Origin of the sequence: Mycobacterium lacus (assembly GCF_010731535.1) — a bacterium.
Classification (GTDB): domain Bacteria; phylum Actinomycetota; class Actinomycetes; order Mycobacteriales; family Mycobacteriaceae; genus Mycobacterium; species Mycobacterium lacus.
In genome coordinates this window covers 3,627,070-3,856,957 of record NZ_AP022581.1, presented here as the reverse complement: position 1 = coordinate 3,856,957, position 229,888 = coordinate 3,627,070, and the positions used below count along the sequence as shown (strand labels likewise).

Sequence of the window (229,888 nt, the reverse complement as noted above, 5' to 3'; positions counted from 1 at the left end):
GTTGGCGCTGGGCGGGGCTGCGCCGGTCGCTGCCGACGGTGGCCTCGGGGGGTTGGTCGTTAACGCACGGGGTCTCATCGTCGGGGTTGCACATGCCGGGGGCGGCGAAGCGGGCGAACCAGGCGTCGAGGTTGGCGCGCAGTTCGGGGGAGGCGACCAGTTTGCCGATGCTCATCCCGTCGGCGCGCTGGCCACACCAGCTAAAGCCGCGCCGAAGTGCGCGGTCGGCGTCGGAGAATTTGCCGTCGGGGTTGATCAGCAGCGCACAGCGGTGCGCCACCTTTTCCAGCTGGTCGGGCCGCAACTTGGTGGCTTGGTCGGCGAGAAATCGTTCGGCGTGTTCGACGGTGTCGGCCGGTGTGTCCTGCGGCAGGTCGCGCACGAAGGTCTGGATCACCCGCAGGTGCTGCCCGTCGAGCATGCCGTGGCGCCACACGTCGGCGGTGACCGGCAGTTCCGGTGGCAACTGCTGGCCGGTCAGCGTCACCCGCGCCGAGAGCTGTTCGACATCTCGGACCCGGCGGCGCGCCTCGGCGCAGCTGATCCGCAGCCAGTCGGCGACCACCTTGTGCACCGGGCCGCCAATATCGGCGGGATCCTCCTTGGCCAGCCCCGCGATCACATCGTGACTGAGCGCCACCTGGCGCCGGCGAGCCGTCTCCAGCCGCTCCAGCGCGCGCAGCCGGACAACGGGGTCAAGGGCGTCGAAGTTGACGTCACCGATCGCCGCCACGGCCTCGTCGAGCCCGTCCAGCAGGACACCAATCGAACGCATATTCGAAGCATATTCGACCACTGACACGGATAACGTCCCAAAGCCGACAGCTGTGGATAGACGCCGAAGTGTGGACAAACCTCTGGCGCGGCCGCGGGCGCCCAACTCCACCAACTCCGGCCCGACCGCCAACGCTTACACCCTGTAGTTGAACGCGCCGCAGCGGCTGGAACACTGGTCGTCGTGGGTAGCACTGACCAAGCGCGCGCCGTGAAGGCCTCGGCCCGGCTGTTCGCGGATGCCTGCGCGGTCATTCCCGGCGGGGTGAACTCCCCGGTTCGGGCCTTTTCGGCGGTGGGCGGCACTCCACGCTTCATCACCGAAGCGCACGGCTGCTGGCTCACCGACGCCGACGGCAACCGCTACGTCGACCTCGTCTGCTCGTGGGGCCCGATGATCCTGGGCCACGCGCACCCCGCCGTCGTCGACGCCGTCGCCAACGCCGCCGCCAACGGCTTGTCGTTCGGGGCGCCGACCCCGGCGGAGACCGAGCTGGCCGCCGAGATCATCGGGCGGGTGGCGCCGGTCGAGCGGGTACGGCTGGTGAACTCCGGCACCGAGGCCACCATGAGCGCGGTCCGGCTGGCCCGAGGCTTCACCGGCCGGGCCAAGATCATCAAGTTCTCCGGCTGCTACCACGGTCATGTGGATGCGCTGCTGGCCGACGCGGGTTCGGGCGTGGCAACGCTGGGCTTATGTGACGACCTCCAGCGCCCGGCTTCGCCGCGCTCGCGATCGTCGCGGGGGCTGCCGTCCTCGCCCGGGGTCACCGGCGCCGCCGCGGCCGACACAATCGTGTTGCCTTACAACGACATCGACGCGGTGCGGCAGACCTTCGCCCGGTTCGGCGAGCAGATCGCCGCCGTGATCACCGAGGCCAGCCCCGGCAACATGGGAGTCGTCCCACCCGCACCCGGCTACAACGCGGGGCTGCGTGCCATCACCGCCGAACACGGCGCGCTGCTGATCATCGACGAGGTGATGACTGGCTTTAGGGTGAGCCGAAGTGGTTGGTACGGAATCGATCCGGTCGCCGCCGACCTGTTCACATTCGGCAAGGTGATGAGCGGTGGGCTGCCGGCCGCCGCGTTCGGCGGGCGGGCCGAGGTGATGGAGCGGCTGGCGCCGCTGGGGCCGGTGTATCAGGCGGGCACGCTGTCGGGTAACCCGGTGGCGACGGCCGCGGGGCTGGCAACGTTGCGCGCCGCCGATGGCGCGGTCTACGCCGCACTGGATGCCAACGCCGACCGACTGGCCGCGCTGCTAGCCGGGGCACTGACGGATGCCGGTGTGCCACACCAGATTCCACGGGCCGGCAACATGCTCAGCGTGTTCTTCGGGGACCAGCCGGTGACCGATTTCGCGTCGGCGCGGGCCAGCGAAACCTGGCGATATCCAGCGTTCTTTCACGCCTTGCTGGACGCCGGTGTCTACCCGCCATGCAGCGCCTTCGAGGCGTGGTTTGTCTCGGCCGCCCTCGACGACACCGCGTTCGACCGGATCTCCGCCGCTCTGCCTTTTGCGGCCCGCCGGGCCGCCAGGGCGGCTGCACGTGAGGACAGACCCTGATGGCCGAGCAAACCCAGGTGCACGTGGTGCGCCACGGCGAGGTCCACAACCCCACCGGCATCCTCTACGGTCGGCTGCCCGGATATCACCTGTCCGAGACTGGTGTCGCCCAGGCCGACAAGGTCGCCGACTTCCTGGCCGATCGCGACATCGTCGCGGTGATCGCCTCCCCGCTGCAGCGGGCGCAGGAGACCGCCGCACCCATCGCCGCGAAACACGACCTGCCGGTGGACACCGACCCGGACCTCATCGAATCTGCCAACTTCTTTGAGGGCGGCCGAGTCGGCCCGGGCGACGGCGCCTGGCGGGACCCGCGATTCTGGTGGCATCTGCGCAACCCATTCACACCGTCCTGGGGCGAACCCTACGTCGAGATCGCGGCCCGGATGACGACCGCGGTGGACAAGGCGCGTGCCCGAGGTGCGGGCCACGAGGTGGTGTGCGTCAGCCACCAACTGCCGGTATGGACGCTGCGGATGCACCTGACCGGTAGGCGGCTCTGGCACGACCCGCGGCGTCGGGAGTGCGCGCTGGCGTCGGTGACCTCCTTCGTCTACGACGGTGACCGGTTGATCGACGTGGTCTATTCCCAGCCGGCGGGCGTCTGACCATGTGGCGGTTGGCGATCACCGGGGCGGTAGTGGCAGGCCTGCTCACCGGCTGCTCGGGGCGCGACGCCGTCGCACAGGGCGGCACCTTCGAATTCGTCTCACCCGGCGGGAAAACCGATATCTTCTACGATCCGCCGGCCAGCCGCGGCCACCCGGGACCGCTGTCCGGGCCGGACCTGGTGAGTCCGGCACGCACGGTGTCGCTGGACGACTTTCCCGGCCAGGTGATCGTCGTCAACGTGTGGGGCCAGTGGTGTGGACCGTGCCGGGCCGAGGTCACCCAACTGCAGCGGGTCTACGACGCCACCCGGGGCTCCCCGGTGACTTTCCTCGGGATCGACGTGCGCGACAACCGGCAGGCGGCCCAGGATTTCGTCATCGACCGCCACGTGACGTTCCCGTCGATCTACGACCCGGCGATGCGCACCCTGATCGCGTTCGGTGGCAAATACCCGACCACCGTCATCCCGTCCACCCTGGTGCTGGACCGCCAGCACCGGGTCGCCGCGGTATTTCTACGTGAACTGCTGGCCGAGGACCTGCAGCCGGTGGTCCAGCGGGTGGCGGCCGAACAACCCTCGACGGGGCGACAATGACCGGTTTCACCGAGGTCGCCGCCGCCGGGCCGCTGTTGGTGGCACTGGGCGTGTGCCTCCTGGCCGGGCTGGTGTCGTTCGCCTCGCCATGCGTGGTGCCGCTGGTGCCTGGCTACCTGTCGTTCCTGGCGGCCGCGGTTGGTGTGGATGAGGCTGACGGCGCCGGCTCGATCAAAGCCCCGGCCCGGTGGCGGGTCGCCGGGTCGGCCGCGCTGTTCGTGGCCGGGTTTACCGCCGTGTTCGTGCTCGGCACCGTCGCCGTCCTCGGCATGACCACCACGCTCATCACCAACCGGCTGGTATTACAGCGGGTTGGCGGGGTGCTGACGATCGCCATGGGTCTAGTGTTCGTGGGCCTCATCCCGGCCCTGCAGCGCCAGGTCCGGTTCAGCCCGCGGCAGTTGACGACGGTGGCCGGGGCGCCGCTGCTCGGCGTGGTCTTCGCGCTCGGCTGGACGCCGTGCCTGGGGCCGACGCTGACCGGGGTGATCACCGTCGCGTCGGCCACCGACGGCGCCAGCGTGGCCCGCGGAATCGTGCTGGTGATCGCCTACTGCCTGGGGCTGGGAATCCCGTTCGTGCTGCTGGCGTTCGGTTCGGCGGGGGCCGTCGGCGGTCTGGCCTGGCTGCGCCGGCATACCCGGGCGATCCAGATTTTCGGCGGCGCGCTGCTGATCGTTGTGGGTGCGGCGCTGGTCACCGGGGTGTGGAACGACCTCATCTCGTGGATGCGCGATGCGTTCGTTTCCGACGTGAGGCTGCCGATTTGATGGCGCGCGAGGTGGCGCGAGCAGACGCAAAAGCACCCCAAAATGGGCCATTTTGGGGGCTTTTGCGTCTTCTCGCGGCAAAAACGCGCAACACTTGGCGCTCGCTGACGTCGATGGGCACCGCGCTGGTGCTGTTGTTCCTGCTCGCGCTCGCAGCGATCCCCGGGGCGCTGCTGCCGCAGCGCAGCCTCAACGCCGGCAAGGTCGAGGAATACCTGAAGGCCCATCCGCTGATCGGCCCGTGGCTCAATGAGTTGCAGGCCTTCGACGTGTTCTCCAGCTTCTGGTTCACCGCCATCTACGTGTTGCTGTTCATTTCCCTGGTCGGCTGTCTGACCCCACGGGTGAGCGAGCATGCCCGCAGCCTGCGTACCACGCCGGTGGCCGCCCCGCGCAACCTCGCCCGGCTGCCCAAGCACGCCCGCCGCCAGGTCGCCGGTGATCCCGACAACATCGCCACCACGATCGTCGGAAGGCTGCGTGGCTGGCGCACGGCGATAAGGCAGCGGGGCGGCACCGTCGAGGTCTCCGCCGAGAAGGGCTACCTGCGCGAATTCGGCAACCTGGTGTTCCACTTCTCACTGCTGGGTCTGTTGGTCGCGGTGGCTGTCGGCAAGCTGTTCGGCTACGAGGGCAACGTGATCGTCGTCGCCGACGGTGGCCCCGGCTTCTGCTCAGCGTCGCCGGCGGCATTCGACTCGTTCCGCGCCGGCAACACCGTCGACGGCACCTCCTTGCGCCCAATTTGCCTCCGGGTCAACAACTTTCAGGCGCGCTACCTACCGTCCGGACAGGCCACGTCGTTCGCCGCCGATATCGACTACCAGGCCGACCCGACCACTTCGGACCCCACCTCCAACAGCTGGCGGCCCTACCGGCTGGAGGTCAACCACCCGTTGCGGGTCGGCGGCGACCGGGTGTACCTGCAGGGCCACGGCTACGCCCCCACCTTCACGGTGACCTTCCCCGACGGGCAGACCCGCACGTCGACCGTGCAATGGCGACCCGACAACCCGCAGACCCTGCTGTCGTCGGGCGTAGCCCGGATCGACCCGCCGGCCGGCAGCTATCCCAACGCCGACGAGCGCCGCAAGCACGAGATCGCGATCCAGGGCCTGCTGGCGCCCACCGAGCAGCTCGACGGCACCCTGCTGTCGTCGCGCTTCCCGGCGCTGGACGACCCCGCGGTGGCCATCGACATCTACCGCGGCGACACCGGCCTGGACAGCGGGCGCCCTCAGTCGTTGTTCACGCTGGATCCCCGGCTGATCGAACAGGGCCGGCTGATCAAGGAAAAGCGGGTCAACTTGCGGGCCGGCGAGCAGGTGCGGCTCGACCAAGACGGCACGGTCGTCCGCTTCGACGGCGCCGTGCCGTTCGTCAACCTGCAGGTTTCCCACGACCCCGGCCAAACATGGGTGCTGGTCTTCGCGATCACGATGATGGCCGGACTGCTGGTGTCGCTGCTGGTGCGCCGACGCCGGGTGTGGGTTCGCCTGACGCGCGAGGCCGGTACGGTAAGCGTCGAGCTGGGCGGCCTGGCGCGCACCGACAACTCCGGGTGGCGCGACGAGTTCGAGCGGCTGACCGAGCGGTTATTGGCCGGGCTTGACGAAGCGACAGCTTCGATGTCCTTAACGTCCAGAAGGAGCCCTCAGGTGGAGGTCACATGAACACCTCGCACATCAACATCGGCCTCTCGAGGTACTCCGACTGGGCGTTCACCTCGACCGTGGTGGCGCTGGTCGTCGCGCTGCTGCTGCTGGCCTTCGAGTTGGCATACGTACGCGGCCGCGGGGTGGTCGACCGCGAGCTGGTGTTGACCGCGTCGGTTGCCGCCGACAGCGCCACCCCCGGGGTGGTGATGGACGCGCCGCAGCGGCCGTTCGACGAACGCGTCGGGCGGGCCGGGCTGGCGGTGGTCTACCTCAGCATCGGGCTCCTGTTTGCCTGCATCGTGCTGCGTGGCCTGGCCACCTTGCGGGTGCCGTGGGGCAACATGTACGAATTCATCAACCTGACCTGCTTGTCCGGCCTGGTGGCCGGTGCGATCGTGTTGCGCCGCCCGCAACACCGCCCGTTATGGGTCTTCCTGCTGCTGCCGGTGCTGGTCCTGCTCACGGTGTCCGGACGGTGGCTCTACGCCAGCGCCGCGCCCGTGATGCCCGCGCTGCAGTCCTACTGGTTGCCCATCCACGTATCGGTGGTCAGCCTCGGATCGGGGGTTTTCCTGGTCGCCGGCATCGCTAGCATCCTGTTCCTGTTGCGGACATCCCGGCTGGGCGCCCCCCAGCAACAAGAGGCCCAAGGCACCCTGACCCGCTTGGTCCAACGGTTTCCCGACCCGCAGACTCTGGACCGGATCGCCTATCGAACCACGATCTTCGCCTTCCCGGTATTCGGTTTCGGAGTGATTTTCGGCGCCATTTGGGCCGAGGAAGCCTGGGGCAGGTACTGGGGCTGGGATCCCAAGGAGACCGTTTCTTTTGTCGCCTGGGTGGTATACGCGGCGTATCTGCATGCAAGGTCGACCGCGGGCTGGCGGGACAGGAAGGCGGCGTGGATCAACGTCGCCGGGTTCGTCGCGATGGTCTTCAATTTGTTCTTCGTTAACCTGGTGACCGTCGGCCTGCACTCGTACGCGGGCGTGGGGTGACGGTCCGTGACCACAAAGGGGGCAGGACGTGTCCGAGCATCCACCGACGGGCGTGGGGGCGCCCGAAGGCTACGACGCGAACGGCGGGGCGGAGCACCCGACCACGCAGTTGCCGTCCCCGCCTTACACGGACCAACCCCCCGCTGAACCGGGCGGCGAAGCACCTAGTCGATCCTTCACCGGGTTCCGCACCGAGCGACGGTCGCCCAGACCCGACGCGCGGGCCATGGTGCCGCCCCCGGCGCCCGCCGAGATGCCGCCGGCCGCGCCGTCAGCCGAGCTGCCGCCGTGGGACGCAACCCCGGTGACCGGCCTGCCCCGGGTCGACCCGGCCGGATTCGGGGGCTATTACGGTGGCGCGGCCGACGGGCCCGTTCGGCGCGCGCAGACCCCGTACCGCCCGGAGCCGGTGCCCCCGACGCCGTATCCGGAGCTGTCCACCAGCATGCTGCTGCGACCGGTCAAGCCGCCGCCGTCGGAGGGCTGGCGCCGGTTGCTCTACGTGATGTCGGGCAAGCTGATCAATGTGGGGGAGAGCCCCCGCGCCATGCGCCACAACAACCTGGTGGCCCAAGTCAACCGGCCGCTGCGGGGCTGTTACCGGATCGCGGTGCTCTCGCTGAAGGGCGGTGTCGGCAAAACCACGATCAGCGCGATCCTCGGGTCCACCTTTGCCTCGCTGCGTGGCGATCGGGTGGTGGCGGTCGACGCCAACCCCGACCGCGGCACCATGAGTGACAAGGTCCCGTTGGAGACGCCGGCCACGGTGCGCAGTCTGCTGCGTGACGCCGAACGGATCCTGCGCTACAGCGATGTGCGTGGCTACACGTCGCAGGGTCCCGACGGGCTGGAAGTGCTGGCGTCGGAAAGCGATCCGGCCGTGTCGGAGGCGTTCAGCGCCGACGACTACACCCGCACCCTGGAAATCCTGGAGCGGTTCTACGGCCTGGTGATCACCGACTGCGGCACCGGGCTGCTGCATTCGACGATGTCGGCGGTGCTGGACAAGGCCGACGTGCTGATCGTGGTCAGCTCGGCCTCCATCGACGGCGCGCGCAGCGCCTCGGCGACGCTGGATTGGCTGGATGCGCACGGCTACGAGGACCTGGTGCGCGACGCGATCACGGTCATCAACGGGGTGCGACCGCGTCCGGGCAAGGTTGACATGCAGAAGGTGGTCGATCACTTCTCGCGGCGCACCCGCGCGGTCCAGTTGGTGCCGTTCGACACGCATCTCGAAGAGGGTGTCGAGATCACCATGGAGCGGTTGAACCGAAACACGCGCGAGGCGCTCACCGAATTGGCGGCAACCATCGCCGACGGGTTCCCTGGTAGAGCCCCGACGGTCTAAGCGCGGGTCTAGCGCGGGTTGTCGTCGCCGCGTCCCAACCGCCACAAGAACTCGGGGTCGTCGTCGGGCCCGATGACGCGCGTCTTCGGCCGGTTGGCCTGAGACCGCGCGACGCGCCAGCCGATGTATATCAGCGTCCCCAAGACCAGGACGAGGAGCAGGTAGAGCACTCGACACCTCCTTGGAGCGAATATACCCGCGCCGTAGGCTCGACCTGTGTCACAAGCGGCTAACGGCAAGGCAACTGGCGGTCGAGGCGCCGTCGACATAGTGCTCTACGCAGTGGCCCGGCTGCTGTTGGCGGTTGTGCTCGCCGGCGTGATCTATGGCGTGGCGCGAGCGCTCGGTGTCAACGAATTCCCGGTTGTCGTCGCCGTGCTGTTCGCGCTGATCATCGCGATGCCGTTGGGCATCTGGGTGTTCAGCCCGTTGCGTCGGCGCGCCACCGCCGCGCTGGCAATCGCGGGCGAGCGCCGGCGCCGGGAACGCGAACAGTTGCGGGCCCGGCTGCGCGGCGAGACACCGCCCGACAATCCCGACGGGGAGTAAGCGCCCGTTGCGCAAAACGGGCGCTCAGGCGTCGCTGTGCAGCGGCATCCGTACGACCTGCGCGGCATAGCTGAGGCCCGCGCCGTAGCCGATCAGCAGGGCCAGATCGCCCGGCTTGGCCGCGCCCGTCTCCATGAGTTGTGCGATCGCCAAGGGAATGGACGCCGCCGACGTGTTTCCGGCGTGCTCGATGTCGTTGGCGACGATTGTGTCCGGCCGCAGCTGCAGGTTCTTGACCAGCAGGTCATTGATGCGGCTATTGGCTTGATGAGGTACGAACACGTCGATCTGATCGGGTCCGACCCCGGCGGCGTCCATTGCCTGCCGACCCACATCGCCCATTTTGAATGCCGCCCAACGGAAGACCGCGGGACCTTCGAGCCGCACAAACGGCCGTGGGCCACCCGGATTCTGGGCAAAAGTGATCCAGTCGATGTCCTGCCGGATGGCACTGGCCTGTTCGCCGTCGCTACCCGCAACGGTCGGTCCGATGCCTTGGAATGGTGTTTCGCCCACCACCACCGCGGCCGCGCCGTCGGCAAAGATGAAGCAGTTGCCGCGGTCATGCATGTCGATTGTGGGGGACAGTTTTTCCGTGCCGACCACCAGCATCTTGGCGGCGCCTCCGCCCCGGATCATGTCGGCCGCCGCGCCCAGCGCGTACCCGAATCCGGCGCACCCCGCGGAGATATCGAATCCGAGTACACCATTGGCACCCAGCGCCGCCGCGACCATCGGGGCGGCCGGTGGGGTTTGCAGGAAATGGGTGTTGGTGGTGACGATCACGCCATCGATGTCGGCCGCGGACAGTGAGGCGTTCGAGAGCGCCCGTCGACAGGCCTCGGCCGCCATCGAAGCGGCGGATTCCTCGTCGGCGGCAAACCGGCGCGTCTTGATTCCGGTCCGGGTGTAGATCCATTCGTCCGACGAGTCGATGTTCTCGCATATCTCGTCGTTGGTGACGACACGCTCAGGGCGGTACGCCCCCACAGAAAGCAATCCGATGTTCTTGGCACCACTGGTCGTGGCGATCTCGGTCATACCCGTCCTCGGTTGGTCTTGTCTGAGTGCACACTCGAAGCTAGCCCAGCCGGCCAAACGCCAACGCCCCCGCCACCGCGATCGCCCACAGCAGCATCGCCAGGCCGGTATCGCGCAGCACCGGGATCAACTCGGGCCCAACCCGTCCGGACCGCACGGGCGCAAGCGCGCGCAGGGCCAGCGGCGCGGCCGCTAGTCCCGCGGCGCACCACGGCGTCGCCGCCATCAGGACCAGCGTCACGATCCCCGCAGTGGCCAGCAGCACCTGGTACAACACCCGGGTGCGGGCATCGCCCAGGCGCACCGCCAGGGTGAACTTACCCGACACCGCGTCGGTGGGGATGTCGCGCAGGTTGTTGGCGACCAGCACCGACGACGACAACGCCCCCGTCGCCACTGCCAGCACCAGACCCACCCAGTCCACCCGCGATGCCTGCGTGTATTGGGTGCCGAGCACCGCGATCAGGCCGAAGAACACGAACACCGCGACCTCGCCAAAGCCCGCATAGCCGTAGGGCTTCGACCCGCCGGTATACAGCCACGCCCCGGCGATGCAAACCGCGCCGACGACGAGCAGCCACGGCGCGCTGCAGAGTGCCAGCGCCAAACCGGCCGCCGCACCGACGGCCAGCCCCGCAATCGCGGCGATGAGCACCGCCCGCGGCGTCGCCAACCGGGAGCCGACCAACCGCACGGGGCCGGCCCGCTCGTCGTCGGTGCCGCGGATGCCGTCGGAGTAGTCGTTGGCGTAGTTGACCCCGATGACCAGCGCGACCGCGACGGCCAGCGCCAGCAGCGCCTTCCACCACACGGCGGCATGCAGCCAGGCCGCGGCGCCGGTGCCCGCGATCACCGGCGCCACCGCGTTCGGCAGCGTCCGCGGACGCGCGCCGGCGATCCACTGCGCGAAACTGGCCACGAGAGCATCCTGCCAGGATGCAGCCGTTGCCCGGTGCATGCCATCGAACCCGGGGCATGCACGACAATGGGCGGATGCTTGCAGTGATCGGTGGCAGCGGCTTCTACACCTTCTTGGGAGCAGACGTGCGCACCGTCAATCCGGACACCCCGTACGGCCAGCCCAGTGCCCCGATCACGATCGGCATCATCGGGCAACACGAAGTCGCCTTCCTGCCCCGACACGGGGCACATCATGAGTACTCGGCGCACACCGTGCCGTACCGGGCCAACATGTGGGCCCTGCGCGCCCTCGGCGTACGGCGGGTCTTCGCGCCGTGCGCGGTCGGCAGCCTGAACCCCGAACTCGGGCCGGGCATCGTGGTGGTGCCCGACCAGTTGGTCGACCGCACCACCGGCCGGGCCGACACCTATTTCGACTCCGGCGGTGTCCACGCCAGCTTCGCCGATCCGTACTGCCCGACGCTGCGGGCCGCGGTCACCGGCCTGCCCGATGTGGTCGACGGCGGCACCATGGTGGTCATCGAGGGCCCGCGGTTTTCCACCCGGGCGGAAAGTCAGTGGTTCGCCTCCGCCGGGTTCAGTCTGGTCAACATGACCGGCTATCCGGAGGCGATCCTCGCGCGGGAGCTCGAATTGTGCTATGCGGCAATCGCTTTGGTGACCGACGTGGACGCCGGCGTGGCCATCGGCGACGGTGTCAAAGCCGCCGACGTGTTCGCCGGATTCGGGGAAAACATCGAGCTGCTCAAGAACCTGGTGCGGGCGGCGATCGATCGGGTGGAGGCCGAGCGAACCTGCGAGCACTGTCGGCACCACGCCGGTGTTGCGTTGCCGTTCGAGCTGCCGTGAGGGTGCTGCTGACCGGTGCGGCCGGCTTCATCGGATCGCGGGTGAGTGCGGCGCTGCGGGCCACGGGTCACGAGGTGCTGGGCATCGACGCGCTGCTGCCCGCCGCGCACGGGGAAAACGCGGTGTTACCACCGGGATGCCAACGGGTCGACGTTCGCGACGCCGACGCGCTGGCCCCGCTGCTGGCCGGTGTCGACCTGGTGTGCCACCAGGCGGCGATGGTGGGCGCCGGCGTGGACGCCGCCGACGCGCCCGCCTACGGGGGTCACAACGATTTCGCGACCTCGGTGCTGCTGGCGCAGATGTTCGCCGCCGGGGTGCGCCGCCTGGTGCTGGCGTCGTCGATGGTGGTCTATGGGCAGGGCCGTTACCACTGCGCCGAGCATGGATTGGTCGACCCGCTGCCGCGGCGGCGCGCCGACCTCGACGCCGGGATCTTCGAGCATCTTTGCCCGGCCTGCGGGGAGCCGGTCAGCTGGCGGCTGGTCGACGAGGACGCCCCCCTGCGGCCGCGCAGCCTGTACGCGGCCAGCAAGACCGCGCAGGAGCATTACGCGCTGGCGTGGTCGGAGGCGACGGGCGGCTCGGTGGTGGCACTGCGCTACCACAACGTCTACGGCCCCGGGATGCCGCGCGACACCCCATACTCGGGCGTCGCGGCGATCTTCCGCTCGTCACTCGAAAAAGGTGAGCCACCAACGGTTTTCGAGGACGGCGGCCAGATGCGTGACTTCGTCCACGTCGACGACGTGGCCGCCGCCAACCTCGCGGCGGCGCATCTGCTGGAAGCTGGCCGCCCCGGGTTCACCGCGGTCAACGTCTGTTCCGGGTGGCCCATCTCGATTCTGCAGGTGGCCACCGCGCTGTGCGATGCCCGCGGCGGCCCTGACGGCACGGTGTCGCCGGTCATCACCGGGCGGTACCGCAGCGGCGACGTGCGCCACATCGTCGCCGATCCCGAGCGGGCCGCCGATGTGCTGGGTTTCCGCGCCGCCGTCGATCCGCGCGCGGGACTGCGCGAGTTTGCGTTCGCGCCACTGCGCTGATCGCTACGGCGGGCTGCCCGGCGGACGGAAGATCTTCGGACGCTCTTGCCGCGTTGACTCGCCTGATCTGAAGATCCGGGGCGATCGAGCCCCCCCGGAAAGGACAGCGGTGGGCGCATTGTGGTCGTCGCCGGCAACCCCGAATCGGGTCGTTGTGGCCTCCGACGGCGGCAGCGGACCACCGGGCGGTCTGGAGCCGGCGCCCGGCTGAACCGGCCGTCGCACCCGTCGTACCCGTCGTACCCGTCGCCGCGGACGTCGGATGCGTGCGGCGACGATGACGGCGGCCAGAATGCACGCCGCCAGACCGCACAGCACGACATCGAAGGTGCTGGTGATTTGCTGGGCGAGGTTGTTTCCGTAGACCGGGTTCGGCGGTGCGCCGGGGGATTCTTGGAACCGCGGCGCCAGCGCAATGCCCACGATGACGCGAGAAACCGTGAGGGTGAACAGAAATCCGCTCAGTGCCGCCAGCAGCCGTGCGCGCAGCGCATCGTTGGCCAGATTGACGCGAAGCCAGAGTGCAAGGACCGCGGTGGTCAGATCGAACGCGGCCAGGGTCAAGGTGTCGTAGCGCGAGTACGGGTAATTCAACATCACCGCGACGACGAGATCGGTGACTCGCATCAGCACCGAGCCCAGACACCAAACAACGATGAGCAGCAAGCCTTTTCGGATTGCCGTACGCCAGACGTCTTGATCTCTCCGGGTATTCGTGCCGAACAGTGCCAGCGGCGCGAACAGCGCCGCGGCCGCCGCCCACGCCAGATAACCCTCGTAGCCGACTCCGGCTGTCGACGTGTTCTGCGCTATGCCGTGGAACGCATCGATCTCCCGGCCGATCGGCAGGATCCACACAATGATCCCGGCAACCACCGTCGAGGCTCCGAGCGCGAGGACCGCGAGCCGAGAAGCGGTGGTTTCCCGAAGAATCCATCGCGACGCGACCAGGACAGCAGTCAGTGCGACCACGCCGTACACCACCGCCGTCGCGATGACCGCGACGTTCTGTGTGCCAAAGGCGACTGAACCGTCGGAGCCGCGCAATGCATATCGGATGCGCCAGCACAGATTGAAGCCGCAGCTGAGCGCCGCACCGAACATCGACGCGTAGCCGATGATCCGGGCCGCCCGGAGCCACCTGCGATTTCCGTATTCGTCCACGGTTGGACTGGTCGGCACGGGTTGCGCAGCCAATAGCGAGCCGACGACGCCCAGCCATCCGCCCGGCCCGACACCACCCGGCACGTGCACGGTGCCGCCGGACCGGATGGTCTCAAACACGTCGTAGCCGACGAAGGCCACCAAGAGCAGCAGATACGGGATGTTGAGCGCCAGGCGAAGCCGGCCGGCGACGACAGGGTTCAATTGCGCGCGAGACAAGGCCAGCGACATCAGCGACAGCGCCGTCACCAGCAACAGGACCAGCCATGACCAGGTGCGACTGCCCGGGATTCGGAAGCCGAAATAGAGGTTCCACGGGAAGAACAGCGCGGCCACCACGAAGGCGGCTGCCGTCAGGTCGCGCAGGCCGGTTCGTCTTCGCGTCAAGTGCCCGGACGCCGGCGGGCCCGGAAACGACAGCTGACCCGGGCCGGCGGCGGGTGGTGCCTGTTGTGCTCGGGCGCCCGTAAGAGGGCCGGTCGGCGTGTCGTCGCTGCTCAGGCTCACCATGCCCCCCAGGGATCGAAGTCGGTTGCTGCCGCCGCGGGCTCGGAGCTGCCGTGGGGGAACCCCCTGCCGGACCCGTTGCGTTGTTCGGTTGCGAACATATTCTCCGTTCGGATGACGTGGCCGTGGCTGTGAGTTCCGCTGTGACTGTCCCCGCTAATTGGGGTTCCAGCTACGCTGCGCTCATAGGGAAACCTTGCGCCCGAATGACGGATACTGCCAACGGTATCGAAGTGTAGTGATGCCGGGACATTGCTGGTTGTGGGGTAGCCAGCCGAAGGAGAGCCGCAAATGGACGTCGTGTTGGGGGTGGCGGTCGCGGATCGGGTAGCGCGCTTCGTCATGGTCGAGCCGGGCGGCGGGAATGCCGTGATCGACCAGTCCTCGGTCGACCTGGCGGACAACCCGGTGGCGGTCTTGACCGAGACCGTGGTCGGTACGAATCGGTTGTTGGCCGACGAGAACCACCGGCTGGTCGCGACTCGGCTGTGCTGGTCAGATCAGGACGAGGTCGACGAGCTGCGCCAGGCGTTGGACGACTCCGGTGTCCTGAACGTCGAGGTGGTCTCGGAGTCGCAGGCGGCCAGTGCGCTGCTGGGTCCGGCACGTGCCGGGTCGGCGATACTGCTGGTCGGCGAGGAGACGGCGAGCCTGTCGATGGTGGATTGTGCGGGCGCGCCGCCCACCCTGCTGGCCGCCGCGCCGGTAACGGGCGACGCGACGTCCACGTTCGACACGTTGATGGCGCAGATCCCCGCCCAAGCGGCGCCCGAGCAGGTGATCCTGGTCGGTCCGTCCGCTGAGCAAACCGCGCTTTTCACCGGCCGGCTTGACGGCGACACGACCATGCGCGTGGAGATTCCCGAGGATCCCACCTTTGCGCTGGCCCGGGGTGCGGCGATCACGGCCGGCGCGGCAGTGACGTTTGGTGGTGCCGGCGCCGCGAGCGCGACGTCGGCTCAACCGGCCCTGGGCGGGGATGCAACGACGGTCCTCCCACCGGCCTCCCCACCGGCCGGGGGAGCGCAGTCCGGCGCGGGTGAAGAGCCGCAGCTGGCGTACTCCCAGGCCGGCGATTACGAGCTGCTTCCCGTGGAGGGTTACGAGGGCCATGGCGACTATGGCGACGAGTTCGAGGAGTTCGAGGAGGATGACGAAACCGGGGCTCGTCCACCGCTGAGCAGGCGGTCGCTGCTGATCAGCAACGCGGTCGTTGCCTTCGCGGTCATCGGGTTCGCTTCGCTGGCGGTGGCCGTGGCGGTCACCATCCGGCCGACGGCGGCTTCGCAGCCGGTCGAGGGGCACCAGAACGCTCAGCCGGGGAAGTTCATGCCGCTGCTGCCGACTCAGCAGCAGGCGCCCGTGCCGCCGCCTCCCGCCGATGCGCCCACTTTAGGGTTCCAGGGCGGTTCCATCCCGGCCGTCCGTGCCCCCCAACCGGCACCTGCGCCGGTTGCGCCGGCTCCAGTACCGGCTGCTCCGGGTGTGGTGCCCGCCCCCGTACCCATCCCGGTCCCGATCATCCTTCCCTATCCGGGCTGGCAGCCGGGGATGCCGACGGTGCCCACCGCGCCGCCGACGACCCCGCCCACGACGCCACCCACGACGCCGCCGACGACGCCACCGACGACGCCACCCACGACGCCGCCGACCACGCCACCCACGACGCCGCCGACGACGATGGCCCCGATCACCACGACCGTCCCCCCGACGACCGTCCCCCCGACGACCGTCCCCCCGACGACGGTGGCTCCGACGACGGTGGCTCCACAGCCCACGCAGCAGCCGACCCAGGTACCGACCCAGCAGGTACCGACCCAGCAGCAGACCGTGGCCCCGGCTCCGCAGACCGTGGCCCCCGCTCCGCAGCCGCCGCTTGGCGGTGGCAGCGGCGGTGGCACCGGCGGCAGCAGCGGCGGTGGCACCGGCGGCGGCAGCGGCGGTGGCACCGGCGGCAGCGGTGGCGGTGGCACCGGCGGCACCGGCGGCAGCGGTGGCGGTGGCACCGGCGGCACCGGCGGCGGCAGCGGCGGTGGCACCGGCGGCAGCAGCGGCGGTGGCACCGGCGGCAGCGGCGGAGGCCACTCCGGGCACTCGTTCGGCGGGTTCTGATCACCCAGCCGCCCCCCTAAAGTCGATGTGCATGCCCGACGGCGCGGTGACGGTGGTGCTGCCTTGTCTCAACGAGGAGGAGTCGCTGCCTGCGGTGCTGGCGGCTGTTCCCGCCGGGTATCGGGCGCTGGTGGTGGACAACAACAGCACCGACGACACCGCCGGGGTCGCCGCCCGCCACGGCGCCCAGGTGGTCGCGGAACCGCGGCCCGGGTACGGCTCGGCCGTGCATGCCGGCGTGGTTGCCGCGTCGACCCCGATCGTCGCGGTCCTCGACGCCGACGGGTCGATGGATCCCGGCGACCTGCCCCGGCTGGTCGCCGCACTCGAACGGGGCGCCGATCTGGTGGTCGGACGGCGGCGTCCGGTGCCCGGGCTGCACTGGCCGTGGGTCGCCCGGGTCGGCACCGTGGTAATGAGCTGGCGGTTGCGCACCCGGCACCGCCTGCCGGTGCACGACGTCGCGCCCATGCGCGTCGCGCGGCGGGAGGCCCTGCTGACTCTGGGAGTCGTCGATCGGCGGTCGGGGTATCCGCTGGAACTGCTCGTCCGCGCCGCGGCCGCCGGATGGCGCGTGGTCGAACTCGACGTCCGGTACGGCCCGCGGACGGGCGGCAAATCCAAGGTCAGCGGTTCACTGCGGGGCAGCATCACCGCGATCCTCGACTTCTGGAAGGTGATTTCGTGAGCTGTCTGCCGGTGACCGTGCTGGTGGTCGCCAAGGCGCCGGAGCCCGGACGGGCCAAGACGCGGCTGGCCGCGACGATCGGCGACCGCGTCGCCGCCGAGATCGCCGCAGCCGCGCTGCTCGACACGCTGGACGCGGTGGCCGCCGCACCCGTCGCCGCGCGGGTGGTGGCGCTTACCGGCGACTTGGAGGCAGCGGCCAGCGCCGGCCAAATCCGGCAGCGGCTGGAGTCGTTCGCGGTGATCGGCCAGCGCGGCGACGGCTTCGCCGACCGGCTCGCCAACGCACACGCCGACGCCGGCCTACGTTTCGCCCGTCAGCCAGTGCTGCAAATCGGGATGGACACCCCGCAGGTGACCGCCGAGTTGCTGGCCGAGTGCGCGCGCCGTTTGCTCGAGGCGCCGGCGGTGCTCGGGTTGGCGCGCGACGGCGGATGGTGGGCCCTCGGGGTCCACACCCCGGCGGCGGCCGAGTGTCTGCGCAGCGTCCCGATGTCCCAGCCGGACACCGGCGAACTCACGCTGAAGGCATTGCGCGACAACGGTATTGACGTGACACCGGTGCGACGACTGGCGGACTTCGACGTCGTCGGCGACGTCGCCGCGGTGCGTGACGCCTGCGCACCGGGAAGCCGGTTTGCGCGCGTCACGCGTGCGGCCGGCCTCTGAGGCCGGATGCCGCTTACCAGTTCGTGAAGATGACGCTGTTCAGCAGCAGGGCGCCGGCGGCGTTGACCGCCAGCCACAGCCGGTGCGACCGCAGCGGTAGCAGGGCCGGCGCGGCCGTCAGCCAGACGGTGAACGGCAGCCAGATCCGTTCGGTCTCGGCCTTGCTCAGCATGCTCACATCGGCGCAGATGACGGCGGCCAGCACTGCCAGCAGCAGCAGGTGCAAACCGGATCGGCGCCGGATGGCGTTCCGATCGAACAGCCGGCCGATGCCGGCGACGCTGCCCAGCCCGATGGCGCACACCGTTGCTGCTAGGTTGGCCCAGGACCAGTACTGGAACGGGCGATCCTTGGCGACTCCCTGCCAATAGCGTTGCTGCACAAGATCATAGCCGTCGAACCAGTAATACCCGGACACGGCGAAGGCCGCCGCCACCGCCACCGCCGCCAGGGTGGCCGGGCCCACCGCCCGCAGGGCGGCTCGCCGGTCGGCCCTCCCGTTGCCCGAGGACACCAGGACCGCCAACGCCGGAAGCCCCATCAGCATCAAGCCGTAACTGAGGAATACCCCCCAGCCGAGCAACACGCCCGCGCCGGCCGCCACCAGCGCGGGGAATCGAGCCGTCCCGTGCACCGCCACCGCCAGCAGCGCGATGCCCCACGCCGCGACGCCCGCGAAGTATCCGTCGGCCGAGACGGCAACCCAGATCGCCGTCGGCGCCACCGCGACGAACGGCGCGGCCCGCCGCGCCGTCTGCTCGCCGGCCAACGCCCGCGCGGCGATCACCACGGCCGCCGCTGCGCTGGAGCCGACCAGCAGGCAGAGCAGTCCTGCCCAGGCGCCGCCGCGCAACCCGAGACGGTCCAGCCACACGAACGTCAGCAGCGCGCCCGGCGGATGCCCGGAGACATGGGTGACCCAGGAGTCCGGCCGGAAGTCGAGGATCCGGCTCGAGAACGTGCGCAACGCGGCCGGGATGTCGGTGATGCCGGGAACCTGCGACAGATACTCGTCCCTAGTGGTCAGCCGGCCGGCGAAGCCGCGCTGCCAACCGTCGATCATTGCCAGCGAAAGCGCCCACGCGCAGGCGGTGGCCCAGGTGCCAAGTGTCAGAATCGGCCACGAAAGCCGTTGTGCCGCAACCTGACCCCACGCCACGGCGGCCACGGCCAGGAGAATCGCCGGCGCGGTGCCCCAGCCGACGTGGGCGTCCCAATAGCCGAAGATCGGTGCGGCGCCGGCACGCACGCCGAACCGCTCCAGACCGATGTCGGACCGCGGTTTGACGCCCACGTTCATCCGGGGCAGCGCGAACGCGGCCGCCACCAGGACGAGGCCGACGGCGACGGCCCATGCCTCCCGGCGCGCGATCCTCACGACAGATCAGCCTATTGGTCGCCCGTCCCGGCGAATCGGCGCACCAGCGCCGTGCGGTCGATCTTGCCGATGCCTTGTCGCGGCAGCGCCTCGACGATGTGCAGCTCGCGCGGTGCCGCGGTGGCGTCCAGGGTGCGGGCGACATGGGCCCGCAGCGCGTCCAGCGTCGGCGCCGGACAACCGTCGCGCACCACAACCGCGGCGACCACCCGCTGGCCCAGCCGGTCGTCGGCGAGCCCGAAGACCGCACAGTCCGCCACCGCGGGATGGGTGCACAACGCGGCCTCGACGGGCTGCGGCAGCACGGTCAGCCCGCCCGTGCTAATGGCCTCGTCGGTGCGGCCCAAAACCCGCAGTACGCCCGAATCATTCACGGCGCCAACGTCATCGGTGTGAAACCAGCCTGACTCGGCAAACGGGTCGGGATGAACCGGGTTGCGATAGCCCTTGGCCAGCGTCGCGCCCCCGACCACGATGCGGCCATCGGGTTGCACGCGCAGCTGGACGCCATCGAGCGGGACGCCGTCGTAGACGCAGCCTCCGGCGGTCTCGCTCATCCCGTAGGTGCGCACCACCGCGATGCCGGCCGCCGCGGCGGCCTCCAGGATCGGCCGGGGCGCGGGTCCCCCGCCGATCAGCACCGCGTCCAATTCGGCCAGCGCTGCGGCGGCGGCTGGGCTGGTGAGCGCCTTGGCCAGCTGCGCGGCGACCAGCGACGTGTATCGCCGGCCAGGGCCCAATTGTTTTACCGCGCTGGGCAATTGGCTGATGTCAAAACCGGCTGTGACGTCCAGCTCGACGGGTATGGAACCGGCGATCGCGCTGCGCACTAGCACCTGCAGCCCGGCGATGTGGTATGGGGGCACGGCCAGCAGCCAGCTGCCCGCTCCGCCAAGCCGGTCGTGGGTTGCCGACGCGCTGGCGGTCAATGCGGCAGCGGTGAGCAATGCGCCCTTCGGGGGTCCGGTGGTTCCCGAGGTCGTCACCACCAGGGCCACGTCGTCGTCGATCTCTTCGCCCACCCGCAAGGCAGACAGTGCCGATTCGCTCTCGCCAGGGGCCCCCACCGCGACCATCGCGGGATCGCGGCCGTCCAGCACCCGCCGCAGGGCGGGCAGGAGCACCCGGACGGCGGAACCCGGCGGGACGCGCAGCGCGCGCAGGACGGCTATGTGTGGTCCTCGGTGTCGCGAGCCGCATCGAGGGGCCAGCCCTTGGCGGCCAACCGCGTCCGCACTCGCTCGATGTCCTCCGGCGACGGCAGATCGTCGGTGAATTGGGTGATCACCACACCGATGTCGATCTGGTCGAACTCGCCGCGCCGCATCAGCTCGTTGGCGACGGCCTGGACTTCGTCGTTGGTCAATCGGCGGGCCAGCAGCGCGAGCACCGCGAAGGTGTCCGTCGGCGGAATGCCATCCGGATAGCCCGCGCGCAGCCACGAGACGATCGAGGTGAGGAATCGGTTCACGCTGTTTGCAACTTCCCCTCGGGACCCCCGACAAACCCTATGTCATGGACACATTTGACATTACTTGGGTTTGGCTCCAAGGAAAGCCCAGCCGGTGTGATGCGCGATGAAATCCCGCGCAATATAGAGCACCCCGATGATGATCACCGCAAGAACCACGGCGTAGATCGCCCAGGCGATCGCGACGAGGACCGGGTTGCGATGTGGCGCGCCGCCGCCGGCCCTGATGTCGCCGGCGCCGGCAGCCTGCAGCCGCACCCCGAGTGCGAACAGCGCCGGCAGCGCGGCACCGGCCAGCAGGCTGAAGAGCAGGATCTTCAGGGTGGCGTCGTAGTTGAACCAGGCGCTCATGAAACGATTCCCGCGCTGATCGTGTCGTCGTCCGGGCCGAACCGGGGCGAGCGGGTGCCCATTTTAGGGCCCATGTCGGAGGGTGCCCTACGGCCGTCCCAGCCTTCGAGCCCGGCGGTCAGGCTGCCCTCCCATTCGGCGTTGACGTTGTTGTGGTCGACCTTGACCTGGCGCGACCGCAGGTAGATGGCAACTGCGGCCGCGACCAACAGTGAGAAGCCGATCATCGCGCCCGGATATCCGCCGATGAGGTGCACGATCCAGTAGGTGACCGCCCCGACGAACCCGGCCAACGGAAGCGTGACCAGCCACGCGGTCGCCATCCGGCCGGCAACCCCCCAACGCACCTCGGCACCGGGCTTGCCCAGCCCGCTGCCCAGAACCGAACCGGTGCAGACCTGTGTCGTCGACAGCGCGTAGCCGAAGTGGGCGGAGAGCAGAATCACCGCGGCCGAGGACGATTCGGCGGCCATGCCTTGCGGCGGCTTGATCTCGACGAGTCCCTTGCCCAGGGTGCGGATGATCCGCCAGCCCCCGAGGTAGGTACCTGCGGCCATCGCGATGGCGCACGACACGATGACCCACAGTGGCGGCACGGCGGCGGTCCTGCCGACCGCACCGTAGGACATCAGCGCCAGGAAGATCACGCCCATCGTCTTCTGCGCGTCGTTGGTCCCGTGCGCTAGCGAGACCAGCGACGCCGAGCCGATCTGGCCGCGCCTGAACCCCGTGTCGGTGCGCTTCTCCGGGACACCGCGCGTAAACCGGTAGACCGTCCAGGTGGCCATCGCCCCGACGACTATGGCCAGCAGCGCGGCCACGATCGCGGGGATGACCACCTTGGACACTACGCCCTGCCAGATCACCCCGTGCCCGCCGACGGCGGCGATGGTGGCCCCGACGATGCCTCCGATCAGGGCGTGCGACGAGCTCGACGGGATGCCCAACAGCCACGTCAGCAGGTTCCACACAATGCCGCCGACCAGGCCGGCGAACACCAACTCGAGGGTCACCAGGTTGGAGTCGATCAGGCCCTTGGCGATTGTCGCCGCGACGGCGGTGGACAGAAACGCGCCGATCAGGTTCAGCACCGCGGACAATGCCACGGCCGCCTTGGGCGCCAGCGCGCCGCTGGCGATGGAGGTGGCCATCGCGTTGCCGGTGTCGTGAAATCCGTTGGTGAAGTCGAACGCAAGTGCCGTGATGACGACGATGATCAAGAGGAAAAGCTCGATGGTCACAGGCCCTGATTCTGCTGTTCGGTGTATTCCGTTGTCGATCAAAGACGTAGCTGAAACGCAGGTATATTTCGACTCGTCGTCAGATGTTACCTAACCGTTCACCCTAGGTTCGGCGAAGTTCGCCTCGGATGTCGCGCCGCAGCGGGTGATCGGCGGGAACCTCGACGAAGATCAGGGTGATCCCGTCAGGGTCGGTCACATGCATCTCGTGCAGACCCCACGGCTCCCGACGCGCCTCGCGGGCGATCGAGACCCCGCGGCTTTGCAGCTCGGCCTGGGTCGCCCCGATGTCACGCACCTGCAGCCACAACGCACCGGGAAAGGGACCCCGGGAGTGGTCCGGTGAGCCCGCGGTGACATAGCCGGCCAGTTCGAGCAGCGACTGGCCGGCGAAAAATACTGTGCCTGCTCCGTATTCACGGGCTATCGCCAACCCGATCTCGTCGCGGTAGAAGCGCAACGAGCGCTCATAGTCCACCGGCCGCAGCAGCATCCGGCTGGCCAGAATCTCCATGGCCTCGTGTCTATCACGTCTCGACCACGTCCCCGGGCGCCGGCTTCGGAGGGTCTCCACGCCGGCGCCGCTGCACGAGTGCGTCGACCCAGCGCGGGCCGACGGTGTTCAGCGCCTTCGCCGCCAACGCCATCCGCGGTGCGATCCGTACCGGTCGGGTGCGGGCAGCGGTGACCATCCACTCGGCGGCTTCTTCTGACGTCAGCGCGGGCATCCCATCGTAGGCCTTCGTCGGTTCGATCATCGGGGTCGCCACCAGCGGGTAGTACAGCGTCGTGGAATGCACGCCCCTTCGGCCCCATTCGGTTTCGATGTTGCGGCTCACCGCTGACAGTGCCGCCTTGGACGCGTTGTATACCGAGAACAGCGGTGACGCCTCGGACAGCACGCCCCAGGTCGCAACGTTGATGATGTGGCCGTCGCCGCGCGCGAGCATCCCGGGCCCGAGCCCGCGGATCAGCCGCAACGGCGCGTAGTAGTTGAGCACCATGGTCCGCTCGACGTCATGCCAGCGTTCCAGCGACTCGGCCAGCGGTCGGCGGATGGATCGGCCGGCGTTGTTGACCAGGATGTCGACCCCGCCGACGCGCTTTTCGACATCGGCGACCAGCGCGTCGACGGCGTCCATGTCTGAGAGGTCACATGGCATCGACACGGCCTTGCCGCCGGCGGTGGTGATCCGCTCGGCCACCGCGTCCAGCAGATCCCGGCGGCGGGCGACGGCGATCACGGTCGCGCCATGGCGGGCGAATCGCTCGGCGCCCGCCTCGCCGATGCCCGACGACGCGCCGGTGAGCAGGACGCGCTTCCCGTCGAGGTTGACCGGCTTGATCGCGGGGCGGTTGACCAGGATTTGCGGCGAAATCGGCGGTCGCATGCTGGCCAGCGCGATCTGCTCGGTCAACCGGCGCAGTGGACTCTTGCTCACGCAGGGAGTCTAGGCGCGCGCACACCTGGTTCGCCGAGCCTGTAACTGGCGCGGCCTGCACTCGCGTTTCTGCGCGCCAACTGCAGCCTCGGTGATACGGCCGCTCAGAAGTACCGCGGGAACCGGCTCCAGTCCGGGGGTCGCTTCTGCAGGAAGGCGTCACGGCCCTCGACGGCCTCGTCGGTCATGTACGCCAGCCGGGTGGCCTCACCGGCGAACAGCTGCTGACCCACCAGACCGTCGTCGAGCAGGTTGAACGCAAACTTCAGCATCCGTTGCGCCTGAGGCGATTTAGCGTTGATGGCCGCCGCCCACTCCAGGCCCACCTCCTCCAGCTCCGCGTGCTCGACCACCGCATTGACCGCGCCCATCCGATGCATCTGCTCGGCGGTATACGGCCGACCCAAGAAGAAGATTTCGCGGGCGAACTTCTGGCCCACCTGACGCGCCAAATATGCGCTGCCGTAACCCCCGTCGAAGCTGCCGACGTCGGCGTCGGTCTGCTTGAAACGGGCGTGTTCGCGGCTGGCCAGGGTGAGGTCGCACACCACGTGCAGGCTATGCCCTCCGCCGGCGGCCCACCCGTTCACCAAGCAGATGACGACCTTGGGCATGAACCGGATCAGCCGCTGCACCTCGAGGATGTGCAGCCGGCCGGCGCGGGCGGCGTCAATGGTGTCCGCGGTCTCGCCGGAGGCGTATTGGTAGCCGGAGCGCCCGCGAATACGCTGATCTCCGCCGGAGCAAAACGCCCAGCCACCGTCCTTCGGCGACGGCCCGTTACCGGTCAGCAGCACCACGCCCACGTCGGGCGACATCCGGGCGTGATCGAGCGCGCGGTACAACTCGTCGACGGTGTGCGGCCGAAACGCGTTGCGCACCTCGGGGCGGTCGAACGCGACCCGCACCGTGGGGTCGGTGACATGGCGGTGGTAGGTGATGTCGGTCAGATCGTCGAATCCGTCGACGAGCCGCCACGCTTGTGCATTAAATGGGTTGTCGCTCAAGGTTCTTGAACTCCGTCCTGGTCGACGGTGAGGTCACCGCAGCCGATCATCCAGGACGGTTTGCAGCGCCGCACTTTCATTTCGGGGACTAGATCGGCTCGAAACGAAAGACCACACACCGTCCGGCCAGCGCCTCGAACTCCTCGGGCCGGCCGTCTTTGACGAGCCCGGATCGTCTCATGAAACCGACGCCGGTGGGTACCTGGCTGGGCCAGACCCGCAGCAGCGGCTTGGCCTCTTCGGCGGACAGTTCCACCATCCGGACGCGCTCGCTCTTGCGGCCACGCCTCAGCGTGACTTGGCCCGCGGCCCGGACGTTTTGCACCCAGTCCGCACCCGGGAAGCCGCCGACGAGGTAACGCTTGCCGTCCACCGTCATCGGCGTCACCGGCGTCGAGCGGGGGGTTCCGGACTTGCGGCCCGGCACGGTCAACACGACTGGGCTTTCACCGCCGAAGCTCATGCCCAGGCGCGACATCTGGATGAATACCTTGTTCGCCGGTTTGAGCCACCACGGCGGCCTGATCCGTTCACCTTCGCCCATGCCTGCCACAGTAGTGTGCCGAGCAGACGCAGAAGCCCCCCATTTCGGCACGAAATGGGGGCTTCTGCGTCTGCTCGCGCAAGGAAAGTTAGCCCACGGCGCGCCCGGCGCCCTCCCAGAACTGTGCACGCACGGCCTTCTTGTCCGGCTTGCCCAGACCGGTCAGCGGCAGCGAGTCGACGACCACCACCCGCTTGGGCGACTGCACCGAGCCCTTGCGTTCCTTGACCGCGGCCTGGATCTCGGCGGTCATGGCCTCGATCGCGGCGTCATCACGGGCCGCGTCGGCACGCAGCACCACCACAGCGGTCACCGCCTCCCCCCACTTCTCGTCCGGCGCCCCGACCACACACACCTGCGCGACCGCTGCATGCTCGGCGACGACGTCCTCGACCTCGCGGGGAAACACGTTGAAGCCGCCGGTGACGATCATGTCCTTGACCCGGTCGACGATGTAGTAGAAGCCGTCCTTGTCCTCGCGCGCCATGTCGCCGGTGTGCAGCCAGCCGTCTCTAAACGTCTCGGCCGTCGCGTCCGGCAGGTTCCAGTAACCCCCGGCCAATAACGGTCCGCTGACACAGATTTCGCCCGGCTCACCCTGCGGCACCGGCTTGCCGTCCTCGCCCAGCAGTGCGACGCGGGCGAACAGCGTCGGGCGCCCACACGAGGTCAGCCGCTTCTCGTCGTGATCGCCCTTGGCCAGATAGGTGATCGCCATCGGCGCCTCGGATTGCCCGTAGTACTGCGCGAAGATCGGGCCGAACCGCCGGATCGCCTCGGCCAGCCGCACCGGGTTGATCGCCGAGGCGCCGTAGTAGACGGTCTGCAGCGACGACAGGTCCCGGGTGTGCGAATCCGGGTGGTCCATCAGCGCGTACAGCATCGACGGCACCAGCATGGTGGCCGTAATACGTTGCTCTTCAATGATTCTCAGCACCTCGGCCGGGTCGAACTTGGCCATGACGATCATCTCGCCGCCCTTGATCAGGGTGGGTGTGAAAAACGCCGCGCCGGCGTGCGACAGCGGTGTGCACATCAAGAACCGCGGATTTTCCGGCCACTCCCATTCGGCAAGCTGGATCGCCGTCATGGTGGCGATCGACTGCGCGGTGCCTATCACGCCCTTGGGCTTGCCGGTGGTGCCGCCGGTGTAGGTCAGGCCGACGATCTGCTCCGGCGGCAGATCGGCGGCCACCAGCGGCTGCGGCGCGTACTTCGCGGCCTCGGCCGAGAGGTCCACCGCCACATCTTTCAAAGCTTCCGGCACCGGACCGATGGTGAGGATCTGCTTGAGCGAGTCCACCTTCGCCAGCAGCCCCAGCGCGCGCTCAACGAACATCGGATTGGGGTCGATGATCAGCGAGCTGATACCGGCGTCGGCCAGCACATAGGCGTGGTCGTCCAGCGAGCCGAGGGGATGCAGCGCGGTGCGCCGGTAGCCGCGGGCCTGCCCCGCGCCGATGATCATCAGCACCTCGGGACGGTTGAGCGACAGCAGACCGACCGCGACGCCGGTGCCCGCACCCAGCGCCTCGAACGCCTGGATGTACTGGCTGATCCGGTCGGCCAGCTGACCGCCCGTCAGGGTTATGTCGCCGAGGAACAGCACCGGCTTGTTCTTGTGGCGCTTGAGCGCGCCCACCAGCAGGTGACCGTTATGGATCGGATTGCGCAACAACTCGTGCGTCATGGCGCGCTCTCCCCCGCAAGCGGGTGATGCCCCCACCTCATCGCTCTCCCTTCTTCGTCGCCGTCGCGACTCATGGGGCAAGACTAGAACGTGTTGCAATTCGGGGCGGCCGCGCCCTTGCGCACCGCGCTGATCAGTAGGATTTCAGCCCATGGCCGCCGCTGATCTCGTTGCCACCGGAAGCGTGCTCACCGTCGACGACGCGCGGCCCACGGCCGAGGCCATCGCCGTCGCCGGCGGCCGGATCGTCGCCGTCGGCGACCGGTCCGACATGGCCGCGTTGTCGAGCAGGCCACCGCGCGCAGACCGTCGGCGCCGCCTGGCGGCTGTTCGCCGACGACGTCGTCGGCTCGCTCGAGGTCGGCAAGTACGCCGACGCGGTGGTGCTGTCGGCCGATCCGCGGACGGTGGCGCCCGAGCGGATCGCCGATCTGGGCGTGCGGGCGACGTTTCTGGCGGGCCGCCAGGTCTACGGGGCAGTGACGCCCGGTGACACCTAAGTGTGCGGACCTGCTGGACCGCCTGCACGTCGTGGCGCTGCCAATGCGGGTGCGCTTCCGCGGCATCACCACCCGCGAAGTCGCCCTGATCGAGGGGCCGGCGGGTTGGGGGGAGTTCGGCGCGTTCGTGGAATACGGACCGCACGAGGCCGCGCACTGGCTCGCGTCCGGCATCGAGGCCGCCTACGGCGAGCCGCCGCCGGTGCACCGTGACCGCGTCCCGATCAACGCCACCGTGCCGGCGGTTGCCGTCGCCCAGGTCGCCGAGGTGCTGGCCCGCTTTCCGGGTGCGCGCACCGCCAAGGTGAAGGTCGCCGAGCCGGGGCAGACGCTGGCCGACGACGTCGCCCGGGTAAACGCGGTGCGCGAGTTCGTCGAAACCGTGCGGGTGGACGCCAACGGCGGTTGGAGCGTGGAGGCGGCGACGCGGGCGGCGGCCGCGTTGACGGCCGACGGCCCGCTGGAGTACCTCGAACAACCCTGCGCCACCGTCGCCGAGCTCGCCGAGCTGCGCCGGCGAGTCGATGTGCCGATCGCCGCCGACGAAAGCATCCGCAAGGCCTCCGATCCGTTGGCCGTGGTCCGTGCGGGGGCCGCGGATATCGCAGTGCTGAAAGTCGCCCCGCTGGGCGGGATTTCGGCTCTGCTCGACGTCGCCGCGCAGATCGACGTCCCGGTCGTGGTATCGAGTGCGCTGGATTCGGCCGTCGGGATCGCGGCCGGCCTGACCGCCGCCGCGGCGCTGCCGGAACTCCGTCACGCCTGCGGGCTGGGCACCGGCGGGTTGTTCTTGGACGACGTGGCAGACGTTGCCCTCCCCGTCGACGGATCCCTGCCCGTCGCACCGGTGACACCCGACCCGGCGCGGCTGCAGGCGCTGGGCGCGCCGCCGCAGCGGCGGCAGTGGTGGATCGACCGGGTCAAGGCCTGCTACCCGCTGCTTGTACCGTCGTTCGGGTGATCAACCTGGCTTATGACGACAAGGGGGCTGGTGAGCCCGTCGTCTTCATCGCCGGTCGCGGCGGCGCCGGACGGACCTGGCACCCACATCAGGTCCCGGCGTTCCTCGCGGCTGGATATCGCTGCATCACCTTCGACAATCGCGGGATCGGCGCCACCGAAAACGCCGAGGGTTTCACGACGCAAACCATGGTCGCCGACACCGCCGCACTGATCGAATCCCTGGACGCCGCCCCTGCGCGCATCGTCGGGGTGTCGATGGGCGCCTTCATCGCGCAGGAACTCATGGTGGTCCGGCCCGAGCTGGTCAGCTCGGCCGTGCTGATGGCCACCCGCGGCCGCCTCGACCGCGCCCGCCAATTCTTCCACCAGGCCGAAGTCGATCTCTACGAGTCCGGGATCGAACTGCCGACCTCATACGATGCGAAAGCTCGCTTGCTGGAAAACTTTTCCCGCAAGACCCTCAACGACGACACCGCGGTCGCCGACTGGATCGCGATGTTCAACATGTGGCCGATCAAGCCCACCCCGGGCTTGCGCTGCCAGCTGGACGTCGCGCCGCGGACCAACCGGTTGCCCGCATACCGCAACATCGCGGCGCCGGTGTTGGTGATCGGCTTCGCCGACGACGTGGTGACGCCGCCGTACCTGGGACGCGAAGTCGCCGACGCCCTGCCGAACGGACGTTATTTGCAGATACCCGACGCCGGGCATCTCGGGTTCTTCGAGCGGCCCGAGGCCGTCAACTCGGCGGTGCTGAAGTTCTTTGCCGGCCAGTCGGCGTGATGGCTAGTTGTGACACCCTGTACTGGTGAACCCCTCGACGACCCAGGCCCGCGTCGTCGTTGACGAGCTGATCCGGGGCGGCGTCCGCGACGTGGTGCTGTGCCCCGGTTCGCGCAACGCGCCGCTGGCATTCGCGTTGGCCGACGCCGACCGGTCCGGCCGGATCCGGTTGCACGTTCGCATCGACGAACGCACCGCCGGCTATCTGGCCATCGGCCTGGCGATCGCGGCCGGGGCGCCGGTGTGTGTCGCGATGACGTCGGGCACCGCGGTAGCCAACCTCGGCCCGGCGGTGGTGGAGGCCAACTACGCTCGGGTGCCGCTGGTCGTGCTTTCGGCCAACCGGCCCTACGAGTTGCTCGGCACCGGCGCCAATCAAACCATGGAGCAGTTGGGCTATTTCGGCACCCAAGTTCGGGCCACAATCAGCCTGGGCCTGGCCGAGGACGCGCCCGAACGGATGCCCGAGTTCAACGCGACCTGGCGATCGGCCACCTGCCGAGTGTTGGTGGCGGCCAACGGTTCTCGCACGGCCAACGCGGGTCCGGTGCACTTCGACATCCCACTGCGGGAGCCGCTGGTGCCCGATCCCGACCCCCCCGGATTATTACGTGCCGTCACCCCGCAGGGCCGGCCCGCCGGTTTGCCCTGGACCTACACGCCGCCGGTTACCTTCGACCAGCCAGTGGACATCGACCTGTCGCCGGACACCGTCGTCATTGCCGGGCACGGCGCGGGTGTTCATCCCAACCTCGCGGCATTGCCGACCGTCGCCGAGCCGACCGCGCCGGCACCCGCCAACCCGCTGCACCCGCTGGCGCTGCCGCTGCTGCGGCCCCAGCAGGTGATCATGCTCGGCCGCCCGACACTGCACCGGCCGGTATCGGCGCTGCTGGCAGACCCCAAGGTGCCGGTGTACGCGCTGACGACCGGGCCGCGCTGGCCGGACGTCTCGGGCAACTCGCAGGCCACCGGGACGCGGGCGGTCGCCACCGGGACACCGAGCCCGGCGTGGCTGCGTCGCTGTGCGGAGATGAACCGGCACGCGAACCAAGCGGTGCACGGTCAACTCAAGGCGCACCCGCTGACCACCGGCCTGCACGTTGCCGCGGCAGTCGCGGACGCGTTGCGGCCCGGCGACCAACTGGTGCTCGGGGCATCGAACCCGGTGCGCGACGTCGCCCTGGTCGGTTGCAACACCCGCGGCATCCGGGTCCGGTCCAACCGTGGGGTCGCCGGTATCGACGGCACCGTGTCCACCGCGATCGGGGCCGCGCTGGCCCACGAGGGGCGCACCATCGCGCTGATCGGCGATCTGACGTTCGTGCACGACAGCTCCGGGCTGCTGATCGGCCCCACCGAACCGACACCGCGGCAGCTCACGATCGTGGTGTCCAACGACAACGGTGGCGGCATTTTCGAACTCCTCGAGCAGGGTGACCCGCGGTTCTCCGACGTGTCGGCGCGCATCTTCGGAACCCCGCACGACGTCGACGTGGGTGCGTTGTGCCGCGCGTACCACGTCGAGAGCCGGCAGATCGAGGTCGAACAGCTGCAAACGGCCCTCGACGAACCCGGTAGCGGCATGCGTGTGCTGGAGGTCAAGGCGGATCGGTCCTCGTTGCGGCAGTTGCACGCATCCATCAAGGCCGCCCTGTGATATCGCCGCTGGGGCAGTCACTGAAGGCGTTGCTGCGCATGCTGATCCACGGCAGCAGCGACGAGCTGCCGGACACCCGGACCCGGGTCGTGTTGCGGTGGGCGCGGATCACCATTCTGATCCTGACGGGTCTGGTCACGCTGCAGTCGGTGCTGCTGGTGGCCGGTGCCTGGCGCAACGACCTGGCGATCGAACGCAATATGGGCGTCGCGCAGGCGGAGGTGCTCAGCGCCGGTCCGCGGCGCTCAACCATCGAGTTCGTCACGCCCGAACGCGTCACCTACCGGCCCGAGCTCGGTGTGCTGTATCCGTCCGAATTGTCCACCGGTATGCGGATTTACGTCGAATACAACAAGAGGGATCCCAACCTGGTCCGGGTACAGCACCGCAACGCCGGGTTGGCGATCATCCCGGCGGGGTCCATCGCGGTGGTGGGCTGGCTGGCCGCGTCGGTCGCGCTGGTGGGCCTGGCGATCCTCGACAAGCGGCTGGTCCGGCGCGCCAAGCCAGGGTGACAAAGCTCACCTGAGCAGCAAATTTCGTGTCCAGTATGCTCCCCGGCAACCTTTCCGATAGCCTGCGCTGACACCTTGGTGGCGTGCGCGTAGCCATCATCGCCGAGTCGTTTCTCCCCTATGTCAACGGCGTCAGCAACTCGGTGGTCCGGGTGCTCGAGCATCTGCGTCGAACGGGCCACGAAGCCCTCGTCATCGCACCCGATACTCCGCCGGGCGAACCCCGTGCCGAGCGGCTGCACGACGGTATTCGGGTGCATCGGGTGCCGTCGCGATTCTTCCCGAAGATAACCACGCTGCCGCTGGGAGTACCCATGCCCCGATTGGTCAGGGTATTGCGCGGATTCGATCCCGACGTGGTGCACCTGGCCTCGCCGGCGTTGCTCGGCTACGGCGGGTTGCGGGCTGCTCGCAATCTCGACGTGCCGACGGTGGCGGTGTATCAAACCGACGTACCGGGCTTCGCGGAAAGCTACGGCATTCCGATGACGTCTCGGGCGGCCTGGGCGTGGTTCCGCCACTTGCACGGCCTTGCCGACCGCACCCTGGCGCCCTCCACGGCGACGATGGAATCGCTTGCTGCCCAGCGCATCCCACGGGTGTACCGGTGGGGACGCGGGGTGGATCTGCTCCGGTTCGCGCCATCGGCGCGCGACGAGGCGCTCCGGCGACGATGGTCGCCGGACGGCAAGCCGATCGTCGGCTTTGTCGGCCGGTTGGCGCCCGAGAAGCACGTCGACCGCCTTGTGGGTCTGGCTGGCAGCGGTGCGGTGCGGCTCGTCGTCGTCGGCGACGGGGTCGACCGTGGAAAGCTCCAATCATCAATGCCCACAGCCGTTTTCACGGGCGCGCTGTACGGCGACGAGCTCGCCGCGGTGTACGCCAGCATGGACGTCTTCGTGCATACCGGTGAGCACGAGACGTTCTGTCAGGTCGTACAGGAAGCGCTGGCGTCGGGGCTGCCGGTGATCGCCCCCGACGCCGGCGGCCCGCGCGATCTGGTCGACCCGGGCCGCACCGGGCTGCTGCTGCCCGTCGACGAGTTCGAGGCACGGCTGCCCGGCGCGGTCGCCCATCTGGTCCACGAACGACACCGCTATTCGCTGGCGGCGCGGCGCAGTGTGCTGGGCCGCGGCTGGCCGGTGGTCTGTGACCAGTTGCTCGCTCACTATGAGGCCGTGCGCGGCGGGCGGCAGGCTCGGGCTGCCTGACCGGGCCCAGCCCGGTTGCCCGCTCGCCCCCGTAGGCGGGCCGCGTCGCCGGGCCGAGCTAGGGTCGACGTCGTGAGTCGCGCGGCCCTCGACAAGGACCCCCGGGATGTGGCGTCGATGTTCGACGGCGTCGCGCGCCGATATGACCTGACCAACACGGTGCTCTCGCTCGGCCGGGACCGGTACTGGCGGCGCGCCACCCGGTCGGCGCTGCGGATCGGGCCCGGCCAGACGGTCCTGGATCTGGCGGCGGGCACCGCGGTGTCGACGGTCGAGCTGGCGAAGTCCGGAGCATGGTGTGTGGCGGCCGATTTCTCGGTCGGAATGCTCGCGGCTGGCGCCGCGCGAAAGGTTCCCAAGGTCGCGGCTGACGCCACTCGGCTGCCGTTTGGCGATGGCGTATTCGACGCGGTCACCGTCAGTTTCGGGCTGCGCAACGTTGCCGACCAGCAGACCGCGCTACGCGAGATGGCCCGCGTCACCCGGCCCGGCGGTCGCCTGGTGGTGTGTGAATTCTCCACACCGGCCAACGCGTTGTTCGCCACCGCCTACAAGGAGTACCTGATGCGGGCGTTGCCGCGGATAGCGCGAGCGGTGTCCAGCAACCCCGAGGCGTATGTGTATCTCGCGGAGTCGATCAGGGCGTGGCCCGACCAGGCGACGCTGGCGCACCAGATTTCGGGGGCCGGTTGGGCAGGGGTGCGATGGCGCAACCTGACAGGCGGCATCGTGGCCTTGCATGCCGCCTACAAACAGGCCTAGTGGGTGCCAGCCCGCTGCAGGAAGCCCGCCGCGTCGGGGCAGTAGTGGTCGATCGCGGCCCCCAAGAACTGGAACGCTTGGCCCTGCGTCGTGCCCCGAGGCAGGTTGTGCTGGATGAAGTTGGCCGACTTGTACGCGTCACCGTCCACGCCGGTGCCAATCCTGTTACAGCTGATCTTGGCCAGCCACGCGAGCTGGTCCTGCGGACCGTAAACGCCGAAGCCGTTGACGGTGTTCTTGAATGTGTAGTCGTAGTCGTCGGCCTGCGCCGGCGCGGCAAAGCCGATCGCCGCGGCTACCATGCCGACGATTGTGGCCGGCCGCATGCCTTTCATGAGGCGAACTTTACACCCGATCGTCTATCAGCCCAGGTGCGCCGATAGCAGCCAGCCGCCGACCGACTTGAGCCCGTTGGCCTCGTCGCGGACGCCGGTGAAGAAGGGGATGCCGCCCAAGTCGGCCGGCAGGTTCGCGTACAGGCGGGCCGGTTTGATCTCGTCGACGACCCAGTACCTGGACACCACCTCACGCAGCTCGTCGCTGGTAACCGCGTTGATCGGGCCGTCGAGCACGGCGGCCCGATCGAAGACGAGGGCAAAGTAGGACGCACCCGGCGCCGCGGCCCGCACGATCGATTGCTGGTAGCCCTCGCGTGCCTCGACCGGAATCGAGTGGAACAGCGTGCTGTCGACGATGGTGCCGAACCGGCCCACCGATCCCGCTGGATAGCTGGTGAAATCGCTGATGTCGGCCACCTCGAAGCTGACGTTGGTCAGGCCTCGCCTCTCGGCCTCGCGCCGGGCCAGCTCGATCGCGGTGGGCGACAGGTCCAGTCCCACCGTGGTGTGCCCGCGCTCGGCAAGGGTGAGCGAGATGGCGGCCTCCCCGCAGCCGACGTCGAGGACGTCGCCATGGAATTTGCCCTGCTCGATCAGGGCGGCCAGTTCGGGCTGGGGTTCACCGATACTCCACGGCGGCCGGACGCCCTCGCCAAACTGGGCGGCTTCACCGCGGTAGGCAGATTCGAACTCGAAATCCAATGACTCGGTCATGCAGCCATATATATCAACCATCCTGATACATGTCAACCCGCTTGATACCGCGAGCAGACACAAAAGCCCCCAATTTCGGGCTCTTCTGACAGTTCCGTGGGTGGATAGCAGCGAAGTAGGGGCGCACGCCGTTGTGGCTTAAGGTTTCTGGCTTGTGAAGGGTCCGAAACCAAAGGAGCCAGCAACGACGTGCGCAATGTGAGGCTATGGCGTGCGCTGCTTGGTGTCGACCGCCGCACGGTAATCGAGGACATCGAGTTCGCTGAAGACGGCGATGGCGCGGAGTTGGTGGTGGCGCGGGTGCGCTCGCGCAGCGGTATGTCGGGCCGCTGTGGCCGCTGTCAACGCAAGGCGCCCTGGTATGACCGGGGTGAGGGACCGCGGCGGTGGCGGGGCTTGGACTTGGGCACGATCCGGGTGTTTTTGGAGGCCGAGGCGCCGCGGGTGAATTGCCCCGCCCATGGGCCGACCGTGGTGATGGTGCCGTGGGCGCGTCACCATGCTGGACACACGTTTGCCTTTGATGACACGGTGGCCTGGCTGGCGGTGGCCTGCTCGAAAACCGCGGTGTGCGAACTGATGCGAATCGCCTGGCGCACCGTGGGGGCAGTCGTGGCCCGGGTGTGGGCCGACACCGAAAAGACCGTCGATCGGTTCGCCAATCTGCGTCGTATCGGCATTGACGAGATTGCCTACAAACGCCACCACAAGTATTTGACGGTGGTGGTCGACCACGACAGCGGCCACCTGATCTGGGCCGCGCCCGGACGCGACACCGCCACCCTGCGGCGCTTCTTCGACGCGCTGGGTGCCGACCGGGCCGCGCAGATCACCCATGTGTCCGCCGATGCGGCGGACTGGATCGCCGACGTCGTCGCCGAGCGTTGCCCGGCCGCGATCCGTTGCGCCGATCCGTTTCACGTGGTGGCCTGGGCCACCGAGGCCCTGGACGCCGAGCGGCGCCGGGCCTGAATGACGCGCGGACGCTGGCGCGTACCGAGGCCAAATGGGGCCGTGGCCGGCCCGCCAAGAACACCGCGCCGCGGCCGGGTCATGAGCGGGCACGGCGGCTCAAGGGTGCCCGCTATGCGCTGTGGAAAAACCCCGAAGACCTCAGCGAACGTCAAACCGCCAAACTGGCCTGGATCGCCAAGACCGATCCCCGGCTATACCGTGCCTATCTGCTCAAAGAGGGCCTACGGCACGTGTTTTCGGTCAAGGGCGAGGAAGGCAAACAGGCCCTGGACCGGTGGATCTCCTGGGCGCGGCGCTGCCGCATCCCGGTATTCGTCGAGCTGGCCGGCCGCATCGTGCGCCACCGCCAGGCCATCGACGCCGCCCTCGACCACGGCCTGTCCCAGGGACTGATCGAATCCACCAACACCAAAATCCGGGTCCTGACCCGCGTCGCGTTCGGGTTTCACAACCCCGCCGCACTGATCGCGCTGGCCATGCTCGCCCTCGGCGGCCACCGCCCCACACTGCCCGGCCGCGGCTAACACCCCACCAGGGCACCCCTGGCGGGCCCCTTCCGCAGCGTCGCCGATTCTGCGCCACCCGCGCGTCGGTGTCCATGTCGTTCCGCCTCGCTGCGCTCGGGGGGCTCCACATGGACACCTCCCACGCAGGCAGCGCCAACGAGCAACTATCGCGGAAGGAAGCAAGAAGAAACTTCCAACCCATCAACCCACGGATAGGTCAGGAGCACCCAATTTCGGTGCGAAATGGGGGCTTTTGTGTCTGCTCGCCGGCCTCACCTGAACGGCGGTCGGCGATCGATCATCCGGGACGCCCACCCGCCGCCGCGCCACAGCCGCGCCACCCAGTCGGCGTCGTCGTCGGTGACCAGGTTGGCCATCACCCGCACGGCGATGCGCATCAGTGCGGCGGAACGCATCGCGAGGGGTCCGGTTGCCGGCAGGAACCTCTGGAAGGTCAGCAACAACGCCAGCCTGCGCGCGATCGAGAAGCCACGGCCGTAATGGTCGGCTAGCAGCGACGGCCACAGCCGCGCCAGGTCACGCGAGTCCAGCAGCTCGACGGCCAGCCGCCCCGTTTCCAGGCCGTAGTCGATGCCTTCGCCGTTGAGCGGGTTGACGCAGGCCGCGGCGTCGCCGATGAGCATCCAGTTGGGCCCGGCCACTCCCGACACCGCGCCCCCCATCGGCAGCAACGCCGACGACACCGCCCGCGGTGGGCCGGAAAAGCCCCACTCGTCGCGGCGCAGGTCGGTGTAATACGAGATCAGCGGTCGCAGCGCCAGGTCCGCCGGCCGTTTCGACGTGGACAGCGCCCCCACTCCGATGTTCACCTCGCCGTTGCCCAGCGGGAAAATCCAGCCGTAACCGGGCAGCAGGGCGCCGTCGGGGGAGCGCAGTTCCAGGTGTGACGTCAGCCACGGGTCGTCGCTGCGTTCGGTGGTCAGATAGCCGCGGGCCGCGACGCCGTACACCGTCTCCTGGTGCCATCGCCGGCCCAGCTTGCGGCCCAGCGAAGAGCGGGCCCCGTCGGCGACGATCAACTGGCGGCAGCCCACCTCGGTGCCGTCGGCCAACGTCAGCGATACCACCCGTCTGCATGAGTCATGGTGAACGGCAACGGCTTTGGTCCCGAGCAGCATGCGGGCACCGGAATCCTCGGCGACCTTGCGGATCCGGTCGTCCAACTCGAGGCGCGCCACCGCGCTGCCGTAGGCCGGGAATGCCGGGCCGGGCCAGTCCACCTGCAGCGCGCCGCCGAATCCGCTCATTCGCAGTCCGCGATGCCGGATGCGGCCACTCAGCCAGCCGCCCAGCCCCAGCCGTTCCAGCTCGGCGACCGCTCGTGGTGTCAACCCGTCGCCACAGGCCTTGTCCCGGGGGAAGCTCGCCGAGTCGATGACCAGGACGTCGTGGCCCGCGCGGGCCGCCCAGGCGGCAGCCGCCGAACCCGCAGGTCCGGCGCCCACGACTACCACGTCGGCTGCTCCGGCGGCTGTGGTCTCCACGTTCACCAGTATGTTGGTCGGGTGAGGACTCCGGCGACGGTGGTGGCAGGCGTGGACTTCGGCGATGCCGTGTTCGCCGCGACTGTGCGTGCGGATGTCGCCCGGGTTGAGCAGCTCATGGATGCCGAGCTGCGGGGCGCCGACGAGGTGATGACCGATTCGTTGCTGCACCTGTTCCTGGCCGGCGGTAAGCGGTTCCGTCCGCTGTTCACCGTGTTGTCCGCGCGGACCGGCCCAAGCCCCGACGCCTTCGAGGTGACCATCGCCGGCGCCGTCATCGAGCTGATCCACCTGGCGACGCTGTACCACGACGACGTGATGGACGAGGCCGAGGTCCGCCGCGGTGCCCCCAGCGCCAATGCCCGCTGGGGAAACAACGTCGCGATCCTGGCCGGCGACTATCTGTTGGCCGTGGCGTCGCGGTTGGTGGCACGGCTGGGGCCTGAGGCGGTGCGGATCATCGCCGATACGTTCGCCCAGCTGGTGACCGGCCAGATGCGTGAGACCCGCGGCGCCCCCGAGGGTGCGGACGCGATCGAGCGTTACCTGAAGGTGGTCCATGAGAAGACGGGCTGCCTGATCGGCGCGGCGGGCCGGTTAGGCGGCATGTTCGCCGGCGCAGACGATGACCAGGTCGAACGGCTGAGCCGCCTTGGGGGCATCGTGGGCACCGCGTTTCAGATCGCCGACGACATCATCGACATCGACAGCGAGCCCGACGAGTCGGGCAAGCTGCCGGGCACCGACGTCCGCGAAGGGGTGCACACCCTGCCCATGCTCTACGCCCTGGCCGAACCCGGGCCCGACGGCGACCGGCTGCGGACGCTGCTGGCCGCACCCCTGCACGACGACGCCAAGGTGACCGAGGCACTGTTGTTGTTGCGGGCGTCACCGGGTATGGCCAAGGCCAAAGACGTCCTGGCGCAGTATGCGGCTCAGGCGCGTCATGAGCTGGCTCAGCTGCCCGACGGCGCCGGCCGGCGCGCGCTGGAGGCACTGGTCGAATACACGGTCAGCAGGCACGGCTAGAACCGTTGGAACCTACCGGGTCATCTCGGGCGTTGACTTGGCTGTAACAAGCAAGACACTGTGTTCGTAGGAGGACACACGCTCATGACCTGGCATCCGCATGCCAACAGGTTGAAGACCTTCCTGCTGTTGGTCGTTATGTCGGCAATGATCGTGTTCGCCGGCCGGTTGTTCGGCACGACGGCCATGTGGGTGGCTGTCCTGTTCGCCGTCGGGATGAACGTCTATGTCTACTTCAATAGCGACAAGCTGGCCTTGCGGGCGATGCATGCGCAGCCGGTCTCCGAGGTTCAGGCGCCGGCGATGTACCGGATCGTGCGCGAGCTGGCCACCGGCGCGCACCAGCCGATGCCCCGGCTGTACATCAGCGACACAACCGCACCCAACGCATTCGCCACCGGCCGCAACCCGCGCAACGCGGCGGTGTGCTGCACCACCGGCATCCTGCAGATCCTCAACGAGCGCGAGCTGCGAGCCGTGCTCGGGCACGAGCTGTCGCACGTCTACAACCGCGACATCCTGATCTCCTGTGTCGCCGGCGCGCTGGCGTCGGTGATCACCGCGCTGGCCAACATGGCCATGTGGGCCGGCATGTTCGGCGGCAACCGCGATGGCGGCAATCCTTTTGCGCTGCTGCTGGTTTCGTTGCTGGGCCCGATCGCCGCGACGGTGGTGCGGCTGGCGGTGTCCCGGTCGCGGGAGTACCAGGCCGACGAATCGGGCGCGGTGCTCACCGGCGACCCGCTGGCATTGGCGTCGGCGCTGCGCAAGATCTCCGGCGGCGTGCAGCTGGCCCCGCTGCCGCCGGAGCCGCAGCTGGCCAGCCAGGCGCACCTGATGATCGCGAACCCGTTCCGTGCGGGTGAGCGGATCGGCTCGCTGTTCTCGACGCACCCGCCGATCGAGGACCGCATCCGCCGGCTGGAGGCGATGGCGCGGGGCTGATATCTGCCGAGTCAGAACCCCGAGCCGTGGACCTCGTGTCCCGGGACCTCGGCGATCAGGCCGCGATACGCCTGCTCGACGGTCGAGCCGTGGTTGATGACGGCGTCGACCTCGCGGGCGATCGGCATGTTCAGCCCGAATTCGTTGGCGAACTCCATGACCACGCTGGCGGCCTTGACGCCCTCGGCGACCTGGTTCATCGATGCGATGATCTCGTCGATGGGCTTGCCCGCGCCGAGTTGTTCACCGACGTGGCGGTTGCGGCTGCGCTGGCTGGTGCACGTGACGATCAGGTCGCCAAGGCCCGCCAGTCCGGGGAAGGTCTCGCTTTTGCCGCCCAATGCCACGCCCAGCTTCGTCATCTCGCGGAGCGCGCGGGCGATCACCAGTGCGCGGGTGTTTTCGCCGATGCCCAGCGAATAACCCATCCCGACCGCGATGGCGAAGACGTTCTTGAGCGCGCCCGCCGTCTCGACGCCGATGACATCGTCGGTGGTGTAGACACGGAAACGCCGGGTGCGGAACAACGTCGACAGCCGGGTGGCCAGGTGCTGGTCGGGCATCGCCAGCACCGCGGCGGCCGCGTAGCCCTCGGCCACCTCGCGGGCGATGTTGGGCCCGGCCAGGATGCCTGCCGGATGACCCGGCAGTATCTCTTCGATGATCTGCGACATCCGCATATTGGTGCCCTGCTCGAGCCCCTTGACCAGTGACACCACCGGCACCCAGGGCCGCAGTTCCCTGGCCAGCTCGGTGAGCACACCCCGGAATCCATGCGACGGCACCCCCATGACGACGACGTCGGCGCAATTGGCGGCCTCGGCAAAGTCGGTGGTGGCGCGCAGGGTTTCGCTCAGGACGACATCGTTTCCGAGGTAGCGGGTATTGCGGTGATTGTCGTTGATGTCGTTGGCGGTCGCCTTGGAGCGCACCCATTGCAGGGTCGGTCCGCGGCGTGCGCAGATGGACGCAACGGTGGTACCCCAGGAACCACCGCCGAGGACAACGACTTTGGGCTCGCGCATCTCAACTGCCATGCAGATCAGCGTATTGCTGAACCCGGCCGAACACCATCGCCTCCTCGATGCGATCGAATCGGTAGTCGATGGCGTCCGCGAAGTAGTTCTGCCGCACGTTCCACGGTCGCTTGGTGCCTGACTTGGGCAGCGCGTGCAGCGACCGCAGCACATAGTTGGCCTGAATGTCCCACGACGGCTTTTCGGCCATCGGTCCGTTGCCGCGGTGTGGGTAGGCGTGCGTGTATCCGTGAGAGGCCATGTGCGCCAGCAACTTTGCCGTCGCCCGGGCCGTGATGTCGGCCCGTAGCGTCCAGGATGCGTTCGTATAGCCCACGCACCAGAAGAGGTTGGGCACGTCCTCGAGCATGTGCGCCTTGTAGACGAAGCGGTCCGTGGGATCGATGTCGACGCCGTCGAGGCTTACCATGGCGCCGCCCAGCGCCTGCAGCTGCAGACCGGTCGCGGTGACGATGATGTCGGCGTCGAGATGCCCGCCGGATTCCAGCGCGATGCCGGCGGCGTCGATGTGGTCAATGTGGTCGGTGACCACCTCGGCGCGGCCATCGGAAATGGCGGTGTACAAGTCGGCGTCGGGGATGAGGCACATCCGCTGGTCCCACGGGTTATAGTGCGGCTTGAAGTGGGTGTCGATGTCGTATCCATCGGGCAGGTTCTTGATCGCCACGCGCCGCAGCAGCCACTTCACGAACGCCGGTATCTTGCGGGACAAGAACCAGAACACCGCTTCCATCAATGCGTTGTACATCCGGACGATCGAGTGGGAAGCCCTGCGGGGCAACACTTTACGAATGACCGCGGCAAAGGTGCTGTATTTGGAGGCCGACATGAGATAGGTCGGCGAGCGCTGCAACATGGTGACCTTTGCCGCCCGCTCCGCCAGCGACGGGATCAGCGTGATCGCAGTGGCACCGCTGCCGATCACGACGATCCTCTTGCCGGAGTAGTCCAGGTCCTCCGGCCAGCGCTGCGGATGTATGACGGTGCCCTGGAACCGATCGATGCCGGGGATGTCGGGGGTGTAGCCCTCGTCGTAGTTGTAGTAGCCGCTGCCGAAGAACACGAACCGGCTGCGGTACTGCCTTGCGACGCCGTCGTGTTCGGCGACGACCGTCCAGGTGTCGGTGGACGAATCCCAGTCCGCGGCGCGGACATGGGTGTTGAACTCGATGTGGCGGTCGATGCCGTATTTGTGGGCGGTGGCGGTCAGGTACTCGCGGATGTGCTCGCCGTCGGCGACGCCTTCCTTCCGGGTCCACGGCTCGTAGGGAAAGGACAGCGTGAAGATGCTGCTGTCGGACCGCACGCCCGGATAGCGAAACAGATCCCAGGTGCCGCCGATCCGTTCGCGGCGCTCCAGGATCGTGTAGGTCACCTGCGGGTTGCGCTCGGTGATCCGATAGGCCGCGCCGAGGCCGGAGATGCCGGCGCCGACGATGACGACATCGACGTAGCCGGCATCTTGGGGAGTCACGGTCATCGCGGATACCTCGCTTGATTCACGGCTGACGTCACCCAGCCTAAGCCGGCGTGCCTGTTCGCCGAGCGTGACGCCACGGCGCCAGAGCTACCGGTAGTTCACGAACTGCAGCGCGACATCCAGGTCGGCCTTCTTCAGCATCGCGATGACGGCCTGCAGGTCGTCGCGCTTTTTGCTGGTGACGCGGACCTCGTCGCCCTGGATCTGGGTCTTGACGTTCTTAGGTCCCTCGTCGCGGATGAGCTTGGTGATCTTCTTGGCGTTTTCGCTGCTGATGCCCTGCTTGAGGGTGCCGGTTACCTTGTAGGTCTTGCCGGAGGCCTGCGGCTCGCCCGCCTCGAAGGCCTTCAGCGAGATGTCGCGGCGGATCAGCTTTTCCTTGAAGACGTCGACGGCGGCCTTGACACGCTCCTCGGTGGACGAGGTCAGTTCGACGGCCTCGTCGCCCTTCCAGGCGATCTTGGTGTCGGTGCCGCGGAAGTCGAAACGGGTGGCCAGCTCCTTGGCGGCCTGGTTGAGGGCGTTGTCGACTTCCTGTCGGTCGATTTTGCTGACGATGTCGAACGATGAATCCGCCATCCGATCCATCCCTCCTTCGGGTGATAGCCGTTTGTGCTCTGTCTACCCGTTCGTTGTAACCTGCTAGGCGGCAGGTTGCCCGAGCGGCCAATGGGAGCGGACTGTAAATCCGTCGCGAAAGCTACGCAGGTTCGAATCCTGCACCTGCCACCAAATGCTCGGCGTCAGTGGATGCGTGCGCTACCGCCGAGGCCGATCTCCAGGACGCTGCCGGTGATGACCCCGGGGTCCGTGACCAAGTAGAGCATCCCGCGGCTGACGTCCTCGGGCTGCAGCCACGGTCGAGGGATCGGGTTGGCCTTCATCATGCGGCGCACCAAGTCGTCGGGAACGTCGTCACTGCCCGCGGGCTGCACCATCGGGGTCTGCGTGGTGGTCGGGCAGATGACGTTGACCGTGATGCCCTCTTTGGCGACCTCAAGGGCGACGGACTTGGCCAGCCCGATGATCCCCCACTTCGTCGCGTTGTAGGCCGCCAGCTCCGGGATGCCCATCCGACCGCCCATCGAGGATGTCACCACGATCCTGCCGAAGCGTTGCCGCCGCATCACTGGTATGGCCGCCCGCAGGGTATGAAACACACCGGTCAGGTTGGTGTCCACCAGCTGCCGCCAAACCTGATCGCTGACCTCCTCCAGCGGCCCGGTGCTGACGATGCCGGCATTGGCCACCACGATGTCGAGGCTGCCCATCTCCGTTAGGGTCTGTGCGACCGCGGCGCCCACCTGGGCCGAGTCGCGTACGTCGAGGGTGATCGGCAGGCAGCGCGAGCCGTGCTTTTCGACGAGCTTGGCCGTGTCGCGCAGGTCGCCCTCGGTGCCGAGCGGGTAGGTCAGGCCCGTCATCGGAGCGGGCGCATCGCCGACGACGACATCCGCCCCTTCGGCGGCCAATGCCAACGCATGCGCGCGCCCCTGCCCTCGAGCGCCTCCGGTGATGAAGGCGACCCGCCCATCCAAGGAACCCATGGGCGGCCACGTTAGCAGCCATGGATTCCGGTGGGCGTCACGAAACCACTGCGGCGGGGAGCGTTTAGGGGTTTAGGGAACCTGGAGTCACCCCCGGCGCGAGCCCGGCGGCTGCCCGCGGGTGCGGGTGGGACCTTTGTCCCCCTGCCGGGTGGCGCTAGCCCCTATCGACACTGCTCAGTGCCGACGCACGCTCGAAGCGTGATCGCGACGCACCACAGCGCACGCGGGAAAGCGCCGGCACGACAACCGTCGGCAATCGGCAGGCGGGCACTGATGTTGAGTCTGGCCACGATTGGGTTTGCGATCAACTTCTGGGCATGGGCGCTGCTGAGCCCGCTCGGCCCGCTGTTCAAGGACTCGGTGGGGCTGGGCTCCTTTCAGCAGGCACTGGTGGTCGCCGTGCCGGTGGTGGTCGGCTCGCTCGGCCGGATTCCTGCGGGGGCGCTCACCGACCGATTCGGCGGCCGGGTGATGCTCCCGGCCATCTCAGCGCTGACGATTATGCCCGTGCTCTACCTGGGGCTGGCCGGTCATGCCACGCTGACCGGGCTGCTGATCGGTGGTTTCTTCCTCGGACTTGGCGGCACCACGTTCGCCGTGGGTGTGCCGTTCGTCAACGCCTGGTTCCCGCCCGAGCGTCGTGGCCTGGCCATCGGCATCTTCGGCATGGGAGTGGGCGGGACCGCGATCAGCGCGTTGACCACGGTGCGGCTCGTGAATTTCTCCGGGGTCGTGGCACCGTTCGTGCTGACCGCGGCGGGCCTTGCGGTCTATGCGGCCGTGGCGGCGCTGCTGCTGCGCGACGCCCCGGGACGTGCGGTGCCCACCGATCCGGTGGTGCGACGATTGCTCGACACCGTGCGGCTGCCGGCCACGTGGCAGGCGGCGGCGCTGTACTCGGTCGCGTTCGGCGGTTATGTCGCGTTCTCGGTCTACCTGCCCGCGTACCTGAAGACCGCGTACGGGCTGACCCACGCCGACGCGGCAAATCGGATGGCCGGGTTCGTCGTGCTGGCGGTCCTGATGCGGCCCGCCGGCGGCTGGCTGTCCGACCGGCTCGGGGCGGTGCGCGTCGTGGCCGTATGCATGGCGGTCGTGGCCGTGGCGGCGGCCATCCAGGCGTTTGCCCCGCCGCTGATGCCATTGGGCACGATCGCGTTCCTGTCCATGGCCGCCGCGCTCGGCAGTGGTAGCGGCGCCGTGTTCGCGCTCGTCGCCGTGCTTGCCCCCGCCAACAAGGTTGGCTCGGTCACCGGGGTGGTCGGCGCGGCCGGCGGCCTCGGTGGGTTCGTTCCGCCCCTGATCATGGGCGGACTCAACAGCATGTTCGGTAGCTACGCGATCGGTTTGGCCGCGCTGACGGTCGTTGCGGTCGGCATGCTCGCGTTTACGGTGACGCTCGTGGGCCGCCCGGTCCGCGCCCATCGCGAACCAGACGACGCCACAACCGGTTCCGCACCGGGGCAGCTAATCCCCGGCGGCGTTCGGCGGTTGGCCGCCTGACCAGACCGCCGGGGGCGGCGCTGCGCTAGGTCCGCGGACCGGGATAGCGTCCATCCTGGTCCTGCACCAGATGATTTCCCGGCATATCCTCGAGCGCTGATCTGCTGAGCGAGGAGTCCTCGGGGCGGCCGAAGTAGGTCGTTCCGCCGCCGCTTTGCCAATCTTTCGCCAATGGACTGGTCTCGGGGCGGGCCGGGTGACCTTGCTGGCGGTGGTTGTCGAAGTGGCCCTAGCTGTCTTGGCCGCGGGCGGGGGAGCACTGGTCGCCGAACAGGAGGCGACGGCCACACAGGCGAAGCACGCGAACAAGGCAATCACGCGATTGAGCGCGCGCCGATCAAAGCCACTGATCAGCAGATCTCCCTGCCAAGTCGTGTGATCAACGAGCCAAGTGCGGTTCGGCGCCTGCCGCAACTCGGGCGGCCTTCGTCGGTTGAGCCCGGCTTCGGGCTGCTTCAGAGCCAGCGCGTCACGACTGACCCTCGGCAACGGCAAGGATGACGTTCTCGGTCGTGGTAGACCGAAAGTCATGAGTGGGCTTGCGGACGAGACACGGTGGATGGATGCCACGGATCAGGCGCTGCTGGTGGCCAAGGCCGAGGTCACGCCGAGCGAGCTGGTGGAGGCGGCGATCGAGCGCATCGAGCGATCCAACCCGGCGTTGAACGCCGTGGTAATCGAGTGGTTCGAGCACGCCCGGGCCGTGGCCGCCGATCCGGACCTTCCCGATGGGCCATTCCGGGGTGTGCCCTTTCTGCTGAAGGACCTCTATACGAGCTTCGCGGGACAGACGCTTTCCAACGGCAATGTGGCGCTGAAAGAGGCGGGCAAGATCGACGTCGCCGACACCACGCTGGTGGCCCGCTTTAAGGCGGCCGGGCTGGTCATCGCCGGGCGGACGAATAGCTCCGAGATGGGCAGCCTGCCAACGACACAGCCGCTGGCCTGGGGACCGACCCGCAACCCATGGGCACTGGAGCGCACACCGGGTGGGTCGAGTGGCGGTGCCGCCGCGGCGGTTGCGACAGGGATGGTCCCGTTCGCCAACGCCTCGGACGGGGGCGGCAGCATCCGCATCCCGGCGTCGTGCTGCGGGCTCGTGGGGCTCAAGCCGAGCCAGGGTCGGATCACGGTAGGGCCGGTGCGCGCCGAAGCGGGGCTGGGCGTCGAACTATGTGTGAGCCGCACCGTGCGCGACACGGCAGGCCTGCTCGATGCGGTGTGCGGCCCCGGGACCGGCGACACCGTGATCGCACCCGCGCCGCGGCGACCGTACATCAAAGAGGTTGGCGCCGAGCCCGGTCGGCTGCGCGTCGGCCTGCTCGACGTCCATCCGCGTGGCGAATTTCTGCACCATGACTGCGTTTCGGCGGTGCGCGCGGCGGCGTCGATGCTCGAAGGCCTTGGCCACATCGTGGAGCCGGCGTGGCCTGCATGTCTTGCGGATACGACATTGCCGACGAAGTTCATGGCGCTATGGGCCACGCAGCTGGCGCTGGCGGCGCGCGGGTTCAGCGACACACTCGGTCGGGAGGTGACCGCGGATGACATCGAACCGGTGAATTGGGTGTTCATCGAGGGGGCGCGGCGGGTGACCGCCGTCGACTACGCCGCCGCGCAGGCCGCGGTCTACGCGTTCCGGCGTGCGCTGCAGCAGTGGTGGGCCGATGGCTGGGACCTGCTCCTCACTCCGACAGTGGCCGAACCGCCGCCACCATTGACCGAGTTCGCAAACAATCCCGAACATCCGACGGAGCCGATGCGCCGTGGCGGGCAGTTCGCCGCGTTCACGCCCCCGTTCAACATGAGCGGACAGCCGGCGATCAGCCTTCCCCTCTACCGCAACGCCGACGGCCTACCCATCGGCATCCAGCTCGTCGCCGCGTACGGGCGGGAGGACGTTCTCATACGCCTTGCCGCGCAACTGGAATCGGCCCATCCTTGGTTCGATCACCCGGCGATCCCCTAAGGCCCCATCATCCCTCGCATCATCGGCGGCATCCCGTCGTGCACAAATCCCGTCACCTCCGGGCATGCGCGCGAATCGCTTGAGTGGGGGCGCGTCATGACCAAGCCGCGCGCGTGATCTCGAGCCGGACACGGCGGGCGGCATCCGTCATAGACTTACGCGATGGGCAAGCCCACGACCGCGCTGCCGCCCGGACCCCGGCTGCCCCGCTCGGTGCAGACGGTGTTGATGTTGCGCCACGGGTCGCGGTTCGTGGCCGCCTGCCGGCGTCGCTATGGCAGCGTCTTTACGCTGAGAATCGCGTCAATTGGCACGTTGGTGTATCTGGCCGATCCGGCTCACATCAAGACGGTGTTCGCCGGCGATCCCAGCGTTTTTCATGCCGGTGAAGCAAACTCGATGTTGCGTGGAATGCTTGGCGAGGGCTCCCTGTTGCTGATCGACGACGACGTGCACCGGGACCGGCGCCGCTTAATGCTGCCGCCATTTCATCGCGACGCCGTCACCCATCAGGCGGAGGTGATGGCCGGGATCGCCGCGGCGAACATCGCGGCGTGGCCGGTGGGCAAAACCTTCCCGGTCGCGCCGAAGATGTCCGAGATCACCCTCGAGGTGATCCTGCGGACGGTCATCGGCGCCGCCGATCCGGCCCGGCTGGCCGCGCTGCGCGAGGTCATGCCGCGGCTGCTCAAGGTGGGACCGTGGGAGACGCTGGCATTGGCAAACCCGACGCTGCTGCGTCACCGCCCATGGCGGGCACTGCGCCGGCGAATCGCCGAGGCGGACGGGCTGCTCTACGCCGAAATCGCCGACCGTCGGGCCGACCCCAACGTGGCCGCGCGCGCCGACGCGCTGGCCATGCTGGTGCGCGCGGACGCGGACGGCGGCTCGGGATCAGCGAGCACGATGACCGACCCCGAGCTGCGCGATCAGCTGATGACGCTGTTGGTGGCCGGCCACGACACCACCGCGACCGGGCTGGCCTGGGCGCTGGAGCGACTCACCCGACACCCGGCCATCCTGGCCAAGGCGGTGTGGGCGGCCGATGCCAGCGCCGCGGGAGATCCGGCCGGCGACGAATACCTCGACGCGCTGGCGAAGGAGACGCTGCGGATCCGTCCGGTGGTGTTCGACGTCGGCCGCCTCCTCACCGAGCCGGTCGAGCTGGCCGGCTACCGGCTGCCGGTTGGAACCATGGTGGTCCCGGGGATCGGCCTGGTGCATGCGAACCCCGACGTGTACCGGGATCCGGACCGGTTCGACCCCGATCGGATGATCGGCGCCACCCTGGGCCCCACCACCTGGTTGCCGTTCGGCGGCGGCAACCGGCGCTGCCTCGGCGCCACCTTCGCCATGCTCGAGATGCGGGTGGTCCTGCGGGAGATCCTGCGCCAGGTCGAATTGAGCACCACCGACGCGGCCGGCGAACGGCCGAGGCTGAAGCACGTCATCCTGGTCCCGCACCGCGGCGCCCGCATCCGTGTTCGAGCCGTCAGGAACGCCCCGCCAGTGGCGGCGTGGCCGGCGGCTCACGACCGCTCAATGCCGTAGTCGGGCAGGTCGAAGTCGTCGCGCACGCTGCCGGCCAACAGGGTGGCCAGCGGCCCGAGGTTCATCGTGCGCATCGCTAGGTTGCGGAACCACAGGCCGAATCGGGTCCGCGTGGCGAAAAACGAGATGTACCTCGCCGCACTGGCTTGCTTGCTCTTGATGAAGGGATGTAGGCGCGCCTGGTAGGCGTCGAAGGCGCGGCGGTGGTCGCCGCCGGCGCGCATCAACTCCCCGGCCAGCACGTAGGCCTCGGTGATCGCCAGGCCGGTTCCTTCGCCGCCGAGCAGCGAGATGCACCCGGCCGCGTCGCCGATCAACGCCACCCGGCCGCGCGACCAGTCGTCGATCCGGATCTGGCTGACGACGTCGAAGTACAGGTCGTCGACGCCGTCGAGCGCCGCCAGGATATCCGAGCATTCCCAGCCCGCGTCGCCAAACTGGTTGCGCAACTGGTCTTTTGGCGCCGCAGCGCTAGCGTCGTGCTCGGCGCGGAAGATGAACAAGAACATGGTGCGGTCGTCGCGCAGCGCGAAGCGCCCCAGTTGGCGGCCCGGAACGTTGTAGAGGACATAGCTCAGCTCGTCGCGGGGCCGGTAGCCGTCGACCACGCAGGCCGCGACCTTGCAGCCGAGGTAGCGCTCGAAATTCCGGTCTGGCCCGAAGGCGAGGCGACGCACGTTCGAGTGCAATCCGTCGGCGCCGACGATCAGGTCGAAGTCCCGCGGCTCGCTGTTTTCGAAGGTCAGGCGGACGCCGTCGCTGTGCTGGTCGATGGTGGCGACGCTGTCGGCGAATATCGTCTCGACCTTGCCGTCGATGGTGGCGTAGATCGCGGCGGCCAGGTCGCCGCGGGGGAGGCTGGTGAAATCGTCGCCGATCACGCGGCGAAGGACGTTGACGTTTACGTCGGCCTTGACCTCGCCGTTGCGGCCGACGGAGAGCAGGCGCTCAATCTGGTACCCGTCGGCGCGGATGGTGTCCTCGATGCCCATGCACTTGGCCACTTGGTAGCCGACGCCCCAGAAGTCGATCATGTAGCCGCCGGTGCGGAACTTCGGCGCCTGCTCGATGACCGTCGGCGTGTGGCCGGTGCGGTGCAGCCAGTGCGCTAGCGCCGCCCCCGCCACGCCGGCACCGCTGATCGCTACGTGCACACTGCAATTGTGCCCTATGGCATGGTTCGGCCGCCTCGCGGGGCTCCCGCGCCCATTGATCGATACGTTAGAAATGACTAACGTATCGATGTGTGCTCGACATGCTGGAAGTCGCGGCAGAGCCGACCCGGCGTCGGCTGCTGCAACTCCTGGCACCGGGCGAACTCACCGTCACGCAGCTCGCGTCGCAGTTTCCCGTCACCCGGTCGGCAATATCGCAGCACCTTGCCATCCTCACCGAGGTGGGTCTGGTCACCGCACGCAAACAGGGACGCGAGCGGTATTACCGGCTCGACGAGCGCGGGATGCTGCGGCTGCGCGCTCTTTTCGCGTCGTTCTGGACCGATGAGCTGGACCGCCTCGTGACCGAGGCCGCCCACCATGAACCGTCACGAGGAGTCCGCCATGCCGTTCGAAAAAGCAGTCGTCGTGCCGTTGGATCCGGCCAGCACCTTCGAGCTGATCACGCGACCCGATAGGCTTCGGCGCTGGATGACCGTCGCCGCCCGTGTCGAGCTTCGGGTGGGCGGTTCCTATCGATGGACGGTGACCCCGGGGCGCACCGCGGCGGGCACCGTCGTCGACGTGGACCCGGGCAACCGGGTGGCCTTCTCCTGGGGGTGGGAGGGGCACGGCGATCCGCCGCCGGGCGCGTCGACCGTCACCGTCACGTTGACTCCGGTCGACGGCGGTACCGAGGTTCGACTGGTCCACGTTGGGCTGACCGAGGAGCAGGCGGCCCGTCACGCCGAAGGCTGGAATCACTACCTCGGCCGGCTGGTCGCCGCGGGCCAACGTGGCGACGCCGGCCCTGACGACTGGGCGGCAATCCCCGACCCACTCGACGAACTGTCATGCGCCGAAGCGACATTGGCGGTCATCCAGCACGTGCTGCGCGGGCTCGACGCCTCCGACCTGTCCAAGCAGACGCCGTGCAAGGAATTCGACGTGTCGCAGCTAGCGGATCATTTGATGCGATCCCTCACGATCATCGGTGGCGCCGCGGGCGCGCACTCGCCGCCTCGCGATCCGGACGCGCCGCTGGAAACCCAGGTGGCCGACGCGGCGCAGGCCGCACTGGAAGCGTGGCGGCGACGAGGCCTGGACGGCACCGTCGAGCTGAACTCCAACCAGGTGCCCGCGACCGTTCCGGTCGGCATCCTGTCCCTTGAATTCCTGGTCCATGCTTGGGATTTCGCTATCGCCACCGGTCGTCAGGTAGTGGTTTCCGAGCCGGTGTCGGAGTACGTGCTGGGGGTGGCCGGCCGGGTCATCACCCCGGCCGCTCGAAACAACACGGGCTTCGCCGAGCCAACGGCGGTCGGGTCCTTTGCCCCAGTCCTCGATCGACTGATCGCCTTCACCGGCCGTCGGCCGACCGCCGCCCACGCATCCGCCAACTAGCGAAAGGTGAAATCATGCCCAGGAGAACCGAATACGCGCAGGGCACGCCGAACTGGGTCGACCTGCAGACCACCGATCAGCCGGCCGCCAAACAGTTCTACTCGTCACTGTTGGGCTGGAGTTACGACGACAACGAGATGCCCGGGGGTGGCGGCGTGTACTCGATGGCCACGTTGAACGGCGAAACCGTGGCCGCCATCGCGCCGATGCCGCCGGGTGCGCCCGAGGGCCGGCCGCCGGCGTGGAACACCTACATCGCGGTGGACGACGTCGACGCGGTGGTTGCCGAGGTGTCGATCGCAGGAGGGCAAGTGCTGATGCCGGCGTTCGACATCGACGACGCCGGCCGGATGAGTTTCGTCGCCGATCCCACCGGCGCGGTGGTGGGACTTTGGCAGGCTTACGGGCACATCGGCGCCACGCTGGTCAATGAGAGCGGCGCGGTCATCTGGAACGAATTGATAACGGACAAACCGGATTTGGCGCTGGCGTTCTACGAAGCGGTGATCGGCCTGACCCACGCCACGATGGAGATGGCTCCGGGCCAGAGCTATCGGGTCCTCAAGGCCGGCGGAACCGACGTCGGCGGCTGTATGGAACCGCCGATGCCCGAAGTGCCGAACCACTGGCACGTCTATTTCGCGGTCGACGACGTTGACGCGACAGCGACCAAGGCGGGCGCGGAGGGGGGCCAGGTCCTCGCGCAGCCGTTCGACATTCCTTCGGTCGGGCGGTGTGCCGTCTTGTCCGACCCGCAAGGCGGGGTCTTCAGCGTGTTGAAGCCCGCGCCGCGCCAGTAGGGCTCGCCAGCCTGAGGCCGGCGTCGGCGCCGAGGTGGGTGGCGGCGGCGACGACGGCCCGCTCGATCCGGCGCAGCGAGTTCAATGCGGCCAGCAGCCGGCGCGCGTTCGGACCCGGCGCTGCCGGATCGGACGAGCCGTAGTGCTGCCTGGCCAGGGCCTCGGCCGCGTCGAGGGAATCCGCCGCGGGGACGACGGTCACCTCACGGGCGCCGTCGAGGGCGGCGACCAGTGCGTCGATGCCGCGCCGTGTCTGCTCCGCGGCGGTGGTGACGGCGTCCGCCAGCTGCGGGGGGCAGCTCGGGTCCTGGTACTGCTCGCTGCTGCGGGCCAGGTTTCGCGCGTAGTGGTCGCAGGCGGTGAACAGCCGCAGACTGCGTTGAATGCTGCGACGCCCGGCGAAGCCGGCAACCCCGGCCAGCAGTGGCTTGGCGGTGATCCGGAACTGTTGCAGGTCCCGATCGAGTTGACGCGCCTGCTCGGTCGGGCTCGCGGCCTCTTCGTCGTCGAACATGGTCGCCATCGACGTCTCGATCAGGGCCGACAGGGAGGTCAAAAAGGCGCGGGTGTCCTTGCGGATGACCGTTCTGGTGTTGGTCGGCAGCACCAGGATCGCCACGCTGACGCCGATGACGGCGCCGATCGCGGTCTCCTCGATCCGCATCAGCAGCACGTCGAGCGAGAATTGGCCGAGCAGTCCCAACAGCAGCGCCAGCATCGTCGTGATCCAGAAGGTCATCAGGCTGTAGGTGACCTTCATGAAGTAGAAGGCGCAGAACAGGCACACGAAGATCAAGACCAGCGACTCGACCGTGTCCCCGGAGACCAGTGTGGCAACCAGCAGACCACTGGGCGCCCCGAGCGCGGTGCCGAGCAGGCGCTGCCAGCCCTTGGTGAGGGTTTCGCCCCAGGAGTTGGTGCCGGCGAATACGACGAACGCCGCGATCACCGCCCAGTACCAGCGCGCCGGCGACACCAACTCGCCGGTGACGATGGCCAGCGACGCGGCGACGGACACCTGGATGGCTTGCCTGGTCGTCGGCAGCAGACCGCCGCTGGGTTGTTGGTCGCCGCCGTTGTCGGGTGCCGGCGGCGGTGTGGTCGAGACGATGTCGGGCGCGGCGTTGGCGGCGGCGTGCTCGACGAGCGCGCGGATTTCGGAGGTCGCGGTCGTCGCGGCGATTATCGCCAGGGCCAGGCGGTGTGCGGCGGCTTCGCTGGCGGAATCGGCGGTGGCGGGGCCGGCCCGCTCGTCGACAAACTGCCGAGCCAGGTTCGCGGCCCGTCGCAGCCCGCCGGGGCGCGGGACCCGGATGGCCCGTGCCAGCTGGGTGAGCGCTCCAGCCAGTTCGATGCGGGTAGCGGCGGGTATCTCGGCCGCTACAGCCGCCGCGCGCTGACCGGCGATCGCGACCCATTCGACGGCGAGTTCGGCGTCGAACAGCCACCGGGCCAGTTGTTCGCCGGTGACCCCGGGCCACAGCGTGGCCGGGTTGGCCCCGTCCTCGATCTGGCTTTGCACCATGAGCGCGGTCCCGTTGAGCCGGGTGATTCGGGCCTGCAGGCGGCGGCGGCGCCGTTCGTCGAGACCGCCCGCCCGTAGCGTGTCGGCGGTAGTGTCGACCACGATCGCCATCCGCGCACGCAGTGAGCGAATCGTGGCTCGCAGCACCCGTTCTGGTCGGTCGGGCAGCAGGTAGGCACTCGTCACCAACGTGCACAACGTGCCCACCAGGACGGCGACGATCATCCAGGGCAACTCAGACGTGTTGGCCCGCAAGTACAAGGCGAAGAAGTAGGCCATGAACGCGACCATCCCCAGCGCCCTCCCGCGGGACCCGAAGCGGCGGATATAGACGGCGGCGAACACGACCACCACGAAGGCGACGTCGCTGGCCACCCGGTCGGGCGCCAACAGCACGGCGGCGGTGATGGAAACCGCGGCCGGCACGGGCAGCAGCGCCATCGTGATCCGTAGCCGACGCGGGTCCGGCTCGTCGACGGATCGTGCCGCGATCATCGTGATGACGGCGCCGAGCAGTGCGACGGTCAGGGGCTGCCCGGTTGCCTTGGACATCGCGTAGAGCGCCAGCAGGGAGCCGGCCAGCGCGGCCGTCGTCCGGGTCGCCATCCGGAGCCGCAACAATCCGGGATCGGAGCCGATGGTCCAGATTCGCGCTCGCTCGTAGAGAACAGTTATCGGGTGACCGCCTCTCGTCTACGCACGCGCTTCGTTCCAGGTTAGTCTTCGACATCGTGACGGCGCCGACGCGGACGAAGCTGGCCGACGGACGTGACCTGCTGTTCTTCGCGTTGCCTGGGCGTCGTCCGGCCCCGGTTGCCGATCGCAGAGCACTGCCGGAGCGTGACCCGGACCAGTCGCAGTTGCGGTTCGACCGGGCGACCGGGCAATGGGTGATCGTCGCGGCGCTGCGCCAAGACCGCACCTACCTGCCGGCTGCAGATCAGTGCCCGCTCTGTCCGGGCCCGACCGGGCTGAGCAGCGAAGTGCCCGCCCCCGACTACGACGTCGTCGTCTTCGAGAACCGGTTCCCGAGCCTGTCCGGCGCCTTCGATCCGATGCCGGCGCCCACGCCCGCGCCTTCCGGTGACGGCTTCGTGTCCGCTCCGGGGCGTGGCCGCAGCGAGGTGATCTGCTTTTCCAGTGCCCACACCGGGTCGTTCGCGGCGCTGCAACCGGCGCACGCCCGGCTGGTCGTCGAGGCGTGGCGGCACCGCACCGCCGACCTGATGGCCGCGCCGGGCATCGAGCAGGTGTTCTGTTTCGAGAACCGCGGCGAGGAAATCGGGGTGACGCTGACCCATCCGCACGGTCAGATCTACGGATATCCCTATGTGACGCCCCGAACCGCCGCCATGCTGCGGCAAGCGCGCGAACATCGAATGCGTCACGGCCGCAACCTCTTTGCCGATCTATTGGCGCACGAGGTCGCCGACGGCAGTCGCGTCGTCGCGCGCACCGAGCTGTTCACGGCGTTCGTGCCGTTCGCGGCGCGCTGGCCGGTCGAGGTGCACATCTACCCGAACAGGTTCGCGCACAACCTGGTCGAACTCGACGAGGCCGAACTGGACGGGTTCACCCGGGTGTATCTCGACGTGCTGGGGCGGTTTGACCGGATGTATTCGGTTCCCCTGCCCTATATTTCGGCGCTGCACCAGTTCTCTGACGCCGATGCCCAGGCTGAGGGCTATTTCCACGTCGAGCTGATGTCGATCCGGCGCAGCGCCACCAGGCTCAAGTACTTGGCGGCCTCCGAGTCGGCAATGGACGCCTTCATCAGCGACGTCACGCCCGAAAGCGTGGCTTCGCGGCTGCGGGAACTGGGATGACGGTCCGGTATGCGGCACCCGGGCGGATCAACCTGATCGGGGAGCACACCGATTACAACCTGGGATTCGCGCTGCCGATCGCGCTGCCGCAGCGCACCGTGGTGACGTTTGCGCCCGACCGTAGCGATGTCATCGCCGTGAACAGCGATCGCGCGGACGACACGATGCGCATTCCGCTCGGCACCGCTCCCGGTGACGCCCCCAGCTACATAGCCGGCTGGGCCGGCTACGTCGCCGGGGTGATATGGGCGCTGCGGCAAGCCGGCCACCCGGTGCCCGGCGGTGCGATGTGGATCACCAGCGACCTGGAGATGGGGAGCGGCCTGGCTTCCTCGGCGGCGCTGGAATGCGCCGCCCTCGGCGCGCTCGTGACGGCCGCCCGGGGTGCACCCATCGACCGCATCGAACGGGCGCGGCTCGCCCAGCGCGCCGAGAACGACTATGTCGGCGCCCCAACGGGTTTGCTTGACCAGCTGGCATCGCTGTTCGGGCAGCCGTCAACGGCGCTGCTGATCGACTTCCGCGACCTCACCGTGGCGCCGGTGGCCTTCGATCCGGACGCTTGTGGTGTTGCGCTGCTGCTGATCGACTCCCGGGCCCGCCATCGTCACGCCGGCGGCGACTATGCGGCGCGTCGCGAATCGTGCGAGCGGGCGGCCGCCGATCTGGGCGTGCCATCGCTGCGTGAGGTTGCCGGCCGCGGGCCCTCGGTCTTGGCTGCGGTGGCCGACCCGGTCGACGCGCGTCGTGCCTGTCATGTGCTCACCGAAAACCGCCGGGTCCTCGAGTTCGTTGCGGCGCTGGCAGATTCGGACTATCGCGCGGCCGGGCGGTTACTCACCGCGTCGCATGTCTCCATGCGTGACGATTTCGGAATCACCACAGCCCACATCGACCTGATCGCCGACGCCGCGGTGCGGGCGGGTGCTCTGGGCGCCCGGATGACGGGTGGCGGCTTCGGCGGCGCCGTGATCGCCCTGGTGCCGGTGGAGCGGGTGCAGGTCGTCGGCGAAGCGGTGCGACGAGCGGTGCGCCAAGCCGGGTTTGGGGAGCCGGTGATCACCCGAACCCGCGCGGCCGCCGGCGCGGGGTCGTGTCGGTGACCGAGCCCGGCGCCCCGGAACGGATCGGCCATGTCGATGTGCGGGCATACGCCGAGCTCAACGACTTCGTCGAGCCGCAGTTGCGTGGTCTGACGGTGCGCCGGCCGTTCCGGAGTCATCAGACGGTCAAGGATGTTCTGGAGGCGATGGGCATTCCGCATACCGAGGTCGACCTGATCCTGGTGAATGGCGATCCCAAGGACTTCAACCACCGGCCGGCTGTCGGCGACCGCATCGCCGCCTACCCGATGTTCGAGGCCCTGGATGTCGGGTCGACTTCCAGGCTGCGCCCGGTGCCGTTGCGCGATCCCCGGTTCGTCGTCGACGTGAACCTCGGCCGGCTCGCGCGGCTCCTGCGGGTGCTGGGGCTCGACGTGTGGTGGTCGACCGACGCTGACGACCCGACCCTCGTCGATGTCAGCGTTCGCGAGCAGCGGATCCTGCTGACCCGCGACCGCGCCCTGTTGAAGCGCAGGGCTATCACGCACGGGCTGTTCGTCCATTCCCACCATCCCGAGGAGCAGACGCTCGAGGTGATACGGCGCCTGGACCTGCGGCAACGGCTGGCGCCCTTCACCCGGTGCGTGCGATGCAACGGCAGGCTGGTCGCGGCCGACAAGGAAGAGATAAGTGACCGCCTCGAGCCGTTGACCCGTCGCTACTACGAGGAATTCAGCCGCTGCCCGCAATGCGATCGGATTTATTGGGCCGGTTCACATTACGTACGGTTGCTCCGTCTCGTCGAAAGGCTCGCCGACCGACTCGCTACCGGGGCGGCTCCGGGGGGCTGGCCGGAGTCAACCGGACGGCCGCCAGTTTGAGGCGGTCGATCGCCTCGGTGAACTCCTCTTGTGTCGGTACGCGCTGGTCGCGGAATGTCAAACCCATCATGCGCTGCGCGCGCTTGACGTCGTAGGACTGGGCGCACCGCAGATAGAGATCGGGTAACACCGCACGGTCCCGGATGAGTTCGCCGCGCATCGTGGTCGTCTTCCCGTCGTGGACGACCTGCGCGACGGCGCCGTCGCGAAAGTTCTGCTTCCAGGGCGCGCCGGTCAGCGCATACAACTCGCCGTCGATTACATGGGCGCTCACCGGAATTGAGAACCGCCGCCCGGATTTTCGTCCGGTGAAATTCAGCACCATCAGTTGCTTGCGTGCCGAGCCGGCGAGCGGTGTGCGCAGTAGTGCGCCCAGGACCGGGTTGATGAGACGGAGTAGGGCCTCCGGTGGGTGCCCGACTTCTACCGCGTGCGACTGTTCTGCCATGCCAACACCGTAGGTCCGATCGGGGCCCCGCGGCTACGACAGCATCGAAGTCGATGCCCCGCGACTAGCCGGAGATATATGGTGCCACCGGTGGTACCATATATATGTGGATAAGACAACGGTCTACTTGCCGGACGATCTCAAAGCGGCCGTGAAGCGCGCGGCCCGGCAGCGTGGGGTCTCCGAGGCCGAGGTCATCAGGGATTCCATCCGGATGGCGGTAGGCGCTGCTAGGCCGGCGCCGCGCGGGGGCCTGTACTCGGGCTCGCAGCCGGTTGCCCGGCGCGTCGACGAGCTTCTGGACGGCTTTGGTCAGCGGTGATCGTCGACACAAGTGCGCTGCTTGCCTTTTTCGATGTGGCCGAGCCAGACCATGCGGCCGTGACCGGCTGCATCGATAGATCCGAGGAAGTACTCGTCGTTTCGCCGTATGTCGTCGCGGAACTCGACTATCTCATCGCCACCCGGGTAGGGGTTGATGCCGAGCTCGCGGTCCTGCGCGAACTCGCCAGCGGGGCATGGGAGCTCGCCGAATTCGGTGCCGCCGAGTTGGAGCAAGCGGCCGACATTGTAAAGAAATATCGCGACCAGCGCATTGGGATCGCGGATGCGTCCAACGTGGTGCTGGCTGATCGGTACCGCACGCGCACGATCGTCACCCTGGACCGCCGCCACTTCACGGTGTTGCGGCCGGTTGGCGGTGGGCGGTTCGCGGTCATTCCGTGATCGCCAGCGTTGCGGAGTTCGGAATTTCAGGGCGGCGGCGGCGTCGTCGTCGCGGTCGGGCAGCCCTTTTCGCGGAGTATCGACGAGAGCGCGGCAAGCGGAACGCGAGGGGTGATGAACCCGGGGGGAACGCCGCCGGGACCGCGGCCGGCCGGCATGTAGAGGACGAGGTCGTCACCGTCCAACGCCCAGGCCTGGTAATTGTCGGCGAGTTCGCCGTCGGGTTGGTCCGGCTCGAACTGCTCAACACGAAAAGGCGATTCGATCAGCGCCTGCTGCACAAGCGGCCGGGCGATCGGCGGGATGGCCTTGAGCGGGTCGACCCCCGGACAGACGAGATCGGCCAGCTGAAGCTGCTTGCCCTGGTCGAAATCGAAGGTGAATGTGGTGATCTGCCCACCCGGGTGCGGCATGCCGTTGAAGTACCAATCGGCCTGGAACAAGACGGTTTTGGTAGCCGGCCCGTGGGCGTACAACGTATAGGCGAGGTTGGCGTCCCCGCTGCCATTGCTGTCCGTTTGGCCATAGTCGGCGAAGAACTTCCGCAGGAACGGCGCGAGCACTTGCCCGGCCGCCGGGTTGGTGACAAGGTCGGCCGGATATGTCGCCTTCACCTCCACGTGAACCCCGTTCGCGCCGTCCTTGCTCAGCGTGCATTTCCCGGCGTTTGCATCCCACGTCCCGCCCATCTCGGCACAGAGATTGGTGGGTGTCGGCGACCGACCGGCCGCCGGAGTGGCCGGGCCACGGCTCGGGGCATGGCAGGCGCACGCGAGTAGTGCGGCGGACAGCACGGCGCCGGGCCACCGTTGCGACCCGCACTTGGACAACAGCCGGGAAAACCAGAGCATCGCCCTACTTTAGGGGCTCGTCGGGATAGAACTATGGACTGACGAACACGTCGAGCAGGAAAGTTTTGCCGGCGGCGACCGCTGCCAACGCGCGCTGCAGGGCCGGTCGCAGCGCGGCGGATTGTTCGACACGTTCGCCCGTCCCACCGTAGGCCTCGGCGACCTTGACGTAGTCGGGCGTGGGCGTGATGACGTCGCCGATGAAATTGCGCTCGCGCGTCGCGTCGCTGTCGGGGAAGTAGTGCACAACGTTCCACGTCTGCGACGCCAAGCAGCGGTTGTCGCACAGCACGATCAGCAGCGGAAGGTCGTACTCCTGGGCGAACCCGAGGGCCGCCACAACGGGGTTGTAGTGCCAGGCGCCGTCGCCCAGGATCGACACGACGAGCTGATGCGGCCGCGCGAGCTTGATCCCCAGCGCGGTGCCCAGGCTGGTCCCGAGCGCCCCGGCCCAGCCGCGATATTGCCGAATGGGCTTGCTCTCGAAGAGGAACTGAAGCATGTGCGGCAGTTGGGCGATGATCTCGTCGACACAGATCGCATCGCCGGGCAGCACGTCGTGCAGTTCACCGAACAGCTCGGCGGCCGGCACGAAACCGGTTGCCTGCGACCGGGATTCCCGTGCCCGCTCGATGCCCTCGGCGCGCACCGCCGCGGTGTGGGCCGACCATCGCGCCATTGCTTCAGGGGCGGCGGGCCGGGTGGCCGATCGCCGCTGCAGGTTCGCGGCGAGCGCTTGGAGGTTGGCGGCGAGGTCGCCGGGAATCGTGTGCGTGGTCGGGTAGCCCCAGTACGCGGCGCGGGGACGCAGCGGGTCTTCGTCGGCGTGGATGACGGCGCACCCCGCCCGCAGCGGCCGGTGCGGCGGGTGCCACGGCGCGTTGCACCCGGCCAGCAGGATCGCGTCGGCGTCACCCAGCACCGCCTCCACGGGCCCGGCGCCGTAGAGCGGGTGGCAGCGCGGGAAGTTGTGATAGGCGGGCGTCATGAATTCGAAGACGGGCGCCGTGAGCGCCTCGGCGATGTTGACCAGGGTGTCGCGTTCGTCGTCGGTGCGGCCCGCGTGCTCGGTGATGATCAGCGGGCGCTCGGCCCCGGCGAGCAGCCGAGCGGCCTGATCGATCTGTTCACCGGTGGCGACGACCGGCGCGGGCGTGACCCAGGCCGGAATCTCACCGTGACCGGGGCCGACCAGCAGATCGAAGGGGACCTCCAGCACCGTCGGGCCACGCGGAACCGACTCGGCGACAAAGCGGGCGCGATGAAGTTCGTGTACCAGCTCTGAGGCGGTTCGCGCCCGTTTCGACCATTTGACGACGGCTTCGGCGTTGCGCGCCGGACCCACGAGGTCGACCAGCAGCGAGGGCCACTCGGGGCCGGGATCGGCCTTGGGGTCCTCGCCGTAGCTGAGCGTGTCGGGTGACAGCGCGGTCATCGGGGTGCGTTCCTGCAAAGCGGTGTGCAGGCCCATGGATCCGTTTTGCACGCCCAGCGACGAGGGCAGAAACACGACCTGGGCGCGTCCGGTGGCCTTGTAGTACCCGGAGGCCAGGCTGACGGCCAGCAGTTCGTGGCGGCAGCGGAAGTACCGCGGCTTGGCGTCGTCGCCCCGGCGGGCCAGCGCTTCCCAGATCGGTGCCATGACCGCGATGGGCGAGGCGAAAATACAATCCACGCCTTGGGTTTTCAACTGCTCGAGCAGGACTTCGGATCCGTTCTTGGGGCCGTTCTCGGCGCGCATGGGACGGCTTCTGGTGTGCGCCCGAATCAGGGGAGGGTGATGGTTGTTTGGTCGTCGATGACGCCGGTGGCGTCCATCAGCGGACCTGCCTCGTCGTCGAGGGCTTCGGCGTTGAGCTGAAGCACGTATACCGCCCCCTGGGCGGGAACGGGGATCACCACGGTCTTCTGTGCGACGGCCCGCTTCTTGCCGAGCTTCGTGTATGAGCCGCCCAGCTGCCACGCCTGAAAGCCGCCAAGAGTCGACGCCGTTCCATTGCCGGAGCCCTCGTATCCCGGCAGGTTCTGCAACTCACCCGGGGCGTATTCGATGATCTTCGCGGGGTCGACGTTGCCCGTCAGCTTGGAGACGAGCGCCGCAATGGTGGGGGGGTCGTTGGGGTCCGTCGGCTGGCTGTAGGCGATTCCGCCATAGGGTGCGCCCGCGCTTTCGGGGAGCAGCTGCCAACCGTTGGGCACGGGCAGGTTGATGTTCGGGGATCCGGGGTCGCCGTGATGGATGGGGGTCTCGGTGATCTGGTTTTCGGTGACGTAGTCGGCGATCGTCTTGTGGGCCTGCGCGCCTGGTGTCGCAGGGGTTGTCGTCGATGTTGTTGTCGAGGTTGACGTCGACGCGGACGTCGACGTCGATGCTTTGGTACCGGACTTCTCAGAGCCGCAACCAACGAGCGCCAGGCTCAACGCCATAGTCGCGATTGCCGCGATGAAAACCTTCATCTGTCGCATCTCCCGAGAATTGGGCCGATACCAGCGCCGGCCACGTCGACTGAGAGTAGCCCAATCGGCGCGCAGCGTTGCCGAACAGCCTGTGCCCGCACATCCAGACGAAACGTCCGCGGGAACGGGCCGGTATGCAGTAAGAGACAAGCTATGAAGTCACGAAAAGCCCTCATCGCTCTGGTGGCGGCGACGGCTGTCTTCATGGCGTTCATCGCGGCGGCCCCGCCCAGGGCTTACGACGGTGAGCCGGGATTCGTCGCGAACCCGGTCGAGCACGTTGACACGCTCAACGGGACCGGGACGGGAGGCGAGACGGTCGGGGAGATCAACGACTTCCCCGGGGCCTCGGTGCCGTTCGGGATGGTCCAGTACTCGCCGGACACCCTGCACACCTATGCCGGCTACGACTACGACAACCAACGCTCCACCGGGTTCAGCATGACGCACGCCTCGGTGGGTTGCGCGGCGTTCGGCGACATCTCGATGTTACCGAGCACCACCCCGGTCGGCTCGCGTCCGTGGAATTCCTGGGAACGGATCGCCCACGACGACACCGAGGTAGGCGTGCCCGGCTACTACGCGGTGCGGTTCCCCGACACCGGGGTCACCGCGGAACTCACCGCCACCACCCGCACCGGCATCGGCCGGTTCCGCTATCCGCACAACCGTGGGCCGGCCCTGTTTCTCGTGCGTTCCGGTGCGTCGCTCGCGGGCAACTCGGCCGCGACCCTCTCGATTGAGGACGACACCTCCATCACCGGATCGGCGACCAGCGGGGGATTCTGCGGCAAGACGAACACCTACACCGTGTACTTCGCCATGCAGTTCAACCAGCCGTTCATCTCCCATGGTGTCTGGGACGGTTACGGCGTGTACGCCGGCGCCCGCGGTGCGGATTCCCCATACAGCGGGGGGTACGTGCAGTTCCGGACGGGCGCGGTGGTCGAGGTGCGGACCGCGATCTCCTACGTGAGTGTCGACGGAGCGCGGGCAAACCTCGCCGCCGAGGGCGGGGCGAGCTTTGACGCCGTCCGCGTCGCCGCGTCGTCCGCATGGAACGCCGCGCTGTCGCGCATCGCGGTGGCCGGCAGGAATCGCGACGACGTGCAGACCTTTTACACCTCCTTGTATCGGTCGCTGTTGCACCCCAACACCTTTAATGACGCGGACGGGCGTTACATCGGATTCGACGGCATCATTCACACCGTGGCCCAAGGGCATACGCAATACGCGAACTTCTCCGACTGGGACACCTACCGCAGCCTGGCCGCCCTGCAGGGACTGCTGTTTCCGAAGCAAGCCAGCGATATGGCCCAGTCGCTCGTGAACGACGCCGAGCAAAGCGGATCGTATCCGCGTTGGGCGCTTGCGAATTCGGCGACCGCCGAGATGAGCGGAGACAGCGTGGTACCGCTTATCGTGAACCTCTACATGTACGGGGCCAAGGACTTCGACGTCAAAACGGCACTGTGGTACATGGTGCATGCGGCGACCACCGGTGGCGTCGGGCGGGGCGGCTATGTGGAGCGGCCTGGAATCGTCACCTATCTACAACTGGGCTACGCACCCCAGACGGCGGACTTTGGCGTCGGCGCCTCGGTCACGCTGGAGTGGTCGGTCGACGACTTCACCATTTCCCGATTCGCCGAGTCACTCGGCGACGCCGTGACCGCTGCCGAATTCCAAAACCGGGCGCAGTACTGGCAGAACCTGTTCAATCCGACGACCCGTTACATCTCACCCCGCAGCCCGACGGGATTCTTCCCCGACGGGCCGGGATTCGTGAACTCCCCCTGGCGCTTCGGCCAAGCCGGATTCGACGAGGGCAACGCCGAGCAGTACCTCTGGTGGGTGCCGCACAATGTCGCCGGCCTGGTCACCGCCCTCGGCGGCCGCAAGGCGGCGGCCGCCCGGCTCGACCGCTTCACGAAGAAGCTCAACGAGGGCCCCAACGAGCCTTACCTCTGGGCCGGTAACGAGCCGGGCTTCGGCGTGCCATGGCTGTACAACTACCTCGGTCAACCGTGGAAGGCTCAGCGGACGGTTGACCGGGTCCGTGGGCTGTTCGGTCCGACGCCCGGCGGCGCGCCGGGCAATGACGATCTCGGCGCGCTGTCCAGCTGGTACGTCTGGGCCGCCCTCGGCCTCTACCCGAGCACCCCGGGAACCTCGATCCTCACCGTCAACACACCACTTTTCGATCGCGCCGTCATCGCGCTGCCGGGCGGCCGATCCATCCGGATCTCCGCCCCCGGCGCGTCCGCGCCGCGCCGCCTGAGCTACATCAGCGGCCTCAAGATCGACGGTCAGGCCACCGACAAGACGTCGCTGCCGGAGTCGATCGTCCGCACCGGGGGTGAGCTCGCGTTTTCGCTGGCCGCCCACCCCGACAAGGTCTGGGGCACTTCCGAATCTTCGGCGCCACCGTCGTTCGGTGCGGGCAGCTCGGCGGTGACCGTCAACATCCCCCGTCCGATCGTCACGGTTGCGCCGGGAACCACGGGGACGGTGAAGGTCGACGCGCAACGGATGATCGACGGTGCCGGCGACTACACCATCACCGGCACGTCGCCCACCGATGGGATCACCACCGGTCGCGCGTCGGGACGGTTCGCCGACGACGGGTCGGCCTCGGTGGCCGTGGCGATCACGGTGGCGCCGTCGGTGCCCGACGAGTACTACCTGGTCTTCCTCACCACCGCGGTCGGCCAGAGCAGCAGGACGTCGCCCGTCCTCGTCGTGGTGGCCGAGGCCGGGTTCGAATGATTCTCAGATCATCTCGGTGCGGGTGAGCCAGCGCATCACGGGCCACCCGACGAACACCGGGAGCCAGCAGGTGAGCACCCGATACAGCAGCACCGACGGCACGCCCACGGCCGCGGGCACACCGAAGGCGGCGAGCCCACCGATCAACGCCGCCTCGACGGCGCCGACGCCACCGGGCGTCGGCGCCGTCGAGGCCAGGGTCCCGCCCACCATCGTGACCACGGTGACGGTGACGAACGTCGCGCCGCCACCGAATGCTTCGACGCTCGCCCACAGCGCCAACGCGGCGCCGAGAGTCGTTCCGGTACAACCGAGTATGATTAGCGCCAATCGTTTGGGTTCGCGGGCAAGCTCGGCGAGGTCGCTGGTAACCTCCCGCAGCCTCGGGCGCACGTCCGTCGCTAGCCAGCTCCGCAGCCTGGGCACGAACAGAAATGCGCCGACGATCCCGAGCGCCACGCCCACGATCAGGTACAGCACCGTGGCGCCCGGCACGAAATGCGAGAGGTCGGCCGAAGCGCCGGCAAAAGTGCTGAACAGGATCAGCAACAGGACGTGGACGATCACCTGCACCGATTGCTGCAGCGCCACCGCGGCGGTGGCACGCAGAGCGGCAAGACCGCCCTTCTGCAAGAGCCGTGTGCTGAGCGCCAGACCGCCGACACCGGCCGGGGTTGTGGTAGCGGCAAAAGTGTTGGCTACCTGGGCAATTGATAACTTCCAAAAGCTCACCGCCCCGTCGGCGCAGGCCCACAGCGCGGCCGCCGCACCAACATAGGTGAGCGCCGACACGGTCAAGCCCAGCAGTGCCCACCACCAGTTCGCGGTTCGCAGCTCGGAAAAGAAGGTCGGCACGGTGCTGATGAACGGATACGCGACATAAACCAGGGCCCCGAGCAGCACCAGTTGAATGACCTGGCCGCGGGTGAACCGGGTGATGGTCGCGGTTTCGATCTGATTGGCCCCGGTTTGGCGCATCACCTCCGCGCGGGCGCTGGAGATGGCGGCGCCCGGGTTGGGTACCGATTGGCGGATTCGTTTTGGCACAGCGGATTTGGTGAGCCTGCGCGAGGCGGTCAGGATGGTGTCCTTGCCGAACGCGCCGATCGCCGCGGCCACCGCGGACTCCGCGTCGTAGAGCGCCGATGTCGTCACCAGGAGTTGGGCGATGTCGGATTGGAGCTGGGCGTCGGTGGCCCCGTATTCGGCGCTGCCGAAGCCGCCGAACAGCACGTTGCCGTCGTCGACCGTGATCTCGTCGCCGCGCAGGTCACCATGGGAGATCTGGTGGTCGTGCATCCTGCGCAGCGATTCCCAAACCCGGTGCACCGAAGTTGTTTTCGCGCATTCGTCGAGAGGGATCCCCCGAACGGGCTGGTGCGCGTACAACGTCCATCCGCGTTCGAGGGTGGCCAGCGCGAGCGTCGACGTGTTGGCCACGCCCACCTCTTCGATCGCGATGGCCATCAGCGCGCGGTGCTCGACAGCGCGGCGCATGGAGGCCTGCAGGGGAGCGCTCTCGCTGCCGCGCAGCCTCAGCTTGCGCCAGAGCTGCCGCAGCGCGCCGCCGCTGCTTTGATGGGGGCCGTATAGCTCGATCGCCGCCTCGGCACTGGGATCGGTGGCCGTTGCCGAAAGAACGAGCGGGCCGGGCCCGGCCGGTCGGACCACCATGAGCCGCGACACGGCGAACCCGCGTTTGGCCATCGCGCGTACCGTGCCGTCCAGTGGTACCTCGAGAGCGGGCGTGCCGACGACCAGGACCACCGACGCGCCGACGAACCATCCCACCGCGAGCCCCAGTAGTGAACGGGCCGGAACCACGGCGCTGACCACGAGGTGGATCGGCACGAAGGCCAGCAGCAGCGTCCACCACCAGTGCCGCCAGCGCGCGGGTAGCCAGGGGCCCGACACGGTGAGCACCGCGGCGAGCATCGCGATCCACCGCGGGTCGTCGAGGAATTGGGCCGGCAACGTGTTGAGCCGGTCTGGGATCTCGAAGTGCCATCGCGGCGCCGCGAGGCGGTTGCTGCTGATCGACAGCGGGAGCACGGCGATCAGCCCGGCGGCGGCATATGCGCCCAGCAGTTTCCATTGCCGGGAGACGATCAGGCCGATCAGGATCATGAACGGCAGCGCCAGGATCGCGATGCCGTACGCCAGGTACACCACGTCGGATTGGGTGGGGGACAAGACCCCGACGATCTCCGAGACGGACTTCTCCAGCGCGATCCAGCGAGGCCGGGTGATCAGCGAGCTGACGATCACCGCCACGAGGTACACCGCGGCCAGGACGAGCCGCAGGATGTCGTTGGTGCGTCGGGTCAGCGGTTGCAGCAGGCTGCCGGTAACGGTGATGTCGCGCCCGTCAACCCGCATGTTGCAGAGGCCCTTCTGTTTCGCGGCCCGTTTCGCGGCCCGCGGACAACGTAACCGTTTCTGGTAGGTGGCTGGCCTTCGCGGTGTATGCCGAGCCCTATAACCTCGTCAACGATCCCCAAATCACCGATGCGACCGACCCGGATGTCGCTCGCATGAGGGCCATCCTGGATCGGCTGCAGGAGGAGAACCGCGGACCGCGGTCGAAGCGGCCAAGGCGTCGTCTAAGGTCCCGGGCGTAGCCCACTTAGGCATGCAATCGGGTCACCGTGCCTTGACAGCCTGCGTCTGAATCGGTTGTTTCCGGGGCAGACACCGTCGTTGTTGACACGGCTACAGCGGATTCGCGTACCGCCGAGGTTCATTGACAACCGGCGGTGCTTCGCTCCGCCGTGTTTCCGAGGCAGGTATCGGCGGCGGTGTATGCCGGTATGCCTCGGGAATGTCTGACAGGCGCTCCTGGGATGCCGAACTCGAATCCGCCGGCGCCGAAGACACCATCGTGTCCCGACGGACAGGTTGTTCACACCCAGCGCGCGTAGGGTCGGTAGCTAGGTCTGCTAGCGAATTGGAGGGCGTGAAGGTGGCCAGGACCGACAACGACACGTGGGAGATCACCGAGAGCGTGGGTGCGACGGCGTTGGGCGTCGCGGCGGCCCGTGCTGCGGAAACCGAGAGCGAGAACCCGCTGATCAGCGATCCGTTCGCGCGGGTGTTCCTCGATGCCGCCGGCGACGGTATGTGGAACTGGTTCGCGGCCCCCGACCTGCCCGCCGAGATCGTCGAGGCCGAACCCGACCTGAAGCCGCGGATGCAGGGAATGGTCGACTACATGGCCGCGCGGACGGCTTTTTTCGATCAGTTCTTCCTCGATGCGACCCGCGCGGGTGTGCGGCAGGTGGTGATCCTGGCCGCGGGATTGGACTCGCGGGCGTGGCGGCTGCCGTGGCCCGCCGGCACCAGCGTCTACGAACTCGACCAGCCGCGGGTGCTGGAATTCAAGTCGTCGGCGTTGCGGGAAACCGGTGCGCAGCCAAAGTGCAACCTGGTCAGTGTTCCGGTGGACCTGCGCCACGACTGGCCGGACGCGTTGCGGCAGGCCGGTTTTGACGCGTCCGCGCCGAGCGTCTGGTCGGCCGAGGGACTGTTGCCGTTCCTGCCGGCGGACGCCCAGGAGCTGCTTTTCGAGCGGGTGCAGGCGCTGGGCGCCGACGGTAGCCGGATCGCCGTGGAGGCGCCCGGCCCCGACTTCCTCGACCCGGACGCCATCGCGAAGCGGCGCGAGACGATGCAACGGGTGCGCGACCTGATGGCCAAGCTCGAGCCGCAACGCGACATCCCCGACGTCCAAGACCTGTGGTACTTCGAGGAGCGCGAGGACGTCGACGCCTGGTTGCGCCGCCACGGCTGGGACGTGGCGGTGACCCCGGCCGAGGAGCTGATGGCCCGCTACGATCGCCGGCCCCCCGGCATCGAAGACGCCGCACCGAAGACGCTTTTCGTGGCGGCCCAGCGGAGCGAGTGAGCCTGAGATGAGCAACGCCGGAACTCACGAGGACACTTGGGAGATCACCGAGAGCGTCGGCGAGACGCCGCTGGGGGTGGCGTCGGTTCGCGCGGGGAAACTCGCAGTGGGCATCCGTTGATCAGCGATCCGTTCGCACAGGTTCTCCTCGATGCTGTCGGCGACACGCGTAGCGGGCTGGCGGGAGTAGCCGTGGCCGAGCTCGATCGCGGGAATACGGCCGGGGATATCCACCGGCGGCGTGACGCGCGTCGAGTGAGGGTGCGAAAACTGTTGGATGAGTTGCGCAATTCGCTCACCGATGCGGAGCGCGCACAGGTAAAGGCGGCGGAGCGGCAACTCTACGACGACGCCGGCCTGCCTTCGTGATCGTCGACGCCTCCGCGATCGTGGCGATCGTGCTCGACGCGCCGCACTCCGAACAGCTCGCCGAGCTTGTGTTGGATGCGACGGCGCCCAAGATGTCGGCGGCCACTGCCGTGGAAGTTAGTGCCGTCTTGACCCGCCGCCTGCGTCCTGAGGACCAACGACGGGTCGAGCGACTGCTCGACGTGTGGGAGGTCGAGCTCGTGCCGTTCGATGCTGAGCAAGCTGCCATCGCGTGCACGGCCTACCGCGACTTCGGGCGGGGCAGCGGGCACCCGGCCGCACTCAACCTCGGCGACTGCTACTCGTACGCCCTCGCGGACGTCACCGGCGAACCGCTGCTTTTTGCCGGCGATGATTTCGTTCACACCGACGTCACCGCCGCCTATCCCGGTTGAGCCGACGGCAACCGACAGTTGAGAACTTCCGCCAACGCGTATACCTTCGGCGATCCGTCAACGAGTGTCGCCTCGGCTGCCTGCCGACATCCTGGACGTCGACACCCGGATGCGCGAGATCTGCGGGGGCGCTCGAGATCACGGTCGATTGCACTGGTGACACGGAACCCGTGAATACGGCGGCTCGATGACCTCGGCATCGCTGCTACTCCGGTTGCGTGTCCCCACTCGTCCACAGCGTGCCGAATCTCGCGGCCACTCCTTGACCGGCAGCTGCGGCGGCTTCGATGCGTTCGTGGCACCGGGGCCCCTCACTGGCGACGCGCCTGGCGAATTTCGCGGGCCCATAGCGCGCTGACCGGTAACGCCGCCAGCTTCGGGCCGAACGGCGTGGCTTCCGGCGCGGCGGTGAGCAGCACGCCGAACTGAAACCGGTCACCGAGCCTGTCGGCCAGATAGCGCAGACCTCGCAGGTCCTCGGCCCGCGGCGTGCTGGTCGCCTTGACTTCGATGCCGCAGACCCGCCCATCGGGGTGTTCGAGCACAAGATCGACTTCGGCGCCGCCGCGGTCGCGAAAGTGCCAGAGACTCGCCCGCTCGGTCGACCAGGTGAGTTGCTTGCGGATCTCGTTGGCCACGAACGTCTCCAGCAGCGGGCCAAGCGGGCCGCCGCGACGATCCAGCATCGCACCGGCAACCCCGAGCAAATGACACGCCAGGCCACTGTCGGACACAACCAGCTTGGGTCTGCGAATGACCTTGCGGCTCAGGTTGGTCGACCAGGCCGGCACCCGGTGGACAAGGAAGGCCGCTTCCAGCAAGGCCAGATAGCCGTCGGTGGTGCGGGCCGGAATCGACAGTTCGTTGGCCAGCGCGCTCACGTTGAGTTCGGCGCCGGTCCGCGCGGCGCACAGCCGGAGCAGTCGCGGGATTTCGGCAAGCCGCTCGATCGCCGAAAGCTCGCGAATGACCGACTGCGTCGCGGTGATGAGATAGTTGTCGAACCACGGGCGGCGCCTCGACGGTGAACGGGCGACGACGTCGGGAAAGCCTCCTGTGGCGATCCGTTCGACCAGCTCGGCGCGCCGCATATCCGAGCCCTGAAGAAGCTCGCGGGGGCCCGTGAACAGCAGATCGACGAAGTGGTCCGCGAAGCCGGCGCGCTCGCCTTGCGAGAACGGCCACAGCTCGATGATCTCGACCCGGCCGACCAGCGCGCTGGCCATGTCGGGGGCGGAGAGCAGCCGCGCCGAACCGGTGAGCAGGAAGCGGCCGGGCCGGCGATCCCGGTCAACCTCGGCTTTAATCGCCCGGAACAGGCCGGGTTCGAGCTGCGCCTCGTCGATCACCAGCGTGTCCACCGGCCGGGATACGAATGCGCGGGGATCGTCGCGTGCAGCATCACGGTTGGCGGCGTCGTCGAGGGAAACGACTTCACTGGACCTCGGATAGTCAAGTCGCGCAACGAGTGTGGTCTTTCCGACCTGACGCGCGCCGTTGACGACGACGACCGGGGTGTCGGCGAGAGCGGCCAGCACGACGGGTGCGATCGCGCGTTCGACGACGGCCATTCGGACAGAATACAGTGCTGGTTTGTCCACATATCGGCTGCTGATCCGTCGGGCATCACGCTGCGGATTTGTCCATATTGTTCTTGCGGATCCGTCCAACGTCGACATGGGAATTAAGGAAGCGACGCCTGACGTGGGGCGGGAACCGTCCCGACCACTCTGATCGCCGGTGGGCGGATGACGGGCCGGCTTGTCGCCGAAAAGTCGCTATGAGCCGGCCATTTCGCATAGCGGGTCGCCAGCGGTGACTGCTGGGACAGACGTGGCGTCACAGCCAAGGTGCCAGCGCAGCAGCCGATCACGTGTCGTCGGTGAACAGCGCCATCGACGCGGTGAATCCGTGCAGCGCGTTGCGGCCCGCGATCGGACCGATCTCTCCAGCGGCGAAGAAGCCGGCTAGCGGAATCCCGCCGAGGAGGTCCTCGATCGTCGCCGCGTCGTGGTCGGCGACGCCGAACATCCGCCGACCACGCCCGTTGCAGGTGAACAACAGCGCGCCGATCGGGCGCCCGGGCAGCTCGGCTTCCGCCCGCTCCACGGCCAGGCGCAAGTCCCTGTCGGCCCCCACCGCGTCACGGACCTGGAACTGCACGGTCGTGCCGACTTCGACGACCTCGCCGATCTCGATCGCCCCGGTCGAGGGGTCGGCGCCCAGCAGCCCGCGGATCATGAAGTCGCCCTGGCCCGGGGCCGCCAGGTGCTCGTCGACGACGATGCCAATCTGCAGGCCGCGGCTGACCAGTTCCTGCTCGCTGGGCGGCAGGCCCACGACGATCTCGCGCAGGCGCTGCAACGGCGTTCGGCCGCCCAGCTCGGTGATTACGGCGCCGTCGGCGCCGGTGACGATGTACGGGTGGCCTATCGGCCGGCAGCCCTGCGACACGATCGGGACACCGTGCGTGCCGGGCAGGCGCACGCCCACGACGCCGGAGACGAGCACGTCGCGGTCGCGGAACAGCCGGGTGTAGCCCGGGCCCAGTCCACCGCTCACCACACCGCCCACGACGGTCGTGCCCGGCAGGTCGGTGTTGAGATGCTCGAGGAGCAGGTTCGACGGGAACGTGTATGGGTCGGGCAGCAGCAGGTGCAGATCGTGTGCGGTCCGGTCGAACCGGTAACCGGTGATGAGGGCGCCCGAGCCGGTGCGGACGAAGTCCAGCTGGAAGGTCTCGGCGGCCAGGCCGGACGCCAGCCACACCGTCACCGCGGGCTCGTTCTCCATCTCGTGGCGGCCGGCGACGATCCCCTGTGCAACACAACCGATCAGCGCGGGCGGCTTGACCGTCTCCTGCACCGCCTCGAGGACGTCGGCAGCCTGGTCGGTGTGCGCTCGCGAACCGAGTAGCACGGCCAGGGAAGGCGGCTCACCCGCGAGCTCATCGCGCGCGTGCGCTGCGGCCTCCACCGCGGCCTGACGGGCGTCAGCAGCGGTGGAAACCCCGACTCCGATCCGCATACTTCTATGATGCGCCGCCTGGCGACCATTCCCCAGAAGGAACTTCATAATAACGTCGGCGAGGCGTTGCGCCGAGCAGTAGCGGGTGAGGAGATCACGGTCACCGGTGCGTGCGGCCAAGCGGGTCGAGGGCGTCCACCTGGATCGTTCATGGCACCAGCTCGGCGGTCCCAGCGCGACCCGGTCATCAGCAGAGGTCTGGACGAATTCATCCAGGAAGCCCAGTTCGTGGTCCAGCCCGTGACGGTCAGGCCCGCCTGGCCCGCCAGGCCTATGCCGATTTCGGCAAAGGCGGCGGCCACCCGCGCTGGTTTCCGCGCGGCCCGCGCATTGACGTGGAGACGCCGATCCGCGCCGCGATATCCGCGAAAGCTAGACGGCCACAATGACTTCCACGACTACGGGACCGAGGCCGCAGCCGGCGAACCGATGCTATAGGCCCAGTGCGGCGCGCAGCCGGTCGGTGTCCATGCCGCCGCGGGCGGCCGCACCGGCGGGGAAGCTGTCCAGGAGTTTGATCAGGTCGCCGCGCCGGGTGGGGTCGTCGGCGGCCTGCCGCGGCGTGTGGCCATCAAGGGGCGGGGATGGGCTCGTCGAGCCACCTGGTCTGGTAGTCGCGAATGAAATTGTCGAGGAGCTCGTCGTCGCGCAGCAGCGACCAGATCCGCACCAGCACAACTCATTTCGCCCGAGGTCGCGGCGCGGCTCGGCCCGGTGCCGCCCCAGCAGCTTCATCAGCGGGTGGTCGGGCTCGGCGCCGGCGCGGCGCAGCAACGCCAAGCCGCGCTCGACGTCGCCGCGATCGGAGGTGATGTGGGCCAGATCGAACAACGGCAGTGGCCAGTCCGGGTCCATCGACTCGGCCGCCAGTAGCTCGTGTTCGGCCGCTTCGATGTCGCCGATCCGCTCCAGCGCCACCGCGCGCATCCACCGAAACGCCACCCTCGCCGTGCGCGGCACCTTCGGCTCCAGCACGTCGGCGAACACGCCCAGCGCCGCCGCCCCGTCGTCGTCCCTGTCGACCGTCTCGGCCACTAGCAGTTCCGCGAGCAGCGGATCGGCCAGCGTCGCTCCGAGCTCGCCGACCAGATCGTCGAATCCGTCGATCTTGGGTTCCGTCGCGTCCTCGGCGGCCGCGGCCGGCGCGTCCTCGGACGCCTCATCTGCGTTGGCGGCGTCGATCAGCACCGATATCTGTTCGTAGAGTTGGATCAGCGCGTACAGCGCGATGGCGTCATCGGGTTCGAGGTCATGTAGCTCGGCCAGCGCCGCGCATTCGCGCTCGAAATGCCAACGGTCGAAATCGAACTCGCCGGGGGCAAGCCAATCCCCGCGGTGTGCCAAACCGGAGTCGTCGGCGATCTCGCGCAGCGGCGGCAGCGGCGCAGTGAACAGCTCTGGATCCTCGACGCACGCGGTCCATACCGCGGCGCCGAATTCCACCGGCCCGTCGGCGTCAAGCGTAGCGGCCAGCCGGGCGCCCACCTCGTGGGCTTGCGCAATCCCGGCGACACGCTCGAGCACGAGTCCCTGCGCGGTTAGCCGCACCCCGACCAGGTCGCCCGCGGCCACGCCCAACGCCACCAGCGTGCCCGGGGCCAAAAGCAGCGCGCCCGACGGATCGACCACCTCGGCCGGGATGCTCCGCTGCTCGAGCAGCTCCTCGTCGAACTCGGTCACGACCCGAGCCGCCGACCCGTCGGCGAGCCGCTGGTGCTGCTCGTGCTCGCAGAGTGCGGTGATCGGGTCCAGGTCCGGGGTCACGGTGAGTATGTCGTGGGCTACCTCGTCCGCGCCGAGCCGATGCGTGAACACCCGCCCGGCCAGCACCGTCGGCAGCCACACCCACCGCTCGTCGACCAACTGCCTTGCCGGGAACTCGATTTCGTAGCGAAGCTCGTCGACTACGGCATCCGGATCGGCTACTTCGCTGGCGCAGTCGTCGTGCGATGTCGTCCTCGTGCAATGGGCCATGTTCGGCACGAATGCTCGGAATGGTCGGCGTCGGGTCGAATGTTTCCGGCACGGCGACCACCCTAGCCGTGCGCTAGCCGAGTCGCGAGGCCGACGGCTGTCATCGCTGGCGGCCCCGCGTCCCGCCCTCGGGATCCGAATCTGGGACGCCGCTGTCCGGGTCGCGGCCGGCGTGCTCACGCCAGTGTTGGTATCCATGCCGGGCGGCGAACGCGCCGACGATCGCGGTCACGCACCAGACCGCTATCGCGGTGTACGCCAACGGCGACGACAGATTCCTGATCGAGGCGCCCAGCGTGGTGTAGACGAACGCCCGCGGCGCCGAACCGATAAACGCACCGACGGCCATCTGCCACAACGGAACTCCGAACGCGCCGAACGCATACGAGGCGAGCGCATCCGATATGCCGGGCACGAAGCGCTGACCGACGACGGCCCACAGTCCGCGTCGTTCGATCAGCGCGTCGATGCGGTCGGCGCGTTTCGTTCCCAGCAGCGCCCGCGCGCTGGCTCGGCCAGCCCGCCGTCCGACCAGGCTCGCGACGATCGCGGTGCCCACCGCCGCACCCAGCGTCACGAAGATGCCCACGACCGGGCCGAACAGCAGCCCGCTGCCCGCGGCAAGAACCGAGCCCGGCATGAACAACGCGCCCAGAACGGCCGACACCACGACGTAGGTCAGCGGCGCCGCCGGCCCCGTCGCCGAGACCGCGCGCCGCACCCCCTCGACGTCGATGACCCGCGCAACGGCCACCAGGTAGAACAGCGCGAACAGGAAGCCGGCGAAGACGGCGAGACGCACGATGTGGCGTCGTCGCGATGCCGGTGGGGAACCGTCGTTGTCGACCATGCTGACCGCGATTCTTCCGTACCGGCAATGGCCACGCCGCGGTGGCAGACGGAGCGCTGGGAGGATCGCTTCGACGAACGGGCCCGTCGATGCAAGGGTGCTCTGCGGATTTCCGAACCGGACTTGGCTACCGGTGTCGGCAGCGCTCTGGCGTGGATACGCAACAGGGTGTTTCAGGGCTTCGCGGACAGTCCGGCAGGGCAAGTTGTCAAACTCGCGAAGCTGCGGGCGCCCATACGACCGGGCCTCGTGGTGAGCGACGAGGCCATCGCCGACTGTGCGGTCCGCCCAACCGAAGCCGAGTGGGCCGGCTTCGTCGACGCATGTGCTCGTCACCGCGTCACGCTGATGTCGCAGGCATAGTCTGGAAGCGTTTCAGCTACAGGAGGAGGCAGCATTGAGCGAGCACGAAGTAAAAATGATCGTCTTGTCGACCGACGACCTCGATGAATCGATCCGGTTTTACAGCGAGACCTTGGGGATGCCGCTCAAATTCCGCGACGGAGCCCACTTTGCAGCCCTCGACGGTGGACCGGTCACTCTCGCCCTGGCGACCGCGGTGGACCATCCCATGCCCGGGCAGGTCGTCGTCGGCATCAAGACCGCCGACGTCGACGGTGCGGCGAAGGCGGTCGAGGCCAGTGGCGGTGGCATCGTGAAAGGCCCGTACGACGACGCACACGAACGCCGCGCCGTGGTCTACGACAACAAGGGCAACGGCTTGGTCTTCTACAAACCGCTGGCCCGGTGAACCGACCGCGCTCAAGCAGTACCCGCCGCGGCCTGCAGCCGCTGCCGTAGCCCGCTCGCCCGTACCGCCCGGCGCCCGATCGCGGCCCGTACCGAAGCCTCGGAACCCACCACCCGCACCTTGACCTTCGCCCGGGTGACCGCCGTGTAGAACAATTCGCGCGTCAACAACCGCGAATCCTCCGACGGCAGCAGCACCGTCACCTCCTCGGCCTGGCTGCCCTGGCTCTTGTGGATCGTCATGGCGTGCATCGTCTCGACGTCGCCCAGGCGGCCCGTCGCGAAGCCGAGTTGCCCGGTGGCCCCGGCGATGATGGCCTTCAGCCCATCCGGGCCGGCGACGGTAACGCCAGTATCACCGTTATAGATCCGCAGCCCGTAATCGTTGGCCGTCACCAGCAGCGGCCTCCCGGCATACCACTCCGACCACGCCGGCTGGCCCGTCTCCTCGGCAAGCCACTTCTGCACCTGTCCGTTCCAGTGCGCCACCCCGAAGGGCCCCCGCCGATGCGCGCACAGCAGCCGGTGTTCGTCCAGCGTCGCCAGCGCGATGTCGGTAGCCCCCAACACCGCGGCTTCTCGCAGCCGCAAAGCGTGCCGCACCAAGATCGCGCGCAACCGCTGCGTCGGGTCGCCGCCCTCCCCGGACTCGACGAACTCGATGTGCTCGTTACCCGACCGCAGCAGCGCCAGAACGGAACCCGGGTCACCGATCCGGATCGCGGTGGCCAGCGCGCCGATCGATTCCCCGAACCGATGTGAGGTCCGCAGCGTCGCCACCCGCACGTCGTCGCGCACCGACAGTCCGTCCACCAGGTCGGCCAGCACCGCCCCCGCTTCCACCGACGCGAGCTGGTCGGCGTCGCCGACCAATATCAGCCGGGCACCCGGGCGCACGGCTTCCAGTAGCCGTGCCATCAGCGTCAGCGACACCATCGACGTCTCGTCGACGACGATCACGTCGTGTGGCAACCGGTTCGCGCGATCGTGCCGAAACCGTGCCGACGTGTCCGGCCGGCTGCCCAGCAGGCGATGCAGCGTCACGGCGTGCAGTTCGCCCAGCCGCTGCCGATCCCCGGCGTCGAGTTTGGCTACCTCCCGCCGCACCGCTTCTTGCAGGCGGGCCGCCGCCTTGCCGGTAGGCGCCGCCAGCGCCATTCGGGGCCGCGATCGACCGGCGAACTCCGCCTGCTCCGCCGCCAGCGCCAGCAGCCGCGCGACGGTGGTGGTCTTTCCGGTACCGGGACCGCCCGTGAGCACCGTAACCGCTTGTGACAGCGCGATTTTGGCCGCCGCCCGCTGCTCCTCGTAGTCTGCCGGGAAGAGTCGTTCGTAGCCGGGCACTTCGACCGTGGCCGCAGGCGCGGCGAGCAAGGCCAGCAGGTCGTCGCACACCTGCTTTTCCTCGAGGTAGTAGCGGTCCAGGTAGAGCAGCCGGTCGGCACACAGATGCAGCACCGGCGGCCCGCCGAGCAACGGGCTCGCCCGCACCGCCGCCAGCCACGCGACGCGTTCTGGCCACGGCAGTTCGGCGGCGCCCACCGCCCCCGCGACCGTCGACAGGTCCACGCACACCGATCCGCCGCGTAGCGCCCGCACCGCTAGCGCGACCGCCAGCGCCACCCGCTCGTCAGGCTCGGATCCCAGGGCGCAAATCCGGCTCGCCACATGCACGTCCGCGACGTCCAGCACCCCGGCCGCGTTGAAGTCCCGCAGCAGGCCGCTCGCGCCGATGGCGACCTCGACGTCGGTGGTCGTCATGGCGTCCGCACTCCCCGGTCGAGCAGATCCGACAGCGCCACCACCAGCTCGGGCGGCGGACTCCAGCTGAACACGCCGGCCGGATGCCCGTCTAACACCGGCGTGTCGACACCACACATGCCTCGTACGAACAGATAGAGCACCCCGCCCAAGTGTCGCGCCGGATCGTAGCCGGACATCCGCCAGCGCAGAAACCGGTGCAGCACAACGACATACAGGAGGGCTTGCAGTGGATAATCCGAATGCAGCATGGCCTCGGTCAGGCGCGCGAAGCCGTAATCCGCCGCGGAGTCGCCCAGGTGGTTGGTCTTGTAATCGACCACCAGATAACGCTCTTCGGGCACCCGCAGCACCACGTCGATCGACCCGGCCAGATACCCGCGCAGCGGCTGGCCGCCCAACCCGGCCGACATCAGCCGATCGGCGTAGCACACCAGCGGATCATCGCCCGGGAGATGCGTTCGCAGCAGCGCGCCCACATCGGACAGCATGACCTTCGGCGCGGGCCTGCGCAGATCGCCTCCGGCCAGCGGGATTTCGAACTCCAGCTCCCGCAGCCGATCCCGCACACCGACCTGCCGCAACGTCACCCCGGCGGCCAACGACCCCAGCGTCGTGTCGTGCATCGGAACCAGCGCGGCGGCGAGCGCGGCGGCGTCGACGCCGACCGGCCACCACGCAGAGTGCCGTCGCACCTGCTCCTCCAGCTCGGCGGTCAAGTCGGCGACACCGGGGTCGGCGGTCTCCAGCACCGCGTGCACCAGGGACCCGAACGCCGCGCCGGCGGGCATCGCCGCCAGCGGCGATGGGTTCCGGTGCCCGGACGCCGGCGCAGTGATGACCGCCTCCACCTCGTCGTCGCGCGCGCCGGCCTCGGGCTCGCTGGCCACGCCAACCTCATCGACGCCGCGCACCAGCGCCGAATACGAGGTGCGCCGCCACGTGGTGTCGATCGCGCGGTGAAAGTGCCGTACCGCCAAACCGCCCGCCACAACGGGCGTCTCGATCGCGGCGGGAGCGGCGATCACCGACTCCTCCACCGATGGTCCGCCCGCGGCCTCCCATTGTTTGAACACCGTCCAGGCGTCCTTGTCGGAGATGCGAGGCGCGCATCGATCCGGCACCTTCGACTCGCCCATGCCGCGGCCGCGCAGCAGCCGCGACAGCCCGCCGCTGACCTCGTCCTTGGTCGGCGCCCACCATGCCACCACCTGTGAGCGCGCGCGGGTCAGCGCAACGTAGGTGAGCCGGACGTTGTCGCGCGCCGCCTCGACGCGGTTGAGCTCTTCGACCGCCCGCCGCTGCGGGCCGCGGGCCTTGCCGCCGACGTACAGGCAGCGGGCGTCGTCGGCGTCGTGATAGAGCAGGATGTCGTCGCTGGGGACGTAGCGGTTGAAGGCAAACGGCAGGTACACGACAGGAAACTGCAGACCCTTGGCCACGAAGACGGTCATGATCTGCACCGCCTCGGCGTCGCTGTCCAGGCGGCGGTTGCGTTCCGTCACACCGGCGCGGGTATCGCACTGGTGCCGCAGCCAGTCACGCAGCGCCGGCAGGCCGAGCCTCCCCCGATGCGCGGTCTCGTGCAGCAGCTGCGCGATGTGGGCCAGGTCGGTCATGTGCCGCTCGCCACCACGCTGGCCGAGCACCCGTCGGCCCATGCCGCCCACCTGTGCAGCCTCGAACACCGCTGCGATCCCGCGCAGCCGCGCGTGGTTGACCCACTCCCGCAGCGTGCCGGCCACCCGGTCGGTCAGCGCATCACCCTCGGCGGCAAGGGTTTCCGCTGTCTCGCCGAAGAACATCGTGCAGGCGGCGGCGCGGACCAGCCCGCTGCGCTGGGGCGCGTCGAAGGCCTCCAGCAGGCAGAGCCAGTCCTTGGCGGCCGGCGAATCGAACACGTCGGTGTCTCCGGTGTAGATCGCCGCGATGCCGGCCGCGGACAGCGCGTCACGGCAGGCGCGCGCGTCCCGATGTTGCTCGACGATCACCGCGATGTCCCCGGCCCCGAGGCGACGGCCATCATAGGTGGCGCCGCTGGCCAGCAGCGCCGCGATATCCGCGGCCAGATCGGCGGGAATGTGTTGGCGCAGCGCGTCGATCGGAATGGTGTCGGTATCGCCGTAGCCGACGGCCCGACGTTTGACGACGCGCAGCCGGAACGGCGCGTTGTGCGGCGCCCCGGCCAGCCGGTGGCCCTCGTGGTGTGCGTCGACGTCGTGGACGACGATCTCGGGGTGGCCCAGTGTTGCGCCGCGCAACACGGTCTGCAGGCTGTCGACGAGCACCTTGTCGCTGCGCCAGTTGACGCCCAGCGTGTATCGGGTATCGGCGGTGCGGGCCGCCTCCAGGTAGGTGTGGATGTCGCCGCCGCGGAAACCGTAGATGGCCTGCTTGGGATCGCCGATTAGGATCAGGGTCGATCGGCGGCTGAACGCGCGCTCGAGCACCTGCCACTGAATGGGGTCGGTGTCCTGGAACTCGTCGACCAGGACGATCCGCCAGCGCCGGCGCATCCGGTCACGGGCCGAGGAGTCCATTGGCTCAAGGGCTTTCGCCAGCCGGACGAGCAGGTCGTCGTAGCTGAGGATGCGCAGCCGGCGCTTGCGGCGCTCGAGTTCGGCGACCACCCCGTTGGCGAAGCGCAACCTTGCGGCCGCCTCGCTGCCCGGCTCGGGATCGATCGGGCGCAGCTCGGCGCATGGGTCTCCCACGACCGCGCGGGCCAGGCCGAGCGCCTGACGGTACGTCAGGACCGGATCTTGCTCCTGATTCCCGAAGTTCGCGAGGTAGAGGTCATCGACGATCTCGGTGACCAGATCGTCGAGGTTCTCCTCCAACTTGACGCCCGTGGCGGTATCACCGGCCACCCCAAGTGATTTCAGCACCGAACCGCAGAACTCGTGCGTGGTGGCGATGGTGGCCGCGTCGAAGTTCGCCAGCGCGTCGCGGAGCCGCTCCTGTCTGACGGCGAGCTCGTCGCCGCTGCCGCGCGCCAGGTGCTCCAAGAGGTCGCTGCTCGTAGGCGCGCCATCCTCGAGCGCCGAAACCGCCTGAAAGATCTGGCCGCGGACCCGTTCGCGGAGCTCGCGGCTGGCCGCGCGGTTGAACGTGATCAGCAACATCTTGTCGAGCGTGACGTCGGTCTCGGCGAGGTAACGGGTCGCCAGACCGGCCAGCGCGAACGTCTTGCCGGTGCCGGCGCTGGCCTCCAGCACTGTGGTGGAGCCCTGCGCCGGCAGCGGACCCAACAGGTCGAACCGATCCATCAAAGGCTCCCCTCGGCGGCCAGCACCGGCCGCCACAGCCGGGCGGCCAGCGCGCCCAGCCGGGTGTCTTCACCGGGCACCTCTTCGCCCGGGCGCGGCGGGCCGAGCAGCACCGCGAACGACGGGTGCTCGCCCCACACCCGTACGTGCGCTCGCTCGTCGCCCTCACCGGCATGGAACCCGCCGGTCTCCCACACTGCCCGCGCGGCCTCGTACGGGTCGTCGCCGACGCGGCGTGCATCGGCCCACGCGTACGACGTTTTCAATGGCAGGGGCAGCGGCTCGCGCCGGCCCGCGTCGTACAGAGCGACCAAATCACGCAGCACCGCCGCCGGGTCCGGCGGCGGTGCGAAAAGCCGCTTCGCGATGCGATTCTTGGTCTTGCCGCGCCCGATGCACACCGCCGACCAGTCGCGCCCCGGCCGCGCGGCCGCCAGGGCCACCAGTGCGATCCACGACGCCAGCAGGTGCTTGGGCGCCAGCTTCGAATAGGTCACCGACACCGTATGCTCGCCGAACACCGGTGTGACGGTGCCGGTGAGTCGGCGCCCGCCGACGAGGTCGACGTCGAGGTCGTGCGCTTCGCCGTCGATCGTCCTGTGCTGCAATGCGGCTAATGCCAGGTCGCGTGCCCGGTCGCGGATCTCTTTCGCCTCGCGCACGCCGAGCCGCCCGGGCGGCAAGGTTCCGCGACGCCACTCGGCGTGTGCGGCGGTGTCCGGGTGCATGCCGCGTAGCATGTCGCGCAGCATCCGGTCCCCGACAGTCCACTCTTGCAGCGGGTCGATGTCGATCGGCATCGCATCCTCGACCCCGTCGACGTCCCACGGTAGCGTGCAGTCGAGCGCCCGGAAGAACCCTTTGACCGGGTCCTTGAAGAAGTCGAGCACCTCCGTCATGGTCACGTCGGCGGCGGGCGGGGACGGTAGCGGGTTGGTAATGAAAGCCCTTGGTGGGCAGCGCTTTCCGGTGGCAGCCTGGGCCGCGGCCAATGCGGTGGGATCGAACGTGAACGGCTTGCCGGGCACCAGCGCGCCGGGTTCGACGTTGCTGCGGTCGAATGGCTGCAACGGATGCTTGGTCAGGATGTGCCGGCGGACCGGCGCTTGGGTCGTCCGATCCAGCGCGTCGAGCAGCTCGGCGACCGGCACGGCGGGCGGGCGCGGGTGACCGGTGTGCTCGTCGTTGCCCGTGTAGGTGATCACCAGCGTCTCGGTGGCCGCGCCAATCGCGTCGAGCAGCAATTGGCGGTCCTCCGAACGGATGTCACGCTCGCCGGTCATCGGCTCCCGCGCGAGCACGTCGTCGCCGTCGGGAACGTTGAGCCGGGGGAACACTTTATCGTCCAGGCCGACCAGGCACACCACCCGGTGCGGCACCGAACGCATCGGCATCATCGTGCACACGGTCAGCGTCCCGGTGCGGAAGTTGGCCCGGGTCGGGCGTGCGGCAAGATGGCCGTCCAGCAGCGCCTGCGCATCGGGCAGCCTCAGCAGCGTCGATGCACGCGAGCCGGCTTGCTCGAGGACATCCGCGAATTCCCGCCGCAGCTGTGCCTCCTGCCAGGCGTCCTCGGAGCGGGTCAGCATGCCCACGCCGTCGGCCAGCGCCCTCAACCAATCGATCAAAGGCTTTGTGCCGCTGAGTGTTTCGGTGACACGGTGCAGCCGTTCGACGAATTCGGCGAGCCGCCCGGCCAGCTCCACTTTGGTGCTGCCGACGTCGTCGAGCGGCAGTGCGGTGTCCAGCCAGGCTTGCGAGTCGTCGGACATCGCCACCCCGATCAGGATGCGGTCCAGCCCAAAGCGCCAGGTGTTGTGCAGGATGTGGTTCAGCCCGTACGGCGCGCGATGGTCTTTGTCGAATCCCCACCGGACGTTCGCCTCGCGGACCCAGTCGGTGATCGCGTCGAGGTCGTCGTCGGTGAACCCGAACCGCGCCCGGACCGGGGGAGCGTGGCAGAGGTTGAGCACCTGACTGGCGGTGGCCCTGGTCCCCGCGATCGCGAGCAGGTCCGCGGCGACCCCCAGCAGCGGGTTGGTCTGGGTGAGCGCGCGGTCGGCCAGCTTGACGCGTAACCGGTGAGCCGGATGGCTATCACCCGCGGTCTCGCCGAGCCCGAAGCCGGCAACGATCAACGGCGCGTAGGTCTCGATGTCCGGGCACATCACCAGGATGTCGCGGGGCTGTAGCGTCGCGTCGTCCTCCAAGAGGCCGAGCAAGACCTCGCGCAACACATCGATCTGCCGGGCCTGGCCGTGACAGCTGTGCACCTGCACCGACCGGTCGCCGGCGGCCAGCACGCGGGCGCCGGGCCGTAGCGAGTTCGCGGCGATGTCGGACTGCAACCAGCCCAGCAGCGTGTCGGGTTTGGTTGCGCCGCCGAGGAATTCATCGGTGGCGACAGTGACGGGCATTGCCCGCTGCAGCTCGCGCAGGTCCCATCCCAGCGTTTGCAGCAGCGGGTGGCGGGCGGCTCGCCAGCTGGTGTCGTCGCGTCGCGGCATCGCGCCGCGGACGCCGCGCAGCGCCTGCCACAGGTCGTCGCTGGGGTGGGGCAGCCAGAGGTGCAGGTCGTGGTGGACGGCCAGTGCGTCGAGCAGCTCCATCTCGGAGCACGCCAGCCGGGTGTGCCCGAACAACGACAACCGCGCCGGCAGGTCGCTCGGACCCGCGCGCAGCCGCGCCGCCGTTTTCTGATGCCGGATGTGCGGGGGATCCGCCGGTACAGTGGCCACCAGCGCCCGCCACAGTTCGGGCTGCCACGCCAGGTCGGTATCGAGGTCTGGCGCATGGCCGTCCAACCAGTCGACCAGCAGCCGCGGCCTTTGCCGGGCATACGAGGCAAACAGGCCGGCCAGCCGGCGGGCCACTGAATACCGCCGGCCGCCGCGCAGCTCGGCCTCGTGGGCGTCCGTGTCGAAATGGCCCATATGCCCCAAATGCATTGCCAGCGTTCGGCACCACGGCTCGTCGAGGCTACCGTCGATGACCTCCAGCAACGGCCATGTCATGGCCTCGGGCGACCACGGATCGTCGTCGACCGTGCCGGTGATCTCGGCGATCAACGAGGCGGGGCTGCGGAACGACACCCGAGCGCACACCCCGTCGCCGTCGCGGCCACAACCCAAGATGTGTGATAGCCGCTGACTTAGCCAGCGTTCGACGCCGCGCGCCGGTACCAGCACCAGTTCCTCGGCGAACGGGTCCGGCGGCGGGTCGGCCAGCAGGGCGCCGAGCCGGTCGGCCAGCAGGTCGGTGCGCTCGGCGCGGTGAAGATGAAACGCCATTGCGGTGTCACCATAGAACGCGCCGCCGACAGCGCGCGGGCGGTTTCGGGCCGACGCCCGCGTCCTGCGTCCGTGCCACAGTGGTGGGGTAGGCACGAATGATCAGCACAGGCTGGGAGGGGCCGGGAGGGAGCGGCATGGCCAACCGGGTGGCGTCCTCGCGCCTCACGCCCAGGTTCGTCGACGCCCTGAAATACGCGGCGACCAAGCACGCGACGCAGACACGCAAGGCCAGCGAAGTCCCGTATCTCGGCCACCTGCTGTCGGTGGCCGGGTTGGTCATCGAGGCCGGCGGCACGGAGGAACAGGCCATCGCCGCGTTGCTGCACGACGCCGCCGAGGATCAGGGCGGGGCACAGACGCTGGCCGAAATCCGCCAGAAGTTCGGCGCGGGGGTGGCGTCGATCGTCGCCGAGTGCAGCGACACATTGGAGACCCCGAAGCCCCCCTGGCGCGAGCGCAAGGAAGCCTACATCCGCCACCTGCGGGAGGCGTCGGACGACGCCGTGCTGGTCTCGCTGGCCGACAAACTCGACAACGCGCGTGCGATCCTGCGTGACTTCCGCGCCCAAGGAAGCAAGGTGTGGCTGCGGTTCAGCGTGCAGGACCCGCAGCTGCACGTGTGGTATTACCGGTCGCTGCTCGAGGTGTTCAGCCGGCGCACCGACAGCTGGATGGTCGGCGAGCTTCGCGATGTGGTCGACGTGCTCGAGCGGGCGATCAACCGCCAAGGTGCTTAGCGCTAGGGCGGGTTGTGCCACTCACCGGGGTAACCCAGCGCGACCGGTTCCGCTTGCGCGACGCCGGCCGGGTCGAACCGTCGTGACGTTCCGGCTTGCCTACAGCTCAGAGGGCGGGCTGCTGGGTTTGATCGTCGACCGGGTCGCCGCATGCTGGGTCGGCCGCTCACTCGGCGAAAGCCCGAAAAACCTTCGCCGGCTTGTCGAGTCGTAGGCTCGCGGCTGTGCATCAACACCACGGCGACTACGGAAAGGCGGACCAGCGTTTTGCACGCGACCGGCAAAAGCCCGCCGACTTCGTGCTTTCGGGCGGGGGCGTCAAGTTCATGGGCCTGGTCGGTGCCATCGCCGCGCTCATGGACGCCGGGTACGCGGCCTACCGGGTGTCCGGCGTCTCGGCGGGATCGGTGGTCGCGGTGATTTCGGCGGCCGCGGCCCAGGGCGACCAACTGAGCAGTCAGCAGATCCGGGAACTCGCATTGTCGGTGCCGCTGCGCAAATGGCGCGACGCGGGGCCCATCCCGATCCTGGGTTCGGCGTGGGGATTGGTGTGGGACTCGGCGATGTACCGCGGGGATGTCGCGCACGACTGGATTCGCGGCGAGCTGAAAAACCTGGGCGTGACGACCTTTGGTGACCTGGCCCTCCACGACGACCAGCTGCCGGTCGAGGAGCGCTACCGGGTGGCCATCACGGTCGCCGACGTGACGAGGGCGCAGCTGGTTAGGTTGCCGTGGGATTATCGGCGGGTCTATGGCCTGGATCCCGATGAACAGCTCGTCGCCACGGCGGTTCGCGCTTCGATGGCGATCCCGTTCATCTATCCCCCGGTCACCTTGACCAGCACGGCCGGGCTGAAATCCACGCTGGTCGATGGTGGCGTGCTGTCGAACTTTCCGGTCGACTCGCTGGACCGCATCGATGGCATACCGCCGCGTTGGCCCACGTTCGGGATCACCGTGATACCCAAGCTTGCGGAGGGCATCGACCAGGTGTTCCCCGCGCTGCGCCCACTGGGTTTCCTGAAGCAGTCGGCACTGCTGGAAAGCCTTTTCACGACGATGCTCGTCGGCCACGACCAGGCCCATCTGAGCCAGCCGTGGGTCAGTGCCCGCACGATCCCGGTGACCTCGACCGACGTGAGCGTTCTGGATTTCGGTATCTCCCGAGCGCGTCTGGAGGAGCTCTATGAGAGAGGCTATTCGGCGGCGCAGGCGTTCCTGTCGACCTGGGACTGGGCCGAATACCTCGAACTCTTCCGGGCGCCCCGGGTGCTGCCCAAGTAGGGGCGGGACGCGCCGTTACAGCCCGAATTCCCCCTCTATCCCGTCGACCGCGGCGCGGATAGCCTTCAGCGCGTCGGCCCGGGCGCGCAGCTTGGTCGCGGCGTGGGCGGGCTGGTTGAGGCCCGCGAACTCCCGCGCGGCCTCCTCGGCGCGCGTGACCACCACCTCCGGTAGCGCGATCTCGTCGACAAATCCCGCGGCGAGGGCGGTTTCGCCGAAGAACGTCTTGGCCAGCCCGGTCGCCTGCTGGTACGCCGACGGCGTCAGCCGCAGCTTCATGATCTCCAGGGCGGCGTACGGAATCGTCATGCCGATCGCCACTTCGTTGGCCTGAATGTTGTACGCGTGGGCGGCCACCCGGTGGTCGCCAGACGACAACAGGAACGCTCCCATCGCGATGGCGGGACCGGTGCAGGCCATCACGACGGGCTTGGGGTAGGACAGGAGCCGATATGACAGCTCGAAGCCACCTCTGAGCATGTCGATGGCGGGCTGCACCTCGCCGGATGTGAGGATCTTCAGGTCGAACCCGCCGCTGAAGACGCGGTGGTTTCCGGCGATGACCAGGGCCCCGACATCGTCGCGGTCGGCGTTGTCGATCGCCTCGTTGAGGGCCTGCTGCATGGTCGGGCCCAGCGCGTTGACCTTACCGTCGTCCATCGTGATGACCGCGATGGAATCCTTCCGGCTGTAGATCACCGGACCGCTCATGGTTACTCCTTCGAAATGGCCAGGGAAGTCGATTGAATCAGATCGACTTGGCACAACCTGGCGTGCCCCGAGTGGATCGATCAGACCCGCTGGTTGCGGTGCTTGCCTAGTTCGGTCTCGGCGTCACCCCAGCGCAGGCTCATGTCGGTGGGTACGTCGAGCTGCCGGGTGCGCCACCTGTCCTGGGTTTCGGCCACGGCGCGATTGATCCGTTCGATCTCGCTGCGGAACACCTCGGGACGCGTTTCCTTGCTCGCGTAATGGAAGTAGGTGAGCAGGCTGCGCAGCAGCTCCAGTTTCTGCTTTTCCCGCTTCGCCAGCTCGTGTGTCGTCATCAGCTCGATGCGCTGAACGGGCGGCAGCGCATCCCAGTCCAGCACCACCTTGGTCTCCAGTGGACGCCGGCCGCGCTGCCAGAACCGCCAGCCCCGCGGCCGTTCGGGGCTGGCGTAATAGGTCACGGTCCCGGTGAAGCGGGACTCGACGCCTTGCCCGATCTCGGCGCGGTCGAGCGCCGAATCCCACACCGTCCGCCATTCCTGGCCGGGTGCCAGCGTGGGTAACTCCTGGGGTAGCTGCAATTCGACGACGTCGGCGTAGCCATCGGAGGCATTCTCGTATTGGGCGACCGTCGGTGGATTGGGAAACGAGAACCGGATGTCGTAGGCAGCGGTCCGGCCAAAGTTGCGGACCACCAGTTCGATCACATGCCAGTCCGTGACGTTCGGTTCCATGAACATGGCGACGTAGGGCCGGCTCTGCTCGGCGGCTGACTTGCGATAGCGCTGGATCTGCTGGTGGGCATAGACCAGCACCACCACGCCGAGCGCGAGCGCCACCCATGCGGCCCACGCTAACCAAGTGCTGGGTGCCGCGTTGGTGAGTTCGCCCCAGCCGCCTTGCCCCCACCGCATCGCAGCCACCCCCCGCTTATAACCACAATGGCCGTTGACCGAACTGGGGCCCTTGACCGAACTGGGGCCCTTGACGGAACTGGGGCCCTTGACCGAATTTCGCTGACCTGATCGTAAAGGTGCACCACGGCCATCGCTGACCGGGGGAATCCTCGGCGCCCGAAGCGGTCATCTGCGGTGCGCATCTGGCGGGGGCCCACGAGTCCCTCAGCCGCCCATCAGCATTCGCCACTGATCAAGATCGGCGGGTCGGTACACGTAGTTGGACCGTTTGACTTCCGACAGTGCCGCGCTTGGATCGGCCGAATACCAGTGCCCGGGAAATACCGTCGGGTCACCCGGAAGCTGAGCAAGTTGTTGCAGGCTGCGGTACATCTCGTCGGAATCGCCACCGGGAAAGTCGGTGCGGCCACAGCCTTCCAGGAATAACGTGTCACCGGCGACCAGTCGGCCGTCGAGCAGAAAGCACTGACTGCCGGGCGTGTGCCCCGGGGTGTGCAGCAGCTCGATTTCGATGTCGCCAATGCCGACCTTGTCGCGGTGCTCATGGGTGGTGAGGTCGCCGATGCCGATCCCCGTAACTCGTGAAACCCAGAGTGCCTCATGGGTATTGACGTGGACCGGCACGGTTGCCCGTTCCAGCAGCTCGGCCAGACCCTTCAGCTGAAAACCCATCATCGAGCCGCCGACATGGTCGGGGTGATGGTGGGTGACCAGCACCCCGGACAGGCGCATGCCGTCCGCCTCGAGTGTGTCGACGAGGTCCCCCGCGGCGTAGGCCGGGTCGACCACTACACAATCGCCCGTCTGGCGATCGCCGATCAGGTAGGCGAAGTTGCGCATTTGAGTCGCGAACATGTCGCCCACGGCGAAATCGCGACCGGAGAGCAGTTGACGGAAGTACAGCCGGTCCGAACCTGACACGTCACCAGACTAGGTCGCGCGCACCGACGTCGAATCTCGGGCACGCTCGCCCGGAACGCCGCCGGCAACGCGACGTATTTACGCGCAGATTGCCGGCTACGCCGTCGCCTATTCCCAAGGTTCCGACCCTGGGGCAAGTGGGTATTGTTGGTCCATGCTGAAGAGGGTCGACATCATGGTTGACGACGACCTGCTCCAAGAGGTCATACGTCGGTACCACCTGGCCGACGCGCGAGAAGCCGTCCATCTCGCTCTCAGGGCCCTCCTTGACGACGCGGGTGCCGCGGAGCCGGAGGATCACGAGTACGACGAGTTCAGCGATCTCAGTGCGTGGCAGCCGCGGCGCAGCAGCGACACCGGGTAGCTCCCCCGGCCACCCCGTCGTCAGACGCAGTCCCGATAGCCGTGGCGCTCACGTCCGTGGTTTGGTGACGTTGCGCGCCAGGCTGTACCCTCTTTTAGTCCCGCGGCGCGGCCCGACTGGTCGCTACGGGTGAGCGGCCCCCTTAGCTCAGTCGGTAGAGCGTTTCCATGGTAAGGAAAAGGTCAACGGTTCGATTCCGTTAGGGGGCTCGGCGGACGCGTACCCGAGGCGATGTAGCTCAGTCGGTTAGAGCGAACGACTCATAATCGTTAGGTCGCCGGTTCGAGTCCGGCCATCGCTACAACACAACAACGTCTGATAGAGATTTGAGAGAGAACCGTCATGGCTTCCAGTACCGACGTGCGGCCAAAGATCACCTTGGCATGCGAGGTGTGCAAGCACCGTAACTACATCACCAAGAAGAACCGCCGTAACGACCCGGACCGGCTGGAGCTGAAGAAGTTCTGCCGAAATTGCGGCAAGCACCAGGCCCACCGTGAAACGCGGTGACAGCCGACCCGTGTGCGCATTTGCTCGGATTGACTAGGTAGGTTCTAAGCCGTGCCGTTGACTACAGACATTGTCGGGATGCATTACCGCTATCCCGACCACTACGAGGTAGAGCGGGAAAAGATCCGCGAGTACGCCGTAGCCGTGCAAAACGGCGACGCCTCGTACTTCGAGGAGGAGGCGGCCGCCGATCTGGGCTATAAGGGGCTGCTGGCCCCTTTGACGTTTATCTGCGTGTTTGGCTACAAGGCGCAGTCGGCGTTCTTCAAACACGCGAACATCGCGGTCCAGGACGCGCAGATCGTCCAGGTCGACCAGGTGCTGAAATTCGCGAAGCCGATCATCGCGGGTGACAAGCTTTACTGCGACGTGTACGTGGATTCGGTGCGCGAGGCGCACGGCACCCAGATCATCGTGACCAAAAATATCGTCACCGACGAAGCCGGTGACATCGTGCAGGAAACTTACACGACCCTGGCCGGCCGTGCCGGCGAGGATGGGGAAGAGGGATTTTCCAATGGCACTACGTGAGTTCAGTTCGGTGAAGGTCGGGGACCAGCTTCCGGAGAAGACCTACCCGCTGACCCGCCAGGATTTGGTGAACTACGCGGGGGTGTCGGGTGACTTGAATCCGATCCACTGGGACGACGAGATCGCCAAGGTTGTGGGGCTGGACACCGCGATTGCCCACGGCATGCTGACGATGGGTATCGGCGGCGGTTACGTCACGTCGTGGGTCGGGGACCCCGGTGCGGTCACCGAGTACAACGTGCGGTTTACCGCGGTGGTACCGGTGCCCAACGACGGCAAGGGTGCCGAGATCGTGTTCAGCGGACGGGTGAAGTCGGTCGACCCGGACAGCAAGTCGGTGACCATTGCGCTGACAGCCACCACCGGCGGCAAGAAGATCTTTGGCCGCGCCATCGCGTCGGCGAAGCTGGCGTAGGCGGGCGTAGTTTATGGCGTTAAAGACCGACATCCGCGGGATGATCTGGCGCTATCCGGACTATTTCATCGTGGGCCGCGAGCAATGCCGTGAGTTTGCCCGAGCCATCAAGTGTGATCACCCGGCTTTCTTCAGTGAGGCCGCGGCCGCCGAACTCGGCTACGACGCGATCGTTGCTCCGTTGACCTTCGTGACGATCTTCGCCAAATACGTCCAGCTGGATTTCTTCCGGAACGTCGACATCGGTATGGAGACGATGCAGATCGTCCAGGTTGATCAGCGGTTTCTGTTCTACAAGCCGGTCCTGGCCGGGGACAAGTTGTGGGCCCGGATGGACATCCATTCGGTGGACGAGCGTTTCGGAGCCGACATTGTCGTCACGAAGAACATGTGCACCAACGATGACGGGGAACTGGTGATGGAGGCATACACCACCCTGATGGGCCAGCAGGGTGACGGCTCCGCCAGACTTAAATGGGACAAGGCATCCGGACAGGTCATCAGAACCGCGTAATTGGTACTGGCGCTTGCGCCTATGTAGACTGAGTAAACTCAGACCTCGGGGTTTCCCAACATCAGCGCGCTTTCCGTGAGTTGAACGAGCGGAGGCGCGCGTGTCATGTAAGCCCCGGCACCAAGGGTTGGCCTGGGCCTCGTCGGGGCCCGCCTGCCAACCGCGAAGGGGCGTAGCTCAACTGGCAGAGCAGCGGTCTCCAAAACCGCAGGTTGCAGGTTCAAGTCCTGTCGCCCCTGCTGACAGGTACGGCCGGCGACGATGCAGCCGGGACGGAGTGAGATGGGGGTGCCTGCAGCTTCGCGGGGAGAGACGGATCATAGGTATCGTGCCATGGTGGACACTGGGAGTGTGTTCCATCACAGCGGGACGACGCGCGGGATAGCTAGCGAACAAAGGAGCATGCGGTGAGCGACGAGGGCGACGCTGCCAACGACGCCGCAAGCGACGGCGGCGACACTGAGGACGGCCGCGGCGGCGGCGGTCGGACGGCTGTGGTGACCAAGTCGGTGGCGCGGCCGCAACGCCCCACCGGCAAGCGGTCCCGGCAGCGATCGGTCGATGCCGACCAGGACGTCGACGTCGAGGAGTCGTCGACCGAGGAGGCGGCCGTCAAGGGCCAGAGACCCCCGAAGGCCAAGGGGGGCCCGAAGGCCAGGAAGGCCGAGAGAGCGGGGGCCCGACCCGCTAACCCGATCGCATTCGTCTACAACTACCTGAGGCAGGTCGTTGCGGAGATGCGGAAGGTGATCTGGCCCAACCGCAAACAGATGCTCACTTATACCTCGGTGGTGCTGGCGTTTCTGGCGTTCATGGTGGCGCTGGTCGGTCTTGCTGACTTCGGCCTCACCAAGCTGGTGCTGTTGGTGTTCGGCTGAGGTATGAGAGTGATAGAGAGGACTACAACCGTGACTACCTTCGACGGTGACCCGTCCGCGGGTGAGGCGGCGGTCGACTTGCAGGAACCGAGCACGGACACGCTCGCAGAGACCGCGACTGAGGAGGTCGACCCGGCGGCCGCGCTCAAAGCAGAGCTGCGCAGCAAGCCCGGCGACTGGTATGTCATCCATTCCTACGCGGGGTACGAGAACAAGGTGAAAGCCAACCTCGAAACCCGTGTGCAGAATTTGGACGTCGGCGACTACATCTTCCAGGTGGAGGTACCCACCGAAGAGGTCACCGAGATCAAGAACGGCCAGCGCAAGCAGGTCAACCGCAAGGTGCTGCCCGGATACATCCTGGTGCGCATGGATCTGACCGACGATTCGTGGGCTGCGGTGCGCAACACCCCCGGGGTTACCGGCTTCGTCGGTGCAACGTCTCGCCCCTCGGCGCTGTCGCTGGATGACGTGGTGAAGTTTCTGCTGCCGCGCGGGACGGCGAAGAAGGCCGCCAAGGGCGCGGCCAGCACTGCCGCGGCCGCCGCGACCGGTGGGCTGGAACGTCCGGTTGTCCAGGTCGACTACGAAGTGGGCGAATCGGTGACCGTCATGGACGGACCCTTTGCCACGCTTCCGGCCACGATCAGCGAGGTCAACGCCGAGCAGCAGAAGCTCAAGGTGCTGGTGTCCATCTTCGGCCGCGAAACCCCGGTGGAACTGACCTTCAGCCAGGTCTCGAAGATCTAGCCCAGCAGGGCTATTAAAACCAGGAAGGAACAATCGACACGTCATGGCCCCGAAGAAGAAAGTCGCCGGGCTGATCAAGCTGCAGATCGTGGCGGGGCAGGCCAACCCTGCGCCGCCGGTTGGCCCTGCGCTCGGCCAGCACGGCGTCAACATTATGGAGTTCTGCAAGGCGTACAACGCCGCGACGGAGAACCAGCGCGGCAACGTCATACCGGTGGAGATCACCGTCTACGAGGACCGCAGCTTCACCTTCGCGCTCAAGACACCCCCGGCCGCCAAGCTGCTGCTCAAGGCCGCCGGCGTGGCCAAGGGCTCATCGGAGCCGCACAAGAACAAGGTCGCCAAGGTGAGTTGGGACCAAGTTCGCGAGATCGCCGAGACCAAGAAGGCCGATCTCAACGCCAACGACATCGATGCCGCCACCAAGATCATCGCCGGTACCGCCCGGTCGATGGGCATCACCGTCGAATAGTTCAACCCCCGTCGGACGCCATGCGTCCCCCCGCTGGCGGGGGAGGGTCCGACAGATCAGAGTGGGAGGGCCAGCTTCGGCCCGTTGCCAACCACAACCCAACATCAGATTGGACAGTCGAATGAGCAAGAACAGCAAGGCGTATCGCGCCGCCGCCGAGAAGGTGGACCGCAGCAACCTCTACACCCCGCTGCAAGCGGCCAAGCTCGCCAAGGAGACATCGTCGACCAATCAGGACGCGACCGTTGAGGTCGCGATCCGGCTTGGCGTCGACCCGCGTAAGGCAGACCAGATGGTCCGTGGCACGGTTAACCTGCCACACGGCACCGGTAAGACCGCCCGGGTCGCGGTGTTCGCGGTCGGTGAAAAGGCGGAGCAGGCGCAGGCCGCCGGCGCCGATGTTGTCGGCAGCGACGACCTGATCGAGAAGATTCAGGGCGGCTGGCTGGAATTCGACGCCGCGATCGCGACCCCCGACCAGATGGCCAAGGTCGGACGGATAGCTCGGGTGCTAGGTCCGCGCGGCCTGATGCCCAACCCCAAGACCGGGACCGTCACCGCCGACGTCGCCAAGGCCGTCACGGACATCAAGGGTGGCAAGATCAACTTCCGCGTGGACAAGCAGGCCAACCTGCATTTTGTGATCGGCAAGGCGTCGTTCGACGAGAAGAGCCTGGCGGAGAATTACGGCGCGGCAATTGACGAAGTGTTGCGGCTCAAGCCCTCGTCGTCGAAGGGTCGCTACTTGAAGAAGATCACCGTGTCGACGACGACGGGCCCGGGCATTCCGGTGGACCCGTCCATCACCCGCAACTTCGCGGGAGCGTAACTTCCCCGCGCGAGCTGCGGGCGCCACCCGGTTGCGCGAGCAGACGCAAAAGCACCCATTTCGGGCCGAAAATGGGTGCTTTTGCGTCTGCTCGGCGCAGAAACGCTACCCTCCGCATTCGGCGATGCGCCGCCGCAGTAGGTCGGCGCGCACCGACGCAACCAAATTCGACCGGGCCAGCCGCGGATCGTGGGCCACCTTCTCCAGCGCTGCCAGCCCGGCATCGCAGCCGTCGCGGAAACCGACCGCCAGCGCGCGATTGGCGCGCACCACGGGCGAGTCGGTCAGCTGCACGAGCCGGTCATAGGCGGCGCAGATGGCCGCCCAGTCAGTCTGCTCCCAGGACGGCGCCGTCGCGTGCAACGCGGCGATCACCGCCTGCGGCAGGTAGGGTCCCGTCGATCCCTCGGCTTGTCGCAGCCGGTCGAGGCCGCGGGCGATGCGGCGGCGGTCCCACCGGCCACGGTCCTGTTCTTCGAGCGGCACCAGCGCCCCGTCGCCGTCGATCCGCGTTGCCCGCCGCGAATCATGCAGCAGCACAAGGGCTGCCAGGGCGTGCGCCGTCCGCTCCTGCGGCATAAGCACGCATAGTTCCCCAGCCAGCCGGGCCCCCTCGTCGCACAGTTCGTCGCGAATCGCCGACGGGCCCGCCGTCGACCAATAGCCCTCGGTGAACACCGAATAGATACAGCTGAGCACGTGTGGTGTGCGCTCGGGCAGCAGCTCGGCGGGCGGCACCCGCAGCGGGATGTTGGCGTGCCGAATCTTGTTCTTGGCGCGTGTGATTCGCTGGCCGACCGCCGTCTCCGTCTGCAACAGCGCCCGGGCGATCTCGGCGACGGTCAACCCGGATACCAGCCGCAGCGTGAGCGCCAGTTGCGACTGTCGGTCGAGTGCCGGATGCGCGCAGGTGAACATCATCCGCAACTCGTCGTCGCGGACCGGATGCGGGTCGTTGCCGTCAGTGCGGACCCGGATATTGTCCAGCACAGCCGCCAATTCCTTTCCCGGGCGCACGGATTCGCGGCGCAACCGATCCCGGGCACGGTTGCGCGCGACCGTCACCAGCCACCCGCCGGGACTGGCCGGTACCCCGTCGCGGGGCCACGTGCGAAGCGCCTCGGCGCAGGCTTCCTGAACGGCGTCCTCGGCGACGGTGAGGTCGCCGGACCACCGCGCGAGCGCGGCGACCGCGGGTCCCCATTCCCGGCGGAAGACGCCGTCCAGGTCGGACATTCGCGGCTCTGCAGCCCCTTACAGCCCTGAGGCCCCGGCCAGTTGCCGCAACTGCACGGTGGTAGCGGGAATCAACGATGCCAGCTTGACCGCCTCATCGCGGTCACCGACGCTCAGCACATAGAAGCCGTTGGCAATTTCGGCGCCCTCCACGTATGGCCCGTCGGTGACCAGGACCTCGCCGTCGCGCACGCGCACCGTGGTCGCCGTCGATGGTGGATGCAGCGCGGCCCCCGACTGTATGTGACCACCGCTGACGGCTTCGAACCGCTGGTGCTCGACCACCTCGCCTGCCATTCCGGCGAGCCGGGCTCTAGCTGGTGGTCTGGCGGCTCGAGCAGCAGCGCGATCCAGTCAGCGCCCTCCAGTGATTGCGTCGGCAACCGTTGGCCAGCCATTGGCCAAACCTCCACCGCGCCGTGCTTGGCGGCCGGGATGTCACGCGCCAAAGCCAGGGCCTCGTCCAGGTTTTCGGCCTCGAACACGTAATAGCCGCATGCTACTTCGGCGGCCTCGGCGAAGGGGCCGTCGGTGATGATCGGGCTGTCCGGGCCGCCGGTAATACGCGCGCCGGTCGCCGTCGGCAACAGGGCATCGCCGGCGCGGACAGCCGATGCGGCCTTGGTGTGGAAACGTTGGTAGGCGGCCATTTCCGCGGCCTTCTCGTCGGGCGTCCAGTCGCGCTCCTTGCTGATCAACAAGGCGAAGTACTGCATTCGTCGTCACCTCCGATGGTGAGCGGAACCCCGTGTTCCACTCTCTACCGTTTCGACGAGCGGCGCGAACGCAATCCGACAGCCGCGACGTCGCGAAAGTTAGGCCGCGGCGCCCGGCTTGAGGTAGGTCACGAGGCTGCAGTCGAGCATCTCGTCGGTGAAGTAGTGCTCGCAGCCGCGCAGATATTTCATGTACCGGTTGTAGACCTCTTCGGAAGTGATCTCGATGGCCTTGTCCCTGTTGGACTCCAACGTGTCGCCCCAGATCCGCAGCGTCTTGATGTAGTGCGGGCGCAACGAAAGGGGCTCGGGGACGATGAAACCGGCCTTCTGGCCATGTTCGACCATCATGTCGGTGGAGGGCAGGCGGCCGCCGGGGAAGATCTCCGTAATGATGAACTTGATGAAGCGCGCCGTCTCGAAGCTCAGCTTTTTGCCGCGGGCGGCCATCTCGAACGGGTGGTAGCTGACGCTGCTCTGAACGGTCATTCGGCCGTCCTCGGGCATGATGTTGAAGCACCGCTTGAAGAAGTCGTCGTAGTTCTCGTGCCCGAAGTGCTCGAAGGCCTCGATGGACACGATCCGGTCGACGGGCTCGGCGAAATCCTCCCAGCCCTGCAGGCGCACCTCACGTGCGCGGTTGGTGTCGATCGAGCCCAGCACCTGCTGACAACGGGCGTGCTGGTTCTTGGACAGAGTCAGGCCGATGACGTTGACGTCGAACCGTTCGACCGCGCGCCTCATGGTGGTGCCCCAGCCACAGCCGATGTCCAGCAGCGTCATGCCGGGCTTGAGGTCCAGCTTGTCCAAGTTGAGGTCGATCTTGGCGTACTGGGCTTGTTCGAGCGTGAGGTCCGGCGGCTCGAAGTAGGCGCAGCTGTAGGTGCGGGTCGGGTCCTGGAACAGGGCGAAGAAATCGTCGGAGACGTCGTAGTGCGCCTGGATGTCTTCGAAGCGCGTCCGCGTCTTCGTCGGGCTAGGCGGTTTCTCGGCCATCGTCGTTGTGCTCTCCTGGATCGTGTTCACTGCATTTGCACGCGAGAAGTCTTAGCTGAGGAGCTGCCCCCATAGCCCGTCTGTGGCAGACGAGTCTACTTTGCCAGGGTGAACTGGTTGCAGTCGATGTAGCCCATCCGGAATGCCTTAGCGGACCCGGTCAGGTATTGGATGTACCGGTCGTAGACCTCTTCGGATTGGATCGCGATGGCCTCGTCCTTACGGGCCTGCAGGGCCTCGGCCCAGAGGTCGAGGGTCTTGGCGAAGTCCGGCTGCAACGACTGGACACGGGTCACGTTGAAGCCCACCTTGGCCGCGTGCTCGTGGATGGTCTCGATCATCGGCAGCCGGCCACCGGGGAAGATGTCGGTCACGATGAACCTGATGAACTTTGCCATCTCCATTGTCAGAGGTATGCCGCGCTCTATGACCTGCTTCACATGCAACCCTGTGATCGCGTGCAGCAGCATCACACCGTCGGCGGGCAAGGCTTCATAGGCGTACTTGAAGAAATCGTCGTAGCGGTGGAAACCGAAGTGCTCCAACGCCTCGATGACGACGATGCGGTCCACCGGTTCGTTGAACTGCGCCCAGTCGCGCAGCAGGACCCGGCGCGAGCGCTCGGAGTCGACCCCGCCGAGGACTTGCTGGCAGTACGCGTGCTGGTTCTTGGACAGCGTCAGGCCAACGACGTTGACGTCGTAGCGTTCGATGGCGCGCTTCAGCACCGAACCCCAGCCGCAGCCGATGTCGAGCAACGTCATTCCCGGCTGCAGTCCCAGCTTGCCCAACGTCAGGTCGAGCTTGGCGACCTGCGCTTCGTGCAGGGTCATGTCGTCGCGCTCGAAGTACGCGCAGCTATAGGTGCGGGTCGGATCCACGAACAGCGCGAAGAACTCGTTTGAAAGGTCGTAATGCGCTTGGACGTTGTCGAGATTGGACCGCGAGCGCGTGGCGCCGATCAAGTTGTCAGACATGATGTCCTCCCGGTTGGGACGGCGCCCCCTCCCGGGGCCATCCCCGGCACCCTACACGGGAGCGGGCTCATCCTCTGCATTTGCGATCCAATGCCCGGTGCTGTTCTGCGCCTCGGTCCACCAGAAACCTCTGCGAACTGCGCAAACACTACATCTGCAGGGTGAACTGGTTGACGTCGATGTAGCCGACCCGGAATAGCTTGGCGCAACCGGTGAGGTATTTCATGTAGCGCTCGTAGACCTCTTCGGACTGAATCGCGATCGCCTCGCTCCTGTGTGTCTCCAGCGCCTCGGCCCACAGGTCGAGGGTCCGCGCGTAGTGCGGCTGCAGCGATTGGCGACGGGTCAGCGTGAAGCCCGCCTTCGCCGAGTGCTCCTCCACCAGCTCAATCGTCGGCGGATGGCCCCCGGGGAAGATTTCGGTCGCGATGAACTTGAGGAAGCGGGCGAGCCACAACGTGAGCGGCAAGCCGTTGTCGATCATCTGCTGTCTGGTCAATCCGGTGATCGTGTGCAGCAGCATCACGCCGTCAGGGGGCAGGAGGCTGCGTGCCATGCCGAAGAAGTCGTCGTAGCGATCGTGGCCGAAGTGCTCGAACGCGCCGATTGACACGATGCGGTCGACCGGCTCGCGGAACGCTTCCCAGCCCTCCAGCAACACCCGCCTACTGCGCGGACTATCCAGCTCGTCGAACAGTTTCTGGACATGCGCGGCCTGGTTCCTCGACAACGTCAGGCCGACGACGTTGACGTCGTACTTTTCGATCGCTCTCCGCATGGTGGCGCCCCAGCCGCAGCCGATGTCCAGCAGTGTCATGCCGGGCCGCAGGCCCAGCTTGCCCAGCGCCAGGTCGATCTTGGCGATCTGGGCCTCTTCCAGCGTCATGTCCTCGCGCTCGAAGTAGGCGCAGCTGTACGTCTGGGTGGGATCGAGGAAGAGCCGGAAGAAGGCATCGGACAGGTCGTAGTGTGCCTGCACGTCGGCGAAGTGCGGTGTCAGCTTCCGAGCCACGACATTTGCGCCTTTCCGGGCCCACAGAAGAAAAAGGCCCGATCGGTGGCATGCAGGGTGTGGCATGCCAAACGCCACAGATTTCCCCGTGTGAGCTCGGACCAAACTCGACGGGTCAGGCCGCGGCGCCAAACCGCGGCCGCCCTGCACCTGCACGCTACTTTGTGAGCGTGAACTGGGCCACGTTGATCAGCCGCCGTCGGAACCGGTCGGCGCATCCGGTCAGGTAATGCATGAAATTGTTGTAGACCTCTTCGGACTGCAACGCGATGGCCCGTTCCCGGGCGGACTCCAAGTTGGCCGCCCACATGTCCAGCGTCCGTGCGTAGTGTTGCTGCAGCAATTGGGTTTGTTCCAGGGAGAACCCGGCGGCCTGCGCATTGTCGACGATATCGTCTTCGGAAGGGAGTTCGCCGCCGGGGAAGATCGACTCCCGCAGAAATTTGAGAAACCGCAGGTCACTCATTGTCAGTGGAATGCCCTGCTCGTGCAACCACCTGCGGTCATAGGTGAACAAACTGTGCAACAACATCCGGCCGTCATCGGGGAGGATGTCGTATGAGCGCTCGAAGAACGAGGCATACCGCTCCTTCTTGAACGCGTCGAACGCCTCGAAGCTGACTATCCGGTCGACCTTCTCGTCGAACTCTTCCCAGCCCTGCAGACGTGCCTCGGCCCGTCGTTGCGTGGGGATCGCGGCCAGCCGGTCTTTGCTGCGTTGATAGTGATTCCGGCTCAGGGTGAGGCCGATGACGTTGACATCGTACGTCTCGACGGCCCGGACCAGGGCCCCACCCCACCCGCAACCGACGTCGAGCAGCGTCATCCCGGGCTCGAGGTTCAGCTTGCCCAACGCCAAGTCCAGCTTGGCGAGTTGCGCCTCTTGGAGCGTCATGTCGTCACGCTCGAAGTAGGCGCAGGTGTAAACCCATGTGGGGTCGAGGAACAGGGCGAAGAAGTCGTCCGAAATGTCGTATGCCGATTGCGACTCTTCGTAATACGGTCTCAGCTTGGCCATATGAGACAACCTCCAGCGCCAACCGTACAACCCGCGGCATTGTGCGTGACAATCATCCGAAGCAGTCTAAAGCCACCCGGATGCGGGGGTTCATCCGGCGGCTGAGAAATTGCGCGTCAGCTCGCCGATCACCCGATCCCACAGTTGCTGGGGCAGGTCGTGTCCCATACCGTCGACCAGCACCAGCCGGGCGCCGTCGATAGCGCGGGCGACCGCGCGGCCACCGGAGGGGCGCATCAGCTTGTCGGCTCGCCCGTGAATCACCACCGTAGGCGCGGCAATGCGCCGGTCGTAGTGCAGCAGGCTGCCGCTGCCGAGGATCGCGCTGAACTGGCGGGCAATCCCCCATGGGTGGTAGTTGCGGTCGTAGCTCTCGGCGGCGTCGGCGCGCACCTGCTCTTCGGGCATGGGGTAGCACGGGCTGCCGATGATCTTGCTGACGCGGACGGCGTTGTCGAGGATGACGTCGCGCGGTGAATCGGGTGCCGGGCCCTTGATGAGCGCCAACAGGGCGCGAGGGGCCGGCGGCGGCAAAAACCGGTGATTGTTGCTGGAGAAGATGATCGCCAGCGTTTTCGTCCGCTCGGCGAACCGTGCGGCGAAGATCTGGGCGATCATCCCCCCCATCGACGCCCCGACAATGTGGGCGTGCTCGATGTCGAGGTGGTCCAGCAGGGCTGCGGCGTCGTCCGCCATGTCTTCCAGCTTGTAAGCCGCCCTGCTGGGCAGCCCGAACCAGGAGCGGACTAGCCGGGCGACCAGCGGCTGCCCGGGGCCCCGACGTTCAGTCTTCGTGGAGAGGCCGACATCGCGGTTGTCGTAGCGGATGACGCGCAGGCCATGGCCGACGAGCTTCTCGCAAAAAGCGGTGCGCCACAACAGCATTTGGGCGCCCAGGCCCATGATCAGCAGCACGGGTGGGTCATCGAGCTCACCCATGTCCTCGTAGTACAGTTTCACGTCACCCGACACGGCCCGTGATTCTGCAAAGCCGCTGCGAACCTCCACTAGACCTCCACGTCATCAGATTGATGCTCGCGGCTGACCTCGACCATGAAATTGGCGAAGTACCCCGTCAGCTGCGGGTCGGACATCATCTGCCACCTGGGCGCCAGCAGCTTCATATACCGCTCGACGTACAGGAACTGTTTGCCGATCAGCACCAGCTCACGGGGCAGCCTGACATCGTAGGCGTCGGCCAGCGCCGACAGTTGCCGGCCGATGTCGGCATACGACATGTCGCCGAGCGTTTGCATCGTCAGCGGGGTGGCGAAGCGCTCCAGGTCCTTGGCGGCCTGGGTCTCGGGCTTGGTGGTGCCGACGGCGCCCATCAGCACGACGATCTTGCCGGCCGCGGCGTGATCCTTCTTCACGAGCAGCGCATACACCAGCTCGCGCAGCAGCCAGCGGGTACGCGGATCGATGCGGCCCATGATGCCGAAGTCGAAGAACACGATGCGGCCCGCCTCGTCGACGTATAGGTTGCCGGCGTGCAGGTCGCCGTGAAACAGCCCGTGCCGCAGCCCGCCCTCGAACACACTGAATAGCAGCGCCTTCACCAGCTCGACGCCGTCGAACCCGGCCGTGCGGATGGCCTTGACGTCGTCGATGCGGATGCCGTGCACCCGCTCCATGGTTAGCACCCGCTCGGTGGTGAAGTCCCAATGCACGTCCGGCACCCGGATGTTCTTGCCGAGCGGCGACGCGTGCAGGTGTGAGACCCAAGCCTCCATGGACTGCGCCTCGAGCCGGAAGTCCAGCTCCTCGGCCAGGTTGTCGGAAAAGTCGGCGACCACGTCTTGTGCGGAGAGCCGGCGGCCCAGCTTGGCCAATTCGACGGCCTGCGCGAAGCGCTTCAGGATCTGCAGGTCCGCGGCGACGCGGCGACGGATGCCGGGCCGCTGGATCTTGACGACGACGTCCTCGCCGCTGTGCAGCGTCGCGTAGTGCACCTGGGCGATGGACGCCGACGCGAACGGCTCTTCCTCGAAACTGGCGAACAGCTCGGACGGCTCGCCGCCGAGTTCCTCGACGAACAGCTTGTGCACCGCGTCGGTGTCGGCGGGCGGCACCCGGTCGAGCAAGCCCCGAAACTCGCGGGACAGGGACTCGCCGAACGCGCCGGGGCTGGACGCGATGATCTGTCCGAACTTCACGTACGTCGGGCCCAGGTCGGCAAAGGTCTGCGGGATCTCTCTGATCACCTTCTGCTGCCACGGACCCTTGCCAGGCAGCTTGGTGACGACACGAGCGGCGGTGCGGGTTACCTGCCAGCCCGTGGCGGCAACCCGGGCGGCCTCGACCGGCAACGGCACTCGGTCCAGCTGCACCACCTCGCGGTGTTTGGTGGAACTCATCTGAGCAGTGTGCCAAACCGGCGGTGTCAAGTCCCAATCCTTGTGAGCCCGCTCACCGGAGACGGAAGGCCGGCGAGCGTGTTCTCAGAGCGGGATTTCGGTCTCGAAGTTTCGCCCTGAGCACACGCTCGGCGACGAGCGACACTGGTCCGCGGCGGGAACACAAAGTCGCCGAGTCGTCCGGATGCACGGTCCAGCAGTTGGGCACCGGCTGCCAGAACTGCTCGTGGTCGGTGAGGCCGTCCAGGCGCGGGCGCAGCCGCGCGCGCCAGCGCCAGTCGAGCTCGTCGGCCAGTTGCGTGGTGACGCTGGCCATGTCACCGAGCGTAAGGTGCTGGCATGCGGGTGGCCTCGGCCGAGTCGACCGAACTGTTTGTTGGCCCGCCGGAGGCGCCGGTGCAGCTGGTGCGTGTCAGCGTCGCCGGGTGCACCGAACGCACGCCGGTCCGCATCGATGGTGACGGGCTAAGGGGAACGGCGGTGGCCGGCATCGGCCGTCGTGGTCGGGAGGTCGTCGAGGTTCCGGTCTCGATCGACCGACCCGTCGTCGGAGAGCGGCGAGCCGCGCGGGCGCGCGCGGGTGGATCGAGCCTGGCCTTCGAGTTCACCGTCGCCGAGCCCGGGTGGACGATGTTCATGGTCAGCCACTTTCACTACGACCCGGTGTGGTGGAACACCCAGGGTGCCTACACCAGCCAGTGGACCGAAGACCCGCCGGGTCGCGCTCGGCAAACCAACGGCTTCGAGCTGGTGCACGCGCACCTAGAAATGGCTCGCCGAGAGCCGGAATACAAATTCGTGCTGGCCGAGGTGGATTACCTCAAGCCGTACTGGGACACCCACCCCGAGGACCGCGCCGACCTGCGCCGGTTCCTCTCCGAAGGTCGTGTCGAGGTGATGGGCGGCACCTACAACGAACCCAACACCAACCTCACCGGCCCGGAGACAACGATCCGAAACCTGGTGCACGGCATAGGGTTTCAGTGCGACGTGCTGGGCGCCGATCCGGCCACCGCATGGCAGCTCGACGTGTTCGGTCACGACCCGCAATTTCCCGGGATGGCCGCCGATGCCGGGTTGACGTCGAGTTCGTGGGCCCGTGGACCGCATCACCAATGGGGTCCCACTCAGGGCGGTGACGTCGACCGCATGCAGTTCTGCAGCGAGTTCGAGTGGATCTCGCCCTCGGGCCGCGGCCTGCTCACCCACTACATGCCTGCGCACTATTCGGCGGGTTGGTGGATGGACTCATCGACCTCCCTGGCCGAGGCCGAGGACGCCACCTACGCGTTGTTCGTCCGGCTCAAGAAGGTCGCGCTGACCCGTAACGTGCTGCTGCCCGTCGGCACCGACTACACGCCGCCGAACAAGTGGGTCACCGCCATCCACCGCGACTGGGCCGCGCGCTACACCTGGCCGCGCTTCGTGTGCGGGCTACCGAGGGAGTTCTTCGCGGCGGTGCGCGCCGAGCTGGCGGGGCGAGGCCAAGCGCCGTCGCCGCAAACCCGCGACATGAACCCGATCTACACCGGTAAGGACGTGTCTTACATCGACACCAAACAAGCCAACCGAGCGGCCGAGAACGCCGTGCTGGATGCCGAGCGCTTCGCCGTGTTCGCCGGGGTAATGACGGGCGCCGAGTACCCGCAGGCGGCGTTGGCCAAGGCGTGGGTGCAGTTGGCCTACGGCGCCCACCACGACGCCATCACCGGCTCGGAGTCCGACCAGGTCTACCTCGACCTGCTGACCGGCTGGCGCGACGCGTGGGAGCTGGGCCGGGCGGCCCGCGACAACTCTTTGGCGTTGCTGTCTGGCGCCATAGCCGGTCCCGCGGACTCGGTTGCGGTGTGGAATCCGTTGACCCACCGGCGCACCGATGTCGTCACCGCCCGGCTGGATACGCCGCTGGATGCCGGCGTGCGGGTGGTTGACTCCGACGGAACCGAGGTGGCCGCGCACGTCGAGCACGACGGGTGGTCAGTCACCTGGGTGGCGCGGGATGTGCCGTCGCTGGGCTGGCGTACCTACCGGTTGGTCCCCGCAGGCGAACGGGCGGGCTGGGAGTCGGCCGCTGGCCTTGAGATTGCCAACGAGCATTACCGCTTGGCCGTCGACCCCGCGCGTGGCGCTGGGGTCTCTTCGCTGGTTTGCGACGGTCGAGAGCTGATCGCCGACGGCCGGGTGGGCAACGAGCTCGCCGTTTACGAGGAATACCCGTCGCACCCGACCCAGGGCGAAGGCCCGTGGCACCTGCTGCCCAGGGGGCCGGTGGTCTGTTCGTCGGAATCGCCCGCACAGGTGCGCGCTTACCACGGCCCGCTGGGCCAGCGGCTGGTCGTGCAGGGCCGGATCGGCACGCTGCTGCGCTACACCCAAACCCTCACCCTGTGGCGCGACGTGGCTCGGGTGGACTGCCGCACCACCGTCGACGGGTTCACGGGAGAAGACCGGTTGTTGCGACTGCGCTGGCCGTGCCCGGTGCCCGGCGGGATGCCGGTCAGCGAGGTGGGGGACGCTGTCGTCGGGCGCGGTTTCGCGTTGCTGCACGAGGGGTCTCGCTCGGTGGACACCGCTACGCATCTGTGGACGCTGGACAACCCCGCGTACAGCTGGTTCGGGTTGTCCTCGGCCGTGCGGGTGCGCCTCGGCAGTGAGGCGGTGCGGGCAGTATCGGTGGCCGAAGTGGTGTCTCCCGCGGAGGCGACGTCCGGCCCGATGGCGCGCGACCTGATGGTCGCGTTGGTCCGCGCCGGAGTCACGGCCACCTGCAGCGGCGCCGACAAGCCGCGCTACGGCCACCTCGACGTCGACTCCAACCTGCCGGACACGCGGATCGCGCTGGGCGGGCCGACCCGCAACGTGTTCACCAAAGCAGTGCTGGCCGCGGCGGATTCGATCTACGCGGCCGAACTCGAGCGGCAGCTGGCGCGGACCGGTCAGGCCAGGGTGTGGGTGCCGGCGGCGGCCCCGCTGGCCGAGGTCTGGACGCCCAGCGCCGACTTGCGTGCGCCGCGTGCGCTGCCGGTGCTGGTGATTGACGGGCGGGACGACAAGCAATTCGCCGCCGCGATTGCGTCGCTGGCCGAAGACCTGGGCGATGCCGAGATCCTGGTCGACCAGCACGCGCGAGCGGGCATGGAACCCTTCGAGGCCCGCACCGTCGCGCTGCTCAACCGCGGGGTGCCCAGCTTTGCCGTCGATGTCGAGGGCACCCTGCACACCGCGTTGATGCGCTCCTGTACCGGCTGGCCGTCCGGCGTCTGGATCGACGAACCGCGCCGCACCGCACCCGACGGCTCGAACTTCCAACTTCAGCACTGGACGCATGATTTCGACTACGCATTGGTCTGCGGCGACGGTGATTGGCGGTGCGCCCAGATCCCGGTTCGCAGCGCGCAGTTTTCTCACCCACTGCTCGCGGTCTCTCCGCGGCAACGGGAGGGTCGGCTGCCGGCGGTTGGTTCGCTGCTGCAGGTCGACCCTGCCGGCTCGGTGCACCTGGGCGCCCTCAAGGCGGCGGGCAACCCGCTGGTAGCCGGCCGCGCGCAGCCGGTGCACCCAGGCGCGGTGACGCTGCGATTGGTGGAAACGATCGGGGCGACCACCCGCGCCGTGATCGGCTCCGAGGTGGGCAAGGTGCGCGCGCTCCGGTTTGCCGACCTGCGGGAAAGACCCCTGGAGAAGGCGGGCCGACGCGGTTCGGTCGATCTGCACGGCTACCAGATCGCCACCGTGCTGGCCCGCCTCGACGCACCCAAGGTGTTGGCGGCGGACGGCGCCGCGCTGGCTCCGCAGGCCGAGACGGCTCAACCGCTCTACTCGCGGTATTGGCTGCACAACCGCGGTCCCGCACCCCTTGGTGGGTTGCCGGCCGTCGCCCACCTGTACCCCCGGCGGGTGAGCGCCGAGCCGGGCGACGAGGTGGTGTTGCGCCTCACCGCGGCCGGCGGCTGCACGGACTCCGCGTTGGGCGGCACGGTCGCGGTGCTGGGTCCCGACCGCTGGTCGACCGCGCCCGTCGAGCTGCCGTTCACGCTGTGCCCCGGCGAGCACCTGGAGACCGACGTGGTGCTGGCGATCCCGCCGCGCACACAGCCGGGGCTTTATCCCGTCCGCGCTCAGCTACGCATCACAGATAGCGGAGTGCCGGCCGCGTGGCGCCAGGTGGTCGAGGACGTGTGCACGGTGTCCGTCGGTGCCCCCGAGGGAGAGGAGCTGCTGTACCTCGTCGACGAGCCGGTCGACGTCGAGCTGGTGGCGGGCGACTCGGCCCGCCTGGCCGTCACGGTTGGCACCCACGCCCGGGCCGAGTTGGCGCTGGAGGCGCACCTGATCAGCCCCTGGGGGACGTGGGAGTGGATCGGGCCGGCGGCCCTGGGCGCGGTCCTGCCCCCGCGCGGTACCGCCGAACTCGTCTTCGACGTGATCCCGCCACCCTGGCTGGCACCGGGCCAGTGGTGGGCACTGGTTCGGGTCGGCTGCGCCGGCCGGCTGGTCTATTCGCCAGCCGTGAGGGTGACCGTGAAATGAGCGTCCACCCGGTCGCGACCGTCGCCGGCGCTCCGGTTCCGATCGAGGAGGTCGACGCGCGAGAGGCGTGGCTGCGCACCGGTCCACGTGCGGCCGCGCTGCCAGCAAGCGGCACCAGCGAGGGACGGCAACTGCGGCGCTGGCTCACCCAACTGGTCGTGACCGAGCGAGTGATCGCCGCCGAGGCTGCCGAGCGCGGCCTTGCTGCGCAGGACGCCCCGGCCGAGGCCGAGCTACTGCCCGACGTGACGGCGCGGCTGGAGATTGGCAGCATAGCGGCGGCGACCCTCGCGGATCCGCGGGCGCGGGCGCTGTTCGCGGACGTCACTAGAGCGGTCCGAGTCACCGACGACGACGTGGCCGACTACCACGCTCGCAACCCGCTGCGGTTCGCCGAGCCGCGGACCGGACGCGACGGATGGCGCACCCCGCCGGTCGCCGGCCCGCCGCTGGAAGGCGTGCGGTCCGCGATCACCGAACACCTTCTGGGTGCCGCGCGGCGCCGCACGTTCCGGGCATGGCTGGACGCGCGCCGGGCCGCGTTGGTCCAGCTGGCACCCGGCTACGAGCATCCCGGCGACCCACGCCAGCCCGACAACACCCACCGGCACTGATGCCCAGCCTCACTCTCTGCCTCGACATCGGCGGCACCAAGATCGCCGCCGGCCTGGCCGATTCCGAAGGCACGCTGGTCTACAAAGCCGAAAATCCCACCTCCGCCGACGGCGGGGCGGAACAGGTGTGGTCCGCCGTCGCCGCGATGATCGCCGACGCGCTGCGCGCGGCCGACGGTGGGATCGGTGGCGTGGGCATCGCCGCGGCGGGGCCCATCGACCTGCATGGCGGCACGGTCAGCCCGATCAACATTGCGTGTTGGCGCGGTTTCCCGTTGCGGGACAGGGTCGCGGCCATGATTCCCGGGGTGCCGGTACGGCTGGGCGGCGACGGCGTATGCATGGCGCTCGGCGAGCACTGGCGCGGCGCCGGACGGGGAGCGCGCTTCATGCTTGGCATGGTGGTGTCGACCGGTGTGGGCGGTGGATTGGTGCTCGATGGTCACCCCTATACCGGTCGCACCGGCAATGCCGGCCACGTCGGTCACGTGGTGGTCCAAGACGCGGGCAGGCGGTGCGCGTGCGGTGGTCGCGGCTGCGTCGAGACCGTCGCAGCCGGCCCGTCGATGGTGCGCTGGGCGCGGGAAAACGGCTGGCCCGCGGCGCCCGGAGCCGGCGCCAAGGACCTGGCCGACGCGGCGACGGCCGGGGATGCGGTGGCGGTGCGGGCGTTCCGCCGCGGCGCCACCGCGCTCGCGGCGATGATCGCCTCGGTGGGCGCCGTGTGCGACCTGGACCTGGTCGTCATCGGCGGCGGCGTGGCCAAGTCCGGGCCCCTGCTCTTCGACCCATTGCACGCCGCGTTGGCCGACTACGCCCGGCTGGACTTTGTGGCCGGCCTACGCGTGGTGCCCGCCGAGCTCGGTGGCGAGGCCGGACTGGTGGGGGCGGCCAGGCTGGCGGGGAGCGCAACGTCCAGATTGCAGTGAAGGCTGTTTTGGCCGATCTGAGCTGCCGCGCTATTGTGGTTGCCGATCCACCAAAGACCGTCGGTCACCGAGCAATCGGTCGAAGGTCCGGGAACATCCCGGCGGCCCACGCAGGAGGACGAGGCACCACCGCCGGCGCGCGCGTCGGCGCCATTCATCGCCCCGGCCGTTTCCTGCGCCGGGGCGTACTTCATTCTTGGGCGTTCCGAGGTGGCGCGAGACGACAGGTCGGACTTTCACCTCAGGAGGTGTGCATGGCCAAGGCTGACAAGGCCACCGCCGTTGCAGACATCGCGGAGCAGTTCAAGGCCTCGACAGCGACCGTCATCACCGAATACCGCGGATTGACGGTGGCCAACCTGGCCGAGCTGCGTCGATCCCTGGGCGGGTCCGCCACCTATGCGGTGGCCAAGAACACGCTCATCAAGCGCGCGGCGTCGGAGGCCGGTGTCGAGGGACTCGACGAGCTGTTCGCCGGCCCGACGGCGATCGCGTTCGTCAGCGGTGAGCCGGTCGACGCCGCGAAGGCCATCAAGACGTTCGCCAAAGAGCACAAGGCGCTGGTGATCAAGGGCGGCTACATGGATGGCCACCCGTTGACCGTCGCCGAAGTCGAGCGCATCGCGGACCTGGAGTCCCGTGAGGTGTTGCTTGCCAAGTTGGCCGGCGCGATGAAAGGCAACCTCGCCAAGGCAGCCGGGCTGTTCAATGCGCCCGCCTCGCAGATGGCCCGGCTCGCGGCCGCATTGCAGGAAAAGAAGGCGGCAGCGGCCCCGGCGCCAGAACCAGCTTCGGCCGAATAGCACCAGCACCCGTGAACCCCAAAAATCGCAGAATATTAGGAAGGACCGCCGACCATGCCAAAGCTCTCTGCCGACGAGCTGCTTGACGCGTTCAAGGAAATGACGCTGTTGGAGCTCTCCGACTTCGTCAAGAAGTTCGAGGAGACCTTCGAGGTGACCGCCGCCGCTCCGGTGGCCGTTGCCGCGGCGGGTCCCGCGGCGGCTGGTGCCCCGGCAGAGGCCGCCGAGGAGCAGTCCGAGTTCGACGTCATCCTCGAGGCCGCCGGCGACAAGAAAATCGGCGTCATCAAGGTCGTCCGCGAGATCGTTTCCGGCCTCGGCCTCAAGGAGGCCAAGGACCTGGTCGACGGCGCGCCTAAGCCGCTGCTGGAGAAGGTCGCCAAGGAGGCCGCCGACGAGGCCAAGGCCAAGCTCGAGGCCGCCGGCGCCACCGTCACCGTCAAATAGGTCAACTTCTCTACGCCGAGCAGCCGCAAAAGCGCCCAATTAGTGGGCGTGTCGGGCGCTTTTGCGTCTGCTCAGCCGAAGCTGCTCGGGTGAATCGCCCAGGGCGACCAGCAGGTTCGTGGTCATCGCGCCGAGCACCGGTCCGACGGCCGTGCCCTCATCGCCATAGAAACCGGCTAGCTCGAGCATGACGAACCCGTGTATCAATGCCCAGAACTGGGCGGCCGTGGCAACCACTTTGGCGTCGTCGTCCGCGGAGCCGGCGGCGGTGATCCGGCCTGCCACGATCGACCTGCGCACGCCGCGCACCACGTGCGCGAAGCTGGGGTCGCGCTGCTCGATCTCGGGGATCGTCAGGGTCAGGACGTTGTCGGCCGGCGCGTTGATGCCCTGTGCGCTGGTGCTGCCGAACATCAGCCGATACATGTGTGGCCGTTCGATGGCATAGCGCCGGTAGGCGGCACCGATGGCCAGCAAGTCGGCCACCGGGTCAGCGGTCTGCGGCACCGACAGCGCGGCGTCGAACTGCCGCAAACCCTCCTCGGCGACCTCGGCGATCAGCGCCCGCATCCCGCCGAAGTGGGTGTACACCGCCATCGTCGACGTCCCGGCGGCGGCCGCCACCTTGCGGGTCTGCAGCGCATCGGGCCCGTGCTCGTCGAGCAGAGCGACGGCGGCATGCAGCAACTCGTCACGAACACTGCTTTGCGTCTGCGAAGTCATCCTTGCCATGTTCTCATCGGCGGCGTACCGTGCCAATAACAGCGTAATAACAATGTTATAGGAGTTCGGCCGTGACAACGACGCGAACCGTCAAATCCCACAATCCGTACCTCGAGGGATTCCTGGCGCCGGTAAGCGCGGAAGTGACCGCGACTGATCTGCGGGTCACCGGGCGCATCCCGGAGCACCTTGACGGGCGCTATCTGCGCAACGGGCCCAACCCGGTCGCGGAGGTCGATCCCGCCACCTACCACTGGTTCAGTGGCGACGGGATGGTTCACGGGGTCGCGCTGCGGGGCGGGCAGGCTCGCTGGTACCGCAACCGCTGGGTGCGCAGCCAGCGCGTATGCGCGATCCTCGGCGAGCCGGCACCCAGCCGTCTCGACCCGCGGGCGGGCATGCTGTCCATTGGCGCCAACACCAGTGTGTTGGCCCATGACGGACGGACCCTCGCGCTCGTCGAGGGCGGAGTCGCCAACTACGAGCTCACCGACGAGCTCGACACCATCGGGACATGCGACTTCGACGGCACGCTGACCGGGGGCTACACCGCACATCCGCACCGGGACCCGCAGACCGGCGAATTGCACGCTGTGTCCTATTCATTCGCCCGCGGGCGGACGGTGCAGTACTCGGTGATCGACACCAAGGGGCACGCCCGCCGCACCGTCGACATCGAGGTGGGCGGATCGCCGGCGATGCACGATTTTTCGTTGACCGACAAGTACGTGGTGATCTACGACCTGCCGGTCAGGTTCGATTCCAGACAGGTCCAGCTGGTCAAGGTGCCACGGTGGCTTAGCTTGGCGGCTCGTCTGACGATGCAGTCGTTGATCGGGCGGGTCCGGATACCCGATCCGATCGTGGCCGTGATGAACCGCAATCCCAAGCTCACCACCGACCGGTTCCCGTATGCATGGGACCCGAACCACCAGGCCCGGATTGGTGTGATGCCCCGTGAGGGGGGCAACGATAACGTGCGATGGTTCGACATCGAACCCTGCTTCGTCTTCCATCCGCTCAATGCGTACACGGAAGAACGTGACGGCGCCGAGGTGCTGGTGCTCGACGTGGTGCGCTACTCACGGATGTTCGACCGCGACCTTCGCGGTCCTGGCGACAGCCGACCCACCCTCGACCGCTGGACCGTCAACCTGGCCACCGGTGCGATGACCGCCGAATGCCGCGACGAACGGCCGCAGGAGTTCCCGCGGATCAACGAGACCCTGCTGGGTGGCAAGCATCGCTTCGGCTACACCCTCGGCATCGACGGCGGCTACTTGACCCAAGGCGCATCGGAGCTGACCACGTCGCTGTACAAGCACGACTACGCGACCGGATCCAGCGAAGTCGCCGCGCTTGAATCGGACCTCCTGATCGCCGAGATGTCCTTCGTGCCCAATCCCGAAAGCAGAGCCGAAGACGACGGCATCCTCATGGGGTACGGGTATCACCGCGGTCATGACGAAGGCCAACTGCTGTTGCTGGATGCCCAGACCCTCGAGTCGATAGCCACCGTGCACCTGCCGCAGCGGGTGCCGCTGGGGTTCCACGGCAACTGGGCACCCACGGCCTGACGAGGATTGTTATCCTGGCAACCCTGATGCCGGGCCCGGGCCGTGCGCTACAGTAACTCCAAGACAGTGACTCAAGCCACACAATAGGGGAGGTGGCGGGTACGCGCGTCGACGGAAGGATTCCCCATGGGCGTCAGCATTGAGGTTAATAACCTCACGAAATCCTTCGGGTCCTCGCGGATCTGGGAAGACGTCACGCTCGAGATCCCCGCTGGTGAGGTCAGCGTGTTGCTGGGACCGTCCGGTACCGGCAAGTCGGTGTTCCTGAAGTCACTCATCGGTTTGCTGCGGCCGGAACGCGGCTCGATCATCATCGATGGCACGGACATCATCGAATGCTCGGCCAAGGAGCTGTACGAGATCCGCACGTTATTCGGTGTGCTGTTCCAGGACGGCGCGCTGTTCGGGTCGATGAACCTCTACGACAACACCGCGTTCCCGCTGCGTGAGCACACCAAGAAGAAGGAAAGCGAAATCCGTGACATCGTCATGGAGAAGCTGCAGATGGTCGGTCTTGGTGGCGACGAGAAGAAGTTCCCCGGCGAAATCTCCGGTGGTATGCGCAAGCGCGCCGGCCTGGCTCGTGCCCTCGTCCTGGACCCGCAGATTATCCTCTGCGACGAGCCCGACTCGGGTCTGGACCCGGTGCGTACCGCCTACCTGAGCCAGCTCATCATGGACATCAATGCCCAGATCGACGCGACCATCCTCATCGTGACGCACAACATCAACATCGCCCGGACCGTGCCGGACAACATGGGCATGTTGTTCCGCAAGCACCTGGTCATGTTCGGGCCGCGGGAAGTGCTGCTGACCAGCGACGAGCCTGTGGTGCGGCAGTTCCTCAACGGCCGCCGCATCGGGCCGATCGGGATGTCGGAGGAGAAGGACGAGGCGACCATGGCCGAGGAGCAGGCCCTGCTCGACGCCGGTCACCACGCGGGTGGTGTGGAGGAAATCGAAGGCGTGCCGCCGCAGATCACCGCAACGCCGGGCATGCCCGAGCGCAAGGCGGTGGCTCGGCGCCAGGCGCGGGTGCGCGAGATGTTGCACACACTGCCACAGAAGGCCCAGGCGGCGATCCTCGACGACCTCGAGGGCACACACAAGTACCGCTCGCACGAGTTCTGACAGGTCGCGTCGGTCGTTGCGCCCGCAAGGCGGAGTCAGGGACGTCGCGGCAAGACCCCCGGAAAGAATTCTGCAGGGCGCGGCCTAACTCGGCACCCGTCCCCCTTGACGCGAGGGCCCAAACGGGTCAATCTGTTGGGCAGCATGTGCCGTACCTGTCCAGGGCAACTCGAGATCGCCAGCCAGCGCCGAGACTCGTGGACAGGCAGTGGCGGGTATTTGAGGAATGCGCAGTCCTGCGCTATCGTTGGACGTTGCGCTGGCTACTTCCTGCCCATCTCACCCGCTGCCACTTGACAACGTGGTCTTAGCCTGAGCCCCGTTTTGCGGCTCAGCTATTTGGTTGCGTGCTTGAGATCCGGACAGATCGTTCGCCGGCCGAACCGACACAATTATCGCGGCGAACAGGCCCCGGTGGGCTGGCCTTTCCAAGGCTCTGCCCAGGCTCTCGTTGGTCGCACGAGGTGCTGGAAGGATGCATCTTGGCAGATTTCCGCCAGAGCAAGACAGACGCTAGTCCCAGTCAGAGTCGCCCGCAAAGTTCCTCGAACAGCTCCGTACCCGGAGCGCCCAATCGAATCTCTTTCGCCAAGCTTCGTGAACCGCTTGAGGTTCCGGGGCTGCTTGACGTCCAGACCGACTCGTTCGAGTGGCTGATCGGCTCGCCTCGCTGGCGCGAGTCCGCCATCGCCCGCGGCGACGTCAAACCGGTGGGTGGCCTCGAAGAGGTGCTCTACGAGCTGTCGCCGATCGAGGACTTTTCCGGCTCGATGTCGCTGTCTTTCTCCGACCCCCGCTTCGACGACGTCAAGGCTCCCGTCGATGAGTGCAAAGACAAGGACATGACGTACGCGGCCCCGCTGTTCGTCACGGCCGAGTTCATCAACAACAACACCGGCGAGATCAAGAGCCAGACGGTGTTCATGGGCGACTTCCCGATGATGACCGAGAAGGGCACGTTCATCATCAACGGCACCGAGCGCGTGGTGGTCAGCCAGCTCGTGCGGTCGCCCGGCGTCTACTTCGACGAGACCATCGACAAGTCCACCGAGAAGACGCTGCACAGCGTCAAGGTGATCCCTAGCCGCGGCGCCTGGCTGGAGTTCGACGTCGACAAGCGTGACACCGTGGGTGTGCGCATCGACCGCAAGCGCCGCCAGCCGGTCACCGTGCTGCTCAAGGCGCTGGGCTGGACCAGCGAGCAGATCACCGAGCGGTTCGGTTTCTCCGAGATCATGATGTCGACGCTGGAGAAGGACAACACCGTCGGCACCGACGAGGCGCTGCTGGATATCTACCGGAAGCTGCGTCCGGGGGAGCCGCCGACCAAGGAGTCCGCGCAGACGCTGCTGGAGAACCTGTTCTTCAAGGAGAAGCGCTACGACCTCGCCCGGGTTGGCCGCTATAAGGTCAACAAGAAGCTCGGGTTGCACGCCGGTGAGCCGATCACGAGTTCGACGCTGACCGAAGAGGACGTCGTCGCCACCATCGAATACCTGGTCCGCCTGCACGAGGGTCAGGCCACGATGACCGTCCCGGGCGGCGTCGAGGTGCCGGTGGAGACCGACGACATCGACCACTTCGGCAACCGCCGGCTCCGCACGGTCGGCGAGCTGATCCAGAACCAGATCCGGGTCGGTATGTCGCGGATGGAACGCGTTGTCCGGGAGCGGATGACCACGCAGGACGTCGAGGCCATCACGCCGCAGACGCTGATCAACATCCGGCCGGTGGTCGCCGCGATCAAGGAGTTCTTCGGCACCAGCCAGCTGTCGCAGTTCATGGACCAGAACAACCCGTTGTCGGGCCTGACACACAAGCGCCGGCTGTCGGCGCTGGGCCCGGGCGGTCTGTCGCGTGAGCGCGCCGGGCTGGAGGTTCGCGACGTGCACCCGTCGCATTACGGCCGGATGTGCCCGATCGAGACCCCGGAGGGGCCGAACATCGGTTTGATCGGTTCGCTGTCGGTGTACGCGCGGGTCAACCCGTTCGGGTTCATCGAGACGCCGTACCGCAAGGTGGTCGACGGTGTGGTCAGCGACGAGATCGAATACCTGACCGCCGACGAAGAGGATCGCCACGTTGTGGCGCAGGCCAACTCGCCGATCGCCGAAGACGGCCGGTTCCTCGAGCCGCGTGTCCTGGTTCGCCGCAAGGCGGGCGAGGTCGAGTACGTGCCCTCGTCCGAGGTGGACTACATGGACGTCTCGCCGCGCCAGATGGTGTCGGTGGCCACCGCGATGATTCCGTTCCTCGAGCACGACGACGCCAACCGCGCCCTGATGGGTGCCAACATGCAGCGCCAGGCGGTTCCGCTGGTGCGCAGCGAGGCGCCGCTGGTGGGCACCGGCATGGAGTTGCGTGCGGCGATCGACGCGGGCGACGTCGTCGTCGCCGAGAAGTCCGGGGTGATCGAGGAGGTGTCCGCCGACTACATCACCGTGATGGCCGACGACGGCACCCGACACACCTACCGGATGCGCAAGTTCGCCCGTTCCAACCACGGCACCTGCGCCAACCAGTCGCCGATCGTGGACGCCGGGGACCGGGTCGAGGCCGGCCAGGTGATCGCCGACGGTCCGTGCACTGAGAACGGTGAGATGGCGCTGGGCAAGAACCTGCTGGTCGCGATCATGCCGTGGGAGGGACACAACTACGAGGACGCGATCATCCTGTCCAACCGGCTCGTCGAAGAGGACGTGCTGACCTCGATCCACATCGAGGAGCACGAGATCGACGCCCGCGACACCAAGCTGGGCGCCGAGGAGATCACCCGGGACATCCCGAACGTCTCCGACGAGGTGCTCGCCGACCTGGACGAGCGCGGCATCGTGCGCATCGGCGCCGAGGTTCGCGACGGCGACATCCTGGTCGGCAAGGTCACCCCGAAGGGGGAGACCGAGCTGACGCCCGAAGAGCGGCTGCTGCGGGCGATCTTCGGAGAGAAGGCCCGCGAGGTCCGCGACACCTCATTGAAGGTGCCGCACGGTGAATCCGGCAAGGTGATCGGCATTCGGGTGTTCTCCCGCGAGGACGACGACGAACTGCCCGCCGGCGTCAACGAACTCGTCCGCGTCTACGTGGCCCAGAAGCGCAAGATCTCCGACGGCGACAAGCTCGCCGGCCGGCACGGCAACAAGGGCGTGATCGGCAAGATCCTGCCGGTCGAGGACATGCCGTTCCTGCCGGACGGCACCCCGGTCGACATCATCCTGAACACGCACGGTGTGCCGCGACGGATGAACATCGGCCAGATCCTGGAGACCCACCTTGGCTGGTGTGCCCACAGCGGCTGGAAGATCAACACCGCCAACGGAGTTCCGGACTGGGCTGCCAGGCTGCCCGACGAGCTACTTGCGGCCGAGCCGAATGCCATCGTGTCGACACCGGTGTTCGACGGCGCCCAGGAGGAGGAGCTGCAGGGGCTGCTGTCGGCCACGCTGCCCAACCGCGACGGTGACGTGCTGGTAGACGGCGACGGCAAGGCCGTGCTGTTCGACGGGCGCAGCGGCGAACCGTTCCCGTACCCGGTGACGGTTGGCTATATGTACATCATGAAGCTGCACCACCTGGTGGACGACAAGATCCACGCCCGCTCCACCGGCCCGTACTCGATGATCACCCAGCAGCCGCTGGGTGGTAAGGCGCAGTTCGGCGGCCAGCGCTTCGGCGAGATGGAGTGCTGGGCCATGCAGGCCTACGGTGCCGCGTACACGCTGCAGGAGCTGTTGACCATCAAATCCGACGACACCGTCGGCCGGGTCAAGGTGTACGAGGCGATCGTCAAGGGCGAGAACATCCCGGAGCCGGGTATTCCCGAGTCGTTCAAGGTCCTGCTGAAGGAGCTGCAGTCGCTTTGCCTCAACGTCGAAGTGCTGTCGTCCGACGGCGCGGCGATCGAGCTGCGCGAAGGTGAGGACGAAGACCTCGAACGAGCCGCGGCGAATTTGGGAATCAACTTGTCCCGCAACGAATCCGCGTCTGTTGAGGACTTGGCTTAGTGTCCATCACCGGCCAACGTCCTTTAGTCACTAAACCCGCAAGGGGAAAGGGAGTTACGTGCTCGACGTCAACTTCTTCGATGAACTCCGCATTGGCCTGGCGACCGCGGAGGACATTCGCCAATGGTCTTACGGCGAGGTCAAGAAGCCGGAGACCATCAACTATCGCACGCTGAAGCCGGAGAAGGACGGCCTGTTCTGCGAGAAGATCTTCGGACCGACTCGGGACTGGGAGTGTTACTGCGGCAAGTACAAGCGGGTGCGCTTCAAGGGCATCATCTGCGAGCGCTGTGGCGTAGAGGTGACCCGCGCCAAGGTGCGTCGGGAGCGGATGGGCCACATTGAGCTGGCCGCCCCGGTCACGCATATCTGGTACTTCAAGGGTGTGCCTTCGCGCCTGGGCTACCTGCTTGACCTGGCGCCCAAGGACCTCGAGAAGATCATCTACTTCGCCGCGTACGTCATCACCTCGGTCGACGAGGAGATGCGCCACAACGAGCTGTCGACGCTCGAGGCCGAGATGGCGGTGGAGCGCAAGGCCGTCGAGGATCAGCGCGACGCCGAGGTGGAGGCGCGGGCTCAGAAGCTGGAGGCCGACCTCGCCGAGCTGGAAGCCGAGGGTGCCAAGGCGGACGCCAAGCGCAAGGTGCGCGACGGCGGCGAGCGGGAAATGCGCCAGATCCGCGACCGCGCGCAGCGCGAGCTGGACCGGTTGGAGGACATCTGGAACACCTTCACCAAGCTGGCCCCCAAGCAGCTGATCGTCGACGAGAACCTCTACCGCGAGCTCGTCGATCGCTACGGCGAGTACTTCACCGGTGCCATGGGCGCGGAGTCGATCCAGAAGCTGATCGAGAACTTCGACATCGACGCCGAGGCCGAGGCGTTGCGTGAGGTCATTCGAAACGGCAAGGGGCAGAAGAAACTTCGCGCTTTGAAGCGCCTCAAGGTGGTGGCGGCATTCCAGCAGTCGGGTAACTCGCCGATGGGCATGGTGCTCGACGCGGTGCCGGTGATCCCGCCGGAGCTGCGCCCGATGGTGCAGCTCGACGGTGGCCGGTTCGCCACGTCTGACTTGAATGACCTGTACCGCCGGGTGATCAACCGCAACAACCGGCTCAAGAGGCTTATCGATCTTGGTGCGCCGGAGATCATCGTCAACAACGAGAAACGGATGCTGCAGGAGTCCGTGGATGCGCTGTTCGACAACGGCCGCCGGGGTCGTCCGGTTACCGGGCCGGGCAACCGCCCGCTGAAGTCGCTTTCCGATCTGCTCAAGGGCAAGCAGGGCCGGTTCCGTCAGAACCTGCTCGGCAAGCGTGTCGACTACTCGGGCCGGTCCGTCATCGTGGTCGGTCCGCAGCTCAAGCTGCACCAGTGCGGCCTGCCCAAGCTGATGGCGCTGGAGCTGTTCAAGCCGTTCGTGATGAAGCGGCTGGTTGACCTCAACCACGCGCAGAACATCAAGAGCGCCAAGCGCATGGTGGAGCGGCAGCGTCCGCAGGTGTGGGACGTCCTCGAAGAGGTCATCGCCGAGCACCCGGTACTGCTCAACCGCGCGCCCACCCTGCACCGGCTGGGTATCCAAGCATTCGAGCCAATGCTGGTGGAGGGCAAGGCCATTCAGCTGCACCCGCTGGTGTGTGAGGCGTTCAACGCCGACTTCGACGGTGACCAGATGGCCGTGCACCTGCCGCTGTCCGCGGAGGCACAGGCCGAGGCCCGCATCCTGATGTTGTCGTCGAACAACATCCTGTCGCCCGCGTCCGGCCGGCCGCTGGCGATGCCGCGCCTGGACATGGTGACCGGACTGTACTACCTGACCACCGCGGTCGACGGTGACACCGGCGAATACCAGCCGGCCAACGGGGACCGTCCGGAAACGGGTGTGTACTCCTCACCTGCCGAGGCGATCATGGCGGCCGACCGCGGTGTTTTGAGCGTGCGCGCCAAGATCAAGGTGCGGTTGACCCAGCTGCGCCCGTCGGCCGAGATCGAGGCCGAGCTGTTCGGCGTCAACGGCTGGCAGCCGGGCGATCCGTGGATGGCCGAGACGACGTTGGGCCGGGTGATGTTCAACGAGCTGCTGCCGCTTGGGTATCCGTTCGTGAACAAGCAGATGCACAAGAAGGTGCAGGCTTCCATCATCAACGACCTGGCCGAACGCTACCCGATGATCGTGGTCGCGCAGACCGTCGACAAGCTCAAGGATGCCGGTTTCTACTGGGCGACCCGAAGCGGCGTCACGGTCTCCATGGCCGACGTGTTGGTTCCCCCGCGCAAGAAGGAGATCCTCGACCACTACGAGGAGCGCGCCGACAAGGTCGAAAAGCAGTTCCAGCGTGGCGCTTTGAACCACGACGAGCGCAACGAGGCCCTGGTGGAGATCTGGAAGGAAGCCACCGACGAGGTGGGTCAGGCGCTGCGGGAGCACTACCCCAGTGACAACCCGATCATCACGATCGTCGACTCGGGGGCCACGGGTAACTTCACCCAGACCCGAACACTGGCCGGCATGAAGGGCCTGGTGACCAATCCGAAGGGTGAGTTCATCCCGCGTCCGGTCAAGTCGTCGTTCCGTGAGGGACTGACCGTTCTGGAGTACTTCATCAACACCCACGGCGCTCGAAAGGGCTTGGCGGACACCGCGTTGCGTACCGCGGACTCCGGTTACCTGACGCGGCGTCTGGTGGACGTGTCGCAAGACGTTATCGTCCGTGAGCACGACTGTCAGACCGAGCGCGGCATCGTCGTCGAGCTGGCCGAGCGTCAACCTGATGGCACGCTGATCCGTGATCCGTATATCGAAACATCGGCGTACGCACGGACTTTGGGCACCGACGCGGTCGACGAGGCGGGCAATGTCATCGTCGAGCGGGGCCAGGACTTGGGCGATCCGGAGATCGACGCGCTGCTGGCGGCGGGGATCATGCAGGTCAAGGTGCGTTCCGTGTTGACCTGCACCACCAGTACCGGTGTGTGCGCGACCTGCTATGGCCGTTCGATGGCCACGGGCAAGCTGGTCGACATCGGCGAGGCCGTCGGCATCGTGGCTGCCCAGTCCATTGGTGAGCCCGGCACGCAGCTGACCATGCGTACCTTCCACCAGGGTGGTGTCGGTGAGGACATCACCGGCGGTCTGCCGCGTGTGCAGGAGCTGTTCGAAGCCCGGGTGCCGCGCGGTAAGGCGCCGATCGCCGACGTCACCGGCCGGGTCCGACTGGAGGACGGGGAGCGCTTCTACAAGATCACCATCCTGCCCGACGACGGCGGCGAGGAAGTCGTTTACGACAAGCTCTCCAAGCGCCAACGGCTGCGCGTGTTCAAGCACGAGGACGGCTCCGAGCGGGTGCTCTCCGACGGCGACCACGTCGAGGTGGGCCAGCAGCTGATGGAAGGCTCCGCCGACCCGCACGAGGTGCTGCGTGTTCAGGGCCCGCGCGAGGTGCAGATCCACCTCGTCCGCGAGGTCCAGGAGGTCTACCGGGCGCAGGGCGTGTCGATCCACGACAAGCACATCGAGGTGATCGTTCGCCAGATGCTGCGCCGCGTCACCATCATCGACTCGGGCTCGACGGAGTTCCTGCCCGGCTCGCTGATCGATCGTGCGGAGTTCGAGGCCGAAAATCGTCGGGTGGTGGCCGAGGGCGGCGAGCCCGCCGCCGGCCGTCCGGTGTTGATGGGTATCACCAAGGCGTCGCTGGCCACCGACTCGTGGCTGTCCGCGGCGTCGTTCCAGGAGACCACGCGAGTGCTGACCGATGCGGCGATCAACTGCCGCAGCGACAAGCTCAACGGTCTGAAGGAGAACGTGATCATCGGCAAGCTGATCCCGGCCGGTACCGGCATCAACCGCTACCGCAACATCGCGGTGCAGCCCACCGAGGAGGCCCGCGCCGCGGCGTACACGATCCCGTCCTACGAGGATCAGTACTACAGCCCGGACTTCGGGCAGGCCACTGGAGCAGCCGTCCCGCTGGACGACTACGGCTACAGCGACTATAGGTAGCGCGAGCAGACGCGAAAGCCCCCAAATCGGGCCCGATTTGGGGGCTTTCGCGTCTGCTCGCGTACTATCCACAGCGCTGACTTTCGGTCCGCACTGGCGCGGGACACCATGAGCGCGTGTTCGTCGACGAAGTCATCTCGGCCAATGGCGGCCTGGCCACCACGCAACAATTGCTCGGCGTCACAAGCCGCAAGCGCTTGGCGGGACTTGTCAAGGCGGGCAAGCTGATCCGGGTGCGCCACGGCGTCTATGCGTTGAGTGAACCCGCTGTGTCGGGCAAGTTGGCTGCGCTGGATTTGTTGGCCGGCCAACCGATTGTCGCCTGCATGGGCACGGCCGCGGCGTTGTACGGCTTCGACACCGAGGGCACGTCGCGCATTCACGTCCTTGACCCGGGTGTCCGCATGCGACCATCACCCGCTCTGATGGTGCATCAGCGAATTGGCGCACCGCTGCGACGGGTAGAGGGTCGGCTGGCGACGGCGCCGGCATGGACGGTGATCGAAGTAGCGCGGACGTTGCGGCGGCCACGCGCCCTGGCGACGCTCGATGCTGCGCTGCATGTTGGCGCGTGCACCAAGGGGGAACTACACGCAGTAATCCGTGAACACAAGGGCCGCCGCGGCATCGTCAAGGTCCGTGAGTTGATCGGTTATGCCGACAGCCGTGCCGAATCTCCGATGGAGAGTGAGGCCCGACTGGTGTTTATCGATAACCGGTTACCCATGCCCGAGTTGCAGTACGAGATCGTTGACGACTACGGCACACGGTGGCGCGTCGACTTCGCGTGGCCGGATGTGATGGTCGTCGCCGAGTACGACAGCATCGAATGGCATGTGGGCCGCGATGCACTGCTGCGCGACCGGCTGAAAACCGCCCGCCTACAGGAATGCGGTTGGACGAGCATTCCCATGACCGTGGGTGACATCCGAGGCGATCCCGTCGGCCTGGTAGACCGCATCAACACCCACCTGCAACGGCCTCGCTTAGCGAGCTGAGCAGACGTAAAAGCCCCCATTTGGGCAGCCAAATGGGGGCTTTTACGTCTGCTCAGCATCCCTTGGTGACGCACTAGACTGGCCAACGTGCTCATCGGTTCACACGTCAGCCCGCAGGACCCGCTGGCCGCGGCGGAGGCCGAGAACGCTGACGTCGTGCAGATCTTCCTCGGCAATCCGCAGAGCTGGAAAGCGCCGAAACCCCGCGACGATGCCGCCGCGCTCAGAGCCGCGGAGCTGCCGGTGTATGTGCACGCTCCCTACCTGATCAACGTCGCATCGGCGAACAATCGGGTGCGGATCCCGTCGCGGAAGATCCTGCAGCAGACCTGTGACGCGGCCGCCGACATCGGTGCCGCGGCGGTGATCGTGCACGGCGGATACGTCGCCGACGAGGACGACCTCGAGGAGGGCTTCCAGCGCTGGCGCAAGGCGCTCGACCAGCTGCACACCGAGGTCCCGGTGTACCTGGAAAACACCGCCGGCGGCGACCACGCGATGGCCCGTCACTTCGACACCATCGCACGACTGTGGGACGTCATCGGCGACTCCGGGATCGGCTTATGCCTCGACACTTGTCACGCCTGGGCGGCCGGCGAGGCGTTGGTCGATGCGGTGGACCGCATCAAGGCCATCACCGGCCGCATCGACCTGGTTCACTGCAATGACTCCAAGGACGAAGCGGGCTCAGGTCGTGATCGTCACGCCAACCTGGGCACCGGTCAGATCGATCCCGAGCTGCTGGTGGCCGCGGTCAAGGCCGCCGGCGCGCCGGTGATCTGCGAAACCGCCGACGAGGGCCGCAAGGATGACATCGCGTTTCTGCGGGAGCGAACACGCGGCTGATCGGCCGAGCCATCACGTTTTTCACGGTCGTACTCGCGCTCAGCGGCTGTACGTCGGGACGAACCGTGCCACCGTCGGCCTTCGTGAGCGGAACCAGCGTCCACACCGTCAAGATCGGCGGTGTCGACCGCACCTATCGGCTCTACCTGCCGACGGGATTGTCCGCCTCGGCCCCGCTGGTGGTCATGCTGCACGGCGCGTTCGGCAACGCCGCCCGCGCCGAAAGGGCTTACGGCTGGGACGAATTGGCTGAGTCTGACAAGTTCCTCGTCGCCTATCCGGACGGCCTGAACTGGACCTGGAACGTCAACGGCGGCGGCTGCTGCGGCCGGCCGGCACGGGAGGGCGTCGACGACGTGGCTTTCATCACCGCCGCCGTCGCCGACATCGCCAAGAACGTCAGCATCAACCCGTCCAGGGTCTATGCCACCGGAATCAGCAACGGCGGCATTATGTCCTACACGCTGGCATGCAACACCGGTGTCTTCGCGGCGATCGGCCCGGACGCGGCGACGCAACTGGATCCCTGCCGGTCCCCGCACCCGACCTCGGTCATGCACATCCACGGCACGGCGGATCGGCTCATCCCTTACGGCGGTGGATCGGGCCTCGGCGCGATCGACGGTCCCTCGGTGCCAGCGGTGAATGCGTTTTGGCGCAACGTTGACCGGTGCGGCGCCCCGGTGACCACCACCGAGGGCCTGGTCACCACGTCGACCGCCGGATGCGCCGACAGCCGCAGCGTCGTCCTCGTCACCGTCAACGACGGTGGCCATCAGTGGCCGCCCTTCGCTACCCGTGCACTGTGGGATTTCTTCGCCGGTCACCCGCACTAGTGTTACAACTCTTGTGCAGTTGTCTAGAAACTGTAATATGGTGCCATGCCAGCTACCCATGTCGTCACCAACCAGGTTCCGCCCCTGAAGAACTACAACCCCGCGTCGTCGCCGGTGCTCATCGAGGCCCTGATCCGCGAAGGCGGCGAGTGGGGCCTGGATGAGTTCACCGCACTCGGGGCCATCGCCGGCTCCCGGCAAGCTCAGCGTTGGAGCGAGCTTGCCGACCGCAACCGGCCGATCCTGCACACTCACGACCGCTACGGCCATCGCATCGATGAAGTGGAATATGACCCGGCCTACCACGAGTTGATGCGTACCGCGATCGAGCACGGTCTGCACGCCGCGCCCTGGGCGGATCAGCGGCCCGGTGCCCATGTGGTGCGGGCCGCCAAGACGTGCACCTGGTGGAGCGTTGAGCCGGGCCACATGTGCCCCGTCTCGGCGACCTACGCGGTGGTGCCGGCGCTGCGGTACAACACCGAGTTGGCGAGCACATATGAGCCGCTGCTGACCAGCCGGCACTACGACCCCGAGTTGAAGGTGCCCACCACCAAGGCCGGCATCACCGCGGGCATGTCGATGACCGAAAAACAGGGCGGTTCCGATGTGCGGGCCAACACCACCACAGCGACCCGCAACGCCGACGGCAGCTACACATTGACCGGTCATAAATGGTTCACCTCGGCGCCGATGTGTGACATCTTCTTGGTCCTGGCTCAGGCGCCCGGCGGCCTGTCCTGCTTCTTCCTGCCCCGGGTGCTGCCCGACGGGAGCCGCAACCGAATGTTGTTGCAGCGGTTGAAGGACAAGCTCGGCAACCACGCAAACGCCTCCAGCGAGGTCGAATACGACGGCGCCATCGCGTGGCTGGTGGGAGAAGAGGGGCGCGGAGTGCCGACCATCATCGAGATGGTCAACATGACCCGGCTGGATTGCACGCTGGGCAGCGCCACCGGGATGCAGGCGGGACTGGCCTGGGCCATCCACCACGCCCAGCACCGCAAGGCCTTCGGCGCCTACCTGATTGACCAGCCGTTGATGCGCAATGTGCTCGCCGACCTGGCGGTCGAGGCCGAGGCCGCCACAATCGTCGCGATGCGCATGGCCGGCGCCACCGACAACGCGGTACGCGGCGACGGACGCGAGGCCCTGCTGCGCCGGATTGGGCTGGCGGCCAGCAAATACTGGGTGTGCAAGCGCGCTACCCCGCACGCGGCCGAGGCGCTGGAATGCCTGGGCGGCAACGGCTATGTCGAGGACTCCGGGATGCCCCGGCTGTACCGCGAGGCGCCGCTGAACGGCATCTGGGAGGGCTCCGGCAACGTCAGCGCGCTGGATACGTTGCGTGCCATGGCAACTCGCCCCGAGTGCGTCGAGGTGCTGTTCGACGAGCTGAGCAAGAGCGCCGGTTCCGATGCCCGCCTGGACAGCCACGTCGGCCAGTTGCGACCGCAACTTGAGGATCTGGAAACCGTCGGTTACCGAGCCCGCAGGATCGCCGAGGACATCTGCCTGGCGCTGCAGGGTTCGCTGCTGGTGCGTCACGGCCATCCAGCCGTCGCCGAGGCGTTCCTGGCGACCCGGCTCGACGGGCGGTGGGGCCGGGCGTTCGGCACCATGCCGACCGGATTGGATCTCGCGCCGATCCTCGAACGTGCTCTAGTCAAGGGATGACGCACACGATCAGGCCGGTCGATTTCGACAACCTGAAAACGATGACCTACGAGGTCACCGGCCGGGTCGCGCGGATCACCTTCAACCGCCCGGAGAAGGGCAACGCGATCGTCGCCGATACCCCGCTGGAGCTATCGGCGTTGGTGGAACGTGCCGATCTGGACCCAAACGTCCACGTCATCCTGGTGTCGGGTCGCGGCGAGGGCTTCTGCGCCGGATTCGACCTGTCCGCCTACGCCGAGGGGTCGTCGTCGGCGGGCGGCGGTGAGGCATACAAAGGCACGGTGCTGGACGGCAAGACCCAGGCCGCCAACCACCTGCCCAATCAGCCGTGGGACCCGATGATCGACTACCAGATGATGAGCCGCTTCGTGCGCGGGTTCTCCAGCCTGATGCATGCCGACAAGCCGACGGTGGTCAAGATCCACGGCTACTGTGTGGCGGGCGGCACCGACATCGCCCTGCACGCCGATCAGGTGATAGCCGCCGCCGACGCCAAGATCGGCTACCCCCCGACCCGGGCGTGGGGGGTGCCGGCCGCCGGCCTGTGGGCGCACCGGCTCGGTGACCAGCGCGCCAAACGGCTGCTGCTCGCCGGCGATTGCATCACCGGCGCACAAGCCGCCGAGTGGGGTCTGGCGGTTGAGGCGCCGGATCCGAAGGACCTCGACGAGCGCACCGAGCGGCTCGTAGCGCGCATCGCCGCACTGCCGGTCAACCAGCTGATCATGATCAAACTCGCGCTCAATTCCGCTCTGCTGCAACAAGGTGTGGCCATCAGCAGGATGGTCAGCACCGTGTTCGACGGCGTCGCCCGGCACACGCCCGAGGGGCATGCCTTCGTCGCCGACGCGGTTGAGCACGGCTTCCGGGAAGCGGTGCGCCACCGTGACGAGCCCTTCGGTGACTACGGCCGTCGAGCATCGCAGGTCTAAGGCCATGCCGAACATGACAGCCCGCTCGGTGGTGCTGTCCGTGCTGCTCGGTGCCCATCCCGCGTGGGCCAGCGCGAGCGAATTGATTAGCCTGACAAACGATTTCGGCATCAAAGAGACCGCGTTGCGGGTCGCGCTGACCCGCATGGTCGGCGCCGGTGACCTGATCCGGTCCGCCGACGGCTACCGGCTTTCGGATCGGCTGCTCGCCCGCCAGCGTCGGCAGGACGATGCGATGCGCCCCCGGGCCCGGTCCTGGCGCGGATACTGGCACATCGTGATCGTCACCAGCGTCGGCACCGATGCCCGCAGCCGTGCCACGCTACGAACCACCATGCACGACAAGCGTTTCGGTGAACTGCGCGAAGGGGTGTGGATGCGCCCCGACAACCTCGACCTGGAGCTGGAGCCCGACGTCGCGGCCCGCGTCCGGGTGTTGAGGGCACGCGACGACGCACCCGCCGAGCTGGCCGGGCGACTGTGGAATCTGGCCGAGTGGGCCGAGGCCGGCCAGCGGTTGCTCGAAGAGATGGCCCGAGCCTGTGACATTCCCGGCCGGTTCGTGGTGGCCGCCGCGATGGTGCGCCACCTGCTCACCGATCCGATGCTGCCCGCCGAACTGCTGCCCGCTGATTGGCCCGGCGCCCGGCTGCGCGCCGCCTACCACGACTTCGCCACCGAACTGGCGGAGCGAATCGATGCAACCCAACTCCGGGAGGCGACATGACTGATCCGGTGCGTGTGGAACGCAATGGGCCGGTGACAACGGTGATCCTAAACCGGCCAGCGGCACGCAACGCCGTCAACGGCCCGACGGCCGCCGCGTTGTACACCGCGTTCGACCAATTCGATCGCGACGACACCGCGTCGGTCGCCGTGTTGTGGGGTGAGGGCGGAACCTTTTGTGCGGGAGCCGATTTGAAGGCTTTCGGCACACCGCAGGCCAACTCCGTGCACCGGACGGGCCCGGGTCCGATGGGGCCCAGCCGCATGGTGCTATCCAAACCCGTGATCGCCGCGGTCAGCGGCTACGCCGTCGCCGGCGGCCTGGAGTTGGCCTTGTGGTGCGACCTGCGGGTCGCCGAAGAGGACGCCGTATTCGGCGTGTTCTGCCGCCGCTGGGGGGTGCCGCTGATTGACGGCGGCACCGTGCGCCTGCCGCGGCTGATCGGCCACAGCAGGGCCATGGACATGATCCTCACCGGCCGCGGCGTGCGGGCCGACGAAGCGCTGGCGATGGGCCTGGCCAATCGGGTGGTCCCCAAAGGCCAAGCCCGCCAGGCGGCCGAGGAATTGGCGGCGGGGCTGGCCGCGCTGCCGCAGCAATGCCTGCGATCGGACCGGCTGTCAGCGTTGCACCAGTGGGGGCTGCCCGAATCCGCGGCCATCGACCTCGAGTTCGCCAGCATTTTCCGGGTCGCCGCCGAGGCGATGGAAGGCGCCGGACGATTCGCCGCGGGCGCCGGCCGGCACGGCGCCCCGGCACATAGCGGTTAGCCGATCACTCTTTCTTGATGCTGTTGCCCGAGCCGAGATTGTCGACCGTCGGGTCCCCGGCCTTGTAGGTGATGGTGTTGTTAAGCCCCACCACGGTGAGGCGCTCATCGACCTTGTCGAAGGCGATCTTGTTGTTCGCGCCGCCGATGGTCACCGTCGCGCAGGTGCCGTTCACGGTCAGCGTGTTGTCCGAGCCGCCCACGTTCAGCGATTTCCCGTCGGCACAATCGAGGGTGGCCGTGGTTCCGAGCGAGCCGTAGGTCAACGTGTTCCCGATTTCGATTGAGGCGGTTGTGGATCCGCCCGTCGACGTTGTTGGCGCGGCCGTACCGCTCGTCGGCGGGGCCGCGCCGCGCGTCGTCGTTGTCGTAGCCGTCGTAGTGGCTCCCGGCGGCTTAGCCGTCGAGCTGCAGCCCGCCAGTGCGAAAGCCACCGCTACGACGGGCAGCGCCAGGGCCGTCGCGGCGAATCTGGATGAGTCGGCGGAGAACTGGGCGCGCATGATACCTCGATTCTGCGGTGAGACGCCGAGTGTGGGTAGCGACTGAGGTTGGGTCGTCTCAGCTGCCCACCCGCTGTAGCCGGTTTACCATGCCGAGTTCGCGGCCACGGTCCCAGATGAACGGGTCACCGTTTTTGTAGAACACGGTTTCGTCCCAGCCGTAGACGGTGATGTCGTTGACGATCGTGTCGGCGACGACCGTGTTGGACGAGCCCATAACGGTCACCGCCCAGCAGGTTCCGAGCGCCGTGACGGTGTTGCCCGTGCCGTTGACCAGCAGGGTGGAATCGTTGCAGTCGACCGTCTGCTCGATCCCCTGTCCCGTGACATGGGTGTCGCCATTCTTGGCGTGCGCGGCCGGTGGTGGGGCGGCTGGCGTGGCAGCGATAGCGATGGCACCGGTAGCCAGAGCCCCGGCGATCGTCGTCCAGTTCACTGCGGGCCCCGTTCGCTTGGGCGGGTGATCTGCACGAGGAGAGCCTACGTGCATTCGGCCGCGCGATGAATGACTTATTTGGATCGCTGGACCCAATTACCGCTCCGCCACCGGCGGATCTGGCGCCGCGGTTTTGCGGTGTCGTCAACTAGAGTCATTAGTTGGCCACAACATTCCATCGAAAAATGGTGATGACCCAAGCCGGTCATTGCTATCCGAAGGGCGAATCGCCATGGCAGCTCAGCCGGTACCGCAGTCAGCGGGTAATCGCCCACGCGTGGGGAAAGCGGCGAAGTCCATTTCCCGCACCGCCAAGCTGAGCCGCGACGTCATCGTCGAGGGCGCCCTGACCTTCCTGGACCGGGAGGGCTGGGACTCCCTGACCATCAATGCGCTGGCTACACAGCTGGGGACCAAGGGCCCGTCGCTGTACAACCACGTGGACAGCCTCGAGGACCTGCGCCGCGCGGTGCGGATCCGGGTCATCGACGACATCATCACGATGCTGAAGCGGGTCGGCGAGGGCCGGGCCCGTGATGACGCGGTATTGGTCATGGCGGGCGCCTACCGCAGCTACGCCCACCACCACCCCGGTCGATACTCGGCATTCACCCGGATGCCGCTAGGCGGTGACGACCCCGAGTACACCGCCGCGACCAGAGGCGCGGCCGCGCCGGTGATCGCGGTGTTGTCCTCGTACGGGCTCGATGGCGAGGCGGCCTTCCATGCCGCCCTTGAGTTCTGGTCGGCATTGCATGGGTTCGTGTTGCTGGAAATGACCGGTGTGATGGACGACATCGACACGGATGCGGTGTTTTCGGACATGGTGCTGCGGCTGGCGGCGGGCTTGGAGAGACGCACCGCGTCCGACGCCACCAAGACGACTTGAAGCCCACCCAGAACCGCCGAAAGGGCCTGCAAGCAACCCAGACCCAGGCCGCCGGGGCGGGTGTGCCGTCGCGGCACGCCACTCAGCCTCGGGCGCCAATCCGGGTGGGCTGGGTGGCGGGTCAGCGGTAACTGTTCGCACCGCTTTGACCGGCCAGACCGGCGGCGGGTATTGTGGTTGCTCGTGCCTGGCGGCTCGCGGCGCCTGACGTAAGGGTGTTGATGCCGGGCCAATTCGCGTGTCCAGGATGCAACGGATAAGACGGTTCGAGTCCGAGGCAAGCGCATGCGACATACCCGGCCGCGGGTTACTGCGACGGGGACACGAAACAGAACGTGAACGCACAACAGAGAAAGCCGGTAAATGCCAACCATTCAGCAGCTGGTCCGCAAGGGTCGTCGGGACAAGATCGGCAAGGTCAAGACCGCGGCTCTGAAGGGCAGCCCGCAACGTCGTGGCGTGTGCACTCGCGTGTACACAACCACCCCGAAGAAGCCGAACTCGGCGCTTCGGAAGGTTGCGCGCGTGAAGCTGACGAGTCAAGTCGAGGTCACGGCATACATCCCGGGCGAGGGTCACAACCTGCAGGAGCACTCGATGGTGCTGGTGCGCGGCGGCCGTGTTAAGGACCTGCCTGGCGTGCGGTACAAGATCATCCGCGGTTCGCTCGACACGCAGGGTGTCAAGAACCGCAAGCAGGCTCGCAGCCGTTACGGCGCCAAGAAGGAGAAGAGCTGATGCCGCGCAAGGGGCCCGCACCCAAGCGTCCGCTGGTCAACGACCCTGTCTACGGATCGCAGCTGGTCACCCAGCTGGTGAACAAAGTTCTGCTAAAGGGGAAGAAATCGCTGGCCGAGCGCATTGTTTATGGTGCGCTCGAACATGCCCGCGAGAAGACCGGCACCGATCCCGTCATCACCCTCAAGCGTGCTCTCGACAATGTCAAGCCGGCCCTCGAGGTGCGCAGCCGACGCGTCGGCGGTGCCACCTACCAGGTGCCTGTCGAGGTGCGTCCCGACCGGTCGACCACGCTGGCACTGCGCTGGCTCGTCAGCTTCTCGCGGCAACGCCGGGAGAAGACGATGATCGAGCGCCTGGCAAACGAGATCCTGGATGCCAGCAACGGCCTCGGGGCCTCTGTGAAGCGGCGTGAGGACACGCACAAGATGGCCGAGGCAAACCGCGCCTTCGCGCACTATCGCTGGTGATAGCCACCGGCGAACCGGCCGGGCGCAACCGATAGTGAACTAACTGAGCAACCGAAAGAGTGGGAAGACTTCTGTGGCACAGAAGGACGTGCTGACCGACCTGAGCAGGGTCCGCAACTTCGGCATCATGGCGCACATCGATGCCGGTAAGACCACGACCACCGAGCGAATCCTGTACTACACCGGCATCACCTACAAGATCGGTGAGGTGCACGACGGCGCCGCGACCATGGACTGGATGGAGCAGGAGCAGGAGCGGGGCATCACCATCACCTCCGCGGCCACGACAACGTTCTGGAAAGACAACCAGCTCAACATTATCGACACGCCTGGGCACGTCGATTTCACCGTCGAGGTGGAGCGCAACCTGCGTGTGCTCGATGGAGCGGTCGCGGTTTTCGACGGCAAAGAAGGCGTCGAACCGCAGTCCGAGCAGGTCTGGCGCCAGGCCGACAAGTACGACGTTCCGCGCATCTGCTTCGTCAACAAGATGGACAAGATCGGCGCGGACTTCTACTTCTCGGTGCGCACGATGGAGGAGCGGCTCGGGGCCAAGGCGGTCCCGATCCAGCTGCCCATCGGCGCCGAGGCCGACTTCGAAGGCGTCGTCGACCTGGTCGAGATGAACGCCAAGGTGTGGCGCGGCGAGACGAAACTCGGCGAGACCTATGACACCATCGAGATCCCGGCCGAACTGGTCGAGAAGGCCGACGAATACCGCACCAAGCTGCTCGAGGTCGTCGCGGAGACCGACGAGCACCTCCTCGAGAAGTACCTTGGCGGCGAAGAACTCACCGTCGACGAGATCAAGGGCGCGATTCGCAAACTGACGATCTCGTCCGAGATCTACCCGGTGCTGTGCGGCAGCGCGTTCAAGAACAAGGGCGTGCAGCCGATGCTGGACGCTGTGGTGGACTACCTGCCGTCGCCGCTGGATGTTCCGCCGGCGATCGGGCACGCGCCCGGCAAGGAGGACGAGGAGGTCGTGCGGAACGCGACGACCGACGAGCCCTTTGCCGCGCTGGCGTTCAAGATCGCCACGCACCCGTTCTTCGGCAAGCTCACCTACATCCGGGTGTACTCCGGCAAGGTCGATTCCGGCGCCCAGGTCATCAATGCCACCAGGGGCAAGAAGGAGCGTCTGGGCAAGCTGTTCCAGATGCACTCGAACAAGGAAAACCCAGTACACACGGCCTCGGCCGGTCACATCTATGCGGTCATCGGGCTCAAGGACACCACCACCGGCGACACGTTGAGCGACCCGAACCAGCAGATTGTGCTCGAGTCGATGACCTTCCCGGACCCGGTGATCGAGGTGGCCATCGAGCCGAAGACCAAGAGCGACCAGGAGAAGCTGAGCCTGTCGATCCAGAAGCTCGCCGAAGAAGACCCCACCTTCAAGGTGCACCTGGATCAAGAGACCGGCCAGACCGTGATCGGCGGCATGGGCGAGTTGCACCTGGACATCCTGGTGGACCGCATGCGCCGCGAATTCAAGGTCGAGGCCAACGTCGGCAAGCCCCAGGTGGCGTACAAGGAGACCATCCGCCGCGTGGTGGACAACGTCGAGTACACCCACAAGAAGCAGACCGGCGGATCGGGCCAGTTCGCCAAGGTGATCATCAAACTCGAGCCGTTCACCGGCGAAGACGGCGCAACCTACGAGTTCGAGAACAAGGTCACCGGTGGACGTATCCCGCGCGAATACATCCCGTCGGTGGACGCCGGCGCGCAAGATGCCATGCAGTACGGTGTCTTGGCTGGCTATCCCTTGGTGAATCTCAAGGTCACGTTGCTCGACGGCGCTTTCCACGAGGTCGACTCGTCGGAGATGGCATTCAAGGTCGCAGGTTCGCAGGCGCTGAAAAAGGCTGCGGCACAAGCGCAGCCGGTGATCTTGGAACCGATCATGGCCGTCGAGGTCACCACGCCCGAGACTTACATGGGCGATGTGATCGGCGACCTGAACTCCCGCCGTGGTCAGATTCAGGCCATGGAGGAACGGGGCGGTGCGCGCGTGGTCAGGGCCCACGTGCCGCTGTCGGAGATGTTCGGCTACGTCGGTGACCTGCGGTCCAAGACGCAAGGCCGGGCGAATTACTCCATGGTGTTCGACTCGTACTCCGAAGTGCCGGCGAACGTGTCGAAGGAAATCATCGCGAAGGCGACGGGCGAGTGAGCCGCGAAGACGACGAGTCGCCGAGCGTCAGCACAAGCTCACGAGTAAGGAGCCGAGCAATCGGGAGAAGCCTACGAGTAAGCTGGCCCGGTTAGTGCCGCGGCATAACTGAAAACATCAACACTGCTTTTTCAAGCACCAACAAGTCCAGGAGGACACAGAAGTGGCGAAGGCGAAGTTCCAGCGGACCAAGCCCCACGTCAACATCGGGACCATCGGTCACGTTGACCACGGCAAGACCACACTGACCGCGGCTATCACCAAGGTCCTGCACGACAAGTTTCCGGACCTGAACGAGACGAAGGCGTTCGATCAGATCGACAACGCTCCCGAGGAGCGTCAGCGCGGCATCACCATCAACATCGCGCACGTGGAGTACCAGACCGACAAGCGGCACTACGCGCACGTCGACGCCCCGGGCCACGCCGACTACATCAAGAACATGATCACCGGAGCCGCGCAGATGGACGGCGCGATCCTGGTGGTCGCCGCCACCGACGGCCCGATGCCGCAGACCCGTGAGCACGTGCTGCTCGCGCGTCAGGTGGGCGTGCCCTACATCCTGGTTGCGCTGAACAAGGCCGACGCCGTCGACGACGAGGAGCTGCTCGAGCTCGTAGAGATGGAGGTCCGCGAGCTGCTGGCCGCCCAGGAGTTCGACGAGGACGCCCCGGTCGTGCGGGTCTCGGCGCTGAAGGCGCTCGAGGGCGACGCGAAGTGGGTGGCGTCCGTCGAGGAGCTGATGAATGCGGTCGACGAGTCGATCCCGGACCCCGTGCGCGAGACCGACAAGCCGTTCCTGATGCCCGTCGAGGACGTCTTCACGATCACCGGCCGCGGCACCGTGGTCACCGGCCGTGTGGAGCGCGGCGTGATCAACGTGAACGAGGAAGTCGAGATCGTCGGCATTCGCCCGTCCACCACCAAGACCACCGTCACCGGTGTGGAGATGTTTCGCAAGCTGCTCGACCAGGGTCAGGCCGGCGACAACGTGGGTCTGCTGCTGCGTGGTGTCAAGCGTGAGGACGTCGAGCGCGGCCAGGTCGTCACCAAGCCGGGCACCACGACGCCGCACACCGAGTTCGAGGGCCAGGTCTACATCCTGTCCAAGGACGAGGGCGGCCGGCACACGCCGTTCTTCAACAACTACCGTCCGCAGTTCTATTTCCGCACCACCGACGTGACCGGTGTGGTGACGCTGCCGGAGGGCACCGAGATGGTGATGCCCGGCGACAACACCAACATCTCGGTGAAGCTTATCCAGCCCGTCGCCATGGACGAGGGGCTGCGATTCGCGATCCGGGAGGGTGGCCGCACCGTCGGCGCCGGCCGGGTCACCAAGATCATCAAGTAGCCTTCCAGCGCGAGCAGCCACAAAAGCCCCCGAAACCACGGGTTTTCGGGGGCTTTTGTGTCTGCTCGCGCCATTGCCCGCGCTAGTCTGACACGAGCAATCCAGCCGCAAACCTGAAAAGTGAGGAGCAGGCCCGTGTTGGCGCGCTATATCAAGATGCAGTTGCTTGTGCTGCTGTGCGGCGGACTGGTCGGGCCGATCTTCTTGGTTGTCTACTTCGCCCTGGGGCTGGGCAGCCTGCTGTCATGGATGTTCTACGCCGGTCTGATCATCACCGTGGCCGACGTGCTGATCGCGCTCGCATTGACCAACTACAGCGCGCAATCGGCCGCCAAGACGGCCGAGCTCGAGCAAAGTGGGGTGCTGGCGCTCGCGCAGATCAGCGGGCTCACCGAGACGGGGACTCGGATCAACGACCAGCCGGTGGTGAAGGTGCATCTGCACATCTCCGGATCGGGGTTTGTGCCGTTCGACAGCGAAGACCGGGGGAGCGAAGTGCTTTGGTCAATGGCCTGGTGCCCGCGCAGTTCACCGTGGACGAGGACAACAGGACCTACGACCTCAGTGGGCAAGCGGGCCCGCTGATGGAGATCCTGCAGATCCTCAAGGCGAACAATGTTCCGCTCAATCGGATGATTGACATCCGGTCGAATCCGGCACTGCGTCAGCAGATACACGCGGTGGTGCGACGGGCGGCCGAGCGGGCGCAAGGAGCGCCCGGCGGGGTGGCCCCGCCCGCTGCGCCGGGCGCCACGGGACAGGACAAGCCCATTGCCCAGCGGCTGCAGGAGTTGGAGACGTTGCGCGCCAGCGGTGCGTTGACCGATCAGGAGTACAACAGCCGCGCCCAGATCATCTCCGAAATCTGACACCGAGCAGTCACAAAAGCCCCAATGCGATCGGGGTGTCGCGTGCTTTTGCGGCTGCTCGGCGGGCCGCCGCACGGGCGTATTAGAACACGTTCCAGTTCCGCTGCTAGCCTGTCACACGGCGGAAGGGGTGCCCAAATGGGTCGAGTCGCTGCACAAACGGGATCACTGCGAGGACGGGTGGCATTTATCACCGGCGCCGCCCGGGCGCAGGGACGGTCGCACGCGGTGCGGCTGGCCCGGGAAGGGGCCGACATCCTCGCGCTGGATATCTGCGCGCCGGTGTCCGACAGCGTGACCTACCCACCCGCCACGCGAGAGGATCTCGCCGAAACCGTCCGCGGTGTGGAAGCCGAGGGGCGCAAGGCGCTGGCCCGCGAGGTCGACATTCGCGACGATGCGGCGTTGCGACAGCTGGTGGCCGACGGTGTCGAGCAGTTCGGTCGGCTCGACATCGTGGTGGCCAATGCCGGCGTGCTGGGCTGGGGACGACTCTGGGAACTCACCGACGAGCAATGGGACACCGTCGTCGGGGTCAACCTGACCGGCACTTGGCGCACCCTGCGTGCCACCGTGCCCGCCATGATCGAGGCCGGCAACGGGGGCTCCATCGTGGTAGTCAGCTCGTCGGCAGGTCTGAAGGCCACACCGGGCAACGGCCATTACTCGGCGAGCAAGCACGGACTCGTCGCGCTCACCAACACGCTGGCGATCGAACTTGGCGAATACGGCATCCGTGTCAATTCCATCCACCCGTACTCGGTCGACACGCCCATGATCGAGCCCGAAGCGATGATGCAGACATTTGCCAAGCACCCCCGTTTTGTGCATAGCTTTCCGCCAATGCCGTTGCAGTATAAGGGCTTTATGACATCAGACGAGGTCTCCGACGTCGTTGTCTGGCTCGCTGGTGACGGATCGGGGACGCTGTCAGGCACCCAGATCCCGGTCGACAAGGGCGCCTTGAAGTACTGATTGTCGATCGTGCTATGAACTCCACGTGACCGAAAAAGGGATCGTGATCGTCGGCGGTGGACTAGCGGCCGCCCGGATCGCCGAGCAACTGCGTCGTAGCGGCTATTCCGGTCGCGTCACGATCGTCAGCGACGAGGTGCATCTACCCTACGATCGGCCACCGCTCTCCAAGGAGGTGCTGCGCAGCGAGGTCGACGACGTCGCCCTCAAACCCCGTGAGTGGTACGACGAGAAAGACATCACGCTGCGACTCGGCGCGGCGGCCACTTGCCTGGACACCGCGGCGCAGACGGTGACCCTGGCGGATGGAACGATGCTCGGTTACGACGAGCTGGTGATCGCGACCGGCTTGGTGCCACGTCGCATTCCGGCCTTTCCCGATCTCGAGGGCGTTCGCGTGCTGCGGTCGTTCGACGAGAGCATGGCACTGCGAACGCACGCGTCGGCCGCGAATCACGCCGTGGTCATCGGCGCCGGCTTCATCGGCTGCGAGGTGGCGGCCAGCCTGCGCGGCCTCGGCGTGAACGTTGTGTTGGTCGAGCCGCAGCCGACACCGCTGGCATCGGTGCTCGGCGAACAGGTCGGCGAGCTGGTGGCACGGTTGCATCGCGATGAAGGCGTCGACGTGCGCCTCGGCCTGGGGGTGGCCGAGGTGCGCGGTGATGGGCATGTGGACACGGTCGTGCTGTCTGACGGTTCGGAACTGACCGCCGATTTGGTGGTGGTGGGCATCGGGTCTCACCCGGCGACCGATTGGTTGCAAGGCAGCGGCGTGGAGGTCGACAACGGCGTGATCTGCGACGAGGCTGGGCGCACCAGCGCGCCGCATGTGTGGGCGCTGGGCGACGTCGCCTCCTGGCGTGACGCCACGGGACACCAAGCGCGCGTGGAACATTGGAGCAACGTCGCCGATCAGGCCCGGGTGGTCGTGCCGGCGATGCTGGGGAACGAAGTGCCGTCCAACGTGGTGGTCCCGTACTTCTGGAGTGACCAATACGACGTCAAGATCCAGTGCCTAGGGGAGCCGCACGCCACCGATGCCGTCCATCTCGTCGAGGATGACGGCCGCAAATTCCTGGCCTATTACGAGCGCGACGGTGTGCTGGTCGGTGTGGTCGGCGGCGGGATGCCCGGCAAGGTGATGAAGGTGCGCAGCAAGATCGCGGCCGGCACGCCCATCTCCGAAGTGCTTGCCCCGAACTAGAATTCGCCTGGATAGCAGCCCATGCCCTGGTCGTCGGCCCAGTGCAGAACCTGCCTTGTCATCGGCCCACCGCGTCCAGTCCGGCGCCGACCACGTCGAACGCTTTCCCGAGCGCGTCGGGCAGCGGAACGGATTCGTCGGCCAGCCAGTGTTCGTAGGCCGAGAGCGCGACCCCGAGCATCGTCCAGGCGACGGTCTGGGGCAGCAGGTCGGTCGTTTTGATCCGCAGTCGGCGGGCTACGAACTCCGCGATCACCTCCCGCCAGCCGGCGTACATGGTCATCGAGTAGGCCTGAAGTTCGGGGGTTTGCAGGATGACTCGCATGCGCTGACGGTGTCGGACGGTCTCGGACTCGTCGAAGGTGTTGAAGGCCAGCAGCGCCGCGCGCAGCGCCTCCCCCAACCGAACCCTCGGGTCGACATCGTCGAGCAGGTTACGCAGGTGGCCGAGGTGGGTGTGGAAGTCACCCCAGGGTATGGCGTTCTTGGAGGCGTAGTAGCGGAACAGGGTCCGGCGGGAGATGCCGGCGGCTCGGGCGACGTCGTCGACGCTGACGACGGCGAAACCCCGGGCGGTGAACAGGTCGAGCGCAACGTCGGTGATGTGGTGTGGTGTCGTCGAGCGGCGCCGGCCCAGCCGCGACTCGTGGCGCATCAGACCCGCCCTTCCGTTTCGGCACTCGATGCCATATTCTGGCGACGATTGTGACCGGGGCAACTCGTTGTTGTCGAGTCCTGAGCGAGAGGCAAATGCAAATGGACCACGAGACCGATACCGACACCGAGCTCGTCACCGAGACGTTGGTTGACGAGGTGTCCATTGACGGAATGTGTGGGGTCTACTGACCCGTGTCCGATTGCCCGGTTCTGCCCCGCGACCCGGTGGGGACATCCCCCGCTCACGGGGGCGTGCCCGCACCTCGGGACGCGGCTCGGCCCGCGTTGTCGCCCGGCGCGTTCGACCCTGGACGTGGCTGGCGGTTGCACCCCCAGGTGGCGGTCCGACCGGAGCCATTTGGTGCCCTGCTGTATCACTTCGGCACCCGTCGGCTGTCGTTTCTGAAAAATCGCACGATCCTGACGGTGGTTTCGACGCTGGCCGATCATCCCGATGTCCGGTCCGCCTGTCGGGCCGCCGGGGTAGCCGACCCCGACCAGCACCCGTACCTGCGGGCGCTAGGTGTGCTGGCCGGCTCCGGCATGCTGGTGCCGCAGGAGGTCCGGTGACGTCGGCGCTGATCGAGCAGTTCGAGCGCGGACTGAATGCGCCGATTTGCCTGACCTGGGAGCTGACCTATGCCTGCAACCTGGCGTGTGTGCACTGCCTGTCATCCTCGGGTAGGCGTGACCCCCGCGAGTTGTCTACCCGCCAGTGCAAGGACATCATCGACGAGCTGGAACGCATGCAGGTGTTCTACGTCAACATCGGCGGTGGCGAGCCCACGATACGTCCGGACTTTTGGGAGCTGGTCGATTATGCCACCGCACATCGCGTCGGGGTGAAGTTCTCCACCAACGGCGTGCGGGTCACCCCCGAGGTGGCCGAACGGTTGGCGGCCAGCGACTACGTGGATGTCCAGGTCTCACTGGACGGTGCAACCGTCGAGGTCAACGACGCCGTTCGCGGCGCCGGGTCGTTCGCCATGGCGGTTCGCGCGCTGGAGAACCTGGCCACGGCCGGATTCGCCAACGCCAAGGTCTCCGTCGTGGTAACCCGGCACAACGTCGACCAGCTCGACGAGTTCGCAACCCTGGCAAGTCGTTACGGTGCCACCCTGCGGATTACCCGGCTACGGCCGTCCGGACGGGGTGCAGACGTCTGGGACGATCTGCACCCCACCGCCGACCAGCAGGTGCGGCTCTACGACTGGCTGGTCGCCAAGGGTGAGCGGGTTCTGACCGGCGACTCGTTCTTCCATCTTTCGCCGCTTGGCTCCTCCGGCGCGCTGGCCGGCCTCAACATGTGCGGAGCCGGCCGGGTGGTGTGCCTCATCGACCCGGTGGGCGACGTGTACGCGTGCCCGTTCGCCATCCATGACCGCTTCCTAGCTGGAAATGTGTTGTCCGACGGCGGGTTTGACAGCATTTGGAAGAACGCGCCGTTGTTTCAGCAATTGCGTGCACCGCAGTCGGCCGGGGCCTGCGCCAGCTGCGGCCATTACGACAGCTGCCGGGGCGGTTGCATGGCGGCGAAGTTTTTCACCGGCCTGCCCACCGCCGGGCCGGATCCCGAATGTGTGCAAGGTCATACCGCACAAGCGTTGGCCCGCAAGCGGGACACCCCGCGGGTCCGCGTCGATCACTCCCGGGGCCGTGGCACCAGCACACCGGTGCCACTGACCCTGTCGATGCGCCCCCCCGCGCGTCGGTGCGACGAAAGCCCGGTGTAGCCGTGGCCGACGCATGGTTCGAGACGGTGGCTATCGCCGAGCAACGCGCGAAACGCCGCCTGCCGAAATCGGTTTACTCGTCCCTGATCGCGGCCAGTGAGCAGGGGATCACGGTCGCTGACAATGTTGCGGCGTTTGCTGAAATCGGCTTCGCCCCGCATGTCGTTGGTGCGACGGCTAAGCGCGATATGTCGACCACCGTTATGGGACAAGATATTTCGTTGCCGGTAGTCATTTCGCCGACCGGTGTCCAGGCAGTCCACCCCGATGGTGAGGTTGCCGTCGCGCGGGCCGCGGCTGCCCGCGGCACGGCGATGGGGTTGTCTTCGTTTGCCAGCAAGCCGATCGAGGAAGTCATCGCCGCCAACCCCAAGACCTTCTTCCAGATTTACTGGCTCGGCGGGCGTGACGCCGTCGCCGAGCGCGTCGAACGGGCACGGCAGGCCGGCGCGGTCGGGTTGATCGTCACCACCGACTGGACGTTCTCGCACGGGCGCGATTGGGGCAGCCCCAAGATCCCCGAAAAGATGAGCCTGAAGACCATGCTGCGGATGTCTCCAGAGGCGATCACCCGCCCGAGATGGTTGTGGAAGTTCGCCAGGACGTTACGGCCGCCCAACCTGCGGGTGCCCAACCTGGGCCGCCGAGGTGAGCCCGGCCCACGGTTCTTCGCCGCCTACGGCCAGTGGCTAGGCACCCCCCCGCCGACCTGGGAAGACGTCGCCTGGCTGCGCCGCCTGTGGGGCGGACCGTTCATGCTCAAGGGTGTCATGCGCGTCGACGACGCCAAAAGAGCGGTGGATATCGGTGTTTCGGCGATCTCGGTGTCCAACCACGGTGGCAACAACCTGGACGGCACACCCGCATCGATCCGGGCTCTGCCAGCCGTGGTCGCGGCGGTCGGCGACCAGGTCGAGGTGTTGCTGGACGGCGGTATCCGGCGGGGCGGCGACGTCGTTAAGGCGGTGGCGCTGGGGGCGCGTGCGGTGATGATCGGCCGGGCCTACCTGTGGGGGCTGGCCGCAGCCGGTCCATCCGGCGTCGAGAATGTCCTCGACATCCTGCGCGGCGGTATCGACTCGGCGCTGATGGGTCTGGGACGTTCCTCCGTCCACGATCTGCGTCCCGACGACATTCTCGTCCCCGCGGGGTTCGCCCGGGAGCTGGGTATGCCCGGGAAACTTTGATGTGCGGGACGGGCAGGGTTTCGGTCGCTCATCGCACCGGCCGACCTAGGCTGAAGCGCGGGGCCGTAGTGCGCCGCGTGCAACCAAGCGGCATGGCCCGGCGTGTCCCCACCACCAGTACACGCTCGGCGCGGCCAGGGCACGCCAGCCAGGGAATCCACTGCCGCTTACCCGCACACCGACCCACATTCATGCCGGGAGAGCCAAGATTTCGGTAGGTAGGGCAACAATCGGTGCACGCCAGGTGAATTCGTCCTACCATCGGCGAGTGCCCGTACTCGGCGAACTGGGGACTGCGATAGCGGAGCAACTATCGACAGTCACTTCGCCGTCAATCGTGATCCCGCTGGGGTCCACCGAGCAACACGGTCCCCATCTGCCACTGGATACCGATACCCGAATCGCGACCGCTGTCGCCAGCGCGGTCGCCGCACGCGTCGACTGGTTGCTGGCACCGGCCATCGCCTATGGCGCCAGTGGCGAGCACCAGGATTTCGCCGGAACGATCTCCATCGGCACCCAAGCGTTGGCCCTGCTGCTGGTCGAGTACGGCCGGTCGGCCGCCAGCTGGGCCCAGCGGCTGGTCTTCGTCAACGGCCACGGCGGCAACGTCGGCGCCTTGAATCGTGCGGTAAGTTTGCTGCGGTCCGAAGGCCGCGACGCTGGCTGGTGCCCGTGCACCTCCGCAGGTGGCGACGCTCACGCCGGACACACCGAAACATCAGTGCTGCTGCATATTTCGCCGACCCTGGTGAGGACCGGCCGGTGGTGCGCCGGTAACGGAGCGCCGCTGGCCGAGTTGTTGCCGTTGATTCGTCGCGGAGGGGTAGCGGCGGTCAGCGAGATAGGGGTGCTGGGAGACCCGACCACCGCGACCGCGGCCGAGGGAAAACGCATCCTCGCGGAGATGGTCGACGATTGTGTGCGTCGAATCACCCGATGGGCGCCAAGGCCCGACGGGATGCTGACATGACCATGAGCGCGCCGGCGCCCACGCAGAGCGAATGCCAGCAGCTGGATGCCCGCCCCCGTGAGCGGGAGATGTCCCCACCCGCTTGCCGGAGAGGGCCGCGCAAATGACCGCGACCCGGCTGCCTGACGGGTTCGCCGTGCAGGTCGACCGCCGGGTGCGGGTGCTCGGCAACGGATCGGCCTTGCTCGGCGGCTCACCGACCCGGTTGCTGCGGTTGGCGCCCGCTGCCCAGACGATCCTGTGCGAGGGCCGGCTCAAGGTGCGCGACGAGGTCAGCGCCCAGCTGGCCCGCACCCTGCTGGACGCCACCGTGGCGCATCCACGGCCAGCCAGTGGCCCGTCACATCGTGATGTCACCGTCGTGATCCCTGTCCGCGACAACGTATCCGGCGTCCGCCGGCTGGTGGCTGCGCTACGCGGGTTACGCGTGATCGTGGTGGACGACGGGTCCGTGCGCCCAATCGAACCAGACGCCTTCACCGGCGCGCACTGCGACATCGAGGTGCTGCGCCACCCGCGGAGCAAGGGGCCGGCGGCGGCCCGCAACACCGGGCTGGCGGCTTGCACCACCGACTTCGTCGCCTTCCTGGATTCCGACGTGGCACCGCGGCGCGGCTGGCTGGAGGCCCTGCTCGGCCACTTCTGTGATCCCACCGTCGCGCTGGTGGCGCCCCGCGTCATCGGCCTGTCGCAGGGCGAGAACGTGGTGGCTCGCTACGAGGCGATGCGTTCGTCACTGGATCTCGGCCGGCGCGAAGCGCCGGTGTTGCCGCATACCACGGTGTCCTACGTTCCCAGCGCCGCGATCATCTGCCGCTGCGCTGCCCTGCGGCAGGTCGGCGGATTCGACGAGACCCTGCACTCCGGCGAGGACGTGGACCTATGCTGGCGGCTCATCGAAGCCGGCGCCCGGTTGCGCTACGAGCCAGTTGCGCTGGTCGCTCACGATCATCGGACCGAACTGCGCGACTGGATCGCCCGCAAGGCGTTCTACGGCGGCTCGGCGGCTCCACTGGCCGTGCGCCACCCCGACAAGACCGCGCCCTTGGTAATTTCCGGCGAGACCCTGATGGCGTGGATCGTGGTGTCGCTTGGTACCGGGCTCAGCCGGCTGGTGGCGGTGGTGTTCGCCCTGTTGACGGGTCGTCGGATCGCCAAGGCCATGCGCGGCACCGAGACGTCGCTGCGGGATGTGCTCGTGGTCGCGGCCTGCGGCCTGTGGTCGGCGGCGTTGCAACTCGCATCGGCCGTTTGTCGGCACTACTGGCCGGTGGCGTTGGTCGCGGCCGTGGTGTCCCGGCGTTGCAGAGGGGTGGTGGTGATTGCCGCGATCCTCGATGGCGTGGTGGACTGGCTGGGCCGTAGGGGCGCCACGGCCGGGGACGGCGAACCCATCGGTTTGTTGACCTTCCTGTTGCTCAAACGCATCGATGACTTGGCCTACGGAGTCGGCCTGTGGTACGGGGTGCTGCGCGAACGCAACCTCGGCGCGCTCAAACCCCAGATTCGGATGTAACGATTGACTGCAGCCGCCCAGCACAGCGATGTACTGATCGTCGGTGCGGGAAGCGCTGGATCGGTTGTTGCCGAGCGTCTTTCGGCAAATCCCGATTGTGTGGTGACGGTGCTCGAGGCGGGCCCGGGATTGGCCGACCCGGGGTTGCTGGCCCAGACCGCCAACGGGTTGCAGCTGCCGATCGGTGCCGCCAGCCCGCTGGTCCGGCGTTACCAGACCCAGTTGACCGAGCGGCCGGTCCGCCGGCTGCTGATCGTGCGCGGAGCGACGGTTGGCGGTTCCGGGGCCATCAATGGCGGCTATTTCTGTCGCGGTCTACCGCGTGACTTCGATGGCTACCGCATCCCCGGCTGGGCCTGGCCCGACGTTGTCGAACATTTTCGCGCCATCGAAACTGACCTGGATTTCGACGGTCCCGCCCACGGCAGCACTGGACCCATTCCGATTCGCCGGACACACGAAATGACTGGCACCACAGAACGTTTCATAGCAGCTGCCCAGGGCGCGGGGTTTGCCTGGATTGCCGACCTCAACGACGTTGGAAACCCGCCGGCCGTGGGCGTGGGCCCGGTCCCGCTCAACATCGTCGACGGTGTCCGGACCGGGCCGGGGGCCGCATACCTGATACCTGCGCTGACCCGGGCTAACCTGACTGTGCTGGACCGGACGCAAGCGCTGCGATTGCGCTTTTCCGGCGCCGCCGCGGTGGGTGTGGACGCGATCGGCCCAGAGGGTCCAACGGTATTTACCGCTGACCGAATAGTGTTGTGTGCCGGGGCGATTCAGTCAGCGCAGCTGCTGATGCTCTCCGGTATCGGTGACGTGGCGATGCTGCGGGCGGCGGGTGTGGCGGTGGTGGCGGCGCTGCCGGTGGGGATACGCTGCAGCGATCATCCCGAATGGGTGCTGCCCACCAAGTGGAATGCGGCTGCCGGCCGGCCAGTGTTGGAAGTGGTGCTCAATACCGCCGATGATGTCGAGATCAGGCCTTATACAGGCGGTTTCGTGGCGATGACCGATGATGACACCGCGGGGCATCCCGACTGGCCGCACATCGGGGTCGCGCTCATGCGGCCACGTGCGCGCGGGCGGCTCACATTGGTGTCGCCCGATCCGCGGGTAGCGCTCCGCATCGAGCACCGGTACGACAGCGAGCCCGACGATATCGCCGCGCTGCGCCGGGGCACCGAATTGGCCCGCGAGTTGGTGGGTTCGGCATCCAGACTCGGGGAACCGGCGTGGTCGACGTCGCAGCACCTGTGTGGTTCCGCCCCGATGGGCACCGACGATGACCGCGACGCCGTCGTCGATCGGCGATGCCGTGTGCGTGGCATCGAGAACCTGTGGGTGATTGACGGGTCAGTGTTGCCCGGGATCACCAGCCGCGGTCCGCACGCGACGGTCGTGATGCTGGCCCACCGCGCCGCCGAGTTCGTCGAATAGACGTCAGGGCCGGGAGCAAATCGGCGGTTCGCGGCATCACAGCCTGTGGATACGCCCTCGTTGTCCCCACATCCTAGGGTGAGCCACCGCCGTCTACTGTTTCCGTCCGTACCTCCGGCGTCATCGTCTGAGCACGCCATTCAACACCGCGAACAGCGGCTCGCCTGGGATGTCTTGGGCCGCACCAAGAACACCAGCACCCGGGTGGTCTGCGGCTTGTTTCGGCCCCTTGTCGCCATCTCGATCGCCACATCCTCGATCACGATGTTCTGGTCACCCAGAACCGGCGCCAATATCCTAAACATGCGCAACGCCGGAATTCCCTTCTTCACCTCGGCTCTACGAAGAGTTCATACCATAAGCGGGGCAAGGGATTCCGACCAGTGCCTCAGGTCCGCCAACCCGCGATAACATCAGATGAGTCCCCCACTTCGCATTTACATTCAAAGCGAATGCAATCATCCGACCTGGACGCGATGTAAATCATCTGGACGCGATGCAAAGAAGTGGGCGAGTTGATTGCAGTGTCACATGGGTGCGGTGTATATGTGCCTCTTGAAAGCGGTTGGTGGCTTTTGTGGAGTGAGGCGCTCGGTACCCCAGTAGGAGGCCGCGTAGTAATCCCAATCCAACACAGGTATTGACAATTGCCCTCGGCTTGAGTATTCCTTGATCGGATTCCTTGTGTCCGATGTAATGGTAGGGGCCGCGGACCTTACGGGAGGCGCGTTGACTCTGGAGACAGGATTTCTTGGGAATATTCCTTCCGATGTTGCGCAAACATTGTTAGGACGCGTTCGAACCTCCTGTGATCCCGTGTTGCACATGGCTATCGAGTCCTTGGGTGAGCCGTTGGCGACGATGGCGGGCTATCATCTTGGCTGGTGGAATTCCGATAGATCTGAGGTAGCCGGATCGTCGGGCAAGTTCATTCGCGCCGCCCTTGTCTGTGCGGTGGCTGCGGCCTGTGGCGGTGATGCCGTCGATGCAGTCCTGGTTGCGGCTGCTGTCGAATTGGTGCACAACTTTACGTTGCTGCATGACGATGTGATGGATGGGGACACGACTCGCAGGGGACGACCGACGGTGTGGAGTGTGTGGGGCGTCGATGAGGCCATCCTGCTGGGAGATGCACTGCACGCCTTAGCGATTCGAATACTGACCGACTTGCGAGATCATTCTGTCGCACTCGAGGCGATCATGCGCTTGGAGGCGTCGTGCCTGGACTTGTGCGTAGGCCAGCTCGAGGACTGCTCATTCGAAGGCCACCAGGAAGTTACGGTCGACGACTACCTACATATGGCGGGGCGCAAGACCGCGGCGCTGATGGGTTGTTGTTGTGCCCTAGGAGCTTTGAGCGCCAATGCAGATGACCCGACGATTGCTGCGTTGGAACGGTTTGGTTATGAGTTAGGGCTTGCGTTTCAATGCGTCGATGATTTGATTGGCATCTGGGGTGACCCTGGCGTGACGGGAAAGCCAGCAGGCAATGATCTTGCTCGGCGTAAAGCGACGCTGCCGGTGGTAGCGGCACTGAACTCGAAATCCGAAGCAGCGATAGAACTCGCAGCGCTCTATCAATCTAGTGTCGCAATGACAGCGACTGATATCGATCGGGCGGCCGCGCTGATTGAGGTCGCCGGGGGCCGACTGGCCGTGCAGCGATGTGCCGATGAACAGATCCAGGCCGCTGTCGCGGCGCTGCCCGACGCCGTGAGAACCCAAGATCTGATCGCGTTGTCCGAACTGATTTGCCGCCGGGAGCGCTGATGTCCGAGTTCTTTGGCGAACCGGCCGTGCAGGAGCCCGTTGCTGGCGAATTGAAGGTGCTGTTAGCTTCGCCGCGTTCCTTTTGCGCTGGCGTAGAACGCGCTATCGAAGCAGTCGAACGGGTGCTCGACGATGCCGCTGGTCCGGTATATGTGCGCAAGCAAATCGTGCACAACAAAGTTGTGGTTGCCGAGTTGCAGCAGAAAGGTGCGATTTTCGTCGAGGACCTCGATGAGATTCCCGAACCGGCGCCACCGGGGGCGGTCGTGGTGTTCTCCGCGCATGGGGTTTCCCCGGCAGTGCGCGCTTGCGCCCATGAGCGTGGGCTGCGGGTCGTCGACGCGACCTGCCCGCTGGTGGCGAAAGTCCACGCTGAAGCCGCACGTTTTGCCGCCCGTGGTGACACGGTGGTTTTGATCGGGCACGCCGGACATGAGGAGTCCGAAGGCACGCTTGGGGTCGCCCCGCGGTCAACAATATTGGTGCAAACACCCGCCGACGTAGCGGCGCTGGACTTGCCGGAGGGCACCCCGGTGTCGTACCTGACTCAGACAACCCTGGCACTTGATGAAACGGCGGATGTGATCGAGGCGCTGCGTGCCCGGTTTCCCGCGTTGGGCCAACCCCCCTCGGAGGACATCTGCTACGCCACCACGAACAGGCAGCACGCGGTGCAGGCGATTGTCAGTGAGTGCGACGTTGTGTTGGTCATTGGCTCACGTAATTCATCGAATTCGCAGCGTCTGGTCGAGTTGGCCGAGCGAACCGGCACGCCGGCCCATTTGATCGATGGTCCCGACGACATTGTGCCCGAATGGCTGTCCTCGGTCTCGACCGTCGGCATCACCGCGGGTGCGTCGGCGCCTCCACGATTGGTCGAGGAGGTTGTTGATGCGCTGCGCGTACTGGCCCCGATCACGTTGGTGGAGCGCTCGGTGGCGACCGAGACAGTGAGGTTTGCCCTGCCCAAACAGGCGCGCGCGTTATGACGACTGCGATTCGCAACCAACACGGCGACGTGCTTACCGCGATCAGCGGTCCGTGCGACGTTCACGCGCTTCCGGAAGGCCAGCTTCCAGTGCTGGCCGAGCAAATCCGTCGACAACTCATCGAAACAGTGACAGCCACTGGCGGTCATCTCGGCGCTGGACTTGGCGTGGTGGAGTTGACCATCGCTTTGCATCGAGTGTTCACCTCGCCACATGACATCGTGGTGTTCGACACCGGACACCAAAGCTATCCGCACAAGTTGCTCACCGGCCGCGTCAAAGACTTCGCCACGCTGCGCCATGCCGATGGCCTATCGGGGTATCCCAATCGGTGTGAATCGCCACACGACTGGGTTGAGAACTCCCATGCGTCGGTCAGCCTCGCGTGGGTGGACGGCATCGTCAAAGCATTGGCCCTGCAAGGGCAGCACGATCGAGCCGTCGTCGCGGTGATCGGCGACGGTGCTCTCACCGGGGGCGTGGCATGGGAGGGCCTGAATAACCTCGGTGCGGCCGCCCGGCCGGTGATTGTCGTGGTCAATGACAACGGTCGCTCTTACGACCCCACCGCGGGCGCCCTGGCCGCACACCTAAAGCAACTTCGCCTCGGCACATTCAGCGGGTCGAACATATTTGAGGCGATGGGATTTGCCTACATCGGTCCGGTCGATGGACATAACATCGCGGACACATGTGCGGCCTTACGAGCGGCGGTTGCGGCAGCTAGGCCCGTGGTCGTTCACGCAGTGACCGAGAAGGGCCGGGGTTATCGGCCAGCCGAAGCCGACGAGAGCGACCGCATGCACGCCTGCGGCGTGGTCGACGTCGCCACCGGGCGCCCTACTGCACCCAGCCAGCCGAGTTGGACCGATGTGTTCGAGGACGAAATGGTCCGCATCGCCGAGGATCGATGCGACGTTGTCGGGCTGACCGCGGCGATGCGGCTGCCCGCTGGTCTGGGTGCGCTGTCTCGACGATACCCGCATCGGGTGTTCGATTCGGGCATCGCCGAACAACATCTGCTCGCGTCTGCAGCCGGCCTGGCCACCGCGGGAACCCATCCCGTTGTCGCGCTGTACTCCACCTTCTTGCACCGCGCCTTTGACCAACTTCTCCTCGACATCGGGTTGCACCGGTTGCCGGTGACGCTCGTGCTTGACCGGGCCGGAGTTACGGGGCCCGACGGACCAAGCCACCACGGATTGTGGGATCTGGGGCTGCTGGCCTGCGTTCCTGGATTACGGATCGCCTGTCCGCGCGACGCGCCACGGCTGCGACAACAGCTACGTACCGCGGTCGAGATTGCGGGTCCCGCGGCAGTGCGTTTCCCCAAAGGCGCCGTGGGCAAACAGATCACCGCAATACAGACAGTCGGCGGCGTCGATGTCTTGCAGGTACCACCGCCAGCCCTGCGGCGCGACGTGCTGCTGGTTGCGGTGGGCGCCATGAGCCGAGCATGCATAGACGCCGCCCGGTGCCTCAGCGACTGCGGAATCGGGGTAACGGTGGTCGACCCACAATGGATTTGGCCGCTCGATCCGGTTCTCGCCGAACTGGCCAGCCAGCACCACATCGCGGTGTGTGTCGAGGACGCGATTGGCGACTCCGGGATCGGCATGCGCCTCAGCCATCACATCGGCCGAATGGACCCACAAATACGTATGTACACCCAGGCTCTCCCATCGGCATATATTCCACACGCCAGCCGAGACCATATCCTTGCCAGCCACGGGCTGACCGGCCCCGTAATCAGCACAAGGTGCAGGTCACTGCTCAACGCTCTATAAACGCGGCCCGGCCCGCTGGACCCCGCAATCACTACGGAGAAAGAACATGAACACACCTAGCGAGGAAGAATTCATGGCGCTTTCGATGAGCGCGGTTGCAGACACCGTGCGTCTCCGCGGGCCGAAAGTTTGCGTCCTTCCCGTCGATGGCACGCGGCGCTGGTATCAGCTCGAACATGGTCAGCAACACGGCGATTATTTGCAGGCAGCCTTGCATCAATCTATTCGTATCTTCACGATGCTCTTCAGCCACGGCATCGAAACGGTGATCGCGCCGATCTTTGGCGAAGACCTGCTAGATCGCGGTGAGCGATACATCGCGCAGGCAATCGACGGAATGGCATTGGTTGCCAACGACGCGGAGGTTCTGGCGCTATATAAAGAACACAATGTCCGCGTTCATTTTTATGGTGATTATAAAAGACGACTGTCCTCGACCACACAAGGGACTGCTGTCACTGGCCTATTCGATGAACTGATGATCCGCACATCATCCAACTTGGAACACAAACTCTTTTACGGTATTTTCGGCAGCGACGCCGTCGAGGCTGTCGCGCGATCTGCTATCACATGGTACAAGACGCATCGGAAGCCGCCCACGCGAAGAGAAGTTATCGAAGGCTATTACGGAGAATATATTGAGCGAGCCGACATATACATCGGATTCGGACGCTTCACCGTCTTTGATGTCCCCATGCTCTGCTCCGGAAAGACCAGCCTGTATTATACTGCCGCCCCGACCTATTATATGAATGAAACGGTGCTCCGGAGAATACTCTACGATCATATTTATCTTCGCCATTTCCGGCCCAAGCCGGATTATTCAACGATGTCAGACGATCAACTGAATTTGCTGCGCAACAGATATCACGCTCAGCGTGACAGGGTTTTCGGTGTGGGTTGTGTTCACGATGGCATCTGGTTCGCACAGGCCTGAAGGTATGGATAATTTCAGTTTGCTGCTGGCGAAAGCGGCACTGGGCAACGGTATTTCAAGCACGGCCTATGACACGGCGTGGGTTGCCAGGCTGGGGCAGATCGATGATGGACTAGGCGACCTGGCCGTCGACTGGCTTTGTGAGAATCAGCTTTCCGACGGCTCCTGGGGCGCCGCGTTCCCTTTTTGCTACGCGGATCGACTGCTGTCCACCTTGGCGGCCATGATCAGCCTGGTGTCAGGGAACCATCGGCGCACGTACGCAAGACACGTTCAAAAGGGTTTGCTAGCCCTGCAGAACCTGGCCTCTGCTGCCGTCGAAGGCTTCGGACTCGATATGAACGATGCCACAGTCGGGTTTGAGTTGATCGCGCCGACGCTTGTGGCCGAGGCGGAGGAATTTGGCCTTATCACTGGCCACGGGAAATGCATCCTCGGTGAGCTTGCTGGAATGCGCGAGAAGAAGCTTAGAAAACTCGCCGGACAAAGAATTTCGCGGCACATCGCCGCAGCCTTCTCTGTGGAGATGGCTGGTCATGACAGGCTCCACATCCTGGATCCAGATAATCTGCGGGAGACAAACGGATCAGTCATGTATTCGCCGTCGGCGTCGGCGTACTACGCATTATATGTTAAACCCAGAGATAAGCACACCCTGGGCTACATCTCATCGATAATTCAAGCTTCCAATGGCGGCGCACCGGCGTTCTATCAAGCGGAGATTTTCGAGCTCGTTTGGTCGCTCTGGAATCTCTCGCTTATCGAGATAGATTTATCCGATCCAGAGGTCGTTGGCGCATGTCAACCTTATCTTGATCAGGTCGAACAACATTGGCACCCCGGTCGAGGGTTGGGATGGACCGGCTACTCTACGCTGGAAGATTGCGATACTACAAGTGTGGCCTATGAAGTTTTGTCGAAATTCGGAAGGTCCCCGGATCTCGCCGCCGTCTTGAGGTTTGAAGAAGCTGACTGGTTCTGCACCTACTCCCACGAAGTTGGCCCGTCAATATCGACAAATGTCCACGTGCTCGGCGCGCTTAAGCAGGCGGGTTTCGACAAATCTGATCTTCGAGTACAAAAAATTCTTAGTTTCATCCGATCAAGCAAGGAACCTGGGAGCTGCTGCTGGCGAGATAAATGGCACCGATCCGCATACTATACGACCTCGCATCTGATACGTGCTGTCAGTAATTACGATGACGCACTGTGCGCGGAGGCGATTGAGTGGATTCTTGATACCCAGCGGTCCGACGGCTCTTGGGGATTCTTCGACGGTCCGGCCACTGCGGAAGAGACCGCATACTGCATTCAAGCACTGGCGCATTGGCAAAAGCAGGGCGGCGCATTTCTAGGGACACAAATCAGACGAGCGGGTGAGTGGCTATCACGACATTGCAAGCCGCCGTACCCCCCGTTGTGGGTTGCAAAGACACTTTTCTGCTCGGAGACGGTAGTTCGGGCTGGGATTTTGAGCGCGCTGCGGCTGGTCGAGGAGAGCAATCGATGAGGCGTCGACATTGACGTGAAGGTTGACGTCTCTCCGGGGGCGATGAGTTCGTGTTCGGCCACGATGGCCCCGGTGCCCGGCTCGACGACCAGCAGCCCCCCGTGGTCGATGACAATGCTGACGCTGGCCGACCAGCCGGGTGGGCACCGAGTAGCGCGCCGAGCCGTAGCCGGCACACGCGAGCCGGTCGGCCTTGCGGGTCACCGAGGCCGCACTGATCTCCGCGCGCAGCGACGGCAACGGCGCCAACACACAGGTGCTCCACAATGCCGTTGGAGGCCGGATCGGCCGCCTCACACCAATCCGGGCGGAAACCGTAATGCGTGGCGAAACGGACATACTGGGCCGTGGGGACGGACGACCACGTTGGCGACCACCCCGCCCTTCAGACAGCCCGTCCGATCAGCCAGCACTTTGGCCGGGACCCCACCGATCGCGGCCAGCGCCTCGGCGATCATCGCCAGCGTCGTGGAGGCTTTCTGATCGGCGGCAAACCGCACGAACCGCCACCGCGAGAACGCCAGCACCGCGCAGAACACGAACAACCCCGGCGCGGCCTCGGCCCAATCGATCACCAGGTATTCACCCGGCTACCACATCACCGGGCGGCAACCCCGATGATTATCCTTGCGCCACAACGCTTTCTCCTCGGCTACCAGCCGACGGAAGTTCCGCGGCGACCCCTCATAGTGTCAGCGGTCACGCAATTCCCCAGGTTTGAGGGGTTGTCCGTCACGGAATTCCCCACCCTGGCTGTCAGGTAATTCCCCACCCTGGGCGGTGTGTCTGCCGGGTGTGGGCCTCGCACACATGTTCGCTCTTGATCCGTCGGAGTACGGCGGACGAAGGGGCACTGATGGCGAGGAGAGATATCGAGATGTTCGATCTGATCGAGTTGTACACGCATTGGCAGGCTGGTCGCTCACAGGTGCAGTTGTGGCAGTCGCTGGGGATGGATCGTAAGACGATCCGCAAGTATCTGGCCCCGGCGGTCGCCGAGGGCATTGGCCCAGGCGGAGAACCGCTGAGCGCCGAGCAGTGGGCGGCGCGGATCGCGCAGTGGTTTCCCGGACTGGATGATCGCGGCGCGCGGGCATCGACGTGGCCGTTGATCGACCGGCATAGCGACCGGATCAGGACTGGCTGCACGCCGATGTTACGGTCGCCACGATCGCGCAGCGGCTACGTGACGACCATCAGGTCGACGTGTCGGAGTCCTCTGTGCGGCGTTGGGTGGCAATGAATTTCGCCGATGAGGTGGCTCGTGCTCGGGTGAGCGTGCCGCGCGGCGAAGTGCCGCCGGGCAGCGAAGCGCAGATCGACTACGGCCGGTTAGGAATGTGGCTGAACCCGGCCACAGCCAAGCGAGTCGCAGTGTGGGCGTTTGTCATGGTGCTGTCGTGCTCGCGGCACCTGTTCGTTCGCCCTGTGGTCAGGATGGACCAAACCACCTGGTGCACTTGCCATGTCGAGGCATTCGAATTCTTCAATGGTATTCCGGCCCGGCTGGTGTGCGACAACCTCAAGACCGGGGTGGACAAGCCCGACCTATATGACCCGAAGATCAACCGCACCTACGCCGAGCTGGCCGCCCACTACGACTGCTTGATCGACCCGGCCCGGGCGTTCAAGCCCAGGACAAACCTCGTGTCGAGCGGCCGATGCCGTATGTGCGGGATTCGTTCTGGCGGGGCCGCGAGTTCACCTCGCTGGCTCAGATGCAGGGCGAGGCGGCCCGGTGGAGCCGGGAGGTGGCCGGGCTACGACATTCACGGGCCCTCGACGGCGGCCAGCCGCTGCGGGTGTTCGAAGCGATCGAGGCCGATACGTTGAAACCGTTGCCGCGCCACGCGTTCGAACTCACCACCTGGTCTATCGGCACCGTGGGGGTCGATACGCACCTCAAGGTCGGCAAGGCCCTCTACAGCGTGCCATGGCGGCTGATCGGGCGGCGCCTGCACGCCCGCACCGCCGGTGACATCGTGCAGATCTTTGCCCACAACGAGGTCGTCGCCACCCATGTGCGGCGGGCCTCGGGCGCTCCACCGACTTCTCCCACTACCCGCCGGAGAAGGTCGCCTTCGCGATGAAAACCCCACCTGGTGTCGGCACACCGCCGCCCAGGTCGGCCCCGCCTGCGAAGCGGTGATCGCCGAATTCATGCGCGACAACGCGATCCACCACCTGCGCTCGGCGCAAGGAGTGCTCGGGCTGCGCGACAAGCACGGCTGTGATCGGCTCGAAGCCGCCTGCGCCTGCGCGATCGCCGTCGGCGACCCGGCGTATCGGACCATCAAGGGCATCCTGGCCGCCGGCACCGAACACGACGCCACCACCGCCGAACCGGCCACCGGCGCCGCCGCCACTACCGCGGCGTTCCTGCGTGGCCCCGACCAGTTCGCCACCGGCGACACCGGCGGAGTCGGCTGAAAGTCACCCGGGTCCCGGAATCTGACCGAATCACAACCCACATAAGCTATTTCACAAGGAGAACACGACTTCATGGGTATTTGTGACCCCGCGCTGCGCAACGCGCTGCGCACTCTGAAACTGTCGGGCATGCTTGACACCCTCGACGCCCGGCTAGCCCAGACCCGCAACGGCGACTTCGGGCACCTCGAATTCCTGCAAGCACTGTGCGAGGACGAGATCGCCCGCCGCGAATCGGCCGCCCTGACACGGCGCATCCGCCGCGCGAAGTTCGAAGAACAAGCCACCTTCGAATCCTTCGACTTCTCCGCCAACCCGAAACTGCCCGCCGCCATACTGCGCGACCTGGCCGCGCTGCGCTGGCTCGACGCCGGCGAGTCGGTCATCCTCTACGGACCCGTTGGGGTAGGCAAAACCCATGTGGCACAAGCACTCGGGCATGCTGTAGCCCGACGCGGCGGCGACGTCCGTTTCGCCAAAACCTCTCGGATGCTCGCCGACCTCGCCGGCGGGCACGCCGACCGCAGTTGGGGCCAACGCATCCGCGAATACACCAAACCGCTCGTGTTGATTCTTGATGATTTTGCGATGCGCGAGCACACGACCATGCACGCCGACGACCTCTACGAGCTAATCAACGAACGCGCGGTCAGCGGCAAGCCGCTGATCTTGACCTCCAACCGCGCCCCCAACGACTGGTACGGCCTATTCCCGAACCCGGTCGTCGCCGAATCGCTACTCGACAGGATCATCAACAGCAGCTACCAGATCCTCATGGACGGACCCAGCTACCGGCCCCGCAAACGGCCCGGACGCAGCGTCAGCTAGACAACGCCACCGCGGGCACGGTACACATACCATCGAGGCCCGCACCTGGGGAATTCCGTGACGGCAGCCCTGGGGAATTACGTGACGGTCGACATCATAGCCGGCAGCCTTCGCGATCGGCAACAACCGCTTGGCCGAGATCCGGCCCCGCGACTTGGCCACCCGCTCAGCGACCACGTCGGCGCACCGCATCGAAATTGCGCGCCCGCGGCTCCCGCGCCGGCACACATCCCGAAATCGCCTGCACTTCGGAACCTCTCATGAGCTTGCCGGCTGAACATCACGGCCTGAACTTTGACCGATCCAACGCTGTTACATTGCTCCATCTCCGATGGAGTGGGCTTGCCTGTTGTCGCCATGCTCGGCTCTAGTGACGTTGTCGTGGGTTCTTCGACCGGTGGGGATCCGAGCGGGCGAAACTGCTCACCCATCGCGCCGACGGTGCCGAAAGGCCCCAAAGGCGGTGATCTGCCCGCTCGATCAACCCGATGCTGACGTGTCGGCCGGGGTTGGGCCGTCGCAGCGCACTCGTTGCAGTTTGCTGGGCGAAGCGTCTTGGCGATGTCCGCTCGTCATCCGTCATCCTAGTTCTGCCTTGCAGACACCTGCCTCGTCCAGGATCGCTGCAAGGCTGGACAAATCGCGCACGACGCCCTCTCGCGGTTCCCCGCAGCGATCCACGAGGTATGCGCGCATACCGGCGCACCGCGCGGCCTCGACCCAGGGAGCGACGTTGTCGAAGAACAGGCACGATGTCGTCGCAACGCCTAGGGCCTCCGCAATCGCTCGATAGGCCCGTGGGTCGGGCTTGGCTGCCCCGATCATCTGGGAGCTCAGCGCGACGTCGACGAGATCATCCAGAGCGGCCCTCAGCAGCATGCGGCGCGGGCTCACCAACATGCTGTTGTTCGTGAGAACGCCGACTTTGAGTCCGCGCCGCCGCGCCTCCTCCAACGCTGGCCGCGCGTCTGTGTACCCCTCAGCAAACACTGTGTAATCGAGCCGCACCAGCTCGTCATGTGCCTTAGGGCCAAGCCGGAGTTCGCGCGCAACGTTCGACAGAAATGCGCGAATTTGCTCGAATTCGTCGATCTCGTCGTCGATGGCTCGCCCGGCGCGCCAGGCATGCCAGCGGTGTCCCAGCTCGTCCATCGGCAGGCGCGTGATACGCCGGAGCTCGTCCTGCGCGCGCTCCCAATCGAAGCTAATGAGCACGCCGTCACGGTCAAAAATAGCCGCGTGGATATTCAACCTGTCCTCCATTTACGGGCCGTGATTGCGTGCATGAACATGCTGGCGATGCGGTCCGCCGCGACCCTCATCACGACGTTCGCATTGTCTTTCCCCAGGGCCGCAATGGTAGTCAAATAGGCCCCAAGATCGAACCCTGCGTCCATGGCGGCTCGCGTCACCGCTGCTTCGAGGTTGTCTAGGTCGTCGTACATGGGAATCTTTTCGGTGGCAGTCAACCCGATGATGGACTGACCACGGGTGAGCGAATCTCCCTCGGTAACCACCTTTACGCAGGCTGGGCGGACGTCGAGTCCGACCGATGGGACCGCAGCGTAGACGGCAGCGACGACGTCCGGTAGGCCGAGCTGCCCCTCCGCCATAGTGGACATGACGGTGGCGTAGCGCGACAGCGGGCCGGCTAGGAAGCGCGCCGCGGGCGAATCGGCGGCACAGAGCGCGTGGACTTCCTCGTCGGTGAGGACGAACTCTGCGTGCGCGTCGCGCACGATGAGCTCAACCGGGAGCGCCTGGGCCAGGACCTCTGCTGCGCTTTCCGGATCCTGCCAGAAATTCATCTCGGCAACGGGCGTGATGGAGCCTCCCACCTTCGCGCCACCGAGCACGACGATTTGGGAAAAGCCATGCAGCACACCTGGATCCGCGGCAGATACAGCTGCGAGGTTGGTGAGCGGACCAAGTGTCAACAGAATGGCGTCGGGATGCGATCGAAGGACGTCGCGATAAAAGCGGGCGACGTTGCGATCGCGCGGGGTGAAATTGTTTCGCGGCGCGAACCCCCACAGCCCATCGTCGCCGTGCAGTAACGCGCCGAGGTGACTTTGTGGCCGTGCGCGGGGCACCGCAGCACCGACAGCGATTGGAACGTCGCTATGCCCTAGGCAGTCGAGGAGGGCGAAGACGTTTGATGCGGCATTCTCGACGGATGTGTTGCCGAAGACAGTGCTGACACCTATGACTTCGACGGATGGCTCAGCGCTGACCAGCAGCCAGGCCAGGGCGGCCGCGTCGTCCACTCCCATATCGGTGTCGACCAAGATTTGCCTAATGGACCCGGTCCTCCAAAATTACCAACGGATGGTGTCTTGAAGAGAATTGAAGCATTTAAGGTGCCGCGTGACTCGTGGAAAATTCATTCGTCGCCCTTGTCGCCGGGCGATCGGAACGATGTCAACACGAGAGAGGGCAAGGCGAACCCACCCCCGTGGAGCGTGTGGAGGCGCGTGGGCTGCAGCGCCATGTGCAACAGACAGGCGGGCCAGCGTGACGCGGACGCCGGTCGCGGTCAGTACAGTGGCGCGGCTGGTGCGCGGCGTGGGATGTCGACGCGGCGAGTGCGATCGTCGGGTCTTGGTCGGATACTCCCGCTGGCGTCTTGACACCCGTGCGTTCGACCGCGTTTGCCGCCAGATAGCCATGCCGACAGGTGGCCGGGACCTTCGGCAACGCTTTCTTGTCGCTCGTCTTGTGCCGAACCCGGCGTACCCGAAGGTCGTACGCAACGTCGAGGAGGCGCGCAGACGATCTGGTCTCCGCATCGGAGACGCATGTGCCGAACACTACTTGGGTGCCGGCGCGCTGCCGATGTAGTGGACCGCTCGCAACGCAACCCATGGCCAGCCGGGATTTGGCGGACACCGTGATCTAAGGCATACTGTTCAGGTTGCCCTGCGCCAGGTTTGTGCCTGGTCGGGCATACGACCAGCGCCCACAACGGGCGCGTCCGGTCCCAACCTTGGAGTGCGGCCAATTTTGGCCTTGAAATGAGCGCGACAGGGCTGCGTGCGGGCGACACGCCCGAGCGCGGGGGCCGGTGGACCTACGACAGGAAAACAGCGGCGCAGTATCCGGCGCAACGCTAAGTCGGTCCAGATGGGCCGGGCTGAGCGGCGCGCTGGGGGAAACCGGCCCGGACACGGGCCTCAAGTTGGAGTGAGGTAGGAGAAGCGTGGCGGGACAGAAGATCCGCATCAGGCTCAAGGCCTACGACCATGAGGCTATTGACGCTTCGGCGCGCAAGATCGTCGAAACCGTCGTTCGCACCGGTGCCAGCGTCGTGGGTCCGGTGCCGCTGCCGACCGAGAAGAACGTGTATTGCGTCATCCGCTCTCCGCACAAGTACAAGGACTCGCGAGAGCATTTCGAAATGCGCACTCACAAGCGGCTGATCGACATCCTCGATCCGACGCCGAAGACCGTCGACGCCCTGATGCGCATCGACCTTCCGGCAAGTGTCGACGTCAACATCCAGTAGGAGCTCGGCGAGCAATGGCAATACAGGGTAATTTCCCCGGCAGGCGGGGCATTCTCGGTACCAAGCTGGGCATGACGCAGGTGTTCGACGAGAACAACAGGGTTGTCCCGGTGACCGTGGTCAAGGCCGGGCCCAATGTGGTGACCCGCATCCGCACGCCCGAGCGCGACGGCTACAGCGCCGTCCAGCTGGCTTATGGCGAGATCAGCCCGCGCAAGGTCAACAAGCCGCTCACCGGCCAGTACAACGCTGCGGGCGTCAACCCGCGTCGCCACCTGGTCGAGCTGCGTCTGGAAACCCCGGAGGCGGCGGCCGAATACGAGGTCGGCCAGGAGCTGACGGCCGAGATCTTCGCCGACGGCAGCTACGTCGACGTGACCGGAACCTCGAAGGGTAAAGGCTTCGCCGGCACCATGAAGCGGCACGGCTTCCGCGGCCAGGGCGCCAGCCACGGCGCCCAGGCGGTGCACCGCCGGCCGGGTTCCATCGGCGGGTGTGCCACTCCGGCACGGGTGTTCAAGGGCACCCGGATGGCCGGCCGCATGGGCAACGACCGGGTGACCGTCCAGAACCTGTTGGTGCACAAGGTCGATGCCGAGAAGGGCGTGTTGCTGATCAAGGGTGCGGTCCCTGGCCGCACCGGTGGACTCGTGATGGTCCGCAGCGCGATCAAACGGGGTGAGAACTGATGGCTGCCAAGAATGCCCTGAAGATCGACGTCAAGACGCCGGACGGCAAGGTCGAGGGCTCCATTGAGCTGCCGGCCGAATTGTTCGACGTCCCGGCGAACATCGCGCTGATGCACCAGGTGGTCACCGCTCAGCGGGCGGCCGCCCGCCAGGGGACGCACTCGACCAAGACGCGCGGCGACGTCAGTGGCGGCGGCCGTAAGCCCTACCGGCAGAAGGGGACCGGTCGCGCCCGCCAGGGTTCGACGCGGGCCCCGCAGTTCACCGGCGGCGGCGTCGTGCATGGTCCCCAACCGCGCGACTACAGCCAGCGCACACCCAAGAAGATGATCGCCGCGGCGCTGCGCGGGGCGCTCTCCGACCGGGCACGCAACGGGCGCATCCACGCGGTCACCGAGTTGGTCCCCGGCCAAACCCCTTCCACGAAGAGCGCCAAGGCATTTCTGGGCACGCTGACGGATCGCAAGCAGGTGCTGGTGGTCATCGGGCGCAGCGACGAGACGGGCGCTAAGAGCGTGCGCAACCTGCCGGGTGTGCACCTCTTGGCGCCCGACCAGCTCAACACCTATGACGTGCTGCGCGCCGACGACGTGGTGTTCAGCGTTGAGGCCCTCAACGCCTACATAGAGGCGAACACCACGACATCCGAGGAGGTTTCGGCCTGATGGCGACGCTCGTTGATCCCCGCGACATCATCCTGGCCCCGGTGATCTCGGAGAAGTCCTACGGGCTGCTCGACGACAATGTGTACACGTTCGTGGTGCACCCCGATTCGAACAAGACGCAGATCAAGATCGCGGTCGAGAAGATCTTCGCTGTCAAGGTCGCATCGGTGAATACCGCGAACCGGCAGGGCAAGCGTAAGCGCACCCGATCCGGGTACGGCAAGCGCAAAAACACCAAGCGCGCCATCGTCACCCTGGCGCCGGGCAGCAAGCCGATCGACCTGTTCGGGCCACCGGCCTAGCCCGGTGACGATGCGAGGGACGAAGCGATGAGGAGGAGCTGGGCAATTCAGCCAAGTCCGAGCGTGAGAGAAAGACCTGATTAGACATGGCAATTCGCAAGTACAAGCCGACGACCCCCGGTCGTCGTGGCGCCAGCGTGTCCGATTTCGCCGAGATCACCCGGTCAACTCCGGAGAAGTCCCTGGTTCGCCCGCTGCACAATCGCGGCGGCCGCAACGCGCAGGGGCGGATCACCACCCGTCACCAGGGTGGTGGCCACAAGCGCGCCTACCGGGTCATCGACTTCCGCCGCAACGACAAAGACGGTGTCAACGCGAAGGTCGCGCATATCGAGTACGACCCAAACCGCACCGCGAACATCGCGTTGCTCCACTACCTCGATGGCGAGAAGCGCTACATCATTGCACCGCAGGGACTCTCGCAGGGTGATGTGGTGGAATCGGGCGCCAACGCCGACATCAAGCCGGGCAACAACCTGCCCTTGCGCAATATCCCGGCCGGCACCTTGATCCACGCCGTGGAGCTGCGGCCGGGGGGCGGCGCCAAGCTCGCGCGGTCGGCTGGGTCGAGCATCCAGTTGCTCGGCAAGGAGGCCAGCTACGCGTCGCTGCGGATGCCCAGCGGTGAGATCCGCCGGGTCGATGTGCGTTGCCGCGCCACGGTGGGCGAGGTAGGCAACGCCGAGCAGGCAAACATCAATTGGGGCAAGGCCGGTCGTATGCGCTGGAAGGGCAAGCGCCCGTCGGTCCGCGGTGTGGTCATGAACCCGGTGGACCACCCGCATGGCGGCGGTGAGGGTAAGACCTCCGGCGGCCGGCACCCGGTCAGCCCGTGGGGCCAGCCGGAGGGCCGTACACGCAAGCCGAACAAAGCCAGCAACAAGCTCATCGTCCGCCGCCGGCGCACCGGCAAGAAGCACTCGCGGTAGCGCGCGGTGAGGATGCAGTGGGGGTACCCCAGCCGCTGCCGCGCAGCGGCGAGGGGGACGCGCAGCTCGATGAGGAGGAGCCGTGCAAATGAAGAAGTCGAGGAGTAGCCAAGCATGCCACGCAGCCTGAAGAAGGGCCCGTTCGTCGACGACCATCTACTCAAGAAGGTCGACGTACAGAACGAGAAGAACACCAAGCAGGTCATCAAGACCTGGTCGCGGCGCTCGACCATCATTCCCGACTTCATCGGCCACACCTTTGCCGTGCACGACGGACGCAAGCATGTCCCGGTCTTCGTCACCGAGGCGATGGTGGGTCACAAACTCGGCGAATTCGCGCCGACGCGCACCTTCAAGGGGCACATCAAGGACGACCGGAAGGCCAAACGGCGATGACTAGCACTACCGAATTTCCCTCGGCGGTCGCCAAAGCACGGTTCGTGCGGGTGTCGCCGAGAAAGGCGCGTCGGGTCATCGACCTGGTGCGTGGCCGGTCGGTGTCCGACGCGCTGGACATCCTGCGCTGGGCGCCGCAGGCCGCCAGTGAGCCGGTGGCCAAGGTGATCGCCAGCGCTGCGGCCAACGCACAGAACAACAACGGGCTGGACCCGGCGACGTTGGTCGTCGCCACGGTCTACGCCGACGAGGGTCCGACCGCCAAGCGCATTCGTCCGCGCGCCCAGGGGCGTGCATTCCGGATCCGTAGACGGACCAGCCATATCACGGTGGTGGTGGAAAGCCGGCCGACCAAGGATCAGCGTTCGGCGAAGTCGTCGCGGGCCCGCCGCGCGGAGGGCAGCAAGGCCGCCGCGAAAGCACCGGCGAAAAAAGCGGCCACGAAGGCACCCGCCAAGAAGGTCCCCGGCAGCTCAGGCGCTAAGAAGGCGCCCGCCAAGAAGGCACCTGCAAAGAAGGCTGCGCCAAGTTCGGGCGCCAAACCAGCTGAGGCTTCTGAAGCGAAGGGAGGCTCAGACTAGTGGGCCAAAAGATCAATCCGCACGGCTTCCGGCTGGGCATCACCACCGACTGGAAGTCGCGCTGGTATGCCGACAAGCAGTACGCCGAGTACGTCAAGGAGGACGTTGCGATCCGACGTCTGCTGTCCAGCGGCCTCGAGCGCGCCGGGATCGCCGACGTGGAGATCGAGCGGACCCGCGACCGGGTCCGGGTGGACATCCACACCGCCCGTCCGGGCATCGTCATCGGCCGCCGCGGCACCGAGGCCGACCGTATCCGTGCCGACCTGGAGAAGCTGACCGGCAAGCAGGTCCAGCTCAACATCCTCGAAGTCAAAAACCCGGAATCGCAAGCACAACTGGTGGCCCAGGGGGTCGCCGAGCAGTTGAGCAACCGGGTGGCATTCCGCCGCGCGATGCGCAAGGCCATTCAGTCGGCAATGCGTCAGTCCAACGTCAAGGGCATCCGGGTACAGTGCTCGGGCCGCCTCGGTGGTGCCGAGATGAGCCGCTCGGAGTTTTACCGCGAGGGACGCGTCCCGCTGCATACCCTGCGCGCAGACATCGACTACGGCCTGTACGAGGCCAAGACCACCTTCGGCCGGATCGGCGTGAAGGTGTGGATCTACAAGGGCGACATCGTCGGCGGCAAACGCGAATTGGCCGCCGCCGCGCCAGCCGGTGCCGAACGTCCGCGCCGCGAGCGGCCGTCGGGCACGCGTCCGCGTCGCAGCGGCGCCTCGGGCACCACGGCGACTGGCACCGACGCCGGACGCGCCGCAGGCGGCGAGGAAAGCACTGAAACCGCCGCGCCGGCGGTGCATGGTGGGACCGGGGCGGCCGTTGAAGCGCAGAGCACGGAGAGCTGAATCATGTTGATACCCCGCAAGGTCAAGCACCGCAAGCAACACCATCCCCGTCAGCGCGGTATCGCCAGCGGCGGCACGACGGTCAACTTTGGTGACTACGGCATCCAGGCGCTTGAGCACGCCTACGTCACTAACCGGCAGATCGAGTCGGCCCGTATCGCCATCAACCGGCACATCAAGCGTGGCGGCAAGGTGTGGATCAACATCTTCCCGGACCGCCCGCTGACCAAAAAGCCCGCCGAGACGCGCATGGGTTCGGGCAAGGGCTCACCGGAGTGGTGGGTGGTCAACGTCAAGCCGGGGCGGATCCTGTTCGAGCTCAGCTACCCCAATGAAGGGGTAGCCCGGGCGGCGCTCACCCGCGCGATCCACAAGCTGCCGATCAAGGCACGCATCGTCACCCGAGAGGAGCAGTTCTGATGGCAGTGGGAATCTCACCTGGCGAACTGCGTGAACTCACCGACGAGGAGCTGATGGAGCGCCTGCGCGAATCCAAGGAAGAGCTGTTCAATCTGCGCTTCCAGATGGCGACCGGCCAGCTTAACAACAACCGCCGGCTCCGTACGGTGCGTCAGCAAATCGCGCGCGTCTACACCGTGTTGCGCGAACGAGAACTGGGTCTGGCTTCTGGGCCCGGTGGTGCCCCCGAGAAGGAAGCGTAAAGGAATCGTGATGGCAGAGGCTAAGACTGGCGCGAAAGTGGCCCCCGCTGCGAAGAAGTCCGCGGTCAAGAAGGCTGCACCCAAGGCCGCCGCGCCCAAGGACTCCGCGCCGGAGGACAAGGGCCCCAAGCACACTCCGCGCACCCCGAAGCCGCGCGGCCGTCGCAAGACCCGCATCGGCTACGTGGTGAGCGACAAGATGCAGAAGACCATCGTCGTCGAGCTGGAAGACCGGGTGCGGCACCCGCTCTACGGCAAGATCATCCGTACCACCAAGAAGGTCAAGGCGCACGACGAGGACAGCGTCGCCGGCATCGGCGACCGTGTCTCGCTGATGGAGACACGTCCGCTGTCGGCAACCAAACGCTGGCGGCTCGTGGAGATCCTAGAGAAGGCCAAGTAGCGTCCGGCGAATTGGGGGCACCCCCGCTTGCGAGCAGACGCGAAAACCCCCGCACGCCCGGCGTGTCGGCGGTTTTCGCGTCTGCTCGCCAAACCAGAGGTTGCGTCCTCGATGCCCCTCTGCCAGGACGACGATCTGGTCGAATGAGCCGCAGCGCCCCCTCACTCAAGCGGCGGGTAGCGCGGAACGATCGCCTCCGGGGCCGGGGCGGCGCCGTCAGTGAATAGTGTTCGGCCTCAATGGCGATGGGAATCTCGCCTCCGAAGTGAGACGAGATTCCCACTGCGGCCCCTGGTCGGGGGATGCGTCGCAACGATCCGCTGTGAGAACAGTCATGGCTGACGTCGGTGTCACGGGTGCCGCTTGGCCTGCAACCACCGCGTTGCTTCAGGATCAGCTGTTGTCAGAACCAGCCCGGCCTGCGCGAGTTCGTCGCGCACTGTCGCAGGGCTGACTTGTTCGAAGGTCACCGGCTGGCGCCAGAGCCTGCCATCGGCCGCCAGTGTGAATTCACCGTCGCAGAGGCCATCGCGGTTGGAACGGATGGTCAAAGTCGTCGTTATGGCCCCGATCGTGGTGGTGTCAGTCCAGCCCGCCGGCCGCGCGGCGAGCAGCGAGGGTGGTGTCCACTGAATGATGGCCTGCCCGCTCGGCGCGACGTGGAAGCCCACCGTCGCCAGCACCGATCTGCGCAGTTCAGTGCCCAGATAGTTGACCATATTGCCGATCAGCAGGACGGCATCAAACTTCTCGGGTAGCCGGAGGTCCTCGATGCGGGCCTGAACCTTTTGTGCGTAGCGGATATTCGCCAGCATGTCAGGCGAATCGTCGACAGCGGTAACCCGGTGACCGATCTGGGCGAGCGGGTCGGCGATACGTCCGGTGCCGGCGCCTAGGTCGAGCACCGAACTGTTGGGTGTCAGCAGCGACCGGATGTGCTCGACTTCACCCAGCGAGGGCAACCGACGGTAGATCTCGACCAAAGTGCCGTCGGCTGCTATCACGCTGGCATCGCCCGCTCTCGGGTCGTCAGACATCGAGATAGTCCTGTGGGCTCGCCGTCATGTTGTCGACGCTACTCCACGGCGAGCGGTTGTTTGCCCCGCGCGAGCGCGAAGATAGCCGAACCAAGAAGCAACCGGTTGGTGAGCCAGTTGTGAAGGGGGATGGGGTATCCGGTCCAGCGGATCGGGGCGGATCCCAGGGCATTGGTGTGGGGGTGTCGGTCAACGTTTGTCCCCCGATCGTAGGACACAAAAGACACGCCGAAATCCACCGGTCGGTGGACGGCGCTTGCCGAATCGCGTGGCTAACGTTAGCGGCCTAGTGACTCGCATCACATCCGACTTGCGATCGCAATGGTGCGGTCGACGGATCGACACAAGGAGCAAACGCATGTCCCACGAAAATTTGTTCTGCGAGAACGAGGTCGCGTACTCGATCTTCTTCTACAAGGCCGACGACACCGTCGAATGAGCCAGACTGCCCCCCATGCGGATTGCGGTCATCGATCATCCTTTTGGGGGTGACGTGCGGGCGGGGATCCCGCCGCAAGGACACGAGACCCCCGCCGCCGGGCGTTGGGCGTTGTCGCGGACCGGCCCGCGCCGGTTCGGCACGTAGCGTATCTGGCTGCCGAGAGGCCATCCAGCTCGCCGGTTTGGAAGGCCATGGCGAGCTGGTCTTTTGCCCTGACACGACAGCCTAGCGGTGGGTGAGGAGCTGTTGACGATGAGCGCGGCAACCGTCGGTCCACCAATCGTAGGACAAAGGTTTCCTCCGTCGATATCCGCTGGTGGATGGACAGCGGTGGCCAATTGTGCTGCTACGTTGGCGACGAGCTGGTTTGCCCAGTCCCCTTGTCTTAGGCGAGTGCCGCAATGGTGTCAGCGGTCACGCAATTCCCCAGGTTTGAGGGGTTGTCCGTCACGGAATTCCCCACCCTGGCTGTCAGGTAATTCCCCACCCTGGGCGGTGTGTCTGCCGGGTGTGGGCCTCGCACACATGTTCGCTCTTGATCCGTCGGAGTACGGCGGACGAAGGGGCACTGATGGCGAGGAGAGATATCGAGATGTTCGATCTGATCGAGTTGTACACGCATTGGCAGGCTGGTCGCTCACAGGTGCAGTTGTGGCAGTCGCTGGGGATGGATCGTAAGACGATCCGCAGTATCTGGCCCCGGCGGTCGCCGAGGGCATTGGCCCAGGCGGAGAACCGCTGAGCGCCGAGCAGTGGGCGGCGCGGATCGCGCAGTGGTTTCCCGGACTGGATGATCGCGGCGCGCGGGCATCGACGTGGCCGTTGATCGACCGGCATAGCGACCGGATCAAGGACTGGCTGCACGCCGATGTTACGGTCGCCACGATCGCGCAGCGGCTACGTGACGACCATCAGGTCGACGTGTCGGAGTCCTCTGTGCGGCGTTGGGTGGCAATGAATTTCGCCGATGAGGTGGCTCGTGCTCGGGTGAGCGTGCCGCGCGGCGAAGTGCCGCCGGGCAGCGAAGCGCAGATCGACTACGGCCGGTTAGGAATGTGGCTGAACCCGGCCACAGCCAAGCGAGTCGCAGTGTGGGCGTTTGTCATGGTGCTGTCGTGCTCGCGGCACCTGTTCGTTCGCCCTGTGGTCAGGATGGACCAAACCACCTGGTGCACTTGCCATGTCGAGGCATTCGAATTCTTCAATGGTATTCCGGCCCGGCTGGTGTGCGACAACCTCAAGACCGGGGTGGACAAGCCCGACCTATATGACCCGAAGATCAACCGCACCTACGCCGAGCTGGCCGCCCACTACGACTGCTTGATCGACCCGGCCCGGGCGTTCAAGCCCAAGGACAAACCTCGTGTCGAGCGGCCGATGCCGTATGTGCGGGATTCGTTCTGGCGGGGCCGCGAGTTCACCTCGCTGGCTCAGATGCAGGGCGAGGCGGCCCGGTGGAGCCGGGAGGTGGCCGGGCTACGACATTCACGGGCCCTCGACGGCGGCCAGCCGCTGCGGGTGTTCGAAGCGATCGAGGCCGATACGTTGAAACCGTTGCCGCGCCACGCGTTCGAACTCACCACCTGGTCTATCGGCACCGTGGGGGTCGATACGCACCTCAAGGTCGGCAAGGCCTCTACAGCGTGCCATGGCGGCTGATCGGCGGCGCCTGCACGCCCGCACCGCCGGTGACATCGTGCAGATCTTTGCCCACAACGAGGTCGTCGCCACCCATGTGCGGCGGGCCTCGGGCGCTCCACCGACTTCTCCCACTACCCGCCGGAGAAGGTCGCCTTCGCGATGAAAACCCCACCTGGTGTCGGCACACCGCCGCCCAGGTCGGCCCCGCCTGCGAAGCGGTGATCGCCGAATTCATGCGCGACAACGCGATCCACCACCTGCGCTCGGCGCAAGGAGTGCTCGGGCTGCGCGACAAGCACGGCTGTGATCGGCTCGAAGCCGCCTGCGCCTGCGCGATCGCCGTCGGCGACCCGGCGTATCGGACCATCAAGGGCATCCTGGCCGCCGGCACCGAACACGACGCCACCACCGCCGAACCGGCCACCGGCGCCGCCGCCACTACCGCGGCGTTCCTGCGTGGCCCCGACCAGTTCGCCACCGGCGACACCGGCGGAGTCGGCTGAAAGTCACCCGGGTCCCGGAATCTGACCGAATCACAACCCACATAAGCTATTTCACAAGGAGAACACGACTTCATGGGTATTTGTGACCCGCGCTGCGCAACGCGCTGCGCACTCTGAAACTGTCGGGCATGCTTGACACCCTCGACGCCCGGCTAGCCCAGACCCGCAACGGCGACTTCGGGCACCTCGAATTCCTGCAAGCACTGTGCGAGGACGAGATCGCCCGCCGCGAATCGGCCGCCCTGACACGGCGCATCCGCCGCGCGAAGTTCGAAGAACAAGCCACCTTCGAATCCTTCGACTTCTCCGCCAACCCGAAACTGCCCGCCGCCATACTGCGCGACCTGGCCGCGCTGCGCTGGCTCGACGCCGGCGAGTCGGTCATCCTCTACGGACCCGTTGGGGTAGGCAAAACCCATGTGGCACAAGCACTCGGGCATGCTGTAGCCCGACGCGGCGGCGACGTCCGTTTCGCCAAAACCTCTCGGATGCTCGCCGACCTCGCCGGCGGGCACGCCGACCGCAGTTGGGGCCAACGCATCCGCGAATACACCAAACCGCTCGTGTTGATTCTTGATGATTTTGCGATGCGCGAGCACACGACCATGCACGCCGACGACCTCTACGAGCTAATCAACGAACGCGCGGTCAGCGGCAAGCCGCTGATCTTGACCTCCAACCGCGCCCCCAACGACTGGTACGGCCTATTCCCGAACCCGGTCGTCGCCGAATCGCTACTCGACAGGATCATCAACAGCAGCTACCAGATCCTCATGGACGGACCCAGCTACCGGCCCCGCAAACGGCCCGGACGCAGCGTCAGCTAGACAACGCCACCGCGGGCACGGTACACATACCATCGAGGCCCGCACCTGGGGAATTCCGTGACGGCAGCCCTGGGGAATTACGTGACGGTCGACAGCAATGGTGGGTGGGCGAGCCTGTACCGCGAAGGAGGTGATTGCATGTCCCACGAAACCCTATTCGGCGAAGCAGAGGCCGCCTACTCCCTCCCCATTTTCCAGGCTGACGTCATGGCTGACTGAGGCTTAACGGTGGGACCTCGTCGCCATTGGCAAGATGAGGTCCCACCTGGCTTCGCGAGGTTTTCGGCAGCGAGTTGAGAAGCGAGAGGGACGCGCGATGAAGAGGGCGGCGTTGGGTGGCACCCTGCTCGTGGTTGCTTCGACAGCCCGGGCCGGGCAGCACGTAATGACCGCGACGGTGGCGACTAACCGGCTGGGCTGGCCTCACCCGGAAGTTGCCGCGTGCTTATGGGGTGCGACCCTATAGTGCTATGAGCGCTACTGGCCCGGCGGCGGCTTCGCTGTCCGGGATCGATCTGACCGATCCGAACAACTTTGCGGATGGGTTCCCGCACAACGTCTTCGAGATCCATCGCCGGCAAGCGCCGGTGTTCTGGCATCAGCCGACCGAGCACACACCCGACGGCGAAGGCTTCTGGTCGGTGGCCAGTTATGCAGAAACCGTTGCGGTGCTGCGTGATCCGGTCACCTTCTCCTCGGTCACCGGTGGTGAGCGACCATTCGGCGGCACGTTGCTGCAGGATATGTCGGTCGCCGGCCAGGTTCTCAATATGATGGACGACCCGCGGCATGCCGACATCCGACGGTTGGTCAGCTCGGGTCTGGGTCCACGAATGATTGGGCGCATCGAAGACGACCTGCGCCACCGGGCTCGCCAACTGCTCGATCGGATCGAACCTGGCGTTGCGTTCGACTTCGCCGTCGACATCGCCCCCGATCTGCCGATGCGGACGATCTGCATCCTGCTAGGCGTCCCGGAGAGCGACCGGCATTGGCTCCTGGAGGAGTTCGAAGAGGGTTTCGACTTCCGCGGCTCTCAAACGGCCTATGTCTCATGGGTGTTCGGCGAGCACGCCGAATCGCGGAGGGACAGCTACGGCCGGGAGCTGATCGCGCGCAAACGCGCCGAACCGGCCGATGACATGCTGTCGATCGTCGTCAATGCCACCATCGACGATCCCGACGCGCCCGTCCTGTCCGACACCGAGCTGTATCTGTTTTTCCATCAGCTGTTCAGCGCGGGCACCGACACCACCCGCAATGCGATTGCCGGCGGGCTGCTCGCTCTTGCCGAACGGCCGGACCAGTGGCGGCGGCTGCGTCGCGAACCGGAGCTGCTGCCGTCGGCGATCGAGGAGATCGTGCGGTGGACGACGCCGTCGCCGTCGAAGCGGCGGACGGCCACCCGTCCGGTCACGCTGGGTGGCCAGCCGATCGAAGCGGGTCAGAAGGTGTTGGTGTGGGAGGGCTCGGCAAACCGCGACGCGAGCGTGTTCGACCGGGCGGACGAGTTCGACGTCACCCGGAAACCCAACCCGCACCTGGGTTTCGGCCAAGGTGTGCACTATTGCCTGGGCGCCAACCTGGCCCGGCTGGAGCTGCGGGTGTTCTTCGGGGAACTGCTGCCCCGCTTCGAGCACATTCGAGTCGTGGCGCCCGTCGAATGGGCGGGCAGCAACCGCCGCAACGCGGTGCGGCACATGATCGTGGAGCTGCGCTGACAGCACCGCCCAGATCACGGCGTCTCAGGCAATTCTGAGGTCGGCTGGCTACCCTGTCGGCGGGTGTAGTGTGCGCGGTGTTCGGCAGTTAAGTCCACTACGGGAGTGAGGCTGGCGATGACGACGGGGTCGACGGAGTTTAGCGGCAACATCAAGCTGGATATTCGCGACTCGGAGCCGGATTGGGGTCCGTACGCCGCGCCGACCGCGCCGCAGAATTCTCCGAACATCCTCTATCTGGTCTGGGACGATGTCGGCATCGCGACCTGGGACTGCTTCGGCGGCCTGGTTGAGATGCCCGCGATGTCGCGGATCGCCGAATGCGGTGTGCGGTTGTCGCAATTTCACACGACCGCGTTGTGCTCGCCGACGCGGGCGTCGCTGTTGACCGGTCGAAACGCCACCACCGTGGGCATGGCCACCATCGAAGAGTTCACCGACGGTTTTCCCAATTGCAACGGCCGTATCCCGGCCGACACCGCCTTGCTGTCGGAGGTGTTGGTCGAACGCGGCTACAACACCTACTGCGTCGGCAAGTGGCACCTGACGCCGCTGGAAGAGTCCAGCATGGCGTCGACCAGGCGGCACTGGCCGACCTCGCGCGGTTTCGAGCGGTTCTACGGGTTCATGGGCGGCGAGACCGACCAGTGGTATCCCGATCTGGTGTACGACAACCACCCGGTGAACCCGCCCGGCACGCCCGAGGACGGGTATCACCTGTCCAAGGACATCGCCGACAAGACGATCGAGTTCATCCGTGATGCCAAAGTGATCGCGCCCGACAAGCCGTGGTTCAGCTACGTGTGCCCGGGTGCGGGCCACGCGCCCCATCACGTCTTCAAAGGCTGGGCCGACCGCTACGCCGGCAAGTTCGACATGGGCTACGAGCGCTACCGCGAGGTCGTGCTGGAAAAGCAGAAGTCGATGGGGATCCTGCCGCCGGACACCGAACTGTCACCCATCAACCCATATCTCAACGTCAAAGGTCCCTCGGGTGAGTCGTGGCCGCTGCAGGACACGGTGCGGCCGTGGGATTCGCTGGGCGACGAAGAGAAGAAGCTGTTCACCCGGATGGCCGAGGTGTTCGCCGGCTTCCTGAGTTATACCGACGCCCAGATCGGCCGCATCCTGGACTACCTCGAGGAATCCGGGCAGCTGGATAACACCATCATCGTCGTGATCTCGGACAACGGCGCCAGCGGCGAAGGTGGACCCAACGGATCGGTCAACGAGGGCAAGTTCTTCAACGGCTACATCGACACCGTCGAAGAGAGCATGAAGCTCTTCGACCACCTCGGTGGGCCGCAGACCTACAACCACTACCCGATCGGGTGGGCGATGGCCTTCAACACGCCCTACAAGCTGTTCAAGCGCTACGCCTCGCATGAGGGCGGCATCGCTGATCCGGCAATCATCTCGTGGCCCAACGGAATAACCGCCCACGGCGAGGTCCGCGACAACTACGTCAACGTCTGTGACATCACGCCGACCGTGTACGACCTGCTGGGCATGACCCCGCCGCAGACCGTTAAGGGTATTGGCCAGAAGCCGCTGGACGGCGTGAGTTTCAAAGCGGCCCTTGATGATCCGGCCGCCGAAACGGGGAAGGAAACCCAGTTCTACACCATGCTGGGCACCCGCGGGATCTGGCACAAGGGTTGGTTTGCCAACACCATTCACGCCGCCACGCCGGCCGGCTGGTCGCACTTCGACACCGACCGGTGGGAGCTGTTCCACATCGAGAAAGACCGCAGCCAATGCCACGATGTGGCCGCCAAGCACCCCGACAAGCTCGAGGACCTCAAGGCGCTGTGGTTTTCCGAGGCTGCCAAGTACAACGGGCTGCCGCTGTCGGATTTGAACCTCGTGGAAACGATGATGCGGTCGCGGCCGTATCTGGCTGGCGAACGGACGAGTTACGTCTACTATCCCGACTGCGCCGACGTGGGCACCGGCGCCGCAGCCGAGATCCGGGGACGCTCGTTCGCGGTGCTGGCCGACGTGACCGTGGATACCACCGGCGCCGAGGGGGTGTTGTTCAAGCAAGGCGGTGCCCACGGCGGGCATGTGCTGTTCATCCAGGACGGTCGCCTGCACTACGTTTACAACTTCCTCGGTGAGCGCCAGCAGATGGTCTCCTCGTCAGGCGCCGTGCCGCTGGGCAGACACGTGTTCGGCGCGAGCTATTCGCGGACCGGAACCGTGGCCAACAGCCACACCCCGCTGGGTGACCTCACCCTGTTCATCGACGACAACGTGGTCGGCACGCTTGCGGACGTCATCACCCATCCGGGGACCTTCGGGCTGGCTGGTGCCGGCCTCACCGTCGGCCGCAACGGCGGTTCGGGGGTGTCCAGCCGCTACAAGGCGCCGTTCACCTTCACCGGTGGCACCATCGCCCAGGTCACCGTCGACCTTTCCGGACGGCCGTATCAGGATGTGGAATCCGAACTTGCGCTTGCCTTTGCACGCGACTGAGTTGTCCGTGAGATCGGTGTGCGCGGTTCTCGGCGTGGCGGGCCTGGCCTGCTTGTCGGGCAGCGTGGCAGCGGGCTGCCACACGACCCCGGGCGGCATGTTGGGCGGTGGTACCGCGTCGTCAGCGGCCCCCTCCTCGACGTCAGCGGTACCGAAACCGCCTTCCGACCCCGCGGAGGCGGTGCCAGGCATTGCCGTGACCCTGCCCGACCGGATTCCGCCCAATGCGCTGGTGTGCCTTCCGCCGCGCCCGGGCGACGGTCGCGCGGCCTCTGCCGAAGTGTCCGATCCCGGCGCGCCGAAAATCACGATCAGCATGCCCGACGGGTGGAATTCGTCCGCCGGCACGGGTGATACCGCGCTGATGTTGATTGGCCCGGACGGCATGTCAGCGACGGTGACGATTGCTGCGACGGAGCTCGAGCCGGGTGGGTCGTTCCTGCGCTATACCGCCAATCTCGGCGGGTCGATGCCGCGCCTCAAATTCTCCGTCGCGGGGGCTCAGTTCTGCGGCTACAGCAGCGAGCTGCTGACCATGACCATTCAGGGGCCGGCCGGTGCGATCGACCTGGCCGATCGCATCGCCCATATCTGGACCAACTCAAAGCAATACCTCGTGGCCATCCATCTGGAGGGGCCGGCCGGGGCCGCAGGCTTCGGTGCGGCGAAATCAAGGTTGATGCAAGACTTCGGGATCGTCATACCCTGAAAGCCCGGTGCTCTATCGTTTGCTGGCTGCTAGCATCTGACCCCGTGACGCCTCCCGCAAGCATTCCACGTGCTGGCGGCGGTGGTCACGCTGACCGTTGAGGTTTCGCCGCCTGCGACCTCGCACCGGTCGCGCGGGTGCGGATCGCAATCGCCGTCGGGATTGTCGTGGCGGTCGTCGTTATCTACGTCCTATCCCTGGTTGCCGTCCACTGTTGGCCAAGTCGGCGCCTCCGCTTCCTGCTGTGGACCGAGCCAGGTCGTGGCCGAGGACAGCGTCGTGCAGGTGCGCCTCGAAGAGCTGAAAACCGTGGCAAATCGCCTCACCGTGAATGTGCTTGTCTATCCTAAGGATTCGCTGTACGACGTCACCCGTGTCCACGACCCCGAGGGGTCCGACCCAGATGTCAAGGACGACGTGGTCATCACGTTGCACCGGTCCAAGGGATCGCTGGTCTTCGACCTGGGCATCGCCCTGATCCTCATCAGCCGGCCCGCCCTGGCATTGATCGTGGCCATTCCGATGGCGATGGGCAGGACGGCGTCCTTGCCATCGTTGCAACGTGGTACGCGGCGATGCTTTTCGCCATCGTCCCACTGCGCAATATCCTTCCGGGTTCCCCGCCGCCCGGCTCGTGGGTTGACCAAGCCTGCAACGGGATCGAAGGGCGAAGAACGCCTGATACCGGCTCCGAGTGCCTGGTCGCGTGGTACCGCCATTCGGACTCGCGCGCGACGCGGCATACCCTGAAGTCGTGCTCACCGAGCTAGTCGAACTGCCTGGCGGGTCGTTCCGCATGGGGTCGACGAGCTTTTACCCGGAAGAGGCGCCGATCCACACGGTGACCGTGGCCCCCTTCGCGATGGAGCGGCACCCGGTGACCAACGCGCAGTTCGCCGAATTCGTCTCCGCGACAGGGTATGTGACGGTCGCTGAGCAACCGATCGATCCGGCGCTTTACCCCGGGGTGGATCCCAAGGACCTGTGCGCGGGCGCTATGGTTTTCCGTCCCACCACGGGCCCGGTCGACCTGCGTGACTGGCGGCAATGGTGGGACTGGGTCCCCGGGGCGTGCTGGCGCCATCCGCTCGGTCCGGGCAGCGACATCGCGGACAAGGCCGATCACCCTGTCGTGCAGGTGGCGTACCCCGACGCCGCGGCCTACGCGCGGTGGGCCGCGCGCCGGCTGCCCACCGAGGCCGAGTGGGAATATGCCGCTCGCGCGGGAAGCGTGACGACCTACGCATGGGGTGACGAGGCGAAACCTGCCGGTCAGCTGATGGCCAATACTTGGCAGGGCAGGTTCCCGTACCGCAACGACGGTGCGCTCGGCTGGGTGGGGACCTCGCCGGTGGGGACGTTCCCGCCCAACGGGTTCGGCCTGGTCGACATGATCGGCAACGTCTGGGAGTGGACCGTCACGGAGTTTTCCGCGCACCACAGGCTTGATCGGCCGCCCAACGCGTGTTGCCCACCGGCCGGGCTCCTGACTGGGCCAGATCCGACCGTCAACCAGACGTTGAAGGGCGGCTCGCACCTGTGCGCGCCGGAGTATTGCCACCGCTACCGACCGGCCGCGCGGTCACCGCAATCACAGGACACCGCGACCACCCACATCGGGTTTCGCTGCGTGACGAATCCGGCGGCAGGGTAGAGCTGGATTGCTCGCCTCCCGGCCCGCCGCTACGCGGCGCGCATCGTCGGGGGCGGGCATCGGCCGGGGGTTGCCGCGTGAAACGCTGCCGGCGAATGCGCCGGTTGCTACCATCGGTCTCCGTGTCGCGTCACGGAGGCCGGACTTCGTCGGCGGGTTTTCCACCTGGTAAGGCGCGGCCCGTACTCGTCTCGGCCTCGGTGCGGCGGTGAGCCCGGATGGCCGACAGCGTTGCACCAGCTGAGCCGTCGGGGTCGGCCGGTGCGCCGGAGCCCAAACCGCACCGACGACACCTCGTGCTCGACGTCTGCGTCATCGTCGGCGTCATCGTCCTCTACGTGTTGTCGCTGCTTGGCTACCACTGGTTGGCCAGCGAACCGGGTCCGCTGCCCAAGCCGGACGTGGGCACCACCGACGACACCGTTGTGTTGGTCCGCTTCGAGCAGCTGCACACCGTCGCGAATCGCCTCGATGTGAAAGTGAAGGTGCTGCCCGACGATTCGATGATCGACAAGCGCCTCGACGTGTTGACCACCGATCTTTCGGTGCGCATCTATCCAGAGAACGACCTGGGCGACCTGCAGTACCCGGTGGGAAAATCGCCGGCGCAAGTTGCCGCCACCATCGAAGCGCACGGCGACCCCGGTAAATGGCCGTTCGACACGTACACCACCGACACCATCTCTGCTGACGTGCTCGTCGGGGCCGGGGAGAAACGCCAATACGTGCCCGCCCGGGTCGAAGTGACGGGGTCGTTGGAGGGCTGGGACATCACCGCCACCCGAGTCGGCGACACCAGCCAAACCTCGGATCGGCCCGACGACGTCATCATCACCCTGCATAGGGCCAAGGGTGCGCTGCTCTTCGACCTCGGAATCTGCCTGGTCCTGTTCACCCTGCCGACGCTGGCGCTGTTCGTCGCCATTCAGATGCTTACCGGCCGGCGAGAATTCCTGCCGCCATTCGGCACCTGGTACGCCGCGATGCTGTTCGCCGTGGTGCCCTTGCGCACCATCCTGCCCGGCTCGCCGCCGGCGGGCTCGTGGGTGGACCAGGCCGTTGTGATCTGGGTGCTGATAGCGCTGGCAACGGCCATGGTGTTGTACATCGCCGCCTGGTACCGGCGCTCGCGCTAAGGCGAGCGGCGCAGACACGCGCCCGCTTGTGGCAATGAGACGAGATGTCGGTGGTCGGGGATAGCGTTGGGCCATGCGGCACGAGGAGATCGCCTCACTGCGGGCCGGTAGTCCCGCGTGGCGGCTGTTGCGCGCGGACAACGCACCGCTGATCCTGTCGTTCCTCGGGAGAGTGTTCGTCGACGAAAATGTCCGCGACATCGCCGTGTCGCGGCTGGCCAGCGAACTGGACGACGAGCTGTTCGCGCTCAACGAACAACTCGGAGAGGACGGTTATCCCAAATCGGCGCGAGCGTATCTCGACGACTGGTCGGCGCCCGAGACGGGTTGGTTGCGCAAGTACTATCCGCAGGGTTCGGACGAACCGCACTATGACGCCACCCCGGCGGTCGAGAAGGCGGTGGCCTGGGTGCGCGGGCTGCGTGACCGGTCTTTCGTCGGCACCGAATCCCGGCTCAACACGATTTTCGAGTTGCTGCGTCAACTGGTTTTCGGCTTGCAGACCGACAGCCAGGCCCGCCTGGACGAACTGGAACGCCGACGCCGCGAACTCGATGCCGAGATCGCCGCCGTCACCAGCGGTGACTTCTCGGTGCTCGACACCGCTTCCGCACGCGACCGATTCCAGCAATTCGCTGACACGGCGCGCGGGCTCCTGGCCGATTTCCGCGAGGTCGAGGCCAACTTTCGCCGCCTCGACCGGGACCTGCGGGAACGCATCGCCACCTGGGGCGGGGCGAAGGGAGAGCTGCTCGACGACGTCGTCGGCGGGCGCAGCCACATCAGCGACTCCGACCAGGGCCGCAGCTTTCAGGCGTTCTACGACCTGCTGCTGGCTCCGCGTCGCCAGCAAGAGCTCGTTGAGCTACTCGATCGTGTGCAACAGCTGGGGTTGCTCGACGGCGAAAACGCGCGGCTACGGTTCATCCATCACGACTGGCTGGACGCCGGAGAGCGCGCGCAGGCCACCGTGCGGCAGCTCTCCGAGCAGCTCCGGCGCTTTCTCGACGACCAGGTGTGGCTGGAGAATCGTCGGGTGATGGAACTGCTTCGCAGCATCGAGGCGACGGCCCTGGCACTGCGTGACCGTCGGACCGCCGATTTCGCCCACGAGATCGACGCGAGCGCCCCGGCCGTGCGGCTGCCGATGGAGCGCCCGCTCTACCGCAAGGCCCACAACGCCGCGGTCGACAGCGGCGATGTGCGGGAAGGACGCTTCGAGACCGACGCCGCGGCGCTGTTCGAGCAGACCTACGTCGATCCCGCGCCGCTGATTCGCTCGGTGCGCCAGGCGCTGCAGCGATCGGCCCAGGTCGGCCTGCGCGACGTCATCGCCGGCAACCCGATCACCCAAGGGCTTGCCGAACTTGTCACCTACATGTCGCTCGGCGACGAGACATTCACTACGGTTTTCGACGACGAGGCCCGTGACACGGTGGACTGGACGGACGACGGCGGTGTGACCCGCGTCGCCACATTGCCGCGAATTATCTACTCGCGCAACGGATTTTCTGGAGAATAAGGATGGTCGCGACGCCCACCATACCCCGCGACGAGCTGAACCTCCCGCTGGTGGTGACCCACCTGATGAAAGGGGTGGTGTATCGCGACACGCACGAGAAAGTGTGGCAGCACCTGGTCGCCTTGGTGCCCCGGGTCAGCGACTACGTTGCGACGCTGGGCCTCGTCGTGGTGGTCGACGAATCCGAGGGGTATGCGTTCCTGCGCTCCAAACCCGACGATCCCGACGGTGAGGACGAGGCCGTCCCCCGGCTGATCCCCCGGCACGCGTTGTCGTTTCACACCAGCCTGATGCTGGCCCTGCTCCGCAAGAAGCTCGCCGAGTCCGACGCCGCCGACGATGGGTTCCGGCTAATCCTGAGCCGGGATCAAATCCTCGACATGATGGTGATGTTCATGCCAACCTCCACCAACGAGGCCAAGGTCACCGATCAGATCGATCGCACCATCGCCAAGGCCGTCGACCTGGGCTTCCTTAGGCGAATGCCGAAGCAGGACAACCAGTTCGAGGTACGCCGGGTGCTGAAAGCGTTTGTGGACGGACAGTGGCTGTCCGATCTCGACGCTCGTCTCGCGGAGTATGCCGCCGAATTGGGGGAGGCCCTGTGACCGGCTTGTTTCCGGCGGTCGACCTCGACGACGGCACCGACACGCTGACGGGTTTCCGGTTGCAGCGTCTCGAGGTGCTCAACTGGGGAACGTTCGATCGGCGAGTGTGGCAGCTGCGGCTCGACGGCCGCAACGGTCTGCTGACCGGGGACATCGGCTCGGGCAAGTCCACTCTCGTGGACGCCCTCACCACCTTGCTGTTTCCCGCGCACCGCATCGCCTATAACCGGGCCGCGGGCGCGGCGGCGCGGGAACGCGATCTGAAGTCATATGTGCTCGGCTACTACAAGTCCGAGCGCAACGAGGCGAGCGGCAGCTCGCGCCCAGTGGGCCTGCGGGACTCCGGGACGTATTCGGTGGTGCTGGGATACTTCCGCAACGCGGGGTTCGACGCCGATGTCACTCTCGCGCAGGTGTTCTCGACGAAGGAGGGGTTCAGCGGCCAGCCGGACCGATTCTTTGTGACCGCCGACGCGGAATTGTCCATCACCGAGCATTTCAGCGACTTCGGCACCGAGCTGACCAGCTTGCGCAAGCGGCTGCGCAAGTCCGGGGCGTCAGTGTTCGACCATTTCCCGGAGTACAGCCGCGACTTTCGCCGCAAGCTCGCCATCGCTTCCGAGCAGGCGATGGAACTCTTCCACCAAACGGTGTCGATGAAGTCGGTGGGTGATCTCAACGATTTCGTCCGCGATCACATGCTCGAACCGTTCGACGCCGCCGAATGGGTGGACAAGCTGATCACGCACTTCGACGACCTGACCAAGGCGCATGATGCGGTCGTGTTGGCGCGCGCCAAACTGGCAGACCTGGAGCCCTTAGTGGACGACTGCGACGCCCATGACACCTTGACGCAACAGCTGGCGATGCTGCATGGCCAGCGAGATGCGTTGCGCTACTACTTCGCAACTGTGCGGGCGCGGCTGCACCGCGACTCGATCGCGGCGCTGACCCGCGCGCTCGCCGACGCGGAGCATCGCCGAGCCGCAACCGGACAGACGCTGACGTCGCTGCGCGCCGCATTGAAAAGCCTGCAGCTCGAGCAGGCCGGGCACGGCGGGGCCGAGATCGCCGAGATCGACCGGCAGCTCGATGACAGGTCCGCTCGCCGTGACGACCGCCGGCGGCGCCGGCAGCAGTTCGACGATTGCCTGCGCCAGGCCGGTCTGGACGCGGTGGCCGACGCGGGTCAGTTCGACCAGCGGGTAGCCGAGATCGCTTCAACCGCAATGGATGTGCACGCAGCGATGGCCGACGTCGACAACGCCAGCACCGACGCGAAGGTGGTCCGGCGCGCCTTGCAGTCCGACGCGACCGAGATCGCCACCGAACTGGCAAGCCTGCGCGCACGTCCAAGCAACATCCCGGACCGCAATATGCGCATCCGGCAACGGCTGTGCGACGAGTTGGGTGTCGACCCTGCGGAGATCCCGTTCGCCGGCGAGCTGATCCAGGTCGCGCCCCAGGCGGCCGACTGGGAAGGCGCCGCCGAGCGGCTGTTGCGGGGGTTCGGGCTGTCGCTGCTGGTGTCGCAGCAGCTGTATCTGCGGGTGTCCGACTGGGTGGATGCCAACCATCTGGGCGGCAAGCTGGTCTACTACCGCGTGCCGGCGACCCTCTCCCGCCAGGGCCTGGAACCGCCGGGGCCCGCTGCGCTGGCGCACCGGCTGCAGATCAAGGAGGGGCCGTTCTACGAGTGGATCGAACGCGAGCTCGCCAGCCGCGCACCGCACGCGTGTGTGGACACCATGGACGAGTTCCGCCGCCACGAGTTCGCGGTGACCCGCGCCGGGCAGATCCGCGGTCGCGGCGGCCGTCACGAGAAGGACGACTCGCGCCGCATCGACGATCGCCGGTTCTATGTGTTGGGCTGGAGCAACGAGCAAAAGATCGACGCGCTGCTGGCCGATGGGCAGCGCGTGCAGGCCGAACTCAACCGTGTCGATGCCAGTCTGAAAAGACTCGCCGGTGAGCTTGAGGCACTCGCCGGTCGCAAGTCCGCGCTGGACAAGCTGACGGTGTTGGCCGGCAGTTATGACGACATCGACTGGGCCTCGATGGTCACCGAGATCGGGCGCCTCGAACAACGCAAACGGGAATTGGAGGCGGCTTCGGGTGAACTGGCCCGCATCGGCCGCGAAATCGAGCGGGTCGAGGCCGACATCGACGATGCCGACGAGCAACGCCGTGGCGTCGAGCAGGAAATCGGCAAGCTCTCCCAGGACCGCGAGCGCGCGGAAATCGGTGCGGCCGAGGCGGCGCGCGTTGTGGCCGAACCGCAGGCCGACGCGGCGTCGGAGTATTTCGAAGCGCTGTCGGCTCGCATCGGCGAGGTGCCGACGACCGCGCAGGCATGCGCCGATGAGGAAGCAAAGCATTACCGGGCGCTGACCGGGGACGCCGAAGCCGTCACCGAAAAGGCCGAACTGCTTGCGCGCCGGATCGTTGGGCGGATGGCCGAATTTCGTCGCAAGTATCCAGTCGACACCCTCGAGATGGACTCTGCGGTGGCGGCCGCCGATGAGTACCGCGCGCTGCGCGAACGGTTGCTCTCTGATGACCTACCTCGTTTCGAGGCCGCGTTCAAGGAATACTTGAACACCAACACGATTCGTGACCTTGCTGGGTTTCACTCCGAACTCAACAAGCAGATGGAGCTGATCGGCTCCCGGATCGCGACCATCAACGAGTCGCTGGTCGGAATCGACTACAACCCCGGCAGGTACATCCGGCTGGAAGAATCGCCGACCCCCAACCGGGAGATCCGGGCGTTCCGCGAGGAGCTGCGGCGGTGCAGCGACGGTTCCATCGGCGCTGACGCCAGCGACCAGTACTCCGAAGACCGGTTCTTGTTGGTCAAGGCGCTGATCGAGAAGCTCCGCGGCCGGGAGGGCACGACTGAGGCGGACCGCAACTGGGCCAAGCGGGTCACCGATGTACGTAACTGGTGCGTGTTCGCCGCCTCTGAGCGGTGGCACAGCGATGACAGCGAGTACGAGAACTACACCGACTCCGGCGGCAAGTCTGGTGGGCAGAAAGAAAAGCTCGCCTACACGATCCTCGCGGCTTCGCTGGCCTACCAGTTCAACCTGCGGTGGGGAGTGAAGCGCGCGAAGGACTTCCGCTTCGTGGTGATCGATGAGGCATTCGGCCGCGGCTCGGACGAGTCGACGCGCTTCGCGTTGTCGTTGTTTTCAAAGCTGGGCTTGCAGCTGCTGATCGTCACGCCGTTGCAGAAGATCCACGTCATCGAACCGTTCGTGTCTTCGGTGGGCTTCGTCGAGAACAAGCACGGCAACAACTCTGCGCTGCAATCGCTGACGATCGAGGAATACCGCGCGCGCAAGCGCCTGGGCGGCATGGTGACCGTGAACGGCCCGTCGGCATCGTGACCGAGTGGTCGACGCCGGCGAGCGTTCGTCATCGCCTGCGAAGGAAATGGGACACGGGCGCGATATTGGCCGACCGAGCCCGCGGCGCAGCATTCTCCCCGATCGATCTGCCGTTGCGCGGGCCGGCGGTCGGCGAACTCGGTCCACGCTACGCGGAGGTGGCCGCGTGGGTGCGGCACTGGGCGGATCAGCACGGTCCATTCACGGTGACCACCAAAGTGGTCGGCAAGCGTGGCATCGGGGCCAACGCCATTCCCGATCGCTTCCGCATAGAGACCTTCGACGACCTCGTCCGCTTCCTGGGCACCACCGGCGCGGCGCGCCGGCATCACGAACTTGTGGAGCTGGCCAATCAGGTTCTGCCCCAGGTCTATTCCTGGGTCGTTGACAAACCCATGCGGGCGCTTGCGCACCAGGAGCATTTCGAGAAGTTGCTGGGATGCGTGCGGTGGGTCGTCGATAGCGCCGACCGCGGCCTGTACCTGCGCCAGATCGACGTGCCCGGAGTGGATACGAAGTTCATCGAACAGCACCGCACGATCGTGGCCGAACTCGTCGACCTGGTGACGGGCGGGCCGGCCGTCCCGGAGGCCCGAGACTTCGCTTCCCGGTACCGGTTTCGCGGCAAGCCGTCGCGCGTCCGTATCCGCGTGCTCGATCCATCGGTGTCGCCTTTTCCGGTCGGTATCACCGATGTCGAGCTCTGCGTCGGCGAGATCGCCTCCTTGCCGTTGGATGCGCAGCGAGTCTTCGTGGTGGAAAACGAAGTGACTTGCTTGGCTTTTCCGCCGGTGCCCCGTTCGCTGCTCATCTTCGGTGGTGGGTACGGGGTCTCTCGGGCCAGCCAGTTGGCGTGGCTACGCGAGATGCCCGTCTATTACTGGGGCGACATCGACACCCATGGTTTCAGCATTCTCGACCGGTTGCGCTCCCATATTCCGACGGTGCGGTCGATGCTGATGGACCGCGCCACGCTGTTCGCCCATGAGACGCGCTGGGACCGCGAACCTGCCCCGGTGAATACCGACCTCAAGCATCTGACTGCCGACGAGGCGGCGCTGTACCGCGACCTCGTCGAGGACGCCTTCGGACCCGCTGTGCGGTTGGAGCAAGAACGGATCGGTTACCCGATGCTGGAGGCGGCGATCTCGGCGATCGTCGGGAAGCACCCCTGAGGCATCGGGCGCCAGGCTCACGTTGGCGAAAAGATGGGTTTGTGCCTGAATTTGGCTCTGAGCTGGTCGTCCCCTAGACTCTAGGGGTTGCCTTGAGCAGACCTCGGCTGGTGCGTGCAGGCGTTATCGGCCCCGCGTGCTCTTCGGTGACACAAGCGTTTGGGACCGCGCACGTCAGCTGTTTCTCCTGCCGTGCACACGTCGACCAGGTCAGGAGATCTAGTGATTCAGCAGGAATCGCGGCTGAAGGTCGCCGACAACACCGGCGCCAAGGAGATCTTGTGCATCCGGGTGCTGGGCGGCTCGTCGAGACGCTACGCCGGCATCGGCGACGTCATCGTCGCCACCGTCAAGGACGCCATTCCGGGCGGCAACGTCAAGCGGGGGGATGTCGTGAAGGCAGTCGTGGTGCGCACCGTCAAGGAGCGCAGGCGTCCCGACGGCAGTTACATCAAGTTCGACGAGAACGCGGCGGTGATCATCAAGCCCGACAACGACCCGCGCGGGACCCGCATATTCGGGCCGGTCGGCCGCGAGCTGCGGGAGAAGCGGTTCATGAAGATCATCTCGCTGGCCCCGGAGGTGTTGTAGATGAAGGTCCACAAGGGCGACACCGTTTTGGTCATCGCGGGTAAGGACAAGGGCGCCAAGGGCAAGGTCCTGCAGGCCTACCCGGACCGCAACCGGGTGCTGGTCGAGGGCGTGAACCGGATCAAGAAGCACACCGCGGTTTCCACCACCCAGCGCGGCGCGCGGTCGGGCGGGATCGTCACCCAGGAAGCGCCGATTCACGTCTCCAACGTGATGGTGGTCGACTCCGACGGCAAGCCCACCCGGATCGGCTACCGGGTCGACGAGGAGACCGGCAAGCGGGTGCGTATCTCCAAGCGCAACGGCAAGGACATCTGATGACGACCGGAGAAAAAGTGCAGCCGCGCCTCAAGCAGCGCTACCGCAGCGAGATCCGGGATGCGCTGCAGAAAGAGTTCGGCTACGGCAACGTCATGCAGATCCCGACCGTGACGAAGGTCGTGGTCAACATGGGGGTCGGCGAGGCCGCCCGGGACGCGAAGCTGATCAACGGCGCCGTCAGCGACCTGGCGCTGATCACCGGGCAGAAACCCGAGATCCGCCGGGCGCGGAAGTCCATCGCGCAGTTCAAGTTGCGCGAGGGCATGCCGATCGGTGCCCGGGTGACGCTGCGTGGCGATCGCATGTGGGAGTTCCTGGACCGGCTCACCTCGATCGCTTTGCCGCGTATTCGTGACTTCCGCGGGCTCTCGCCCAAGCAGTTCGACGGTGTCGGCAACTACACCTTCGGCCTGAACGAACAGTCGGTGTTCCACGAGATCGACGTGGACAAGATCGACCGGGTCCGCGGCATGGACATCAACGTTGTCACCTCGGCGACGACCGACGACGAAGGACGAGCGCTGTTGCGGGCCCTCGGCTTTCCCTTCAAGGAGAACTGAGCACATGGCAAAGAAGGCACTGGTTAACAAAGCCGCACGCAAGCCGCGGTTCGCGGTGCGCGCCTACACGCGCTGCAGCAAGTGCGGCCGCCCCCGCGCGGTCTACCGCAAGTTCGGGCTGTGCCGGATCTGCCTGCGCGAGATGGCGCATGCGGGTGAGTTGCCCGGTGTGCAGAAGAGCAGCTGGTGACAGGACACAGGACTAAACCATGACCGCGCTGACGACGATGCAGAGCGCAGCGATGAAGAGGAGTGGCGCTCAATGACCATGACGGACCCGATCGCGGACTTTTTGACCCGTCTGCGCAACGCCAACTCGGCGTACCACGACGAAGTGCGGTTGCCGCACTCCAAGCTCAAGGCCAACATCGCCCAGATCCTCAAGAACGAGGGCTACATCAGCGACTTCCGTACCGAGGACGCTCGGGTCGGCAAATCGCTGGTCGTCCAGCTTAAGTACGGCCCCAGCCGGGAGCGCAGCATCGCCGGTTTGCGGCGGGTGTCCAAGCCCGGGTTGCGGGTGTACGCGAAATCCACCAACCTGCCGCGGGTGCTCGGCGGCCTGGGTGTGGCGATCATCTCGACCTCCTCGGGCCTGCTCACCGACCGCCAGGCCGCCCGACAGGGCGTGGGCGGCGAAGTCCTCGCATACGTCTGGTGAGGGGGTAGTTATGTCGCGCATTGGTAAGCAGCCGATTCCGGTCCCCGCCGGCGTCGACGTCACGATCGAGGGACAGAACTTCTCGGTGAAGGGACCCAAGGGCACCCTGGATCTGACGGTCGCCGAACCGATCAGGGTGGCGCGCAACGAGGACGGCGCGATCGTGGTCACCCGCCCCGACGACGAACGGCGCAGCCGCTCGCTGCACGGGCTGTCGCGCACCCTGGTGTCCAACCTCGTCACCGGCGTCACTGAGGGCTACACCACCAAGATGGAGATCTTCGGCGTCGGCTACCGGGTGCAGCTCAAAGGTTCCAATCTGGAGTTTGCGCTGGGCTACAGCCACCCCGTGGTGATCGAGGCCCCCGAAGGGATCACCTTCGCGGTCCAGACGCCGACGAAATTCACCATCTCCGGGATAGACAAGCAGAAGGTCGGCCAGATCTCGGCGAATATCCGCCGCCTGCGTCGTCCCGATCCGTACAAGGGCAAGGGCGTGCGTTACGAGGGCGAGCAGATCCGCCGCAAGGTCGGAAAGACGGGTAAGTAGTCATGGCGCAATCAGTTTCCGCGGCCCGGCGGGCCGCCCGGCTGCGCAGGCACGCACGGCTGCGCAAGAAGATCTCCGGCACCCCGGAGCGCCCCCGGCTGGTGGTGCACCGGTCCGCGCGGCACATCCACGTGCAGCTGGTGAACGACATCAACGGGACTACGCTGGCCGCCGCGTCGTCCATCGAGGCCGATGTGCGCGGGGTGGACGGCGACAAGAAAGCCCGCAGCGTGCGGGTCGGCCAGTTGATCGCCGAGCGCGCCAAGGCGGCCGGCATCGACACCGTCGTGTTCGACCGGGGTGGGTACACCTACGGCGGACGGATCGCGGCGCTGGCCGATGCCGCGCGCGAGAACGGATTGAGTTTCTGATGAACGGAGGGACCGCATAATGGCGGAGCAGCCGGCTGGCGCCGGAGACACCCGCGGGGACAGCCGCGACGCGCGAGGTGACGGCCGTGGCCGGCGCGACGGGGGTGGCCGTGGCGGCCGTGATCGGGACGGCGAGAAGAGCAACTACTTGGAACGGGTCGTCGCCATCAACCGCGTCTCCAAGGTGGTCAAGGGTGGCCGCCGATTCAGTTTCACCGCCTTGGTCATCGTGGGTGACGGAAACGGCATGGTCGGTGTCGGCTACGGCAAGGCCAAGGAAGTCCCAGCCGCGATCGCCAAGGGCGTCGAGGAAGCGCGCAAGGGCTTCTTCCGGGTGCCGCTGATCGCCGGCACCATCACCCACCCGGTGCAGGGCGAGGCGGCCGCCGGCGTGGTGCTGTTGCGTCCGGCCAGCCCGGGTACCGGTGTGATCGCCGGTGGTGCGGCCCGCGCGGTGCTGGAATGCGCTGGGGTGCACGACATCCTGGCCAAGTCGCTGGGGAGCGACAACGCGATCAACGTGGTGCACGCCACCGTGGCCGCGCTGAAGCTCCTGCAGCGGCCCGAGGAGGTGGCTGCCCGCCGCGGACTGCCGATCGAGGATGTCGCGCCTGCCGGGATGCTGAAGGCGCGGCGGGAGAGTGACGCGCTGGCCAGTGCGGTCGCGGCACGAGAGGCCCAAACTTCGGGGGCACAACAATGAGTCAGCTGAAGATCACCCAGGTGCGCAGCACCATCGGGGCGCGGTGGAAGCAGCGCGAGAGCCTGCGCACCCTGGGCCTGCGGCGGATTCGCCACTCGGTGATCCGCGAGGACAACGCGGCGACCCGCGGGCTGATCGCGGTGGTGCGGCACCTTGTTGAGGTCGAGCCCGCAGAGTCCGGAGGTAGTACGAAGTGACCATCAAGCTGCACGACCTGCGGCCCGCGCGCGGGTCGAAAACCCCACGTACCCGCGTCGGCCGGGGTGACGGCTCCAAGGGCAAGACGGCAGGCCGCGGCACCAAGGGCACCAAGGCGCGCAAGAACGTGCCGGTGACCTTCGAGGGCGGGCAGATGCCGATCCACATGCGCCTGCCCAAGCTCAAGGGCTTCCGTAACCGCTTCCGCACCGAGTACGAGATCGTCAACGTCGGCGACATCGACCGGCTGTTCCCGCAGGGCGGCGTCGTCGGCGTGGACGACCTGGTGGCCAAAGGGGCGGTTCGCAAGAACTCTCTGGTAAAGGTCCTCGGCGACGGCAAGCTGACCGTCAGCGTCGACCTGTCCGCGCACAAGTTCAGCGGCAGCGCGCGCGAGAAGATCACCGCCGCCGGCGGCTCAGCCACCGAACTCTAGGAGCGCGAGCAGCCGCAAAAGCCCCCGCACGCCCGGCGTAGTAAGAGAGCTATGCCGATGAATGTTGATCAGAAGGACGCCCTCCTGGTGTCGTTGACGGGCTTGGAATCCCAATACATCCAGGAGGGCGTCATGGTTCAGGGTAGTGGTCTGTCGCGCGGTGACAAGCGGCGCAATGCCAGGTTGGCTCGGTTGCGGGAATTGGTGCCGGCCAGCAACGCGATTTTGGCGATCGATTTGGCCGATGAGAAGCAGGCGGTGGTGCTCTGCGATCATGATTCGCGGGTGCTGGCCCGTCGCACGGTGAAAGCCAAGGCGTGGCGGCTGGGCCCGGTACTGGCGTGGGCGCGCCAGGAGGCGCGCAAGCATGGTTTCGCTGATGTGACGGTGGGTTGTGAACCGACCGGGCATCGCTGGCGGGTGCTGGATCAGCTTGCTGCCCAACAGGATATGGCGTTGGTGTGTGTGCAGCCGCTGCTGGTTGGGCGGGCCCGCGAGACCGAGGACTACACCCGAGATAAGACCGATCACAAGGATGCGGTGCTGATCGCGCGGCTGGTGGCCCAGCTGGACTGCTATGTCCCCGAGCGTGCCGACGAAAGCTGGGCGCAGCTGCGCCAGTTGGGCGCCTATCGGGACCGGCTGATCACCACAGCCACCGCGGCCATCCAGCAGCTGCGCGATCTGCTGGAGTGCGCCTGGCCGGCGGTGCTGACCGCGGCCGCCGACCCGTTTGACTCGATCACCTGGTGTGCGGCACTGGCGGTGGTGCTGGAGCGTTGTGATGGCCGCCCGCAGCGGCTGGCCCGGCTCGGCCCGACGCGGTTTGAGCAGGCGGTACGCCGGGAGTTCGCGCGCTGGGGGGGAAGGCGGGGGCCCCGGCGGCGCATCCTGACCGCGGTCTTTACCGCGCTGACCGATCCGGCCGGGGTATTGGCGCAGCGCCTGGGTGCGCTGCAGCGCGCCAAGTGGGTGCTGGCCGATTGGCGCGCCACCAAGACCCGCTTGGCCGAGGTGGAGACCCACATGGTCGCCATCCTCGATGAACTCGGGTTGACCGAGCTGGTCAGCAGCATCCCCGGCGTCTCGGCACTGGGGGGCGGCCGCCATCCTGGCTGAAACCGGCGACCCCACCCGCTTCGATAGCCCGCGCGCGCTGGTCAAACACGCCGGGCTGTGCCCGCGGGAGAACGCCAGCGGCACCATGACGGGCCGGTCGCGGATCTCCGGGCGGGGGCCGGCCCCGGCTGCGGCTGGCGGCCTGGCGCGCCGTGTGGGGCGCCCTGCCGAATAACCCGGTAATGGCCGCCCGCTACCGGCATTTGACTAGCCGAGAGCGCAATCCGCTCAAAGACGGGCAAGCCCGAGCCGCTATCGCGGCCGCGCTGCTGCGCTGGATACATACCATCGTCACCCGCCGGGTGACCTGGGACGCCGCCATCGCCGGCCCCACCGAGCTGCCCGCAGCTGCCTAACCTCACCCACCCCGAACCAACCGAATGAAATAGGTTGGGGCCAAGCTCCACTCGGCGTAGAGGACCACCTCGACCGACACCATGAGCAGGCCCCGCCCATTCCTCACCGAACTCGATTGCACGCTGTCGGGGCATCACGAACCCCGGTTGATCGCTACGTAGAGACGAGGAACGGGCAGGCCCCCCAACCCCTTGACAAAAACCCCTTACGTTGGTGTCGGGGGCTTTTGCGACTGCTCGCGCAACTAAGTCAGCTGTGGGATCACTTCTGCGGCAAGGCGTTCCATCTGTTCGCGGTTCTGTGCGACGTCGGGGCCGACGGGATTGAGCAGCAGCATCTGGGCGCCGGCGTCGATCACTTCGTGCAGCCCGCGGGCTACGTCGCCGGGCTTGCCGGACACCGAAACCGCTTCGATACCGGGCATTTGGCCATAGATGCGCCGCAGCCCGGCGAGTGCGCGCTCACGGGCCCGGGCGGGGTCGTCGTCAACGATCAGATAAACCCGCTTGCCGATGGTGAAGTGCGCCGGGTCCTTCTGCTGTTCGGCAAGCTCACGGCGCACGGTGGTGACGGCTTCGGCGAAGGCTGCGGTGGTCGCAGAGCCCGCGCCGAGGAACGCGTCGCCGTGACGGACCGCCCTGGCCAGTGCTTTCGGCGCAAGGCCCCCGAACCAGATCGGCGGGTGCGGTCGCTGGACAGGCTTCGGCTGGATAGGCAGGTCGTCGACAACACGGAAGCGGCCGTGAAATGTCACCCGGGGCTGGTCGGACCAGGCGGCCTTCATCAGTTCCAAGCCTTCGGTGAAATAGCTGATGTAAGAGTCCTTTTCCACCCCGAAAGCGGCGAACCTGCGACGGCCACCGCCCGGTGCGACACCAACATCGAGCCGTCCGTGGCTGAGCCGATCGACCGTACTGGCGGCCGAGGCGAGCTGCAGCGGATCATGCAGTGACGTCACCAGCACGGCCACACCGAGCCGTAGCCGCTGGGTGCAGGCCGCGCAATACGCCAGCAGCTCTAGCGGCGCCAGTAGCGGCGCGTCGCCGATGATCTGCTCGAGCACCCAGCCTCCCTCAAACCCGAGCTCCTCAGCGCAGCCGAGAAACGCGCGCAGCCCGGCGTCGTCGAAGCTGCCGGAGTCGAGTTGGGGGATAGCGATGGAGAGCCGCATTTCTCCACCGTACGGTGGCCGCGGGTAAGGCATCGGTACGCTGCGATTATGTTCGGTTTCCTGTCATTCCTTCCCGGTGTGGATGACGTGCGTGCGCTGGCCAGTCGCGTCGATACCGCCCGTCACCACGGCGTTCCCAACGGCTGTGTGCTCGAAGTAAACCTGCGGTCCGTGCCGCCGGAGTCGACGGGATTCGACCCGGTCGCGATCGTCACCGGGACCGGCCGGCCTTTGGCGCTGCGCGCCGCCGTCGCCGCCATCCACCGCGCGGCCGAAGACCCGCGGGTCGCGGGGCTGATCGCGCGGGTACAGCTCGCAGCTTCGCCGGCCGGAGCGGTGCAGGAGCTGCGCGAGGCCATCACGGCCTTCAGCGCCGTCAAGCCTTCGCTGGCCTGGGCCGAGACCTATCCAGGCACGATGTCCTACTACTTGGCTTCGGCGTTCGGTGAGGTCTGGATGCAGCCCTCGGGCAGCCTCGGGCTGGTCGGCTTCGCCAGCAACGCCATGTTCCTGCGTGACGCGCTGGACAAAGCGGGAATTGAAGCCCAGTTTTTCGCGCGCGGCGAATATAAGTCGGCGGCGAACCTTTTCACCGAGGACGGCTTCACCGACGCGCACCGCGAAGCGGTCACCCGGATGCTGGAAAGTGTGCAAGACCAGGTGTGGCAGGCGGTGGCCAAGTCGCGCGATATCGATGCCGGTGCGCTCGACGAGCTGGCCGACCGGGCTCCGCTGTTGCGTGACGAGGCCATCGCGTCCGGTCTGATCGACCGGATCGGATTCCGCGACGAAGCCTATGCCCGCATCGCGGAATTGGTTGGTGTGGAAGGTATTTCACCGGATAACCTGGCCACGAGCGAAAAAGCTCTGCCACGGATACACCTGGCGCGATACGCACGTTCTGCCCGGCCCCGCCTGGCGCCGCCGGTGCCGTCGATTCCCGGCCACCGACCCAAGCCAACCGTCGCCGTGGTCAGCCTCGAAGGGATGATCGTCAACGGACGTGGGCCGCAATTCTTGCCGTTCGGCCCCTCGGCCGTCGGCGGCGACACCATCGCCGCGGCGCTGCGGGAGGCTGCCGCCGACGATTCGGTGTCCGCCATTGTGCTGCGGGTGGACAGTCCCGGCGGCTCGGTCACCGCATCGGAGACCATCTGGCGTGAGGTGGTAAGGGCCCGTGAGCGTGGCAAGCCGGTGGTGGCGTCGATGGGTGCGGTCGCTGCCTCCGGCGGCTACTACGTTTCGATGGGCGCCGACGCGATCGTTGCCAATCCGGCCACGATCACCGGTTCGATTGGTGTGATCACCGGAAAGCTGGTGGTTCGAGACCTCAAGGAGCGGCTGGGCGTCGGGTCAGATACCGTGCGCACCAACGCCAATGCCGACGCCTGGTCCGTTGACGCCCCTTTCACACCGGAGCAGCAGGCCCACCGCGAAGCCGAGGCGGATTTGTTCTACAACGACTTCGTGCAACGCGTCGCCGACGGTCGCAACATGAGCCCCGAAGCCGTGGATGTCGTCGCGCGAGGCCGAGTCTGGACCGGTGCCGACGCGTGCGAACGCGGCCTGGTCGACGAACTCGGGGGGCTTCGAACCGCGGTGCGCCGCGCGAAGGTTCTGGCCGGTCTGGACGCAGACGCCGACGTTCGCATCGTCAGCTACCCGGGCTCTTCGCTATGGGACATGGTGCGGCCGCGCCCGTCGTCACAGCCGGCAGCGGCGTCGCTGCCGGATGCGGTGGGCGCGCTACTTGTCCGCTCGGTGGTCGGGATCATCGAGCATGTCGAGGGGGCACTGAGCGGTGCCAGCGTGCTGTGGCTTGGGGAGTCGCGCTTCTAGCGGGTGGACCAACCCCATGGTGGCGACCCGCTGCTCCCGGCTGCGCCGGGCTTGCGATCGCCACTAACCGGTCAAGCGGCCGCTGATGAAGATGATTTCGCCCAGCGGGTCATCGTCTTCCGGGGCGGGAACTTCCAAGCCGTTGCGTCTGAACAGCTCGGCCCGGGTCACACCCTCGACGTCCCACCCCTTGCCGCGCAAATAGTCGACGACGTGATTGCGGTCGCCGGTGTAGACCAGCGAACCCATGTCGATGTCCAAGCCGTGAGCGCGAAACGAGCCCGACATCTCCCGTGCCCGGTCGACATCGAAATCCACTATGCCAGGGACAAATTCGGTGGCGACCGCGCTGCCCGGAGCGCTGAGCACGGTAATGTTGTCGAACAACCGGTCTTGAGCGTCCGGCGGCAAGTAGATCAGCAGTCCTTCGGCCAACCAGGCAGTGGGTGCGCTGGTGTCCAAGCCGGCCGCTTGGAGCGCCGCCGGCCAGTCACCGCGCAGGTCGATGGGAATGGGGCGCCGCGTTGCAGTGGGCTCGGCACCGATACCGGCCAGGGTGGTTGTCTTGAATTCGATCACCTGGGGTTGGTCAAGTTCATAGACCACGGTCCCGTCGGGCCACGACAGTCGATAGGCGCGTGCGTCCAGCCCGGAAGCCAGGATCACTGCCTGACGCACGCCGCGGGCCGTGGCGTCGCCAAAATAGTCGTCAAAGTACTTGGTGCGTACCGCCATTCCGTCGACCATCGCCTGGGCTCGTACCGACGAACCGTTCTCGATCGCCTCGAGATCGAGCTCGCCATCCATCATCTTGTTGAAGAAATCCACCCCAACCGCGCGCACCAATGGTTCGGCAAACGGATCATTGATCAAACCGCGGGGATCCTTGGTCGCCATTGCGCGTCCGGCCGCGACCATAGTGGCGGTGGCGCCGACGCTGGACGCCAAGTCCCAGTTGTCGTCGTGGGCGCGCGCCATGCCTGTCCCATCTCTGCGGTTATCGCCGTCATCGCGTCGTCGGGGAGCTCAAGCCCGCTGTGAGCGTACCTCAGCTTGTGGTGGTTCGGCTCGGGTGTTCCGGTACAGCGTGGCGCTGACATAGAACAAGTCAGGTACGGGAATGTCCTCGTCTTCGACTTGTGGAAGCCCGTTGGCTGCGAGGAGTTCCTGAGCGTCGGCCTCGCTCACCAGCCAGCCATGGTCGGACAGGTAGGCCGAGGCCTCGTTGCGGTCGCCGAAGTACACCAGCCCCTCCATGTCGATATCGAAACCGTGTGCGCGCCAAGGATCGAAGAGGCTCTTTATGTATGCCCTCACCCGTTCTTCGTGATCGGGCTCGATTTGGTGCACGCATTCGGTGGCGAACCTGCTGCCGGGCGCGCTGAGTGCGGTGACGGTATCCAGCAGACGGTCCTGCGCCTCCGGCGGAAGGTAGCCCAGCAGGCCCTCAGCGCTCCACGCGGTGGGCTGGCTTGGGTCGAAGCCCGCCGCGCGCAACGCGGTGGGCCAGTCCGCGCGTAGATCGATGGCCACTACCCGCCGGCCGGCGGTGGGAGTGGCGTCCAGCTCCGCGAGGGTGCGGGTCTTGAACTCGATGACTTGCGGCTGGTCGATTTCGTAAACCATGGTCTGCGCCGGCCAGGGCAGCCGGAAGGCGCGGGAATCCAGTCCCGAAGCCAGGATGACGGCTTGCCTGATGCCCGTGTTGGTCGCGTCCAGGAAGAACTCGTCGAAGACCTTGGTGCGGACGGCCATGTTGTCGACCATGCGCCGCACCGACGCGTTCGGGCGGTCCGGGTCGTCGATCTCTGCAGGCGTCAGCTCCCCGCTCGCCAGCCGGGTTAGCAGGTCCATGCCCACCGCCCGGACCAACGGTTCGGCGAACGGATCGTTGATCAGCGGGTTTTCGGCGTGGGTCGCTATCGCTCGTGCTGCCGCGACCATCGTCGCCGTGGCCCCGACGCTTGATGTCAGATCCCAGGTGTCTCCGTCGTGCCTGATAGAGTCGGTCGCCGTCATGTGGTGCCCCTGTCCTCACCCCAGCTAATATTTAGCAAATATAAAAAATCTGGCTGCGGCCGTGGCCTGGCCGACTACGCCAACACGTTCGTCAACCCATGGGCACCCGGAATGCCCAACAGCAGCCCGCCGGAGCCGGCGGTGCCGTCGGCGCAGCACCTCGGTGGTGGGGCGGCTGCGGCTGCGTCGGCCGCGTTGATCGCCGATCCGATGCCGGCCAAATCGTGTGCCGCGGCCCCCATCAGCTCGGGTGTGGTGATCACAAATGACATCGGGCCTCCCAGTGTCGGTGCCGGCCAATTGACCCGCAGGCTAGGACCCGAGGGCGGGTATCTTCAACGAAACCCGCCCTCACCAGCGATCTTTAGGGATTCGGCAGGCCAATCCGGCGGCACGGTTGCGACCCTGGGTGCGCGGTTGGGCGATCTCTGAAACCTGTTCGGCCGCGCACGCCCAAATCGACGAGTTTCTGCCAAACCGGTGTCGCGCGTGGATATTCACGGCAACCTTGAACCATGTCGCGCATCATGACCGGCAAGCGAGTGCTCATCACCGGCGCTTCCTCAGGGGTGGGGGCCGCCTTGGCCAGGCAGCTGGCGGCCCAGGGCGCGGTGGTGGGGCTAATCGCACGTCGGCGGGATCGGTTAAGCGAGGTGTTGGACGAGTGCCAGATGACGTCGCCGGACTCGGCGATGTGGGTGGCCGACTTGGGCGACACCGCCACGGTCGGCCGACTGGCGCTGGCCGCGTGGCACGCACTGGGCGGCATCGACGTGCTGGTGAACAACGCCGCCGTTCCGAAGCGCCGGGCCGTCACCGCGCTCAAGCCGGACGAGGTGGAGGCCGTCATGCGGGTCAACTTCGCCGCCCCGATGCGGCTGACGCTGGCCCTGCTGCCGCGGATGCTGGCGCGCGGATCGGGCATGATCGTCAACGTTTCCAGTGTGGCCGGCCGGCTGGCCATTCTTCATGAATCTGCATACTGCGCAAGCAAATTCGCGCTATGCGGTTGGAGTGAAGCGCTGGCCGTCGACTTGGCGGGTACTGGAGTCTCGGTGAAGTTGATCGAGCCGGGTCCGGTAGATACCGAGATTTGGGATCGCCCGGACAATGACGAACCCAGCTACCGTGGACCCAAGGTCGCGGCCGACGAGGTGGCCGAGGGGATCATCGCGGCGATGAGCAGTGACCGCTTCGAGCACTATCTCCCCAACCTGAAACCGATTGTCGACGCCAAGAATGCCGACCTGGACGCATTTATCGCCGGCGCGGCGCGGCAATGAAGGCTCTGGTCTACGGCGTGCCACCGGAACCATTCGAGGTTCCCGAAAACTCTAGCCTGCTTGCGAAGAATCTGAGCCGCACCCCGACGGCGCTTCGGCTGCTGCCCGATCCCACACTGCCACACCAGGATTGGGTCATTACTCGGCCCCGATTGACCGGGATCTGTGGGTCGGACTCCAAGCAGATCCTGATGGATTTCGGCGAGGGTGACGCCGATAACGCGATGGCGGCGTTCTGTTCCTTCCCGCAAGTCATGGGCCACGAGGTGGTTGCAGACGTGGTCGAGTTAGGCCCCAAGGCCCGAGGGCTTCACGTCGGCCAGCGCGTGGTGCTCAACCCGTGGCTGTCGTGCCGGCCGCGCGGCATCGAGCCGCCATGTCCGGCCTGCGAAAGCGGCGACTACAGCCTGTGCTGGAGCTTTGCCGACGGCGACCTCAAGCCCGGCATCCATACTGGGGTGTCGGCCGATGCTACCGGCGGATATGCCGAGTTGATGCCCGCCCACGACAGCATGTTGTTTGCGGTCCCGGATTCCGTGCCGGACGAAGCCGCGGTATTCGCCGACCCGTTCTCGGTGTCCCTGCATGCGATCACCCGCCATCCGCCGCCCAGCTCCGGCCGAGCTCTGGTGTATGGCGCCGGCACGCTCGGGTTGTGCGCGGTCGCGATCCTGCGGGCGCGGTATCCGGACGTGGCGGTGGCCGTCGTCGCACGCTTCCCGGCCCAAGCGGAGCTGGCCCGGCGGTTCGGGGCCACGAAAGTCCTTGCGCACGAACCACGTCTGGCCATCATCGAGGAGCTGGTCGCCTGGGGCGGCGGCCGGCTGCGGCAGCCGTTGCGGGGTCTGCCAATGGCCCACCCAGGTGCGGTTGACGTGGCGTACGACACCGTCGGCAAGCCCGAGACATTCGAAGTCGGGGTGCGGGTGCTGACCTCGCGCGGGACGCTGGTCAAGGCCGGCGTCCATGCGCCTGGGCGGTGGGAGTGGAGCCCGCTGTACTTCAAAGAGATCAGCTGGGTCGGCTCCAACGCCTTCGGCATCGAGGAGGTCGACGGGCGTCGCCAGCACGCCATCGCCCACTATCTTGATCTGGCCGCCGACGGCCGAATCGACCTGCGTCGCATGCTCACTCATACGTTCCCGCTGGAGCGATGGCGCGACGCATTCCTGGCAATCGCCGACCAGGGTCACAGTGGCGCGGTCAAGGTGGCCTTCGACCAGCGCTGAGTTGTCCATGGTTCGGCTCCGCTGGCCGACTGTCTGCAAGCGGGCATCTGTTTGAACTTTGACTTGGCGTTCGCCACGCGCAACCGCAGGGACTTCGATCGGGTTGCGGGCTTACGCCTGATCGACATCGCTGCCGGTTAGGTTGTCCAGCACGAGGTTTCGCGACGGTCAGGGGCGATGGCAATCGGCCGCGGCCAGGTCGCCGATCAGTTGCTCGAGAATAGCCTCTTGGTGTATCGAGGTGCGGTGGCACGCGTAGAGAGCGTCCACCGACCGCGATCGACCGCCGTGTGAGCCATATCGGCTCACTCGGCGGCGCGGCGCTCCATCGCGCGGCCGGCGCTTGACCGGCCAACGGCAGGTTAAGGACAAGCACGCGAGACGTCAGCGTTAGCTCGGGCGTGTGGCCTGATAGTAGGTGAGCGGCCCGAGCACGCGGTGCCGCTGAGTGGCGACTTCCGTGCAGTCCAACCCGGCGGTACGCAGCAGGCGTGCAATTGCGTCGCCGAGGTTGCCGGCTACGTGGCGGCTGCGCCGGATCATCCGCGCGACCAGGCCGACGCGGGTGTTCATGTCGCCGCCGATGTCAACCAGGTGCAGTCTGCCGCCGGGACGCAAGACACGGTAAATCTCGGCCGCCGCTGCGGTTTTCGCTTCGTCGCTGAGATGGTGCAGCATCATCGACGACAGCACCCGGTCGAATTCGGCGTCGGCGTAGGGCAACTGCTGAGCGTAACCGCTTTCGAAGCGAATCCGGGTCAACCGGCCCGCCTTTCGCCGCGCCCGTCGTAGTGCCCGCGGGTCTGGATCGGATCCGACCACTTCCGCCTCGGGATGGGCATGCTTTACCCGTGTGGTGAGATTGCCAGTGCCGCAGCCAATTTCCAGGACGCGTTGGTGGTCCGCGATTTCCGCCTGGGCGATGAGAGTCTGATGGACGTCGTTGAAGCCCAACAGGCGGGTGAGCAGGTCGTAGCTGGGAAGCAGTGCGTCATGTCCGGCCGCGGGGAGGTAGTCATGTGGATGATGTTTGGTCACATATTCGATGGTGAACCGTTGCTTGGCTCTAGAATTAGGTGATCCTCGCCCAAAGTAGGACTATCTTTGGCTAAATGACGCAAGCCGCTCGACTGATCCGCCACCGCGGGGGCGTGCCCGTCTATGAGTATCGAACCGATCCGGGTACGCCTCCGGTATCGGTGGTCCGCGGCGGCCGTAACCAACTGCCAGAACGTGGTCGCCACATTCACGATTTCCCGGCGCTGTGGTACGCCGCCGCGGCGGGCGTGGTGTACGTGGCGGCCGCGGGAGAGGTGCTCGACCCGAGGCAGCTGGACCACCCCGATTCCGGGGTAGCGGTGTTCTTCGATCCCGCTGCTCTTGGTGAGGACGCGCGCTCACCCTGGCCGTCGTGGCGGGCGCACCCGCTGCTCTTCCCGTTCCTGCACGGCCGTCCGGGAGGGATGCTGCGCCTCGAGGTGCCCAGGGATCGGCGACCGGCGTGGGATCACGCGATCCGGTCGATCGAATCGGAGCTGGCCGCGCGGCAGGAAGGCTATCGACAGGCGGCGCTGGCGCACTTGACGGTGCTGCTGATCGAGCTCGCGCGGCTGGCTCGCGACGTGGTGGCCGACCTGCGGCGCCGCGGTGAACCGTTATTGGCCGAGGTGTTCGCGGTGATCGACCGACGCCACACCCAGCCATTGTCGCTGCGCGACGTCGCCGGCGAGGTCGGCATGACGCCCGGACACCTGACCACCGTCGTGCGCCGCCGCACCGGGCGCACCGTGCAGGAGTGGATCATCGAACGCCGGATGGCCGAAGCTCGCGAACTACTGGCTGAGACCGATCTGCCGGTCGCGGAGATCGCCAGACGGGTCGGGGTGCCCGATCCCGGGTACTTCAGCCGACAGTTCAGCCGGACTCATGGCACCTCGCCGCGCGAGTGGCGTGGCCGTGTTGTCAGAGCGTAAGGGCGCCAATAGATCCGACATCTGGTAGAGCAATCGGTGTGATGGCGCCCCGGTCAGGCTTGGCGTGGCGGCGACCGTGAACCACACGACGCGTCACGCGGGTGTGTCGCGTCGCGAGATTCACACTGGCGACTGGCTACCTAGGATTAGCGCGCAAGTAAGTGTACACGGCGGCGAGGTTGCGGTTCACGTCCTCGGGAAGGGGGACCGGACCGCCGAGAGCGCGTGCGCCCCAGACAATTTGGGAAGTACGCTCGACCAGCGCGGTGATGTGCAGCACCTTGTCGGGCCGGGGCCCGACGGCGACCAGACCGTGGTTGGCGATCAGCGCGGCGCCGCGGCCGTCCAGCGCCTTCACCGCGTTGATGCCGACCTCGGGTGTGCCCGAGGCGGCGTACTCGGTGCAGCGAACGTCCCCGCCGCAATAGACGGCGAACTCGTCGATGCAGGCCGGGATCGGCTCGTGTGCAATCGCGAACATGGTCGCCCACACGGGATGGCTGTGAATGACGCTGCCGATGTCGTCGAACGCCCGGTAACACGCGAGGTGCAGCTTCATCTCCGTCGACGGCATGCGACCGTCTTTGGCTTGCAGCACAGCGCCTTCCGGGTCGACCAGCACGAGGTCGTCGAGCTCCATGTCCGCGTAGTCGACCGACGAAGGGGTGATCACCAGGTTACCGTCGGAGCGCCGGGCTGAGATGTTGCCCGCCGTTCCCTCGACCAGCCCCCGGCGCAGCATGTCCTTGGCCGCGGCGAGTACCGCGGCCTCTGGATTGTCGACGAATGTCATGAGCCGAGCACCTCCGGGTTGACGATATGGGCTGGCTTGTTGCCGGATAGCAACGCCTCCAGGTCGTCGGCGACCATCTGCGCCTGCCGCGCCTCGGTGTTCCACGTCGCCCCACCGATGTGCGGGGTGAGGACGACGTTCGGCATGCCCGTCAACGGATGGTCGGTCGGCAGCCACTCGCCGGCGAAATGGTCCAGCCCGGCGGCGGCGACCTTGCCGGTGCGCAGGGCCGCGATGAGTGCGTCGGTGTCATGAAGCTGGGCCCGGGCGGTGTTGAGGAAGACGACGCCGTCGCGCATGGCGGCGAACTGCTCGGCCCCAATCATGCCGGTGGTGTCGTCGGTGACCGGGGCGTGCAGCGAGACGATGTCGGCCTCGCCCAGCAGCTCGTCGAGGCTATGACGGGCCTCCTCGTTGTATGGGTCGTAAGCGATGACCCGCAACCCCAGCCCAGACAGTCGCCACCGCAGAGCACGGCCGACGGCGCCCAGGCCCACCAGCCCGGCGGTGCGTCCTGCGATCTCCCAGCCGCGGAACCGCTGATAGGGGATGATACCGTCGCGAAATATGTTGCCGCTGCGGACATCCGCGTCCGCTGTTAGCAGGTGACGGGTGGCGGCCAGCAGCAGGGCCAGCGCCATTTCGGCCACCGCGTCGGCGTTTCGGGCCGGGGTGTTCAGCACCGGGATGCCGGCCGCGGTGGCACCGGGGATGTCGACGTTGTTGGGATCGCCGCGGGTGGCGGCGATGGCGCGCAAGTCCAGTTCGAAGACCGGGCCGCTCACCGAGTCGCTTTCCACCACAACGACATCGGCGGACTCGGAGCTGATTCGCTCGGCCAGCCGCTCGGCGCTGTAGATCCGCAGCGGGGTCGCATCGATCCACGGGTCGTACACCACGTCGGCCAGCTCGCACAGCTTGGTGAACCCAGGTCCCCGCAACGGGGCGGTAACCAGGGCACGCGGTCGCGACGTCACGAATTCCAATGCTGGCGTACGGTGGCGCTCGTGTCACGCGAAGACGTCACTGTCGGGATCGACATCGGCACCACCGCGGTCAAGGCGGTAGCCGCCGACGAGGACGGCCACGTGACCGCACGGGCGCGTATTCCGCACCGGCTGCGGGTGCCGGCCCCCGATCGGCTGGAGCACGACGCCGACGAGGCTTGGCGGCGTGGGCCATTGGCGGCGCTGGAGCAGCTGTGCCGATCCCTGCCGCAGGGGCCGAAGGCGGTGGCCGTTTCGGCGATGGTGCCGTCGATGACCGCCGTCGATTCCTGGGGCCGGCCCATCACGCCGGGACTGCTGTACGGCGACAGCCGCGGCCGGGTGCCCGCGGCCCCGGAAGAACGGGCACAGCCGCTGCCAACGGCAGGGGAGGCCACCGAGTTCCTGCGCTGGACGGCCGCGCAGGCGCCGCACGCGGCCGGGTACTGGCCGGCGCCGGCGGTGGGTAACTACGCGCTCGCGGGCGAGGCGGTGATCGACTTCGCCACCGCCATCACCACGCTGCCGCTGTTCGATGGGACGGCCTGGGACCCCGCGGCATGCGCCGACTGCGGTGCTAGCGCCGACCGCATGCCACGGGTGGAGACGTTCGGGGTGGCGGTGGGGCAGGTCCACGGAACCTCAGGGACGGACGCCCTATTGGCGACCGGCGCCATCGATGCCCTGTGCGAACAAATCGTGGCCGGTGCCGACCGCGACGGTGACGCGCTGGTGATGTGTGGCACCACCCTGATCGTGTGGACGACCGTGTCCGAAGCCCGGCAGGTGCCCGGCCTGTGGACCATCCCGCACACGGCCGCCGGCAAGAATCAGATCGGAGGTGCCAGCAACGCCGGCGGATTGTTCCTCGACTGGGTAGATCACGTTGTCGGACAAGGTGATCCAGTGGTCGCCCACCCGGGGCGGGTGCCGGTGTGGTTGCCGTACATTCGCGGTGAGCGCACGCCGTTCCATGACCCCGATCGCCGCGCCGTGCTCGACGGTTTGGATCTGACCCACGACACCGCAGCCATCCGCCGGGCCGCCTACGAGGCGTCCGGCTTCGTCGTTCGCCAGCTCATCGAGCTCAGCGGGGCGCCCGTGGCGCGCATCGTGGCGACGGGCGGCGGGACCCGGGTGCGGCCCTGGATGCAGGCCATCGCCGACGTAATCGGCCGGCCGGTGCAGGTGTCGGCGGTGGCCGAGGGGGCGGCACTGGGCGCGGCCTTCCTCGGCCGCATGGCAGCTGGTTGGGAATCGTCGATCGCCGACGCCGAGCGGTGGGCCCGCGTCGCCCGCGTCGTTGAGCCCGAGCCTGCCTGGGCGGACGCTGTCGAGCACCGCTATCGCCGGTTTCTGGAGTTGGGGGCGTCGCAGTCGGCCTAGGCCGACTGCCCGACTCCGTTCTCGCGCCGTCCCAGCGCTCGCCGTCGTCGGGCTAGCCGGGGTTGGCCGCGGGCGCGCGGGCGACCATCGGAACGGCGGGGAAACACCACGCCATCTCCGACCGACATTTGCGCAGCGCGGCGGTGCCGTAACCCTTCTTGCGGTGCTCGGGGTGGATCCAGATCCGCACGTCCACCTCGCCGTGGACCAGTTCGCCGAACACCAGCCCGACCTTCTGCCCGGAATCGACCGCCACGAACCACGCGGCCTCTTCGTCGTCGATACGTTTCATCGCCGCACGGATCTCTTGGTCGACGCTGCCCGCCGGGCCGCCGGATCCGTCGCCAGCGGCGCCCATCTCCTCGGTGCGCGCGGCGAAGATGTCGCGGTCCTCTTCGGCGGAAAACGGGCGAAGCTCGAGGGTCTCGCCCGAGCTAGCCGGACGCTCTCTAAGGGTGAAGCTGAGCTGTTTGTTCAGGTCGTCAAGCTCGGCGAGGATCTTCTCGCGCGCATCCTGGGTGAGCTGGTCGAAGGACATGCTCATTACTGCTTCGGCGGCTAGGTGGGAGGTGCCGAGCAAGGTCACTATCGACTCGACCGCAGCGGCCTTGTTCTTGGCCTCGACGATGGCGTCGGCGACCTCATGCCGGCGTTCCAGCGCGGCGAGCAGGGCGTCTGCGATCTCTCGACGGGCTGCGGTCTGGTCGTGATCTGTCATTGCATAAGCGTAGAACGAGACCGCGCGTATCGCGCCACCGCTCTAGGCCGACTGCCCGACTCGTTTCTCGCGCCGTCCCGGCGCTCGCCGTCGTCGGGCTAGTCACCTTTCGGTCGGCGCAACACCGCGCCAAGCGCGGCACGGCCAATACGGCGGTGCCGCGTCCTATCCCAGCGTTGCGGTAACGGTGACGACGTTGCGGAGCTGGGACATCTCGTCGTCCGGGAAGACCCGACCGTAATCGGTGAACAGCTCCCGGCGTGGCCTGGTGGTCACCCGCCAGCCTCGACCGGTGAGGTAGTCGACGACATTGCTGCGCTCACCGTCGTAGAACAGCCCCGACAGGTCGATGTCACAACCCAAGTTGACCCAACGCTGATTGAACTCTCGGGCGCGTTCAGTCATCGTGGGGCCGGAGTCGGGGTGGTATTCGGTGGCCAGGCGGCTTCCTGGCGCGCTGAGCGCGGTGATGTTGTCGAAGAGCCAATCCTGGGCTTCGGGCGGAAGGTACATCAGCAAGCCTTCCGCGCTCCAGGCGGCGGGTTTCGCATCGTCAAATCCGCTGTCGCGCAACGTGGCCGGCCAGCCGTCGCGCAGATCGACGCCGACCGTTCGCCGGTCCGCCGCCGGAACGGCGCCCAGGGTCGACATCGCGGTGGTCTTGAACTCGACAACCTCGGGCTGATCGAGCTCATACACCACACTGCCGCTCGGCCAGGGCAGCCGGTATGCCCGAGCGTCGAGGCCGGCGGCCAGAATCACCGATTGGCGAACGCCGCCGCGGGCGGCGTCGAGGAAGAACTCGTCGAAGAAGCGGGTGCGCACCGCGATCGAATCCGTCACCATCTGCAAGTCGCGCTCGGCACCGTCGGCCGCCCAAGCAGCGAGTTCGCCGTCGACCAGGCGGGTGAAGAAGTCGAGGCCGACTGCCCGCACCAATGGCGCCGCGAACGGGTCGTTGATGATCGGGCTGGCCTCCTCGTTGGCCAGCGCGCGGGCGGCGGCGACCATCGTGGCCGTGGCACCAACGCTCGAAGCCAGATCCCAGCTGTCTCGAGGGGTACGTGTCATGGTTCTCCTAGGTCGGCTCGGCCGAGAGGCCAGTCCGACCTTTCGTGCGCAAAATCTCTTACTTAGCCAATATAACGAGCTGGCCGAAACTGTACACCTCGCCTACGGCACGGCGGCGGCCGGGAAAGGGCCTACCCGGGTCGGCTGTTAGTCTCGTACACGGTTTGACGCGCGACGCCGTACGTCCTTGCCTGCGGGTTGGGCGCGTGACGCGGGACCCCCGGAATGACCCAGCCGCAGGAGGAAGAGTGCTCTCGGCTTTCATCTCATCGCTGCGAACAGTCGACCTGAGACGGAAGATCCTCTTCACGCTGGGCATTGTCATCCTCTACCGCGTCGGTGCCGCGCTGCCGTCGCCCGGTGTCAATTTCCCGCACGTGCAGCAGTGCATCAAAGAGGCCAGCGGTGGCGAAGCCGGACAGATCTACTCGCTGATCAACTTGTTCTCCGGCGGCGCGCTGCTCAAACTGACGGTGTTCGCGGTGGGCGTGATGCCCTACATCACCGCCAGCATCATCGTGCAGCTGCTCACGGTGGTCATTCCCAGGTTCGAAGAACTGCGCAAAGAGGGCCAGGCCGGTCAGGCCAAGATGACGCAGTACACGCGCTACCTGGCGATAGCGCTGGCCATCCTGCAGGCCACCAGCATCGTTGCGCTCGCGGCCAACGGCGGGCTGCTGCAGGGCTGCTCGCTGGACATCATCGCCGACCAGAGCATCTTCACCCTGGTCGTCATCGTGATGGTGATGACGGGCGGTGCGGCGCTGGTGATGTGGATGGGCGAGTTGATCACCGAACGCGGCATCGGCAACGGCATGTCGTTGCTGATCTTCGTCGGCATCGCCGCCCGCATTCCTGCCGAAGGGCAGAGCATCCTGGAAAGCCGGGGCGGGGTCATCTTCGCCGCCGTCTGCGCGGCCGCGCTGATCATCATCGTCGGCGTGGTGTTCGTCGAGCAGGGCCAGCGCCGTATCCCGGTGCAATACGCCAAGCGCATGGTGGGCCGGCGCATGTACGGCGGAACGTCGACGTATCTGCCGCTCAAGGTCAACCAGGCCGGCGTTATCCCGGTCATCTTCGCGTCCTCGCTGATCTACATTCCGCACCTGATCACCCAGCTGATCCGCAGCGGTAGCGGCGGTCTGGGTAACAGCTGGTGGGACAAATTCGTCGGCAGCTACTTGTCCGACCCGGGCAACGCGGTCTATATCGGCATCTACTTCGGGCTGATCATCTTCTTCACCTACTTCTACGTGTCGGTGACCTTCAACCCCGACGAGCGTGCCGACGAGATGAAAAAGTTCGGCGGGTTCATTCCGGGCATTCGGCCGGGACGGCCGACCGCCGACTATCTGCGCTTCGTGCTGAGCCGGATTACCCTGCCGGGCTCGATCTACCTAGGCGTGATCTCGGTGCTGCCCAACCTGTTCCTCCAGATCGGCAATGGTGGAGCGGTGCAAAATCTACCCTTCGGGGGTACGGCGGTTCTGATCATGATTGGCGTCGGCTTGGATACGGTCAAACAGATCGAGAGTCAGCTCATGCAGCGCAACTACGAAGGGTTCCTCAAGTGAGAGTCGTTTTGCTGGGACCGCCGGGGGCGGGCAAGGGGACGCAGGCGCAGAAGCTGGCCGAAAAGCTCGAGATCCCCCAGATCTCCACCGGCGAGCTGTTCCGGCAAAACATCGACAACGGCACCAAGCTCGGCGTGGAAGCCAAGCGCTACCTGGATGCCGGGGACCTGGTGCCCTCCGACCTGACCAACCAACTCGTCGACGACCGCCTCGACAATCCCGACGCGGCCAACGGATTCATCCTGGACGGGTACCCACGCTCGCTCGAGCAAGCCAAGGCGCTGCACGACATGCTGGGACGCCGGGGCACCGACATCGACGCGGTGCTGGAGTTCCGCGTGTCCCAAGAGGAGTTGTTGCAACGGCTCAAAGGGCGCGGCCGCGCCGACGACACCGACGACGTCATCCTCAACCGAATGAAGGTCTACCGCGACGAGACCGCGCCCCTCTTGGATTACTACCGCGATCAGCTCAAAACCGTCGATGCCGTCGGCAGCCTGGATGAGGTCTTCGCCCGCGCGCTGCGGGCCCTAGGGGTGATCGCAAGCCCGGCGGAGCCGGGTGCGGCGGGTCGCCGCTCATCACAGCTGGGACGGTAGCCATGCGCACCCTGGTACGACTCCGAAGTCGCAGAGTCGTGCCACAGCGCACCCCCGACGAGCTCGACGCGATGGCCGCGGCCGGCGCCGTCGTCGCCGCCGCGCTGGAAGCGGTGCGGGCGGCCGCGGTCGCCGGGGTATCCACCCTGAGTCTCGACGAAATCGCCGAATCGGTGATCCGCGAAGCCGGTGCGACACCGTCATTCCTGGGCTATCACGGTTACCCGGCGTCGATCTGCGCCTCGGTCAACGACAGGGTGGTGCACGGCATCCCGTCCGCCGCTGAAATCCTCGCACCCGGCGACCTGGTATCCATCGACTGCGGCGCGGTCCTGGACGGCTGGCACGGCGATGCCGCGATCACCATTGGGGTGGGCACCCTGATCCCCGCCGACGAGGCGCTGTCGCTGGCGACCAGGAAAGCGCTGGAGGCCGGAATCTCGGCGATGATCGCCGGAAACCGACTGACCGACGTCGCCCATGCCATCGAAACCGCCACGCGCGCCGCCGAGGTTCGCTACGGGCGAGCGTTCGGGATCGTCGATGGCTACGGCGGACATGGCATCGGCCGGCAGATGCACATGGATCCTTTCCTCCCCAACGAGGGCGCCCCGGGGCGCGGCCCCCTGCTGGCCCCCGGTTCGGTGCTCGCCATCGAACCGATGCTGACGCTGGGAACCCGTAAGACGGTGGTGCTCGACGACAAATGGACGGTCACCACCGCCGACGGGTCCCGGGCGGCACACTGGGAACACACCGTGGCGGTGACCGAGGGCGGACCCCGCGTGCTCACGCGGGCATAACGCGATCACGGGCAAAAACGACGTGGTGTACCCGCGGCGGGGCTGAACTAAACATCTACTCCACTCGTGTCAGTAGCGGGAGGTGATCGAGTGGCCCGCGTAGCCGGCGGTGCGGCTGCAGAAGCCGCTCTCATGCGGGCGCTCTACGACGAGCATGCCGCGGTGTTGTGGCGCTATGCACTGCGGCTGACGGGCGACGCCAGCCAGGCGGAGGACGTCGTCCAGGAGACGCTGCTGCGGGCGTGGCAGCATCCGGAAGTGATCGGCGATACGGAGCGGTCGGCACGGGCGTGGTTGTTCACGGTCGCTCGCAACATGATCATCGACGACCGGCGCAGCGCACGGTTCCGCAATGTCGTCGGCTCGACCGACGAGGAAGGCGCGCCCGAGCAGTCCACGCCGGACGAGGTGAACGCGGCGCTGGACCGGCTGCTGATCGCCGACGCGATGGCCCAGCTGTCCGCCGAGCATCGCGCCGTGATCGACCGGTCCTACTACCGCGGATGGACCACCGCCCAGATTGCATCAGACCTAGGAATAGCGGAGGGAACAGTGAAGTCGCGATTACACTATGCCGTGCGGGCATTGCGGCTCACTCTGCAGGAACTTGGAGTCACACGATGACGGCAATGCTTATTTTTGGGGGCCATTCCGGTCCCATCCGCACGGCTGTCGGCTCCGAATGCTTGAGGGTGACAGGAGATGAATGACATGACGACGCCGCTACGAGGACTTGGCCCGCCCGGCGACTACGGGGTACGTAACGTGTCGACGGGTGGTAACCACCCCTATGCGATGTGGGATGCCGCGTACGTGTTGGGGTCGCTGTCCGCCGCCGATCGCCGCGAATTCGAGGCACACATGGCCCATTGCCCGGCGTGCCGGGAGGCCGTCGCGGAACTCTGTGGTGTGCCGGCGCTACTCTCGCAGCTCGACCGTGAAGTCGTGGCCGCGATCAACGAGTCCGGCGCCACGGCCGCAACACCTCCGGTGTCGCCGGAGCTACTTCCGTCGTTGCTGGCAACGGTGCGTTGGCGTCGTCGCCGTAGCCGCATAACGACGTGGCTGGCCTCGGCCGCCGCGGCCGTGGTGCTGGGGATCGGTGTGTTGGTGGGCGTTGCGGGCCACTCCGGGACGGCCCCGCAACAGGCGACCGTGTCCGCACAGCCGATGGCACAGGTTGGGACGAACCTGCTGACCTCGACGGTTTCACTAACCAGCCAGCATTGGGGGACGTTCATCAACCTGCGATGCGTCTGCCTGGCTCCGCCGACTGCTCACCACGACACGCTGGCGATGGTCGTGGTGGGTCGCGACGGTAGCACGACCCGGCTGGCGACCTGGGTGGCCGAGCCCGGACACACAGCGACGCCGGCCGGCAGCATCTCAACACCGGTCGACCAGATCGCCGCCGTGCAGGTCGTTGCCGCTGATAGCGGACAGGTTCTGCTGCAGCGCTCGCTGTAAACCGTGCACCGGAGGTGAACTGAACGCGCTTGCGCGTCGTGTTACAGGCATCGTCTCGATTAGCCCCGCGACGAGGGGGGGCCGCGTAGCGGCCTTGCGGAGGAGAGCAGATGCCCAGGACGCACCGGGTGGTCGACCACATCGTTGAGCACCTCGCGGCACTTGGAGTCGACCACATTTTCGGGGTGGACGGCGCCAACATCGAGGATCTGTACGATGCGGCGCACTTCCAGTCGGATATCACCGCGGTGCTGGCCAAGCACGAGTTCTCCGCCGCCACGATGGCTGACGGGTACAGCCGCAGCGGGGCCGGGCTAGGTTCCGGCCTCGGAGTAGTGGCGTCGACCTCGGGCGGCGGCGCGCTGAATCTCGTTGCGGGCCTGGGTGAATCGTTGGCCAGCCGGGTTCCGGTGTTGGCCCTGGTCGGCCAAGCCCCCACCACAATGGACGGCCGGGGCAGCTTTCAGGACATGAGCGGTTGCAACGGGGCGCTGAATGCCCAGGCGGTGTTTTCGGCGGTCTCGCTGTCGTGCGAGCGGGTGGTCACGCCGTCGGACATCGTCTCGGCGCTGCCCCGGGCCGTCGCCGCGGCTCGCACCGGGGGCCCGGCGGTGTTGTTGCTGCCCAAGGACATTCAGCAGGGATATGTCGATGTCAATTGGGGTGGTTATCGGGCCAGCCGTACCACGCAGGACCTGCGACCCATCGGCAACCCGCATCCAATAGCCCAGGTCCTGCGCCACGCGAACGGTCCGGTCACGATCATCGTGGGCGAGCAGGTGGCCCGTGACGACGCCCGGGCCGAGCTCGAAGCGCTGCGCGCGGTGTTGCGCGCGCGGGTGGCGACCGTTCCCGACGCCAAGGATGTCGCCGGGACGCCCGGTTGCGGGTCGTCGTCGGCGCTGGGGGTTACCGGCGTGATGGGCAATCCGGGCGTGGCCCAAGCGGTGGCGGCCAGCGCCGTGTGCCTGGTGGTCGGCACTCGATTGTCGGTGACGGCGCGCACCGGCTTGGACGACGCGCTCGCGGCGGTGCGAACGGTCTCGATCGGCTCCGCAACGCCGTATGTCCCGTGCACCCACGTGCACACCGACGACCTGCGCGGTTCGCTGCGCATGCTGACCCACGCCCTGTCCGGACCCGGACGGCCAACCGGACTGCGCGTGCCCGATGTGGTGCACCGGACCGAGCTGACGCCCCCACCCCTCGTCGGAGCGGGTGTGCGCTACCGCGACGCCATGGCGGTGCTGGACGGCGCCCTGCCCGACGGGACGGACATCGTGGTCGACGCCGGCAACACCGGCGCGTCCGCGGTCCACTACTTGCCGGCCCGGCGGGGTGGCCGGTTCGCGGTCGCGCTCGGCATGGGAGGGATGGGTTACAGCTTCGGCGCCGGCATCGGCATGGCGTTCGGGCGCGCGAACACCGGACGGCCCGCCGGGCGCACCGTGGTAGTCGCCGGGGATGGCGCGTTTTTCATGCACGGCATGGAGATACACACCGCGGTGCAGTACCGGCTTCCGGTGACGTTTGTCTTGCTCAACAACAACGCCCACGCCATGTGCGTGACCCGCGAACAGCTGTTCTACGACGATCTCTACAGCTACAACCGGTTCCGTTCCAGCCGGCTGGGTGCCGGTCTGGCGGCAATGTTCCCGGGCCTGACATCCGTGGACGTCACGGACCTCGACGGATTTGCCGCCGCTGTGCGCGCGGCCCTCGAGGTCGACGGCCCGGCGGTGGTCAGCGTCGAGTGTGCCGCCGACGAAATTCCCCCGTTTGCACCGTTTCTCGCCAAGACATCAATCAAAGCTCCTGCCACAGACGAGATTCCAGCCGCGAAGGAGAGCCGAACGAATGTCACTGCCAGCGCTTGAGGATATCCCCACCCCCATCGACGGGGTAACTCGGATCGAGACCAGCCCGCGGGAGAAGGCCACCCCGATCATCATGGAGATGATGCGGTCCGTCTACCCACACCATCAAGTCTTCGGTGAGTACTGCACCGTCAACGATTTCATCGACTGCCCGCCCGACGAGCTGTTCGAGTACATGGCGGACACCCGCAGCCTCGAGGAGTGGACCTACAGCCTTCGCGGCTTCACGCCCACCGACGAACCTGGCCTGTGGCTGGCCTACGACCGGCTCGGCTCGGAGACCAAGATCTACACCCGCACGATCGCCAACGCGGAAGCACGCACCGTCGACTACCACTGCGCGTGGGACCAGGGCAAGCACTTGTGGATGATCTACATGATGCGCGTCGTCGACGCCCAGGTGGTCCTCGACAAGCCCGGTTCGGTTGTGCTGTGGACCAATTGCCACCACCCGTTCTATGACCACAACCCGTATCCAGAAACCGCACCGCCGCAGCGCCCGGTCTGGGTGGGCGACTTCTGGGACATGTTCGGCGCGGGCCATCTGCTGGAGATGAAGACCCTCAAGGCCATTGCCGAGTACCGCCACCACAACGGCCTGCCGGTCACACCCGCCTGGATGAGATGAGGCCATCGTGAGTCAACCCGCCGTCAGCCTGACCGACGTCTCCACCTATCTGCCCGGCGAGCCCATCGGCGCCGACTATTACGCGCAATTCGCCGAATCCGACAACCTGCGTGACAACCTGATGTTCCGCGCTCCGAGGTTCCGCCATCACGTCGCCCCCGACGAGAGCGCGATCGATATGGTCGAGCGGGCGGCGCAGGGCTTGATCGAGCGCCACGGACACGACGTCGTCGAAAGTGCCGACGTGTTGATCACCCATACCCAGGTACCGGATATGGCGTTCTACGGCGAAGGCGGCGGCATCGCTCACCGCTTGGGCATGCGGCCGTCCTGGGTGCTGGATCTGAACAACGGCGGCTGCGCCGCGTTTGTGTTGGCGCTCAATGTGGCTCGTAAGCTGCTGTCGTCGGGTGACGGACGGACCGCGTTGATCGCCATCGCACAGAATGCGGCCGGGCAGTTTTTCGATCAGCCCAGGACTCGGTGTAAGGCGCAGTCGGCGGTGCCCGGCGACGGCGCCGCGGTCGGGCTGGTCACGGTAAGCGACCAATCACCCATTCTCGGTATCGAGTGCCGCACGTACGGCGAATACGCCGGCGAAATGACGCTGTCCTTCGATCCCCCGCGCAAGTGGTGGCAGGCCGGTCCCGGTGAGGGCAGCATCGGTTTCACCGAAAGCAAGATCACCAAGGTCTTGGCCCGTGGCAATCGGCAGGTTCCCGAAGTCGCGTTCGCGGTCTGTGACCGAATCGGCTTGGACCCCAAAGACATCGACCTCCTGGTCACCAACCAGCCCAACCGCGTGTTTCTGCGCAATTGGCGTGAGGCTCTCGAGTTGCCCAAGGAACATCATCGCGACACGTTTGACGAGTGCGGCAATCTGTTCGGCGCAGGCATTCCGGTCAACCTCGATCGCGCGATATCCGATGGCCAAGTCAAGTCGGGTGACGTGGTCATGATGGCAGCCTTTGCCCACGCCGGCGATTTCGCCGGCGCGGCCGCGGTGCGCTGGGGTGGGCGGCCCTGATGCCACCCGTAGAGCGCCTTGTCGCCGCGGAGCTCGGTGGCGCGCTGCCGAGTGCCATCGATCCGTTTGCGCTGTCGCTCAACGAGAATCCGTTTCCGCCGCTTCCGGCGGTGCGGTCGGCGCTGATTCGCTCGATCGATGCGGCCAACCGTTATCCGGAGTTTCTGCCCGAGCGGCTGCGCAGCCTGATCGCGTGCCACATCGGAATGCCCGCCGAACAGGTCGTGTTGGGCGCGGGCGCGACGGGTGTGGTGATGCACGCGCTGCGGGCATTCACCGCCCCGGGTGACGCGATAGTCATGGCGGAGCCGACCTTCGACGGGTACCCGATCGTCGCGCAAATGGCGCGGCTGACCTTGGTGACCGTCCCGCTCGACCCGCGGGGCCATAACGACTTCGACGGGTTGGCTGACGCCGCCACGAACGCGCGGGTGGTCGTGGTGTGCCGGCCGCACAACCCGACCGGCACCCTGGAGCCCGCGGGCGAGGTCTTGAGATTCCTGCGTCGAGTGCCGCGTGACGCCGTGGTGCTGCTCGACGAGGCATACATCGAATTCGCCGCCCCGGAGCACTGGATCGACGTTTCGGCATTGCTTGCCCAGTTTCCCAATGTGGTGGTGGTGCGGACCTTCTCCAAGGCCTACGGGTTGGCGGGACTGCGCATCGGATACGGGCTAGCGACAGCGGAGCTGGCCCGTACGCTGTGGGCCCAGCAGTTGCCGTTCGGCATGGCGAGTACCGCTTTGCTTGCCGTCGCAGCCTCCTACGAAGCCGAGGACCAACTGCTGCAGAGGATCCGGCTGATCACCGCCGAACGTTGCTATCTGCGGATGTGTCTGAGCGCGATGGGGACATACACCACCGACGCGCATGCGAACTTCATGTACCTGCCGTCGCGGGGTCGGCTGTGGCGTGAAGTATTCGCCGATACCGGGCTGCAGGTCCGGTGCTACCCGGACGGCGGCGCGCGCATTACCGTGGGCAGCCGCGCGTCCACCCTGGCGGTGCTATCCGCGGTGGGGCAAGTGCGGTAAGAAGGGGCGTGGCTGCCTCACAAAAGCGTGACCCCATCGCCGTCGCGCGCGCCAATTGGGAGCGTGCCGGGTGGGGCGATGTGTCGGACGGCATGGTCGCGGTGACGTCGGTGATGCGTGCGCATCAGATCCTGCTGGCCCGCGTCGAGACGGCGCTGCGTCCTTACGATCTGAGCTTCTCCCGGTTCGAGCTGCTACGGCTATTGGCGTTTAGCCGCACTGGAGCGTTGCCGATCACGAAAGCGTCTGATCGGCTGCAGGTTCACGTCACCAGTGTCACCCACGCGATCCGCCGGCTGGAGGCCGACGGGCTGGTCAAGCGGGTGCCGCACCCCACCGATGGTCGGATCACGCTGGTGCAGATCACCGAACTCGGTCGGTCCACGGTCGAGGACGCCACCGTCACGCTCAACGAGCACGTGTTCGCCGACATCGGCATGACCGCTGACGAATCGCGGGCGCTGGTGTCGTCCATCGAAACGTTGCGCCGCAACGCCGGCGACTTTTGACCGCGAGCAGACGCAAAAGCCCCTCATTTCGGCACGAAATGGGGGCTTTTGCGACTGCTCGCGGGACTTAGCGCAGGGTCTGGATCACCGCGCTGAAGTCCAAGTCGGCGTGGTCGGCGTCGGACGCGATGAACTCAGCGTAGATCTCGGCCGCGTGGCTGCCCAGCGGCGCCGAGGAACCCGTCGAGGCCACCGCATCCATCGCCAGGCCCAGGTCTTTGTTCATCAACGCCGTCGCGAAACCCGGCTTGAAGCCATTGTTGGCCGGCGACGTCGGCACCGGGCCCGGCACCGGGCAATTGGTGTGCACGGCCCAGCAATTGCCGGTGGCCCCGGTGATCACGTCGAACAATGACTGCGCCGACAGCCCCAGCTTCTCGGCCAGTACAAAGGCCTCGCCGATGGCGATCTGCTGCACCGCCAGCACCATGTTGTTGCACAGCTTGGCGGCCTGCCCCGCGCCGGCCGAGCCGCAGTGAATGATCTTGCCCGCCATGGGTTCCAGCACCGGCCGGGCCTCTCGTAGCGTGGCCTCGTCGCCGCCGACCATGAATGCCAGCGTGCCGGCCGCCGCCCCCTTCACCCCACCGGAAACGGGTGCGTCCAGTTGACGCATGCCGTGCGATTCGGCCAGCGCGTGCACCTCGCGGGCGTCGTCGACCGAGATCGTGGAGCTGTCGATGAACAGCGAACCGGCTCGCGCGGCGGGCAGCACGTCGGCGTAGCAGCGCTTGACGACATCGCCGCTGGGCAGCATGGTGATGACCACGTCCGCTTCGGATACCGCTTCGGCGGCGCTGCCGAACACCGTCGCACCCTTGGTGGCCGCAGCGGACGCTGCGGCGGGCACCGGGTCATACCCGCGCACGATGTGTTCGGCGGCAACCAGATTCGCCGACATCGGCGCGCCCATGTTGCCCAGCCCCAGGAACGCGATGGTGCTCATGTCGGCCTTTCTGACCTTTCTAGGCGGTTGCGCGGAAACGCGTGGCCTCGGCTCGACCGATGACCACTCGCATGATTTCGTTGGTGCCTTCCAGGATTCGATGCACCCGCAAATCGCGAACGATCTTTTCCAGACCATACTCGCGCAGATAGCCGTAGCCACCGTGCAGCTGCAGCGCCTTGTCGGCGACGTCGAAGCAGGTGTCGGTCACATAGCGTTTGGCCATCGCACACAACTCGACCTTGTCGGTGGCGTCCTCGTCCAGTGCGGTCGCGGCCCGCCACAACAACAGTCGCGACGTCTCGAGGCCGGTCGCCATGTCGGCCAGGGTGAACCGGATGGTGGGCTCGTCGAGCAAGGTGGCGCCGAACGCCTGGCGCTGGCGCACATACGCGCCCGCCTTGTTGAAGGCGGCCTGCGCGCCGCCGAGCGAACACGCCGCGATGTTGAGCCGACCGCCGTTGAGGCCGTTCATCGCGATGCCGAAACCGGCGCCGTCACCGTCCGTGCCGCCAAGCATCGCCTCGGCGGGTACCCGCACGCCCTCCAGCACCACTTGCGCGGTGGGTTGCGCGTGCCAGCCCATCTTCTCCTCGTGGGAGCCGAAACTTAACCCCAGAGTGTCCTTTTCGATGATGAAGGCCGAAATTCCGCGGGGGCCCTCGGCGCCCGTTCGCGCCATCACCACGTAGACGTCGGATGCGCCCGCGCCGGAAATGAACTGCTTGACGCCGTCGAGCACGTAGTCGCCGCCTTGTCTGACGGCGCGGGTGCTCAACGCGCTGGCGTCGGACCCGGCGTCGGGCTCGGTCAGGCAGTAGCTGGCGATGACGTCCATTGTGGCCAGCCGCGGAATCCAGTCCTTGCGTTGTTCCTCGGTGCCGAAGGTGTCGATCATCCACGCACACATGTTGTGGATGGAAAGGAAGGCGGCGGTGACCGGGTCTGCGATGGCCAACTGTTCGAAGATGCGCACCCCGTCGAGCCGGCGCAGCCCGCTACCGCCCACATCGTCTCGGCAGTAGATCGCCGCCATTCCGAGTTCAGCGGCCTCGCGCAACACGTCCACCGGAAAGTGGTTCGTGGCATCCCATTCCAGGGCGTGCGGAGCAAGGCGTTTGGCGGCGAAGGCGGCCGCGGTCTCGGTGATTACCCGCTCGTCGTCATTGAGGGTAAACATGATGGCGGCTAACCCATTGTGGGGATGACGAATTCGGCGCCATCCTTGATGCCGGAAGGCCAGCGTGACGTGACGGTCTTGACCTTCGTGTAGAACTGGATCGACGTCGGGCCGTGCTGGTTGAGGTCGCCGAAGCCGGAACGCTTCCAGCCGCCGAAAGTGTGGTAGGCCACCGGAACCGGAATCGGCACGTTGACCCCGACCATGCCCACCTGCACCCGTGCCACGAAGTCGCGGGCGGCGTCCCCGTCGCGGGTGAAGATCGCCACGCCGTTGCCGTACTCGTGCTCCGACGGTAGCCGCAGCGCCTCCTCGTAATCGTGGGCGCGGACCATGCACAGCACGGGTCCGAAGATTTCGTCGGTGTAGATCGACATGTCTGGGGTGACATGATCGAAGAGGGTGGGTCCGATGAAAAAGCCGCCTTCGAGGTTGGCGTCACCGAACGCTAAGTCGTCGCTGGTGCGCTCGCGGCCATCGATCACGATCTCGGCCCCGGCTTCCACGCCCTGGTTGATGTAGTCGCGCACCCGGGTGAGCGCGGCCTCGGTAACCAGCGGGCCGTAGTCGGCCTTGGGGTCCAGGCTGTGCCCCACCCGCAGGTTGTTGATCCGCTCAATCAGCCTGGTGCGCAGCCGTTCCGCGGTCTGTTCGCCGACCGGGACCGCGACGCTGATCGCCATGCAGCGTTCGCCGGCGCTGCCGTAACCGGCGCCGATCAGCGCGTCGACGGCCTGGTCGAGGTCCGCGTCGGGCATCACGATCATGTGGTTCTTGGCGCCGCCGAAGCATTGCGACCGCTTACCTGTCGCCGCGGCCGTCGCATAGATGTATTGGGCGATGTCCGAGCTACCGACGAAGCCGACCGCCTTGATGTCGGGGTGGTTAAGGATGGCGTCGACGGCTTCCTTGTCGCCGTGCACGACCTGGAAGACTCCCGGGGGCAGGCCCGCCTCCCCGAACAGCTCGGCTAGCCGCACCGGGACCGACGGGTCGCGCTCGCTGGGCTTGAGAACAAACGCATTTCCGCAGGCGAGGGCGGGTCCGGCCTTCCACAGCGGGATCATGGCCGGGAAGTTGAACGGGGTGATGCCCGCGACCACGCCGAGGGGCTGCCGTAGTGAGTAGACGTCGATGTCGGGGCCGGCGCCTTCGGTGTACTCGCCCTTGAGCAGGTGGGGGATCCCGATACAGAACTCGATCACCTCGATGCCGCGCTGGATATCGCCCTGGGCGTCGGCCAGCGTCTTGCCGTGTTCGCGGGACAGTAGCTCGGCCAGCTCGTCGATATTGTCGTTGACCAGTTCGATGAAGCGCATCAGCACCCGAGCGCGGCGCTGTGGATTCCAAGCGGCCCAGCCCTTTTGGGCCTCGACGGCTGATGCCACCGCGGCGTCAATGTCGGCCTTCGATGCCATCGGTACCTTCGCCTGGACCTGGCCGGTATTGGGGTCGAAGACGTCGCCGGTGCGGGTGGACTGGCCGACGGTGCGTCGCCCATCGATGAAGTGCGAAATCTGCGTAGTCATGGCTGTCCCATACGGGTAGAAAGGGCGAAACAAGGCGATACTTGCATATCCTAGTAACGGTCGATGATACTGGCAACCCGCCGCTGGTCGGTCTTGTCGTAGCCGTCGTCTATGCTCGAACACGTGTTCGATTTTGCGGAGTATTTTGAGCCCTCCGACACCGCCCAGTCGCGGGGGTTGATTGAGCGGATGCGGGTGGCGGGGCGGGCCGAGGCGCGTGCGGCGGCGGCTCGGTTGGATGCGATCGGGGAGTTGTTCGAGTTGCGCCGCGTCGAGCGGGGCGAAGAGGCCGATTGGGCGGTGGATACCTGGGCGGCGGTGGGGGCCGAGGTGGCCGCGGCGTTTCGCGCCAGCCTGGCGATGGCCGGCAGCTATATGCGGTATGCCCTGGCGATGCGCGAGCGGCTGCCGAAGGTGGCCGAGGTGTTTCGGGCCGGGGAGATCGACTACCGGATGTTTCAGACCCTGGTGTATCGCACCGACTTGATCACCGACGCGGCCGTGCTGGCCCGCGTCGATGCCGAGCTGGCGCTGCGGGTGGCGCGCTGGCCGTCGATGACCCAGGGCCGGCTGGCCGGCGCGATCGATCGGGTCGTGGCCCCGGCCGACCCGGACGCGGTGCGCCGGGTGCGGGAGCGAACCCGCGATCGGCAGGTGTCGATCTGGGATGTCGAGGAGGGCATGGGTGAGGTGTCGGGGCGGCTGTATGCCACCGACGCCCAAGCATTGGACAAACGGCTCGAGGCGCTGATCGCCACGGTGTGTGCCGCCGATCCGCGCACCCGGGATCAGCGCCGCGCCGACGCGCTCGGCGCGCTGGCCGTCGGGGCCGAGCGGCTGGGCTGCCAGTGTGGCAGCACCGACTGCACCGCCGGGGCGCGCCCGCCGTCGGCGGTGGTCATCCACGTGGTCGCCGAGCGGGCCAGCGTGGAGGGCCGCGGCCAGGCCCCGGGATCGCTGCTGGGTGCTGACGGGCTGATCCCGGCCGAGTTGGTGGCCGAGCTGGCCACGACCGCCCGGCTGCGCCCGCTGGTTTTGCCCGGCGCCGAACCCGGCTACACCCCGTCGGCCACGCTGGCGGCGTTTGTGCGGGCGCGGGATCTGACGTGTCGGGCCCCGGGCTGCGACCGCCCGGCCAGCGACTGCGATCTCGACCACACGATCGCGTTCGCCGACGGCGGCGCCACCCACCCCTCAAATATCAAGTGTTTATGCAGGTTTCATCATTTGATGAAGACTTTCTGGGGCTGGCGCGACCGGCAGTTGCCCGACGGCACCGTGATTTGGACCCTGCCCGACAACCACACCTACGTCACCACCCCCGGCAGCGCGCTGCTGTTCCCCGCCCTGTGCACCCCCACCGGCGACCCACCCCCACCCGACCCGTCCCGCGCCGATCGCCGCGGTAACCGCACCGCCATGATGCCGCTGCGCACCAGCACCCGCGCCCAAAACCGCGCCCACTACATCACCACCCAACGCCACCACAACCACCAAGCCCGCCAAAGCGCCCACCCCGCCACAACCCTCGCCGAAACCCACGACCCCCCACCCGATCCCGACGACCCACCGCCCTTCTAGGGGCAGGCGACGTCGACTTCGAAAGGCCTATGGGCGGCCTCGCAGGCTGCCGACGAACCTCTGCGCCTCCTCCCAGGTGGGCAGGAGGCCGGCCGCGCGCACCTCGTCGAAGCTGGGGGCCGCGGCATCGCGCTCGGACAAGCTAGGCGCGGCGCCGTCAACCAGCGGCCAGTCGATCGCCAGCGTCGGATCTGTCGCGCAGATGGTGTGCTCGCGCTGCGGGTTATATTCCGCCGAGCACAGGTACATTACCGTTGAATTGTCTTGCAGTGCAAGGAAACCATGACCCAAGCCTTCGGAGATGTAGATCGTCCTACGGTCTTGATCGTCGAGCAGGACCGAGTCCCAGCGGCCGAATGTCGGTGAGCCCACCCGGATGTCGACGACGACGTCGAACACCGCACCGGACACGCAAGTCACGTACTTGGCCTGGCTCGGGGGTAGCTGGGCGAAATGGAGGCCACGCAGCACACCGGCCGACGACACCGAGCAATTGGCCTGCCGTACGTCCAAGCGGTGGCCGGCGAACGCGGTGAACCCGTGATCGGTGAGCCATTCGAAGAACAACCCGCGGGAATCGCCGTGGATGGTCGGGGTGATCTCCCAGGCGCCGGGGACATCGAGTTCGCGTACCTTCATCTCACTGACCGCGTTGTTCGTAGCGGGCCTCGGCGGCGTCCTTGAGCGGACGCCACCAGGCGTCGTTGTCGCGGTACCAGTCGATCGTGGCGCGCAAGCCCTCCTCGAAGTCGGTGTGCTTTGGGGCCCAACCCAATTCGTTGTAGAGGGATGACGGGTCGATGGCGTAGCGAAGGTCATGGCCGACGCGGTCGGTCACGTGGTCGAAATCGTCGGGATCGCGCCCCATCAGCCGCAGCAGCGTGCGCAGCACGGTCAGGTTGTCGCGCTCGCCCTCGGAGCTGATTAAGTAGGTGCGGCCGATTTCGCCTTTTTCTAGGATTCGGCGAACCGCGCTGTTGTGGTCGTCGACGTGGATCCAGTCGCGGACGTTGGCACCGGCGCCGTACAGCTTGGGCCGCCTTCCGGTGAGCACGTTGGTGATCTGGCGCGGGATGAACTTCTCGACATGCTGATACGGACCGTAGTTGTTGGAGCAGTTGGAGATCGTCGCGCGCACGCCATAGGACCGCACCCAGGCCCGGACCAGCATGTCGGCGCCCGCCTTGGTCGCCGAGTACGGGCTCGACGGGTTGTAGGGCGTGGATTCGGTGAACCGCTGGGGGTCGTCGAGCTCCAGGTCGCCGTAGACCTCGTCGGTGGAGATGTGGTGCAACCGTACGCCGTGGTGTCGTACCGCTTCCAGGATGGTGAAGGTGCCGATCACGTTGGTGTGCAGGAACGGCTCCGGGTCGTCCAGCGCGTTGTCGACGTGAGACTCGGCGGCGAAATGCACGACCGCGTCGGACTCGGCCACCAGCGCCGACACCAGGTCGGCGTCGGTGACATCGCCTTCCACCAGCTTGATGGCGTCTTCGACGTCGGCCAGCGACTCGCGTCTGCCGGCGTAGGTAAAGGCGTCGAGCACCGTCACCGTGTCGTCGGGATATTCGCGTACGGTGCTGTGCACAAAGTTCGCGCCGATGAAGCCCGCGCCACCGGTGACTAGCAACCGCATGGTCAAACCTTAGCCGAGCAGTGCCCCAGCCAATTCGGCGAGCGCGGGGACCAGGTTTTCACTTCTGGTGAGGACCTGGACGGGGACGTGGTCGGCACCGGCATCGAGGTGCTCCCTGAGCCGGGCCGCGATGGCGTCGGTCGTTCCGTAGGCGACCATGGCGTCGACAAGGCGGTCGCTGCCGGGTCGGGCGATGTCCTCGTCGGTGAAACCCAGCCGTTTCCAGCTGTTCTGGTAGTTGGCCAGGTTGAGATAGATATCGAGAGCCTTCCGGCCTACCGCGCGGGCCTTGTCTGGGTCCGAGGTCAACACCACCTTGTGCTCTGGTGCCAGGAATGCCGACGGCCCGAGCAGTTCACGGGCGTGCGCGGTGTGCTCCGGAGTCGTCAGATACGGGTGGGCTCCCGCGCTGCGTTGCGCAGACAGTTTCAGTACCCGTGGGCCCAGTGCCGCCACCACCCGGCGGTTGGTCGGCACCCCATAGTCATCGAGCCGGTCCAGGTACTCCGCCAGCGCCTGATAAGGCTTGCGGTATTCGGTGGTCGCCTCGGGATGGCCAACGCCGATACCGAGCAGGAAGCGACCCGGGTAGGCGTTGTCGATCCGGTGGAACGACTCGGCCACCGGCTTGGCGGGCGCCGACCAGATGTTGACGATGCCGGTGGCCACGTGCAGGGCGGTCGTCGCTTCGAGAATGGGTTCCACCCAGGCCAGCTCGGCGGGCGGTGAGCCACCGACCCAAACAGCCCCGTAGCCCAGGGCTTCGATTTCTTTGGCTTGCTGGGGCGTTACCCCTCGTCCGAACGATCCGAACCGGCCAAGATCGGGCTTGTTGGTCATGGTTGCTCTAACCGGGCGATCCGGGACCCTATTCCTGGCCTGCGGCGTTTTGCGCCGGATGAGGCGATGCGGGTATCGTGGATGGACGGTGCGGCGTTCGTGCCGACTATTGGCGTGCCCAGTCTTGAAATTTCTCGAATCGATTCGCGGAATTTCCACCACCGGCCCACGTTTCGTAGTCGGAACATGCTGCGCCGAAACCGGGTGCACCCGACGAGTGAACAGAAGGATCGCCAAAAAGTAATGGCCAAGAAGGACGGTGCCATCGAGGTCGAGGGTCGCGTGGTCGAGCCCCTACCCAATGCCATGTTTCGCATTGAGCTGGAGAATGGCCACAAGGTGCTCGCCCACATTAGCGGCAAGATGCGGCAGCACTACATCCGCATCCTGCCCGAGGACCGGGTGGTGGTGGAGTTGTCGCCCTACGACCTGTCCCGCGGCCGCATCGTGTACCGATACAAGTAGTAACGAAACCACCAGAGAACAGGACCGAGACTGCCGTGAAGGTGAACCCGAGCGTCAAGCCGATCTGTGACAAGTGCAGGGTGATCCGTCGGCATGGGCGGGTTATGGTGATCTGCTCCGACCCGCGCCACAAGCAGCGGCAGGGTTAACCAGCCGGGCGCCTAGACAACTGAATGCAGACCTCCCAGCACCAATGAGCGGCTGGCATCGATGGAGATAGGCCAGCTCATCCACGCCCGGACGGAGGCCGGGCCCCCAGCCCAAATCTATTTTTGGGCGAGGGGACGGACTGGGACCAGACCTCCGCAAAGGAAGAGGAAGCGCCACCATGGCTCGACTAGTCGGCGTCGATCTGCCGCGCGATAAGCGGATGGAGATCGCCCTAACCTATATCTATGGCGTCGGCCGTACCCGCTCGAATGAAATCCTGGCGGCCACCGGCATCGACCGGGATCTGCGGACCCGGGATCTCTCCGATGACCAGCTCACCCGGCTGCGCGACTACATCGAAGCCAACCTGAAGGTCGAGGGTGACCTGCGTCGCGAGGTCCAGGCAGACATCCGCCGCAAGATCGAGATCGGCTGCTACCAGGGCCTGCGGCACCGGCGCGGCCTGCCGGTGCGCGGCCAGCGGACAAAGACCAACGCGCGGACCCGCAAAGGTCCCAAGCGCACCATCGCAGGCAAGAAGAAGGCCAGGTAACCGATGCCACCAGCAAAAAAAGGGCAGGCAACGTCCGCTAAGAGGGGACAGAAGGCCCCGAAAACGCGGCGACGGGAAAAGAAGAACGTCCCGCACGGCGCCGCCCACATCAAGAGCACGTTCAACAACACGATCGTGACGATCACCGACCCACAGGGCAACGTCATCGCCTGGGCGTCGTCGGGTCACGTCGGCTTCAAGGGATCGCGCAAGTCGACCCCGTTCGCCGCTCAGCTGGCCGCGGAGAACGCCGCACGCAAGGCCCAGGAGCACGGGGTGCGCAAGGTCGACGTGTTCGTAAAGGGCCCGGGCTCGGGCCGTGAAACGGCGATCCGGTCGCTGCAAGCCGCCGGCCTGGAGGTCGGCGCGATCTCCGACGTCACGCCCCAGCCGCATAACGGCGTTCGCCCACCCAAGCGCAGAAGGGTCTAAAGACACCATGGCTCGTTACACCGGACCCGTCACCCGCAAGTCGCGCCGGCTGCGCACCGACCTCGTGGGCGGCGACCAGGCCTTCGAGAAGCGCCCCTACCCGCCTGGCCAGCATGGCCGCGCGCGGATCAAGGAAAGCGAGTACCTGCTGCAGCTGCAGGAGAAGCAGAAGGCCCGCTTCACCTACGGTGTCATGGAGAAGCAGTTTCGCCGCTACTACGAGGAGGCCGTGCGGCAGCCCGGCAAGACGGGCGAGGAACTGCTGAAGATCCTGGAGAGCCGGCTCGACAATGTCGTCTACCGCGCCGGGTTGGCCCGCACCCGCCGGATGGCCCGTCAGCTCGTCAGCCACGGGCACTTCAGCGTCAACGGCGTGCACGTCAATGTTCCCAGCTACCGGGTCTCGCAGTACGACATCATCGACGTGCGGGACAAGTCGCTGAACACGGTGCCGTTCCAGATCGCGCGGGAGACGGCGGGCGACCGGCCGATCCCGAGCTGGCTGCAGGTCGTCGGCGAGCGCCAACGCATTCTGATCCACCAACTGCCCGAGCGCGCGCAAATCGACGTCCCGCTCACCGAGCAGCTGATCGTCGAGTACTACTCGAAGTAAACCCACCCTCGGGGGGCGTCGCCCCCCCGAGTACCCCCGACGGCATCAAATAGCGGGTGCCGAGAAGGAGAAGAAGAAACACCATGCTGATCTCACAGCGACCCACACTGTCCGAGGAAATCCTCACCGACAGCCGATCCCAATTCGTCATCGAACCGCTGGAGCCGGGGTTCGGTTATACCCTGGGCAATTCGCTGCGTCGCACCCTGCTGTCCTCGATTCCCGGCGCGGCGGTCACCAGCATCCGCATCGACGGTGTGCTGCACGAGTTCACCACCGTGCCCGGCGTCAAGGAGGATGTCACCGCCATCATCCTGAACCTCAAGGGTCTGGTCGTGTCCTCGGAGGAGGACGAGCCGGTCACCATGTACCTGCGTAAGCAGGGACCGGGCGAGGTGACCGCCGGCGACATCGTGCCGCCCGCCGGTGTCACGGTGCACAATCCCGGGATGCACATTGCGACGCTGAACGACAAGGGCAAGCTGGAAGTCGAGCTCGTCGTTGAGCGCGGCCGCGGTTATGTTCCGGCGGTGCAGAACCGGGCGTCGGGCGCCGAAATCGGCCGTATCCCTGTCGATTCCATCTACTCGCCGGTGCTCAAGGTGACCTACAAGGTGGACGCCACCCGGGTCGAGCAGCGGACCGACTTCGACAAGCTGATCCTCGACGTCGAGACCAAGAGCTCGATCACCCCCCGCGACGCGCTGGCTTCGGCGGGCAAGACGCTGGTCGAATTGTTCGGCCTGGCACGCGAACTCAACGTCGAGGCCGAGGGCATCGAGATCGGGCCGTCGCCGGCCGAGGCGGACCACATCGCGTCGTTCGCGTTGCCGATCGACGACCTGGATCTGACGGTGCGGTCCTACAACTGCCTCAAGCGCGAGGGCGTGCACACCGTCGGCGAGTTGGTGTCGCGCACCGAGTCCGACCTGCTCGACATCCGCAACTTCGGGCAGAAGTCGATCGACGAGGTGAAGGTCAAGCTGCACCAGCTGGGCCTGTCGCTCAAGGACAGCCCGCCGAGCTTCGACCCGTCCGAGGTGGCGGGCTACGACGTCGCAACGGGCACCTGGTCCACCGAGGGCGCCTACGACGACCAGGACTACGCGGAAACCGAACAGCTCTAACGGCTTTCGAAATTTAAGGAGCGTCAGCAATGCCCAAGCCCACCAAGGGGCCTCGCCTCGGCGGGTCGTCTTCGCACCAGAAGGCGCTTTTGGCCAACCTGGCCACATCCCTGTTCGAGCACGGCCGGATCAAGACCACCGAGCCCAAGGCGCGGGCGTTGCGGCCGTACGCGGAGAAGCTGATCACCCACGCCAAAAAGGGCACGCTGCACAACCGGCGTGAGGTGCTCAAGAAGATCCGCGACAAGGACGTGGTGCACGCCTTGTTCGCCGAGATCGGACCGTTCTTCGCCGACCGCGATGGCGGTTATACCCGCATCATCAAGGTCGAGGCGCGCAAGGGCGACAACGCTCCGATGGCGGTGATCGAACTGGTGCGGGAGAAAACGGTGACGTCCGAGGCCGACCGGGCGCGCCGGGTGAAGGCCTCGAAGGCTCCTGCGAAGGCTGCACCCGTGGCGGCCGCGGCGGCACCGGAAGCGCCGGCCGAGCCGGAGGCGGCGGTCGAGGAGGCGGCCGAAGAGGTCGCGGAGGCCGCCGCCAGCGAGCCCGAGGAGTCCCCTGAAGAGGCTCCCGAGAATTAGTGGGGACGTCCGTCTTCGGCTCGATATCGCCTATGACGGAACGGATTTCGCGGGTTGGGCGGCGCAGGCGGGCCAACGAACCGTTGCGGGCGTTCTCGATGAGGCGTTGACGACGATTTTCCGCGCGCCGGTGCGGCTGCGCGCGGCAGGGCGCACCGATGCGGGGGTGCATGCCACCGGGCAGGTGGCCCATGGTGATGTACCGGCCGATGCCTTACCGAACGCCTATCCCCGTGTGCACCCCCGCAAGCGGGTGGGGGTGCTCCCCCGCAAGCGGGAGGTGCCCCCACTCTCTGGGGGCGTACGCCCACACACCGGTGAGCCCGAGTTTTTGCCGCTGGTTCGGCGCCTGGGCCGATTCCTGCCCGCCGACGTCCGGGTGCTCGAAATCGCCCGCGCGCCAGCGGGCTTCGACGCCCGGTTCTCGGCGCTGCGGCGTCACTACACGTACCGATTGTCGACCGCGCCCTACGGTGTCCAGCCGCAGCAGGCGCGCTACATCACCGCGTGGCCGCGGCCTCTGGACGTGGATGCGATGATCGCCGCGGCGCGAGACCTGGTGGGATTGCACGATTTCGCGGCGTTCTGCCGGCACCGCGACGGCGCCACCACCATCCGCGACCTGCAGCGGTTGGACTGGTCGCGCGACGGGGACCTGATCATCGCGCACGTCACCGCCGACGCGTTCTGCTGGTCGATGGTGCGGTCGCTGATCGGGGCGCTGCTGGCCGTCGGCGAGCATCGTCGCACTCGGGCCTGGTGTCGCAACCTGCTCACCGCAACCGCTCGGTCCAGCGACTTCGCGGCCGCGCCCGCCCGCGGCTTGACACTGGTCGGGGTCGACTATCCCCCCGACGAGGAGCTCGCGTCGCGAACCCTGATTACCCGGGACCTGCGCTCGCGCTAGCCCGCCGACGGTGGGCGGGCCACGACGGTCGGGAAAAACCCGTATCGGGGACCGGCGCCGGCTGCGCCCCTGCCGCACCGACAACCGGCATCCCGCCCACCACGTTTCCGGTTGGTGCGACGTCGGCGGGCTCGGCCAAATCGCTGACGAAATTCGGGCGCGTCGGCGGTGAGACTCAGGGGTGGGCCGCAAGCACGTGTTCGGCCCGTTTGTCGGTGGACAGGCACAGTGAGCACACGTGCGCGTCGTGGTTTTGGCAGGCCAGCATGTCGGGCCGCTCGAAATCGTGTTGGCAAACGTGGCACGTCAAGCGCGCGGCCGAGGGATTGCCGTACTCGTCATACATGGGCAGATCGATACCGTCGTGGGTGCGCCGAAGGTAGTATCTGCCCTGGGTCGCGATCGCCAGGACCGGCGGCATCACCAACGCGGTGACGATCGCCACCAACGGCGAATAAGGGCGCAGTGCCGCGCCTAGGCCGCCGAAGAACGCGATGATCGATCCTCCCGCGGCCACCAGCATCGACCCGAAGCCGACCGGGTTGATGGCGTAGAGCATGCCGCGGCGGAACTCGGGCGTCTTCGGCGAGAGCCCCAGCAGGAATTTGTTGAAGACGATGTCCGAGGCCACCGTCACCACCCACGCCATGCCGCAGTTGGCATAGAACCCCAGGATCGTGTTGAGGACGTCAAACATGTTGGCTTCCATCAAGATCAACGCGATGGTCAGGTTCACGCCGAGGAACACGACGCGCCCGGGGTAGTGCTTGGTGACGCGCGTGAACGAGTTGGTCCACGCCAGTGAGCCCGAATATGCGTTCGTCACGTTGATCTTGACCTGGCTGAGCACCACCAGGACCACCGCGAGCGTGAGCGCCAGCCAGCCGGGCATCACGTTTCGGTAGATCTGAGTGAATTGGTGCACCGGCACATTGGCGATCGTCGTGGAGCCGGCGACGTTGGAGATGAGATAGACCGCCAAGAACAGGCCGATGATTTGCTTGATCGCTCCAAACACAACCCAGCCAGGCCCGGCGAGCAGCGTCCACGTCCACCACCTGCGTGAGTTTTCCGGCGTCCGCGCCGGCATGAACCGCAAATAGTCGATCTGTTCGGCGATCTGGGCGATCAGCGACAGACATACGCCCGCTGCCAACAGGGCCGAGTCGACGTTCACGCCACCATGACCGTCCCTGCCGGGGTAGGCGAAAAACTGCGCGATCGACTCGGGATGGCTGACCACCAGGTAGCCAAACGGGGCCGCCATCAGGATCAACCAGAGCGGGGTGGTCCAAAGTTGTAGCTGGGAGAGGACTTTCATGCCATACATCACCAGCGGGAAGATCATCAGCGTCGAGCAGGCGTAGCCCAGCCACAGTGGTACATGCAGGCCCAGGTTGAGGCCTTGCGCCATGATCGAGCCCTCGAGCGCGAAGAAGATGAACGTGAACGTCGCAAAGATCACGTTGGTCACCACCGACCCGTAGTAGCCGAAACCGCTGCCACGGGTAATCAGGTCCAGGTCGATGTTGTACCGCGCCGCGTAGTAGGCCAGCGGCAATCCGGTCCCGAAGACCACTGCGGCGAAGATCCCGATTCCCCACAACGCGTTCGCGGTGCCCCACGTGATGCCGACGTTGGCGCCGATCGCGAAGTCCGCCAGGTAGGCGATGCCGCCGAGAGCGGAGATGCCCACCACCGCCGGGGACCACCTCCGGTAGCTGCGCGGCGCCAAGCGCAGCGTGTAGTCTTCGAGCGTCTCCCAGCTGGCTGTCATCGTGTCGAGGTCGGCAATGGCTGCGTTCTCGATGTCCTGCATCAACCCTCCAAGCGCAAACCGGCACAGGTAAATCCGAATCCCGACAACGTGTCCGCACACTTCCCTGTGGGCGGAAAGGCGAAAGTGGGCCCCATTTCAACGCGTTCGGCAAACGACGGGTGACGCCCGGCGCGATCGTAACCGCGCAGTGCGCGGCGTGCCACTCGAGTATGGGTGGCAGGACTAGATCCAGGCCGCGACAAAACTCGCGGCCTGGTCGGTCATCCCGGGCACGCAGCCCGTGTGCGCGCGCCACTGGTTGCCGTCCGAACAGATCGGGTCGCCATCGGCGCACAGGTTGATACCCACTGAGCGGGATTTCTTGGGCGTCAGTGCACCTGCGCCGCGGACCCGGGCACCTGCGGGACAGGACTGGGTAGCTGTCCGGGCAGGTGCGGGACGGGCCCCGGCACCTGCGGCCCAAACCCGGGCACTTGCTGGCCGGACCCGGCCAGGAGCTTCGACGCAACGAAAGCCGCCGCCTGGGTGGTGTACACAGGCACGTAACCCTCGGTGTGCCCGCTCCATTCGTTGCCCGGTCCCGCGTGACAGATCGGGTCGTTGGGGTTGCACAGGTCGATCGCCTTGGAACCGAACAGCGGGCTTTGGCTCGGCAGCGATCCGCCGGCGCGGTTGGCCACGTTGCCGAAAACGGCGACCGCCGCGACGTTGTCGGCGTATTCGCGCGGTAGCGAACTTCCCCAGCCGATGCCGCCGATCGGGACTCCGCTCACGATGTCCATCACGTCGGCGCCCTGTGAGTAACCACCGAGCACGATCTTGGTGTTCGGGCATGACGATGCCATCGACTTGACGTGTGAAATGGCGTCGTTGGCGCCGTCGCCCGTGTGTATCTGGAGGCGGCTGGCGGGATAGTTCACCGCGTACACGCCGATGTTCATGCCGCTGGTCTGCTGGCGCAGGGAGTCGACGAACGCTTCGCCGACTCGACCGATGCCGGGCGGCTCGCTGGTGCCGCGGGCGAAGATGACTTCGGCATCCGGGCAGTCGGTGGCGGAGGCAGCCGGTGTCGCGCTCGGGTCGACGAGCACGACTGCGACACTGGCCAGAGCGGCAGCCCCCGTGCCGATCCAGCGACTGGTGCGGTGAGGTTTCACGCCGAAACTTTACCCGCTACCAGGCCGGCCGAAACCTGGCCGGCCTGTGGACGAGCGGAGCGGCGGTCGCGGCGACCGGCCCTATTGTGAGGCGGAACACGCCGTTGAGGGGATTCGAGGGGCATTGATGCCGCGCCAACCGACGACCTGGCTGCACGTCAGTGGTTACCGATTTCTGCTGCGGCGCATCGAGTGCGCGTTGCTGCGCAGGGATGTTCGCACCGTGAGCGAGCCGCTGCGCGCGCACACGGCGTCCTTGGCACTCGGATGCCTACTGGCGGCCATCGCCCTGGCGGGATCCGGATTGGTTGCGTTGCTGCAGCCGCGGGTGGCGCTCGATCATGCCCAGATCGTGATGGATCAAGATTCCGGAGCGCTGTACGTGCGGGTGGGCGACACGTGGCATCCGGTGCTGAACCTGGCCTCGGCGCGATTGATCGCGGCGACGGACGCCAACCCGCAGCGGGTGCGCGGATCGGACCTGAGCCGCACCAAACGCGGCCCGCTGCTTGGTATTCCGGGTGCGCCGCCGCTTCTTGGCCGGCCGCTGCCTGGCGATGGATCAGCGTGGACGATCTGCGACACCGGCAGCGCTGCGGCGACGACGGTCGTCGTCGGGCCCATCGAGGGGTCAGGCATCGCTCGCCTGGGTGACGGGCAGACCGTTCTGGTCGCTGCCGGCTCGGGCTCCCCGGCCTACTTGCTTTACCACGGGAAGCGGGCGGTGGTGGACCTCGCCGACCCCGCGGTGCTGCGTGCGCTCAGGCTGCAGGGCCGGGCGCCACGCCCGGTTTCGCGGGCTTTGCTGAACGCCGTTCCGGAGGCGCCACCGATCAGGGCGCCCCGGATACGCGGAGCGGGCGGCCACGGCCCGGCCGGGGTACCCGGATTTCCGGTCGGCAGTGTGCTGCGAATCACCCGCGGCGACGGCGACGAGTACTACGTCGTGCTGGGCGCCGGTGTGCAGCGAATTGGCCAGGTCGCCGCGGATCTGCTGCGGTTCAGCGACTCGCAGGGCACCGCGAACTTCACCGTGGTCGCGCCCGACGTGCTTCGTGCGGCGTCGATCGTGGACACGCTGCCGGTGTCGGCTTTTCCCGACCGGGCGCCCACACCGTTGGACGGCGACGAGACCACCGGGACCACGCTGTGCGTCGGCTGGGCGCCCGCGCCGTCGGGTGGTGCCGAGATCGCGGTCTTCGCGGGTGGCGGCCTTCCGGTGCCCGCCGGCCAGGCGCCGGTGACCCTGGCTCAGGCCGACGGCCGCGGACCCGCGCTGGACGCGGTCTACCTCCCGCCCGGCCGCAGCGCGTACGTGCGTTCGGGAACGCTGACGGGCGGCGCGGCGCAGGTCGGCACGCGATACCTGGTCACCGACACCGGGGTGCGGTTCGCGATCCATGACGACGACGCCGCGCATCGTCTCGGGCTGCCGACGGCGGCGAATCCGGCGCCGTGGCCGATGTTGGCCGAGCTGCCGTGTGGACCGGAACTGAGTAGGGAGCAGGCGTCAATCGCTCGCGACACTGTGTCGGCCGGGACGCCGTAGCCCGCGGGTGGCCAGGGTCGCCAGCAACGCGACCAGGCAGATCGCCGTGCCGGCCAACGCGGTGCCCCGGGCGTGATTGGCCGGCGGCTTGGCCGCCGTGGGCGACACGGGCGGGTGTGCGGGCGTGGAGCCGGCG

Annotated in this window: 208 protein-coding genes, 4 tRNA genes and 19 pseudogenes (2 of these 231 running past the window's edge); 154 read left to right on the top strand and 77 right to left on the bottom strand. The window is 66.8% G+C overall.

The window, feature by feature from the left end:
• Positions 1-775: the 5' portion of an HNH endonuclease signature motif containing protein gene (locus G6N24_RS17775; RefSeq protein ID WP_085161704.1), read on the bottom strand. It extends 569 nt beyond the left edge of the window; 775 of the gene's 1,344 nt are visible here — the first part of the coding sequence; it begins with the start codon at positions 773-775; the stop codon falls past the left edge of the window.
• A 183-nt stretch (positions 776-958) separates the two neighbouring features.
• On the opposite strand from G6N24_RS17775, the gene hemL reads away from it, so the two are divergent.
• The 7 genes and pseudogenes from hemL to G6N24_RS17740 form a co-directional block, all read left to right on the top strand.
• A complete protein-coding gene (gene hemL, locus G6N24_RS17770; RefSeq protein ID WP_085161705.1) occupies positions 959-2,344 on the top strand; it encodes a glutamate-1-semialdehyde 2,1-aminomutase in 1,386 nt (461 codons plus the stop codon).
• Positions 2,344-2,952: a histidine phosphatase family protein gene (locus G6N24_RS17765; RefSeq protein WP_085161706.1), complete on the top strand. Its 609-nt coding sequence runs from the start codon at positions 2,344-2,346 to the stop codon at positions 2,950-2,952. The genes hemL and G6N24_RS17765 overlap by 1 nt, the downstream gene beginning before the upstream one ends.
• 2 nt (positions 2,953-2,954) lie before the next feature.
• The gene (locus tag G6N24_RS17760; RefSeq protein WP_085161707.1) at positions 2,955-3,551 is read left to right on the top strand and encodes a TlpA family protein disulfide reductase; all 597 of its coding nucleotides are present in this window, start codon (positions 2,955-2,957) and stop codon (positions 3,549-3,551) included.
• Positions 3,548-4,321, top strand: coding sequence for a cytochrome c biogenesis CcdA family protein (locus G6N24_RS17755; RefSeq protein ID WP_085161708.1), 774 nt, complete (start codon positions 3,548-3,550; stop codon positions 4,319-4,321). The genes G6N24_RS17760 and G6N24_RS17755 overlap by 4 nt, the downstream gene beginning before the upstream one ends.
• Positions 4,322-4,434: 113 nt before the next feature.
• Positions 4,435-5,994, top strand: a complete 1,560-nt coding sequence (locus tag G6N24_RS17750; protein ID WP_232070596.1) for a cytochrome c biogenesis protein ResB — start codon at positions 4,435-4,437, stop codon at positions 5,992-5,994.
• Positions 5,991-6,977 carry a c-type cytochrome biogenesis protein CcsB gene (ccsB, locus tag G6N24_RS17745; RefSeq protein ID WP_085161710.1) on the top strand — a complete coding sequence of 329 codons (987 nt, stop codon included), beginning with the start codon at positions 5,991-5,993 and terminating at the stop codon, positions 6,975-6,977. Before G6N24_RS17750 ends, ccsB begins: the two co-directional genes overlap by 4 nt.
• Before the next feature lie 28 nt (positions 6,978-7,005).
• Positions 7,006-8,341: pseudogene (locus G6N24_RS17740) on the top strand (MinD/ParA family ATP-binding protein); the annotation flags it as partial.
• Here G6N24_RS17740 and G6N24_RS17735 read toward each other — a convergent pair.
• Entirely contained in the window at positions 8,337-8,498 is a 162-nt protein-coding gene (locus tag G6N24_RS17735; RefSeq protein WP_139822476.1) for a hypothetical protein, read from the bottom strand. The pseudogene G6N24_RS17740 and the gene G6N24_RS17735 sit on opposite strands and share 5 nt — an antisense overlap.
• Positions 8,499-8,544: 46 nt before the next feature.
• Between G6N24_RS17735 and G6N24_RS17730 the strand changes: the two genes are divergently transcribed.
• The gene (locus G6N24_RS17730; protein ID WP_085161712.1) at positions 8,545-8,877 is read left to right on the top strand and encodes a DUF4229 domain-containing protein; all 333 of its coding nucleotides are present in this window, start codon (positions 8,545-8,547) and stop codon (positions 8,875-8,877) included.
• A gap of 24 nt (positions 8,878-8,901) precedes the next feature.
• Here the strand turns inward: G6N24_RS17730 and fabH are convergent, their stop codons facing one another.
• Entirely contained in the window at positions 8,902-9,918 is a 1,017-nt protein-coding gene (gene fabH / locus G6N24_RS17725; RefSeq protein ID WP_085161713.1) for a beta-ketoacyl-ACP synthase III, read from the bottom strand.
• Positions 9,919-9,958: 40 nt separating this feature from the next.
• Complete coding sequence (locus G6N24_RS17720) at positions 9,959-10,837, bottom strand: 1,4-dihydroxy-2-naphthoate polyprenyltransferase (RefSeq protein ID WP_085161736.1); 879 nt, start codon at positions 10,835-10,837, stop codon at positions 9,959-9,961.
• A gap of 74 nt (positions 10,838-10,911) precedes the next feature.
• Between G6N24_RS17720 and G6N24_RS17715 the strand changes: the two genes are divergently transcribed.
• On the top strand, positions 10,912-11,688 hold the full coding sequence (locus G6N24_RS17715) for an S-methyl-5'-thioadenosine phosphorylase (protein ID WP_197743096.1): 777 nt from the start codon (positions 10,912-10,914) through the stop codon (positions 11,686-11,688).
• Positions 11,685-12,734, top strand: coding sequence for an NAD-dependent epimerase/dehydratase family protein (locus G6N24_RS17710; protein ID WP_085161715.1), 1,050 nt, complete (start codon positions 11,685-11,687; stop codon positions 12,732-12,734). The genes G6N24_RS17715 and G6N24_RS17710 overlap by 4 nt, the downstream gene beginning before the upstream one ends.
• A gap of 3 nt (positions 12,735-12,737) precedes the next feature.
• Here the strand turns inward: G6N24_RS17710 and G6N24_RS17705 are convergent, their stop codons facing one another.
• Positions 12,738-14,408 (bottom strand): DUF7937 domain-containing protein, encoded by a 1,671-nt coding sequence (locus G6N24_RS17705; RefSeq protein ID WP_139822477.1) that lies wholly within the window; start codon positions 14,406-14,408, stop codon positions 12,738-12,740.
• Positions 14,409-14,696: 288 nt separating this feature from the next.
• Here G6N24_RS17705 and G6N24_RS17700 point away from each other — a divergent pair, with 288 nt between their 5' ends.
• From G6N24_RS17700 to G6N24_RS17690, 3 genes are read left to right on the top strand one after another with little or no spacing between them, the layout of a single operon-like run.
• A complete protein-coding gene (locus tag G6N24_RS17700; RefSeq protein ID WP_179963442.1) occupies positions 14,697-16,517 on the top strand; it encodes a hypothetical protein in 1,821 nt (606 codons plus the stop codon).
• Positions 16,518-16,548: 31 nt separating this feature from the next.
• Complete coding sequence (locus G6N24_RS17695) at positions 16,549-17,205, top strand: glycosyltransferase family 2 protein (RefSeq protein ID WP_085161717.1); 657 nt, start codon at positions 16,549-16,551, stop codon at positions 17,203-17,205.
• A complete protein-coding gene (locus G6N24_RS17690) occupies positions 17,202-17,873 on the top strand; it encodes a TIGR04282 family arsenosugar biosynthesis glycosyltransferase (RefSeq protein ID WP_085161718.1) in 672 nt (223 codons plus the stop codon). Before G6N24_RS17695 ends, G6N24_RS17690 begins: the two co-directional genes overlap by 4 nt.
• Before the next feature lie 13 nt (positions 17,874-17,886).
• Here the strand turns inward: G6N24_RS17690 and G6N24_RS17685 are convergent, their stop codons facing one another.
• The 10 genes from G6N24_RS17685 to fadD8 all read right to left on the bottom strand — a co-directional run bounded on the left by G6N24_RS17685 (position 17,887) and on the right by fadD8 (position 26,997).
• Positions 17,887-19,251, bottom strand: coding sequence for a hypothetical protein (locus tag G6N24_RS17685; protein ID WP_085161719.1), 1,365 nt, complete (start codon positions 19,249-19,251; stop codon positions 17,887-17,889).
• Positions 19,252-19,262: 11 nt separating this feature from the next.
• The gene (gene menE / locus G6N24_RS17680) at positions 19,263-20,351 is read right to left on the bottom strand and encodes an o-succinylbenzoate--CoA ligase (RefSeq protein WP_232070819.1); all 1,089 of its coding nucleotides are present in this window, start codon (positions 20,349-20,351) and stop codon (positions 19,263-19,265) included.
• Positions 20,352-20,419: 68 nt separating this feature from the next.
• Positions 20,420-20,722, bottom strand: coding sequence for a DUF3349 domain-containing protein (locus tag G6N24_RS17675; RefSeq protein WP_085161720.1), 303 nt, complete (start codon positions 20,720-20,722; stop codon positions 20,420-20,422).
• Between the two features lie 60 nt (positions 20,723-20,782).
• A complete protein-coding gene (locus G6N24_RS17670; protein ID WP_085161721.1) occupies positions 20,783-21,073 on the bottom strand; it encodes a hypothetical protein in 291 nt (96 codons plus the stop codon).
• On the bottom strand, positions 21,070-22,314 hold the full coding sequence (locus tag G6N24_RS17665; protein ID WP_085161722.1) for an inorganic phosphate transporter: 1,245 nt from the start codon (positions 22,312-22,314) through the stop codon (positions 21,070-21,072). Before G6N24_RS17665 ends, G6N24_RS17670 begins: the two co-directional genes overlap by 4 nt.
• Before the next feature lie 103 nt (positions 22,315-22,417).
• Positions 22,418-22,828 carry a VOC family protein gene (locus G6N24_RS17660; protein WP_085161723.1) on the bottom strand — a complete coding sequence of 137 codons (411 nt, stop codon included), beginning with the start codon at positions 22,826-22,828 and terminating at the stop codon, positions 22,418-22,420.
• Between the two features lie 13 nt (positions 22,829-22,841).
• Complete coding sequence (locus G6N24_RS17655; protein WP_085161724.1) at positions 22,842-23,756, bottom strand: SDR family oxidoreductase; 915 nt, start codon at positions 23,754-23,756, stop codon at positions 22,842-22,844.
• 104 nt (positions 23,757-23,860) lie between these two features.
• Complete coding sequence (locus G6N24_RS17650) at positions 23,861-24,763, bottom strand: 1,4-dihydroxy-2-naphthoyl-CoA synthase (RefSeq protein WP_085161725.1); 903 nt, start codon at positions 24,761-24,763, stop codon at positions 23,861-23,863.
• Between the two features lie 88 nt (positions 24,764-24,851).
• Positions 24,852-25,307 (bottom strand): nitroreductase family deazaflavin-dependent oxidoreductase, encoded by a 456-nt coding sequence (locus G6N24_RS17645; RefSeq protein WP_085161726.1) that lies wholly within the window; start codon positions 25,305-25,307, stop codon positions 24,852-24,854.
• Between the two features lie 88 nt (positions 25,308-25,395).
• Positions 25,396-26,997: a fatty-acid--CoA ligase FadD8 gene (gene fadD8, locus G6N24_RS17640; RefSeq protein WP_085161727.1), complete on the bottom strand. Its 1,602-nt coding sequence runs from the start codon at positions 26,995-26,997 to the stop codon at positions 25,396-25,398.
• A gap of 296 nt (positions 26,998-27,293) precedes the next feature.
• Between fadD8 and G6N24_RS17635 the strand changes: the two are divergent.
• The 7 genes and pseudogenes from G6N24_RS17635 to G6N24_RS17605 form a co-directional block, all read left to right on the top strand.
• Positions 27,294-27,497, top strand: a pseudogene (locus tag G6N24_RS17635) (amidohydrolase family protein); the annotation flags it as partial.
• A gap of 43 nt (positions 27,498-27,540) precedes the next feature.
• Positions 27,541-28,458: an o-succinylbenzoate synthase gene (locus G6N24_RS17630; RefSeq protein ID WP_232070818.1), complete on the top strand. Its 918-nt coding sequence runs from the start codon at positions 27,541-27,543 to the stop codon at positions 28,456-28,458.
• Positions 28,455-29,243: an alpha/beta fold hydrolase gene (locus G6N24_RS17625; protein WP_085161729.1), complete on the top strand. Its 789-nt coding sequence runs from the start codon at positions 28,455-28,457 to the stop codon at positions 29,241-29,243. Before G6N24_RS17630 ends, G6N24_RS17625 begins: the two co-directional genes overlap by 4 nt.
• Positions 29,244-29,268: 25 nt before the next feature.
• A complete protein-coding gene (gene menD / locus G6N24_RS17620) occupies positions 29,269-30,903 on the top strand; it encodes a 2-succinyl-5-enolpyruvyl-6-hydroxy-3-cyclohexene-1-carboxylic-acid synthase (protein WP_085161730.1) in 1,635 nt (544 codons plus the stop codon).
• Between the two features lie 38 nt (positions 30,904-30,941).
• Complete coding sequence (locus G6N24_RS17615) at positions 30,942-31,418, top strand: DUF3592 domain-containing protein (RefSeq protein WP_085161739.1); 477 nt, start codon at positions 30,942-30,944, stop codon at positions 31,416-31,418.
• Between the two features lie 83 nt (positions 31,419-31,501).
• Positions 31,502-32,629 (top strand): glycosyltransferase family 4 protein, encoded by a 1,128-nt coding sequence (locus G6N24_RS17610; protein WP_085161731.1) that lies wholly within the window; start codon positions 31,502-31,504, stop codon positions 32,627-32,629.
• 72 nt (positions 32,630-32,701) lie between these two features.
• The gene (locus tag G6N24_RS17605; protein WP_085161732.1) at positions 32,702-33,391 is read left to right on the top strand and encodes a demethylmenaquinone methyltransferase; all 690 of its coding nucleotides are present in this window, start codon (positions 32,702-32,704) and stop codon (positions 33,389-33,391) included.
• Here the strand turns inward: G6N24_RS17605 and G6N24_RS17600 are convergent.
• The gene (locus G6N24_RS17600; protein WP_085161733.1) at positions 33,388-33,726 is read right to left on the bottom strand and encodes a DUF732 domain-containing protein; all 339 of its coding nucleotides are present in this window, start codon (positions 33,724-33,726) and stop codon (positions 33,388-33,390) included. The genes G6N24_RS17605 and G6N24_RS17600 overlap by 4 nt on opposite strands.
• A gap of 27 nt (positions 33,727-33,753) precedes the next feature.
• Positions 33,754-34,443 (bottom strand): class I SAM-dependent methyltransferase, encoded by a 690-nt coding sequence (locus tag G6N24_RS17595; protein ID WP_085161734.1) that lies wholly within the window; start codon positions 34,441-34,443, stop codon positions 33,754-33,756.
• A 189-nt stretch (positions 34,444-34,632) separates the two neighbouring features.
• Between G6N24_RS17595 and G6N24_RS17590 the strand changes: the two are divergent.
• Positions 34,633-35,942 (top strand): annotated as a pseudogene (locus tag G6N24_RS17590) (ISL3 family transposase).
• Between the two features lie 254 nt (positions 35,943-36,196).
• Here G6N24_RS17590 and menJ read toward each other — a convergent pair.
• Positions 36,197-37,429, bottom strand: a complete 1,233-nt coding sequence (gene menJ / locus G6N24_RS17585) for a menaquinone reductase (RefSeq protein WP_179963441.1) — start codon at positions 37,427-37,429, stop codon at positions 36,197-36,199.
• Between the two features lie 21 nt (positions 37,430-37,450).
• Here menJ and grcC1 point away from each other — a divergent pair, with 21 nt between their 5' ends.
• Entirely contained in the window at positions 37,451-38,458 is a 1,008-nt protein-coding gene (grcC1, locus tag G6N24_RS17580; RefSeq protein ID WP_085157298.1) for a nonaprenyl/(2E,6E)-farnesyl/geranylgeranyl diphosphat synthase, read from the top strand.
• A gap of 84 nt (positions 38,459-38,542) precedes the next feature.
• Positions 38,543-39,403, top strand: a complete 861-nt coding sequence (gene htpX / locus G6N24_RS17575; protein WP_085157301.1) for a zinc metalloprotease HtpX — start codon at positions 38,543-38,545, stop codon at positions 39,401-39,403.
• Between the two features lie 11 nt (positions 39,404-39,414).
• Here the strand turns inward: htpX and G6N24_RS17570 are convergent, their stop codons facing one another.
• The 3 genes from G6N24_RS17570 to G6N24_RS17560 form a co-directional block, all read right to left on the bottom strand.
• A complete protein-coding gene (locus tag G6N24_RS17570; protein WP_085157304.1) occupies positions 39,415-40,440 on the bottom strand; it encodes an NAD(P)H-dependent glycerol-3-phosphate dehydrogenase in 1,026 nt (341 codons plus the stop codon).
• Entirely contained in the window at positions 40,430-41,920 is a 1,491-nt protein-coding gene (locus tag G6N24_RS17565) for a flavin-containing monooxygenase (protein ID WP_085157307.1), read from the bottom strand. Before G6N24_RS17565 ends, G6N24_RS17570 begins: the two co-directional genes overlap by 11 nt.
• A gap of 87 nt (positions 41,921-42,007) precedes the next feature.
• On the bottom strand, positions 42,008-42,499 hold the full coding sequence (locus tag G6N24_RS17560) for a YajQ family cyclic di-GMP-binding protein (protein WP_085157605.1): 492 nt from the start codon (positions 42,497-42,499) through the stop codon (positions 42,008-42,010).
• A gap of 69 nt (positions 42,500-42,568) precedes the next feature.
• On the opposite strand from G6N24_RS17560, the gene G6N24_RS17555 reads away from it, so the two are divergent.
• Positions 42,569-42,652 (top strand) — tRNA-Tyr (locus G6N24_RS17555).
• Positions 42,653-42,663: 11 nt separating this feature from the next.
• Here G6N24_RS17555 and G6N24_RS17550 read toward each other — a convergent pair.
• Positions 42,664-43,467 carry a mycofactocin-coupled SDR family oxidoreductase gene (locus tag G6N24_RS17550; RefSeq protein WP_085157310.1) on the bottom strand — a complete coding sequence of 268 codons (804 nt, stop codon included), beginning with the start codon at positions 43,465-43,467 and terminating at the stop codon, positions 42,664-42,666.
• A 276-nt stretch (positions 43,468-43,743) separates the two neighbouring features.
• On the opposite strand from G6N24_RS17550, the gene G6N24_RS17545 reads away from it, so the two are divergent.
• From G6N24_RS17545 to G6N24_RS17535, 3 genes are all read left to right on the top strand, one after another.
• Positions 43,744-44,973: an MFS transporter gene (locus G6N24_RS17545; RefSeq protein WP_085157608.1), complete on the top strand. Its 1,230-nt coding sequence runs from the start codon at positions 43,744-43,746 to the stop codon at positions 44,971-44,973.
• 529 nt (positions 44,974-45,502) lie between these two features.
• Complete coding sequence (locus tag G6N24_RS17540) at positions 45,503-46,942, top strand: amidase (RefSeq protein ID WP_085157315.1); 1,440 nt, start codon at positions 45,503-45,505, stop codon at positions 46,940-46,942.
• Between the two features lie 162 nt (positions 46,943-47,104).
• Entirely contained in the window at positions 47,105-48,493 is a 1,389-nt protein-coding gene (locus G6N24_RS17535; protein ID WP_085157318.1) for a cytochrome P450, read from the top strand.
• Here G6N24_RS17535 and G6N24_RS17530 read toward each other — a convergent pair.
• Entirely contained in the window at positions 48,472-49,647 is a 1,176-nt protein-coding gene (locus G6N24_RS17530; protein WP_085157323.1) for an FAD-binding domain, read from the bottom strand. The two genes, G6N24_RS17535 and G6N24_RS17530, sit on opposite strands and share 22 nt — an antisense overlap.
• Positions 49,648-49,748: 101 nt before the next feature.
• Here G6N24_RS17530 and G6N24_RS17520 point away from each other — a divergent pair.
• A pseudogene (locus tag G6N24_RS17520) lies at positions 49,749-51,051 on the top strand (TIGR03086 family metal-binding protein).
• 14 nt (positions 51,052-51,065) lie between these two features.
• Positions 51,066-51,851 (top strand): VOC family protein, encoded by a 786-nt coding sequence (locus tag G6N24_RS17515; RefSeq protein ID WP_085157329.1) that lies wholly within the window; start codon positions 51,066-51,068, stop codon positions 51,849-51,851.
• On the opposite strand, the gene G6N24_RS17510 is transcribed toward G6N24_RS17515, so the two are convergent.
• Positions 51,820-53,982, bottom strand: a complete 2,163-nt coding sequence (locus G6N24_RS17510; protein ID WP_085157332.1) for an FUSC family protein — start codon at positions 53,980-53,982, stop codon at positions 51,820-51,822. The two genes, G6N24_RS17515 and G6N24_RS17510, sit on opposite strands and share 32 nt — an antisense overlap.
• Positions 53,983-54,107: 125 nt before the next feature.
• Between G6N24_RS17510 and galT the strand changes: the two genes are divergently transcribed.
• The 3 genes from galT to G6N24_RS17495 are packed head-to-tail and all read left to right on the top strand — an operon-like array spanning position 54,108 to position 57,126.
• Positions 54,108-55,202: a galactose-1-phosphate uridylyltransferase gene (galT, locus tag G6N24_RS17505; protein ID WP_085157335.1), complete on the top strand. Its 1,095-nt coding sequence runs from the start codon at positions 54,108-54,110 to the stop codon at positions 55,200-55,202.
• A complete protein-coding gene (locus tag G6N24_RS17500) occupies positions 55,199-56,305 on the top strand; it encodes a galactokinase (protein ID WP_085157340.1) in 1,107 nt (368 codons plus the stop codon). Before galT ends, G6N24_RS17500 begins: the two co-directional genes overlap by 4 nt.
• A gap of 23 nt (positions 56,306-56,328) precedes the next feature.
• Positions 56,329-57,126 carry a Mut7-C RNAse domain-containing protein gene (locus G6N24_RS17495; protein WP_085157615.1) on the top strand — a complete coding sequence of 266 codons (798 nt, stop codon included), beginning with the start codon at positions 56,329-56,331 and terminating at the stop codon, positions 57,124-57,126.
• Here G6N24_RS17495 and G6N24_RS17490 read toward each other — a convergent pair.
• Positions 57,071-57,574 (bottom strand): hypothetical protein, encoded by a 504-nt coding sequence (locus G6N24_RS17490; protein WP_085157343.1) that lies wholly within the window; start codon positions 57,572-57,574, stop codon positions 57,071-57,073. The two genes, G6N24_RS17495 and G6N24_RS17490, sit on opposite strands and share 56 nt — an antisense overlap.
• 106 nt (positions 57,575-57,680) lie before the next feature.
• Here G6N24_RS17490 and G6N24_RS17485 point away from each other — a divergent pair, with 106 nt between their 5' ends.
• Both G6N24_RS17485 and G6N24_RS17480 read left to right on the top strand, forming a co-directional pair.
• Positions 57,681-57,896: a ribbon-helix-helix domain-containing protein gene (locus tag G6N24_RS17485; RefSeq protein ID WP_085157346.1), complete on the top strand. Its 216-nt coding sequence runs from the start codon at positions 57,681-57,683 to the stop codon at positions 57,894-57,896.
• Positions 57,893-58,300, top strand: a complete 408-nt coding sequence (locus G6N24_RS17480) for a type II toxin-antitoxin system VapC family toxin (RefSeq protein WP_085157349.1) — start codon at positions 57,893-57,895, stop codon at positions 58,298-58,300. The genes G6N24_RS17485 and G6N24_RS17480 overlap by 4 nt, the downstream gene beginning before the upstream one ends.
• Before the next feature lie 26 nt (positions 58,301-58,326).
• Here the strand turns inward: G6N24_RS17480 and G6N24_RS17475 are convergent, their stop codons facing one another.
• The 3 genes from G6N24_RS17475 to lpqN are packed head-to-tail and all read right to left on the bottom strand — an operon-like array spanning position 58,327 to position 61,608.
• Complete coding sequence (locus G6N24_RS17475; protein WP_139822220.1) at positions 58,327-59,151, bottom strand: DUF3298 domain-containing protein; 825 nt, start codon at positions 59,149-59,151, stop codon at positions 58,327-58,329.
• Between the two features lie 31 nt (positions 59,152-59,182).
• The gene (locus G6N24_RS17470) at positions 59,183-60,892 is read right to left on the bottom strand and encodes a thiamine pyrophosphate-binding protein (protein ID WP_085157355.1); all 1,710 of its coding nucleotides are present in this window, start codon (positions 60,890-60,892) and stop codon (positions 59,183-59,185) included.
• A gap of 26 nt (positions 60,893-60,918) precedes the next feature.
• Entirely contained in the window at positions 60,919-61,608 is a 690-nt protein-coding gene (lpqN, locus tag G6N24_RS17465) for an envelope biogenesis lipoprotein LpqN (protein ID WP_085157358.1), read from the bottom strand.
• A 153-nt stretch (positions 61,609-61,761) separates the two neighbouring features.
• On the opposite strand from lpqN, the gene G6N24_RS17460 reads away from it, so the two are divergent.
• The gene (locus G6N24_RS17460; protein WP_085157361.1) at positions 61,762-64,377 is read left to right on the top strand and encodes a GH92 family glycosyl hydrolase; all 2,616 of its coding nucleotides are present in this window, start codon (positions 61,762-61,764) and stop codon (positions 64,375-64,377) included.
• A gap of 3 nt (positions 64,378-64,380) precedes the next feature.
• Here G6N24_RS17460 and G6N24_RS17455 read toward each other — a convergent pair whose 3' ends face one another.
• Both G6N24_RS17455 and G6N24_RS24865 read right to left on the bottom strand, forming a co-directional pair.
• The gene (locus G6N24_RS17455) at positions 64,381-66,756 is read right to left on the bottom strand and encodes a lysylphosphatidylglycerol synthase domain-containing protein (RefSeq protein WP_085157364.1); all 2,376 of its coding nucleotides are present in this window, start codon (positions 66,754-66,756) and stop codon (positions 64,381-64,383) included.
• Between the two features lie 329 nt (positions 66,757-67,085).
• Positions 67,086-67,235 (bottom strand): annotated as a pseudogene (locus G6N24_RS24865) (hypothetical protein); the annotation flags it as partial.
• A 104-nt stretch (positions 67,236-67,339) separates the two neighbouring features.
• Here G6N24_RS24865 and G6N24_RS17450 point away from each other — a divergent pair.
• The 3 genes and pseudogenes from G6N24_RS17450 to G6N24_RS17440 all read left to right on the top strand — a co-directional run bounded on the left by G6N24_RS17450 (position 67,340) and on the right by G6N24_RS17440 (position 69,045).
• Positions 67,340-68,281, top strand: coding sequence for a class I SAM-dependent methyltransferase (locus G6N24_RS17450; protein WP_085157617.1), 942 nt, complete (start codon positions 67,340-67,342; stop codon positions 68,279-68,281).
• A gap of 7 nt (positions 68,282-68,288) precedes the next feature.
• Positions 68,289-68,446, top strand: a pseudogene (locus tag G6N24_RS17445) (SAM-dependent methyltransferase); the annotation flags it as partial.
• 200 nt (positions 68,447-68,646) lie between these two features.
• Entirely contained in the window at positions 68,647-69,045 is a 399-nt protein-coding gene (locus G6N24_RS17440; RefSeq protein WP_085157373.1) for a type II toxin-antitoxin system VapC family toxin, read from the top strand.
• Positions 69,046-69,356: 311 nt separating this feature from the next.
• Here G6N24_RS17440 and G6N24_RS17435 read toward each other — a convergent pair whose 3' ends face one another.
• From G6N24_RS17435 to G6N24_RS17410, 4 genes and pseudogenes are all read right to left on the bottom strand, one after another.
• Positions 69,357-70,616: an ATP-binding protein gene (locus tag G6N24_RS17435; RefSeq protein WP_085157377.1), complete on the bottom strand. Its 1,260-nt coding sequence runs from the start codon at positions 70,614-70,616 to the stop codon at positions 69,357-69,359.
• 298 nt (positions 70,617-70,914) lie between these two features.
• Positions 70,915-72,072, bottom strand: coding sequence for an FIST signal transduction protein (locus G6N24_RS17430; protein ID WP_085157380.1), 1,158 nt, complete (start codon positions 72,070-72,072; stop codon positions 70,915-70,917).
• A gap of 654 nt (positions 72,073-72,726) precedes the next feature.
• A pseudogene (locus G6N24_RS17415) lies at positions 72,727-74,098 on the bottom strand (hypothetical protein); the annotation flags it as partial.
• 48 nt (positions 74,099-74,146) lie between these two features.
• The gene (locus tag G6N24_RS17410) at positions 74,147-74,896 is read right to left on the bottom strand and encodes a TVP38/TMEM64 family protein (RefSeq protein ID WP_085157383.1); all 750 of its coding nucleotides are present in this window, start codon (positions 74,894-74,896) and stop codon (positions 74,147-74,149) included.
• A 27-nt stretch (positions 74,897-74,923) separates the two neighbouring features.
• On the opposite strand from G6N24_RS17410, the gene G6N24_RS17405 reads away from it, so the two are divergent.
• On the top strand, positions 74,924-75,259 hold the full coding sequence (locus G6N24_RS17405) for a hypothetical protein (RefSeq protein WP_085157422.1): 336 nt from the start codon (positions 74,924-74,926) through the stop codon (positions 75,257-75,259).
• 34 nt (positions 75,260-75,293) lie between these two features.
• Positions 75,294-75,647: a VOC family protein gene (locus G6N24_RS17400; RefSeq protein ID WP_085157425.1), complete on the top strand. Its 354-nt coding sequence runs from the start codon at positions 75,294-75,296 to the stop codon at positions 75,645-75,647.
• 11 nt (positions 75,648-75,658) lie between these two features.
• Here the strand turns inward: G6N24_RS17400 and recD are convergent, their stop codons facing one another.
• Genes recD through recC form a run of 3 tightly spaced genes read right to left on the bottom strand, consistent with a single transcriptional unit; the run spans position 75,659 to position 83,966 of the window.
• On the bottom strand, positions 75,659-77,407 hold the full coding sequence (recD, locus tag G6N24_RS17395; RefSeq protein ID WP_085157428.1) for an exodeoxyribonuclease V subunit alpha: 1,749 nt from the start codon (positions 77,405-77,407) through the stop codon (positions 75,659-75,661).
• Entirely contained in the window at positions 77,404-80,676 is a 3,273-nt protein-coding gene (recB, locus tag G6N24_RS17390; protein ID WP_085157430.1) for an exodeoxyribonuclease V subunit beta, read from the bottom strand. Before recB ends, recD begins: the two co-directional genes overlap by 4 nt.
• On the bottom strand, positions 80,676-83,966 hold the full coding sequence (recC, locus tag G6N24_RS17385) for an exodeoxyribonuclease V subunit gamma (RefSeq protein ID WP_085157432.1): 3,291 nt from the start codon (positions 83,964-83,966) through the stop codon (positions 80,676-80,678). The genes recB and recC overlap by 1 nt, the downstream gene beginning before the upstream one ends.
• Before the next feature lie 137 nt (positions 83,967-84,103).
• Between recC and G6N24_RS17380 the strand changes: the two genes are divergently transcribed.
• Positions 84,104-84,706, top strand: a complete 603-nt coding sequence (locus tag G6N24_RS17380) for an HD domain-containing protein (RefSeq protein ID WP_085157435.1) — start codon at positions 84,104-84,106, stop codon at positions 84,704-84,706.
• A 326-nt stretch (positions 84,707-85,032) separates the two neighbouring features.
• On the top strand, positions 85,033-85,992 hold the full coding sequence (locus tag G6N24_RS17375; RefSeq protein WP_085157620.1) for a patatin-like phospholipase family protein: 960 nt from the start codon (positions 85,033-85,035) through the stop codon (positions 85,990-85,992).
• Between the two features lie 15 nt (positions 85,993-86,007).
• On the opposite strand, the gene G6N24_RS17370 is transcribed toward G6N24_RS17375, so the two are convergent.
• The 3 genes from G6N24_RS17370 to G6N24_RS17360 form a co-directional block, all read right to left on the bottom strand.
• Positions 86,008-86,703 (bottom strand): crotonase/enoyl-CoA hydratase family protein, encoded by a 696-nt coding sequence (locus G6N24_RS17370; protein ID WP_085157448.1) that lies wholly within the window; start codon positions 86,701-86,703, stop codon positions 86,008-86,010.
• Between the two features lie 80 nt (positions 86,704-86,783).
• Positions 86,784-87,617, bottom strand: a complete 834-nt coding sequence (locus tag G6N24_RS17365; protein ID WP_085157622.1) for a hypothetical protein — start codon at positions 87,615-87,617, stop codon at positions 86,784-86,786.
• Positions 87,618-87,824: 207 nt separating this feature from the next.
• Positions 87,825-88,541, bottom strand: coding sequence for an MBL fold metallo-hydrolase (locus G6N24_RS17360; protein WP_085157452.1), 717 nt, complete (start codon positions 88,539-88,541; stop codon positions 87,825-87,827).
• A gap of 154 nt (positions 88,542-88,695) precedes the next feature.
• On the opposite strand from G6N24_RS17360, the gene G6N24_RS17355 reads away from it, so the two are divergent.
• From G6N24_RS17355 to rplA, 12 genes are all read left to right on the top strand, one after another.
• On the top strand, positions 88,696-88,905 hold the full coding sequence (locus G6N24_RS17355; protein ID WP_085157454.1) for a type II toxin-antitoxin system VapB family antitoxin: 210 nt from the start codon (positions 88,696-88,698) through the stop codon (positions 88,903-88,905).
• 136 nt (positions 88,906-89,041) lie between these two features.
• Positions 89,042-89,114, top strand: a tRNA-Thr gene (locus tag G6N24_RS17350).
• Positions 89,115-89,132: 18 nt separating this feature from the next.
• Positions 89,133-89,206, top strand: a tRNA-Met gene (locus tag G6N24_RS17345).
• A 41-nt stretch (positions 89,207-89,247) separates the two neighbouring features.
• Complete coding sequence (rpmG, locus tag G6N24_RS17340) at positions 89,248-89,415, top strand: 50S ribosomal protein L33 (RefSeq protein WP_083112891.1); 168 nt, start codon at positions 89,248-89,250, stop codon at positions 89,413-89,415.
• Between the two features lie 51 nt (positions 89,416-89,466).
• Complete coding sequence (hadA, locus tag G6N24_RS17335; RefSeq protein ID WP_085157457.1) at positions 89,467-89,946, top strand: (3R)-hydroxyacyl-ACP dehydratase subunit HadA; 480 nt, start codon at positions 89,467-89,469, stop codon at positions 89,944-89,946.
• The gene (gene hadB / locus G6N24_RS17330; protein ID WP_085157460.1) at positions 89,933-90,361 is read left to right on the top strand and encodes a (3R)-hydroxyacyl-ACP dehydratase subunit HadB; all 429 of its coding nucleotides are present in this window, start codon (positions 89,933-89,935) and stop codon (positions 90,359-90,361) included. The genes hadA and hadB overlap by 14 nt, the downstream gene beginning before the upstream one ends.
• Before the next feature lie 13 nt (positions 90,362-90,374).
• Positions 90,375-90,875 carry a (3R)-hydroxyacyl-ACP dehydratase subunit HadC gene (gene hadC / locus G6N24_RS17325; protein WP_085157463.1) on the top strand — a complete coding sequence of 167 codons (501 nt, stop codon included), beginning with the start codon at positions 90,375-90,377 and terminating at the stop codon, positions 90,873-90,875.
• 166 nt (positions 90,876-91,041) lie between these two features.
• Positions 91,042-91,114 (top strand) — tRNA-Trp (locus G6N24_RS17320).
• A 168-nt stretch (positions 91,115-91,282) separates the two neighbouring features.
• Positions 91,283-91,753: a preprotein translocase subunit SecE gene (secE, locus tag G6N24_RS17315; protein ID WP_085157467.1), complete on the top strand. Its 471-nt coding sequence runs from the start codon at positions 91,283-91,285 to the stop codon at positions 91,751-91,753.
• A gap of 30 nt (positions 91,754-91,783) precedes the next feature.
• Positions 91,784-92,503 (top strand): transcription termination/antitermination protein NusG, encoded by a 720-nt coding sequence (gene nusG / locus G6N24_RS17310; protein ID WP_085157468.1) that lies wholly within the window; start codon positions 91,784-91,786, stop codon positions 92,501-92,503.
• A gap of 43 nt (positions 92,504-92,546) precedes the next feature.
• A complete protein-coding gene (gene rplK, locus G6N24_RS17305; RefSeq protein WP_085157469.1) occupies positions 92,547-92,975 on the top strand; it encodes a 50S ribosomal protein L11 in 429 nt (142 codons plus the stop codon).
• Positions 92,976-93,096: 121 nt separating this feature from the next.
• Positions 93,097-93,804 (top strand): 50S ribosomal protein L1, encoded by a 708-nt coding sequence (rplA, locus tag G6N24_RS17300; protein WP_085157470.1) that lies wholly within the window; start codon positions 93,097-93,099, stop codon positions 93,802-93,804.
• Positions 93,805-93,933: 129 nt separating this feature from the next.
• On the opposite strand, the pseudogene G6N24_RS17295 reads toward rplA, so the two are convergent.
• The 9 genes and pseudogenes from G6N24_RS17295 to G6N24_RS17255 all read right to left on the bottom strand — a co-directional run.
• Positions 93,934-95,040, bottom strand: a pseudogene (locus G6N24_RS17295) (RNA polymerase sigma factor); the annotation flags it as partial.
• Between the two features lie 18 nt (positions 95,041-95,058).
• A pseudogene (locus G6N24_RS17290) lies at positions 95,059-95,756 on the bottom strand (YciI family protein).
• 99 nt (positions 95,757-95,855) lie between these two features.
• Positions 95,856-96,752 (bottom strand): hydroxymycolate synthase MmaA4, encoded by an 897-nt coding sequence (gene mmaA4, locus G6N24_RS17285; RefSeq protein ID WP_085157472.1) that lies wholly within the window; start codon positions 96,750-96,752, stop codon positions 95,856-95,858.
• Positions 96,753-96,847: 95 nt separating this feature from the next.
• Complete coding sequence (gene mmaA3 / locus G6N24_RS17280; protein WP_085157473.1) at positions 96,848-97,729, bottom strand: methoxy mycolic acid synthase MmaA3; 882 nt, start codon at positions 97,727-97,729, stop codon at positions 96,848-96,850.
• A 148-nt stretch (positions 97,730-97,877) separates the two neighbouring features.
• Positions 97,878-98,741, bottom strand: a complete 864-nt coding sequence (mmaA2, locus tag G6N24_RS17275; RefSeq protein ID WP_085157474.1) for a cyclopropane mycolic acid synthase MmaA2 — start codon at positions 98,739-98,741, stop codon at positions 97,878-97,880.
• 157 nt (positions 98,742-98,898) lie between these two features.
• Positions 98,899-99,759 carry a mycolic acid methyltransferase MmaA1 gene (gene mmaA1 / locus G6N24_RS17270; RefSeq protein WP_085157480.1) on the bottom strand — a complete coding sequence of 287 codons (861 nt, stop codon included), beginning with the start codon at positions 99,757-99,759 and terminating at the stop codon, positions 98,899-98,901.
• Between the two features lie 90 nt (positions 99,760-99,849).
• Positions 99,850-100,767 carry an alpha/beta fold hydrolase gene (locus G6N24_RS17265; RefSeq protein WP_085157481.1) on the bottom strand — a complete coding sequence of 306 codons (918 nt, stop codon included), beginning with the start codon at positions 100,765-100,767 and terminating at the stop codon, positions 99,850-99,852.
• Positions 100,767-102,116, bottom strand: a complete 1,350-nt coding sequence (locus tag G6N24_RS17260) for an ABC1 kinase family protein (protein ID WP_085157484.1) — start codon at positions 102,114-102,116, stop codon at positions 100,767-100,769. The genes G6N24_RS17265 and G6N24_RS17260 overlap by 1 nt, the downstream gene beginning before the upstream one ends.
• 152 nt (positions 102,117-102,268) lie before the next feature.
• A pseudogene (locus G6N24_RS17255) lies at positions 102,269-102,432 on the bottom strand (DinB family protein); the annotation flags it as partial.
• Positions 102,433-102,455: 23 nt separating this feature from the next.
• On the opposite strand from G6N24_RS17255, the gene G6N24_RS17250 reads away from it, so the two are divergent.
• From G6N24_RS17250 to rplL, 5 genes are all read left to right on the top strand, one after another.
• On the top strand, positions 102,456-106,646 hold the full coding sequence (locus G6N24_RS17250) for a glycoside hydrolase family 38 N-terminal domain-containing protein (protein ID WP_085157486.1): 4,191 nt from the start codon (positions 102,456-102,458) through the stop codon (positions 106,644-106,646).
• Positions 106,643-107,260, top strand: coding sequence for a DUF7158 domain-containing protein (locus G6N24_RS17245; protein WP_085157488.1), 618 nt, complete (start codon positions 106,643-106,645; stop codon positions 107,258-107,260). Before G6N24_RS17250 ends, G6N24_RS17245 begins: the two co-directional genes overlap by 4 nt.
• Positions 107,260-108,189, top strand: a complete 930-nt coding sequence (locus G6N24_RS17240; RefSeq protein ID WP_085157490.1) for an ROK family protein — start codon at positions 107,260-107,262, stop codon at positions 108,187-108,189. The genes G6N24_RS17245 and G6N24_RS17240 overlap by 1 nt, the downstream gene beginning before the upstream one ends.
• Before the next feature lie 254 nt (positions 108,190-108,443).
• On the top strand, positions 108,444-108,992 hold the full coding sequence (gene rplJ, locus G6N24_RS17235) for a 50S ribosomal protein L10 (protein ID WP_085157510.1): 549 nt from the start codon (positions 108,444-108,446) through the stop codon (positions 108,990-108,992).
• A 54-nt stretch (positions 108,993-109,046) separates the two neighbouring features.
• Entirely contained in the window at positions 109,047-109,439 is a 393-nt protein-coding gene (gene rplL, locus G6N24_RS17230; RefSeq protein ID WP_085157513.1) for a 50S ribosomal protein L7/L12, read from the top strand.
• A gap of 39 nt (positions 109,440-109,478) precedes the next feature.
• Here rplL and G6N24_RS17225 read toward each other — a convergent pair whose 3' ends face one another.
• On the bottom strand, positions 109,479-110,162 hold the full coding sequence (locus tag G6N24_RS17225; RefSeq protein ID WP_163745551.1) for a TetR/AcrR family transcriptional regulator: 684 nt from the start codon (positions 110,160-110,162) through the stop codon (positions 109,479-109,481).
• A 71-nt stretch (positions 110,163-110,233) separates the two neighbouring features.
• Between G6N24_RS17225 and G6N24_RS17220 the strand changes: the two genes are divergently transcribed.
• The 11 genes from G6N24_RS17220 to G6N24_RS17170 all read left to right on the top strand — a co-directional run bounded on the left by G6N24_RS17220 (position 110,234) and on the right by G6N24_RS17170 (position 127,669).
• Entirely contained in the window at positions 110,234-111,739 is a 1,506-nt protein-coding gene (locus G6N24_RS17220; RefSeq protein ID WP_085157515.1) for a carotenoid oxygenase family protein, read from the top strand.
• Between the two features lie 126 nt (positions 111,740-111,865).
• Positions 111,866-112,870, top strand: coding sequence for an ABC transporter ATP-binding protein (locus G6N24_RS17215; RefSeq protein WP_085157518.1), 1,005 nt, complete (start codon positions 111,866-111,868; stop codon positions 112,868-112,870).
• A 482-nt stretch (positions 112,871-113,352) separates the two neighbouring features.
• Complete coding sequence (gene rpoB, locus G6N24_RS17210) at positions 113,353-116,871, top strand: DNA-directed RNA polymerase subunit beta (RefSeq protein ID WP_139822221.1); 3,519 nt, start codon at positions 113,353-113,355, stop codon at positions 116,869-116,871.
• A 58-nt stretch (positions 116,872-116,929) separates the two neighbouring features.
• Complete coding sequence (locus G6N24_RS17205) at positions 116,930-120,880, top strand: DNA-directed RNA polymerase subunit beta' (RefSeq protein WP_085157532.1); 3,951 nt, start codon at positions 116,930-116,932, stop codon at positions 120,878-120,880.
• 116 nt (positions 120,881-120,996) lie between these two features.
• Positions 120,997-121,878, top strand: a complete 882-nt coding sequence (locus G6N24_RS17200) for a type IV toxin-antitoxin system AbiEi family antitoxin domain-containing protein (protein ID WP_085157533.1) — start codon at positions 120,997-120,999, stop codon at positions 121,876-121,878.
• Between the two features lie 87 nt (positions 121,879-121,965).
• Positions 121,966-122,724 (top strand): deoxyribonuclease IV, encoded by a 759-nt coding sequence (locus tag G6N24_RS17195; protein WP_085157534.1) that lies wholly within the window; start codon positions 121,966-121,968, stop codon positions 122,722-122,724.
• Positions 122,721-123,560 carry an alpha/beta hydrolase family esterase gene (locus tag G6N24_RS17190; protein ID WP_085157535.1) on the top strand — a complete coding sequence of 280 codons (840 nt, stop codon included), beginning with the start codon at positions 122,721-122,723 and terminating at the stop codon, positions 123,558-123,560. Before G6N24_RS17195 ends, G6N24_RS17190 begins: the two co-directional genes overlap by 4 nt.
• A gap of 45 nt (positions 123,561-123,605) precedes the next feature.
• Entirely contained in the window at positions 123,606-125,237 is a 1,632-nt protein-coding gene (locus tag G6N24_RS17185) for an acyl-CoA dehydrogenase family protein (RefSeq protein ID WP_085157541.1), read from the top strand.
• Complete coding sequence (locus G6N24_RS17180; RefSeq protein ID WP_085157544.1) at positions 125,234-126,172, top strand: crotonase/enoyl-CoA hydratase family protein; 939 nt, start codon at positions 125,234-125,236, stop codon at positions 126,170-126,172. Before G6N24_RS17185 ends, G6N24_RS17180 begins: the two co-directional genes overlap by 4 nt.
• 4 nt (positions 126,173-126,176) lie before the next feature.
• Positions 126,177-126,899, top strand: coding sequence for a PaaX family transcriptional regulator C-terminal domain-containing protein (locus G6N24_RS17175; RefSeq protein ID WP_085157546.1), 723 nt, complete (start codon positions 126,177-126,179; stop codon positions 126,897-126,899).
• The gene (locus tag G6N24_RS17170; RefSeq protein ID WP_085157548.1) at positions 126,896-127,669 is read left to right on the top strand and encodes a crotonase/enoyl-CoA hydratase family protein; all 774 of its coding nucleotides are present in this window, start codon (positions 126,896-126,898) and stop codon (positions 127,667-127,669) included. Before G6N24_RS17175 ends, G6N24_RS17170 begins: the two co-directional genes overlap by 4 nt.
• Positions 127,670-127,673: 4 nt before the next feature.
• On the opposite strand, the gene G6N24_RS17165 is transcribed toward G6N24_RS17170, so the two are convergent.
• Together G6N24_RS17165 and G6N24_RS17160 are read right to left on the bottom strand one after the other, a co-directional pair.
• Positions 127,674-128,171, bottom strand: coding sequence for a DUF3060 domain-containing protein (locus G6N24_RS17165; RefSeq protein WP_085157550.1), 498 nt, complete (start codon positions 128,169-128,171; stop codon positions 127,674-127,676).
• Between the two features lie 58 nt (positions 128,172-128,229).
• Complete coding sequence (locus G6N24_RS17160; RefSeq protein WP_085157551.1) at positions 128,230-128,607, bottom strand: DUF3060 domain-containing protein; 378 nt, start codon at positions 128,605-128,607, stop codon at positions 128,230-128,232.
• A 298-nt stretch (positions 128,608-128,905) separates the two neighbouring features.
• Here G6N24_RS17160 and G6N24_RS17155 point away from each other — a divergent pair, with 298 nt between their 5' ends.
• From G6N24_RS17155 to G6N24_RS17120, 8 genes and pseudogenes are all read left to right on the top strand, one after another.
• On the top strand, positions 128,906-129,496 hold the full coding sequence (locus tag G6N24_RS17155; RefSeq protein ID WP_139822225.1) for a TetR/AcrR family transcriptional regulator: 591 nt from the start codon (positions 128,906-128,908) through the stop codon (positions 129,494-129,496).
• Between the two features lie 363 nt (positions 129,497-129,859).
• Complete coding sequence (gene rpsL / locus G6N24_RS17150) at positions 129,860-130,234, top strand: 30S ribosomal protein S12 (RefSeq protein WP_003879423.1); 375 nt, start codon at positions 129,860-129,862, stop codon at positions 130,232-130,234.
• Positions 130,234-130,704 (top strand): 30S ribosomal protein S7, encoded by a 471-nt coding sequence (gene rpsG / locus G6N24_RS17145; protein ID WP_067324208.1) that lies wholly within the window; start codon positions 130,234-130,236, stop codon positions 130,702-130,704. Before rpsL ends, rpsG begins: the two co-directional genes overlap by 1 nt.
• Positions 130,705-130,777: 73 nt before the next feature.
• On the top strand, positions 130,778-132,883 hold the full coding sequence (gene fusA, locus G6N24_RS17140; RefSeq protein ID WP_085157555.1) for an elongation factor G: 2,106 nt from the start codon (positions 130,778-130,780) through the stop codon (positions 132,881-132,883).
• 163 nt (positions 132,884-133,046) lie between these two features.
• A complete protein-coding gene (tuf, locus tag G6N24_RS17135; RefSeq protein WP_003403463.1) occupies positions 133,047-134,237 on the top strand; it encodes an elongation factor Tu in 1,191 nt (396 codons plus the stop codon).
• Positions 134,238-134,372: 135 nt separating this feature from the next.
• Positions 134,373-135,106 (top strand): annotated as a pseudogene (locus G6N24_RS17130) (SHOCT domain-containing protein).
• Between the two features lie 138 nt (positions 135,107-135,244).
• Positions 135,245-136,081 (top strand): mycofactocin-coupled SDR family oxidoreductase, encoded by an 837-nt coding sequence (locus G6N24_RS17125; RefSeq protein ID WP_085157558.1) that lies wholly within the window; start codon positions 135,245-135,247, stop codon positions 136,079-136,081.
• 25 nt (positions 136,082-136,106) lie between these two features.
• A complete protein-coding gene (locus G6N24_RS17120) occupies positions 136,107-137,285 on the top strand; it encodes an NAD(P)/FAD-dependent oxidoreductase (RefSeq protein ID WP_085157562.1) in 1,179 nt (392 codons plus the stop codon).
• 58 nt (positions 137,286-137,343) lie between these two features.
• On the opposite strand, the gene mftR is transcribed toward G6N24_RS17120, so the two are convergent.
• The gene (gene mftR / locus G6N24_RS17115; RefSeq protein WP_085157565.1) at positions 137,344-137,940 is read right to left on the bottom strand and encodes a mycofactocin system transcriptional regulator; all 597 of its coding nucleotides are present in this window, start codon (positions 137,938-137,940) and stop codon (positions 137,344-137,346) included.
• A 101-nt stretch (positions 137,941-138,041) separates the two neighbouring features.
• Between mftR and mftA the strand changes: the two genes are divergently transcribed.
• From mftA to mftG, 7 genes are all read left to right on the top strand, one after another.
• Positions 138,042-138,131: a mycofactocin precursor MftA gene (mftA, locus tag G6N24_RS17110; RefSeq protein WP_085157568.1), complete on the top strand. Its 90-nt coding sequence runs from the start codon at positions 138,042-138,044 to the stop codon at positions 138,129-138,131.
• A gap of 63 nt (positions 138,132-138,194) precedes the next feature.
• The gene (gene mftB / locus G6N24_RS17105) at positions 138,195-138,512 is read left to right on the top strand and encodes a mycofactocin biosynthesis chaperone MftB (protein WP_085157628.1); all 318 of its coding nucleotides are present in this window, start codon (positions 138,195-138,197) and stop codon (positions 138,510-138,512) included.
• Positions 138,509-139,675 carry a mycofactocin radical SAM maturase gene (gene mftC / locus G6N24_RS17100; RefSeq protein ID WP_085157571.1) on the top strand — a complete coding sequence of 389 codons (1,167 nt, stop codon included), beginning with the start codon at positions 138,509-138,511 and terminating at the stop codon, positions 139,673-139,675. The genes mftB and mftC overlap by 4 nt, the downstream gene beginning before the upstream one ends.
• A 2-nt stretch (positions 139,676-139,677) precedes the next feature.
• Entirely contained in the window at positions 139,678-140,862 is a 1,185-nt protein-coding gene (gene mftD, locus G6N24_RS17095) for a pre-mycofactocin synthase MftD (protein ID WP_085157574.1), read from the top strand.
• Between the two features lie 244 nt (positions 140,863-141,106).
• On the top strand, positions 141,107-141,835 hold the full coding sequence (gene mftE, locus G6N24_RS17090; protein WP_085157577.1) for a mycofactocin biosynthesis peptidyl-dipeptidase MftE: 729 nt from the start codon (positions 141,107-141,109) through the stop codon (positions 141,833-141,835).
• Between the two features lie 103 nt (positions 141,836-141,938).
• Positions 141,939-143,351, top strand: a complete 1,413-nt coding sequence (gene mftF, locus G6N24_RS17085) for a mycofactocin biosynthesis glycosyltransferase MftF (RefSeq protein WP_085157581.1) — start codon at positions 141,939-141,941, stop codon at positions 143,349-143,351.
• A 3-nt stretch (positions 143,352-143,354) separates the two neighbouring features.
• Entirely contained in the window at positions 143,355-144,794 is a 1,440-nt protein-coding gene (gene mftG / locus G6N24_RS17080; protein ID WP_085157585.1) for a mycofactocin dehydrogenase MftG, read from the top strand.
• Between the two features lie 140 nt (positions 144,795-144,934).
• Here the strand turns inward: mftG and G6N24_RS17075 are convergent, their stop codons facing one another.
• Positions 144,935-145,099: a hypothetical protein gene (locus G6N24_RS17075; RefSeq protein WP_163745550.1), complete on the bottom strand. Its 165-nt coding sequence runs from the start codon at positions 145,097-145,099 to the stop codon at positions 144,935-144,937.
• A gap of 391 nt (positions 145,100-145,490) precedes the next feature.
• Between G6N24_RS17075 and idsB the strand changes: the two genes are divergently transcribed.
• From idsB to G6N24_RS17050, 5 genes and pseudogenes are all read left to right on the top strand, one after another.
• Positions 145,491-146,564, top strand: a complete 1,074-nt coding sequence (gene idsB / locus G6N24_RS17070; protein WP_085157591.1) for a geranylgeranyl diphosphate synthase IdsB — start codon at positions 145,491-145,493, stop codon at positions 146,562-146,564.
• Positions 146,564-147,553, top strand: coding sequence for a 4-hydroxy-3-methylbut-2-enyl diphosphate reductase (gene ispH / locus G6N24_RS17065; protein ID WP_085157593.1), 990 nt, complete (start codon positions 146,564-146,566; stop codon positions 147,551-147,553). Before idsB ends, ispH begins: the two co-directional genes overlap by 1 nt.
• 29 nt (positions 147,554-147,582) lie before the next feature.
• Positions 147,583-149,340, top strand: a complete 1,758-nt coding sequence (locus G6N24_RS17060; RefSeq protein WP_372514510.1) for a 1-deoxy-D-xylulose-5-phosphate synthase — start codon at positions 147,583-147,585, stop codon at positions 149,338-149,340.
• A gap of 46 nt (positions 149,341-149,386) precedes the next feature.
• On the top strand, positions 149,387-150,277 hold the full coding sequence (locus G6N24_RS17055; protein WP_085157599.1) for a diterpene synthase: 891 nt from the start codon (positions 149,387-149,389) through the stop codon (positions 150,275-150,277).
• Positions 150,252-151,484: pseudogene (locus tag G6N24_RS17050) on the top strand (type B diterpene cyclase); the annotation flags it as partial. The gene G6N24_RS17055 and the pseudogene G6N24_RS17050, both read left to right, overlap by 26 nt.
• A gap of 217 nt (positions 151,485-151,701) precedes the next feature.
• Here the strand turns inward: G6N24_RS17050 and G6N24_RS17045 are convergent.
• Positions 151,702-152,476, bottom strand: a pseudogene (locus G6N24_RS17045) (DDE-type integrase/transposase/recombinase); the annotation flags it as partial.
• 188 nt (positions 152,477-152,664) lie between these two features.
• Here G6N24_RS17045 and istA (G6N24_RS17035) point away from each other — a divergent pair.
• Both istA (G6N24_RS17035) and istB (G6N24_RS17030) read left to right on the top strand, forming a co-directional pair.
• Positions 152,665-154,217, top strand: a pseudogene (gene istA / locus G6N24_RS17035) (IS21 family transposase).
• Between the two features lie 72 nt (positions 154,218-154,289).
• Positions 154,290-155,045: an IS21-like element helper ATPase IstB gene (gene istB, locus G6N24_RS17030; RefSeq protein ID WP_085161386.1), complete on the top strand. Its 756-nt coding sequence runs from the start codon at positions 154,290-154,292 to the stop codon at positions 155,043-155,045.
• Positions 155,046-155,624: 579 nt separating this feature from the next.
• Here istB (G6N24_RS17030) and G6N24_RS17025 read toward each other — a convergent pair.
• Positions 155,625-156,296 (bottom strand): HAD family hydrolase, encoded by a 672-nt coding sequence (locus G6N24_RS17025; RefSeq protein WP_085161653.1) that lies wholly within the window; start codon positions 156,294-156,296, stop codon positions 155,625-155,627.
• Positions 156,293-157,333 (bottom strand): nucleoside hydrolase, encoded by a 1,041-nt coding sequence (locus G6N24_RS17020; RefSeq protein WP_139822469.1) that lies wholly within the window; start codon positions 157,331-157,333, stop codon positions 156,293-156,295. The genes G6N24_RS17025 and G6N24_RS17020 overlap by 4 nt, the downstream gene beginning before the upstream one ends.
• A gap of 911 nt (positions 157,334-158,244) precedes the next feature.
• Between G6N24_RS17020 and rpsJ the strand changes: the two genes are divergently transcribed.
• From rpsJ to rpsQ, 11 genes are all read left to right on the top strand, one after another.
• Positions 158,245-158,550, top strand: a complete 306-nt coding sequence (gene rpsJ, locus G6N24_RS17015; RefSeq protein ID WP_003873519.1) for a 30S ribosomal protein S10 — start codon at positions 158,245-158,247, stop codon at positions 158,548-158,550.
• A gap of 14 nt (positions 158,551-158,564) precedes the next feature.
• Positions 158,565-159,239, top strand: coding sequence for a 50S ribosomal protein L3 (gene rplC / locus G6N24_RS17010; RefSeq protein ID WP_085161642.1), 675 nt, complete (start codon positions 158,565-158,567; stop codon positions 159,237-159,239).
• Complete coding sequence (rplD, locus tag G6N24_RS17005; RefSeq protein ID WP_085161643.1) at positions 159,239-159,904, top strand: 50S ribosomal protein L4; 666 nt, start codon at positions 159,239-159,241, stop codon at positions 159,902-159,904. Before rplC ends, rplD begins: the two co-directional genes overlap by 1 nt.
• Positions 159,904-160,206: a 50S ribosomal protein L23 gene (gene rplW / locus G6N24_RS17000; RefSeq protein WP_085161644.1), complete on the top strand. Its 303-nt coding sequence runs from the start codon at positions 159,904-159,906 to the stop codon at positions 160,204-160,206. Before rplD ends, rplW begins: the two co-directional genes overlap by 1 nt.
• Before the next feature lie 86 nt (positions 160,207-160,292).
• Entirely contained in the window at positions 160,293-161,135 is an 843-nt protein-coding gene (gene rplB, locus G6N24_RS16995; RefSeq protein WP_085161645.1) for a 50S ribosomal protein L2, read from the top strand.
• A gap of 114 nt (positions 161,136-161,249) precedes the next feature.
• Positions 161,250-161,531: a 30S ribosomal protein S19 gene (gene rpsS, locus G6N24_RS16990; RefSeq protein WP_010908582.1), complete on the top strand. Its 282-nt coding sequence runs from the start codon at positions 161,250-161,252 to the stop codon at positions 161,529-161,531.
• Positions 161,528-162,112, top strand: a complete 585-nt coding sequence (gene rplV, locus G6N24_RS16985) for a 50S ribosomal protein L22 (RefSeq protein ID WP_085161646.1) — start codon at positions 161,528-161,530, stop codon at positions 162,110-162,112. Before rpsS ends, rplV begins: the two co-directional genes overlap by 4 nt.
• Complete coding sequence (rpsC, locus tag G6N24_RS16980) at positions 162,112-162,960, top strand: 30S ribosomal protein S3 (protein ID WP_085161647.1); 849 nt, start codon at positions 162,112-162,114, stop codon at positions 162,958-162,960. Before rplV ends, rpsC begins: the two co-directional genes overlap by 1 nt.
• 3 nt (positions 162,961-162,963) lie before the next feature.
• The gene (rplP, locus tag G6N24_RS16975) at positions 162,964-163,380 is read left to right on the top strand and encodes a 50S ribosomal protein L16 (protein ID WP_085161648.1); all 417 of its coding nucleotides are present in this window, start codon (positions 162,964-162,966) and stop codon (positions 163,378-163,380) included.
• Positions 163,380-163,622: a 50S ribosomal protein L29 gene (gene rpmC, locus G6N24_RS16970; protein ID WP_085161649.1), complete on the top strand. Its 243-nt coding sequence runs from the start codon at positions 163,380-163,382 to the stop codon at positions 163,620-163,622. Before rplP ends, rpmC begins: the two co-directional genes overlap by 1 nt.
• Positions 163,623-163,629: 7 nt before the next feature.
• Positions 163,630-164,025, top strand: coding sequence for a 30S ribosomal protein S17 (gene rpsQ, locus G6N24_RS16965; RefSeq protein WP_139822470.1), 396 nt, complete (start codon positions 163,630-163,632; stop codon positions 164,023-164,025).
• A 350-nt stretch (positions 164,026-164,375) separates the two neighbouring features.
• Here the strand turns inward: rpsQ and G6N24_RS16960 are convergent, their stop codons facing one another.
• Positions 164,376-165,062, bottom strand: a complete 687-nt coding sequence (locus G6N24_RS16960) for a class I SAM-dependent methyltransferase (protein ID WP_085161651.1) — start codon at positions 165,060-165,062, stop codon at positions 164,376-164,378.
• Between the two features lie 454 nt (positions 165,063-165,516).
• Here G6N24_RS16960 and G6N24_RS25400 point away from each other — a divergent pair, with 454 nt between their 5' ends.
• The 26 genes and pseudogenes from G6N24_RS25400 to G6N24_RS16830 all read left to right on the top strand — a co-directional run bounded on the left by G6N24_RS25400 (position 165,517) and on the right by G6N24_RS16830 (position 188,736).
• Positions 165,517-165,648 (top strand): hypothetical protein, encoded by a 132-nt coding sequence (locus G6N24_RS25400; RefSeq protein WP_264035139.1) that lies wholly within the window; start codon positions 165,517-165,519, stop codon positions 165,646-165,648.
• 448 nt (positions 165,649-166,096) lie between these two features.
• A pseudogene (gene istA / locus G6N24_RS16950) lies at positions 166,097-167,648 on the top strand (IS21 family transposase).
• A 72-nt stretch (positions 167,649-167,720) separates the two neighbouring features.
• Positions 167,721-168,475, top strand: a pseudogene (gene istB / locus G6N24_RS16945) (IS21-like element helper ATPase IstB).
• A gap of 470 nt (positions 168,476-168,945) precedes the next feature.
• Complete coding sequence (locus G6N24_RS16940) at positions 168,946-170,196, top strand: cytochrome P450 (RefSeq protein ID WP_085158453.1); 1,251 nt, start codon at positions 168,946-168,948, stop codon at positions 170,194-170,196.
• A gap of 117 nt (positions 170,197-170,313) precedes the next feature.
• On the top strand, positions 170,314-172,674 hold the full coding sequence (locus tag G6N24_RS16935; protein WP_085158455.1) for an arylsulfatase: 2,361 nt from the start codon (positions 170,314-170,316) through the stop codon (positions 172,672-172,674).
• Positions 172,675-172,681: 7 nt separating this feature from the next.
• Positions 172,682-173,383, top strand: coding sequence for a hypothetical protein (locus G6N24_RS24860; protein WP_232070594.1), 702 nt, complete (start codon positions 172,682-172,684; stop codon positions 173,381-173,383).
• Positions 173,384-173,452: 69 nt separating this feature from the next.
• A pseudogene (locus G6N24_RS25555) lies at positions 173,453-174,153 on the top strand (DUF4436 family protein).
• Positions 174,138-175,037, top strand: coding sequence for a formylglycine-generating enzyme family protein (locus G6N24_RS16920; RefSeq protein WP_085158457.1), 900 nt, complete (start codon positions 174,138-174,140; stop codon positions 175,035-175,037). The pseudogene G6N24_RS25555 and the gene G6N24_RS16920 overlap by 16 nt, the downstream one beginning before the upstream one ends.
• Positions 175,038-175,255: 218 nt before the next feature.
• Entirely contained in the window at positions 175,256-176,173 is a 918-nt protein-coding gene (locus G6N24_RS16915; RefSeq protein ID WP_085158459.1) for a DUF4436 domain-containing protein, read from the top strand.
• Positions 176,174-176,246: 73 nt separating this feature from the next.
• The gene (locus tag G6N24_RS16910; RefSeq protein ID WP_085158461.1) at positions 176,247-177,695 is read left to right on the top strand and encodes a DUF3375 domain-containing protein; all 1,449 of its coding nucleotides are present in this window, start codon (positions 176,247-176,249) and stop codon (positions 177,693-177,695) included.
• Positions 177,696-177,697: 2 nt separating this feature from the next.
• The gene (locus G6N24_RS16905) at positions 177,698-178,303 is read left to right on the top strand and encodes a DUF4194 domain-containing protein (protein WP_085158464.1); all 606 of its coding nucleotides are present in this window, start codon (positions 177,698-177,700) and stop codon (positions 178,301-178,303) included.
• The gene (locus G6N24_RS16900; protein ID WP_085158467.1) at positions 178,300-181,695 is read left to right on the top strand and encodes an ATP-binding protein; all 3,396 of its coding nucleotides are present in this window, start codon (positions 178,300-178,302) and stop codon (positions 181,693-181,695) included. Before G6N24_RS16905 ends, G6N24_RS16900 begins: the two co-directional genes overlap by 4 nt.
• Before the next feature lie 65 nt (positions 181,696-181,760).
• On the top strand, positions 181,761-182,870 hold the full coding sequence (locus tag G6N24_RS16895; RefSeq protein ID WP_139822266.1) for a Wadjet anti-phage system protein JetD domain-containing protein: 1,110 nt from the start codon (positions 181,761-181,763) through the stop codon (positions 182,868-182,870).
• Positions 182,871-183,092: 222 nt separating this feature from the next.
• The gene (gene rplN, locus G6N24_RS16890; RefSeq protein ID WP_003403649.1) at positions 183,093-183,461 is read left to right on the top strand and encodes a 50S ribosomal protein L14; all 369 of its coding nucleotides are present in this window, start codon (positions 183,093-183,095) and stop codon (positions 183,459-183,461) included.
• On the top strand, positions 183,462-183,779 hold the full coding sequence (rplX, locus tag G6N24_RS16885; protein ID WP_085158472.1) for a 50S ribosomal protein L24: 318 nt from the start codon (positions 183,462-183,464) through the stop codon (positions 183,777-183,779).
• Complete coding sequence (rplE, locus tag G6N24_RS16880) at positions 183,779-184,342, top strand: 50S ribosomal protein L5 (RefSeq protein ID WP_085158475.1); 564 nt, start codon at positions 183,779-183,781, stop codon at positions 184,340-184,342. Before rplX ends, rplE begins: the two co-directional genes overlap by 1 nt.
• Positions 184,343-184,346: 4 nt before the next feature.
• On the top strand, positions 184,347-184,532 hold the full coding sequence (locus tag G6N24_RS16875) for a type Z 30S ribosomal protein S14 (protein ID WP_071511658.1): 186 nt from the start codon (positions 184,347-184,349) through the stop codon (positions 184,530-184,532).
• Positions 184,533-184,604: 72 nt separating this feature from the next.
• On the top strand, positions 184,605-185,003 hold the full coding sequence (gene rpsH, locus G6N24_RS16870) for a 30S ribosomal protein S8 (protein WP_085158478.1): 399 nt from the start codon (positions 184,605-184,607) through the stop codon (positions 185,001-185,003).
• Between the two features lie 10 nt (positions 185,004-185,013).
• A complete protein-coding gene (gene rplF, locus G6N24_RS16865; RefSeq protein ID WP_085158480.1) occupies positions 185,014-185,553 on the top strand; it encodes a 50S ribosomal protein L6 in 540 nt (179 codons plus the stop codon).
• A gap of 2 nt (positions 185,554-185,555) precedes the next feature.
• On the top strand, positions 185,556-185,924 hold the full coding sequence (rplR, locus tag G6N24_RS16860; RefSeq protein ID WP_085158482.1) for a 50S ribosomal protein L18: 369 nt from the start codon (positions 185,556-185,558) through the stop codon (positions 185,922-185,924).
• Between the two features lie 19 nt (positions 185,925-185,943).
• On the top strand, positions 185,944-186,627 hold the full coding sequence (rpsE, locus tag G6N24_RS16855; protein WP_085158484.1) for a 30S ribosomal protein S5: 684 nt from the start codon (positions 185,944-185,946) through the stop codon (positions 186,625-186,627).
• Positions 186,624-186,824, top strand: coding sequence for a 50S ribosomal protein L30 (gene rpmD / locus G6N24_RS16850; RefSeq protein WP_085158486.1), 201 nt, complete (start codon positions 186,624-186,626; stop codon positions 186,822-186,824). The genes rpsE and rpmD overlap by 4 nt, the downstream gene beginning before the upstream one ends.
• On the top strand, positions 186,821-187,261 hold the full coding sequence (gene rplO, locus G6N24_RS16845; protein WP_085158488.1) for a 50S ribosomal protein L15: 441 nt from the start codon (positions 186,821-186,823) through the stop codon (positions 187,259-187,261). The genes rpmD and rplO overlap by 4 nt, the downstream gene beginning before the upstream one ends.
• 57 nt (positions 187,262-187,318) lie before the next feature.
• A complete protein-coding gene (locus G6N24_RS16840; RefSeq protein WP_163745548.1) occupies positions 187,319-188,380 on the top strand; it encodes an IS110 family transposase in 1,062 nt (353 codons plus the stop codon).
• On the top strand, positions 188,370-188,555 hold the full coding sequence (locus G6N24_RS25910) for a transposase (RefSeq protein ID WP_163745650.1): 186 nt from the start codon (positions 188,370-188,372) through the stop codon (positions 188,553-188,555). Before G6N24_RS16840 ends, G6N24_RS25910 begins: the two co-directional genes overlap by 11 nt.
• The gene (locus tag G6N24_RS16830) at positions 188,533-188,736 is read left to right on the top strand and encodes a hypothetical protein (protein WP_163745547.1); all 204 of its coding nucleotides are present in this window, start codon (positions 188,533-188,535) and stop codon (positions 188,734-188,736) included. The genes G6N24_RS25910 and G6N24_RS16830 overlap by 23 nt, the downstream gene beginning before the upstream one ends.
• Before the next feature lie 245 nt (positions 188,737-188,981).
• Here the strand turns inward: G6N24_RS16830 and G6N24_RS16825 are convergent, their stop codons facing one another.
• On the bottom strand, positions 188,982-189,908 hold the full coding sequence (locus G6N24_RS16825; RefSeq protein ID WP_085157786.1) for an LLM class flavin-dependent oxidoreductase: 927 nt from the start codon (positions 189,906-189,908) through the stop codon (positions 188,982-188,984).
• Between the two features lie 48 nt (positions 189,909-189,956).
• On the opposite strand from G6N24_RS16825, the gene sppA reads away from it, so the two are divergent.
• A complete protein-coding gene (gene sppA / locus G6N24_RS16820) occupies positions 189,957-191,747 on the top strand; it encodes a signal peptide peptidase SppA (protein WP_085157788.1) in 1,791 nt (596 codons plus the stop codon).
• A 63-nt stretch (positions 191,748-191,810) separates the two neighbouring features.
• On the opposite strand, the gene G6N24_RS16810 is transcribed toward sppA, so the two are convergent.
• From G6N24_RS16810 to G6N24_RS25395, 3 genes are all read right to left on the bottom strand, one after another.
• Complete coding sequence (locus G6N24_RS16810; protein WP_085157790.1) at positions 191,811-192,725, bottom strand: class I SAM-dependent methyltransferase; 915 nt, start codon at positions 192,723-192,725, stop codon at positions 191,811-191,813.
• 48 nt (positions 192,726-192,773) lie between these two features.
• A complete protein-coding gene (locus tag G6N24_RS16805; RefSeq protein ID WP_085157792.1) occupies positions 192,774-193,766 on the bottom strand; it encodes a class I SAM-dependent methyltransferase in 993 nt (330 codons plus the stop codon).
• Positions 193,767-193,840: 74 nt separating this feature from the next.
• A complete protein-coding gene (locus G6N24_RS25395) occupies positions 193,841-194,038 on the bottom strand; it encodes a PE domain-containing protein (RefSeq protein ID WP_085157794.1) in 198 nt (65 codons plus the stop codon).
• A 255-nt stretch (positions 194,039-194,293) separates the two neighbouring features.
• Between G6N24_RS25395 and G6N24_RS16795 the strand changes: the two genes are divergently transcribed.
• Both G6N24_RS16795 and G6N24_RS16790 read left to right on the top strand, forming a co-directional pair.
• Complete coding sequence (locus G6N24_RS16795) at positions 194,294-195,049, top strand: SDR family NAD(P)-dependent oxidoreductase (protein ID WP_085158032.1); 756 nt, start codon at positions 194,294-194,296, stop codon at positions 195,047-195,049.
• Complete coding sequence (locus tag G6N24_RS16790) at positions 195,046-196,278, top strand: zinc-dependent alcohol dehydrogenase (RefSeq protein WP_085157796.1); 1,233 nt, start codon at positions 195,046-195,048, stop codon at positions 196,276-196,278. The genes G6N24_RS16795 and G6N24_RS16790 overlap by 4 nt, the downstream gene beginning before the upstream one ends.
• Positions 196,279-196,668: 390 nt before the next feature.
• Here the strand turns inward: G6N24_RS16790 and G6N24_RS16785 are convergent, their stop codons facing one another.
• A complete protein-coding gene (locus tag G6N24_RS16785; protein ID WP_372514551.1) occupies positions 196,669-197,316 on the bottom strand; it encodes a class I SAM-dependent methyltransferase in 648 nt (215 codons plus the stop codon).
• Between the two features lie 74 nt (positions 197,317-197,390).
• Here G6N24_RS16785 and G6N24_RS16780 point away from each other — a divergent pair, with 74 nt between their 5' ends.
• Complete coding sequence (locus G6N24_RS16780; protein ID WP_085157802.1) at positions 197,391-198,251, top strand: helix-turn-helix transcriptional regulator; 861 nt, start codon at positions 197,391-197,393, stop codon at positions 198,249-198,251.
• 136 nt (positions 198,252-198,387) lie between these two features.
• On the opposite strand, the gene G6N24_RS16775 is transcribed toward G6N24_RS16780, so the two are convergent.
• Positions 198,388-199,044, bottom strand: coding sequence for an L-fuculose-phosphate aldolase (locus tag G6N24_RS16775; RefSeq protein ID WP_085157804.1), 657 nt, complete (start codon positions 199,042-199,044; stop codon positions 198,388-198,390).
• Positions 199,041-200,021 carry an NAD(P)-dependent oxidoreductase gene (locus tag G6N24_RS16770; protein WP_085157806.1) on the bottom strand — a complete coding sequence of 327 codons (981 nt, stop codon included), beginning with the start codon at positions 200,019-200,021 and terminating at the stop codon, positions 199,041-199,043. Before G6N24_RS16770 ends, G6N24_RS16775 begins: the two co-directional genes overlap by 4 nt.
• A 30-nt stretch (positions 200,022-200,051) precedes the next feature.
• On the opposite strand from G6N24_RS16770, the gene G6N24_RS16765 reads away from it, so the two are divergent.
• Positions 200,052-201,416, top strand: coding sequence for a xylulokinase (locus tag G6N24_RS16765; protein WP_085158034.1), 1,365 nt, complete (start codon positions 200,052-200,054; stop codon positions 201,414-201,416).
• A gap of 52 nt (positions 201,417-201,468) precedes the next feature.
• On the opposite strand, the gene G6N24_RS16760 is transcribed toward G6N24_RS16765, so the two are convergent.
• On the bottom strand, positions 201,469-202,134 hold the full coding sequence (locus G6N24_RS16760; protein ID WP_085157808.1) for a GNAT family N-acetyltransferase: 666 nt from the start codon (positions 202,132-202,134) through the stop codon (positions 201,469-201,471).
• Positions 202,135-202,299: 165 nt separating this feature from the next.
• On the bottom strand, positions 202,300-203,205 hold the full coding sequence (locus G6N24_RS16755; protein WP_085157810.1) for a class I SAM-dependent methyltransferase: 906 nt from the start codon (positions 203,203-203,205) through the stop codon (positions 202,300-202,302).
• A 248-nt stretch (positions 203,206-203,453) separates the two neighbouring features.
• On the opposite strand from G6N24_RS16755, the gene secY reads away from it, so the two are divergent.
• The 10 genes and pseudogenes from secY (at position 203,454) to G6N24_RS16705 (ending at position 212,723) form a co-directional block, all read left to right on the top strand.
• Entirely contained in the window at positions 203,454-204,779 is a 1,326-nt protein-coding gene (gene secY / locus G6N24_RS16750) for a preprotein translocase subunit SecY (RefSeq protein ID WP_085157812.1), read from the top strand.
• Positions 204,776-205,315 (top strand): annotated as a pseudogene (locus G6N24_RS16745) (adenylate kinase); the annotation flags it as partial. The gene secY and the pseudogene G6N24_RS16745, both read left to right, overlap by 4 nt.
• A gap of 65 nt (positions 205,316-205,380) precedes the next feature.
• Entirely contained in the window at positions 205,381-206,181 is an 801-nt protein-coding gene (map, locus tag G6N24_RS16740) for a type I methionyl aminopeptidase (protein ID WP_085157814.1), read from the top strand.
• 90 nt (positions 206,182-206,271) lie between these two features.
• Positions 206,272-206,805 (top strand): sigma-70 family RNA polymerase sigma factor, encoded by a 534-nt coding sequence (locus tag G6N24_RS16735; RefSeq protein WP_085157816.1) that lies wholly within the window; start codon positions 206,272-206,274, stop codon positions 206,803-206,805.
• A gap of 87 nt (positions 206,806-206,892) precedes the next feature.
• Positions 206,893-207,648 carry an anti-sigma factor family protein gene (locus G6N24_RS16730; protein WP_139822237.1) on the top strand — a complete coding sequence of 252 codons (756 nt, stop codon included), beginning with the start codon at positions 206,893-206,895 and terminating at the stop codon, positions 207,646-207,648.
• A gap of 110 nt (positions 207,649-207,758) precedes the next feature.
• Positions 207,759-209,525: a thiamine pyrophosphate-binding protein gene (locus tag G6N24_RS16725; RefSeq protein WP_085157820.1), complete on the top strand. Its 1,767-nt coding sequence runs from the start codon at positions 207,759-207,761 to the stop codon at positions 209,523-209,525.
• Positions 209,506-210,153: an SRPBCC family protein gene (locus tag G6N24_RS16720; RefSeq protein WP_085157822.1), complete on the top strand. Its 648-nt coding sequence runs from the start codon at positions 209,506-209,508 to the stop codon at positions 210,151-210,153. Before G6N24_RS16725 ends, G6N24_RS16720 begins: the two co-directional genes overlap by 20 nt.
• A gap of 7 nt (positions 210,154-210,160) precedes the next feature.
• Positions 210,161-211,180: a 3-oxoacyl-ACP synthase III family protein gene (locus G6N24_RS16715; protein ID WP_085157824.1), complete on the top strand. Its 1,020-nt coding sequence runs from the start codon at positions 210,161-210,163 to the stop codon at positions 211,178-211,180.
• On the top strand, positions 211,180-212,214 hold the full coding sequence (locus G6N24_RS16710) for a pyridoxal phosphate-dependent aminotransferase (protein ID WP_085157826.1): 1,035 nt from the start codon (positions 211,180-211,182) through the stop codon (positions 212,212-212,214). Before G6N24_RS16715 ends, G6N24_RS16710 begins: the two co-directional genes overlap by 1 nt.
• Before the next feature lie 8 nt (positions 212,215-212,222).
• Positions 212,223-212,723 (top strand): MarR family transcriptional regulator, encoded by a 501-nt coding sequence (locus G6N24_RS16705; protein ID WP_085157828.1) that lies wholly within the window; start codon positions 212,223-212,225, stop codon positions 212,721-212,723.
• Positions 212,724-212,790: 67 nt separating this feature from the next.
• Here the strand turns inward: G6N24_RS16705 and mmsB are convergent, their stop codons facing one another.
• The 3 genes from mmsB to G6N24_RS16690 are packed head-to-tail and all read right to left on the bottom strand — an operon-like array spanning position 212,791 to position 216,378.
• A complete protein-coding gene (gene mmsB / locus G6N24_RS16700) occupies positions 212,791-213,669 on the bottom strand; it encodes a 3-hydroxyisobutyrate dehydrogenase (protein WP_085157830.1) in 879 nt (292 codons plus the stop codon).
• Positions 213,670-213,688: 19 nt separating this feature from the next.
• Positions 213,689-214,849, bottom strand: coding sequence for an acyl-CoA dehydrogenase family protein (locus G6N24_RS16695; protein ID WP_085157832.1), 1,161 nt, complete (start codon positions 214,847-214,849; stop codon positions 213,689-213,691).
• An 8-nt stretch (positions 214,850-214,857) separates the two neighbouring features.
• Positions 214,858-216,378, bottom strand: a complete 1,521-nt coding sequence (locus G6N24_RS16690) for a CoA-acylating methylmalonate-semialdehyde dehydrogenase (RefSeq protein ID WP_085157834.1) — start codon at positions 216,376-216,378, stop codon at positions 214,858-214,860.
• Positions 216,379-216,489: 111 nt separating this feature from the next.
• On the opposite strand from G6N24_RS16690, the gene G6N24_RS16685 reads away from it, so the two are divergent.
• Complete coding sequence (locus tag G6N24_RS16685) at positions 216,490-217,959, top strand: HNH endonuclease signature motif containing protein (RefSeq protein ID WP_163745545.1); 1,470 nt, start codon at positions 216,490-216,492, stop codon at positions 217,957-217,959.
• 27 nt (positions 217,960-217,986) lie between these two features.
• On the opposite strand, the gene rfbC is transcribed toward G6N24_RS16685, so the two are convergent.
• The 3 genes from rfbC to G6N24_RS16670 are packed head-to-tail and all read right to left on the bottom strand — an operon-like array spanning position 217,987 to position 220,435.
• Positions 217,987-218,598, bottom strand: a complete 612-nt coding sequence (rfbC, locus tag G6N24_RS16680) for a dTDP-4-dehydrorhamnose 3,5-epimerase (RefSeq protein WP_085156404.1) — start codon at positions 218,596-218,598, stop codon at positions 217,987-217,989.
• Position 218,599: 1 nt separating this feature from the next.
• Positions 218,600-219,595 (bottom strand): dTDP-glucose 4,6-dehydratase, encoded by a 996-nt coding sequence (rfbB, locus tag G6N24_RS16675; RefSeq protein ID WP_085156407.1) that lies wholly within the window; start codon positions 219,593-219,595, stop codon positions 218,600-218,602.
• Between the two features lie 9 nt (positions 219,596-219,604).
• A complete protein-coding gene (locus tag G6N24_RS16670; RefSeq protein ID WP_085156409.1) occupies positions 219,605-220,435 on the bottom strand; it encodes an LLM class F420-dependent oxidoreductase in 831 nt (276 codons plus the stop codon).
• A 243-nt stretch (positions 220,436-220,678) separates the two neighbouring features.
• Here G6N24_RS16670 and infA point away from each other — a divergent pair, with 243 nt between their 5' ends.
• The 8 genes from infA to truA all read left to right on the top strand — a co-directional run bounded on the left by infA (position 220,679) and on the right by truA (position 225,266).
• Positions 220,679-220,900 (top strand): translation initiation factor IF-1, encoded by a 222-nt coding sequence (gene infA, locus G6N24_RS16665; RefSeq protein ID WP_003418601.1) that lies wholly within the window; start codon positions 220,679-220,681, stop codon positions 220,898-220,900.
• 35 nt (positions 220,901-220,935) lie between these two features.
• Positions 220,936-221,049 (top strand): 50S ribosomal protein L36, encoded by a 114-nt coding sequence (rpmJ, locus tag G6N24_RS16660; RefSeq protein ID WP_003879483.1) that lies wholly within the window; start codon positions 220,936-220,938, stop codon positions 221,047-221,049.
• 179 nt (positions 221,050-221,228) lie between these two features.
• Entirely contained in the window at positions 221,229-221,603 is a 375-nt protein-coding gene (rpsM, locus tag G6N24_RS16655; RefSeq protein ID WP_085156415.1) for a 30S ribosomal protein S13, read from the top strand.
• Positions 221,604-221,606: 3 nt separating this feature from the next.
• Entirely contained in the window at positions 221,607-222,035 is a 429-nt protein-coding gene (gene rpsK / locus G6N24_RS16650; RefSeq protein ID WP_085156419.1) for a 30S ribosomal protein S11, read from the top strand.
• 7 nt (positions 222,036-222,042) lie between these two features.
• The gene (gene rpsD, locus G6N24_RS16645) at positions 222,043-222,648 is read left to right on the top strand and encodes a 30S ribosomal protein S4 (RefSeq protein ID WP_085156421.1); all 606 of its coding nucleotides are present in this window, start codon (positions 222,043-222,045) and stop codon (positions 222,646-222,648) included.
• Positions 222,649-222,731: 83 nt separating this feature from the next.
• Entirely contained in the window at positions 222,732-223,775 is a 1,044-nt protein-coding gene (locus G6N24_RS16640) for a DNA-directed RNA polymerase subunit alpha (protein ID WP_085156424.1), read from the top strand.
• Positions 223,776-223,804: 29 nt separating this feature from the next.
• The gene (gene rplQ, locus G6N24_RS16635; RefSeq protein WP_085156426.1) at positions 223,805-224,359 is read left to right on the top strand and encodes a 50S ribosomal protein L17; all 555 of its coding nucleotides are present in this window, start codon (positions 223,805-223,807) and stop codon (positions 224,357-224,359) included.
• Positions 224,337-225,266, top strand: a complete 930-nt coding sequence (gene truA, locus G6N24_RS16630; protein ID WP_085156429.1) for a tRNA pseudouridine(38-40) synthase TruA — start codon at positions 224,337-224,339, stop codon at positions 225,264-225,266. The genes rplQ and truA overlap by 23 nt, the downstream gene beginning before the upstream one ends.
• A gap of 175 nt (positions 225,267-225,441) precedes the next feature.
• Here the strand turns inward: truA and G6N24_RS16625 are convergent, their stop codons facing one another.
• From G6N24_RS16625 to G6N24_RS16615, 3 genes and pseudogenes are all read right to left on the bottom strand, one after another.
• Positions 225,442-227,085, bottom strand: a complete 1,644-nt coding sequence (locus tag G6N24_RS16625; RefSeq protein WP_085156432.1) for a purine-cytosine permease family protein — start codon at positions 227,083-227,085, stop codon at positions 225,442-225,444.
• Between the two features lie 183 nt (positions 227,086-227,268).
• Positions 227,269-227,424, bottom strand: a pseudogene (locus G6N24_RS16620) (cutinase family protein); the annotation flags it as partial.
• The gene (locus tag G6N24_RS16615; protein WP_085156435.1) at positions 227,415-228,203 is read right to left on the bottom strand and encodes a cutinase family protein; all 789 of its coding nucleotides are present in this window, start codon (positions 228,201-228,203) and stop codon (positions 227,415-227,417) included. The pseudogene G6N24_RS16620 and the gene G6N24_RS16615, both read right to left, overlap by 10 nt.
• Before the next feature lie 127 nt (positions 228,204-228,330).
• Between G6N24_RS16615 and eccB the strand changes: the two genes are divergently transcribed.
• Complete coding sequence (eccB, locus tag G6N24_RS16610; protein ID WP_085156438.1) at positions 228,331-229,752, top strand: type VII secretion protein EccB; 1,422 nt, start codon at positions 228,331-228,333, stop codon at positions 229,750-229,752.
• Here eccB and mycP read toward each other — a convergent pair.
• Positions 229,714-229,888, bottom strand: the final stretch of a protein-coding gene (mycP, locus tag G6N24_RS16605; protein ID WP_085156441.1) for a type VII secretion-associated serine protease mycosin. Its footprint extends 1,196 nt past the window's final position; the window shows 175 of its 1,371 coding nt (coding positions 1,197-1,371); the start codon falls outside the window, past its right edge — the gene reads right to left on this strand; it ends in the stop codon at positions 229,714-229,716. The genes eccB and mycP overlap by 39 nt on opposite strands.

Excerpts from the sequence above, each read along its gene's own strand:
- G6N24_RS17765 (WP_085161706.1), top strand. The coding sequence starts at position 2,344 with ATGGCCGAGCAAACCCAGGTGCACGTGGTGCGCCACGGCGAGGTCCAC.
- G6N24_RS17760 (WP_085161707.1), top strand. The coding sequence starts at position 2,955 with ATGTGGCGGTTGGCGATCACCGGGGCGGTAGTGGCAGGCCTGCTCACC.
- G6N24_RS17755 (WP_085161708.1), top strand. The coding sequence starts at position 3,548 with ATGACCGGTTTCACCGAGGTCGCCGCCGCCGGGCCGCTGTTGGTGGCA.
- G6N24_RS17750 (WP_232070596.1), top strand. The coding sequence starts at position 4,435 with ATGGGCACCGCGCTGGTGCTGTTGTTCCTGCTCGCGCTCGCAGCGATC.
- ccsB (WP_085161710.1), top strand. The coding sequence starts at position 5,991 with ATGAACACCTCGCACATCAACATCGGCCTCTCGAGGTACTCCGACTGG.
- fabH (WP_085161713.1), bottom strand. The coding sequence starts at position 9,918 with ATGACCGAGATCGCCACGACCAGTGGTGCCAAGAACATCGGATTGCTT.
- G6N24_RS17715 (WP_197743096.1), top strand. The coding sequence starts at position 10,912 with ATGCTTGCAGTGATCGGTGGCAGCGGCTTCTACACCTTCTTGGGAGCA.
- G6N24_RS17705 (WP_139822477.1), bottom strand. The coding sequence starts at position 14,408 with ATGGTGAGCCTGAGCAGCGACGACACGCCGACCGGCCCTCTTACGGGC.
- G6N24_RS17700 (WP_179963442.1), top strand. The coding sequence starts at position 14,697 with ATGGACGTCGTGTTGGGGGTGGCGGTCGCGGATCGGGTAGCGCGCTTC.
- G6N24_RS17695 (WP_085161717.1), top strand. The coding sequence starts at position 16,549 with ATGCCCGACGGCGCGGTGACGGTGGTGCTGCCTTGTCTCAACGAGGAG.
- G6N24_RS17670 (WP_085161721.1), bottom strand. The coding sequence starts at position 21,073 with ATGAGCGCCTGGTTCAACTACGACGCCACCCTGAAGATCCTGCTCTTC.
- G6N24_RS17660 (WP_085161723.1), bottom strand. The coding sequence starts at position 22,828 with ATGGAGATTCTGGCCAGCCGGATGCTGCTGCGGCCGGTGGACTATGAG.
- G6N24_RS17645 (WP_085161726.1), bottom strand. The coding sequence starts at position 25,307 with ATGGGCGAAGGTGAACGGATCAGGCCGCCGTGGTGGCTCAAACCGGCG.
- fadD8 (WP_085161727.1), bottom strand. The coding sequence starts at position 26,997 with ATGACGCACGAGTTGTTGCGCAATCCGATCCATAACGGTCACCTGCTG.
- G6N24_RS17630 (WP_232070818.1), top strand. The coding sequence starts at position 27,541 with ATGCGGGTGCGCTTCCGCGGCATCACCACCCGCGAAGTCGCCCTGATC.
- G6N24_RS17615 (WP_085161739.1), top strand. The coding sequence starts at position 30,942 with ATGCTGATCCACGGCAGCAGCGACGAGCTGCCGGACACCCGGACCCGG.
- G6N24_RS17600 (WP_085161733.1), bottom strand. The coding sequence starts at position 33,726 with ATGAAAGGCATGCGGCCGGCCACAATCGTCGGCATGGTAGCCGCGGCG.
- G6N24_RS17595 (WP_085161734.1), bottom strand. The coding sequence starts at position 34,443 with ATGACCGAGTCATTGGATTTCGAGTTCGAATCTGCCTACCGCGGTGAA.
- htpX (WP_085157301.1), top strand. The coding sequence starts at position 38,543 with ATGACCTGGCATCCGCATGCCAACAGGTTGAAGACCTTCCTGCTGTTG.
- G6N24_RS17570 (WP_085157304.1), bottom strand. The coding sequence starts at position 40,440 with ATGGCAGTTGAGATGCGCGAGCCCAAAGTCGTTGTCCTCGGCGGTGGT.
- G6N24_RS17565 (WP_085157307.1), bottom strand. The coding sequence starts at position 41,920 with ATGACCGTGACTCCCCAAGATGCCGGCTACGTCGATGTCGTCATCGTC.
- G6N24_RS17560 (WP_085157605.1), bottom strand. The coding sequence starts at position 42,499 with ATGGCGGATTCATCGTTCGACATCGTCAGCAAAATCGACCGACAGGAA.
- G6N24_RS17550 (WP_085157310.1), bottom strand. The coding sequence starts at position 43,467 with ATGGGTTCCTTGGATGGGCGGGTCGCCTTCATCACCGGAGGCGCTCGA.
- G6N24_RS17545 (WP_085157608.1), top strand. The coding sequence starts at position 43,744 with ATGTTGAGTCTGGCCACGATTGGGTTTGCGATCAACTTCTGGGCATGG.
- G6N24_RS17540 (WP_085157315.1), top strand. The coding sequence starts at position 45,503 with ATGAGTGGGCTTGCGGACGAGACACGGTGGATGGATGCCACGGATCAG.
- G6N24_RS17535 (WP_085157318.1), top strand. The coding sequence starts at position 47,105 with ATGGGCAAGCCCACGACCGCGCTGCCGCCCGGACCCCGGCTGCCCCGC.
- G6N24_RS17515 (WP_085157329.1), top strand. The coding sequence starts at position 51,066 with ATGCCCAGGAGAACCGAATACGCGCAGGGCACGCCGAACTGGGTCGAC.
- G6N24_RS17510 (WP_085157332.1), bottom strand. The coding sequence starts at position 53,982 with ATGGCGACCCGGACGACGGCCGCGCTGGCCGGCTCCCTGCTGGCGCTC.
- G6N24_RS17500 (WP_085157340.1), top strand. The coding sequence starts at position 55,199 with ATGACGGTCCGGTATGCGGCACCCGGGCGGATCAACCTGATCGGGGAG.
- G6N24_RS17490 (WP_085157343.1), bottom strand. The coding sequence starts at position 57,574 with ATGGCAGAACAGTCGCACGCGGTAGAAGTCGGGCACCCACCGGAGGCC.
- G6N24_RS17475 (WP_139822220.1), bottom strand. The coding sequence starts at position 59,151 with ATGCTCTGGTTTTCCCGGCTGTTGTCCAAGTGCGGGTCGCAACGGTGG.
- G6N24_RS17470 (WP_085157355.1), bottom strand. The coding sequence starts at position 60,892 with ATGCGCGCCGAGAACGGCCCCAAGAACGGATCCGAAGTCCTGCTCGAG.
- lpqN (WP_085157358.1), bottom strand. The coding sequence starts at position 61,608 with ATGAAGGTTTTCATCGCGGCAATCGCGACTATGGCGTTGAGCCTGGCG.
- G6N24_RS17460 (WP_085157361.1), top strand. The coding sequence starts at position 61,762 with ATGAAGTCACGAAAAGCCCTCATCGCTCTGGTGGCGGCGACGGCTGTC.
- G6N24_RS17455 (WP_085157364.1), bottom strand. The coding sequence starts at position 66,756 with ATGCGGGTTGACGGGCGCGACATCACCGTTACCGGCAGCCTGCTGCAA.
- G6N24_RS17435 (WP_085157377.1), bottom strand. The coding sequence starts at position 70,616 with ATGGCCGTCGTCGAACGCGCGATCGCACCCGTCGTGCTGGCCGCTCTC.
- G6N24_RS17430 (WP_085157380.1), bottom strand. The coding sequence starts at position 72,072 with ATGCGGATCGGAGTCGGGGTTTCCACCGCTGCTGACGCCCGTCAGGCC.
- G6N24_RS17410 (WP_085157383.1), bottom strand. The coding sequence starts at position 74,896 with ATGGTCGACAACGACGGTTCCCCACCGGCATCGCGACGACGCCACATC.
- G6N24_RS17405 (WP_085157422.1), top strand. The coding sequence starts at position 74,924 with ATGGCCACGCCGCGGTGGCAGACGGAGCGCTGGGAGGATCGCTTCGAC.
- recD (WP_085157428.1), bottom strand. The coding sequence starts at position 77,407 with ATGACGACCACCGACGTCGAGGTCGCCATCGGCGCGAGCGGCCTGCTG.
- recB (WP_085157430.1), bottom strand. The coding sequence starts at position 80,676 with ATGGATCGGTTCGACCTGTTGGGTCCGCTGCCGGCGCAGGGCTCCACC.
- recC (WP_085157432.1), bottom strand. The coding sequence starts at position 83,966 with ATGGCGTTTCATCTTCACCGCGCCGAGCGCACCGACCTGCTGGCCGAC.
- G6N24_RS17380 (WP_085157435.1), top strand. The coding sequence starts at position 84,104 with ATGGCCAACCGGGTGGCGTCCTCGCGCCTCACGCCCAGGTTCGTCGAC.
- G6N24_RS17375 (WP_085157620.1), top strand. The coding sequence starts at position 85,033 with ATGGGCCTGGTCGGTGCCATCGCCGCGCTCATGGACGCCGGGTACGCG.
- G6N24_RS17370 (WP_085157448.1), bottom strand. The coding sequence starts at position 86,703 with ATGAGCGGTCCGGTGATCTACAGCCGGAAGGATTCCATCGCGGTCATC.
- G6N24_RS17365 (WP_085157622.1), bottom strand. The coding sequence starts at position 87,617 with ATGCGGTGGGGGCAAGGCGGCTGGGGCGAACTCACCAACGCGGCACCC.
- G6N24_RS17355 (WP_085157454.1), top strand. The coding sequence starts at position 88,696 with ATGCTGAAGAGGGTCGACATCATGGTTGACGACGACCTGCTCCAAGAG.
- rpmG (WP_083112891.1), top strand. The coding sequence starts at position 89,248 with ATGGCTTCCAGTACCGACGTGCGGCCAAAGATCACCTTGGCATGCGAG.
- hadB (WP_085157460.1), top strand. The coding sequence starts at position 89,933 with ATGGCACTACGTGAGTTCAGTTCGGTGAAGGTCGGGGACCAGCTTCCG.
- hadC (WP_085157463.1), top strand. The coding sequence starts at position 90,375 with ATGGCGTTAAAGACCGACATCCGCGGGATGATCTGGCGCTATCCGGAC.
- rplK (WP_085157469.1), top strand. The coding sequence starts at position 92,547 with ATGGCCCCGAAGAAGAAAGTCGCCGGGCTGATCAAGCTGCAGATCGTG.
- rplA (WP_085157470.1), top strand. The coding sequence starts at position 93,097 with ATGAGCAAGAACAGCAAGGCGTATCGCGCCGCCGCCGAGAAGGTGGAC.
- mmaA4 (WP_085157472.1), bottom strand. The coding sequence starts at position 96,752 with ATGGCCGAGAAACCGCCTAGCCCGACGAAGACGCGGACGCGCTTCGAA.
- mmaA3 (WP_085157473.1), bottom strand. The coding sequence starts at position 97,729 with ATGTCTGACAACTTGATCGGCGCCACGCGCTCGCGGTCCAATCTCGAC.
- mmaA1 (WP_085157480.1), bottom strand. The coding sequence starts at position 99,759 with ATGGCCAAGCTGAGACCGTATTACGAAGAGTCGCAATCGGCATACGAC.
- G6N24_RS17260 (WP_085157484.1), bottom strand. The coding sequence starts at position 102,116 with ATGAGTTCCACCAAACACCGCGAGGTGGTGCAGCTGGACCGAGTGCCG.
- G6N24_RS17250 (WP_085157486.1), top strand. The coding sequence starts at position 102,456 with ATGCGGGTGGCCTCGGCCGAGTCGACCGAACTGTTTGTTGGCCCGCCG.
- G6N24_RS17245 (WP_085157488.1), top strand. The coding sequence starts at position 106,643 with ATGAGCGTCCACCCGGTCGCGACCGTCGCCGGCGCTCCGGTTCCGATC.
- G6N24_RS17240 (WP_085157490.1), top strand. The coding sequence starts at position 107,260 with ATGCCCAGCCTCACTCTCTGCCTCGACATCGGCGGCACCAAGATCGCC.
- rplJ (WP_085157510.1), top strand. The coding sequence starts at position 108,444 with ATGGCCAAGGCTGACAAGGCCACCGCCGTTGCAGACATCGCGGAGCAG.
- rplL (WP_085157513.1), top strand. The coding sequence starts at position 109,047 with ATGCCAAAGCTCTCTGCCGACGAGCTGCTTGACGCGTTCAAGGAAATG.
- G6N24_RS17225 (WP_163745551.1), bottom strand. The coding sequence starts at position 110,162 with ATGACTTCGCAGACGCAAAGCAGTGTTCGTGACGAGTTGCTGCATGCC.
- G6N24_RS17215 (WP_085157518.1), top strand. The coding sequence starts at position 111,866 with ATGGGCGTCAGCATTGAGGTTAATAACCTCACGAAATCCTTCGGGTCC.
- G6N24_RS17185 (WP_085157541.1), top strand. The coding sequence starts at position 123,606 with ATGCCAGCTACCCATGTCGTCACCAACCAGGTTCCGCCCCTGAAGAAC.
- G6N24_RS17180 (WP_085157544.1), top strand. The coding sequence starts at position 125,234 with ATGACGCACACGATCAGGCCGGTCGATTTCGACAACCTGAAAACGATG.
- G6N24_RS17175 (WP_085157546.1), top strand. The coding sequence starts at position 126,177 with ATGCCGAACATGACAGCCCGCTCGGTGGTGCTGTCCGTGCTGCTCGGT.
- G6N24_RS17170 (WP_085157548.1), top strand. The coding sequence starts at position 126,896 with ATGACTGATCCGGTGCGTGTGGAACGCAATGGGCCGGTGACAACGGTG.
- G6N24_RS17165 (WP_085157550.1), bottom strand. The coding sequence starts at position 128,171 with ATGCGCGCCCAGTTCTCCGCCGACTCATCCAGATTCGCCGCGACGGCC.
- rpsL (WP_003879423.1), top strand. The coding sequence starts at position 129,860 with ATGCCAACCATTCAGCAGCTGGTCCGCAAGGGTCGTCGGGACAAGATC.
- rpsG (WP_067324208.1), top strand. The coding sequence starts at position 130,234 with ATGCCGCGCAAGGGGCCCGCACCCAAGCGTCCGCTGGTCAACGACCCT.
- G6N24_RS17125 (WP_085157558.1), top strand. The coding sequence starts at position 135,245 with ATGGGTCGAGTCGCTGCACAAACGGGATCACTGCGAGGACGGGTGGCA.
- mftR (WP_085157565.1), bottom strand. The coding sequence starts at position 137,940 with ATGCGCCACGAGTCGCGGCTGGGCCGGCGCCGCTCGACGACACCACAC.
- mftA (WP_085157568.1), top strand. The coding sequence starts at position 138,042 with ATGGACCACGAGACCGATACCGACACCGAGCTCGTCACCGAGACGTTG.
- mftF (WP_085157581.1), top strand. The coding sequence starts at position 141,939 with ATGACCGCGACCCGGCTGCCTGACGGGTTCGCCGTGCAGGTCGACCGC.
- G6N24_RS17075 (WP_163745550.1), bottom strand. The coding sequence starts at position 145,099 with ATGTTTAGGATATTGGCGCCGGTTCTGGGTGACCAGAACATCGTGATC.
- idsB (WP_085157591.1), top strand. The coding sequence starts at position 145,491 with ATGGTAGGGGCCGCGGACCTTACGGGAGGCGCGTTGACTCTGGAGACA.
- ispH (WP_085157593.1), top strand. The coding sequence starts at position 146,564 with ATGTCCGAGTTCTTTGGCGAACCGGCCGTGCAGGAGCCCGTTGCTGGC.
- G6N24_RS17055 (WP_085157599.1), top strand. The coding sequence starts at position 149,387 with ATGAACACACCTAGCGAGGAAGAATTCATGGCGCTTTCGATGAGCGCG.
- istB (WP_085161386.1), top strand. The coding sequence starts at position 154,290 with ATGGGTATTTGTGACCCCGCGCTGCGCAACGCGCTGCGCACTCTGAAA.
- rplC (WP_085161642.1), top strand. The coding sequence starts at position 158,565 with ATGGCAATACAGGGTAATTTCCCCGGCAGGCGGGGCATTCTCGGTACC.
- rplD (WP_085161643.1), top strand. The coding sequence starts at position 159,239 with ATGGCTGCCAAGAATGCCCTGAAGATCGACGTCAAGACGCCGGACGGC.
- rplW (WP_085161644.1), top strand. The coding sequence starts at position 159,904 with ATGGCGACGCTCGTTGATCCCCGCGACATCATCCTGGCCCCGGTGATC.
- rplB (WP_085161645.1), top strand. The coding sequence starts at position 160,293 with ATGGCAATTCGCAAGTACAAGCCGACGACCCCCGGTCGTCGTGGCGCC.
- rpsS (WP_010908582.1), top strand. The coding sequence starts at position 161,250 with ATGCCACGCAGCCTGAAGAAGGGCCCGTTCGTCGACGACCATCTACTC.
- rplV (WP_085161646.1), top strand. The coding sequence starts at position 161,528 with ATGACTAGCACTACCGAATTTCCCTCGGCGGTCGCCAAAGCACGGTTC.
- rplP (WP_085161648.1), top strand. The coding sequence starts at position 162,964 with ATGTTGATACCCCGCAAGGTCAAGCACCGCAAGCAACACCATCCCCGT.
- rpmC (WP_085161649.1), top strand. The coding sequence starts at position 163,380 with ATGGCAGTGGGAATCTCACCTGGCGAACTGCGTGAACTCACCGACGAG.
- G6N24_RS16960 (WP_085161651.1), bottom strand. The coding sequence starts at position 165,062 with ATGTCTGACGACCCGAGAGCGGGCGATGCCAGCGTGATAGCAGCCGAC.
- G6N24_RS25400 (WP_264035139.1), top strand. The coding sequence starts at position 165,517 with ATGCGGATTGCGGTCATCGATCATCCTTTTGGGGGTGACGTGCGGGCG.
- G6N24_RS16940 (WP_085158453.1), top strand. The coding sequence starts at position 168,946 with ATGAGCGCTACTGGCCCGGCGGCGGCTTCGCTGTCCGGGATCGATCTG.
- G6N24_RS16935 (WP_085158455.1), top strand. The coding sequence starts at position 170,314 with ATGACGACGGGGTCGACGGAGTTTAGCGGCAACATCAAGCTGGATATT.
- G6N24_RS16915 (WP_085158459.1), top strand. The coding sequence starts at position 175,256 with ATGGCCGACAGCGTTGCACCAGCTGAGCCGTCGGGGTCGGCCGGTGCG.
- G6N24_RS16910 (WP_085158461.1), top strand. The coding sequence starts at position 176,247 with ATGCGGCACGAGGAGATCGCCTCACTGCGGGCCGGTAGTCCCGCGTGG.
- G6N24_RS16905 (WP_085158464.1), top strand. The coding sequence starts at position 177,698 with ATGGTCGCGACGCCCACCATACCCCGCGACGAGCTGAACCTCCCGCTG.
- rplX (WP_085158472.1), top strand. The coding sequence starts at position 183,462 with ATGAAGGTCCACAAGGGCGACACCGTTTTGGTCATCGCGGGTAAGGAC.
- rplE (WP_085158475.1), top strand. The coding sequence starts at position 183,779 with ATGACGACCGGAGAAAAAGTGCAGCCGCGCCTCAAGCAGCGCTACCGC.
- G6N24_RS16875 (WP_071511658.1), top strand. The coding sequence starts at position 184,347 with ATGGCAAAGAAGGCACTGGTTAACAAAGCCGCACGCAAGCCGCGGTTC.
- rpsH (WP_085158478.1), top strand. The coding sequence starts at position 184,605 with ATGACCATGACGGACCCGATCGCGGACTTTTTGACCCGTCTGCGCAAC.
- rplF (WP_085158480.1), top strand. The coding sequence starts at position 185,014 with ATGTCGCGCATTGGTAAGCAGCCGATTCCGGTCCCCGCCGGCGTCGAC.
- rplR (WP_085158482.1), top strand. The coding sequence starts at position 185,556 with ATGGCGCAATCAGTTTCCGCGGCCCGGCGGGCCGCCCGGCTGCGCAGG.
- rpsE (WP_085158484.1), top strand. The coding sequence starts at position 185,944 with ATGGCGGAGCAGCCGGCTGGCGCCGGAGACACCCGCGGGGACAGCCGC.
- rpmD (WP_085158486.1), top strand. The coding sequence starts at position 186,624 with ATGAGTCAGCTGAAGATCACCCAGGTGCGCAGCACCATCGGGGCGCGG.
- G6N24_RS16840 (WP_163745548.1), top strand. The coding sequence starts at position 187,319 with ATGAATGTTGATCAGAAGGACGCCCTCCTGGTGTCGTTGACGGGCTTG.
- G6N24_RS16825 (WP_085157786.1), bottom strand. The coding sequence starts at position 189,908 with ATGCGGCTCTCCATCGCTATCCCCCAACTCGACTCCGGCAGCTTCGAC.
- sppA (WP_085157788.1), top strand. The coding sequence starts at position 189,957 with ATGTTCGGTTTCCTGTCATTCCTTCCCGGTGTGGATGACGTGCGTGCG.
- G6N24_RS16810 (WP_085157790.1), bottom strand. The coding sequence starts at position 192,725 with ATGGCGCGCGCCCACGACGACAACTGGGACTTGGCGTCCAGCGTCGGC.
- G6N24_RS16805 (WP_085157792.1), bottom strand. The coding sequence starts at position 193,766 with ATGACGGCGACCGACTCTATCAGGCACGACGGAGACACCTGGGATCTG.
- G6N24_RS25395 (WP_085157794.1), bottom strand. The coding sequence starts at position 194,038 with ATGTCATTTGTGATCACCACACCCGAGCTGATGGGGGCCGCGGCACAC.
- G6N24_RS16795 (WP_085158032.1), top strand. The coding sequence starts at position 194,294 with ATGACCGGCAAGCGAGTGCTCATCACCGGCGCTTCCTCAGGGGTGGGG.
- G6N24_RS16790 (WP_085157796.1), top strand. The coding sequence starts at position 195,046 with ATGAAGGCTCTGGTCTACGGCGTGCCACCGGAACCATTCGAGGTTCCC.
- G6N24_RS16780 (WP_085157802.1), top strand. The coding sequence starts at position 197,391 with ATGACGCAAGCCGCTCGACTGATCCGCCACCGCGGGGGCGTGCCCGTC.
- G6N24_RS16775 (WP_085157804.1), bottom strand. The coding sequence starts at position 199,044 with ATGACATTCGTCGACAATCCAGAGGCCGCGGTACTCGCCGCGGCCAAG.
- G6N24_RS16760 (WP_085157808.1), bottom strand. The coding sequence starts at position 202,134 with ATGACAGATCACGACCAGACCGCAGCCCGTCGAGAGATCGCAGACGCC.
- G6N24_RS16755 (WP_085157810.1), bottom strand. The coding sequence starts at position 203,205 with ATGACACGTACCCCTCGAGACAGCTGGGATCTGGCTTCGAGCGTTGGT.
- map (WP_085157814.1), top strand. The coding sequence starts at position 205,381 with ATGCGCACCCTGGTACGACTCCGAAGTCGCAGAGTCGTGCCACAGCGC.
- G6N24_RS16730 (WP_139822237.1), top strand. The coding sequence starts at position 206,893 with ATGACGACGCCGCTACGAGGACTTGGCCCGCCCGGCGACTACGGGGTA.
- G6N24_RS16725 (WP_085157820.1), top strand. The coding sequence starts at position 207,759 with ATGCCCAGGACGCACCGGGTGGTCGACCACATCGTTGAGCACCTCGCG.
- G6N24_RS16720 (WP_085157822.1), top strand. The coding sequence starts at position 209,506 with ATGTCACTGCCAGCGCTTGAGGATATCCCCACCCCCATCGACGGGGTA.
- G6N24_RS16710 (WP_085157826.1), top strand. The coding sequence starts at position 211,180 with ATGCCACCCGTAGAGCGCCTTGTCGCCGCGGAGCTCGGTGGCGCGCTG.
- mmsB (WP_085157830.1), bottom strand. The coding sequence starts at position 213,669 with ATGAGCACCATCGCGTTCCTGGGGCTGGGCAACATGGGCGCGCCGATG.
- G6N24_RS16695 (WP_085157832.1), bottom strand. The coding sequence starts at position 214,849 with ATGTTTACCCTCAATGACGACGAGCGGGTAATCACCGAGACCGCGGCC.
- G6N24_RS16690 (WP_085157834.1), bottom strand. The coding sequence starts at position 216,378 with ATGACTACGCAGATTTCGCACTTCATCGATGGGCGACGCACCGTCGGC.
- G6N24_RS16685 (WP_163745545.1), top strand. The coding sequence starts at position 216,490 with ATGCTCGAACACGTGTTCGATTTTGCGGAGTATTTTGAGCCCTCCGAC.
- rfbC (WP_085156404.1), bottom strand. The coding sequence starts at position 218,598 with ATGAAGGTACGCGAACTCGATGTCCCCGGCGCCTGGGAGATCACCCCG.
- rfbB (WP_085156407.1), bottom strand. The coding sequence starts at position 219,595 with ATGCGGTTGCTAGTCACCGGTGGCGCGGGCTTCATCGGCGCGAACTTT.
- G6N24_RS16670 (WP_085156409.1), bottom strand. The coding sequence starts at position 220,435 with ATGACCAACAAGCCCGATCTTGGCCGGTTCGGATCGTTCGGACGAGGG.
- infA (WP_003418601.1), top strand. The coding sequence starts at position 220,679 with ATGGCCAAGAAGGACGGTGCCATCGAGGTCGAGGGTCGCGTGGTCGAG.
- rpsM (WP_085156415.1), top strand. The coding sequence starts at position 221,229 with ATGGCTCGACTAGTCGGCGTCGATCTGCCGCGCGATAAGCGGATGGAG.
- rpsK (WP_085156419.1), top strand. The coding sequence starts at position 221,607 with ATGCCACCAGCAAAAAAAGGGCAGGCAACGTCCGCTAAGAGGGGACAG.
- rpsD (WP_085156421.1), top strand. The coding sequence starts at position 222,043 with ATGGCTCGTTACACCGGACCCGTCACCCGCAAGTCGCGCCGGCTGCGC.
- G6N24_RS16640 (WP_085156424.1), top strand. The coding sequence starts at position 222,732 with ATGCTGATCTCACAGCGACCCACACTGTCCGAGGAAATCCTCACCGAC.
- rplQ (WP_085156426.1), top strand. The coding sequence starts at position 223,805 with ATGCCCAAGCCCACCAAGGGGCCTCGCCTCGGCGGGTCGTCTTCGCAC.
- G6N24_RS16625 (WP_085156432.1), bottom strand. The coding sequence starts at position 227,085 with ATGCAGGACATCGAGAACGCAGCCATTGCCGACCTCGACACGATGACA.
- eccB (WP_085156438.1), top strand. The coding sequence starts at position 228,331 with ATGCCGCGCCAACCGACGACCTGGCTGCACGTCAGTGGTTACCGATTT.